We start from the raw sequence: 225,264 nt of genomic DNA, 5'->3' as shown, positions 1-225,264 counted from the left end.
TGGCAAGCGTAGTGACGAATAGGCTGGGCGACCAAGGACGATCGCCGGGAGGGCTCCGAGTTGGACGTGGACGTGTTCGTCGCCGCGCATCAGGCCGAATGGAACCGGCTGCGTGACCTCGTCGGCCGCGCCGGGAAACTCAGCGGCCCGGACGCCGACGAGCTGGTGACGCTGTACCAGCGCGTCGCGACGCATCTTTCGATCATCCGCTCGGTCGCGCCCGACCCGGTGCTCGTCGCGCACCTGTCCGGTCTGGTCGCGAAGGCCCGCTCGGCCGTCACCGGTTCGCACAGTCCCGCCTGGCGTGAGGTCGGGCTGTTCTTCACCCAGCGGTTCCCGGCGGCGCTGTACCTGAGCAGGCGTTGGTGGCTGGCGTCGGCGGCGGCGTCGATCGCGGTGATGGCGATCGCGGCGGTGTGGATCGCGGGCGATCCGCAGGTGCTCGCGTCGCTGGCCTCGCCCGAGGAGTTCAAGGACCTGACGGCGCCGGGCGGAAAGTACGAAACGTATTACTCGTCCGACCCCGCGGGGTCCTTCGCCGCGCGCGTCTGGACGAACAACGCGTGGGTGGCCGCGACCTGCCTGTTCCTCGGCGTGGTGCTGGGGCTCCCGGTGATCTACGCGCTCTGGGCGAACTCGCTGAACCTCGCGATCGGCGCGGCGCTGATGTCCTCGGCCGGACGGCTCGACGTGTTCTTCGGCCTGATCCTGCCGCACGGCCTGCTGGAGCTGACCGCGGTGTTCGTCGCGGCCGGGACGGGGCTGAAGCTCGGCTGGACGGTCATCGACCCGGGGCGCCGGTCCCGGACGGCGGCGCTCGGCGAGCAGGGGCGGTCGGTCGTGGTGATGGCGCTGGGACTGACGGTGGTCCTGTTGATCTCCGGCGTGATCGAGGGTTTCGTGACGCCGTCGGGCCTGCCGACCTGGGCCCGCATCGGCATCGGAGTGGTCGCCGAGGTCGCGTTCTTACTGTACGTGTTCGTGGTCGGGCGCCGAGCCGCGAAAGCGGGCGAAGTGGGTGACGTCGACTGGCGATACGCTGGAGATTCTCGACCTGAAGCCGGCTGAACTGGTTAGCTTCTCCCATGGCGAGAAAACGGTTACGCGTTCTGGCGATCGTCGTTCTGTCCGTGCTCGCCTCGACGCTTCTCGTCGGCGCGTCCCAGGCCCGGACCGGATCCGCGCCGTCGGGCAAACAGAACTGGGTGGTGAGTGTCGGTGGATTCCGCACCGACGCCGACCGCAACTACATCCGCCTCGGCTACCTCGTGTTCAACCCGGCCGACAACACCGTCGCGCACAACTTCTGGACCTGGAACCAGGCGGATTTCCCCGCCCCGGTCAACAGCGGCGACGTCTACTACTGCGGCGACTGGGCGCCGGGGTCCAATCCCCGCAACAACTGCCCGATCAAGACCGCGCCAGGCTTCACCGGTGAACCGAACGGCCACTTCACCGGCACCTACGCCGAGAACTCCGGCCAGGTGGCCATCACCTGGACGAAGAGCACCGTCAACGGCACCACGACGACCGTGAGCCTCGCGGAGACGTGGGCGGTTTCGGAACCCCGGCCGGGCCTCGGCCGGATGCAACTGGTGAGCGACGACTACTCCATCACCAGCGGCATCGCCTACGGCAGCAACGCCTCCCTCGCGCAGACCAGCAAGGCCCCGATGAGTTCGGTCCGCGCGACCCAGCGGTCGTACCTGCTCGAAGGGCAAGGGGTGAACCGCCGTGCGATCACCAACTGGACCAGAGGCGGCAGTGGCGCCCTCGGTGTCGGTCCTGGCTGGAACAAATGCGACGACGGCTCGTGCCTCGGGTTCGTGCAGTACGACTCCGGTTGCGACCCGTCTTCCTGCTGCCCCGCCGGCCCCGGGCACGCGGCGTGCGCACAGAAGATCATCGACACCGGCGACAGGCGGTTCTACTACCTGAGCGACGCCTTCGGCGGACGGCGCAACAGTTACGAGTTCTGGTGCGAATGCCTGTCCTACAACGGTTGCTACCTCGGCAACAGTCACGTCCGCCCGCTGCTGCAGGTGATCGACGACGCGGGGGCGTTCCAGGGCTGGGTCGGCGCCGAGGTCAGCCCCGACCGGAGCGGTTCGCGGGATCCGTCTGGCGAGTATTACTCGAGTTTCGCTCTGGTGGCCTAGTAAGGCAAAGGTGGCAGGTTGCGAAAGCCACTTTCGCAACACGGTCGCCCAACGGCCGGAAGCGCTCAGCAGGCCTAGTCCGCTCAACAGGTGCAGCTGCCCTCGAAGGTGATGCTGTTCCCGTCCTCCAGGCTCGCGCTGCCCGCGAACCGGATCTCGAATTCGCCCGGTTCGGTCAGGACGATCTTCGGGCTCGCGGCCGACCCGTCGGCGCCGGTCTTCGCGGTCGCCGTCTCGGCGCCGCCTTCGAAGACCAGCACGTTCTTCGCCCGTGCCGCGCGGACGAAGAAGTTCACCGGCACGTCGGCCGCGGGCTGCCCGCTCTCCCCGATCACGCGCACCACGAGCGGCTGGCCAGGTGTCTTCGTGGACAGTCGCTGCCCATTCCCTGACAGGATCGCGAGGGTCCGCACCCCGGCCGCCCAGGTGTTGGACAGTCCGGGCAGTGAACAGACTTCCTGATACAGCCGCGATCCGGCGACCGGCGCCTCCGCGGTGAGGCAGCGCGCGGTCGCCACGTTCGCCAGGAGCACCAGTCCGGGCAGCCCGGCGTTGCGGCGCCACTGCTGGTGACGGTCCTTGCCGTCGCACGCCACGAGTTTGACGCCGACGCCGTCGACGGGACTGATCGCCGCCAGGCACTGTCCACTCGCGACATGCTTGTACGAAAGCGCCGTCTTGTCGTACACCCATTGCGCGTTGGCGTCCTTCGCGTCGGCGAGGGCGAGCTTGCCGTCGGCCGCGGCCAGGGAGAGGTTCCCGCCTCCGTCGGCGAGGTGGACCGGTGTCCCGGCGGGTTGTGCGGAAGCGGGCACTCCGGACAGCAGCACCGAAACCACCGCGAAGAACAGCACGAACCTGCGCAAGCCTGGGCCCCAATCGTGTCGATCCGGATCTCCCTCCGAGCTAACCGCCCGGGACACCCGTCGCCAACCGGCACCACTCCATCGGGTTCAGCCCGACGCCCGCTCCTCAGGCCGGCCCCGGGTGCTCATGTCGCGAAAGCCACTTTCGGGACATCAGACGTCGCGAAAGTGGCTTTCGCGACACACCCCAGGACCGCGCCTGGGCGGCATCAGAGCCGTCCGGCCGCCTTCAGCGCGAGATAGCGGTCGGCCAGCCGCGGCGGCAGGTCCTCGGGTACGGCGTCGACGACCTCGACACCGTGCCGCGCCAGCCGCGCGGTGACCTGGCGCCGTTCGGCCAGCACCCGCTCGGCCGCGGCCGCGTCGTAGACGGCTTCCGCGTCGCCGCGGCCCGCCGCCATCTCGGCGACCCGCGGATCCGCGACCGAAGCGATCATCAGCTGGTGTCGCGAGGTCAGTTTGGACAGCACCGGGAACAGGCCTTCTTCCAGCGGTGCCGCGTCGAGCCCGGTCAGCAGGACGACCAGCGCGCGCCGCCGGGTCCGCCGCAGGACCTCCGCGATCATCCCGCGCGCGTCGGTCTCGACGAGCGACGATTCGAGCGGCGCCATCGCGTTCACCAAGGCGGGCAACAAGTCGCTCGAACCCTGGACCGCGGCGTGGACCTGCCGGTCGTAGGCGAGGAGGTCGACGCGGTCACCCGCCCGCGCGGCGAGCACGGCCAGCAGCAGGGCCGCGTCCATCGCCGCGTCCAGCCGCGGCGCGTCCCCGACCCGGCCCGCCGAAACGCGGCCGGTGTCGAGCACCAGCACCACGTGCCGGTCGCGTTCGGGGCGCCAGGTCCGCACCATGACGTCGGACGCGCGCGCCGAAGCCCGCCAGTCGATCGACCGGACGTCGTCGCCGATCACGTACTCGCGCAGGGAGTCGAATTCCGTGCCCTGGCCCCGGATCAGCACCGCGTTGCGGCCGTCGAGCTGTTGCAGCCGCGCCAGTCTCGACGGCAGATGTTTGCGGCTGTGGAACGGCGGCAGCACCCGCACGGTCCACGGCACGTCGTGCGAACCCTGCCGTGCGGCGAGCCCCAGCGGGCCTGTCGATCGGACGGTGACCCTGGCCGCCGTCCGGTCGCCGCGCCGGGTCGGCAGGAGCTGGGTGGTCACAACGCGGCGTTCGCCCGCCGGCAGGGTCAAACGGTGCCTGTCTTCCGCGCCGGCGCTGGGCGGCCAGGCGTCCCGCAGCCAAGCGCGCACCGGACGGCCGCCGGGATTGGCCACGGTCAGCGTGACCTCGCACGACTCCCCCAGCCGCACGGACGTCGCGCCGGACCGCGCGAATTCCAGCCGCCGCACACTTCCGGCGAGCAGGAGATCCAGCGCCACCATCAGGAACAGCACCGCCGCGGCCAGCCCGATCCCGGCCCAGGAGGGCAGCAGGAAACCGACCACCGGCGCCGCGAGGAGCGCCAGCAGCCCGAGCCGCCCGGTGACGGCCATCAGCGCGGAACGGGCACGGACACGAGGACGCGGTCCAGCACACCGTCGGCGGTCGCGCCTTCGAGTTCGGCCTCGGGGCGCAGATCGAGCCGGTGCCGCAAAGACGGCCGTGCCAAGGCTTTGACGTCGTCCGGGGTGGCGTAGTCGCGGCCGGCGAGCCACGCCCACGCCTTGGTCGCGGCGAGCAGCGCGGTCGCGCCACGCGGCGAAACACCGAGCCGCACGGACGGCAGCGACCGCGTCGCCCGGCAGACGTCCACGATGTAGGCGAGCACCTCGGGGCGCACGGTGACCCCGGCGACCGCGCGGCGGGCGGCGTCGAGCTGGGCGGCCCCGGCGACCGGGGTGATCCCCGCCGCGCCGAGGTTTCGCGGGTCGAAACCCTGCGCGTGCCGGGAAAGGATGCCGAATTCGTCCTCACGGGACGGCATCGGCATGGTCAGCTTCAACAGGAAACGGTCGAGTTGCGCCTCGGGCAACGGGTACGTGCCTTCGTATTCGACCGGGTTCTGCGTCGCGATGACGATGAACGGATCGGGCAGCGGCCGCGTCTTGCCATCGCTGGAGACCTGACGTTCCTCCATCGCTTCCAGCAGCGAAGACTGCGTTTTCGGCGGAGTGCGGTTGATTTCGTCGGCCAGCAACAGGTTCGTGAACACCGGGCCCTCGCGGAACGAGAACTCGCCGCTGTGCGCGTCGTAGACGATCGAGCCGGTGATGTCGCCCGGCATGAGGTCCGGCGTGAACTGCACCCGGGTCGTCTCCAGCTCCAGCGCCGCGGCCAAAGCCCGCACCAGCAACGTCTTGGCCACGCCGGGAACGCCTTCGAGCAGCACATGTCCCCGGCACAGCAACGCGATGATGAGCCCGGTGACGGCCGCGTCGTTGCCGACCACGGCCTTCCCGACCTCGGCCCGGAGGGCGATCAGCGCCGCCCGCGCCTCGGCCGCGGCGTCCACAGTGGACTGCTCGGACTGTTCGGTACTCAAGACCGCTCCACCTCTCGTTCCACGACATCGAGTCCGTCCGCCAGCCGCACCAGGGCGGCGTCATCGGCGGGCGGGTCCCCGTACAACAGCGCGCCGATTTCGGCCGGGGCCCGGCCGGTCCGCATGGCGATGGATTCCACCAGCGCCGCGGGTTCGGCGTCACGGGTGAGCCCCAGCAACGGCCGGAGCCGCGCGCGGGCAGCCTCACGCAGGGTCTCCCCGGCGTGCGCGGCGGCCTTCGCCTTGCGATACAACCTCGCCCGTCCCTCGGTGGCCTCGGCCGCGCGCACCACGACGGGGATCGGCTCGGTCACCACCTGGCCCAGCCGCCGCGAGCGCCACAACGCCAGCAGCACCACCGCGATCCCGGCCTGCAACGCCGCGTACGACCAGCCCGCCGGGATCAGTTCGGACAGCGGCTTCTTCTCAGCCTCAAGCGAAGGATCCGCCGGCGTCGGCAGGTACCAGACCAGCCGTTCGTGCTTCCCGAGCAACCGCATCGCGAGCGCCGCGTTGCCCTCGTTCGCGAGCCATTCGTTGGTCAGCGGCTCGGGGGTGCCGAGTACGGTGACCGTCCCTTCCGGACCGGGCACTTCGAGATACGAGCCGCCGTAGCATTCCTGTGCTCGCGGCTGCGTGGCCATGTACTTCAAGCCGCCCATCGTCGCGCTGCCCGCCGCGACGGGATCCGCGGCCTGGCAGTCCGGGACACGGGTCTCGGTTTCGAGCTGGCCGGTCGACCGCACACCCGGGAGGATTTCCTCGACCGTGGCAGGACTCGGCTGCACCAGCACGACATGCTTGGCACTCCGCCGGATTTCGGCGAAGGTGTTCTTGGGCAGGTACGCGGGCTGGGTGATCAAGACGGTCGCGTCCCTCGCGACGCCCTTGGCCGCGGCGGCGGTGCGCACGACCGGGATCTTGACGCCTTCCCGTTCCAGCAAGGTCGCCAGCGCACGGCTGCCACCGGGCTCGTAGGACCCCGGTTCGAGCGCGCCGGTGGTCTGCTCGCCCTGGACGAGGACGAGCAGCGTCCCGGTCAGCACGAGCATGAGGACGACCGCGAGCGGCAACCGCACCCCGCGCCAGATCCGGCGGGCGTCGGGCGAAACCGAGGTCATCCGGCCGCCAAGGCGACCGGCCTGGCACGACGGCAGCGTTCGTCCAGTTCGGACAGTGACCGGTAGCCGGCCTCGGTGGCCGGGATGCCGCCGTAGTGGACGTCGTCGAACAGCCGGGCGCCGGCGCGCAGGGCAACGGCGACGTCGGGGAGCAGCCGTCCGGCTTCGATGGCGGCCTCGTCGGCGGTCCGGCCGGACTTCTCGTCCAGCAACGCCCGTTCCTCCAAAGACCGCACCACGGCACGGAAGAGCTCACGGACGGCGTCGTCGAAGTCGCCCCGCGACGCGGCTTCCTCGGCCGCTTTGCGATGTTCGCCGGAAGCCTTGCGCTGCCCGGCGAACACGGCGCGGCCGCTCTTGGCCGACGCCGCCAGCGGGCCCGACTTCAGCCGGATCACCACGACCACCACGATCAGCACGACGACCAGCAGCACCACGGCGAAGATCCCGCCTGGCACGGCGCTGTCGACGGTTTCGAGGACGCCGAACAGCTTTTCGAGCACCCAGCTGAACGCCTGGGACAGCCAGCTCGGCTTCGCGGCCTGATAAGCCTGACCCGCGAGCTCCTCGGCGGCACGCAGCCGGGCGGTGTCCCGGTCGATGTCGACCGGGACCTCGGAGAGGAAACGCGTCACCATGCCTGCGGCGGGGGCGGCGTCGCGATCCCGGCCGCGCGGGCCAGTTCGATGTCCATTCCCTCACGGCGCATCCGCTGATCGATGTAGAGGATCACGGTCACCAGCGCGGAGAACGGGCCGACGATCGTCTGCGCGATCACCGTGCCCACCGACTGCAGGATCAGGTCACCGGTCGAGGGGATGTACACCTGCTCGGGATCGGTGAACAGGGTCATGAACGCGCCGAAGCTGAACGGCATCGTGATGATCATCGCCAGGAACGCCGAGATCACGGCGGCCAGCAGCAGGATCCCGAAGATCCGCCAGAACATCCCCGAGACCAGCTTCGCCGACCGGCGGAACGCCTCCCGCACGGTGCCGCGTTCCAGCAGCAGCGCCGGGCTGGCCAGCGCCCAGAAGGTGAAGGGGATGATCGCGGGCACGAAACAGAAGATCGCCGCGACCATGATCGCCAGCGTGTAGAGCACGGTCAGCCCGAGCAGCGGCAGCAGCCGTCCCGCCGCCTCCTTCACCGCCTCCTTGAAGACGATCGGCTTGCCCAGTGCGGCCTTGCCCATCAAGACCGTCAGGAACCCGGTGAGCAGCGTGGTCCCGATCATCGTGGCGATCAGGCTGACGAAGCTCGCCGCCAACGATCCGCCGAGCATGTCCAGCGTCTGGTTCAGCAGTTCCTGATCGGTGGCCGCCGGACCCAGATCGCGGAGCCGCTCGAGGTCCTCGGTCGTGTCGACCAGGAAGTACCCGATCAGATCGATGGCCGCGGTCAGCACGGCGGTCACGGCGGCGGCGCCGAAGACCATCCGCCAGTACCGGCGCATGGTCGTGACCGCGCCGTCGAGGATGTCGGTGAGGTTCAGCGGGCGCAGCGGGATGACCCCTGGCCTGCCGAGACCGACCTTCCAGTTCGGATACTGCTGCTGTTGCTGCGGCGCCTGGTAGGACGGCAGCGGAGGCGGCGTTGCCCCGGACGGGGACTGCCACTGCTGCTCAGGCGCCGGTGACGGCGGCACTTCCCCCCGCGGTGGTGTCGGCAGGTCCGCCTGCGGCTGTGCCGGTTCGCCCGCCTGCGGCTGTGCCGGTTTGCCCGGAGTCTCGGTACCTTCCGGCCCGGACGGTCCGCCGGTCTCCGTCATGCGACAGCCCCTCTACCCGTTCACGTTGCTTACGCCCACTCTTCCAGAGGGTCCGACACCCGGCCAGAGCTGGGGTGACGACACTGATGGGTGACCACTCGCCTCATGCTGGATACCCTCTGCAGCCGAGCTGTGGGAAGGGACACCGTTAGCTCGTTATGCTGAACATCGGGCCGGGTACCCCCGGTTCGCCCCTAGAACCACCGGGACCGACTTGATGACGCAACCGCCCCACGGCCAGTGGCCGCCACGCGGCGCCGTCCAGCCACCGCCGGTGCACGGCCAGCCCCCTGCGCAGTGGCATGGCGCGCCGCACCAGTTTCCGCCGCCGCCACCGCGTCGGCGGTCCGTGGGCGCGATCGTGGGCATCTGCCTCGGTGCGGTCGCCGTACTGGTCCTCGGCCTGGTCGCGATCATTTCACTCAATCGTGACGGCACCGATCACGTGGCGAACGCGGGCTATTCGACCCTGCCGAACCCGACTTCCCCGGCCGCGTTGCCGCCGAGCGGGTCTTCTTCGCCGTCGTCCTCGACGAACCCGTTCCCGTCGTCGCCGTCCAAGGCGCCGTCGTCGTCGAGCGGGCCGCAGAAGATCCTCAAACTCGCGGACCACCCGATCCTCCAGGACCCCAACGCGGGCCTGCAGAACCGGGTCTGCACGCTGCCGCAGTGGCAGAGCAGCCAGCAGGCCGCCGAGGCGTTCTTCACCGCGGCGGGCAAATGCCTCGACAACGCGTGGGGACCGTTCCTCGACGCCTATGACCTGCCGTTCACCCCGCCCGCGCTGCACTTCCCGACCGGGGCCAGCTTCGAAACCGAATGCGGCACGATCCAGGTGGGCATCGCGACGGCGGCGTACTACTGCGAGAACAACCTCTACGTGCCGTTCCGTGGTCTTCAGACCGACCAGTACGGCAACAACCCCGGCGTCTACCTCGCCCTTTTCGCGCACGAGTACGGGCATCACGTGCAGGAGGTCGCCGGGCTGATGGACGCCGCCTGGCAGAAGATCTACGACGCGGGCCAGAACAGCCCCGCCGGGCTGGAGATGTCACGGCGCAAGGAACTCCAGGCGCAGTGCTTCTCCGGGATGTTCCTCGGCGCGCACGTCGACCAGGGCGGCACGGTCAGCCGGGACATGTACAACAAGGCATGGAACGACCAGGAGACCCGGGGCGACAACACCTCACGCAGCCAGGACCACGGGACGAACGCGCATTACGCGTCCTGGTGGCGGGCGGGCGCGAGCAACAACCGGATCGCCGACTGCAACACCTTCTCGGCCCCGGGAAGCGCCGTTTCCTGACTTCCGCGCGTGTCTCGAGGCGGATCACGCGAGTTCCGCCTTCAATCACGCGTGTTCGCGGGATCAGGCCGTCGCGAGCCTCCGCGGCCCGCGTAACACCAGGTAGACGTACATCCCTCCGGCGAAGCAGCTGAACACCAGCAGCGCCATCCCGAGCGGCCGTCGCGCGTCGCTGGCTCCCGCTGTCGCGTCGGCCGCGTGCACCGAGACGCCGTCGCCCGAAGCCCCGTCCGGGACGACGACCTCGAGGGGCTCGCCCTTGCCGTGCCCGCAGCCGTTGAGCGAACCCTCCATCGGCTTACCGCCGAATTCGAACTTGACCTTCTCGGTCGCGCCGCCGCCCGTGCAGGGCGCGGGCTCGACGACCTCCGCCCGCACGGTCGTCCCCCGGGGCTCGTTCGTGATGCCGAACAGCCCCGGCCCGGCGAACCAGGCCAGAAAGATCACCAGCAGGCCGGCACCGGCCGCCACGGCCAGGGAGTTCCACCCCGGGGTGAGCCCTCTGGCGGGGTCCGATCGCTTGCGCACGAACGCCATGCTTCCAGAACCGGGCGGCAAAACACAGGAGGCCGGGGAGGCGACACCAAAGCTCCCCCGCTACCGCTCGATCGTCTCCGCGGAGGTCACCTTCCGGACGTACAGCAGCTTGTCGCCCGGCTCGATCGCGTCCGCCTGCGGAGCGTCCACGCGGTAGAGGACGCCGTCGCGGACGAGACCCAGCACGATGTCCGACAGATGCCGCGGCGAACCGCCCTCTTCGGACGGCTCCACCGGGCGTTCGGCGATCGCGAGACCGGACTCGGGGGTGAGGAGGTCCTCGACCATGTCGACCACCAGCGGCGTCGACGTCGCCATGCCGAGCAGTCGCCCGGCGGTCTCGCTCGACACCACGACCTGGTTCGCGCCCGACTGCTTGAGCAGGTGGACGTTCTCCGTTTCACGCACCGAAGCCACGATGTGCGCCTTCGGTGCCAGCTCGCGTGCGGTCAGCGTGACCAGTACCGCGGTGTCGTCCCGGTTCGGGGCGACGACCACGGCCTTGGCCCGCTGCACCCCGGCGACGCGCAGCACGTCGGCGCGGGTGGCCGAACCGTGCACGACCACCAGGCCGAGCGCGGTGGCCGCTTCGAGGGCTTGCTGGTCGGTGTCGACGACGACGATGTGGTCGGGTTCGACGTTCTCGTCCCCGAGCAGCGCGTTGACCGCCGACCGGCCCTTCGTGCCGAATCCGACGACGACCGTGTGGTCACGCACCTTCGTCCTCCACTTTTGGATCTTGAAAGCCTGGCGGGAGCGCTCGGTGAGCACTTCGAGAGTGGTACCGACCAGGACGATGAGGAAAAGCACCCGAAGCGGGGTGATCACCAGGACGTTCACCAGCCGCGCGGACGACGTCGCGGGCGCGATGTCACCGTACCCCGTGGTCGACAGCGACACTGTCGCGTAATAGAGGCTGTCGAGCAGGCTGAGCCCGTCGCCGTTGGCGTCGCGGTAGCCGTCCCGGTCGAAGTAGACGATCAGGACGGTCGCGAGCAGGGCGAGCATCGCGCCGATGATCCGTTTGAGGATCGACCGCAGCGGGCTGACCGTCAGTTCCGGCATGCGGATCACGCCGACGAGCTCGTGGTCCGGACGGTCGCTCAGCCGGACCGGGAAGCGCTTGAGAACCTTCATGCACAGGCTCCGGCCTGGTCCGCGTCACTCACGGTCGGGAGGATAGCCGAAGATCCTCACGTTGAGCGCGGTATGCGAAGCTCAGGGCATGTCTTCGGATTCCAAGCCGTCTCAGCGGCCCGCGTATTTCCTCGCCGGCCTGCTCGGCGCGGCCGGTGTGCTGCACTTCGCCCAGCCGAAGCCCTTCGACGCCATCATCCCGAAGCAGCTCCCGGGCTCCCCGCGGGCATGGACCTACGGCTCCGGTGTGGCCGAGCTGGGCGTCGCCGCCGCGATCGCCGCGCCGAAGACCCGGCGGCTCGGCGGGCTCGCGGCCGCGCTGCTGTTCGTCGTGGTCCTGCCGGGGAACGTGAAGATGGCCGTCGACGCCGACCGCCGAAAGGCGCCGAAGCACTGGCGGGCGGCCTTCTGGGCCCGCGTCCCGCTCCAGATCCCGCTGGTGACCTGGGCACTGAAGGTGCGCGACCGCGCCTGACCCCCTCCCCCGCAATTCGTCACCTACTTGCGGTAGTTGCACGCGCAAGGACCGCAAGTAGGTGCCGAATTGCGCGGCGGGGCGGTGGCGCGGGCACCGTGTGGATTTCGGTGCGTTAGATGACCAGAAATCCACACAGTCACAGTCACAGTCACGGCGGCGGGCCGACGCTCGATGTCCCGCATTTCGTCCTCTGAACGCGCGGCGGGCAGGCGAGGTGTGTGGATATAGGGACGTTGAGTGTCCCTATATCCACACACCCCTCACGTTCGGTCACCTCTCGGTCTTGACCGGGCCGATGATGCGCGCACCGTGTGACCAGAAATCCACACAGTCACGGCCACAACGCACCACACACCGCCTGAACCCCGCAATTCGTCACCTACTTGCGGTAGTTGCACGCGCAAGGACCGCAAGCAGGTGCCGAATTGCTAGATCGTCGGGACGCTCCGCAGTAGTTGCCGCAGGCCTTCGGCGTCCAGCAGGTCCGCCGGGCGGACGGTCTTGTCGTGTTTCACGTAGTGGAACGCCGCTCGCACCTTCTCGACCGGCACCTTCTTGAGAGCCGCCCACGCCAGCCGGTACGCCGCCAGCTGCACGGCCAGCGGCGCGAGCCGGTCTTTCTCCGGCACCGCGCCGGTCTTCCAGTCGACGACGGTCCACCTGCCGTCGGCGTCGGCGAACACGGCGTCCATCCGCCCGCGCAGCGTCACGCCCACGACATCCGCCGAAAAAGGGACCTCGACGGCGTGCGGCACCCGGTGCGACCACTCGCTCTTCTCGAACGCCGTCTGCAATGCCTCCAGCTCGGAGTCGGGCGCTTCGTCGACGTCCGCCGCGCCCGGCAGGTCGTCGATCTCCAGCAGCTGCTCGCCGCCGAACCGCTGCTCCAGCCAGCCGTGGAACGCCGTCCCCCGGCGCGCGTAAGTGTTGGGGCGCACGGGAAGCGGTCGCCGCAGCCGTTTCGCCAGCGCGGCGGGGTCGGCCGACAGCTCGACCAGCTGACTCACCGAGAGATGCGCCGGCAGGACGACCTGCTGAACGCGGTTCTGCGCCCGCGCGCGCTCCTCCAGCAGCACCTTGGTGTCGGAAATCCAGCCGTCCGGATCGTCCTCTTCCTCTTCACTGTCTTCCGCGTCTTCCATCGCGCCGACGACCAGATCGACGCCGTTGGTGACTCCTTCGCGCCGCGGCCACAGCGGATCGATCGGCCACCGCGACCGGCGGGAGTCGGCGACCAGCGGGTTCTCCCCATCGGCTTCCGGCTCGTCGGCCCAGTGCTCGATCCGGCCGACCGAGTTCCCGCGCATGACCTCGCCGATTTCGAGCAAGAACTCCGAAGGCCCCTTCGGCCGCGCGCTGCTCTCGTTCCACCAATGGCCGGAGATCAGCATCGTGTGTTCGGAGCGGGTCAGCGCGACGTAGCAGAGCCGCCGCTCCTCGTCCGCTTCCCGCGCGATGAAGCCTTCTTCGTGCAGTTCCAGCGCTTCCTGCACTTCCTTGCGGTCCGAGCCTTCGGGGATCCGCAGCTCCGGCAGGTCCTCCGAATCCCCGCGCAGCGCGGCGGGCAACGAGGTCGACGTCCGCAGCCACGACGACGAACGCCGCCGTCCAGGGAAGACCTCCTTGACCAGATGCGGGATCGCGACGATGCGCCATTCCAGCCCCTTGGCCGAATGCACGGTCAGCACCTGGACCCGATCCGGGACGACCTCCACCTCGCCGGGGGTGAGCCCGTCCTCCGCGTGCGCGGCCGTGTTCAGGTAGTCCACAAAGGACAAAAGAGTGGCCGTCGGCGACGTCTCGGCGAAATCCGTGACGACGTCGGCGAAAGCGTCCAGATGCGCGCGTCCGGCCGGCCCCGGGCGGGCCAGCGATTCGACGTCGAGCAGCATGGTGCGTTCCACGTCGGCGACCAGTTCCGGCAGCGACTGGTCGAGCCGTCGCCGCAACGCCGAAAGCTCGGCGCCGATCTTCCGGATCCGTCGGAACCCCTCGGACGAATACCGGTCCGGCGTCCCGGGATCGTCGATCGCGTCGGCGAGGCCCGCCTGTTCGACCCGTTCGGTCACCAGCACCGGTTCGTCCACATCGGACTTTCCCGAAGGCGGCACCGGCGACGACAGTTCGCCCGCACGGCGCCACAACGCCGCGAGGTCGGCCGCCGCGATCCGCCAGCGCGCCCCGGTCAGCAACCGGGCGGCGGCGCTGCCCGCGAGCGGATCGGCGAGCACCCGCAACGTGCTGACCAGGTCCGCGACCTCGGGTTCGTCGAGGAGGCCGCCAAGGCCGACGACCTCGACCGGAAGCCCGCGTGCGCGCATCTCCGCCGCGATCGGCGCCATGTCGGCGCGGCGGCGCACCAGAACCGCCGCGGTCGGCGGCTTTCCGGTCTCCTCCACGGTTTCGAACCAGCGCTTCGCCACCGCGTCGGCCACCCACTCGCGTTCGGCGCGGACGTCCGGCAGCAGCGCGGCGGCGATGTCGGCCGTCCCCACGCCCTCCAGCGCACGCAGCCGCGCGACACCGAGCCCGCGTTCCCGCAACGGTTCCGAAATCGCGTTCGCGAGTTCGAGCACCTCGGGCGGGTTGCGGAAACTGGTCAGCAGCCCGAAATCCAGCGCCGGAACGAGTCGTTCGCCGTTGTCGCGCGGGAAGTCCGTGGTGAACCGGGGCAGGTTCGCCGCGCTCGCCCCGCGCCAGCCGTAGATGGCCTGCGCCGGGTCGCCCACCGCGGTCACCGGCATCGGCGGATGCTCGACGCCGCCGAACAGCGACCGCAGCAGGATCCGCTGGGCGTGCCCGGTGTCCTGGTACTCGTCGAGCAGGACGGCGCCGTAGCGTTCCCGCTCCCCCGCGACCACCGCCGGATAGCTGCTGGCGAGCTGCGCTGCCAAGGACATCTGGTCGGCGAAGTCGAGCGCGCCCTCGGCCCGCTTCCGCGCATGATACGCCTCGACCAGCGGCAGTAGAGCGAGCCGAAAACGTTGTGCAGTCATGACTTCGGCCAGTTTCTGCGGCAGCGCCGCACGCTGGCCCTTTGCCCGCGGCGCGTTCTCGATGACCTCGCACAGCCAGGACGTGTACTGCGCCAGCCGTTCTGGCTCGACCAGATGCTCACCGAGTTCCCCGGCCAGTGCCAGCAACTGCGCCGTCACCGTGGCCGGCACGCGATCGGTGTCGAGGTCATTGTCCCAAGTGGACACCACGCGATGCGAGAACTGCCACGAAGACGTCTCCGAAAGCAGCCGGACTCCGGGCTGGACGGGCAGCCGCAGGCCGTGTTCGGACAGCAGCCGTCCGGCGTACGCGTGATAGGTGAGCACCGTCGGTTCGCCGGCCGTCACCGTCATGCGCAGGTCGGTGGTCGGGTCGATCCGGTCGAGCAGCCCCGATCCGACGAGGCGGCGCAGCCGGGTGCGGACGCGTTCGCCGAGCTGGCGGGCGGCCTTGCGGGTGAAGGTCAGGCCGAGGACGCGTTCCGGCGGCACGATGCTGTTGGCCACCAGCCACACCACGCGCGCGGCCATCGTCTCGGTCTTGCCCGCGCCCGCGCCGGCGACCACCAGCGACGGCTCGATGGGCGCGGCGATGACCTCGGCCTGCTCGTCGGTCGGGCTGTGCAGGCCGAGCGCGCGGGCGATCTCGCCCGGTTCGACCTGACGGCGCTGGAGTGCGGAGATCAAGGCCCGGTCACCTGCCTGCCCTCGGGCCGCAGCGGACAGCAACCCCTTGCCGGGCAACGATCACAGTCCGGGTTCTCGGTGACCCCGTACTCCGGGCCCGCGGCGGATCCGGCCGCCGAACGCACCAGTTCGAGCCACTGCTTGCCGCCGCCGGAGTCCAGCGGAGCCTGCTCGCGCTGGGTGGATCCGGTCTTGTTGTTGGACTTCGCGACGTAGACCAGCCGCGCGCCACCGGGTTTCGAACCGCCTTCGACCGCGCCGAGCAGCACGGCGAGCTGGTACGCGGCGAGCTGCGGATGCTGTTCCGCGTCGGCGGCGGAGATCGGGACCTTGCCGGTCTTGATGTCGATGACGACCGGACGGCCGTCCTTGTCCATCTCCACGCGGTCGACACGGCCGCGCAGGAGCACGCGGACGTCGTCATCTCCGACCGGAAGCTCGACCTCGATGTCCTGCTCGACCCCGGCTTCGATCAGCTCCTTGCGGCTGGATTCCAGCCAGGAGATGAAGTTCCGCAACATCTGCTCGACCCGCGACCGCTCGCGGCGCGAGAACCACGGCGCTCCCGCGTCGACCCGCACCCACGCTTCGTCGAGGGCGGCGCGGATCTGCTCGTCGCTGCTGCCGCCCGCGACCGCCTGCGCGAGGCCGTGCACCAGGGTTCCCGTGACGGCCGCGAGTTGCGCCGGGTCGCTGCCGCCGTGGCGTTCGATCAGCCACCGCAGCGGACATTTGACCAGAACCTCCACAGTGGACGGTGAGATGCGGATGAGGTCGCCCGGCCCGTGCACGGGTTCGCCGGTGGAGGGTTCCAGCAGGCCGTACCAGGTGCCCGGATGCGCGCCCGGCACCCCGGCGGCGGCCAGTTTGGCGAGCTGACGCGCCGCTCGCTGCCGCCTTTCCGGCTCGCTCGATTCGTCGCAGACCACCTCGCGCAGTTCACCGACGAGTTCGGCGAGCACCAGCGAACGTCCGGCAGGCTTCATCCGCGAATCGAGGCCGCCGTCGTCCGCGCCGTTCTCTTCGAGGTCGTCGATGAACCGCGAGGGCTGCTCGTCCTCCCCCGCGACCGCGCTGACCAGCAACGTCTTCCGCGCGCGGCTCGCGGCGAGGTAGAACAGCCGCCGCTCTTCGGCGAGGATCGGCGCGGTGGCGGACACCTTCTCGTCGTCGACGCCGGACATGAGGTCGACCAGCCGCTCCACGCCGAGCACGGAACCGCGCAGCCGCAGATCCGGCCAGCTGCCCTCCTGCACACCGGCGATGGACACGACCGTCCACTCGCGACCGGCGGCCGCGTGCGCCGTCAGCAGCGAGACGCCGTCGCTCTTCATGGCCGCGGGCGCGAGCGTGTCACCCGCGATGTTCTGCGAGGACAGGTAATCCGCGAACGAAGCGACACTCGCCTTCGGCAATCTGTCGACATAGCGACCGGCCGCGTCGAAGAGGGCGACGATCGCGTCGAGATCCCGGTCCGCCTGCGAGCCGAGAGAACCACCGCGGTCGACCAAGCGCAGCAGGCGCTGCTCCAGACCGCTGGCCTGCCACAGATCCCACAGCACCTGCTCGACACCGTCGCCGCGGACCACGGCCTGGTGCGCGGCGTGCAGCAGACCGCCGACCCGGCGCATCGGCAGCGACTCGGCATCGGCGAGGCCGGTGAGGACATCGTTGGTACGTAAGGCTTCCACCAGCAGCTCGTCGCTCGATCGCTGCCCGCCGCCGGCGAGTTCCAGCCTGCGCAGGCCACGACGCAGCCGCCGCAGGGCGAGCGGATCCGCGCCGCCCAGCGGCGACGACAACAGCATCTCGGCGAGGTCGACGTCGAGCAGGTCCGGATCCGCGGCGAGCCGCAGCATCGCCAGCAGAGGCCGGACCGCGGGCTGCTTCGCGAGCGGCAGCTCCTCGGTGGCCGAACCGATCGGCACCCCGGCAGCCCGCAAAGCGCGTTGCAGGACAAGGAAAGTACGGGCGGGCGACCGGACGAGCACCGCCATCTCCGACCACGGCACGCCGTCGACGAGATGCGCGCGACGCAGCTGATCGGCGATCCAGCTCGCCTCGGCGGCCGGGGTCGGCATCAGGCGGACGCGGACGGCGCCGCCCTCGGCGTCCGGCGCGTCGACGAGTTTGCGCTGCGGCGACGAGCCGGGCAGCACCGAGCCGAGTTTCGTGACGGCCGTGCGGATCACCGGGGCGAGCCGGTGCGCCGTGGTCAGCAGGACGGTGCGTTCGCCGTCCTCGTCCGCGTCGGCGAACAGCCGGGGATCCGCGCCGCGGAAGGAGAACACGGACTGATCGGGATCACCCGCGACGACGAATTCGTCGGCCGCGTGCCCGATGAGCCGGATGAGCTGGGTCTGCAACGGGTCGAGATGCTGGGCGTCGTCGACGAACAGGTGCCGGACGCGGCGCTGCTCGCGTTCACGCAGTTCGGGGTCGTCCTCCAGCGCGAGCAGCGCGGAAGTGACGAGCTCCGCCGCGTCCAGCGCGGGCGCGCTCGCGACGCCGAGCGCGTTGCCGCCCGCGCCCTGCAGCAGCGTGACCTCTTCGTACTGGCTCCAGAAGCGCCCGGCCGCGATCCACTCGTCGCGGCCGCGCCGCCTGCCGAGTTCGACCAGATCCTCCGGGCCGAGCCCGCGTTCGGCGGCACGGAGCAGAAGGTCTCGCAGTTCCTCGGCGAAACCGGGCACGTTCAACGCGGGCCGCAGCTGCTCTGGCCAGTCGAGCGCGCCCGCCTCGATGTCGCCGGCGAGCAGATCGCGGACGACGACGTCCTGCTCCGCTCCGGCCAGCAGGCGGGGAGGCGGGAGTTCATCGGCCTGCGCCTCCATCCGCAACAGCGCGTACGCGTACGAGTGCACCGTGCGCACGAGCGGCTCACGGATCGTGCGCGGCAGCGGATCCTCTTCCGGATCGGTGGTGAGCCGATGGGTGATGTCGGCGCGCAGGACCTCGGCCGCCTTGCGAGAAGTGGTCAGGATGAGCACGCTCTCCGGGTCCGCGCCCTCCGCGATACGCCGCGAAGCCGCCGAGGCCAGCAATGCCGTCTTGCCCGTGCCAGGGCCGCCGAGGACCCGGCGGAAGCCGTCCGGGGCGGCCAGGAGGCGCCGGGCGCCGGAATCCCACTGGAACGAGGGCGTGCCGGTGACCGGCGTGCGGACCAGCCGCGCGTCGGTTCCTGCCGCTGTTCGCCGCCCGTTCACGCCCACGATGGAACCACGCCCCGCCGACACAACCTCGCAGCGGCACGGCAAAGTGGTCCCATGGATGACGAACTGCACGAGCGGGTGCGCGAGGTCATCGCGAGCGTGCCCGCCGGCTCGGTCGCGACTTATGGGGATATAGCGTCGGTTTCGGGGGCCCCGTCCCCACGGCTGGTCGGGCGGATCCTCGGCGAGGACGGCCAGGACCTGCCTTGGCACCGCATTCTGCGGGCCGACGGGACGCCTGCCCCGCATCTGGTCCACGAGCAGCTGGAGAAGCTGCGCGCGGAGGGCGTCCTGGCCGACGGGCAGCGCGTCGACCTGCGAAAATACCGGTGGCAGCGTGATCCCGGCGACGACGCTGGTCCCGGCGCTCTCTTTTAGGTTAGCCTCGCCTAATGAGTTACATCGAGGCGAAGGTGACCGGGGTCCGGAGGCTGACCCCGCATATGAGCAGGGTGACCTTCTCGGGGGCGTCGCTGGTGGACCACGCTCCCGACCAGTACCTGAAGGTGTTCTTCCCGCGGCCCGGCCAGGCGGAACCCGTGCTGCCCGCTCCGCTGAGCGGCGACGAAGTGCTGTCCTGGTACCGGACCTACCTCGCGATGCCCGAAGACGTCCGGCCGTCGATGCGCACCTACACCGTGCGCGCGCTGCGGCCGTCGGTGCAGGAGGTCGACATCGACTTCGTGCTGCACGGCGACGAAGGCCCCGCCTCGGCCTGGGCGTCGCGCGCTTCGGAGGGCGACCGAGTCGCCTTCCTGGGGCCGCACGGGCTCTACGACGTGCCCCCGGACACGACCTGGCAGCTACTGATCGGCGACGAGACCGCGATCCCGGCGATCGGCGCGATCGTCGAAGCACTGCCCGCCGGGACGCGAGCGGTGGTCTACGTCGAGATCGGTGATCGCGAGGATCGGCAGGTCTTCGAAACGCAGGGGACGGTGGAGCTGCACTGGGTGGTGCGGGGCTCCGGCCCTGTCGGCGACGCGGTGCTCGAAGCCGTGCGAAGGGCCGAACTGCCGGGCGGGACGCCTTACGCGTGGATCTCGGGCGAAGCGAACATGGTGAAGCTGGCGCGGCGGCACCTCGTGCGGGAGCGCGGAATGGACAAGCGGGCGATCTGCTTCACGGGGTACTGGCGGCAGGGCGTGAGCGAAGAGGCCGCCGGGCGGGAAGCGATGCGGCAGGCGGAAGCCGGGGAGGCTCCAGCCACCGAAGAGGACTAACGCCCCTTCGGGTCGGACTCGCGGCTACCGAAGGCACGTCCTCCTGCCCCCGACCTGCGGAAAGAGAGCAGGTCGCAGTTCAGTGCGGCACCCAAAGCGTCACCCGGGTCCCCCGACCCGGCTGCGAATCGATCGTCCCCCGCCCGCCGACCTCCGCCAGCCGCGCCATGATCGACTGGCTGATCCCGAATCCCGGCGGCCGGTCCAGCATGCTGAAGCCGGTCCCCTGATCCCGCGCGATGACCGCGACGCCGCCTTCGGACTCCTCGACGCGAAGCACGACCTGGTTCGTTCCGGCGTGCTTCACGGTGTTTCGGAGCGCTTCGCGGACGGCGTCGCGGATGGCGGTCCGGCGCGCGTGCGAGAGGCGGTAGTTCTCCTCGGTCTCGGCGGCGACGAGTTGGGTGCGGAGGCCGTCGCGCGCCATTTCGGTGGCGACCTCGGCGAGGTCCGCGGCGAGGCCGCGCGCCGACGGCGCGTCGGGACCGGCCAGTTCGCGGCGCAGTTCGGCGGCCTGCGCCCGGGCCGCGGCCCGCATCTCGGCGAGCCGTTGCGCGGTGGCGGAGTCGTCGTCGGGCGCCTCCATGCCCATCGCTTCCAGCGTTTGGAGCACGGAGTCGTGCATGACCCGCTGGGTCCGCAGGCGTTCGGCGCGCTGCCCGCGGCGCATCCCGATGCCCAGCGCGAACCGGGTCCCGACGCCGAGCAGGATCAGGATCCCGGCCGTGGTCACCATCGCCACGACGAGCGCGACCATGCAGCCGACCGATCGGCTCACCGCGAGCGGATGGTCGATCGGGAGTCCGCCGATCCAGGTCAGGAACGCGCGGAACGGCAAGGCCCCGATCAGCAGCAGGCAAGCGGCGGGCAGCCCGAACGACAGCGTCCACAACGCCACCGTCCCGACCATCCACGTCCACGCGACGTCGACGGCGAACGGCTGGATGTCGGTGGGCGCGGCCACGGCCACGATCGTCGTGAGCACCACGCCCACGGCGAGATCCGCGTACATCAGCCGCCCGGACGTCTTCGCCCGGATCCCGCGGCCCTTCACGACCCACCAGACCGCGAAGACGTTGAGCAGCACCGCCAGTAGCGTCGTGCTCAGCACCGGGACGATCCCCGCCGAACCGTTCGCGACCAGGAAACCGATGTATACCTTGGGAAACGCGGCCACGCGGTAGAAGATCGGGCCGAGGGCGGAGTAGCGCATGGCGCGCATCAGCAGCGAGTCCGCGGAGTCTTCCCGATAGCGCCAGTCGGGAACGGAATCGGGGTCGGGTGCTTCGTCGGCGGGGCTCGCGCCCAACACCGAGGAGCCCTTTCGCAACATCGCGCGCACGAACGTGACCGATTGAGACTCGGACATCCGCCGCCCTCCCCGCGTCCGATGTGTCGAGCCTGGCAAAGCGGGCTAGCCGCGTCAAGACGGCCGAATGCGCAGTTCCGCGACGAGAAGTTTGACGAGCGCGCCGAGTCGCTGACGTTCGGGCTGGACGGTCGGCACCCCGGCGGCTTCCAGCGGCGCCGCGGTCACCGGTCCGACGCACGCGCACAACACCGGACCTCGCAGTGCGGCAAGGAGTTCCTCGCGACGCGAACCCGCCAGCGTGAGCAGGTTCGTGGCCGCCGGAGCGGAGGTGAAGGCCAAAGCGTGCACGCGTCCGGACAGCACACTTTCGACGAGTTCGTGCACAGGTCCGACGTCGGCGGGCGAAAGCCAGCGGTACGGCTGTGCCTGGACGACGTCCGCGCCCGCGTCCCGCAGCGAACCGGTCAGTTCGGGCAGCAGGGTTCCGTGCAACTGGACGGCGACCCGCGCCCCGCGAACCCCTGCGTCGCGCAAGCCTTCGAACAGTTCCGCGTTGCTCTCTTCGGGCGCGGAGAATTCCTCGCGCAGCCCCTCGCCGCGCACGGCGCCTGCCGCTTTCGGTCCGCGCACGAAGATCCGTGACGCCGCCAGCCGCTCCAGCAACGGTTCGCGCAGCCCCCAGCCTTCGGCCGCCGAAAGCCAGCCGCGGAACCCGGCACCGGTGGTGACCGCGGTGAACCCGACCGGTCCGGCCAGTACGGCGTCCGTGGCCGCCCGCAGTTCGGTGTCGTCGGGAAGCGGGACGATGCGGATGGTGGGTGCGTGCAGCACTGTCGCGCCATGCCGCATCAGGGCGCCGATGAAGTCTTCCGCCCGCCGTTCCGCGGTGATCCCGATCGTGATGCCTGCCAGGTCAGCCATAACGCGCGCCCATCTTCCTGATCTCCTCCGCCAGCCGCTCGCGCAGTTCCGGCGGTTCGAGCACTTCGAGGTTCCCGCCGAACCGCAGCAGTTCGCCGACGGCCGATTCTCCCGGCTCCACGGGCAGTTCCATCGTGAGCCAGCCGTTTTCATCCGGCTCGGCGTCCGCTTCCCGCAACGCCCGTACGCCGACGGCGCCGAGATAGAACGGCACCAGTATGCGGGCGAACTCGTTCAGCCGGACCACCGCCACTCGCGAGTACATCCGCTTTTCGAACTGCTCAGACCACTCCTGCCAGTACCGCGCGAGGTCGAAGTCGGACGGCCGCTCGAAGGTCTCACCGAGATCGTCGAGCTCTTCGATGCGGGACACCCGATAGGTCCGGTCGGTCCCGTCGCATCGGGCCGCGAGATACCAGTTGCCCGCCTTGAGGATCAGGCCGAGCGGGTCGAGAACGCGATCGACCTTCCGCTGCCCCCAGCGTTCGTACCGGACCTTGATCCGCCGCGCCTGCCAGACCGCGTCGGCCAGTTCGGACAGTCGCGGCAGGCTCTCGATCCCGCGATGCCAGCCGGGAACGTCCAGGTAGAACCGGTCGGAGACCTTGCTCGCCCCGGCGCGCAGTTCCGCGGGCATGGCCGCGTGCAGTTTGAGCTGCGCGGCGGCGAGGACCGTGCCCAGCCCCAGTTCGGCGGCCGCGCCCGGCAGGCCCGCCAGCGAAAGCGATTGCGCCTCCTCCTCGGTCAGCCCGGTCAGCCGCGTGCGATAGCCGTCGATGAGCTGGTACCCGCCCGTGCGCCCGCGGTCGGCGTACACCGGCACGCCGGCCGCGGACAGCGCCTCGACGTCGCGATAGACCGTCCGAACCGAGACCTCCAGCTCGGTCGCCAGCTCCTCGGCCGTCATCCGGCCGCGGTTCTGCAGCAGGAGGAGGACCGACAGGAGTCTGCTCGCGCGCATGACTCCAGTATCCCCGAAAACCTGACATGATCTGACAGGTATGGCTGACAGGGTGAACCCATGAACACGTTCGCCATGAAGAACTGGGAAGAAGCCCTCGTCAGCGGCACGGAGGGCGGGCCGCGCGTGGCACACGCGCACGCCACGTTCGCCTACAGCGGGCTGATCGAAGGCGAGGCGGTCATCGACTACCTGCTGTACTACGCGGGCGAGGGCTTCGACGGCGGCGGAACGACATCGCCCGGTCTCGAAAGGATCGAAGGCAGTGTGGACGGGCGCAACGGAAGCTTCGTGATCAAGCACGACACCGGGTTCGACGCGAAGGGCATCTCGTCGACGTTCACGGTCGTCGAAAGCTCCGGAACGGGTGAACTCGCCGGGATCGCCGGCACCGGCACCACGACCGGCGCGCTCGGTGAGCCGACGATGTCGTACACGTTCGAATACGCGCTCTAGGGAGGACCAGTGCTCGAGGTCGATCGCGAGCAGGTGCTGGCGTACCGGATCGCGGCGCACGGACTGCACCGCGAGGAGACGGATCCGGCCGCGGCGGCCGTGTTCGACCTCGGGTTGCAGGATTCCGTGCGGGACACCGCCCTGCTGGGCCTGGCCGCCCGGATCGATGGCGACATCACGCCCGAGGTCTGGGATGACGAGCGCTTCGTGCTCGCGTGGACGCATCGCGGCGCGCCGCATTTCCACCGTCGCGCGGAGCTCGACGCGATCCGGGCCGCGCTCGTGCCACTCGACGAGAAGGACGCGATGGCGCGGATCCTCTGGCAGCGCAAGCAGGTCGAGGACGCGGCCATGTCCGCGACGGACGCGCTGTTCACCGCCGCGAAGGCGATCCGCGAGGTCGTCACCGGTACGCAGACCAAGGGCACGGTGAGCGGCGCTGTCACGAAACTGATCCCCGAAGGCCTTTCGTACGCCTGCCGCGGCTGCGGTGTCGTGCACATCTACGAGCAGCTGATGCGGGTCGCGTCGATCCACGCCGGAGTCCGGCTGGAGGCGGGCGCGACCCCGGCGACGTTGGCGCCTCTGGAAAGGCGCGGTCGGTTCAAGACGTCGCCGGACGTCGAGGCCGCCGAACGCGTGGTCGAGGGCTACCTGCGGATCAACGGTCCCGCCGCCCCCGGTGACGCCGCCGTCTACGTCGGAACGACCCGCACCGGCGTCGACACGATGTGGCCGGACGGCCTGGTCGAGGTCCGGGTCGACGGCAAGAAGGCGTTCCTGCCGGAAGACCGTGTGCCGCTGCTGGAAAAGCCGCCGGAGCCGGACGTGGTACGCCTGCTGCCGCCGCTGGACCCGTTCGTCCAGGCCCGCGACCGTGCCGTGCTGGTGCCGGACAAGGCGCGACAGAAAGAAGTCTGGAAGATCCTCGGCAGTCCCGGCGCGCTGCTGGCCGACGGCGAGATCGCCGGCGTGTGGCGGGCCAAGGCGAGCGGGAAGAAACGGCTCGACTTCACCGTCACCCCGTTCGACGCACTCCGCCCGGCCGTGCGGAAAGCGGCCGAGGAGGAGGCGGCCCGCGTCGCCGCCGCCCGGGAGTTCCCCGACTTCCGCGTCACCTGGTCCTGAGCGCAAGGCCCCGCAATTCGTCACCTACTTGCGCCACTTCCCCGCGCGACCACCCGCAAGTAGGTGACGAATTGCGGGGGTCACGAGTCGATGGCCAGGCGGTAGCCCCGTTTCACCACCGTCTGGACGAGTTTCGGTGATCCCAAAGAGCTCCGCAGGCGCCCGATGGCGGTTTCGACGGCGTGTTCCTCGCCGCCGTCGGGCAACGCGGCGACCAGCTCCCGCCGGGAGAACACCCGACCCGGTGACTCCGCCAGCGCCCGCAGCATCGCCATCGGCGCGGGCGCGATGTCGCACCACTGCCCGTCGACCAACGCCGCCTGACCACGCAGTTCGATGCTCCGCCCGCCCGCACGCAACCGCGGTGAACGGGCTTCGAGCGCCTCGGACACGGTCCGCGCCAACGCCCCGATCCGCGACCGCGCGGGCTGGACCGTCGGGATCCCGAGGGCGGCCAGCGGTGCCGCGGTGATCGGTCCGACACAGGCGACCACGACGCGCTTTTCCAGTGCCCGCACCACTCCCGGCAGCTTCCCGGTCCGCTTCGCCACCGCCAGCAGCGACGCGGCCGCGGGCGCGCTGGTGAACGGCAACGCGTCCACCGAGCCGTCGAGGACGGCGTCCAGCAACCGGTCCAGCGGCCCGCGATCGGCCGGGCCGACCCAGCGGTACACCGGGACCTCGATCACCTCGGCGCCCGCCGCGCGCAGACTGTCCACAAAGTACGGAAGCGGCTCGCCGTGCAGCTGCACCGCGATCCGCTGACCGTCCACACCGGAATCCAGAAGATGCCGCAGCACCTCGGCGTTGCTCTCCGAGGTGGGCGAGTAGTCCTCCGAAAGCCCTGCCGCGCGGATCGCTCCTTTGGCCTTCGGACCGCGTGCGAGCAGCGCCGAATTCCCCAGGCTGTCCAGCAACTCCTCCCCCAGCCCCCAGCCTTCGGCCGCCTCGACCCAGCCGCGGAAGCCGATCCCGGTCGTCGCGACGACGACGTCGACGCGGTCTTCCAGCAACCGCATGGTCGCCGACCGCAGTTCGGTGTCGTCGGCGAGCGGTACGATCCGGATGGCCGGACCGTAGCGCACGGTCGCCCCCTTACGCACGAACAGCGCGCCGAGCTCGTCAGCCCGCCGCGCCGCCGTGATCCCGATGACGAATCCCGCCAGGGGAAGGACTTCTGTCACGGTGAGAATTCCACCTCCACCACTCCCCCGGAGACCCGCACCCGGTACGCCTCGACCGAGACACCCTCGGCGTCGAGGCATGCGCCGGTCCGCAGGTCGAAGCGTTCCTTGTACACCGGCGACGCCACCACGGGGACTCCGCCCGCATCGCCGACGATCCCCCGCGAGAGCACCGCGGCCCCGCTGACCGGATCCATATTGGACAGTGCGTACCAGCGATCGCCGGGCAGCCGGAAGATCGCCACCTGCACGCCACCGTCGAGCAGGGCGGCGACACCGGACCATTCGGGGACCGCGCCCGCCGCACAGACGGCGGTCCAGGTGCGCTCGATCGAGGTCGTCACTGTTTCACCTCCGGGATGCCCAGCAGCACGGGCACCTTCTGGTCGCGTTCGGTGCGGAACGAGATCGTCGGATCCGGCGTGCCCGGCGCGTTGACGAACGAGCTGAACTTCGCCAGCTTCTCCGGGTCTTCCAGCACGCCGCGCCACTCGTCGGCGTAGTCGCCGACGTGCTTGGCCATCGCCGCGTCGAGGTCCTCGCAGATGCCGAGCTTGTCGTCGACGATCACCGCGCGCAGGTGGTCGAGCCCGCCTTCCATCTCCTCGACCCACGGCGCGGTGCGCTGCAGGCGGTCGGCCGTGCGGACGTAGAACATCAGGAACCGGTCGATCGTGCGGATCAGCGTCTCGGTGTCCACTTCGGACACGAGAAGATCCGCGTGCCGCGGGGTCGCGCCGCCGTTGCCGCCGACGTAGAGATTCCAGCCCTTGTCGGTCGCGATGACGCCGAAGTCCTTGCTCCGCGCCTCGGCGCATTCCCGCGCGCAGCCCGAAACCGCGGACTTCAGCTTGTGCGGCGACCGAAGGCCGCGGTACCGCAGCTCCAGCTCGATCGCCAGCCCGACGCTGTCCTGCACGCCGTAACGGCACCACGTCGAACCGACGCACGACTTCACCGTGCGCAACGACTTCCCGTACGCGTGTCCCGACTCGAACCCGGCGTCGACGAGCCGCCGCCAGATCAGCGGCAACTGGTCGACGGTGGCACCGAACAGATCGATCCGCTGCCCGCCGGTGATCTTGGTGTACAGCCCGAAATCCATCGCCACCTGCGCGATCACCATGAGCTTCTCCGGCGTGACCTCGCCGCCGGGGATCCGCGGGACGACCGAGTACGTCCCGTTGCGCTGCAGGTTCGCGAGGAACTTGTCGTTGGTGTCCTGCAACGTCGCCTGCTCGCCGGCGAGGATGTGCCCGTTGCCCAGCGTGGCCAGGATGGACGCGATCGCCGGTTTGCAGATGGCGCAGCCGGTTCCGGTGCCGTAGCGGTCGATCATCTCGCTGAACGTGCTGATCCGCGTGGCCTGGAGGATCTGGAACAGCTCCGCGCGCGACTGCGGGAAGTGCTCACACAGCGCCTTCGACTGCTCGACGCCGCAAGCCGTCAGCAGCTTGCCCAGCAGCGGGACACACGATCCACAGGCCGTCCCGGCGCGAGTGCAGCCCTTGATCTTGGCGACCGAATCGCAACCCTCTTCGGTGATCGCGTGCGTGATCGCGCCCTTGGAGACCGCGTTGCAGGAACAGATCTGCGCGGCGTCGGGCAGCGCGTCGACACCGACCGCCGCCCCGCCGCCGGCCGGGGCGAGGATCGCGCCGGGCTCGGCGGGCAGCGGCCTGCCGACCATCGCGCGCAGCGTGTTGAACTCGCTCGCGTCGCCGACGAGCACCCCGCCGAGCAACGTCTTCGAGTCGTCCGAGATGACCAGCTTCTTGTACGTCCCGGCGACGGCGTCGTTGAACGCGACTTCCAGCGCGCCCTCGGTCGCCGCGTGCGCGTCACCGAAGCTGGCGACATCGACGCCCATGAGCTTGAGCTTCGTCGACATGTCCGGCTCGGGGAACGTGCCCTCGCCGCCGGTCAGCCGCGCCGCGACGATCTCCGCCATCGCGTACCCCGGCGCCACGATGCCGTACACCTTGCCGTCCACGGCCGCGCATTCGCCGATCGCATACACCGCCGGATCCGACGTCCGGCAGGTGTCGTCGACCAGGATGCCGCCCCGAGCGCCGACCTCCAGCCCGGACGAACGCGCCAGATCGTCCCGCGGCCGGATACCCGCGGAGAACACGACCAGGTCGACGTCGAGTTCCGTACCGTTGCCGAGCTTGGCGATGTAGCGCTCGCCGTCCGGCTCGATGGCGTCGGTCGACGTTCCCGTGTGGACGGTCACGTCGAGGTCGGTGATCAGCCGCCGGAGCAGGCCACCGCCGCCCTCGTCGACCTGCAGCGGCATCAGGCGCGGCGCCATCTCGACCACATGCGGCGAGAGACCCATGTCCCGCAACGCCTTCGCGGCTTCCAACCCCAGGAGTCCGCCGCCGATCACGACCGCCGAACGACGTCCGCGCCCGGGCCGCTGAGCGGCTTCCCGGATCGCGTCGAGGTCCTCGATCGTCCGGTAGACGAAGCAGCCCGGAAGATCGTGCCCCGGCACCGGCGGGACGAACGGCCGCGAACCGGTCGCGAGGACGAGCGCGTCGTACGGCTGCTCGTGTCCGGCTTCGGTGGTGACGACCTTGCGGTCCCGGTCCACCGAAACCACCGAGTCGCCGAGCCGCAGCTCGACCAGCGGGTCTTCCGCGTAGTCCGCTCCATCGAGTGCGAGGGAAGCGGGATCCCAAGTGTCCACATAGGACGTCAGGGCGACACGGTCGTAAGCGGGCCGCGCCTCCTCGGCGAGGACCACGATCTGCCACTCGCCGGTCTTGTCCTCCGCGCGCACCGCTTCGACGAGCCGGTGCGCGACCATGCCATGTCCCGCGACGACGAGTTTCCGCATCAGACCTCCGCTCCGGCGAGCGCCAGACCTCGGACGCTCGCCACCTCCGACTGCTGCTTGCGCAGGTACACCACCCACGTGACGGCGAAGCACAGCCCGTAGAAGACGAGGAAGGCGATGAACGCCGGCACCCCGCTCTTGGTGTCCGCGAACGACTGCCGGAACGCCAGGTTGATGAACAGCCCGCCGAGCGCGCCGATCGCCCCGGCCAGCCCGATCAAGGCTCCGGAAAGCCTGCGGGCCTTGAGCATCTCCAGCGTCTCGTCCGCACCCTCGCTGATCGCGACCTTCGCCTTGGCGCGGAAGATCGCCGGGATCATCTTGTACGTCGAGCCGTTGCCGATGCCGGTGAGCACGAACAGCACGATGAACGCGACGGTGAACAGCGCCAGCGAGTTCGACGTCGAAGCGAGGATCAGCACCACGGTCGCCGCGGCCATGCCGACGAACGTCACGAAGGTGATCTTGCCGCCGCCGATCCGGTCGGCGAGCCAGCCGCCCGTCGGCCGCGAGAACGAGCCGAGCAGCGGGCCGAGGAACGTCACCGCGGCCGCCTGCAGCGGGGTGCGGCCGAACTGGTTCTGCAGCACCAGCCCGAAGGCGAAGCTGTACCCGATGAAGGAACCGAACGTGCCGACGTAGAGGAACGACATCACCCAGGTGTGCGGATCCTTGACGACCTCGCGCATCGCCTTGGTGTCGCCCTTCATCGAGGCGAGGTTGTCCATGTAGAAGTACGCGCAGACGGCCGCGACCACGATCAGCGGGATGTAGATCGCCAGCACCACCCGGGGTGCGGTCGCGCCGACGGTGCCGATCACCAGCAGCCCGATCAGCTGGATCGCCGCCACGCCGAGGTTCCCGCCGCCCGCGTTGAGCCCGAGCGCCCAGCCCTTGTGCTTCTCGGGGTAGAACGCGTTGATGTTGGTCATCGACGACGCGAAGTTCCCGCCGCCGACCCCGCCGAGCGCGGCGATCAGCAGGAACGTGCCGAGCGAGGTGCCCGGTTGCATCGCGATCGCCGCCAGGATCGTCGGCGCCAGCAACAGCAGCGCGCTGACGATCGTCCAGTTCCGGCCGCCGAACCGCGCCACCGCGAAGGTGTACAGCGGCCGCATCAACGCACCGATCAGCGTCGGCGTCGAGACCAGCAGGAACTTGTCCGCGGCCGAGAACCCGTACTGCGGTCCCATGAACAGGACCATGACCGACCACAGTGTCCAGACGGAGAAGCCGATGTGTTCGGCGAGGACGGAGAACCAGAGGTTCCGCCGGGCGATCTTCTTCCCGGTCTCCTCCCAGAACTGCTCGTTCTCCGGATCCCAGTGCTCGATCCAGCGCTTGCCACGAGCGTGCATGAGGTCCTCCTTGGTGGATGCGTTCGGGTTCACTGGGCGGCCAGCCATTTCGCGACCCCGCCGACGGCGTCCTTGCAGCCGCCGCAGCCGGTGGTCGCCCTGGTCGCTCCGGCGAGGGCCGGGACGTCGGTGGCACCGGCGCGCCAGGCCTCGACGAGCCGTCCCTTGGTCACCGCGTTGCAGCGGCAGATGACCGCCGACGCGGGCAGATCGGCCGGGCTCGCCGCAGACGGCGCACCGGGCGGAAGGGCGCGCCCTAAAAGGACCGCCAGCCGGTCTTCGGGCACCGGAGTGCCCCGGTCGTAGAGTTGCGTGATCGTCGCGGCCGCGTCGGGCAGGCCGAGCAGGATCGCGCCGGCCACCCGGTTCTCACGGATGACGAGCTTGCCGTAACGGCAGCCCGCCGGGTCGCTGAAGGTGAGTACTTCGGCGGCTGGGTCGTCGGCGCCGGTCATGGTCTCGCCGAGCGCGGTGAGGTCGATGCCGCGCGCCTTGAGCCGCGTCACCGCCTGGGTGCCGCGATACCGCGACGCGGATTTCGTGCCGGTGACCAGATCCGCGACGACGGCGGCCTGTTCCCACGCGGGTTGCACGAGACCGCCGAACGCGCCCGGATGCTTCGCGCAGTCACCGATCGCGTGGATCCGGCCGTCACTGGTGCGCAGCAGATCGTCGACGACGATGCCGCCCTCGACGGTCAGCCCGGCGTCCACGGCCAGTTTCGTCTCGGGCCGGACACCGGTGGAGACGACGATCAGATCGGCGGGTACGTGCGTGCCGTCGTCGAGTTTGAGCCCGTCGCCGCTGACATAGCGCGCGGCACCGACCCCGAGCCGGAAGCCGACGCCGAGTTCTTCGAGCTTCCTGGTCAGCACCCGCGCGGACTCCGCGTCGAGCTGGCGCTCCATGATGTGCGGCATCGGATGCACGACGGTGACGAGGTTTCCTCGTCCGGCGAGGCCTCGCGCGGCTTCCAGGCCGAGCAGCCCGCCGCCGAGCACCGCGACCGGGGCGCCCAGTTTGGCGGCGTCGAGGATGCGGGCGCAGTCGTCGAGGGTGCGGAACGCGACGACGTCCGGACCGGGTTCGAGTCCTTCGACCGGCGGCATCCACGGGTTCGCGCCGGTGGCGAGCACGAGCGCGTCGTAGTCCACAGTGGATCCGTCGTCGAGGTGGATCCGCCTCTCCGTGCGATCGATCGACGTCGCGGTGACGCCTCGCCGCAGGTCGGCACGGGTGCGGGTCGACCATTCGTCGTCGTGCAGCCGGACGGCCTCGGGCCGCATGGTCCCGGCGACCACCGACGAGAGCAGCACCCGGTTGTAGGCGGTGTGCTCCTCCGCGCCGACGACGGTGAGCCGCACGCGTTCGCCTTCGGGGTCGCGGCGCTGGATCTCGTCCGCGAGCCGCGCGCCCGCCATTCCGTATCCGGCGATGACCACCGACCGGGGGCTCACGCGACGGCCTCGGCCGGGGCGAGCGCGACCGCGCACACCTTGAACTCGGGCATCCGGCTCGTCGGGTCGAGCGCCGGGTTGGTCAGCAGGTTCGCCCTGCCCTCGCCGGGAAAGTGGAACGGCAGGAACACCAGGTCGGGGCGCAGCGACGCCACGCAGCGGACCCGGGCGACGGTCTCGCCGCGCCGCGAGCGCACGACGGCGAGGTCGCCCTCGGTCACCCCCGCCCGCGCGGCGGTGTCGGGATGAACTTCCACGAAGGCCTCCGCTACGACGTCGTTCAGCTCCTTGACCAGCCGGGTCTGTGCCCCGGACTGGTAGTGCTGCAGGACCCGGCCCGTGGTGGCCTGCAGGGGGAATTCGGCGTCGGGCAGCTCGGCCGGGCCGACGTGGTCCACCGGGACGAACCGCGCGCGGCCGTCCGGGTGGGCGAAGGAGTCGAGGAACATCCGCGGCGTGCCGGGATGCGATTCCGCCGGGACGGGCCAGTAGAGGGCCTCGCCGTCCCGGAGCCGGTCGTAGGTGACGCCCGAGTAGTCGGCGACGCCGCCCTTGGACGCCTGGCGGAGCTCGGTGAAGACGGTCTCGGCGTCCGCCGGGAACCGTCCGTCCGGCTGGCCGAACCGGCGGGCGAGTTCGGAAAGCACGTAGAGATCGGTCTTCGCGCCGGACGGCGGGTCGATCGCCTTGCGCCGCAGCAGGATCCGGCCTTCGAGGTTGGTCATCGTGCCGTCCTCCTCGGCCCACTGGGTGACCGGCAGGACGACGTCGGCCATCGCCGCGGTCTCCGAAAGGACGAGATCCGAGACCACCAGGAAGTCCAAAGAGGACACTTTGTCCTGGATCTTCCCCGCGCCGGGCGCGGAAACTACGAGGTTGCTGCCGAACACCATCAACGCGCTCGGTCCGTCTTCGGTGCCGAGCGCCTCCAGCAGCTCGACGGCCGAACGGCCCGGCCCCGGCAGGGATTCCGGCGGCACACCCCACACTCCGGCGACGTACTCGCGGGCCGCGGGGTCGTCGATCTTGCGGTAGCCGGGCAGCTGGTCGGCCTTCTGCCCATGCTCACGTCCGCCTTGGCCGTTGCCCTGCCCGGTCAGGCAGCCGAAGCCAGAACCCTGACGCCCCGGCAGGCCGAGCGCGAGCGCGAGGTTGATCCAGGAGTTGACCATCGCGGTGCCGTTGGCGTGTTGCTCGGTGCCGCGCGCGGTGAGGATGTAGGCGTTGCGGGCAGCGGCGAGTTTGGCGGCGACGCGGCGCTGGTCGGCGGCGGAGACCCCGGTGACCTGCTCGACCCGCTCCGGCCACCAGGCCGCGACCGAGCGCCACAGTTCCTCGAAGCCGTTCGTCCGCTTGTCCACATAGGACTGGTCGAGCAGGCCGTCGGCGACGACGGCGTGCAGGATTCCCTGTGCGAGCGCGAGGTCTGTGCCCGGCGCGGGCGCGAGGTGCAGTCCGGCGAGTTCGGCGGTCGGGGTGCGGCGCGGGTCGACGACGATCAGGTCCGCGCCGCGCAGGTGCTGCGTGAACGGCGGCATCGTCTCGGCCGGGTTCCCGCCGACGAGCAGGACCGCGTCGGCGTCGGCGAGATCCGTGACCGGGAACGGCATACCGCGGTCGGCGCCGAACGCCTTGATCCCGGCGGCCGCCGCCGAAGACATGCAGAACCGGCCGTTGTAGTCGATCTGCGAGGTGCCCAGGGCGACCCGCGCGAACTTCCCCAGCAGATACGCCTTCTCGTTGGTCAGGCCGCCGCCGCCGAAGACGGCGACCGAATCGGCACCCTTGGCCGCGCGGATCTCGGTGAGCCGCCGCGCGACGAGGTCGAGCGCCTGCGGCCAGGACGCGGGCCGCAGTTCACCGTCGACCCTGATCAGCGGCGTCGTCAGACGGGAAGGCGAGGTGAGGAGCTCCCCCGACGTCCAGCCCTTCTGGCACAGGCCGCCGGCGTTGACCGGGAAGTCACGCGGCGCGACCCGGGCGCCGTCGAGGCTCATCCCGCACTGCAGGGCGCAGTACGGGCAGTGCGTGTCCACCGCGGTCGCGGTGGGGGCGGCGAGCGGCACGGGCACCTCCTCCAGGCGTCGATAGCGCTTGAAGGTAGGTAGGCCGTGTTACCTGGAAAGTCCTGAATGTTTCAGGCGTTTGACATTGACCGCCGCCGATGGACGTCACACCGTGAGGTCACCGCACCCCCCGCAATTCGTCATCTACTTGCGGTCGTCGCGCGTGCGACCACCGCAAGTAGATGACGAATTGCGACTATGAACGAAGTGTATAGACCGTGCGTATACACACTGTGTATAGTCGCCCCCATGTCCATCGGGAACACGCTGCTCGGCCTGCTCGAAGCGGGCCCCAAGCACGGTTACGACCTCAAACAGCTCTACGACAAGCAGTTCCGGCAAGACCGTCAACTGCACTACGGACAGGTCTATTCGACGCTGAACCGGCTCTTGAAGAACGGCCTGGTCGAGGAGAACGGCGTCGAAGCGGGCGGCGGTCCGGACCGGAAGCGGTACGCGATCACCGAAGCGGGCGTCACCAACGTCGAAGAATGGCTGAAGAGCCCGGAAAATCCCTCGGTCTACCTGCAGAACACGCTCTACACGAAGATCGTGCTCGCGCTCCTGTCCGGCCGGGGCGCCCAGGATCTGCTCGACGCCCAGCGGAGCTCCCACCTGCGCGCCATGCGCGAGCTCACCGCCCGCAAAACCGACGGCGACCTCGCCGACCAGCTGATCTGCGACCACGCGCTGTTCCATCTGGAAGCGGATCTGCGGTGGCTGGAACTCACCGCCGCCCGCCTCGACGACCTCGCGCGCCAGCTGACGCGCTGATCTGGGGACCACACAGTGGAAACACCGTTGTTACACGGGCTCGGCCTGCACAAGGCCTTCGGCCCGAATCAGGCGCTGACCGGGGCCGGACTGACGCTCGAAGCCGGCGAGATCGTCGCGATCATGGGCCCATCGGGATCCGGGAAATCGACGCTGCTGCACTGCCTGTCCGGCATCCTGCGGCCCGACGTGGGCCAGGTGCTGTTCCGCGGGCGCGATCTCGCGACCATGCCCGACGCCGAACGCAGCGCCTTGCGCCGCACCGAATTCGGTTTCGTCTTCCAGTTCGGGCAGCTCGTCCCGGAGCTGACCTGCCTGGAGAACGTCGCGCTGCCGCTGCGCTTGGGCGGGATGAGACGCCGTCCAGCCGAGCGGATCGCGCGGGATTGGCTCGACCGGCTGGAAGTCGGCGACTCGGACGACAGCACACCTGGCCGGATTTCGGGCGGGGAGAGCCAGCGGGTCGCCATGGCCAGGGCGCTGATCACCGAACCGTCGGTGATCTTCGCCGACGAACCGACCGGCGCGCTGGACTCGCTGAGCGGTGAGCTCGTCATGCGCCTGCTGTCCGAGACGGCGAAACAGACCGACGCCGCCGTCGTCCTGGTCACCCACGAACCGCGGGTGGCCGCCTACTCCGACCGGGAGGTCATCGTGCGAGACGGCCGGACCCGCGAACCGGTGGTCACCCGATGACCGGACGCGAAGATCTGCTGCTCGGGTTCCGGCTGGCCGTCGGGGGCGGCCGGGGCTCGATCGTCAGGCTCGTCCTGAGCGCCGTCGGCGTCGGGCTCGCGGTGGCGATCCTCCTGGTCGGCGCCTCCGCGGGCACCGTCATGGAGAACCGTGACCAGCGGGTGCACGCCGCTTCCCCGCGGCACGAACCGGTCCCGGGCGTCGCACCGCTGAACTACAGCGCGACCAAGACCGACTTCCGTGGCCAGGCGATCGCGCTCGTCCACCTCCAGCCCACCGGGCCGGCCTCGCCGATCCCGCCGGGCGTGGACCGGTTGCCCGCGCCGGGTGAGGTCTTCCTTTCGCCGAAACTGGAAGAGCTCGTCGCTTCCGACACCAGTGGACTGCTGCGGCCGCGCCTGCCCGGCAAACCCGTCGGGATCATCGACGCGGCGGCCGTGCTCAATCCGAACGACCTGGTCGCCTACGTCGGCACGGACGAACTGAGCGGTGGCATCGCGACCTACGCGTTCGGTTCCGACCCCGCCTACGAAAAGCCGTTCGAACAGGGAATCCTCTCACTGCTGCTGGTCGGCCTTTTCGTCCTGCTCACGCCCGTGTTCATCTTCGTCGGGACGGTCTCCCGGCTCGGCGGTGCGTCCCGTGACCGGAGGCTCGCCGCATTACGGCTGGCAGGCTCGTCCCTCACCCAGCTGCGCCGGATCACCGCGGCGGAATCCCTCGTGGGCGCCGTGTCCGGGCTGGTCGCCGGAACAGTGTTGTTCCTGCTCTTCCGCGGCGCGGTGGCGGACTTCCAGGTGTTCCGTTTCGGGGTGTACCCGAAGGACCTGACGCCATCGTGGCCGCTGGTGGCGCTGATCGTGCTCGTGGTCCCCGCCCTGACCGTCGCGACGGCTTGGGCGGCCCAACGGCACACGGTCGTCGAACCGCTCGGAGTGGTCCGCGAGACCACCCCGCCGCAGCGCCGGTTGTGGTGGCGGCTACTGCCGATCGTCGCCGGAATCGCTCTGATAGCCCCGGATCTGGGTGTCGCCGGCGAACTCGGCCGGATCGCGCTGATCGGGGGTGCCGTCCTGCTGATGCTCGGGATCCCGGCGTTGCTGCCGTGGCTCCTGGAACGCGTCGTCTCCAGGATCAAGGGCGGACCGCCGTCGTTCCAGCTCGCGATCCGCCGTCTGCGCAACGACAGCGGCACCCCGTCACGGGTGGTCGCGGGTCTCTGTGTGGTGCTCGCCGGGGCGATCGCGTTGCAAAGCCTGTTGACCGGCCAAGCGGTGCTGACGGCCGGTTACGAGGACAGAACCGCAGGCCGGGCCACCGTTCACGCGGACGGCCCGGTGGCCGACCGGGCGGTGGCCGCCGTCCGCGCGGTTCCCGGCGCGGCCGGTTTCCAGAGCATGCGCTCGATGCTCGTCGGCGCGAGCAGCGCGGGCTACGCGCTCACCTCCTTCGCCGTCGCCGACTGCGCCACGATCGAAGCGGCCACCACCGCGACCGGTTGCCGCGACGGTGACGTGTTCACCGACACCACGTCCATCCAAAAAGGACAGTCGATGAAACTCGTCGACAACGACAAGCGCGAACGACCCTGGACCGTTCCGGTCACGCCGCGGCCACTCGAGGTGAAACCGTCAGGGCTCGCCGAGCAGCTCGGGGTCAGCTTCCTCGCGACACCCGCCGCGGTGGCGGGCGTCGACCTGGCCGCCGCATCGGTCACGGTGAGCCTGCGCGGGACGACCGGAGATCCGGACTTCGTCGAACTGGTGCGGAACTCGGTGGCGCCGTACAGCGGACAGGTCACCGTGACGTCCTACAACGGGCAACGGGCCTCCGACGAGGCCCGGATGTTCGACGACGCGCGGAACATCCTGTTCGGCGGTGCCCTGTTGGTCCTGCTGCTGGCCGGGGTGAGCCTGCTGGTGCTCGCCCAGGAACAGGTCCGGGAACGGCGCCGGGCGCTCGGAGCGCTGTCCGCCACCGGTGTCCCGGTGCGCGTGATCGTCCGGTCCCTGTTGTGGCAGAACGGGATTCCGCTGCTGTTGGGCATCGTGGTCGCCACGGCGACCGGGATCGCCCTCGCCGCGCTGGGCAGGCGGCTGTTCTGGGACGTGCTGTACGTCGACTGGTCCGCGGTCGGGATGCTCATCGCGGCGGCGGTCGCGATGGTGCTGCTGGTGACGGCGTCGACAGTGCCGTCCGTGCGCTCGGCGGTGAAAGCGGAGAACCTGCGCACCGAGTGATCCGTCCGTGAAGGCCCCTTGTCCGGGGCCTTCACGGACCTACAACACGGCGCTGACGTCGCGGGCGGCGGCGCGGAGCCCGTCGTGCGCCGCTCGCGTCGACCGCGGGTCGAGGGCGTTGGCGGCGAGGCGGAAAAGGATCGCCCGCAAGAGAAGCTGGGGCCACTCGGGCAGATGCGCCCAGCGTTCGAGAAGATCGATGGTGGCGCCGCCCCAGGCCAGCGCGTCGACCGCGACGATCGCGGCACCCCATTCACCGGGCCGGTAGTACGGCACGAAATCGACGATGCCGGGGGCCGCGTCGCCGTCGAACAGCACGCCCGCGAGAAGCTCCCCGTGCACGACCTGGTCCGGCAGTTTGACCGGTCTTCGGGAGCCCGCCAGCACCTCGAACCAGCGGCCGCCCTTGTTCTCGTCGAGGGACAGGTCCGCCTCGCCCCAGGCGAGTTTGTCGGCCAGCGCCTCGAGATCGGTGCGCCGCCCCAGGAAATCCGGCCGCGGCAACCCGGCCGTCGCCCGATGCAGTTTGACCGCCGCGTGCACGACCTCGTCGTAGCGGTGCTCGGCCGTACCGGACACGAACCGGTTCGCCGACCAGCCGCCGACCACCCACCGGCCGTCACTGGACCGAACGGGCTTCGCGACCCGCAACCCCGGCTCGTCGACGGCTTCCAGCGCCCGCGCCGTCCACAGCGTCCGCGACTTGTCCACGACGGGCTTGAGCACGAGATCGTTGTAGCGCCAAGCGGTCGTGCCGGGCAGCGGTTCCGCGTCACCGGTACGTCCGCCGAACGCCGAACAGACGTGTTCCGGAGGGCTTTCAAGGGTGGCACGCACGGCTCGGGACGTTACCCCGTCTTCCGCGCCACGAACGAGAAGACGCGCTGGTATTGAGTAGCGATACTCAAGACAGGATCGCTTCTGACCTGCCATTCTTCGACCGTGATCCCCCGAACGGCGCAGCGCACCGCCCTCGCACTCGGCTCGCTGTGGCTGCTCGGCACCCTGGGCGCGGTCACCGTGGGCCTGTTGCTCCCGCTCGCCGCGTTCCTGCACGCTCCCTGGCTCGCGTTGCCGGTGCCGCTCGTGTCGATCGGCGTGGTCTACCTCGTCGGTTTCGCCGCGCCAGCAGCGTTTCCTGCCGTCGCGAAACCCTGGCCCCGGTTGGCGTGGGCCTTCGCGACCGGGATTGCCGGCGTTTTCGGCGCGATCTTCGTGATGGAGGTGGCGGAGGCGTTCGATCCCTGGTTCGCGGTGCCGTTCCTCGGCGTGCCGGTGCTGCTCGTCGCGGGGCTGTTCGCGTACGACCTCCGGATCCGGGCCGTCGCCGGGATCCTCCTGATCGCGCTGATCGCGGGCGGGATCGCCGTTCCCGCGGCCCTGCCCGAAGACACCGCCACCCGGCGGCTGGCCGTGACCGGTGTTCCACGCGACCGCACCCTCGCGGCCGACCTCGGTCCCCGGCGGCTCCCGACCAAAACGACCGAAGACTCCGGAGCGCTGATCGTCGAGTACGCGCCCCAACTGTGGATCTCGCCCGTCTGGACCTTCGCGACCGACGCCGTCGAGAGCTGCGAGACGTCGGTGAAGACCGGCTGGCGCCTCTCGAACGCGACGTGCGCCCAAGTCGGCGACGGCGAGTTCCTCCGGCGGAACGCGGATCGGATCGAGTTCATCCAGCGGCGCGGCGCGCTTTCGGTGCACGTCGCGGGCAACCACAACTGGAAACCCGAGGAACTGCGCGAACTGGCCGCGAAGACCCATCCGCTGACCGACGCCGAGATCATCGCCGCCGTGCCGAAGTCGCCCCATGGGAACCGGAAGGACGTCGTCGCGGGGTTCGCGACCTTCGTGCGGGCGATCTTCGTCGCGGGCAGGTCCGGTCCGTGAAGGCCCCCTTGAGGGACCCAGGATCCGTGAGGGCCTCCTTCACTACCTTCAGGGTAGGGAAGGAGGCCCTCACGGCATCGGCAAGAAGAGAGCAAGGGACCTTTGCTATCGCCTGCCTTGCCTGCGGCCAGGGGCGCGCGGGGCCGCCGGTCCCTGAAGCCCGCCGGTCCGTGAAGGCCTCCCGTGCAATGAAAGGCTCTTTCCTTGCAAATTTTGCAAGGAAAGAGCCTTTCATTGCATGAGCGGCAAGAGGGTGCGCTCGCCGGACCAAAGAGAGCAAGGGACCTTTGCTATCGCCCGCACCCCCGGCCCAGCGAGAAGCCTCAGTAAGTCGGCAGGCTCTGGTCGATCTGCCGCGCCCAGGCCAGCACGCCGCCACCGAGGTGGGTCGCGTCCTTGAACCCGGCCTGGTGCAGCGCCGCGAGCGCCTCCGCCGAACGCGCGCCCGACTTGCAGTGCAACACGATCGGCTTGTCCTGCGGCAGTTCCGACAGCGCCTCGCCCGAGAGGATCTTGTCCTTCGGGATGAGCGTCGCACCCTTGATGTTCACGATCTCGTACTCGTGCGGCTCGCGGACGTCGATGAGGGCGAAGTTGTCACCGTTGTCGAACTTGGCCTTGAGCTCCGCCGGAGTGATCGTGTGCCCCGAAGCGGCCGAAGCTGCTTCGTCGGACACAACGCCACAGAAGGCTTCGTAGTCGATGAGCTCGGTGATCTTCGGGGTCTCCGGATCCTTGCGGATCTTGACCTCGCGGTACTTCATCTCGAGCGCGTCGTAGCTGACGAGCCTGCCCAGCAGCGGCTCACCGATGCCGGTGATCAGCTTGATCGCCTCGTTCACCATGATCGAGCCGATCGACGCGCACAGCACGCCCAGCACCCCGCCCTCGGCGCACGACGGCACCATGCCGGGCGGCGGCGGCTCGGGGTAGAGGTCGCGGTAGTTGAGGCCCTTGCCGTTCGGCGCGTCCTCCCAGAACACGCTCGCCTGCCCCTCGAACCGGTAGATCGAGCCCCACACGTAGGGCTTGCCGGTGAGCACGGCGGCGTCGTTGACCAGGTAGCGCGTCGCGAAGTTGTCGGTGCCGTCGAGGATCAGGTCGTACTGCTCGAACAACTCCAGCGCGTTGGACGACTCGAGCCGGTCGGTGTGCAGGTGCACCTTGACGAACGGGTTGATCTCGGCGATCGACTCCTGCGCGGACGCCGCCTTGAGCTTGCCGATGTCGGACTGGCCGTGGATGACCTGGCGGTGCAGATTCGATTCGTCGACCTCGTCGAAGTCGACGATGCCGAGCGTGCCGACCCCGGCCGCGGCCAGGTACAGCAGCGCCGGGCTGCCGAGGCCGCCGGCACCGATGACCAGCACCTTGGCGTTCTTCAGCCGCTTCTGCCCGGTCATCCCGACGTCCGGGATGATCAGGTGACGGCTGTACCGGGCCACCTCTTCCTTGGTGAGCTCGGCGGCCGGCTCAACGAGCGGCGGCAGCGTGCCTGACATCGGGTCCTCCATCTCGCGTGGATCGCGGTCGCATCCCAGTATCTACAACACCGACAGGCGGAAACGACTTCCCCTGTTTCAGATCCTGGGAAATTCCAGCAGATGGGATGGCGGGACTAGGGTGTCTGGTTCGGCCAGGAGCCGGGTTTGCAGACCTTGCCGTCCGCGGGCACCTTGCCGCGGTCACCGCCGGGGAGATTGTTCAGCTGCGCGACGAAGTCGTTGGAGACACCGAACGTCTGCTGCATCATCACGGGCGCGATCCCGCCGTTCTCCTTGCAGCCCACGTGCTTTCCGCCAAGGGCGTGCCCGACCTCGTGGTTGATCGCGTACTGGCGATACCCGACCATGTCGCTCTCGAACGCCATCGCTCCGCGCACCCAGCGGGCGAGGTTGATCACCACGCGCTTGTCGAAACTCGACCGGTAGCACGAGGTCTCGTAGGTGATCTGGAACATGCAGACGTCCGCGCGATGCGTCGTGTTCGGTGTGGTGAGACTCACCCGGAAGCTGGGGTTCGGGTAACTCGCGTCGACCCGCTGGAGCGCTTTCTTGCCGTCCCACGTCCAGCTCTTGGCATTGGACAGGGTGCCCTCCACCATCACGGCGAAGCTGTCGTCACCGCCATAGCTGACCGGATCGATACCGTCCTCGACCTCGACGGTGTACGTGAACAGCTGTCCCGTGCCGACCTTCTCCCCCTTGCCAGGCACCACGTGATAGGTGCCCTGGCCGGACTCGGTGAAAGGGTCGCCCTTGGGCAGGTCCGCGGTCGGGATCTTGAGATCGACCGGTTTGGCCGGATTCTCCGGGAGGACGTCGCCGCCCCCGTCGACACCCGCGCCCGGCTCGCCGCCGTTGCCGGCGGAACCGTCCGCTCCATCGCCCGAAGCGACGCTCGTCCCGTCCGTGGCGATCGGTTCGGGTGGGCCGGTGGCGGTGTTGAACACGACCAGCGCGGTGATCACCACGAGGATCGGCAGCGCGTACACCCGCCAGCCGTAGGTCTTGGCGAAGTGGCCGATGCCGCCCTTGCGCTTGCGCGCCTTGGGCTTGGCGGCGCCCGGCTCGTGCGGCTTCCACGACGCGCTGAGTGGCTGGGCGCTGGTCCGGCGGCCGCCGGGGCGGTAGCGGTCCTCGTCCAGCCGCTGCGACGGCGGCGGTGTCGGCCGGTACTGGCCGGTGCGCGGCGCGTCAGAGGTCCGAGGCTGGGTACGCGGCGGACGGCGACCGGAGGCGGAGTACTGAGACCGCCGTCCTTCGCCCTGCGCGCCTTGCTTAACCCGGTCCACGGGAACCAGGGTGCCATAACCGAACTGTGATGTTGTGAGCGACCGGCGCTTCGCGCGGCGTGTCCTGCCCACCCGAATGGGCTACCAGGTGCCCGATTCGACCGATTCCCACATGCCCAAAACGGCCCGCGCTACGACATTCGGGCGTTCCATCTGCGCCACGTGGCCGGTTCGGGGGAGAACGAGCAACCGGGCGTGCGGAAGTAGCCGAGCGGTGCGCGCCGCGCGCCGGACGGAGATCACCCGGTCGTGCTGCCCCCAGACGACGAGTGTCGGCGCGGCGACGTTCGGCGCGACGGCCCACAACGACGCGGGACCGCGCGCGGACCACGTCCGGAAGATGCCGAACGTGCTGCGAGCGAGCGCGGGGGCGGCCCAGGCGAAGGCGGCGCGAGCGCTGTGCTCCTCCTCGAGCTCGTCCAGCCTGCTTTCGGCGAAGCGGCCCGGGTCGGCGAAGCACAGCTTGATGACCTGCATGGCACGTTCGCGCGGACCGAGCGCAGCCAGCTGACGGCGCACCCGCGGGCCGATCAGCGGCAGATACGCGAACGCCATCCGCGGATCGGACAGCCGCTTCATGCTGGGCCGGAGATCCGGCATCGCCGGCGAGATCAGCGTCAGCGTCTTCACCAGTTCCGGATGCCGGGCCGCGACGAGCAGCGCGACCGCTCCCCCCATCGAGTTGCCGAACAGGTGCACCGGCCCGGCGTCGAGGCTCTTGATGTGGCTCGCGACGATCTCGGCGTGCGCGTCGAGGCTGAAGTCGAAAGCGTCGGGCGGCTCCGAGTAGCCGAACCCCGGCAGATCGACCGAAGTACCTGCCGCTTGGGGCGCCAAGAGGGCGGCGAGATCGGTCCAATTCGTGGACGAGCCGCCGAGCCCGTGGACGTAGACGGCCGTCTCGGGACCGCCCGGGGTCCGGCGGATGTGCAATTTCACCCCGCCGACACCTATTGTTTCCCCGGGCCACGGCGGCGGCGCGGGGTCCAGCGACGGCAACGACCTGCGCGACAGCGGTACGTGGGTCAACGGCGGGCGGCCCCCGGCGGCACGGGAAACTGGAGAAGACACAGCACCAAGGATGCCCGACCCTTGGCGGTCCGGCTGTACCGGCGAGTAATCTCGAGATCACTTCACGCGGCGGTGACCCCGCCCGGCGGAGCCCGCTCGACTGCGCTGATGAGTTCTCGGCGGTAAGGATTGCCTCGAACAAGGCTGATGCGTTCGCGGCGGAGACGAGTGCCTCGAACTGGAGGAACGATGACAGAAATGGCGCGACTGCAGGCACGAGGCGTCCGCCTGCCCAGAACGGAACGCCGCGCCCAGCTGCTGGCCGCCGCTCAGCGGGTGTTCGCCGCGAACGGTTACCACGCCGCCGCGATGGACGAGATCGCCGAAGAGGCCGGAGTCAGCAAGCCGGTCCTCTACCAGCACTTCCCCGGCAAGCTCGACCTCTACATCGCGCTGCTGGAGAGCCACGTCGACGAACTGGTGCGGCGGGTCAAGGACGCGCTCGACTCCACGACGGACAACAAGCAGCGCGTGCCGGCGACCGTCGGAGCGTTCTTCGACTTCGTCAACAACGACGCGGGCGCGTTCCGGATGGTCTTCGAGTCCGACCTTCGCGGCGAGCCCGCCGTGCAGGAGGCGGTGGACCGGGCGACGTCGGCCAGCGTCGACGCGATCACCGAGACCATCACCGCCGACGCGGGCCTCGACGAGGACAAGGCACGGCTGCTCGCGGTCGGCCTCGTGGGCCTCTCGCAGGTCAGCGCGCGGTTCTGGCTGGCGCACCACAAGTCGATGAGCCGCGAAGAGGCCGTCGCCCTCACCGCCAACCTTGCCTGGCGAGGGATCGGCGGCGGCTTCCCGCTGCAGCACTGACCCGCAATTCGTCACCTACTTGCGTTCATCCCGCTCGCAAGTAGGTGACGAATTGCGTGGGTCACTGGTCACTGGGGCAGGAGTTTCTTCAGGCGGTCGGCGGCAAGCTGGGCGTCGGCGACGACCTTCGCGGTGTCGATGCCGACAACGCGTCCTTCGCGTTTAAGGGCGCGGCCGTCGACGAAGACCCACGAGACGTTCGCGGGCTGGGTGTTGAAGACCAGCTGGTTCACCCAGTCCACCTTCGGCGCGAAGTTGACCGCCTGGGCGTCGACCAGCTGGAGATCCGCCCGCTTGCCCGGCGTCAGTGACCCGATCTCCTTGTCCATCCCGAGCGCTTCCGCTCCGCCGAGCGTCGCCATGCGCAGGACGTCCGCCGTCGTCGGGTAGACCGCCGGATCCGTCCTGGTCGCCCGCTGGAGGCCGACGGCCGCGCGCATCACGTTGAACATGTCGCTCGTGTCGTTGGTGCCGCCGTCGAGACCGAGCCCGACCTTCATCGACCGCTTCTTCATCTCCGGCAGCCGGATCACCCCCGACGCGAGCCGCATGTTCGACAGCGGGTTGTGCGCCACGCCGACCCCCGCGGCCGCGAGTTCGTCCAGGTCGGCGTCGGTGGTCTGGATGACGTGGTTCGCCACCAGCCCGGGGTGCAGCGCGTTCGCCCGCCGGAGCGCGTCCATCTGCCCCGCGGTCAGGTCGGCCTTCGATTCGAGCAGGTGCACGTTCAGTGAAACGCCGAGTTCACGCGCGAGCTTCTCCGAAGCGTCGACGCTCGGGAAGTTCCCGGTGGACGGATGCGTGCCGATCTGCAAGCGCGCCAACGGATTCGGATCGATGACCTCGCGCTTCACGCGGCGGATCTCGTTCTGCAGCGCGGGATCGGTGGTGCCGTTGTACGAGTAGAGGAACCGCAGTTTCGACTCGCCGAGCGCGCGGAGACCGCCCTTGGCGAAGTCGATGTTGAACGCGTGCGACCAGTCGGTGACCGTGGTGATGCCGGTCGACACGACGTCCGCGGCCGCGAGTTTCGTGCCCGCGTACGCGTCCGCGTCGGTCACGGGCGCGCGGTACAACGGGATGACGCATTTGCCGAGCCAGCCGATGAGTTCCTTGTCGGCCGCGCAGCCGCGGATGAGCGACTGCCACAGGTGGTTGTGCAGGTCGACGAACCCGGGCAGCACGATCTTGCCGCGGCCGTCGACGACCTTCGCGGAACCCGCGTCGAGGTCTTTGCCGACCTCTTTGATCTTCGTTCCCTCCAGCACGACATCGGCGTCGGCGAGGGCTCCGAGCGGTCCTTCGCCGAGGCTCGGGTCCATCGTGAGCACCATCGAGGCGTCACGGATGACGACACGGCCGGCGCCGGTGAACTCCGCGTCGCTCCCGGCTTCGGTGGTTTCGCCGCCGATGCCGGTGAGCAGGGCGGCGCCGAGGACCACGGCGAGGGTGAGGGTGAAAACGGACAGGATGGATCCGCGCTGTTTCATCGTTCCAACTCCCCAGTCGAAAGCAGCGTTGCGAGATCACGCTAGCGCCTCCGGCGGGGAGCAAGGGACCTTTGCTCTCGCTTTGGACCATCCAGCGGCACCGGGCAGAGCCGCGTTTCGGCTATGAATCAAGCGACCGCGTCCCGATCCGCGAGGAGTCTCCATGCCCCACATCGCACTCGACGAGAACCTGCCCGGCATCACCGCCCTGTTCGCCTACCGGCCGGAGACGGCGGCACCGCTCGGGCAACTCGCCGAGGTCCTGCTTCGCGGCCCGAGCAGCCTCAGCGTCGGCGAGCGGGAACTGATCGCCGCGGTCGTCTCACGCGGCAACGACTGCACGTTCTGCTCACGCAGTCACGGCGCCGTCGCCGCCGAAGCGCTCGAAGGGGGCATGCCGGTCGTCGAAGCGGCTTGGAAGGACATCGATGACGCACCCGTCTCGGCGAAGGTGCGGTCGCTTCTGCACGTCGCGCTCGCTGTCCGCGAAAGCGGGAAGTCCGTGAGCGAAGAGTTGATCAAGACCGCCCGCGCGGAGGGCGCGACGGACGTCGAAATCCACGACACCGTCCTGATCGCGGCCGCTTTCTGCATGTTCAACCGCTACGTCGACGGGCTGGCCACGATCGCCATCGACGACCAGGACGCCTATCGGGAGGCAGGCGTCCGTCTCCTGGAGAACGGTTACACGCGCCTCTGAAGAGAGCAAGGGACCTTTGCTACCGCTTTGGCCCTCAGCAGCGTGCCTGTCCGTGAGGGCCTCCTTCACTACCTTCAGGGTAGGGAAGGAGGCCCTCACGGCCGCCGTGTGCAATGAAAGGCTCTTTCCTTGCCAAATTTGGCAAGGAAAGAGCCTTTCATTGCACACGTGCGGAGGGGCCGGGCACGAGAGAGAGCAAGGGTCCCTTGCTCCCGCTTTCAGACCCTCGCGGCGCGGCGGACGAGTGCCGCGATGCGGTCCGAAACCTCTTGCGTTCGTTCCTGCGGCAGCATGTGCCCGGCACCCGGGTAGCGCACGAATTCGGCTTCCGGCAGCGCGTCGGCGATGACCTTGGCGTGCGGGGGCGGGCAGAGCCTGTCCCGCTCCCCCGCCAGCACGATCACCGGTTTGCCCTGCAGCGCGGCCAGCGTGACCCGGCAGTCGTGCCGGGAGATCGCGTCCTGGAATCCGGCGACGCTCGCCGGATGCGCGCACAGCAACTGTTCGGCGACCGAGTCCACGTCGGCCCGCTGAGGCCGCTGCCCGAAGACGAGCAGCCGCGCGCCGGGCCGCACCACCGACAGCGGCAGCGGCAAGGCGTCACGGCGGTTCTTCGCGAGCAGCTTCGCGAGCCTCCGTTCGAACCTCGCCGCGCCGCTGCCCGCGATCCCCGGCAGGCCGAGGGTGATCCGGTCCATCTCACCGGACGATGTGGCGACGAACGCGACCCCTGCGACGCGCCGGTCCACCAGATCGGGACGCCTGCGGGAAAGTTCCATGATCGTCATGCCGCCCATGGAGTGCCCGGCGAGCACGAGCGGCCCGTTCGGGACGCGGTCCTCGATCAGTTCGGCGAGGTCGTCGGCGAGGGTCGCGATCGTGGCCGTCCCCGGCTTCGCCGGCGCGGAGCCGCCGTGACCGCGCAGGTCGTAGCGCAGGATCCGGACGGAGTCGCCGAGCCGCGACGCCACGCCGTCCCAGGTCCGGTGGTCCTGGGTCCAGCCGTGCACGAGTACCAGCGTGAGTTCGGAGTCGGCCGGACCGCTCATCTCGACGTGCAGCGCGGTGCCGTCGCCGGTCACGAACCGGTGTTCCCGCGACGGGTCCCACGAGACGGCGTCGCGCTGCTTGACGCTCTTCATCGCTTCCCCGGCAGCAGGAAGGACTTGCGCCAGAAGTACATGCCGGGCTTACCGACCAGACCGGATTCCTGCAGGAACGGCATGATCTTCTCGCCCGCCCACCGCACGCTCTCCTGCCAGTTCGGGTTGTTCATCGCGGCTTCCACCCCGTCACGCGGCCGGATGCCGACGGCCTTGTAGACGTGCGGGTTGATGAAGGCCCGCGTCACGAAGTACGAAATCAGCGCGATGATGAACTGCTGATAGATGATTTCCTTCTTCGACAGCTTCGCCATTCCGCGAGTGACCTCTTCGCGGGCGAAGGTGACGTGACGGGCTTCCTCGAGCACGTGGATCCGGTTGACCATGCGCACCAGCGGCTGGATGTCCGGATCGTTCATCTGCTCGCGTTGAAGCCGGTCGAGGACCTCTTCGGCGACGAGGATCGCGCCGTAGCGCGCGGGGCCGTAGCTGATCGTCGGCATCAGTTTCGCCAACCGCCGCAGCCAAGGCACCGGCCCGTAGTTCGGGCAGCCGATCCGCGAAGCCATCCGCGCGAACATCGTCGAGTGACGGCATTCGTCCGCGATCTCGGTCAGCGCGTACTGGGCGTGCGAGCTGGTGGGGTCTTCCTCGTAGACCTCCTTGAGCAGCATCTGCATCAGGAGGATCTCGAACCACAGTCCTGTCGTGGCGACACTCGCGACCTCGTGCTTGCCGAGTTCGATGCGCTGCTCTTCGGACAGCGAGTCCCACAGTTCGGTGCCGTAGAGCGAAGAGCGATGTGCCGGGATGTAGTGCTTCCCGTCCACGAGCGGAGCGTTCCAGTCGATGTCGACGTCGGGGTCGTAGAACTTGTTTGCGGAGGACTTGAGCAGCCGCTCGGCTGTCTTCTCCCGGTCAGTTTCCTTCAGCGCCCGCGTCATTGCCGACACGCCCCTATCTGTAACTCGCGGTAACAGTTACCTCTGGTAGCATGACTGGGGTGATCGAACGTGTCAAGCGCAACAGCAAGCAGTCGAGCAAGCACCCCATCGCGGGTGAGGCCGACACGGGTGACGCCCGTCGCGACCGCTGGCGCAAACACCGGATCGCGCGCCGCGCGGAGTTCGTCGAAGCGGCCCTCCGGGCGCTCGACACGCACGGACCGGACCTCGGTATGGAAGACGTCGCCGCCGAAGCGGGCGTCACGAAACCTGTGCTGTACAGGCACTTCGATGACAAGGCGGATCTGTACGTCGCGCTCGGGCAGCGCGGCACGGAGATCCTCTTCCAGCGGCTGATCCCGGCCATCAACTCCGAACTCGCCCCGATCCCCCGGATCCGGATGGCCCTCGACGCGTTCTTCAGCGTCATCGAGGAGCACCCGAACCTGTACCGCCTGCTCGCACGCGGCGGCCTCCAGGAGAAGGTGGTCGTCAAATCCGACGTCGTCGCCGAGGACAAGGAACTGATCGCCACCGCGCTCACCGCGCTGCTCGGCGACTACATGCGGATGTTCAACATGGACTCCGGCGCCGCCGAACCGTGGGCGCACGGCATCGTCGGCATGGTGCAGAGCACCGGCGAATGGTGGCTGGACCGGCGCTCGATGGGCCGCGACAGCGTCGTCGAATACCTGACACAGATCATCTGGGCCGCGATCGACGGCCTCTCCCGGCAGCAGGGCATCGTCATCGATCCCAACCTGCCGCTCGAAGAGAACAAGGTCGTCCAAATGCGGAAGACCCAGGAAAAGCAGGCGGAGGGGCAATGAGCGAGCACGACGAAGACGGCTACGCCGGCGAAGCGGTCCTCGTGATCGACGGAACCGAGATCGCCGCGACGGTCGACCTGCGGGGCTACTTCCAGCCCATCGACGGGTACTACCGCTGGTACGGCCGCGTGGCCACCAACGAGCAGGTGTCCGCGGCCGCCGGCGGCAAGAAGACCGCCGTCGAGATCCGCGCGGGCGAGTACAGCGCGAAGGGTGAACTCTCCGACCCGGACCCGTGGGACCGCTACCGCATCATGGGCACCAGCACGCCGCCCTTCCACGTGCCGACCTCGCTGGAAGAACTGAACGAACTCAACGCCTGACCGCTGAGGCGGCAGTACATGAAGGCCCCCTTCCTTGCGTCTAGCGCAAGGAAGGGGGCCTTCATGTACTTGGATCAGCCTGCGGGTGAGCAAGGGACCTTTGCTATCGCTGCCAGGTGACAGCAAAGGTCCCTTGCTCTCTTTCCGCAGGTCAGTGGCGCCGCAGTCCACCCCCGAACGCGCTCCAAGAGAACGTCAGCCCTGCCGTTGAGCAGGTACCCGAGCACGCGGCACCAGGTACTTCGGCCAGCTCGACAGCTTGTTCATCGCCCATTCCAGCGGCCCGCGCCCGACGAACCTCCGCCACAACACGGCCGCGGTCAGCGCGACCACCGAGAACTCGACGAAGTGCAGCACGCTGAAGATCGAATCGCCGTCGCTCTCGTCCCACAGCAGCGCGATCGCCACGAAATGCAGCACGTACGCGCTCAGCACCCGCCCGCCCAGATCCGAAAGCGGCCGCAGCACGCGCTCGAACTTCGGCATCAGCAGCTGGCAGCCGCCGATCACCGCCGCCGCGATCCCGATCGAGATCAGCAGGTCGAACGGCGTGTACGAGGTGCCTGTCGGCAGCAGTTCCCAGGCCCAGCTGGTGGTCGGCGGCGTGCCGTGGATCCAGGTGTGGTGGAGCCGGAGGAATTCCGGCGGCGTCATCCCCATCTGCGCGGCGGCCGGTTCCAGTGAGCGGTAGACGGCCTGCATGCCGCCGAGCGGCCCGGTCGCGAGCCAGGACACGAGGTAACCGCCGACCGCGAGCGCCGATCCGCCGAAGAACAGCCGACGGCACACGCTGCGCGACGTCAGGTCCATCCGCCCGAGCGACATCCCCGCGAACACGTACGCCATCAGCGTCAACGCGGGGAAGGTCCCGGTCAGGACGAGAACGGTCGCGGCCTTCAGCAGCCCGGTCGACGTGACATCGTCCGCGGTCAGGTCCGGCGCGAAGAACAGCAGGTCACGGGGAAGCAGTTGCGCTCTGATCAGATGCGAGAGCAGCGGGCCCGCCACGGCGACGACGACCGCCGCGATCGCCAGTGCCTTCGCACCCGCGCGCAACCACGGGATCGCGAAGAGAAAACAGGCCCCGTAGTAGGCCAGGATCACCATGTAGCCGGTTTCGAGGCTGGTCAGCCACAGCCCCAGCGCCACCAGCAGCGGTGCCCGGGTCGCCAGCTTGAGCGCGACGCGCGTCCGGTCGCGGCCCAGTTTCGGGCGGCGTCCGCCGGACATCAGCGCGATCGAGACCCCGGCCAGTACCGCGAACAACGCCGCGGAGTGGCCTTCGAACGGTTTGAACAGCACCCCGACGCCGCCTTTGGCGGGATCGGGGCCGACATGCACCGCGTACATGCCGAGGACGGCCAGGCCGCGGGCGACGTCGATGCCGGTCAGCCGCCCAGCGGCCCGCTTGCCTTGTTCGGGAACAGTACGCACGCCGTCGACCAGCGCGCGGTCCATCACAGTGACGCCGTCCACCTCATTTCTCGGCTAGCCCCCTGCCGTCCCCGCCTTAGCGTGACGATCAAATCTGAGAGCTGGCTGAGACGCGGCGGTGACGCCACTGTGACATCCGACTACAACCCGATCGGGTTAGCCACCAACAGCGAAGCCGACCTTGCGAACGTCCGACGGCGCGATCTCGACGTAGGCGATCCGGTCGGTGGGCACGATGTACTTACGGCCCTTCTCGTCGTCGAGGCGGAAGATCCCGTCGCCGGCCCTCAAGGCGTTCGCGACCAGTTCCTCGACCTCGTCGGGCGACTGGTTGCTGGACACCACGAGCTCTCGCGGCGTGTCCTTGATGCCGATCTTGACCTCCACGTGGGACCTCCGCTTGAAAGTTCGAAACTACTGGCCCGCCAAGGCTAGCCGAAGAGACGTCAGCCGAGCCCCAGCACCTGCATGCGTTTGGTGTGCCCCTGCTGCAACCGGCGGAACAACGCGGCGATTCCCGAAAGGTCGCCGGAGCCTTCGACGATCAACTCGGCGAGCCCGTCCCGCTCGGCGACGACGTACTGGGCCTGCGTCAACGCCTCGCCCAGCAGGCGACGGCCCCACAGCGCGAGTTTGTCCCGCGCCTTCGGGTCGGCCTCGATCCCGGCCGCGACTTCGCGTTCGGCGAACGCGGAATGCCCCGTGTCGGCGAGCACGGTGAGCACCAGATCCTTGGTTTCGGGGTCGAGCCAGCTGGCCATCTCGCGGTAGAGGTCCGCCGCGAGCCCGTCGCCGACGTAGGCCTTCACCAGTGACTCGAGCCAGGAGCGCGGCGCCGTGGAGGCGTGCCAGGCGTCGATGTGCCCTACGAAGGGCCTCATGGCGTCTTCGATCGCGACGCCGTGCCCCGCGAGGTGCTTGGTGAGCAGGTCGTAGTGCCCGATCTCGGCGGCCGCCATGGACGCCAGCGCGGCCCGGCCGGACAGCGTCGGCGCGGTGCGCGCGTCCTCGGCCAGGCGATCGAATGCGGACAATTCCCCGTAGGCGAGTACGCCGAGCAAATCGACTACGCCCTCGCTGATCTGCTTTGCCTCCGTCACGGCGGAAAGGGTATCGCCGAACACACCCGGCCGGACGGGAAGAGACCGATCCCACCTTCGTCGGCGCGGCGGGGTCTATCGAAAAACCGCAGATCAGGTAGACTGGCGGCCGGATACGACGGATCATCCGTCCCGGATCGGGACGCTGCTGCGGCTGAAGGACAGCCGGTGCGGCCCCGATCAGCGCAAGAATGATGTGCGTGCACGCCATCCTGCGGCATTCCCACGAAGGGCCGCTTCAGCGCCAGTAGCGCGGAGCCCGAGCGAATTTTCGTGGTCGAGTGTCGATCGGTGACCAGGGCAGTGCGCGCTGGTCACGAGAGAGGCGAGCACCCTGACCACGAACGAAAACACGCCCGAAGACAACCCCACCGGCGTTCCGGAGGCCGTCGCGCTGGAGCACAGCGAGTCAGGCCCGGCGGCGCTCGACGTGTCGCACCCGCTGCAGGCGGGCGCACCGGTGGAACCCGAAGCCCCCTCCTTCGCTTCCTTCGGCGTCAAGCCGGAGATCGTGAAGGCGCTGAGCGAGGCCGGGATCGAGCGCACCTTCGCCATCCAGGCACTGACGCTGCCGCTGGCCATGGCCGGCGACGACCTGATCGGCCAGGCCCGCACGGGCATGGGCAAGACGCTGGGCTTCGGTGTCCCGCTGCTGCACCGCGTCGAGGTCCCCGGCGACGGCACCCCGCAGGTGCTGGTCGTCGTGCCGACCCGTGAGCTGTGCGTCCAGGTCGCGAACGACCTCAAGGGCGCGGGCAAGCACCTCGGCATCCGCACACTGGCCATCTACGGTGGCCGCCCCTACGAGCCGCAGATCGCGGCGCTCCGCAGCGGCGTCGACGTCGTCATCGGCACCCCGGGCCGCCTGCTGGACCTGGCCGAGCAGAAGCACCTGGTGCTGGGCAAGGTCCGCGGTCTGGTGCTGGACGAGGCCGACGAGATGCTCGACCTGGGCTTCCTGCCCGACATCGAGCGCATCCTGCGGATGGTCCCGGACAAGCGGCAGACGATGCTGTTCTCGGCGACCATGCCGGGCCCGATCATCACGCTGGCCCGCACGTTCCTCACCCAGCCGACGCACATCCGCGCCGAGGAGAACGACGCCGGCGCGATCCACGAGCGCACCACCCAGTTCGTCTACCGGGCGCACTCGATGGACAAGCCCGAGCTGATCGCCCGCGCGCTGCAGGCCGAGGGCCGCGGCCTGACGATGATCTTCACCCGCACCAAGCGCACCGCGCAGAAGGTCGCCGACGAGCTCGTCGAGCGCGGCTTCGCGGCCGCCGCCGTGCACGGTGACCTGGGCCAGGGCGCCCGCGAGCAGGCGCTGCGCGCGTTCCGCGCCGGCAAGGTCGACGTGCTGGTCGCCACCGACGTCGCCGCCCGCGGGATCGACATCGACGACGTCACGCACGTGATCAACTACCAGACGCCGGAGGACGAGAAGAACTACGTCCACCGGATCGGCCGCACCGGCCGCGCCGGGCGCACCGGTGTCGCGATCACCCTCGTCGACTGGGACGAAACGCCGCGCTGGAAGATGATCTCGGACCTCCTCGGGCTCGACATGCCCGAGCCCGCCGAGACGTACTCGTCGTCGAAGCACCTGTTCAGCGATCTGGGCATCCCCGAGGGCACCACCGGGCGCCTCCCGCTGTCGAAGCGGACCCGCGCCGGCCTTTCGGCCGAGGTCGAAGAAGACCTGGGTGGCAAGCGCCGCGGCCGCGGCCGTGGACAGGGTCAGAGCCAGGGCCCGAAGGACGAAGAAGAAGCGCCCCGCAAGCGCAACCGCACGCCGCGCAAGCGGACCCGCGGCGGCGCGAACGCGACCGACACGACCGAGGCCGCGGACGCTTCGGCGGAAGGCACCGAGGGCGAAGCGGCTGAAGCCTCTTCGGAGGGCCGCACGCGGGCCCGTCGCCGCAGCCGCGGCGCCGCGAAGCCGAGCCCCGAGGTCAGCGGCCCGGCGGTCGAGAAGGAGGCAGGCGACAGCGCCGAGCGTCCGGCTCGCCGACGCCGCCGTCGCCGTCCCTCGGCGACTTCTGATACACCTGCGTCGGCAGACTGAGAGCTTCAGACCTCGACGTGGGGAGCTAGGGGCACGTGAGCGAACGCTGGGACGCCGCGCCGGACGACGAACCGGCGCGGCCCGTGCCCGCCGATCCCGAACCGCCGTCGAGCGGTGCCGAACCGCAGACGGCCGAAAACGCGATCGGCACGGAAGACGTGCTGGACGCCGAACCCGCCGCGGCGGTGGCCACCGAGCCACCGCTGGGCGGGAAACGCGCCCGGCGCTCGCCGTGGAACCGCACGAGGGACCGTGTGCTCGCCGCGGCGATCGTGGTGGTCGTCGCCGTCACCGGCGTCGTCATCGGCGTGAACAGCGACAACGCGGCGACCGTCGCGCAGGTCGCCAACACCATGCCGCCCGGGCTTCCGCCCGCGCCGTCGGAAGTGCCCGGCTCGCTGACCGAACTGTGGCAGGCACCGAGTTCGTCGACACCCGTCCCGATCGGCGAGGCCAACAGCGTCGTCACCGCGGACAAGGGCGAGGTACTCGGCCGGGATCCGTACACCGGCGACGTCCGGTGGCGCTATTCCCGCGATCTCGAGCTGTGCACGGTCGCGCTCGCCGGGATCAAGGTGGACGCGGTGTACCGCAAGGACACCGGCTGCAGTGAGGTCACCCAGCTCGACGCCGGCACCGGGCGCCGCACGGCGCAGCGCAACGGCGACGCCGAACTCGGGACCCGGCTGGTCGTCGACGGATCGCACGTCACCACGACCGGCACGAAACTGCTGAACACCTGGCGCGACGACCTGGTCAAGAGCATGGAATACGGCCAGGTCCCCGCCATCGTGAACCCGAACAAGCAGCCGAGGACCGGCTGCACCTACGGCACGGTGGCCGCCGCGGCAGGCAAGATCGGCGTGATCGAGCGCTGCCCCGGCGACCCGGCCGACCGCTTCACCGTCTACCGCGCGACCAACGACGAAGCCGACGACCCGAAGGTCGACTACAGCACCGTGCTCGCCGGCAAGAACGCGAAGGTCGTCGCGATGTCCGGCGATCTGGCGCTGATCGTGCTGCCCGAACAGAAACTGCTGGTCATCTACGGCGGCGACGGCCTCCAGAAGGCGGCGTACCCGCTCGACGTGCCCGACACGGACATCACGCGGGACCCGGTGGGCGGCGTCATGACGACCGCGTGGACCGCGCAGGGCGTCTACTGGTTCACCGGCTCGAAGACCATGGCGTTCTCGCGCGACGACCTCACGCCGCGCTGGACGCTGAACAACTCCGCCGGCCCCGGCGTGACCTTCGGGGAGCAGCTGGTCGTGCCCATCCAGGGCGGGCTCGCCGTGCTCGACGAGACGACCGGCGCCACCATCCGCACGGTCGGCGTCGACAGGCGTGGCTACGCCGGCCCGGTGGTGCTCTCGTCGGTCGGTCCGGTGCTGCTGGAGCAACGCGGTCCGACCCTGGTCGCGCTCAAGTGACCGGCAGGCGATAGCAAAGGTCCCTTGCTATCGCCCCCGTCGTCAGCCCGTCGTCGTGGACTTGGTGCGCAGCCGGCCGAGTTCCTTCCAGCACCAATTACCGCCCTCGGCGGCGAGCGTGCCGGCGGCGGTGCGGGATCGCCCTCCGACGCTGAGCGTGACGGCCACCGTGTACGTGGTTTCGGAGACCTTCGTGATCTCGCCGAGCGTGGCGTTCGAAACGTCGGCGACTCGATCGATGGCCTGCTCGACGTCCTGTTCCGCGTTCGCGCACTTGAGCGCCGTCAACGCGGCCTTGTCGTGGGCGTTGATACCGTCGACGATCGCCCGCGCGGTCCCTTCTGGGCCGGACGGCTTGTCGGCCTTGTCGTCACCGAGGAAGAACCCGGGAGCGACGAACCCGGTGATACCCAATGTGAGCACCACCACGGCAGCGGCGGCGATGGCCACGATCAGGCCGGTCTTGTTGTTCTTCGGGGGCGCGGGGGGCCCGCCGAAGCCCTGTCCGTACTGCTGGTTCTGTCCGTACTGCTGCTGGCCGTAGCCGGGGTACTGCTGCTGCGGGTACGCGCCGCTCTGGTCGTAACCGCCCTGCGGGTACTGCTGCTGCTGCGGGTACTGCTGCTCTGGGTACTGCTGTCCCGGCTGCTGCTGCCCTGGGTACTGCTGCTGCCCGCCAGCGCCCTGGTCGGGCTGTCCTGGCTGGGGTGGGTAGGTCATCGACGGTGCCCTTCATCCTCGCTGCGGGGCAGCGTGTTCATCTACGACGTGCCCAGTGAGCCATAGTTTCGCAGGGACAGGAGCCAGTTCGCCGGTCGATGGCACTTTCCTGCCGCGGTCAGCTCCACCAGAACAGGCTGAGGGCGGCCGTCACGCTCACCACGACGCCAAGACCCGCGAGGCCCGCGACGCGGCCAGTGCGCCCATCGACGACCCGCTGCGCCAGCAAGGCGAGCACCGCGGCCACCGGGTGGCCGATCAGCATCAGGAGACCGGGCCCCGGCGCGCCGGTGAACAGGCAGATCGTGGCGATCGCGACCACGCACACCGCCAGCACGGCCATCCCGGCCGCGAGCGATCCGGTCAGCCCGCGCCAGAACCGGCCGCCTTCGGTCGCCGCGGGCGCGTTCCGCTCCGCGGGCGGCGGTGTGGTCGCGAGCTCTTCGGTGTCCGGTGACGACACGTCCTCGCCTGTCCAATCGTCGAATCTGGAGAATCTAGGGCGCCAGCAACTCCCACGGCTGAGCCGCGGGCCCGGCCTCCTGGCCTGCCGCGCAGCTGGGCCGGAAGTCGCACCACGAGCAACGGCGGCCCGGGCGCGCCGGGAACAACACGTCCTCGTCGCCGCCGGCGTCCAGGGTATCCGTTGCCAGGCGCAGGTCCCCGGCGGTCTCGTCGGCGCGTTGGAGATGCCGCTTGAGGCTCTCCTCGGTGTGCTCGGCGGCCGCGATGGTCCCGGTGGGCACGTGGTGCAGCTCGACCTGGTAGCACGGCGTCCGCAGCGTCCGGGCCGCGGCGACCGCGTACAGCGCCAAGGCCTGCGAAGAGCGCGCCTCGTACTCGTCCGGCTCACGACGGCCGGTCTTGTAGTCGATGATCACCAGTTCCCGGCCGCGCTGGTCGATGCGGTCGGCGCGGCCTTCGATGATGAGGCTGGGTCCGCTGCCCGGCTCGAGCGTGACCGGCGCGGAAACCCACCGCTCCAGCCCGACCGGATCGACGCTGACGTCGTTGTGCTCGACGTACTCCGCGACCCAGGCCTTCGCCCTGGCTCGGTACCGGGCGGCCTGGTCGGTGTCTTCGAACCCGGCGTCCTTCCAGTGTTCGGCGACGAGCGCCATCGCCCGCTGCGGCACGCGTTTGATCACCGGCAGGTCGAACAACGCCCGCAAAGCGTTGTGCACCACCGCACCGAGTGTGCTGTGCGCCCACGCGCCGGTGCGTGTCGGGGACGGGCGGTCCAGATACGACATGCGATAACGGCGCGGGCAATCTTCGAACGTCGCGAGGCGCGCGGGCGAGACCTTCGTCAGCTTGCGCGGCGCCTCGACGCCGAAGTCGAAACCAATCTGCTCCATCGGATCACCCCGCCCGCAACGCTACGCACCCCCACCGACACTTTTCGAGGGGATCCCCAGGAAGGGAGCAAGGGACCTTTGCTATCGCTTGTGGCCTCAGCAGCGTTCCTGTCCGTGAGGGCCCAATGCCACGTCGTTTGAGTTGATCTTGAGCGGCCGCCGGTCCGCTCGATCAACCGGACAAGTCACCGGCAGCGGACCCGGGGCGCAACTGTCCACACAGGACGCCAATCCGAATCCGGGTGCCCGATTTGGGTGCTTTGCGCAGCTACGCGAGGGGGTCGTGAGTGGCAATGAGGGTTAGAACGACCTTTGCCACTCACGACCCCTTGACAGAACCGCCCGTTTCGTCATCAATCGGACATTCAGTCATCGACATGCGCCCACAGTGGACGCCCGGGGTGCGCCGGCTCCCGTCGGCCAGGGCAAGCGAGCGCTTGACCTGCGGAAACCGTCACCACTTGCGATCAAAACCCGCCCAAGATCAACTTAAGCTACGTGCCTGTCCGTGAGGGCCTCCTTCACTACCTTCAGGGTAGGGAAGGAGGCCCTCACGGCCGCCGCGTGCAATGAAAGGCTCTTTCCTTGCAAATTTGGCAAGGAAAGAGCCTTTCATTGCACACGCGGGGAGGAGCCGGGCACGCGAGAGAGCAAGGGACCTTTGCTATCACCGGCGCCCGGTCACGTGCCCGCGATGAAGCCCTTCACCGAGTTCGCCACCAGCTCGACCGCGATCGCGGCCAGCAGCAGACCGGCGATCTTCGCCAGCAGCGTGATCCCGCTTTCCTTGATCAGCCGGATGACCACGCCCGAGTACCGCATGCACAGGTACAGCACGAAGTGCACTGTCACGATCGAAAGCGCGAGAGCCACGTACGCGCCGACGTGCCCGTCGGCCTGCCGTACGAAGACGATGGTCGCGGCGATCGCGCCCGGGCCGGCGAGTAGCGGCGTCCCGAGCGGCACGAGCGCGACGTTGACGTCGTCGCCCGCCGCTTCGGCCTCGCCGCCGGTCTTGCCGGTGAGCAGTTGCAACGCGATGAGCAGCAGCAACAGTCCGCCCGCACCCTGCAGCGCCGGGATCCCGATGCCGAGGTAGGACAGGATCGCCTGTCCCGCAACGGCGAACAGCGAGATCACCAGCAACGAGACCAGCACCGCCTGCCGCGCGGCCTTGGCGCGGAACGCCACCGATTTCCGGCCGGTAAGGCTCAGGAACACCGGCACCGTGCCGGGCGGGTCCATGATGACGATCAGCGTGATCGTCGCGCTCATGAACAGGCGCGCGTCGAAGAAGTCCGTGATCGTCACCGGGTCACGACCTCGTAGCCGGTCGCCCGCGCGACGAGTTCTTCGAAGGCGAGCGGATCGGTGGTCTCGTCGCCGAGGTCGATGGTCTTGTTCGTGCCGTGATAGTCGCTCGACCCGGTGCGCACGAGCCCCAGCTCCCCTGCCAGCCCGTGCAGCCGGACGCGTGTCTCCTCGTCGTGGTTCGGGTGGTCGACCTCGACGCCGGTGAGGCCGTGCGTCGCCAGCCCGGCGAGCACGTCGACGGTGATGGTCGCGCCGCGCGTGTACGCGAAGGGATGCGCGATGACGGTGACCCCGCCCGCCGCCGCGATCATGTCGATCGCGTCCTCCACGAGCGTGTCCTGCCGCGCCACGAAGTACCCGCTGCCGTTTCCGAGGTAGCTCCCGAACGCCTCGTTCACCGACGAGACGACACCGGCCCGCACCAGGGCCTGCGCGAGGTGGGGCCGTCCGGCCGAACCGTCCTCGGGCAGCAGCGACATGACCTCGTCGGGATCGACCGGCAGGCCGTCGGCGGCCATCCGCTCGGCCATCACGCGCAGCCGCCATCGCCGCTCGGACCGCAGCCGGGTCTGCTCGGCGACGACCGCGGGCGACGCCGGATCGAAGAGGTACGCGAGCAGATGGACGCTGATATGCCGTCCACTCACCGGGTCGACGGAGATCGTGGACAGCTCGGCGCCGGGCACCAGGGTGAGCCCTGGCGGGAGTGCCTCGGCGGCCGGGGCCCAGCCGGCCGTGGTGTCGTGATCGGTGATCGCGACGACGTCGAGGCCGGCCTTCGCGGCGGCGGCGACCAGCCCGGCAGGGCTGTCGGTACCGTCGGAGGCGGTGGAGTGGGCGTGCAAGTCGATGCGCATCGCCGCTCAGTATCGACGATGCTCCAGGTCACAGCGACTCCGGGACCTGCGCTAACCGACCTTCTTCTTGCCGCGTGCCGCGCGCTGCGCCTTGATCATCGAGAAGCGCTCGGCCTGCTTCTGCTTGTCACCGAACACGAGCTCGGAAATCGTGTCGTAGAACTCTTCCGGCTTCGGCAGGTAGTCGATGCGGTTCAGCGCCTGGATCTGACCGGCGGACTCGACCACCATGGTCCCGTACCCCATCATCCGGCCCCACGCCGAACGTTCGTAGGTGAGGTCGGTGACCTTGGTGATCGGCATCATCAGCACTTTCGTGGTGAAGACACCGGTGGTCATCACGAACCGCTTGTCCGTGACCACCAGGCGTTCGACCCACCACTCCATCACCACGTACGCGAAGCGCAGGATGATGAGCAACGCGGCATACCAGAGGATGTTCTGGATGACCCACGCGGCGGGCGGCAACAGGTAGGAGACCAGGACGCAGACGGCCAGCAACGCGGCCGTCTCGAAGGTTTCCCACAACAGCACAGCCCAGTGCCGGCGGATCCTGATGACCCGCCGCTCGGTGTCGAGGAGATACTCGTCTGGATCGCGTGGGGCGAACATACCGATAGAGTATCCGCTCCCCCGCTAGCTGAAGACGTTGCTGACGAAGGTGATCACCGATTCGGCCGAGTCACGCAGGAAGCCGATGATGTTTCCCACGAGGCCCGCGGCCTGACCTGGCTGCGCGATCACGAAGAACAGCACCAACGCGATTCCTGCGAAAGTGAGGAGCTTTTTCGCGTTCACAGCGATCAATCCTGTCTCTTACGGTGACTGACTGCGGATACTGACTATTCATTTTGTACCGCACCTTCCACCCGCGCGGGAGGGAAGTCCCGCGCTTGGGTCAGCCGGCGAGGGGAAGTGTACCGTACGGCTACTCTCCGTGTACAGGACAGCCATTGTCAGGAAGCCCGCGTCTACCATTCGGGAATGAACACCGTTTCGGACAGCACCGTCCGCTGTGTCGGCGGCATCGTCCACGACGAACTCGGGCGGATTCTGCTGATCCGGCGCGCGAATGAACCCGGACGTGGACTGTGGTCGGTTCCCGGCGGACGGGTTGAACCAGGCGAAACGGACGAAGCGGCCGTGATCCGGGAGCTGCGCGAAGAGACCGGGCTCGACGTGATACCGCGCACATACGTCGGCAACGCCCGCCGCGGCCCGTACGACATCCACGATTACGCCTGCGCGGTCGACGGCGGCACTCTCCGTGCAGGGGACGACGCCGACGACGCCCGGTGGATCGACGCCGGAACCTTGATCGAACTCGACAAAGAGGGCCGGTTGGCCGAACTCCTGTTCGTCACTCTGCGCGACTGGGGAGTGCTGCCGACCGGGGACATCGTGCCGTCTTGACGACCTGCCGTGTCCGATTCGGCGAATGACGCGGGGATAAAGCGGCGCGGGAGGTGAAAATTATCCTTCCCGATGCTTTGCCGACATCTTCGAAGAGCCGAATGGGTAAACCCGGAAGTCGGGTCTGCCGCTGTCCGGGCTGGACTAAACCGGGAGCCAGGTCATCCGCTGCCCGTGCGGGGCCGTCCTGGCCAGCGCCCGCACGTCCGGGACACCGGCGTCCCAGCGGACGAGCCCGAGCACGGCCTGGTCCGCGGGTTCGGCCAGATCGGCCCGGCCGGGCACCAAGTGCTCCAGCGCGGCGGCGTAGAACTCCTCGCTGACCCACCACAGCGGCCGGTCCGCGGCGAGTTTCCGCAACGCCTCGAGGAAGTCCGCCCGCCGGTCCCCCAGGTACGCGAGCACGTGGCTGGTCAGCACGACGAGAGGCGCGTCGGCGGGCAGGGTGGCGGCCGCCGAGGCGAGATCGTCGACGGCGTCGCCGGCGATCAGGTCCGGCCGCTGCTTGCCCTGCGCCGCCGCGGCCGTGCGCAGGAGCCGGATCCGGTCCGGCTGGTCGGCCCAGACGCAGGCTTCGAGCCAGGCGAGTTCGTCTTCGTCGGCGAGGTCCACCGGGGCGCGGTCGAGGCCGGCGCGGGCGGTGATCGTCAGCTTCTTCGGCACCTTCGGCGTGACGGCGCCGGGCGCGAGGTCCAGCGCGCAGTGCAGGCCGACCGCGGTCTTCGCGGGGCCGGCGGTGAGCTGTTCGCCGCCGTCGCACTGGTAGCGGTAGGCGTACTTGTCCAGGCCCAGGAGCAGCCCCGCACTGCATCCGACTTCGAGCAGCGCGATCTTGCCGCCCGCTTCCTTCGCCGCCGTCGTGATCGCGGGGTAGAGCAGCGCGGCACGGCGGACCTCGTTGGTCTGCGTGTACCGCGAGGAGATGATCGCCCGTGCCTTGTCCGCCCGCTCCAGCAGGAACGAGCGGAACAGCGGCCACGTCTCCGAGTCCACGCCGTCGAAACCGCCGACGGACGGGTAGTACCGCGAGAGCGGGTGGATCGGGTCGGCCTGGATGAGCCGGTGCGCGGTCGCCAAAAGCAGCGTTCCGCGTGCTTCACCGCCGCGGGCGTCGGTCAGCAGACCGGCCACGTCGTCGTCCTCGGACGCCTTCGTCGCCAGGTGCTCGTACAGCGGCGAAACACCGGCCGCCTCGACCGTCGCGAACTTCCGCAGGCGGCTCTTGATCTCATCCAGCCCGATGGGCATCGACGCGCTCCCTCTTCCCGTTCGTGACACCCATTATTCGTGCGGGACGGGGCGGCCGGGCTGTTCACCGCCCCTGCTGTCGCCGTAGGACCGCTTCGGCACCATCACCTTGCGACGGAAGACACACACGATCGTGCCGTCCTGTTTGTAGCCGCGGGTCTCGACGTAGACGACACCGCGGTCGTCCTTCGACTTCGACGGCGTCTTGTCCAGCACCTCGGTCTCGCCGTAGATGGTGTCCCCGTGGAAGGTCGGCTTCACGTGCTTCAGCGATTCGACCTCGAGGTTCGCGATCGCCTTGCCGGACACGTCCGGCACCGACATCCCCAGCAGCAGCGAGTAGACGTAGTTGCCGACCACGACGTTCTTGCCGAAGTCGGTGGTCTCCTCCGCGTAGTGCGCGTCGAGGTGCAGCGGGTGGTGGTTCATGGTGATGAGGCAGAACAGGTGGTCGTCGTACTCGGTGACCGTTTTGCCCGGCCAGTGCTTGTAGACCGCGCCGACCTCGAACTCTTCGTAATAGCGACCGAACTGCACCCATTCCTCCTGCACGAGTAACGCGGCGTGAGCCTGGAACGACAGGCTTTCGTGTTGAGGAGTACCCTCGACCATTGGTGTCGGGTCGTCAACGCGACCCACACCACTGCGTAACCGTCCGCCGAGCCGAAGGAGGTGAGGAACCCGATGTCCAGTGGCGATAGTCCGCTTCCCAGTAGTCGCAGCGTTCCCCCCTTCACGTCTCGCCGGATCCCCACCTGGCAGGGCTGACGAAACCGGGAACGCTGGCCTAGCCGAGCGGCCCCCCGACCGCTTGGCCCGTCGTCTTCGCGCATCAACGCACGACGTCTGCCCAGGAGATCCCATGCCTGCCATTCCCTCGCTCGGCGGCCTTCGCGGCCGGAGCAACGGCCGCGCCAAGAGCGTCCCCGAACGCCCGCTGCCCGTCCCCCTTTCGGCGTACGTCGTCGATTGCGCGGTGTATGTGGAGGGCAAGCGCCTGCCGGGCCGTTGGACGCACGCCGAGGCGATCAAAGAGGTGCGCAAGCGGCACGCGGGATTCGTCTGGATCGGCCTGCACGAGCCCGACGCGGTCCAGATCCAGGGCATCGCGGACACCTTCGGCCTGCACGAACTGGCCGTCGAGGACGCGCTGGAAGCACACCAGCGGCCCAAGCTGGAGCGTTACGACGACACGCTGTTCATGGTGCTGAAGACGGTCCGCTACGTCGAGCACGAGTCGCCCGCGACGGCCAACGAGATCGTCGAGACCGGCGAGCTGATGGCGTTCCTCGGCCGCGACTTCGTGATCACCGTGCGGCACGGGAACCACTCGGGGCTCGCCAGGCTGCGCCGCGAACTCGACCAGGACCCCGAGCGGCTCGACCTCGGGCCGTCCGCGGTGCTGCACGCGATCGCGGACCACGTCGTCGACCACTACCTCGACGTCACCACCGCGATCGAGTCGGACATCGACGAGATGGAGACGCACGTCTTCGCGCCGCGGTCCAAGGTGAGCGCCGAGCAGATCTACTTCATGAAGCGCGAAGTGCTGGAGCTGCGCCGCGCCGTCATGCCGCTGGGAACGCCGCTGCAGCGCCTCGCCGAGGGCTACACGCGGCTGATCCCGGACGAGGTCCGCTCGTACTTCCGCGACGTCTCCGACCACTTGACGACCGTGGCGGAGCGGGTCGCGAACTTCGACGAACTGCTGACCACCCTGGTCGACGCGACACTGGCGAAGATCACGCTCCAGCAGAACACCGACATGCGCAAGATCACCGCGTGGGCGGCGATCATCGCGGTCCCGACGGCGCTCGCCGGCATCTACGGGATGAACTTCGACTACATGCCGGAACTGCATTGGCGCTTCGGCTATCCGGTGGCGATGACGGTCATCTTCGGCGTCTGCATCCTGCTCTACCGAATATTCAGGAAGAACCGCTGGCTCTGACCCTTCTTCCGCATTCGGCAGTTCTGGAGTTCCCTCATGCCAAGGATCCTGACCAACCTCAAGTTCTGGGCGCTGGCCTTCTGCGTCGTCTGGCTGGGCATCGTGATCGCGATCATCGCCAAGGACCCCGCGTTCGCGCACGGCCCGAAGTAGCGCCTCCGGCATTACGCTGGAGCGTATGAAAGCGCTGGTCGTCGCGGACGAGGTCGAAGAGCGGTTGTGGACGTCCGCCGTCCGCAACCACCCGGCCGACCTCGTTATCGGCGCCGGCGACCTGCCGTACGACTACCTGGAGTTCCTGGCGGGCGCGCTCGACGTGCCCTGCGTGTTCGTCCCGGGCAACCACGACCCGGACCTTTCCGGCTACACGCGCTACGGCGGACTGTCCATGAAGGACGGTTTCCCCGCGGTGTGGCCCGGTCCGGCGGGCGGGGTGAACGCGGACGGCCGGGTCGTCGACGTCGGCGGGCTCCGCTTCGCCGGGCTCGGCGGTTCGGTCCGCTACAACGACGGCCCGAACCAGTGGACGCAACGCCAGCAGGCCAGGCGCGCGCGGCGACTGGTGCGCCGGGCCCGGTTCCGCCGGTGGCGGGACGGCCGGGACGTCGACATCCTGCTCACCCACGCGCCGCCGCGGCACTGCGGCGACCGCGACGATCCGCCGCACCGCGGCTTCGACTGTCTCCATCGCACGATCGAGTTGCTGCGGCCGAAGTGGTTGCTGCACGGGCATATCCACCCGCACGGCGAACCCGTGCCGGACCGGGTGGTCGGCGGGACCACGGTACGCAACGTCGTCGGGCACCGGATCATGGAGTTCTCATGAAGGACACGGGATTTCCCCGCGCGGACGCGGAACACGACTTCCTTCGCGCGCGACGGCGTCAGGTGCTGTCACGGCTGGCGACCTGGCTGCGCCGCGAGCCCGACGACGTCAACATCATGCTGCCGTTCCACGAGGTGGTGGACGCGCTCGGCTACCTCGGCGAGCGGAAGATCGGGGCGCGGGTGATCCGGCTCGATTCGATCGTCGGCAGCGTCGACCGCGGCCGCGACTTCGACCGCCGCTTCCGCCCGACCTCCGGCCGCGTCCGCGAACGCTGGGAACGGCTGGCGCTCGCCACCAGGCGCGGCGAGTCGATTCCGCCGATCGAGGTGTACCGCGTCGGCGAACTGCACTTCATCATCGACGGGCACCACCGCGTTTCGGTGGCACACGCGATGCGACTGTCCACAATAGAGGCGATGGTCACCGAGGTGCGGACCAAACTGGACCCCAGCGGGATCCGGTACCGCGGCGACCTGATCGTGAAGGACTACCGGCGGCTGTTCCTGGAACGCGTCCCGCTGTCCGGGCACGCGCGGGCTTCGGTCGTGTTCACCGATCCGTGGGACTACGCGCGGCTCGGCGAGCACGTGGAAGCGTGGGGCTTCCGGCTGATGCAGGACGAAGGCGCGTACTCGGACCGCGCGACGCTCGCGCAGCGATGGTTCGACGAGGAGTTCGTGCCGGTGGCGGCGATGCTGCGGCAGGCGGACCTGATCGGCGACCGGACCGACGCCGAGGCGTACCTGTGGGTGGCTTGCGAGCGGTACCGGCTGATCCGGACGCACCGGTGGGACGACGAGGTCTTCGAAGCTGTGCGGTCACAGTCCCGCTGACGGTACCTCACCGTCGGCGCGCAAAGGACGCTTCCCTCGCATGACATGCGGCGAAAGTCCCTTTCAGCCCCCTCCGCGCGCTAGGAAAGGACCGTTCCTTGCAAATTTTGCAAGGAACGGTCCTTTCCTAGCGTTTCGGGAGCTACATGTGCACGGCGACCGGAGCACCCTCCGAAGCGCCCTCCGGCGCCTTCGCCGGGGCACCGGACCGCAGCAGCACCCCGCAGATCACCGCACCGATGACGAAGATCCACCCGCCCCAAACGAAAGCGGTCGTGTAACTGTGCACAGCCGCTTCGGCCGCGAGTTGCGGCGAAGCCACCTTCCCGACCAGGAACGACGTCGAGGCGTTGCCCGCCAGCGTGCTCAGCAGCGCGGTCCCGATCGAGCCGCCGACCTGCTGCGCGGTGTTGACCATGGCCGACGCGACACCGGCGTCGCGCGTGTCGACCCCGAAGGTCGCGACACTCATCGCGGGTGCCATGGCGAGGCCGATACCGACGCCCATGATCATCAGCGGGAACAGCACCCCGCTGGCGTACGTGCTGGTGGTGTCGATGGCCGCCAGCCAGAACAGACCCGCTCCGGCGATCAGCATTCCCAGTGACACCAACGGTTTCGCGCCGAACTTCGGCAACAGGATCGCGGTCGCCGAGGTCGCGCTGATCATCAGGGTGGCGACCATCGGCAGGAACGCGACGCCGCTCTGCACCGGCGTGAACCCGAGGTTCAGCTGGATGTAGAAGGTGAGGAACAGGAAGATCGAGAACATCCCGATGGCGAGCAGGAACATCGCGAGGTACGACCCGCCGCGGTCGCGGTCGAGCAGCACGCGCAGCGGCAGGAGCGGGTGTTCGGCACGGTGCTGGATCGCCACGAACGCGGCGAGCAGCACGACACCGGCGGCGAGGAAACCCCAGACCGTGATCGAGGACCACGAGTCGCGTTCGGCGTTCGCGAAGCCGTAGACCAGCGCGAACAGGCCGGCCGACGCGGTGATCGTGCCAGGGATGTCGAGCTTCGGGCGCGGGCCGTCGGTCTCGGAGTTCTTCAGCAGCACGGCCGAACCGGCGAACGCGATCACCGCGAAGACGATGTTGACGTACATCGACCAGCGCCAGTCGAGGTATTCGGTCAGCACGCCGCCGAGCAGCAGGCCGATCGCCGCGCCGCCACCGCCGATCGCGCCGAAGACGCCGAAGGCCTTGCCGCGTTCCTTCGGGTCGGTGAAGGTCGTGGTCAGCAGCGAGAGGGCCGCCGGGGCGAGAAGCGCGCCGAAGACACCCTGTGCGGCACGGGCGACGAGCAGCATTTCGATGCTGGTGGCAGCACCGCCGATCGCCGACACGATGGCGAAACCGGCGAGCCCGACGAGGAACGCGCGTTTGCGGCCGAAGAGGTCCGCGAGCCGCCCGCCCAGCAGGAGCAGGCTGCCGAACGCGAGCGCGTAGGCGGTGACGACCCACTGGCGGGCGTCGTTCGAGAAGCCGAGGTCCTGCTGCGCCGACGGGAGCGCGATGTTCACGACGGTGGCGTCGAGCACCACCATCAGCTGGGCGAGACCGATCATCACCAGGATCAGCCATCTCCTGGCGTGGTGCGGGTTGGTGTGCTGCGCGGCCGCGTCCCCCGGCGGCGTGGCGACAGCGGTGGATGAGTCAGACATACGGGCGGTTTCCTCACCGATAGTGACGAAGAAGCTATGTGGAGTAGGTATCTCCCCTTTCCGTGCCCAAGGTACACAAGAAGTGGAGAAGTGTCCTCTACTTCGTTTGTTAAGCTGGACGAATGGCTCGGGACCTTGCTCCCGCCGCACCGGCGCGGCCGCTGCGGCGCGACGCTGAACTCAATCGGCAGCGCATCATCGCGGCGGCACGCGATGTCTTCGGCGAACGCGGGCTCGAAGCGACGCTCGACGACGTCGCGCATCACGCCGGCGTCGGCGTCGGCACCGTCTATCGCCGTTTCCCGAGTAAGGAACACCTGGTCGAGGCCATGTTCGTCGACCAGTTCGAGACGATCCGCGAGTTCGCCGAAGAAGCGCTTCGTGCCGAAGATCCCTGGGAGGGATTCGCGGGCTTTACGTGGCGCGCGGCCGAACTGCACGCCGGTGACCGCGGGTTACGTGAAGTCATGCTGTCGAACGTCTTCGGCCAGGAGCGCGTCGCCGAGGCGAAGTCCCGCATGGTGCCGTTGATCACACAGCTCGTCGAGCGGGCTCAGGCCGCCGGTGCCCTCCGCGCCGATTTCGTGACGACGGACATACCGCTCCTGCACCAGATGATCGGGTCGGTCATCGAGTTCACGCACGGTATCCAGCCGGACCTGTGGCGCCGGTGTCTCGCCATGCTGCTGGACGGCCTGCGCGCCGAGCCCGGCCGCGCCACGCCGCTGCCGCATCCGCCGCTGGACTTCGAGACGCTGGACGAGGCGATGTGCTCCTTCCGGCTGCCCAGGCTGCGCTAGCCCACGCAATTCGTCACCTACTTGCGGCCGGCGAGCGCCACGTGATGTCCGCAGACACCGCAAGTAGGTGACGAATTGCGTCAGGGGAGCTTCGGGAACACCGCCACGGCGACCTCACGGGCCGCCGCGCAGGTGGCGTCCTCCGGCGCGCCGTCGACGCCGACCACCGAGAGCGTCGCCTGTTCGACCCGTTCCGGGGTGCCCGGGATCGGCCGGTGCGTGGTCACCTGGCAGAACGCGCCCGACGTGGTGACCTGGACCTGCCGTCCGCCCAGCGCCTCCGTGGCGCCCGGCGTGGTGTCCGCCCCGACCGACAGCGAGAAGCTGACCTTGCCGCGGATGCAGCTGTGCCCGGACAGCGCCGGCGCCGGTTTGGTCTCCGCGCCGGCGGCGGCGTCGAGTTCGTGCTGGTCGAGCGGCGCGCACGGGGCGACCCGGCCCCACGAGCGCTGGTCGAGGTTCAGCCGCCCGACCTGGCGCGCGCCGATCACCCCCGCCGCGCTGCCGACCGTCGCGTCGGCGATCCGGCAGCGGGCCGTCCGGTCGGCCGGGGACGTGTTGTCGGAGGTGACGGCGACGGACAGGCGGATCCCGTCGGCGAAGGTCAGCAGCCGTGTGCAGGCGGTGTCCTCGTTGAACGTCGACTGCTGGACGCTGACGCCTTCCGGCAGCGGACCACCGTATTCGTACGGCTGATTGTTCGGATCCTGCCCGGAAGTGATCGGGCCGGTGGTCACGGTGTAGCGATTGGCGCCTTCGACGAATTCGAGGCGGCAGGACTCGAAAGAGCTCAAAGGCGGCTTGACCGCGTTTCCGCCGCCGATCACTTTCCGCTGGTCGACGAGGCTGCAGTAATCGAGCGACGAGTATTCCCCGAGCGCCTCGGAGGCGGTCAGAGCCTCCTCACCCGCCGTGGTCGACGGCGCCACCGCCGGTTCCGGGGTGGAACAGGCCGCGGCTAGGAACAGGCCGCAGAGTACTGCGCTGAGTCTCTTCGAGGGCACCGGAGCAGTATCGTCAAAAGATCGCGGAACACCAGCCCCTACGGGCGAAGAACACAGGGTCCGCCACGTTTTCCCAGGTGAATGCCTTACCGCGATTTCACGCCCTTAGGGGTGCGTTTCGTTCCGCGGTGGGATGCGGTGCGGCCGTCACGAGACGAGAATGGGTTTCACACAACGTGACGACCGAGAGGGAAGAAACCGTGACGAACCCCGTAGCCGCCCGCCTGACCCGACCGCGCCAGGGCCGCATGATCGGCGGCGTCTGCGCCGGTCTCGCCAAACGCTTCGGCACCACGCCGGGCAAGGTCCGCCTGCTCGCCGTGCTGTCCTGCCTGCTGCCCGGCCCGCAGTTCATCGTCTACCTCGTGCTGTGGCTCGCCCTGCCGGAGAGCGAGTACTGAGCCGTCCTCAGGCGTTGGGGTCGAAGGGGATGCCCGCCGGTTTGGCCTTGCCGAGGTTGTGCTCGAAGGAGCCGTCCTTGATCGCCAGGCTCGCGCTGCCGAAATCGGCGCGGACGAGGGTGTCCCGGATGCCGGGCGGGAACCTGTCCCAGCTGACGAGGTCCGGGTACTGCCAGGCGTTGTAGTGGTTCTCCGGCGGTTCGGTCGCGCTCGCGATGCGGAAGCAGTGGGTGCTCGCGCCGTCCTTGTGATAGACGATCTTCGGGTGGGTCCCCTCCCAGGAGACCTTGGAACGGTCGTAAGTGGAGTAGTTGCCGTGCGCTGACGTCGACACGTACCGCGCTTGGCCCTCGTTGACCCACACGACGACGTGCTCGATGTCGTGCCGGTGCCCGCAGCAGTCGATGATCGGGACGGCCTGGTCCTTTTCGAAGTAGAGGTCGTACAGGTGGGCGCACCAGCCGTTGTTGCACTTCGAGCGCGCGTAGGAGTTGGTGTTGTCGAGGTCTGACCGGTCCCGGCACTGACCGTTGAGGGCCCCGGAGTTCTTGAGACCGGTGGCCACCGCGCCGGTCGGCGAGATCGCGGGCGTCGGGTAGCAGCCGTCGGTGTCGTAGTCGAACGCGGGCTGCCACTTGCTGTCGGCTTCGGTCGCGTTCGTCGGCAAGGCCTGCGGAGGTTCGGCCCAGGCGACGGCCGGGGCGAGCGTGGTGATGAGGACCGCTCCGACCAGGCCCTGCAGGAGACGGCGTGACAGCTTCTTCGGCAAGGCAGGCGCCCTTCTCTCGGTACCGGTGCGGGCTGAGGATCCACGATCGCCCGGTGAGGCGTAAACCGCCGAAGGTGGGCAGACGGAACTCGCGTGAAGGCCCCCGTTCCCTCGGCTGAGCCGAGGAAAGGGGGCCTTCACGCGAGTTCCGGAGCTAGTCGGTGTAGGTCAGGTTCTTGCCACTGGCCCCGTCGAACAGCTTGATCTTGTCCGCGTCGAACCACAGCTCGACGTTTTGGTTCTCCGCCGCCGAGGACGCCGCCGAGAGCCGGGCCACGATCTGCGACTCGGCACCGGGAACGTCCGCGGATCCGCTGTCCGCGGCGAGATCCGCGAGGTCGGACGAAGACGCGGCCTCACCTTCGACCGTGAAGTGCGCGAACTTCTCCGAACCCATCGACTCGAGGACGTCGACGTGGGCGGTGAACGTCGCACCCTGACGGGCGGCGGAGTCCACCAGCGCGGCGTCCTCGAAATGCTCCGGCCGGATGCCGACGATGACTTCACGCGGCGCGTCCGCGGCCTCCACCAGCTGCCGCACCCGGTCGGTGAGCGGGATGTCGCCCAGCGCGCTGCGGGCGGTCCCGTTCTCCAGCGTCGCGGACACGAAGTTCATCGACGGGCTGCCGATGAACCCGGCCACGAACAGGTTCGCCGGGTTGTCGTAGAGGAACTGCGGCGAACCGATCTGCTGCACGTAGCCGGCCCGCAGCACGACGACCCGGTCGCCGAGGGTCATGGCCTCGGTCTGGTCGTGCGTGACGTAGAGCGTCGTCGTGCCCAGCTGTTTCTGGATCTTCGACACCGAGGTCCGCATCTGGCCGCGGAGCTTCGCGTCCAGGTTGGACAGTGGCTCGTCCATCAGGAACGCCTTGGGGTTACGGACGATCGCCCGCCCCATCGCGACGCGCTGCCGCTGCCCGCCGGACAGGTTCGCCGGCTTGCGGTCCAGATGTCCGGTCAGATCGAGGATCTGCGCCGCCTCCTCGACCTTGGCCCGCACGGTGCGGTCGTCGACCTTGGCCAGCCGCAACGGGAACGCCATGTTCTCCCGCACGCTCATGTGCGGATACAGCGCGTAGGACTGGAACACCATCGCGATGTCACGGTCCTTCGGCGCCTTCTCGTTGACGCGCCGGCCATCGATGCGCAGTTCGCCGGAGGAGATGTCCTCCAGGCCCGCGACCATGTTCAGGGTCGTGGACTTCCCGCAGCCGGACGGCCCCACCAGGATGATGAACTCACCATCGGCGATCGTGATGTCCACTTCGGACACCGCGAGGGCGCCGTCGGGGTACTTCTTGGACACTTTTTCGAGAACGATTTCAGCCATGGGTCAGCCCTTCACCGCACCGGACGTCAGCCCCGCCACGATGCGACGCTGGAAGAACAACACGAACAGGATGATCGGGACGGTGATCACCACGGCGGCCGCGGAGATCGTCCCTGTCGGGTCTTCGAACTGCGAGGACCCGGTGAAGAACGACAGCGCCGCCGGGACCGTGCGCGAGGCCTCGGTCGAGGTCAGCGAGATCGCGAACAGGAAGTCGTTCCAGCAGAAGATGAACACCAGGATCGCGGTGGTGAACACCCCAGGTGCCGCCAGTGGCGCGATCACCTTCCGGAACGCCTGCGCCGGGGTCGCGCCGTCCATCTTCGCCGCCTTTTCCAGCTCCCACGGGATTTCCCGGAAGAACGCGGAAAGCGTGTAGATCGACAGCGGCAGCGCGAACGTGATGTACGGCAGGATCAGTCCCGGCCAGGTGTCGAACAACCCCAGCTCACGTTCGATGTTGAACAGCGGCGTCACCAGCGACACCTGCGGGAACATCGCGATCAGCAGCGACATCCCGACCAGCACCTGCTTGCCGGGGAAGTCCAGCCGCGCGATCGCGTACGCCGCCATCGTGCCGAGGACGACCGCGATCACCGTCGCGATGATCGCGATCCCGATCGAGTTCACCAGTGCCCTGATGAACTCAGTGGTCTCGAAGATGTCCGCGTAGTTCTGCCACGTCCATTCCGACGGGATGAAGTTCCCGTCGTCCAAGGTCTCCTTGGTCTTGAACGAAAGCGAGACCACCCAGAGCACCGGGAACAGCGCGAACACCAGGACCAGGATGTCGACGAGGCCCCACTTGAACTTGCGGCCGGGAGTGACCGCTCCACCGATGGCCATCAGCGCTTACCCCCATTGTCACTGCCGGGTGCGGCCGTGCCGAACACCTTGATGAAGATGAACGCGATGATCGCCACCGTGATGAAGATCAGCACCGCCATCGTCGACCCGATCCCGAGGTTCAGCCCCTTGACCAGGTTGTTGTAGGTCTGCATCGACACCGACGACGTATCCTGCGCGCCGTTGGTGAGCACGAAGATGTTGTCGAAGATGCGGAACGCGTCCAGGGTGCGGAACAGCAACGCCACCAGGATCGCCGGTTTCATCACCGGCAGCATCACCTTGGTGAACCGCTGCCACGCGGTCGCGCCGTCCATCGCCGCGGCCTTCAGCAGGTCGTCCGGCACCAGCGCCAGCCCCGCCATCAGCAGCAGCGCCATGAACGGCGTCGTCTTCCACACCTCGGCCAGCACGATGATCGCCAGCGAAGGCCAGTATTCGGTCAGCGGCGCGCTGTCCGGGAAGAACAGGTTGGCAAGGTAGCCCGTGTCCGGCGTCCAGGCGTAGTACCAGGAGAACGCCGCGACCACCGTCACGATGCCGTACGGGATCAGGGCGACCGTCCGCACGAGGCCCCGTCCGACGAGGGTCCGGTGCATGATCAGCGCCAGGCCCATGCCGAGGACGAACTCGATCACCACCGAAACGATGGTCAAACCCATCGTCGTCCCGAAGGCCGTCCACCAGTAACCGTTGGACAGCACCGAAATGTAGTTGTCGAGGCCGACGAACTCCTGCTGCGCCGGGAACCTGAGGTCGTAGCGCTGCAGCGAAAGCCAGATCGAGTAGATGATCGGATAGCCGGTGACGGCGATCATCACGAACGCCGCCGGGGCACACAGCCAGAGCCCGAGTCTGCGCTCGGCCTTCTTTCCTTCACTGAGCGCGGGTTTCTTCTTCCCCGGCTTGCTCGCGGTCGCCGAACCGGCGGCTTCCTGCACGGTCACGGGATCACTCCCTTCGACTCGAGCGCGTCGGCGAGCTGTTCTTTCAGCTTCTCCGCCGTCTTCTGCGGATCGATTTCAGAAGGCGGGGAAAGCACCTTCGACAACACTGTCGAGGCGTTCTGGTACGCCGGGGTCAGCGGGCGTACCGCCGCGTCCTTGAGCGCGTCCAGGATCGTTTCCCGCATCGGGTACTTCGTGTCCATGCTCGGGTTGTCGTCGCTGACGCCCGCGGTGGCGTCGAGCGGGACCGTGTCGGTGTAGAGCGACTCGATCGTCGGCGGGACACCGTCTTTGAGCGCGGAGAACTTCTGGTTCTTCTCGTTGCGCAGGCACAGCGCGACTTCGTAGGCCTCGGCCTTGTGCTTCGAAGTCGAGCTGACCGCCAGGTTGTAGCCACCGATCGTGGTCTTGGCGGGTTTGTCCGCTTCGAGCCGCGGATAGGTCGCCCACTTGAAATGCTTCAGCTCGTCCTTCTTCTCCTTGGCGTAGGAGGCGTAGACGAACGGCCAGTTCAGTTCGAAGGCGGCGTTCCCGCGCTGGAACGCCTGGCGGACCTCGTCCTCCTTCGAGTTGGTCAGCGACGGGTCGGTGATCCCGGCCGTGGTGACCTTCTTGAGCATCTCCAGCGCCTTGACCGCGCCCGCGTCCATCACGACCGATTTTCCGTCGTCGGAAAGGATCTTGCCGCCCGCCGATTCGACGAGCGTGTTGTAGATGACGACGAGGCCTTCGTACTGCGCGCCGGTGAACACGACGTTCGCCGGCTTGCCCTGCGCCTTGAGCGCCTGCGCCTGCTGGATCATCTCGTCCCAGGTCTTCGGCGGCGTCGGGGTCAGCCGGTCGTCGTACCAGAGCAGCTGGACGTTGGTGTTCTTGGTCGCCGCGTAGAGCTTTCCGTTCCACGTGGCGGTTTCGAGCGGTCCCGGCAGGACACCCGTGGTCGCCTCCGCCTTGGCTTCACCTGTCCATTCGTCGACCCAGCCCGCCTCGGCGAACTCGGAGACCCAGGTGACGTCCAACCCCAGTACGTCGAGAGACTCGTCCCCGGCGGCCAGGCGCCGGACCATCTGTTCCCGCTGGCCGTCGGCCGGTCGCGGGAGTTTGTTGTAGACGACCTCGTAGCGTCCGCCAGAGGCCTTGGTGCAATCGTCCACAACGGACTGGAAGTTGTCTTCCGGCGCGTAGTAGACGTTGATCTTGAGTCCGGCATCCGAACCACAGCCCGCCAGTAAACCGGCCGTCAGCGCTGTCGCGCCCAATAACGAGCCGGCGCGGCCTGGTGAGCGGCCCCTCCGGCTCGCGCTCATCCTCTTCCCCATGAGGCCTCCTCACCCGCGCACGTGGGACACGCAAGCACTAGGACGCGTTGAAGAAGCCCGCGCGCCAGCACCCCGACGTGCTAGTGCTCGGGCGGACACGCTGGAGTACGCGACCGCCCGACTGGTGTTGTGCAACCTATTCCGGGCGATCACCGCCCGCAAGCAGTATCGGTAACGATTCAGCGGACCGCACGACGAACAGGTGAACGAGTACCGCCGAATGTCACCGGATGGGCCGGCCGCCCAACGCGAGCTGGGCGAGGAGTTCGCGGCCGCGCTCGGCCGAACGCGGCTGGCAGAGCACGTCGTAGCGGCCGGCGACCAGCTGACTCGCGGAGGAGAAGTCCCGGCGGGACATGCTGTAGCTGATCGCCGCGAAGACCGTCCACGCCAGGATGCCGAGCACAAGGCCGCCGATCATGGGCTGCCAGGCGAAACCCTGGTTGTTGAACATGCCGAGCAGCAGCCCGATGATCAGGCCGAACCACGCGCCCGACACCGCGCCGGTGCCCAGCACGCGGCCCCAGCTCAGCCTGCCGACGACGCGCTCGACGAGCATCAGGTCGACGCCGACGATGGTCACGTCGGCGACCCCGAACTCCTTCTCCGCGAGGAAACCGACGGCTTGCTGGGCTTCGCCGTACGTCGCGTAGGAACCGATCGGCCAGCCGGAAGGCGGTGTCGGCAGCCTGGGCAGCCCACCCGCGGCCCGGCCGCTTCCGCCAAAGGGAGCACTCACGTAATCACCTCTCGCCCGTCCCGGTCCATCCTCTCAAGGACGGGCGAAAGGCGCGAACGTGAGCTGAAGGACGCCTTCCTCGCGTCGCACCCGGTGAAGGACGCTTTCGCTACATCTGACGCGGTGAAAGCGTCCTTCAGCTCCGTCAGGAGCGGGACTTGTACTCGCGGAGCAGGCCGCGGCTGATGATGGTCTTCTGGATTTCGCTGGTGCCTTCGCCGATGAGCAGGAACGGCGCTTCGCGCATGAGGCGCTCGATCTCGTATTCCTTGGAGTAGCCGTAGCCGCCGTGGATGCGGAACGAGTCCTGGGTGACCTCGGCGCAGTATTCGCTGGCGATGAGCTTGGCCATGCCCGCTTCGACGTCGTTGCGTTCGCCGGAGTCCTTGAGACGGGCGGCGTTGACCATCATCAGGTGCGCGGCCTCGACCTTGGTGGCCATCTCGGCGAGTTTGAACGCGATCGCCTGGTGCTCGGCGATCGCCTTGCCGAAGGTCTTGCGCTGCTGGGCGTACTCGACGGCGAGTTCGAACGCGCGGATCGCGATGCCGCAGGCGCGCGCGGCGACGTTCACGCGGCCGATCTCGACACCGTCCATCATGTACGCGAAGCCCTTTCCCGGCGCTTCGCCGAGAACCTTGTCCGCGCCGATCTTGAAGCCGTCGAACACGGCTTCGGTGGTGTCGACACCCTTGTAGCCCATTTTGTCGATCTTGCCGGGGATGGTGAGGCCGGGAGCGACCTCGCCGAAGCCCTCGGGCTTCTCGACCAGGAACGTGGTGAGGTTCTGGTGGGCCTTCTCGGCTCCCTCGTCGGTCTTGACGAGCAGCGCGATCAGGTTGGAGCTGCCGCCGTTGGTCAGCCACATCTTCGAACCGTCGATGACGTAGCCATCGTCGGTCCTGCGGGCGCGGGTCTTGATCGCGGCGACGTCGGAGCCGAGGTCCGGCTCGGACATCGAGAACGAACCGCGGACCTCACCGGTCGCCATGCGTGGCAGGAAGTGCTGCTTCTGCTCCGGCGTCCCGTGTTGCTTGATCATGTGCGCCACGATGAAGTGCGTGTTGATCACGCCCGAGACGCTCATCCAGCCGCGCGCGATCTCCTCGACCACGAGCGCGTAGGTCAGCAGCGATTCGCCGAGGCCGCCGTACTCCTCCGGGATGGTGAGCCCGAACAGGCCCATCTCCTTCATCCCCTCGACGATGTCGGCGGGATAGGTGTCGGAATGCTCGAGCTCCTGCGCGCGCGGGATGACCTCCTTGTCCACGAACTGGCGGACCGTGGCCAGGATCTCGGACTGCACGTCGGTCAAGCCGGCGGTCTGGGCGAGGCGAGCCATCGCTGCTCCTAAATTCGCGCGCACCGGGCTCCCGGCGCTGGGTTACCGGTGAGTATGACGCCTGAGCGGGGACCTCGCTATGAGCGCAGTCACGCGTACGCCATCCGTGACCATGGCACTACAGTGACAGGCCGATCACAGTCCGAGGGGGACGAACATGACTCAGCAGCCCTTTGGCGGATTCCCGCCGCAACAGCAGTACGCCTTCCCGAACCAGCCTCCGGCGCGGAGCAAGGACTCCGGCCTGGCGATGGCCGCGCTGATCTTTTCACTCTTCGGGCTGATCGGACTGGTGTCCGTGATCCCCGGGATCGTCATGGGCCACGTCGCCTTCGCGAAGGCCCGGCGCGGCGAAGCGGGCGGCAAGGGCATGGCGCTCGCGGCGTTCGTCGTCGGCTACCTGATCATCATCCTGTACGCGATCGCGATCCCGGTCGCGCTGAACATCGCCGCGAAACACGGCGCTTTCCGTTAGCGATACGGTCCTCGACCTACGAGGGGACCGGCATGACGAATCCGCACGACCCGTACGAGCAGCAGCCCTACGGTCTCCAGCCGTACCAGCCGCCGCCTCAGCAGTACTACGTCCAGCCCTACGCGTACGTGCGGCCGCCGGATCAGGGCATGGCGGTGGCGTCGCTGGTGTGCTCGCTGGTCGGGCTGGTCATGTGCTTCCCCGCGATCCTGGGGATCATCTTCGGGCACATCGCGCTCTCGAAGGCCAAACGCGGCGAAGCGGGCGGCCAGGGCATGGCGCAGGCCGGGATGATCGTCGGGTACGTCGTCACCGGGCTGTGGCTGATCCCCGTCATCCTGTGGTTCGTGGTCGCGGTACTCGCGCTCGGAGCCGCGAGCGCGTCGTGACCCGTCCCCGGATACGGTGGTGTCCCGCACGAACCAGGGGGCCAACCGGATGAGCAGTTCCGACTCTCAGGACACACCGTCGACGTCGTCCTACACCGACTCGAACACCTTCCCGGACCCGACTTCGGCATCTTCGGCGTCCGAGACCGTGTCGAGCCCGGAACCGCAGCAGTTCCAGCCGCCGGCGCCCTTCACGCCACCCGCGCCGTTCGAGCCGCCCGCTCCGTTCGAGCCGCCTTCGGCTGCTGACCCGGCCCCTGCTCCCGCTCCCGAGCCGCCTTCCGTTCCGGTTCCGGCCGAGACGTACGGGCAGGCCATCGACCCGCTGACCGCCGAGCCCGTTCCGCCGCCGTTCGCGGCTCCGGGCCCGCCCATTCCCGCGGTGTACGCACCAGCGCCGCTGCCGGTCGCGTATCCGTCGCCGCAGCCGTACAACCCGTACGCGATGGCGGCGCCCCCGCGATCGCAGGACAACGGGATGGCGATCGCCGGACTGGTGTGCTCGATCATCGGCCTCTGCTCGTGCGTGACCGTGATCGTCGGCCTGATCCTGGGCCACATCGGGCTGGCGAAGGCGAACCGCGGCGAAGCGGGCGGACGCGGCATGGCGCTCGCGGCGGTGATCATCGCTTACGTCGTCATCGCGCTGTACGTCGGTTTCGGCGGGACCTTCATCATCCTCGGCATGCGGGGCGAGCTGGATTAGCGATGGCGGCCGAGCGGACTAGAGGTCGGCCGTAGTCACCGCGTTCTCCAACGAGTGCAGGGAGACATATCTCTGCCGTTGCACGAAAGCCGAACCCCTGCCAGTGCCGAGATGAGGCAACTCCGCCCGTAACTGCCGGTGGTCGGGATGTCCTGGGCCAGTCAGCAGGAAGACCTGATAGCGGCCATCCGGCCAGGTCGCGTCCGACGTTTCGATGACTTTCGCGATCTTGCGGTCGAACCGATCGGAAGAGGCACCGAGCCGCGCTGCCTCTTCCGAGGACCACTCGACGTTGTCCCGGCGGTGAAGCACGGCGGGTACGTCGAGCTTCACCTCACGGTCCGCGTAGAACGCCACACGCTCGATCGGCCGAAATGCCCGCCCGGATTGGCACACGAAAGCGGAGCAGGTCTCGTACAGCGGCCAAGCGTGCTTCGCCGACACGACGACGGTGTCATCGACCGTGACCGGTCGTTGCGCATAGACGGTCATCAGTCCGCTGCATCGCTTCAGCCATCGCGCGGCATCGGTGTCGATGTACGCGGCCAAGTCGAAGATCTGGCGAAGCTCGAAGGGTATGTCGACGTTGATCGTCGAGTCATGGTGCGCGAGCCGGTTCCGGAACTTGCGGACGCGCTCGACCGCGACGGCGACCTGCTTCCGCTTTCCCGATGAGTTCGGGAAAGCACGATGGCCACGGCCTCCGCCACATGGTCCCCGCCGGGAGTCGGCAGCAAGAACCACGGGATGCCGCACTGGTCCTCTCGGAAGTGCTCGCGAAGACACCGATCCAGAGCGTTACGAAGGAGCACCTCGAGATGGCCGACGACCTCGAATGCGGCAGAGGATGTTCGCGCGCTCCACTCGTACAGCCGCAGGGCCGCGACCTTGTCTCCCGACGCTCCCTCGAGGTAGGGAGCCATCCGGGGTTCGGACAACAGGTTCCAGACCATGGACTCTTCGGTCTCGACGGACGGCACCCGAAGATGCTACCGTCAGTGACGAACGCCCCAGTGTCGCCTCTGATGCAAGCGCCTGGGGCTTCTTCATGTCTCAGGGGCGCTGTTCCACGTCGTCCGGTTCGCGTGGCGACGGCGCCACCTGACCGTTGTCCTGCGAAACCGGCGGCGCCTCCCGCTTCGGCGTGTTCGCATCCAGGAAGCGCAGCAGCTCCACCGGGAACGGCAGGACCAGCGTCGAATTCTTCTCCGCCGACACCTGCACGACGGTCTCCAGCAGGCGCAGCTGCAACGCCGCCGGGGTGTCGGCCATGGTCGCGGCCGCCTGCGACAGCTTGTACGACGCCTGGAGTTCCCCGTCGGCCGAGATGACCCGCGCGCGCCGTTCCCGTTCGGCCTCGGCCTGGCGTGACATCGAGCGTTTCATCGACTCCGGCAGCGCGACGTCCTTGATCTCGACCCGGTCGATGTGGATTCCCCAGTCCAGTGCCGGGCTGTCGATCATCAGCTCCAGGCCCTCGTTGAGCCGTTCACGGTTGGACAGCAGGTCGTCCAGGTCGCTCTTGCCGATGATGGACCGCAGCGAGGTCTGCGCGACCTGGCCGACGGCCGAGCGGTAGTCCTGCACGTTGACCGCGGCCAGCACCGGGTCGATCACCTTGAAGTACACGACCGCGTCCACCCGCACGGTGACGTTGTCGCGGGTGATGCCGTCCTGCGCGGGGACCGGCATCGTGACGATCTGCATGTTGACCTTCTGCAGTCTGTCCGCGAACGGCACCAGCAGCGCGAGCCCCGGCTGCCGGATGTTCGCGCGCACCCGCCCGAACCGGAACACGAGGCCGCGTTCGTACTGTTTCACCACGCGAAGGCTGGCCGCGAGCCAAGCACCGCCCGCGACGGCGACCGCACTGAGAATCTCCACCACCATGGCTGCTCCCGGGGTTGTTCTCGCTGTTCACGGTACGCCCGGCGGGTCACGGAGGAAACACGGTGGACAGACCTGCCAAGGTGGGTCCGTGACCGGTTTCAAGATCCCGCCCAGATTCCTCGACCGCGCCGCCGGACTCGGCCCCGGAGCCGCCGAATGGCTCGATTCGCTGCCGTTCCTCGCCGAGAAGTACACCGCCAAATGGCAGCTCGACTACGACGGCGAGGCCATGCACGGTTTCGTCGGCGTCGCGCAGCCCGTGCGCCGCGCGGACGGCTCCCCCGCGATCCTCAAACTCGGCTGGCCGCACGAGGAATCCGACGACGAGCCGCTCGCACTGTCCACTTGGGCCGGTCAGGGCGCGGTCCTGATGTACGACAACGTTCCCGAGGACGGCGTGCTGCTCCTGGAGCGGCTCGACGCCACCCGGTCGCTGGAAACGGAGCCGATCCGGCGGGCCGTCGAGACGGTCGGCGCGATCGCGCGACGGCTGGCCGTCCCCGCTCCCGAAACACTGCGGCGTTCCCTTCGCGAGGAAGCGGCGGAGCTGGTCACCGAACTCCCGGAGTCCTGGAGCGAACTGGGCGAACCGTTCGACCGGAAGTACCTCGACGCGGCCGTGGAAATCTGCGTGAACCTCGGACCGGAAGCCGGTGAGCTGATGGTGAACGAGGACCTGCACTTCGAGAACGTCCTCGCCGGGGAACGCGAACCGTGGCTGGTGATCGACCCGAAGCCGCTTTCGGGGGACCTCGAGTTCGGCGCGATCTCGATCCTCTGGAACCGGGCGAACGAGTCCACAATGGACGAAAAGATCGCGTGGTTCGCCGAGGCGGCCGAGGTGGACGCCGAACGCACGCGCGCGTGGACGCTCGTCCGCGCGGTGCAGAACTGGATCTGGCTCCACGAAGACCTCGCCGAGGGCGAGTCGCCCGAAACCCTCGCCGAAGACCCGGCCTACGCCGCCGTTCCCGGAATCGCCGCCTGGGCATTGCGGTGATCACACGAATCGTCTCCCGCCCCGGGAGCCGATAACCTTCGGGCATGGCAGCCGTGAACAGGGTATTCGCAGCTCAGCTGGCCGGTTTGCCGGTTTTCGGACCCGATGGCGAATCGATCGGCAAGGTGCGGGACGTGGTGGCGGGCCTGCGCCTCGATCAGCAGCCGCCGAGGATCTTGGGCATCGTGGTCGAACTGACGACCAGGCGCCGGGTGTTCGTGCCGATGTTGCGCGTGACCTCGATCGAGCCCAGCGCGGTCACGCTCGCCACCGGATCGGTGAACATGCGGCGATTCCATCAGCGGCCCAACGAGGTGCTGGTGGTCGGGCAGCTGTTCGACGCGTACGCGACGCTCGCGGGCTCGCAAACCCGCGTCACCGTCGTCGACGCGGGTATGGAGCCGACGCGGACGCGCGACTGGGTGCTCGCGAAACTCGCGATCCGCGAACGGTCGAGCAGACTCGGCCTCGGCAGGCGGCGCGCGCCGATGCAGGTGCTGCCGTGGTCGGAGGTGTCCGGGCTGGGGCTCACCGACCTGACCGGCCAGACCCAGGGCGCGGCGCAGCTGCTGATGCTGTTCGACACCATGCGCGCGGCGGACATCGCCGCCACGGTCCGTGATCTGCCGCTGAAACGGCGGCACGAGGTCGCCGACGCGATGGACGACGAGCACCTCGCCGACCTCATCGAGGAGCTTCCCGAAGATGACCAGAAGGAACTGATGTCCTACCTCGCCGAGGAACGGGCCGCCGACATCCTCGAAGCGATGAACCCCGACGACGCCGCCGACCTGCTGGCCGAACTGGCACCCGCCGACCAGAACCGGTTCCTGGAACTCATGGAACCCGAGGAGTCGGCGCCGGTGAAACGGCTGCTGGAGTACTCGTCCGACACCGCGGGCGGGCTGATGACCCCCGAACCGGTGGTGCTGACGCCGGACGCCACCGTCGCGGAAGCGCTCGCGCACATCCGCAACGCCGACCTCCCGGTGGCGCTGGCGAGCATGGTGTTCGTCAGCCGTCCGCCGACGGAGACGCCGACGGGCCGCTTCGTCGGGGTCGTCCACTTCCAGCGGCTGCTGCGCGAACCACCCGCCGAGATGGTGGCGAGCGCCGTCGACACCCAGTTGCCCGCGCTACGGCCGAACGCGACCTTGTCCGAAGTCACCCGATACTTCGCCGCCTACAACCTCACCTGTGGGCCGGTGGTGGACGCCGAGCACCACCTGCTCGGCGCGGTCACCGTCGACGACGTGCTCGACCACCTGCTGCCGGAGGACTGGCGCGAGACCGGACTGCACGACATCACCGGCGAGACCGCCGAAGAGCGCGAGGAGGCCGAACGTGCCTGAACTGACCTCCGGGCGACGGCTCGACCAGCCCCGTGGCCAAGGCCGGTTCCGGCTGAACCTGGATCCGGACACCTTCGGCAGGCTCACCGAACGGGTCGCGCGGTTCCTCGGCACCGGCAAGTACCTGTTCTGGCAGACGCTGACCGTCATCGTCTGGATCGTGCTGAACCTGGTCGCGGTCTCCCTGCGCTGGGACCCGTACCCGTTCATCCTGCTGAACCTGGCGTTCTCGACCCAGGCCGCCTACGCCGCGCCGCTCATCCTGCTGGCGCAGAACCGCCAGGACGACCGCGACCGCGTCTCGCTGGAGGAAGACCGGAACCGCGCCGAGCAGACCAAGGCGGACACCGAATACCTCGCGCGGGAGCTGGCGTCGCTGCGGATCGCGCTGGGCGAGGTCGCCACCCGGGACTTCCTGCGGGGGGAACTCGACCGGCTCCGTGAGGATCTTGATGCCAAGCCGCGCAAGGCCAAACCCGACCGCGCGGCTACCGGTACGTAACATGGTGGGGTGACCAGTACGCAGCAACTCCCCAGCGTCGACGATGTCCGCACCGCGCTGAAGGCCGTGTACGACCCTGAGATCAAGAAGCCGATCACCGACCTCGGCATGGTCAAGGGCGTGGAGGTGGGCTCGGACGGTGTGGTCACCGTCGGGATCTACCTGACGGTCGCGGGCTGCCCGTTGAAGGCGACGCTGACCAAGGACACGACCGACGCCGTCGCGAAGCTCCCCGGCGTCAGCGAAGTCAAGGTCGAGCTCGACGTCATGAACGACGAGCAACGCACGGAACTGCGAAAATCGCTGCGTGGTGACGCCACGGAACCGGTGATCCCGTTCGCGCAGCCGGGTTCGATGACGCGGGTCTACTGCGTCGCGTCCGGCAAGGGCGGCGTCGGCAAGTCCTCGGTGACGGTGAACCTCGCGGCCGCGATGGCCGAACGCGGGCTCTCCGTCGGCGTGGTCGACGCGGACATCTACGGCCACTCGGTGCCGCGGATGCTCGGCACACACGAGAAGCCGACCAAGGTCGACACCATGATCATGCCGCCGCAGGCGCACGGCGTGAAGGTCATCTCGATCGGCATGTTCACCCCGGGCAACCAGCCCGTCGTGTGGCGCGGGCCGATGCTGCACCGCGCGCTGCAGCAGTTCCTCGCCGACGTGTTCTGGGGCGACCTCGACATCCTGCTGCTGGACCTGCCGCCGGGCACCGGCGACATCGCGATCTCGGTGGCGCAGCTCATCCCGAACGCGGAGATCCTGGTCGTCACCACCCCGCAGCAGGCGGCCGCCGAAGTGGCCGAGCGCGCGGGCGCGATCGCGTTGCAGACGCGGCAGCGGGTGGCCGGCGTCATCGAGAACATGTCGTGGCTCGAAACGCCCGACGGCGGCCGGATGGAGATCTTCGGCGCCGGCGGCGGGCAGTCCGTCGCCGACTCGCTGTCGAAGTCGGTCGGCTCGACCGTGCCGCTGCTGGGACAGATCCCGATGGACCCGCGTGTGGTCACCCTCGGCGACGCGGGCACACCGATCGTGCTGGCCGAGCCGGACGCGCCGGCGTCGCTCGTGCTCAAGGAGGCGGCGAAGAAGCTGACCGTCCGGGCGCGCGGGCTGGCCGGGATGATGCTGAACGTCACCCCTGCGGGGCGCTGACCTGCTGTTTCTCCGGCGGAGGAGCAAGGGACCTTTGGTATCGCTTTCTCGGAGGCGAGGCTCACGCGACCCCCAAAGCTGCAATGAAGGGGCCTTTCATAGCAATTTTTGCTATGAAAGGCCCCTTCATTGCGCTTGAGCGAGGGTGCGCCTTCACGCGTCGCCGCTGTGACCGCTGGCGGCCCGTGGCGCCACGTGGTCCGAGAGCAAGGGACCTTTGCTATCGCTTCCGGCGGGCGCCGAAGTCGAGGCTCAGGTGGCCTCCGCGAACGCTATGAAAGGTCCTTTCCTTGCAAATTTTGCAAGGAAAGGACCTTTCATAGCGTTTGAGCGAGCGTGAGAGGTCAGGTGGCGTCGGGGTCGACCGGCGGGCGCTCACCCGGCTTCAGCGGCTCCGGCTGCGAAGCCGTCGCCGGGTGACCGTTGGGCTTCGCGGCCCCGTTGGCGGCACCATTGGTGCCGTTCACGTTGTTGAGCCCCAGCGGATCCGTGTCACCGTCGAACAGGTGCTGGGTGACGACCCGCTTCGGGTCGAAGTTGCGCAGGCCCCGCAGGTCCTCCAGCGGCTTGCGCAGCTGGTCGAACTCCGGGCCCATTTCCTCGCGCAGTTGCGTCTTGGCCCCGGTCGCGAAATCCCGGACCTTGCGGACACTCTTCGCCATCCAGGCCGCCGCTTCGGGCAGCCGTTCCGGACCGAGGATGAAAAGACCCGCGACGACGATGATGAGGATCTCGCCCCAGCCGACACTCTCGAACACCCGTGTGAACCTCCGCCTCGGCGTCTTCCCCGTTCAGGGTACCCCGGCCGAACTCGCTAGTCCGAGGCCAGTTTCACGTCAACCACAAGCGAAGACCCATCCCGGACAAGGCGGACAGGGACCACTTCGCCGACTTCGCGCGCGCGGACCGCGACGAGCAGTTCCGCGGAGTCGCGCACAAGCCGTCCGCCGACTTCGGTGATGACGTCGCCTTCCTTGATCCCGGCCGAGGCGGCGGGGCCGCCGGGGGCCACGTTTCGGACCTGCGCGCCCATGGTGCTGGAGCCCGCGACGGTGGACGAAGCGTTGATGCCGATGTCGGGGTGGACGACCTTGCCGTCCTTGATCAGTGTTTTCGCGATCTTCACCGCGTAGTCGCTCGGGATGGCGAAGCCGATGCCGATGCTGCCGCCTTCGGCGCTGGACGAGCGGATCGCGGAGTTGATCCCGACCAGCGCGCCGGTCGCGTCGACGAGCGCGCCGCCCGAGTTGCCGTGGTTGATCGCGGCGTCGGTCTGGATGGCTTCGTAGATCACCGGCGCGCTGCCGCCGTCGCCGCCGGCGGTGACCGGGCGGTTGAGCGCGCTCACGATGCCGGCGGTGACCGAGTTCTGCAACGCCAGCGGCGAACCGACGGCGATCACCGAGTCGCCGACGGCGAGGTCGGACGACTTCCCGACCTGCAACGCGGTCAGGTTGTTGACGTCGACCTTGACCACGGCCAGATCGGTTTTGGGGTCGGAGCCGACGACCTTCGCCTCGACGCGCCTGCCGTCGAAGAACACGGCGGTGACCTTGGTGGCCGAGTCGGCCGTCGCGGCGGAGATCACGTGCTCGTTCGTGAGCACGTAACCCTGGGTGTCGATGACGACGCCGGAGCCCTGCTGGCCGGCGTCGGCGCCGGGCTTGAACACCTCGAGCGACACCACCGCGGGGGCCACCCGGTGGGCGATGTCCGCGATCGAGCCTGCTGGACGTTCCTTGGCCGCGTCGGCTTCGGAGATGCTGGCCTGGCCGGTCAGTTCACTGCCGGTGTCGGCGAACCACCAGCCGATCAGCCCGCCGGCGGCACCGATGACCAGCGCGACGGCGGCGAGTATCGCGAGCGCCTTGGTCTGCACACGGCGCCCGAAGAGGACCTCCGGAAGGCTCAGCAGCGCACCTTGCGGGCGCTTCGCGTCCTTCTCCTCTTCCGAGTCCTGCTGGACGGCGGGTCCGGCGAGCACCGCACCGGAGCCGGGGTCGCGCCACGGGTCCGAGGTCGTGGTCCAGAGCGGGTCTTCCGAACCGTTCGCGGACAGCTCGGAGCCGTTGGTCCCCTGCGGCCGCTCGAGCACGACACCTTCGGCGCCCGGCGGGCGGCGGAAGGCCTCGGCGAGCGATTCCGGCGTCGGGGGTGCCAGGTTCAGACCCGGCGCGGCCTGCCCGTTCGTGCCGGGCTGGTACAGCTTGTCGAAGGCGCCGTCGACGCCGCGCGGCCTGCCGAACGTGGCCGCCTGCGCCGGATCGACGGCGGGCCTGGCCAGCGGGCGCGGCGCCAGCCGATCCCCCGCCGGGTCACCAGGCTGCTGCGGATTCGCGTTCGGCTGCTCGGTCATCATTCCCCGGGGCTGAGATCAGGTTGGCCGGACGCGAGAGTACGCCAAGCCTCACCCTGGATTCTGCCGTGACCACGGTGAAGTGCGCGTTGATTCCCCGGATCGGCCAAGAAGTGTGACACTTGAGGCAACCATGTCTCACGTCTGGCAGTCTAACGGGCATGTCGGAGAACCCGGGGGCTCCTTTCCCGCCCCAGAACGTCCCTCAACAGCAGCAATGGCCGCAACAGCAGTGGCCGCAGCACCAGGGCTGGCCGCAGCAGCCGCCCAAGAAGAAGGGCCTGTCCACCAAGGTGAAAGTGCTGCTGCTCGTCGCCGCGCTCGTCGTGGTCGGTGGCGGGGTCGGCTTGATCTTCGTGATGAAGGCGGCCGCCGGGCCGGAGAAACAGGCCACCAAACTGGAGGTCGGCGACTGTGTCCAGCTGACCGGCGCCGGAAAAGAGGCCGACGCGGCGAAGGCCGCCTGCGACAACCCGCAGACGCCGTACGTCGTGAGCGTGAAGGGCACGGTCAAGGGCGACTGCCCAAAGGGCTTCTACAGCTACTCGGTACCGACGCCGCTGCGCGGTGAAGGCGTCGGCCTGTGCCTGGGGCTCAACGCCCAGATCGGACTGTGTTTCGACGCCATCGAGACCAAGACCCCGCCGCCGCTGGTGAACTGCTCGGGAGCACGGCTGAAGATCAGCGAAGTGTTCGACAAGGCAAGCTACGTGACCAGCCCGTGCAAAGAAGGCACAGAAGAGGTGATCTCCTACACGGCGTACGGCGCGACACAGAAGTTCAAGAGCGCGACGATCTGCTTCGTCAAACCCTGACGAAGCAGATCAGCGGGCCGAGACCGGCACGGGCGCGTTGGACGTGCTCGGGCTGGGTGTGGGGCTGCGCGGCGGTTCCGGTGGGGTGCCGCCGCCCAGCTGCGCGGGCAGCAGACCGGCGTTGACCCCCTGCGGCGGGGTGAGGCCGGTGTTCGGCTGTTCTTCGCTGCCGTCACCCGAGGTCGCGACGAGGGCGAGGGCGCTCAGCACCAGCCCGGAAACGACGACCCCGGCGCCTTGCGCGTACTTCCGCCGGGCGCCGCCGAAACGTCCGCCGCCGAGGACGTTCGGCGACTGGCCCAGCGGCGCCGATGATCCCAACGGGGTGGTCCCGCCCAGCACTCCGGTGTCACGAAGGCCGGCGACCCTGTCGGGCCGCTGGATGGCGACCAGCTGGCCGTCGGCGGTCATCGCCAGGTTGTCCGGCGTGCCGGGTAGTTCGGTGTTCTGCGGGATGGAGCACAGGCTGGCCAGGAAACCCGCCGACATCGACGGGGCTCCCGCCTGCTTCACGGCGTTGACGGCCTGGCGCTGCGCGGAGACCTCGGCCGCGCACGCCTGGCAGCGGGCGAGGTGCGCCGAAGCCCTGTCCTGGGCGCCGAGGGACAGCTCGCCGTCCACGAAGGCGACGATGGCGTCCGGAAGAAGATGCGACTCGGGGAGCCCCCAACCTCGCGGTGCGGTCATACCCCCACCTTCGCAGACTCCTGCGCCGCGGCGCGACGACGCTCCAAAGAAGCGCGAAGCGCCTGGCGGCCGCGGTGGATCCGGCTGCGCACGGTGCCGAGCTTGACACCGAGGGTGGCGCCGATCTCCTCGTACGAGAGGCCTTCGACGTCGCACAGCACGACCGCGGCACGGAACTCGGGCGGCAACTCGTCGAGCGCGGCCTGCAGATCCGGGTCGAGATGGGTGTCCGAGTAGACCTGCTCCGGGCTCGGGTCGTCACCGACGATGCGGTCGGTGTCCTCGGGGAGGCCTTCCATCCGCACGCGTGAGCGGCGGCGGGCCATGTCGAGGAAGAGGTTCGTGGTGATGCGGTGCAGCCAGCCCTCGAACGTGCCGGGCTTGTAGGACGCGAGGGAGCGGAAGACCCGGATGAAGGTCTCCTGCGTCAGGTCCTCGGCGTCGTGGGCGTTACCGGTCAGGCGGTATGCCAGCCGGTACACGCGGTCAGCGTGCTCACGCACGACCTCGTCCCACGAGGGCGGCGTCCATGCGGCCTCGTCCACCGTCACCGGCGTGACCTGGTCCGCGTGCTGGTCCTGCATCGTTTCCTGCATCGGGGAAGTAGGCACCTCCATCAGCGTCTTCTCCCAACTACTCCACCCAACGCGGGCGATGAGCACGGTGTTCCCGTTGTCGAGGACCAGTCTGTCCGGCCTGCTTATGTTTCTAGTGAGACTGGACTGAGAGGAGGCTGAGAAGTCGGTACCAGGGAGTCTTCGCTCTTTTGGCGATAGGCAGCGCTAACCTCCGCGTGTGAATTCCGGGACGCATGCGGGGTCGCCTGCCGAGGCCGCCGACGCCGACCTCGTCGACGGGTACGTCCCCGACGACGAGGTTCTGGCCACCGCGCGGGCGCGGTCGGCCGATCTGGGGTGCGGTCCGCTGAGTGCGGGCGCGGGTGCGACTCTGCGTTTTCTCGCCACGACGCTGCGGGCGAAGGCCGTCGTGGAGGTCGGGACCGGGGCCGGGGTGAGCGGGTTGTGCCTGCTCCGCGGCATGGTCGACGACGGGATCCTCACCTCGATCGACATCGAGCCCGAGTACCACCGGGCGGCGAGGGCGGCGTTCCGCGAGGCCGGTTACCCGCCGGGGCGGACCCGGCTGATCCTGGGACGCGCGCTCGAGGTCCTCCCCCGGCTCACCCCCGGCGGCTACGACCTGGTGTTCGTCGATTCGGCGCCGATCGAGTACCCGAGTTGCTACGAGCAGGCCGTCGCGCTGCTCCGGCCCGGCGGGATACTGGCGTTCCACAACGTCTCGGGGACGAGGGTGACGGATCCCTCACGACGCGATCCGGACACCCTGGCGCTGCGCGAGGTCGCACGGGCCTTCCGGGAGGACGAGCGGCTGGTTCCGGCGCTGCTGCCGGTGGGCGGCGGGCTGCTGGTCGCCGCGATCGCGTAGCAAGGGACCTTTGCTATCGCCGGGGGCTGAAGGACGCCTTGCCCGCGTCCGACGCGGCGAAGGGCGCTTTCACCACATGTGATGCGGGGAAAGTCGCCTTCAGCACGGCGACCGCGGCGATGGCCAGCCAGGCGGCGGTGAGCACGATCAGCCAGGTCCAGCCCGCATGGCCGTAGACGGTCGCGCCGACGGCGCCGCCGACGCTGCTGCCCAGGTAGTACGAAAGCGTGTAGAGCCCGCCGACCTGGCCTCGGGCGTTCTCGGGCGCCTCCGCGGCGGCCCAGCCGTTGGCGACGGCGTGCGCGGCGAAGAACGCGCCGGTCAGCACCACGAAACCGGCGACGACCATCGGCAGCGAGTCGGACAGCGTCAGCGCGGCGCCCGCGATCGTGAGCAGCAGGGCGCCGGCGAGCGCCCCGCGACGGCCGAACCGGCCGACGAGTTTGCCCGCGGTCGCCGACGAGACCGAGCCCATCGCGTAGGCGAGGAAGACGAGCGACGCGATCGCGGGCGAGAGGTTCAGCGGCTCGCCGGTCAGGCGGAACCCGGCGGCGTTGTACAGCGCGACGAACGAGCCCATCGCCAGCAGCGCGACCGCGTACTGGACCAGCAGCACCGGCTTCCGGACCGCGGCTCCGAGCCCGGCCAGCACCGCCCGTCCCTGTTCGCACAGCCGCTCTGACCTGCGACGATCCGGCGAAGTGATAGCAAAGGTCCCTTGCTCCCCCGGCGGCAGGGCCAGCACCGTGACCACCGTGCAGACCAGGCCGATGCCCGCGACGACGAGCAGCGCGCCGTGGTAGCCGAACGGCCCGGCGGTGAACCCGGCCGCGAGTCTGCCGATCATGCCGCCGACGGTGTTCCCGGCGATCATCGCGCCGACCGCGGCCGCGAGCCCGGCCTTGCCGAGCCGTTCCGCGAGATAGGCGGCGGCCACTCCGGGGAACCCCGCGATCGCGACTCCCTGCAGCGCCCGGAGCACGAGCAGCGCCGGGTAACTGGGCGCGAGCGGCAGCAGGAAACCGAACACGACGGACGCGACCACCGAAGCGATGATCACCGGCCGCCGTCCCACGACCTCGGAGAGCGCCGCGATCGGCAGTACGGCGAGCGCGAGCGCGCCGGTCGCGACGCTCACCGCGAGCGAAGCGCCACCGGGATCGAGGTGGTACTGCTCGGCCAACTGCGGCAGCACCGGCTGTGGCGCGTAGAGCAGCGCGAACGACGAGATCCCGGCCGCGGCGACGGCGATCGTCACGCGGCGGGTGGTTCCGGTGGCAGGCACGATTCCGAAGCTAAGCCTGGCTAAACGATACGTCTAATACGATCATCTGCGACAATCGATACCGTGCTGAATGAAAGGATGACCGCCCAGCTAGCCCCCCAGCTCGCGTTGCTCACCGCACTGCGCCGCACGACGAACGTCACACGCGCGGCCGAACTGCTCGGTGTCCCGCAGCCCACGGTAAGCCGCCGGATCTCGGCGCTCGGCGAGGCCCTCGGCGCGCCACTGACGGTCCCCGACGGCCGAGGCATCCGGCTCACCCGTGCCGCCGAGTTGCTGGCCGACGCCGCCGAACGAGCACTCGCCGCTGTCGACGCCGGAGTCCGTCAGGCCCGCGAAGAGGTCGACCCCGAATCCGGGCACGTCGTCCTCGGCTTCCTGCACCTGCTCGGCAGGTCGCTGGTTCCCACGCTGCTCCGCGGCTACCGCGCGGACCATCCGGGGGTCCGGTTCACGCTGGTCCAGGGCTCACGTCAGGACATGGTCGACAGGCTGACCAGCGGCGAACTCGACCTCGCGCTGCTCGCGCCCGCCCCCGTGGACGACCCGCTGCTCGACACCGCCGTGCTCGCCGAACAGGAGATCTTCCTCTCCGTTCCGACGTCGCACCGCCTCGCCGACCGGCCCAGCGCCGCCATCGAGGACCTCAAGGACGAGGAATTCGTCCTCCTCGAAACCGGCTACGGCCTCCGCACCATCACCGACGACCTGTGCGCCGCGGCCGGCTTCGCGCCGAAGATCGCTTTCGAGGGACAGGAGTCGGACACCGTCCGCGGGCTGGTCGCGGCCGGGCTCGGGGTGGCGCTGCTCCCCCGGTTCGGACCCGGCAGCCCGGCGGGCGTCTCCGAAGTCCCGCTGGTGCCGCCGGTCGGGCGGACCATCGGGCTGGCTTGGCGTCGCGACGTGGTGCTGCCGCCCGCCGTGCTTCGGTTCCGTGAACGGGTCCGCGCGCAGCGTTGGTGACGATCGTCAGGGTCGGTCGCTGCCGTTCGTCCAGTCCGGCGGGGAAGCATTTTCGCTAACTTCGGGTGAATGTACGACGACATCGTGGAGTTGGCGGGTGAGAGCCCGAGCTGGCTTCAGGCAGCAGGAATCCTGTTCACCGAAGCAGGACTGCTCGCCTTCGCAGCGCTCTTCGCCTGGATGTTGTGGCGGGCGCGCAACTCGCCCGTCCGGATGGCCGTGGCGCTGCTGGCGCCCGCGGCGACCGCGATCGCGTACCTGATCAGCGAAGCGGCGAAGAGCGTGATCCGCGAGGACCGGCCCTGCCGGGGCCTCGTCACCCTCGTCGAATGCCCGCCGACCGGCGACTGGTCCTTCCCGAGCAACCACTCCACGATCGCCGCGGCGGCCGCCGTCGGACTGGCGCTCGCCTGGCGACGGCTCGCGCCGTGGGTGCTCCCGGGCGCCCTGCTGATGGGCTTCTCGCGGGTCTTCGTCGGCGCGCATTACCCGCACGATGTGCTCGCCGGGCTCCTCCTCGGTTCCGTCACGGCGTGGCTCGTGTTCCGGTACCTGAAGGTCCCGGCGACCAGGCTCGCTCGCCGGCTCACCGCGCACGCCGGAGACGCGCCGACCCAGCCCATGCCCACGGTGCGCCCGCGGGGCGATAGCAAAGGTCCCTTGCTACCGCCCCGCAGGTAACCGCAGGTCAGGCGTAGGAGGCGACCAGTTCGACCAGTGTCCGCGCCGCGAAACCGGTGGCCCCGGGGACGACGTCGGCGTAGGTCTTGTCGGCCCGCGCGGGGCCGGCGATGTCGAGATGCGCCCACGGCACGTCGCCGACGAACTCCCGCAGGAACAGCGCCGCCACGATGCCGCCGGGACCGCCGGGCGCCTGCCGGACGTCACCGAGCGAACCCTGCACGGACTCGGCGAGGTCCTCCAGCAGCGGCATCCGCCACCACGCCTCGCCGACCCGCTCGCCCGCCTTCGTGACCCGCTCCGCGAGCGCGTCTTCGGTGGCGAAGACGCCGCCGGTGCGGACGCCGAGCGAAACCTTCATGGCGCCGGTCAGCGTCGCCGCGTCGATCACCGCGTCCGGCTTGTGCTTCTTGATGCCGTAGACGAGCGCGTCGGCCAGGACCATGCGGCCCTCGGCGTCGGTGTTGCCCACCTCGGTGGTCTTGCCGCCGTAGTGCCGGACGATGTCGCCGGGGCGGTACGACGAACCGGACACGTGGTTTTCGGCGGCGGGCACCAGCCCGGTCACCTTGACCGGCAGGCGCAGCGCGGCGATCGCGCGGACCGCGGCGATGATCGCCGCACCGCCGGCCATGTCGGTGCGCATGAGGTGCATGCCGTCGGCCGGTTTGATGGAAAGACCGCCGGTGTCGAAGGTGATGCCCTTGCCGACCAGCAGCAGATGCGTCGTCGCCCCGCGCGGCCGGTACTCGAGCTCGATCAGCCGCGGCGGCGCGGCCGAGCCGCCACCGACGGCGAGAACGCCGCCGAAGCCCTGCTCCGCCAGCCACTTCTCGTCCCTGGCCGTCACGGTCAGGTTCGGGATGCCGCCGGAAACGCGTGCCGCCGTGTCGGCGAGCCAAGCGGGGGTCTTGATGTTCGAGGGCGTGTTCGCCAGGTCGCGCGCGAACGCGGCGGCCGCGGCGAGTTCGCGGACCCGGTCCAACGCGTGCCCGGCGTCTTCGTGCCGTGTGATCAAGCGCACGGTCCGCAGGCTCGGCTTCGACTCGTCGGCCGTCACGGTGAACCGGTAACCGCCGAGCAGCAGGCCGAACGCGAGTTCCTCGATGTGCTCGGCGCCCGCGTCCTCGGGCAGTTCGACGGCGAAGGCGCGGAAGGCCTTCTGGCCCGCCTTGACGTCGTCATCCAGCGCCGACGTGACGGCACGGACCAGCGCGGCACCGGCTTTGCGGTACTGCCGCGGCTCACCGTCGCCGACACCCGCCAACCAGCGGACGCCGCCGGTCGGCACGGTCTGCACGTCACCGGCCTTGCCGGTAGGCCGCACGCCGCCGATCTCCGCGAGTCCGGCGTCACCGTCCTCTTCGGACGGTGCGGCGATCAGCGTGGCCAGCGGCGTACCGCGCCGTAGGTCATCCGAGACCTCGAGTTCGAGCAGCTTCCCCGGAACGGGGGGTAGCGGGTTACGCACAGTGAGCGACCTCCGGGCGCAGATGAACCGCGACCCCGGCCTCCGAAGGGAGACCGGGGTGCGGGTGGTTGAACGTTGGTGCGGTCCGGCTCAGCCGGTGACCTCCTGCAGGGCCGCGCCGAGATCCTTCGCTTCTTCCGCGGAGAGTTCGACGACGAGGCGCCCACCACCTTCGAGTGGTACGCGCATCACGAGGCCCCGCCCCTCCTTAGTCACTTCGAGGGGACCATCTCCGGTCCGGGGCTTCATGGCCGCCATAGCGTGCTCCCTCCGTCTCAACCGGCGCGCCCGGGTCGCGCTCGTCAAAGCCAGCCGGGTCTACTGTCCATTGTCCCTCATCAGCGGCCGAGCGCGAACGCGGACCGATCTTTTGCCGCCGTATCGGTGCTGGTATGCGCCTCGCGAGGCTGAAAGACTCCTCTCAGACCGCAGTTTCGCCGACTAGGAGATCCCGTGACCACATCCGACGTTCTGCTGACCGCCGACGCCGATGGCGTGCGCACCTTCACGCTGAACCGGCCGCAGGCGTACAACTCGCTGACCGTCGAACTCAAGGAACTGCTGCTGGCGGGCCTGACCGAGGCCGCTGCCGACGACAGTGTCCGCGCGGTCGTGCTGACCGGTTCGGGCAAGGCGTTCTGCGCCGGGCAGGACCTGAAGGAGCACGTCGGCCTGCTGCAGGCGGGTGACCCGGCGCCACTACACACGGTCAAGGAGCACTACAACCCGATCGTCAAGACCATCGTCGGGATGCCGAAGCCGGTCATCGCCGCGGTGAACGGCCCCGCCGCCGGTGCGGGCGCGGCCTTCGCCTACGCGAGCGACCTCCGGATCGCCGCGACGTCGGCGAACTTCCTGATGGCGTTCGCGAACGTCGGCCTCGGCCCGGACTCGGGCGCGTCGTGGACGCTGCAGCGGCTGATCGGTCTCGGCCGCGCGGCCGAGCTGATGCTGCTGGCGCGCACGGTCGACTCCGCCGAGGCGCTGACGCTGGGCCTGGTCGGCGAAGTCGTCCCGGACGAGGAACTGGCTGCCCGCGCGCAGAAGGTCGCCGCGAAGCTCGCGGCCGGTCCGACGGTCGCGTACGCGAAGATCAAGAACGTCCTGTCCGTCGCCGCGGAGTCGTCCCTCGAAACCGCGCTGGCGGCCGAGGACGAGGCTCAGACCGCGCTCGGCGCGACGGCCGACCACACCGAGGCCGTCGAGGCGTTCGTCGGCAAGCGCAAGCCGGACTTCCAGGGCAAGTAACCCCTCGCGGCGTGCTATGAAAGGTCCTTTCCTTGCAAATTTTGCAAGGAAAGGACCTTTCATAGCGCACCCGGGACCGGTACCGGACCGCCGCGACTAGCGTCCGGGAGTGATCCCGATCCCGCCCCACCTCAAGGCGACAGCCGCCGAGCGCGACCTCGGTGACTGCGTCCGCCGCTACCGCCGCAGGCCGGGCGCCATCGGGACCTTCTTCGCCTTCGCGCCACTAGCGGGCGCTCTCGCGCTCGGGATCCGCGAAGGCGACACGACCGGAGCGCTGGCCATAGTGCTGTTCGTGTGGACGCCGCTCTTCCTCTGGTGGTGCGTCTCCACACGGAGGCGCCTCGACGGAGGTCTCTACGTCTTCGACGGCGGTTTCGCGGAGGTCTACGGACGCAAGGTCCGGCAGGCGATCGCGTGGGCCGAAGTCCGCTCAGTGCGTTACCAGGGCACCGAGTTTCGGTTCAGCTACGTCGTCCCTTTCGCGTACGTCGCGAGATGCACCATCGAGCTGCGTGACGGTGGCGTGATCGAGTTCGACGGCACCTACCGAACGCTCGAACGGCTGGCCGAGGACCTGCACGCCCGCGCGATCTAAGCGGCCCGGAAGCAGTCCTTCACGTGGTCGTCGACCATCCCCGTCGCCTGCATCAGCGCGTAACAGGTCGTCGGCCCCAGGAACACGAAGCCGCGCTTCTTGAGTTCCTTCGCCATCGCCTTCGACTCGTCGGTGATCGCCGGGACGTCCTTCATCCGCCGCGGCCGGACATGCGTGCCGGGCGCGAACGACCACAGGAGGTCGTCCAGCGAACCGTCGAGTTCCTCGATCGCCCTGGCGTTGTTGATCGCCGCCAGGATCTTGGCCCGGTTCCGCACGATCGAAGCGTCTTCCATGAGACGGGCGACGTCGTCGTCGGTGAAGGCTGCGACCTTCTTCGGCTTGAACTTCTTGAACGCCTTCCGGAACGACTCCCGCTTCCGCAGGATCGTGATCCAGGAAAGCCCGGACTGGAACGACTCCAGGCACAGGCGCTCGTAGAGCTCCTCGTCGCCGTGGAGCGGGACGCCCCATTCGGTGTCGTGGTATTCGACGTAATCCGGGGCCGAATTGCCCCACGAGCACCGCTTGATCCCGTCCGCGCCCAGCAGACCCGCCTCAGCCAACCCGGTACCCCTCCGCGTATTTCACGAATTTCTGCAGGCACAGCCGCAGTCCCAGTTCGAAACCCGGTTTCGCGACCGGCCAGCCGAGCCGTCCGACGACGCCGAACGGCGGCCGCAGATGCTCCGCCCAGACGAACGTCGACGAATGCGGCCCCTTCTCGATCACCTGGAAGACCCCGGTGCCCTGCACGATCTTGCCGAGGTGCCGCACGACGCAGCGCAGCGGCGGCTCCCAGCTGGTGATCTCCATGGTGTCGGTGAACCCGATGCCGGCGACGCCGGTGAAGGCCGACAACTTCGAACCCACACTGCGCCCGTTGCCCTCGACGACCTTGACCTCGGTGCCGAGCATCCATTCGCCCTGGCGTTCCCAGTCGGTCAGCGCGAGCCAAGCCGTCCCGGCCGGTACCGCGACGTCGACGGAGACGACGACATCCGTCACCTCGCGCCCTCGCGCTCGGCCTGCAGTTCGGCCACTTTGGCCCGGAGTTCCTCGATCTCGACGCCGAGCCGCCGCATCACCCAGTCCACTTCGGACATCTTGTAGCCGCGCAGCACCATCTGGTAGCGGACGGCGTGGATGTCCTCGGCGGTGATGTCCTCGGCGGGCAGCCTGGTCGGCGAGCTGCCGGGCGGCAGCGGGGCCAGCTCCTCACCCCGGCCGAACACCACGGCGGCCAGCAGAAACACCACGGCGGCCACCAGCAGCATGACTACGAGATAGATCAGGGCGGTCGTCACGCCACGATCGTGGCACACGAACGCCAGGATCGTCGCGCCAGCAACGCGAGTCGCACGCTGACCACCACCCAGAGGATCATCAGCAGCCCGCACGGCACGGACAGGAACAGCCTCGACGCGTCGATGAACCCGGTGGCGATCACCAGCAGCGCCACCGAAAGCAGGTTCAGCCCGACTGCCTCGCCGATCAGCACGCCGGCGGTCTTGACCAGCCGGGTGCCGTCCATCCGCCGGGAGAGCCAGCGCATGGAGACGAGGGCGATCACCCCCAGCACCGGCACGATGAAGACCGAACCGTGGGTGAACTGGGCGATGTACTTGTACCAACCCGGCGTCGGCGCGAGCTGCGACCAGTCGCCGAAGGTCCATTTCCGGGCGAGCTCCCAGGCGAGCTGCATCAGCGGCACGCCGAGGATCAGTTTCCAGAGGGTGCGCGTGCCGCTGTGCATGCCCAGTTCGGCCTGGTAGTCCCGCGCGATGAGGTGCACCGGGCCGAAGTCGGCGACGGCGCGCCGCTGCGCCTCGTGCTCGCCCCAGCCGCCGTCGCGGTACGCGTCCGCCGCGTCGTTGAGCCCGTCCCGTGCCTCGCGCAGCAGATCCCGCTTCGCCGACACGGGGCCGTCCAGCCGCGCGCGCAACTCCCCGAGATAGGCCTCGATCACCGTCATGCCGTGGTTCTCCAACTCCGCGCGGCGACCGCCAGCCGCATGCTGAACAGGATCCAGGTTCCGGACAGGACCGCGCACGGCACGCTGACGAGCATGCGGGCGGGCTCCATCAGTCCGGTCGCGCCGCCGTACGTCGCGACCGCGACCAGGTTCAACGCCACGGCCGCGGCCAGCGTCCACGAGACCGCGCGTGCGACCGGCGGACCTTCCCTCCGCCGCGAGAGCAGCCGTGCCGCGAGCAGCCCGGCGACCGCGACGGCCGGGGACAGCGCCGCCAGCGTGTCGGCCACGCCGATCGCGCGGTGGTACCAGGAAGGCGTGGCACCGAGCCGCGACCAGTCGGCGAAGGCCCGCGCCAGATCCCAGCCGAGGATCAGGAGCGGGACACCGGCGATCAGCTCCCACAGCACGCGGATGTCGCGCCGCAGCCCCAGTTCCGTTTGGTAGTCACGCGCGATCAGGCCGGCCGGACCGAAGTCGGCGACGGCACGGCGTTCGGCTTCCGCCTCGTCGACACCACCCGCGCGGTAGGCGTCGGCCGCGTCGACCAGGCCGTCCCTCGCCTCGGTGAGCAGGTCGGCCTTCGCCGCCGACGGCCCGCGCAGGCGGGCGTCGAGATCGCCGATGTAGGCCTCGATCGCGTTCATGCGGCGAGCGCGTGCCGAGACCGGCAGGCGGGCGCGAGCAACCAGAGACTGAACGCCGCCCAGCCCGCCGCCAGCACGTTGCACGCCAGGCTCACGTTCATCCTGGACGGATCGAGGGCCGCGGTGCCCACGGTGAGCAGCAGCAGAGCCAGCAGGTTCGTGCTCGCCGCGGCCCCCACCGTCCACCGCGTCACCTTCCCCAGCCTGACGCTGTCGAGCCTGCGCCCCAGCCGCCGGGCACCGAACAGCGCGACCACTCCGATCAAAGGCGGAACGATGACCAGGACACCGAAGAGTTCGATGACGGACATGTACCACTCCGGGTTCGACTTCCCGCTCCGGCTCCAGTCGCCGTAGGTCCAGATCCGCGCCAGCTCCCAGCTCACATGGATCAGCGGGATACCGACGATGACCTTCCACAGCGTGCCGATGTCGCCGCGCAACGCCAGCTCGGCCTGATAGTCGCGCGCGATCACGGCGACCGGGCCGAAGTCGGCGACGGCACGACGTTCGGCTTCCGCTTCGCCGATGCCACCCTCGCGATACGCCTCGGCCGCGTCGACCAGACCGTCCCTCGCCTCGGTGAGCAGATCGGTCTTCGCCCTCGCCGACCCGGTCAACCGCCTGTCCAGGTCGCCGATGTAGCCGTCGATCGCGCTCATGCCGTGCTCCCCCCGAGGACACCACCGATCACGGTGGTGAACTCCTGCCACTCCGCTCGTTCCGCCGCCAAGGCCTTCTGCCCGGAGCGGGTGAGCTTGTACGTACGACGTTTGCGGCCGGATACGACGTCCCATTCGCTGGCGAGGTACCCGGCGCGCTCCAACCGGCGAAGCGCCGGGTAGACGGTGCCCGTCGGCAGGTCGAGCGCACCGTCACTACGGAGCTGGAGCGCCTCGATGATGGCGTACCCGTGCAGCTTCCGGCCGTCGAGGACGGCGAGGAGCAACGCGTCGAGGTGCCCGCGCAGGCTGTCGGCCTTCATAGATAGACAGTCTACACATCGCCGCATATCAGGGTAGCGGGGACTTTCCCGGACCGGCCTCAGGGAATGTCCCCGAGATCACCCCGATTTCATAGATTTAGTGGCTACATGTAGCCAGCCTACGTATACAGTCCTTCGACATGGACGCACTCCCGATCGCGAGACTCCAGTTCGCGACGACGACCTCGTTCCACTTCCTGTTCGTGCTGCTCACACTGGGGCTCGTGACACTCGTCGCGGTGATGCAGACACGCTCCGCGTTCGGCGGCAAGCCGGAACTCACGCGGATGACTCGCTTCTGGGGCAAGCTTTACGTGATCAATTACGCGCTGGGAATCGTCACCGGAATCGTGATGGAATTCCAGTTCGGACTCACCTGGACCGGCCTGTCCGCGGTCGCGGGCGACGTCTTCGGCGCCCCACTGGCCATCGAGACGCTGGTGGCGTTCTTCGCCGAATCGACCTTCCTCGGGCTGTGGATCTTCGGCTGGGGGCGGCTGAACAAATGGGTCCACCTGACGCTGATCTGGCTGGTCACGCTGACCGCGTACGCCTCGGCGCTGTTCATCATGGTGGCCAACTCGTTCCTGCAGAACCCGGTCGGCACGCACAACGAAAACGGCGTGCTGAAACTCGACGACTTCGGCGCGCTGTTCACCAACCCGGCACTCGTGTCCTCGCTGCCGCACGTGCTGAGCGCGGCGCTCATGACCGGCGGCTTCTTCGTGGTCGGCGTCAGCGCGTACCACTTCATCAAGCGCACCACGGAGATCGAGTTCTTCCGGCGCTCGATGCGGATCGGCGTGCTCACCTCGCTCATCGGCAGCACGCTGGTGATCGGCTTCGGCTTCGCCCAGTTCGGCCCGCTCGGGGAGTACCACCCCGACAAGCTGAATGGAGTGGATCCCCTCGTCGGCGCCTCGCTGGGCTTCATGATCCAGATCGGGTTCATCGCCTTCCTCGCCTCGATCCTCGGCACGCTGCTGCTGTTCCGGAACTGGATCACCAAGGTGCGGCCGCTGCTGTACGTGATGGTGCTGGCCATCCCACTGCCGTTCGTCGCGGCGATCCTCGGCTGGCTGGTGCGGGAGATCGGCCGTCAGCCGTGGCTGATCCGCGGGCAGCTGACCACCGCCGACGCCGTCGCGTCGATCCCGGCGGGCCAGATCCTGTTCTCCTTCATCGCTTTCACGCTGTTGTTCCTGGTGCTGGCGATCGCCGACTGGGTGCTGATGTCGCGGGTCGCGAAACGCGGCCCGGAACCCGTCGAAGAGGCGGCCATGCCTCGCACCGAACTTCCCGTCCTGAGCGGAGTCTGACCGATGGTGATCCTCTGGTGGTGTGTGCTCGGTTTCCTGACCGCGGGCTATTTCGCGCTGGCGGGCTACGACTACGGCGTCGGGATGCTGCTCGGCAGGATCGGCCGTGACGAGGCCGGGCGACGGCGCGTGCTCGGCGCTTTCGGCCCGTTCTTCCTGGCCAACGAAGTCTGGCTGGTGGCCGCGGTCGGCGTCCTGTTCGGTGCTTTCCCGCATCTGGAAGGAAAAGTGTTCTCCGGGGCGTATCTCCCGGTCGTCACCCTGCTGCTCGGCCTTGTCACGTTCACCGCGGCGGTGCAGTTGCGCAGCAGGCGGCCGGACGCCGGCCGCGGTGCCTGGACGCTGGCGATCACCGTCGGCGCGTGGGTGACGGCGGTGTCGTGGGGTGTGTTCCTCGGCAACCTCGTCCTCGGGCTCCCGCTCGACGCGGCCGGGAAACCGACCGGCGGTGTCCTGGCCTCGTTCGATCCGTACGCGCTGCTGTGGGGTGCCGGGTTCGTCGCGCTGTTCGCCTTGCAGGGGGCGGCTTTCCTCGCCGTGCGGGCACCCGCGGAGTTCACCGCCCGCGCGAACCGGATCGCCAAGGCGCTGCTCGCGCCGTCGCTCGCGTTCCTGGTCGTGGCGGTCGGCTGGGGCGCCTTCGAGACCACCGCGTCGTGGACCGTGCTGCCCGCGATCGTGCTGGCCTTCGGCGCCTTGGGTGTCGCGTATGCGGCTTTGCGCGCTGGGCGGCACAAGACGGCGCTGGTCGCCACGATGACCCTGTCCGCGTCGCCGGTGCTGGCCGTCGGAACCCTGCGCCTGCCGGACGCCCTGGTGTCCTCTGTGGACGGCGGATTCTCGCTGACCCTGACGGAAGCGGCCAGCAGCACCGAGATGCTCGGCCTGCTCACCGTCGTCCTGCCTCCCGCGCTGCTGGCGATCGCCGCCGTGCAGTGGGTGACCTGGCGCCGGAACGACGACCGCGTCGACCAGCGTTCACTGCTGCACTTCTAGGAGCCCCAGATGCCTCCCCTTCCCGGATTGCGACGCCATTTCGGCGTACTGGCCGTCCTCGGCACGCTGACCGCCGCGGCGATCCTCGTCCAGGCGGACGGCCTCGCGACGCTGCTCACCGGCGGCGGTGTGACCTGGACGCTCGTGGCCGCCATCGCGGTGCGGGCGCTGCTCGCGGGCGTACAGGGCTCCTTCGGCGGCCGGTTCGCGGCGACGGTCAAGGCCGGGCTGCGCAAACGGCTTCTCGGTGCGGAGGCGGAGAACCCCGGCGAGGTCGCGACACTGGTGACCAAGGGAATCGATGCGAGCGACGCCTACCTGACCGGCTATCTGCCGACGGTGGTGCTGTCGGCGATCGTGCCGGTCGCGGTGCTCGTCCGGCTGTTCGCCGCGGACCTTTCGTCGGCGCTGATCATCCTCGCGACACTGCCGCTGATCCCGGTGTTCGCGATCCTGGTCGGACAGCACACAAAGGCGAAGACCGCCAAGCAGTGGTCGCTGCTCTCCAAGCTGGGCGGGCATTTCCTCGACGTCGTGCGCGGACTCGGCACACTCAAGGTGTTCGGCCGCGCCGAGGCGCAGGCGAAGACGGTGCGGGCCATGGCCGACGCGCATACCGACGCGACGATGCGCACGTTGCGCGTCGCGTTCCTGTCCGCGCTGGTACTGGAACTGGTGGCGACGCTTTCGGTGGCGCTGGTCGCGGTGCCGATCGGCTTCCGGCTGCTGGAAGGCGGCATGGTCGTGCACACCGCGGTGCTGGTGCTGCTGCTCGCCCCGGAGGCGTACCTGCCGCTGCGCGCGGCCGGGGCGAAGTTCCACGCCAGCGCGGAAGGGCTCGCCACGCTGCGGGAAGCGCTGTCCGTCCCCACGGAGGACGTCGCCGGCGGTTCGCGGGTGGCCGGCCGCGGTGCGCCGCGGATCGTGCTGGACAAGGTGAGCGTCGCGTACGGGGGCGAGACCGTTCTGTCCGAAGTGGACATCACGATCGAGCCGGGTGAGCACGTCGCGCTCGTCGGGCCCAGTGGTTCCGGGAAGAGCACGCTGCTGGCGGTTTTGCTGGGTTTCGTCACGCCGACTTCCGGCAGGGTCCTCGTCGACGGCGTCGACCTGCGCGATCTCGACCCGGCGCGGTGGCGGGCCGGGACGGCGTGGGTGCCGCAGCGGCCGACGTTGTTCACCGGGACCGTCGAGGAGAACATCGCCATGGGCCAGGTGCCGGACGTCCAGGCGGCGGCTCGCGCGGCGGCGTTCGACGAGGTCGTACGCGGCCTGCCCGACGGCTATCGGACGCGGATCGGCGAGCTCGGCGCGCCGCTTTCGGCCGGGCAGCGGCAACGGCTCGGCCTCGCCAGGGCGCTGGCCCGCACGGAGGCAAGGCTCGCGCTGCTCGACGAACCGACCGCCAGGCTCGACGCGGAAACCGAGGCGGCCGCGCTCGGCGCGACCCGCGAACTGCTCACCGGCCGGACCGCGGTGCTCGTGGCCCACCGGCCCGCGATGGCCGCGCTGGCCACCCGCGTCCTCGAAGTCCACGAAGGCGCCGTAAGAGAACGGGAACTGGTGTGAACGTCTGGGGTGTGTCCACAAAGGACGTCCTGCGGCTGGTCCGTGCCGGGCTGATCGGGGCCGGGGCGGAACTCGCCGGACTGGCGTTGATGGCGACCGCCGCGTGGTTGCTGCTGAAGGCGGCCGAACAGCCGCCGCTGGCGTCGCTCACGGTGGCGATCGTCGCCGTCCGGACGCTGGCGTTGCTGCGCGGCGGATTGCGGTACGCGGAACGGCTGGCCGGGCACGAGGTCGTCCTGCGTTATCTCGGCGCCCTGCGGACCCGCGTGTACACGTCGTTGCTGCCGCACCGGGTCTCCCGGCATTCCGGTGGTGATCTCGTCACGCGGCTCGTGTCCGATGTGGACGCCGTGCAGGACGCGATCCTGCGCTGCCTGCTTCCCGCCGGCGTCGCCGCGTTCGTGGGCTCGGTGTCGACCGCGATCGCGCTGATCGTCAGCCCGGTGGCCGGGCTCGTCCTGGCGCTCGGACTCGCCGTGGCGGGGATCGGATTGCCGTGGCTGTGCGTGCGGATCACCCGCGCGGCGGCGGAGAAGAGCGCCCCGGCGCGCGCCGACCTCGCCGAACGGTCGGTCGAGCTGATCACCGGGCGACGTGAGCTGATCGCCTACGGCGTGCATGAGTCCACTGTGGACGCCGCGCACACCGCTGTCGACTCCCTCGCTTCGAGGGACCGGGCGACGGCCAACCGCACGAGCCTGCTGACCGCGGGCGGAATCCTCGTCCAGCTGCTGACCTGCGTCACGATCGCACTGACCGCCGGGGTTTCACGGCCGCAGACGGCGGCTCTGGCCTTGGGCGCGCTGGCCGTGTTCGAGCTGGTCCTCCCGCTGACCGCGGCCGCCCAGCGCTGGGTCGAGGTCCGCGCGTCGGCCGGGCGGGTGCGCGCACTGCTGACCGAACCGCCGCCAGCACGCGGGAGCGCGGTGCCTGAGCCGGGGCACCTGCGGCTCGAAGGGGTCGGCGTTCGTTTCGAGGGCAGGGCCCCGGCGCTGGACGGCGTCGACCTCGACCTGCCGCCGGGCAAACGCGTCGGCATCGTCGGGCCGAGCGGGGCCGGGAAGACGACGTTGCTGAACGTGCTGCTGGGTTCCGTGGCGCCGACGTCCGGCCGTGCCATTTTGAACGGACGGGCGCTCGACGAGTACGACCCGGCGCTGCTGCCCACGGTGGTCTCCGGCGCGCTCGCGGACGCGCACGTCTTCCACACGACGGTCCGGGAAAACCTGCTGCTCGCGAAGCCCGGCGCTCCTGACTCGGAGCTGCGCTCGGCGTGCGCGACGGCGGGTTTCGATCTGCCGCTGGACCGCGAAGTCGGCTCAGACGGCGACGCGCTGTCAGGTGGGCAGCGTCAGCGGCTCGTGCTCGCGCGGGCGGTGCTGGCCGCGCCGCCGGTGCTCGTGCTGGACGAGCCTGTCGAGGGGCTGGACCCGGAGCACGGCGATGCCGTCCTGGCGAACGTGCTCGCGGCCGCACGCGGGACCGTCGTCCTCGTGACGCATCGTGAGTCGCAGGTGGCCGGGTTCGACGAGGTGCTACGACTCGGTTAAACCGCGTACGTCCCGCATCGGCGGTCGATCACTCACCGACACCTCGGCCACCTCCGGCAGCCATTCGTCACCTAGTTGCGCGAACTGGGTGAGCTGGGCCGGATCGTCGGACTTGATGCCGCAGCGCGCGAGCGCCGTCCCGAGGATCTGGCGCGCCATCACACCCAGCTGAAGCAGCGAACGGTTGCGGTGCTTGCGTACGCCGAGGTTGACCTGCGCGAGCCCTTCAAGGCCGTAGCGCGCTTCGGCGTCGAGGATGAGCCCGATCTCGACGCCGTACCCGGCCGCGAAGGGCACTGACTCGAGGAACTCCCGCGTCGCGGCGTACTCGCCACCCAAGGGCTGGATGAGTCCCGAGAGCGACGGGCGCAGCGCTGAGAGGACCGGCCGCGCCAGCAGTTCGGTGACCCGGCCGCCGCCGCTGCTCTCCAGCCGCAGCGGCCGCCGGTAGAACCCCTTGACCAGGTGGACGCCGTCCTCGCAGAGCAGCGGCCCGAGCAACGTGGGCACGAAAGCCGGATCCGGGTCGACGAGGTCGGAGTCGAGGAACACGACGACGTCACCGGTCGTCGCGGCCAGCGACCGCCACAGCACCTCACCCTTGCCCGGCACCGCCGGCAGCTCGGGGAGCACGTCCTCGCGGTGCACCACCCGCGCGCCGGCGCGCTCGGCGAGCTCGGCGGTGGCGTCGGTGGACCCGGAGTCCATCACCACCAGCTCGTCGACGACAGTGCCCAGCAAGGGCCGGACCGTACCGACGACTTCGGCGACGGTGTCCTCTTCGTCGAGCGCCGGTAGCACGACCGAAACCGTCCGGTCACCCTTCGCAGCGACGATGTCGTCGAGCGTCCAATCGGGGTTCTGCCACGTGCGCCGCTCGAACCAACTCATGAGTAGTGATCGTGCCATGCTGGAGTCCGACACCCTGTCGATGGAGGAACCTTGCTACCGCTACTCGTCCGATTCGTGCTGGGCCCGCTGGTCAGGGCGCTGTACCGCCCCGAGATCCGCGGCGTGGAGAACATTCCCGCCACCGGGCCGGTGCTGCTGGCACCCAACCACCGGGCGGCACTGGACACCGGCGTGATCACTTTCACGGCGATGCGGCAGGTCAAGTTCCTCGGCAAGGCGGAGTACTTCACCGGCCGCGGGCTCAGGGGCAAACTGATGGCCGGTTTCCTGGGCGGCCTCGGCTACGTCCCGGTCGAACGCGGCAACGCACAGGCCGGTCTCGCCGCGCTCGAAGCGGCACGGAAGGTGCTCGACGCGGGCGGCGCTTTCGCGATCTACCCCGAGGGCACCCGCTCGCTGGACGGACGGCTGCACCGTGGCCACACCGGCGTCGCCGCACTGGCGCTGGCGACCGGCGCGAAGGTCGTGCCCGTCGCCCTTTCCGGCACCGAAGACCTGCAACCCGCCGGGAAGCGCATCCCGCGGCGGGCGAAGATCACCGTCACCTATGGCTCGCCCCTGGACTTCTCGCGGTACGAAGGGCAGGACTCGTCGCCGGCGATCCGGCGCTCGGTGACCGACGAGATCATGTACGCGATCCTGGAGCTTTCGGGGCAGGAGTACGTCGACTCATACCACAAACGGCCTGATCAGAGCGCTGCCTGACGGTTGGGGCGGGGTGGGGCGATAGCAAAGGTCCCTTGCTCCCCGCTGCCCGCGCTCCCTGCCTCGCCGCTGCAAGGAAAGGCTCTTTCCTTGCAAATTTTGCAAGGAAAGAGCCTTTCATTGCACGCGCTAGTGGGACTACAGGGACCTTTGGTGCATTTCGGGCGCGACTAACGGGGTGACGTGCCGTGAGGGCCTCCTTCCCTACCCTCAAGGTAGGGAAGGAGGCCTTCACGGACTCTGGGTCCCTCAAGGGGCCCTTCACGGACGGGGCCGGGCACCTCACGAACCCCACATGCACCAGTAACCCCACAAGCAGCAAGCGTGAAGGCCCTTCGTGCCAGCCCAAGTACATGAAGGACCCCTTCACGGCGCTAGGCGCAAGGAAGGGGGCCTTCATGTACCGAAGCAGCGCCAGCAAGGCCACTCACGACCCACCAGACCCAAGGCCCTACTTAGCCCACTTGGGTCGCGGAGGAGGCACGTAGTCCGCGAAGGCGTCCAGAAGCACCGAAGCGTCCGAGTCGATCGAGAGCATGTCCCGGTACCCCGCCGACAGGAAGCCCTCCGACACCATGTGGTCGGCGAACTTCAGCAGCGGCGCGTAGTACCCGCCGACGTCGACCAGCCCGATCGGCTTCTCGTGCAGCCCGAGTTGCGCCCACGTCCACACCTCGAACAGCTCCTCCAGCGTCCCGGCCCCGCCGGGCAGCGCGAGGAAGCCGTCGGACAGCGCGGCCATCTTCGCCTTCCGCTGGTGCATGTCGGCGACGACGTGCAGTTCGGTCAGGCCGGCGTGCGCGATTTCGACGCTGCCCAGTGCCTCCGGGATCACGCCGATCACCTCGCCGCCCGCGGCCAGTGCCGCGTCCGCGACGACGCCCATGGTCCCGACCGACGCACCGCCGTAGACCAGCCCGATCCCCCGCGAGGCCAGCAACGTGCCCAGCGCACGCGCCTCGTCGGCATAGCGCGGGTCGAAGCCCATCGAAGAGCCGCAGAAGACGCAAACCCGGCGCGGCGCCGCCATCAGTGGGTGTCCTCCCATGCCTGGTACGACTCCTGGACGACGCGCACGGCGTCGTCGATGTCGTCGGTGACGTGCAGCAGGTCGAGGTCCTTCTCGCCGATTTTGCCCTCGGCGACCAGTGTCCTGGAGATCCAGTCGTACAGGCCGCCCCAGTATTCGCTGCCGAACAGCACGACCGGGAACTTCGTGACCTTCTTCGTCTGCACCAGGGTGAGCGCCTCGAACAGCTCGTCGAGCGTGCCGAAGCCGCCGGGCAGGCAGATGAACGCCTGCGAGTACTTGATGAACATGGTCTTGCGGGCGAAGAAGTACCGGAAGTTGACGCCGAGGTCGACCCACGGGTTCAGGCCCTGCTCGAACGGCAGCTCGATGCCGAGGCCGACGGAGAACCCGCCCGCCTCGTTGGCGCCGCGGTTGACCGCTTCCATCGCGCCGGGGCCGCCGCCGGTCATCACCGCGAAGCCCGCGTTCGCGAGTGCGGCGCCGATCTTGCGGCCGACTTCGTACTCCGGGTGGTCCCGTTTGGTCCGCGCCGAACCGAACACCGTCACCGCGCGCGGAACCTCGGCCAGCGCACCGAAGCCTTCGACGAACTCCGCCTGGATCCGCAGCACGCGCCACGGGTCGGTGTGCACCCAGTCGCTCGGCCCCCGTGAGTCCAGCAGGCGCTGGTCGGTGGTGCTGCCCTGGTCACGGCGATCCCGCCGCAGCACGACCGGGCCCTTGTGGCGCTCGATCGGACGTTCCGGGTACTGGCCGTCGGGGAACTCGCTTGTCTCACTCACCCCGCCAAGCCTACGACGTCGTCACCGTCCGGAGCGGCGGCATCGCCGCGAACAGGAGTTGTCGGCTACGCGAACGCGGGGCCCGCCCGAAAGCGGGCCCCGCGATCACGCCTCAGGAACGTCCGGTCAGCGCGAACGCGAGCATGGCCGTCGAGGTGAAGTCGATGGCGGGCTCGTTGCTCGGCCACGACGCGAGGTCGTCGGCGTAGCGGGCCTCGGGGGTGTCGAAGGCTTCGAAGGGCTTCCTGCAGTCCTTCGAACCGGGCGGGAGCTCCATGTGCTCGAAGTTCTCCGCTCCGTTGGGGCCGTTCACGACAGCGCCGTAGAGCAGTTTCTCCTCGCCGGCGAGGTTCGCCGCCTGGTGGTGCGGGCACCGCGGGTACGTGGTGCCGACGCCGACGACCAGCGAGATGCCCCACGCGTTCGCGCCGAGGGTGAAGTTCCGCTGCTGCGAACCGAACGCCGCGTACCGGCGGTCACCGGTCAGGTCCGCGTACAGCCGCTCGGTCGCGGCGAACCCGAAGCTCTTGCTGGCCGCGTCGAATTCCTTCACCGAGACGGCGGTCCGGAAAGGACTTTGAGCCGCGCTCGCGACGCCCTCGTCGAGCTGACGGCGGAGGTCGCCGATCAGTTCCTTCGGACCGAGCGCGGCACCCGGGACGCCGTGCCGCAGGAGCTTCGCCAGTTCGGCGTGCGCCAGCGCGCTGGTGTCGTACAGGTTGAGCGTGCTCTTCTCTTCGAGGTCGATGTACGCCTTCGCCCAGTGCGCCGCCTGCCGCGTCCAGTCGGCCGAACGCGGGTCACGCAGGGCCTTGGCCGCCAGGGCCAGCTGCGTCGCGCCGAGTTCCATGTCGTCCCGCCAGGACGACTCCGGGTAGTACGCGTGCGGGAACGCGGTGACCAGTTCGCCGACGTTCTCGGTCTTGGCCTGCGCGAAGACCGACGAGGCCTCGGCGAGGTATTCCCTTGCCAGCGCAGGGTTCCGCCTCGCCTCGACCTGGGCACCGAGTGCGAAGGCGGCGGCGACACGGCCGGCGAGGTTCGGGCTGAGCCCGGATCCGCCGGGGTTCGCCGGGAAGACCGGCCGGTGCTTGACGAAGTACTTGGGGTCACCGGGTTTCACGTCGAGCGGGTCGTCGTCGTGCGGGTTCCGCCAGACGTCGTGGTCGCCGAGGAAGCCGAACTTGTCGCTCCCCGTCCCGATCCCGACCTGGGCGTAGAGCGTCTTGCTCTTTTCGTCCCACATCTTGTCGAGCCAGTCGAGGCCGAGCTTGACCTCCTTGGCCAGCGCCGGGTCGTGACCCTCGCGGAGCACGTAACCCAGCTCCGCCAGCGAGTACGCCGTGTTCGAGGTGAACTTGACGAAGTCGCCCGCGTCGACCCAGCCGCCCTCGACGTCGATCGGCCCGCCTGCCGGCTTCAGCGGTTCGGTGATCTCGTCGCCGAATTCGCCGCCGAACGCGGGCCATTCGTAAACCGTGGCCTGCTTGTCGGCGAGATGCGAGGGTTTGCGGTCGAGACGGCCGGGGATGATGTCGTCGCCGTCGCGCTGCGCCTGGAAGAACTCGTTGGTGGCACGGACCAGCGGGGTGAAGAGCCGGTTCTTGGTGTCCACCCGGAACGTCGGCGAGGTCGCCTTGGTCTCGCCGCTGACCTCGATCCGGTACTTGCCCGGCAGCCAGACCCTCGACAGGTCGAGCTGGTACACCGCCGGGTACTTCGCGTTCCACGCGCCGAGCGAGGCACCGGTCCGTCCACGATGGACGGTCCGGCCGCGTTCGTCGATCACCGCGAACGAACCCGGCGCGCTGGACAGGAGATAGGCGTGCTTGGTCTCGGTGATGCCGTAGCCGACCTGGTCGACCCGGACCTCACCTTGTACCGCCGCCGCGGCCGAAACCGCCGGAACCGTCAAACCCCCGAGGACCAGTGCCGAAACCGCGGCCACCGCCCGGGACCAGGAACTCACCATCATCGGCGCCCCGCTCCAGAATTAGTTAAGAAACTTTCCTTTTTATGACGCAGGACGCTAGCGTCCGGAACACCACCAGTCAATATGTCCGTTTCGCCGGGAGGAACTCACCGGATCCGAACGCTGTTGGCGGGTATCCGTCCAGCTCAGCCGGATCCCCGCCGGGAAATCGTCTACCGTGGATCGATGCCGTCCAGGGCAGAACCACTCGGCGCGCGGATCCGGCGGTTGCGCCGGGCACGCGGGCTGACTCAGCGTGAGCTCGCCGAACCCCGCTACAACCGCGGCTTCCTCGCCAAGGTCGAGTCGGGCGGGCGCCTGCCCTCGGACGACGTACTGACCCATCTCGCGCGACGCCTCGGCCTCACCGCGGACGAACTCCGCTTCGGCAGGCCGCCGGGCGCCGCCGAGGAACTCACCGACGCGCTCGAAACCGCATATCGCGAGTTGCAGAAAGGCGGACTCGAAGCCGCCGAACGCGAATTCACCCGTGTGGAACGGCGAGCGGCGGAGTACCGGCTGCCGGACGTTCAGTGCCACGCCCGGTTCTATCTCGGCGAAGTGCAGTGGCAGCGCTATGACATTCCCTTGGCGGACAAGGGTTTCGCCCACGCCATGGAACTCGCCGGCACCGCGTCGCCCCGGCTGCGCGCGATGATCGTCAACCGGGTCGCCGCCTGCCGCGCGCTGTCGGGGGATCTTGGCGCGTCGGTCGCGCTCGCCGAAACCGCGCTCGCCGCACTCCGCGCCGAGGAACCCGTCGATCCCGACGCCGAACTGGCACTGGTGACCGCGCTGATCCATCCGCTCATCGAAATGGGCGCGCTCCGCCGCGCCCGGCGGGCCGCCGAAGAAGGGCATCGCGCGCTCGCTTCCGCCCGGCGCAAGGACATCTCCGCGCGCTACCACCGGCAGGCGGCCCAACTGTGGCAGGAGATCGGCCTGGTCGACCGCGCGGAAAAGGATCTTTCGCGGGCGCTGCGGCTGTTCACTTCCCTCGGCTACGACCGTGACGCCGCCCGGAGCCGATGGGCACGCGGCTTCCTGTGGCGACGGCTGGGCAAACTCGACGAAGCACACGCCGAATTGCAACTTGCACGCGATCTCTTGGCCAAGGCAGGTTCACGGGAAGGCGTACTCGGCGCGACCATCGAACTCGCCGACGTCCGCCGCCGCCAAGGGGAACTCGACGAGGCCACCGAACTCGCCGAGGGAATCCGGCCGCTTCTGGATCGATCCCCCGACATCGAAGCCAGGGCGGAGGTTCTCCGGCTACTGGGACTCATCGCACGCGCCCGCGGCGATCTGCCGGAGGCGACCGCGTTGCTCGAAGAAGCCGCCACCGCACAGGAAAAGTCGGAACTGCGTGGCGCGCTCGTCGCCACCTCACTGCATTTGGGCGACACATTGCGCGCTCGCGGATTAATCGAAGAGGCGGCGGAGGCCTATCGGCGTGGCGTGCGCGCGGCCGCTATGTCCGATTCCGGGCCGACCGGCTGAAAACCATACGAAAGTCGCCATATATCGCATATGGCGGGAAAACTCTTACTACACAGGCATTTCATTCCCTGCATGTCGATCTTCACGCGCTCCGCTAGGCCATCCGGCCCATTGACGCCCTCGTGACCGGCCTCCTTTACTCGGACGTGTCCATCGGGATAACTCCAGTTATCCGAATGGGCACGCTCCCCGTCCCCCGCCGTGTACCGCTCCGGTCCCATTCCCCGCCGCGCCAAGGGCCTGACGGGTACCCGGTCCTGCCCATGGAAGGTTTCCCATGACCGTTCAGCGAGGGCTCAGAACAGGGTTGGCGGCTGTCGCCGGCCTTGCCCTGAGCATGACGTTCCCGGTGACCCCGGCGAACGCGACCACCGCCACCCTTCAACCCGCGAGCCCCGACGCCGTGGCCGCGAGCGCGGCCGACCAGGCCGCCGCGGCCGGTGTGGACCACTTGCGGAAGGGGGCACAGGAAGGCTTCCGTCGCGTCGGGCTGACCCCGGGTGGCGGCGGACTCTTCTACGCCGCTTACGAACGAACCTACCGTGGCCTGCCGGTGGTCGGCGGGGACGCGGTGGTGGTCGCCGACGGCGCCGGACGCGTCCGCGGCACCAGCGCCGCCGAGACGGCCGCGATCTCGGTCGACACCAAGGCCAAGATCACCGCGGCGAAGGCGACCGAGGTCGCGCGCGGACAGCTGTCCAAAGTAGACAGTGTCGTCGCGCCGAAGCTCGTCGTGCTGGCGGGGAACTCGCCCAAGCTCGCCTACGAGGTCGTCGTCGCCGGGACCAAGGCGACGACCCCGAGCAACCTGCACGTGTTCGTGGATGGCGCCACCGGCGCGGTTCTCGAGACCCGTGACGACGTCAAGATGTCCAACTTCCCGGCCGCGGCGAAGACCACGTCGAACGACGTCAGCACGCTGGGCGCCGGGAACAGCTACTACGCCGGCAACGTCACCATCGACACGACGAACTCCGGCGGCACGTACACGATGCGTGACCCGCAACGCACCAACATCAGCTGTGCCCGCCAGAACGGCTCGCCCTTCAGCGGACCGGACGACAACTGGGGCAACGGCTCCGGCACCGACCTGGAAACCGCCTGTGTCGACGCCCTCTTCGGCGTCCAGACCGAGTGGAAGATGCTGGGCGAATGGCTCGGCCGCAACGGCATCAACGGCAACGGCGGCGGCTTCCCCGCCTACGTCGGCCTCAACCAGGCCAACGCCTACTGGAACGGCTCCTCGACCACCTACGGCCGCTCGTCGGACAGCCAGCGCCAGGCCACCCCGATGGACGTCGTCGCGCACGAGTACGGCCACGCCATCTTCCAGACCACGCCGGGTGGCGCGGGCAGCGGCAACGAGAACGGCGGCCTCAACGAGTCCACCGGTGACATCTTCGGTGCCATCACCGAGCACTACGCCAACAACGCCAAGGACGTCCCGGACTACGACGTCGGCGAGGGCGTGAACCTGGTCGGCCGCGGGCCGATCCGCTACATGAACCAGCCGAGCAGGATCTCCGGCAACCCCGACTGCTACTCCTCGTCCATCCCGAACACCGAGGTGCACGCCGCCGCCGGCCCGCAGAACCACTGGTTCTACCTGCTCGCCGAGGGCACCGCGCCGGTGGGCAAGCCCGCCAGCCCGACCTGCAACAACACCTCGATCACCGGGATCGGCATCCAGAAGGCCGGCAAGATCTTCTACAACGGCCTGCTGAAGAAGACCTCCAGCTGGAACCACAAGGCTGCCCGCAAGGCCACCCTGGAAGCGGCGCTCGCGCTGTACCCGGGTTCCTGCACCGAGTTCAACACCACCAAGGCGGCGTGGAACGCGATCAGCGTCACCGCGGCGACCGGCGAGCCCGCCTCGTGCACCCCGCAGGGCGACGACTTCTCGGTCGGCGTCACCCCGGCGGCGGGTTCCGTCAAGCCGGGCGAGTCGGCGACGGTCGCGGTGAACACCGCGACCACCAACGGTGCGGCACAGTCGGTTTCGCTGAGCGCGAGCGGCCTCCCCACGGGCGCGACCGCGACGTTCGACCCGGCCTCGGTGCAATCCGGCGCCTCCTCGACGCTCACCATCGCGACGTCGGCGAGCACCCCTGACGGCACCAGCACCATCACGGTGACCGGTACCGGGACCAGCGGCGCGCGCACCGCGCAGTACAAGCTGACCGTCGGCACCGGCGGTGACGTGCGGACCTACAGCAACGACACCGACTACGCGCTGAACGACTACGCCACGGTGAACAGCCCGATCACCTCGACCGCGACCGGCAACGCGGTGTCGCCGGTGAAGGTGACGGTCACCGGGACGCACACCTGCTCCGAGGACCTTCGCATCAGCCTGAAGGCCCCCGACGGCAGCACGTATTCGGTCAAGGCCACCGGTTCCCTGCCCTGCACCGATCTGGGCACCCGGAACTACTCGGTCAACGTGACCAACGAAGTCGCGGCGGGCACTTGGACCCTCGTGGTCTACGACGCCTACGCGCAGGACACCGGCACGCTCAGCAGCTGGTCGATCACCGTCTAGCTCCCCGTTCTGTGAAGGCCTCCTTGCCTACCTTGAGAGTAGGGAAGGAGGCCTTCACGGCCCGCCCGAGAAAGGAATACCCCGGCATGAAGTGGGGAAAGCGATTAGGAGCGGCCGTCGTCGGCATGGCCGCCGTACTGGGTGTCGTCACGGCGCCCGCGCAGGCGGTCACGGCCGCCGCCGCACCGGACATCTCGCTCGCCAACGTCAAGGCGCATCTGAGCGCGTTGCAGACGATCGCCAACCAGAACGGCGGCAACCGCGCCTCCGGGCGACCGGGCTATCCGGCGTCGGTGTCCTATGTGGCACAGAAGCTGCGCGACGCCGGCTACAACGTCACCTTGCAGTCCTGCACGAGCTGCGCGGGTTCGAACCAGAACATCATCGCGGAATGGCCGCAGGGTGACGCCAATCAGGTCATCATGCTCGGCGCGCACCTCGACAGCGTGAGCGCGGGCCCGGGTATCAACGACAACGGCTCGGGTTCGGCTTCGATCCTCGAAGTCGCGCTGACCTTGGCCCGCGAAAACCCCACCATGGCCAAGCGGGTCCGCTTCGGCTGGTGGGCCGACGAGGAGTCCGGCCTGCGCGGCTCGAAGTTCTACGTCAACAGCCTGCCGCAGACCGAGCGCACGAAGATCAAGACCTACCTGAACTTCGACATGATCGGCTCCGACAACTGGGGCTACTTCGTCTATGACGACATCGCTTCGGTCAAGGCCGTGTTCGACGAGTACTTCAGGACGATCGGCATCCAGACCGAGGGTGACACCGAGGGCGACGGCCGCTCGGACCACGCGTCGTTCAAGAGCGCGGGTATCCCGGTCGGCGGTCTCGCGACCGGTGCCGGATACACGAAGAGCGCCGCGCAGCAACAGAAGTGGGGCGGCACCGCCGGAAGGGCGTTCGACAGCTGCTACCACCGAGCCTGCGACACGCTGTCCAACATCCCGGACACCCCGCTGGAGAAGAACGGCGACGCGATCGGCTACGCGGTCTGGAAGCTCGCCGTCGGCACGTCGACGGGCCCCGACTTCTCGATCGGTCTTTCGCCTGCCTCCGGCACCGTCCAAGCAGGACAGTCGGCGACCGTCACGGTCAACACCACGACGACTTCCGGTGCGGCGCAAGCGGTTTCGCTGAGCGCCAGCGGTCTTCCCGCCGGGGCGACCGCGACGTTCAACCCCGCTTCGGTGCAGTCGGGCGGTTCCTCGACACTCACCATCGCGACGTCGGCGAGCACTCCCAACGGCACCAGCACGATCACGGTGACCGGTGACGGGACCTCGGTGGACCGCACGGCACAGTACACGCTCACCGTCGGCGACGTCAGCGTGCGCACGTTCACCAACGGCACCGACTTCGCGCTGAACGACTACGCGACGGTCAACAGCCCGATCACGTCCAGCGCGACGGGTACGGCGACCTCGCCGGTCAAGGTGTCGATCACCGGAACGCACACCTGCTCCGAGGACCTCCGGATCAGCCTGAAGGCCCCCGACGGCAGCACGTATTCGGTCAAGGCCACCGGTTCCCTGCCCTGCACCGATCTCGGTACCAGGACGTACTCGGTGCCGGTGACCAACGAAGCCGCTTCCGGCACTTGGACGCTCGTGCTTTACGACGCCTACGCGCAGGACACCGGCACGCTCGACAGCTGGACCATCACCGTCTGACCATCCGAATGGCGAAGGCCATCTCACGAGGACACCCGGCCTCGTGGGATGGCCTTCGTGCGTGAGAGGGATTCACGGACAACTTTTCGATATCTGGTCTAGACCACCCGATCGTCGGTAGCGCCACTCGTGCGCGGCGACCTATGTTGAGCCGAACGGCCGCTTCCTGTTCGTTCAAACCGCTTTCGAGATGGGAGCTGGGTATGTTCGGTCGCGTCTCACGGCTGCTCGCAATCACCGGCGCGGCGGTACTCGCCGTCACCACGCTCGTCGTCCTGACCCCGGCGCAGGCCTCGGTGGACGCCGAGGTCTGCGCGGTCAAATCGAAGCCGGCGGGCAAGGTCCTGCAAGGCTATTGGGAGAACTGGGACGGCGCTTCGAACGGCGTCCACCCGCCGCTCGGCTGGATCCCGATCACCGACGCCCGCATCAAGGCCAACGGATACAACGTGCTCAACGCCGCCTTTCCGGTCATCCTGTCCGACGGAACGGCCAAATGGGAGGACGGGATGGACGCGACTGTGAAGGTCGCGACCCCGGCCGAAATGTGCGCCGCCAAGGACGCGGGCGCGACGATCCTGATGTCGATCGGCGGCGCCACCGCGGGAATCGACCTGAACTCGGCAACCGTGGCGGACAAATTCATCGCGACCATCGTGCCGATCCTGAAGAAGTACAACTTCGACGGAATCGACATCGACATCGAGACCGGCCTCGTCGGCAGCGGGAACATCACCACGCTTTCCGCGTCGCAGAAGAACCTCATCCGCATCATCGACGGCGTGCTCGCCGCGATGCCGCCGAACTTCGGGCTCACCATGGCGCCCGAGACCGCGTACGTCACCGGCGGCAGCGTTGTCTACGGCTCGATCTGGGGCGCGTACCTGCCGATCATCAAGAAGTACGCGGACAACGGCAGGCTGTGGTGGCTGAACATGCAGTACTACAACGGGAGCATGTACGGCTGCTCCGGCGATTCGTACCAGGCCGGCACGGTTCAGGGCTTCGTCGCGCAGACCAACTGCCTCGACAAGGGCCTGGTGATCCAGGGCCAGACGATCCGCGTTCCCTATGACAAGCAGGCTCCGGGCCTGCCCGCGCAGGCGGGCGCCGGTGGCGGCTACATGTCGCCGAGCCTGGTCTCCCAGGCGTACCGCAGCATTCCGGGGCTCAAGGGCCTGATGACCTGGTCGCTCAACTGGGACGGTTCACGGAACTGGACCTTCGGGCAGAACGTGAAGTCGTTGCAGGGCCGCTGACCCCTCATGTCGTCCGTCTGATCACGTGAGTTACGCCTTCAATCACGCGAGTTCGCCGTCCGATCACGCGAGTTACGAGTTCGGTCACGCGGGCTCGCCGTGCGGAACCGGCGAACTCGCGTGATCAGAGGCGGAACTCGCGTGATTGAGGACGTAACTCACGATTCGCCGCTCGGGATCGGGTCGTCGTGCAGCCGTGCAGGCCGAGCGTCTGCTGCTGCATCACATCAAGGAGTACGAGCAGACGCCTGGGGAGGTTGTGGGACCGCGCGCGCAACCTTTCGGCGCGCCCGCCCGTATCGTTCCCGGGCATGGACGACGAGGTCGGCGGACGGTTGCGGCGGCTGCGCGCCGAACGTGGCCTCACCCAGCGTGAACTCGCCGAGCCGCACTACACCGCCGCCTACGTTTCGTCCGTCGAGACGGGCGCGCGGACGCCGTCCGGTGACGCGTTGCGCCATTTCGCCGCGCGGCTCGGGGTGGACACCGGCGAACTGCTCGGCGTGACCTCGCCGCGTGACGACGTCCGGCTCGATCTGGACATCGCGTCGGCCGCGTCGGACTTCCTCGCGGGGAAGGGCTCGGCTCCGAAGATGCGGCGGCTGGCTCGGCGGGCCGAGAAGATCGGCCGTGCTCGCCAGGCCGGGCTCGCCTGGCTGTGGCTCGCGCGGTTCACCGAAGGCGACGCCCAGCCGCGATTGGTCGCCGCCGCCGAAGCCGCTCTCGGTGACGACATCCCGCCCTATCGCGAACTGGCCGCCGCGCTGCGGGCGAACGTCCTGATCGGCCGGGGCGAGCCGCATCACGCGATGCACCTGCTCCGGACCGCGCTCGACGCGAGCCTCGACGGCTATCCGCATCCGCTGCTCCTCCTGACCCTGCGGGCGTACCTCGCCGAAGGACACCTCCGCCTCGGCGAGACCACTCAGGCCGCGCAGCACGCGAGCGAGGCGCTGCGGCTGGCTCGCGGCGGCGAGGAGATCCTGGCCGAGCTCACCGGCCACCAGCGCCGGTTGACCGAGGCCTACCTCGCTGAAGGACGGGTGGCCGACGCCGTCGCCGCCGTGTCGGTGCTGCACGATCTGCTCCACGAGCGCGCCCTGCGGCCGGTGCTGGCCCGGTGTCTGTTCGCGCGGGCTCTGGTCCGTCGTGCCGACGACCTCGAAGGCGCGCTCGCGGACCTTCGCGCGTCGAGGGCGGCCGCGCCCGATCACGCCGTCACCCTGGAACTCGCCGACGTCTGCCGCGAACTCGGTCGTCTCGACGACGCCGCCGCGCTACTCTCCGAAGCGACCGAAGCCATCCCCGCGGACTCGCCGCTCTCCGCGTCACTCACGTTCCAGCAAGGCTCGCTGGCCCTGGCCCGCGGAGACCTCGAAGCAGCCGAAGCGGGCTTCGCGCGCGCCATCGACGTGGCCGCGCTCCGCGACGCACGCGGCGTCTTGGCCGCTTCGGTCGACAAAGCGGGAGAGCTGCTTCTCGACCAAGGACGCACCGAAGAGGCCGCAGACCTGCTGCGGCGTGGACTACTACTGCTAGGCGCCGAAGAGGACATCGCGAAGTGACCGAAGTGGACTTGGAAGATCTCAACACCCGCTTGGTAAGCCGATTCGGCGCTGACGCCGAAGGGTGGCTCGCCGGTGTCCCGGCCCTCGTCGAGCGGCTGGCGCCCCGATGGGGCTTCGTGCCCGGCGAGATCTTCGACAGCGGCGCCTCGTCCGTCGTGCTGCGCTGCCGCTGGACCGACGGGACACCGGCGGTGCTCAAACTCAGCCCGGATGGCCCGCTGCTGACCAAACAGCTCGAAATGCTGCGGGTGTTCGCGCCGACGGGCCGGGTGCCCGCCGTGCTGGCCGCCGACGCGGACGCCGGCGCGATGGTGCTGGAAGAGATCCGGCCGGGCACCCCGGCCGAGGACCTGCCGCTGCCGACCCTGCCGGGACTTTGGGGAAACTTGCTGACCGCGCTGCATTCCGTCGCCCCGCCCGCGGACTGGCCGTGGAGCCTGCGCGGCCGGTTCGAGGAGTCCTTCGCCCGGATCGGCAAGCGGATCACCGAACCGGCCATCGCCGCCAGGATCGGCCCGGACACTTGGCAGCGGGCGATCGAGCGCTGCGAGACGTTGCTGGACACCCAGTCCGACGTCGTGTTGCTCCACGGCGATCTGCATCTGGGCAACGCCCTGGACGGCGGCTCGCGCGGCCTGATCGCGATCGATCCGAAGGCGTGCGTGGGTGATCCGTGCTTCGACGCCGTCGACTACGTGGTGAGCGGCGCCGGGCACGAAGGCGTCGAGACCCGTTGCCGTTCGGTGGCGGCCGCCTGCGGGCTCGACGGGGACCGGTTGTACGCCTGGAGCCGGGTGGTCGCCCCGATGTTCGCCATCTCGCACCTGACCTACGGCGGCCAGGAGCAGGCACTCGACGAGTTGCTCGCCCTGATCAACTGAGGAACGCGCGCAACACCGCGGTCACCTGCCGGATCTCGCCCGCGCGGACGTTCTCCTGCCGGGTGTGCGCCAGCGTCGGGTCGCCCGGTCCGAAGTTGACCGCCGGAATCCCGAGAGCCGCGAAGCGCGCGACGTCGGTCCAGCCCAGCTTCGCGACCGCCTTGCCCCCGGCCGCGGCGACCAGTTCGGCCGCCGCCGGGGCGCTCAGACCGGGCAGGGCACCTGGCGACAAGTCGACAATCTTGACGTCGTAGCCCTCGAAGACGTCGCGAAGGTGCGCCTCGGCCTCCTCGGACGAGCGGTCGGGCGCGAACCGGTGGTTGATCGTGAGCACGGCCTCGTCCGGTACGACGTTGCCCGCGACACCGCCGCCGATCTTCGTGGCCTGCAAGCCTTCGCGATAGGTCAAACCGTCGATGTCGACCACCCGCGGCGTGTACTCGGCCAGCCTGCGCATCGGTTCGGCGAGGCCGTGGATCGCGTTGACGCCCATCCAGCCGCGCGCGGTGTGCGCCCGGACGCCCTCGACGCGGATCTCGATCCGCATCGTGCCCTGGCAACCGCCCTCGATCCCGCCGTTCGACGGTTCGCCGAGGATCGCGAGGTCGGCCTGCAACCACTCGGGCAGTTCGCGCTCGATGCGGCCGAGGCCGTTCTTCGCCGCATCGATCTCTTCGCAGTCGTAGAACACGAAGGTGATGTCGTGCCTCGGCTCGCGGAGGGCGGCGGCGAGGTGGAGGAAGACGGCGTCGCCGCTCTTCATGTCGACGGTGCCCAGCCCGTGCAGGATCTCGTCGTCACCGGCCCCCTCACGACGCACGGGCATGTTGTCGTTGACCGGAACGGTGTCGAGATGCCCGGCCAGCAACACCCGCGAAGGGCGGCCGAGGTTCGTGCGCGCGAGGACCGCGTCACCGTTGCGGATCACCTCGAGATGCGGTGCCTGCGCCTGGAGCGCGGCCTGCACGGTGTCCGCGATGACCTTCTCCTCTTCCGAGACACTGAAGATGTCCACCAGCGCGGCGGTGAGGTCGACGGGATCGGCGTGCAGATCGAGCGAAGGCATGCCCGCACCGTACCGCCGGGGGCCCGGGGCTACCGTGAAGGAGTGCGCATGCGAACGATCTTGGTCGCCCTCCTCCTGGTACTCAGCGGCTGCGGATCGGGCGAAGTCCCGGTGAAGGTCCGGCCGACCCAGAGCACCGGGCCGGACGTGCTGCCGATCAAACTCAAGGCGCTGACCACCGACCAGTGCTATCTGGCGCCGGGGACCGAGTCGCCGAAGGGCTGCCAGAAGTACGTCACCGAACTCTCCAGCGCCGCGGGCACCGTCCGCAAGCGCAGGCCGGACCTGTCGTCGCACGCCGACGTCCTCGATCGCCCGATCGCCGCGTTCCGCACCGCGAACTGCCAGGACCAAGCGGCTCCCGGCGGGCCGTGCGGCCAGGCGCTCGCCGACATGGCGACGGCGCTGACCAGTGTGAAGAGCCTCGTCGGCGGTTGACACGGGTCACTGGGTTACCGTTCAGGACGTGAGCGAGCAGACCCCTGATCCCGAAACGACCGGCGCCACCGGCGTCGGACTGGCCACCGTCACGACCGACGGCACGGTGCTGGACACCTGGTTCCCGCTGCCGAAGCTGATCGACGGCACCGACAGCAAGGCCGGCACGGTGCGGCTGACCGCCGAAGAGGCCTCCGAGGCCCTCGGCGAGGCCGCCGCCGCCCAGCTCGGCCCGGACACCGACCGCGGTGTCGAGGTCGTCGCGGTCCGCACGACCATCGCCCGCCTCGTCGACGCCCCCGGCGACACGCACGACGTCTACCTGCGCCTTCACCTGCTGTCGCACCGCCTGATCCGGCCGCACGGCGCGAGCCTCGACGGCATGTTCGGCCTGCTGGCGAACGTCGTGTGGACCAACTACGGGCCGTGCCCCGTCGAGGGCTTCGAGGCGACCCGGCTGCGGTTGCGGGCGCGCGGCAACGTCACCGTCTACAGCGTGGACAAGTTCCCGCGGATGGTGGACTACGTCATGCCGACCGGCGTCCGCCTCGCCGACGCCGACCGCGCCCGCCTCGGCGCGCACCTGGCCAACGGCACCACCGTCATGCACGAGGGCTTCATCAACTTCAACGCCGGCACGCTCGGCGCCTCCATGGTCGAAGGCCGGATCTCGGCCGGCGTCGTGGTCGGCGACGGCTCCGACGTCGGCGGCGGCGCGTCGATCATGGGCACGCTGTCCGGCGGTGGCAAGGAGACCATCTCGATCGGCGAGCGCTGCCTAATCGGCGCGAACGGCGGCATCGGCATCTCGCTCGGCGACGACTCGGTCGTCGAAGCGGGCCTCTACGTCACGGCCGGCACGAAGGTCACCTTCGAGGGCAAGGTCGTGAAGGCGCTGGAGCTGTCCGGCATCTCGGGCGCGGTGTTCCGGCGGAACTCCGGGACCGGCGCCGTCGAGGTCGTCGCGCGCACCGGCGTCGGCATCGAGCTGAACGCGGCCCTGCACGCCAACTGACCTGCGGAAAGAGAGCAAGGGACCTTTGCTGTCGTCCGGGTTTCGCTGGGTGACGCTCGGTCACGTGTGCAATGAAAGGCTCTTTCCTTGCGAAATTTGCAAGGAAAGAGCCTTTCATTGCATCGGCAGGGGCAGGGGCCGGGGCAGGGGCAAAAGAGAGCAAGGGACCGTTGCTCTCTCACGGCCTGGACCACCTTGCCGGTTCACCTAGAATTCATCTTGTGACAGCCGAGGCCCCGCCGCGCAAGAACGCCCCTTCGACCACACCGGCCGCGCTCGGGCTCGGTGACCGCCCCGCGCAAGCCGGGCCGGACGATCCGGCGGCCACCCACGTCCGGGTCAAACTCGACGTCGAGGTCCGCGCGCTCCTCGCGCACGAACCGGGCACCAAATCCGGCGCCGACCCCGAAGACCTGCACCAGATGCGGGTCGCGCTGCGTCGCATGCGGAGCGTCCTCAAGCTCTCGGGCCGCCTCGTCGGCCCGGACGCCGAGCCGGTGCGCGCGGAACTCGGCTGGCTCGGCCAGTCCCTCGGCGATGTTCGCGACTACGACGTCCTGATCGGTCATCTCCGCGAGGTCGTCGCCGAATTCGAGGTGCGCGACCAGCCCGCCGCGCGCCGTCTGGTCTCGAAGTTCGTCACCGAACGCGGCGGCGCGAAGCAGCGGCTCACCCGTGCGCTCGCCAGCCCGCGGTATGCCTCGATGTTGCAGGACATCGGCCGTCTCGCCCGGCAGCCCGACGCTGAAGAACCCGCTTTCGGCGTCGAGTCCACCTCCGCGGATCTCGTCGCCGGTCTCGCGAAGCCGCATCGAAAGCTCGCGAAGGCCGTGAAGGCGCTTCCCGCCGATCCCCCGGACGATGACCTTCACGCGCTTCGCATCTACGGCAAGAAACTCCGCTACGCCGCCGAGATGGCCAAGCCCGCCGCGAAGAAGAAGCAAGCGGAGCGGATCCAGCGGCTGATCAAGGCCACGAAGAACTTCCAGACCGTCCTCGGGGACCATCAGGACGCCTGCGTCGCCGCCGATCGCATGCGAGGAGCCTTGGACACGACCGACACCGAACTCGCCTTCATCGCGGGCCGGGTCGCGGAGAAGGAGCTGCTGCGCCGCGCCGAGGTCCGTGCCGTGTGGCGCGACGTCTGGGCGGAGGTCGACGAGGCCGCTCAGGCAGTGATCTCGCGGACGTAGCCGTCCGGGCGGATCAGCACCTGCCGCCCGTTTTCGGCTTCATACGCCGCGAAGGCATGCCCGCCGACGTCCTCGAAGTCCACATCGGACAGTGCACTGCCCGCGGGCAGGATCCGCCGCGCGCCTTCGGGAGCCGGGCCGTCCCCGAACACCAGCACGGTCGCCTGCGGTCCGCGCAGCAGCTCGAACAGCCGGACGGACTTGCCGTTCGCGTCCTTCAGCGGTGCGTCCGGCGCGCGGTCGCCGGGCCGGATCCGGCCGGTCGACGCGGGTGCGAGCGGGCCGCCCCGATACCCGATGTCGAGCTGACGCGTGTTCTCGCCGCGCTCGTGCGCGTCTTCCGAGCCGTTCTTGTACTTCTCGAGGATTTCGGTGCTGATCTTCAGCACTCTCGCGGCGACCCCGCGCCGCTCGGGCTCGTAGCTGTCGAGCAGCTCCGGTGAACCGTCGGCGAGCTTCCAGCCCAGGTTGTACGCGTCCTGGACGCCGGTGTTGAGGCCCTGGCCACCGGTCGGCGGATGGACGTGCGCCGCGTCGCCGGCGAGGAACACGCGGCCGTCCCGGAACCGCGCGGCGAGCCGGATGTTGGGCCGCCACACCGTCGACCAGGCGAGATCGTGCAATCGGACGCCGCCCCCGGACAGCTCGTCGAGCCGGGACTGCAACGTCTCCAGTGACGCCTCGACCTCCTCCTCGCCCAGCGGCGCGCCGAACTGGAAGTGCGGCACCCCGGGCAGCGGCGTGAGCACGATCCCCGACATCGGATCCTCGGGCTTCGCGAACCAATGCCCATACGCGCGATCGAGCCCCTCCGCCTGGACGTCACCCAGCAGCATGCGGATCGACTCGTCGGTGGTGCCCTCGAACGCGATCCCGAGCGCCTTGCGCACGAAGCTCTTCCCGCCGTCCGCGCCGACGAGATGGCCGACCCGCACCCGCTCGCCGGGCAGCTCGGCCGTCACACCGTCGGCGTCCTGCTCGAAACCGAGCAGGGGCGTGCCGAGCTCGACCTGGACGCCGAATTCGGCGAGCCGGTCCCGCAGGATCCCTTCGGTCCGCGACTGGCCGAGGAAGTGACCGTTCGGGTACGGCACGTCCGGGGTCGGGTCGCCGGGTTCGGCCATCATCCGCTCGCCGACGACCTCACCGCCAAGGTGGATCCGCATCGGCACCGGCGGCTGCCCGGCGGCCAGCACCGCGTCCAGTACGCCGAGGTCCTCGAAGACCTCCAGCGTGCGCGGTTGCAGGCCGTCTCCGCGCGAGCCCTCGAAGAACGTCTCGGCCTTCTCCACGATCCGCACGCCGACGCCGCGGCGCGCGAGGTCGATGGCCAGCGTGAGCCCGGTCGGCCCGGCTCCCGCGATCAGTACCTCGGTCATCTTCGCCTCCAGTGAATTATAATTCAGTGAATCTTGATTCAGTGTGTGCGTTGCTAGCCTTCCGTGTCAAGGAGGTGCCGATGACGGCGACGAGCCGCAAGGAGAAGGCGGCGGAGACCGAGGCCGCGCTCAAGGACGCGGCGAAGCGCGTCTTCGCGGCGAAGGGGTACCTGAACACCAAGATCACCGACATCACCGCGGAAGCCGGGCGCGCGGCGGGCTCGTTCTACAACCACTTCGCGAGCAAGGAGGAGCTGCTCGAAGCGCTCCTCGCGGACCTCGCGGCGGCGAGCGACGTCAACGCGTCCTCGCCGGAGCACAAAGCCGACTTCACCGACTCGGACGCCGTGCGCTGGCACGTCCGCGAGTACTGGAACTTCCATCGCGACAACGCCGCGACGATGCTCGCCCTGCGCCAGGCGGCGATGGTCAGCGACGACTTCGCACGCACCTTCGCGCGCTTCGGCGCCGATCAGGCGGAGGACATCCTCGGCCACCTCGGGTACATCACCGCTGCGGGAATGGAACTACCGGCGTCGGAACGGCTCTCGCTCGCGATGATGGGCGAACTCGTCAACGGGTTCGCACACACGTGGCTGCTGGACCCGTCGTCGGTCTCCGAGGAGGAAGCCGTCGAGGCGCTGACGCGGTTCATCTACCGGGGTTTCACCGGTCGCGACGTGCTATGAACGGTCCTTTCCTTGCAAATTTTGCAAGGAAAGGACCGTTCATAGCACGCGGCGAGACGCACGAACCGCGCCGAAATCAGGAAGTGAGCCGCTCCACAGCCGCGTCGATCCGCTCGTCCGTCGCCGTCAAAGCGATCCGGACGTGCCGCCCACCGGTCGGCCCGTAGAACGTGCCCGGCGCGGCGAGAATGCCGCGATCGGCGAGCCAGTCGACCGTGTCGAGCGCGGATTCCCCGCGCGTGGACCAGAGATACAGCCCCGCCTCGGAGTGCGAGATCTCGAAACCGCTGTCCAGCAGCGCCTTCCGCAGCACCAGCCGGCGGCGTGCGTAGCGTTCCCGTTGCACGGCAAGCGCTTCGTCGTCCTTCAGCGCGGCGACCATGGCTTCCTGCACCGGCCGCGGCATGATCAGTCCGGAGTGCTTGCGGATCTCGAGCAGTCCGGCGACGAGCTTCGGGTCACCGGTGACGAATCCGGCGCGGTAGCTGGCGAGGTTCGCGGACTTCGACAGCGAGTGGACGGCCAGCAGGCCGTCGAGGGAGCCGCCGTGCACGGACGGGTGCAGGATCGACACGGGCTCGCTTTCCCAGCCCAGCGCCAGATAACACTCGTCGGAGACCACGACGACATCGCGTTCCCGCGCCCATTCGACGACCTTGCGCAGGTGATCGACACCGAGCACGCGCCCCGTCGGATTGGACGGCGAGTTGATCCACAGCATCGAGGGCCGCTGCGGGCCGAGCGCGAAAGTGCTGTCCGCACGCAGGAGAGTCGCACCCGCCAGCAGCACGCCGACTTCGTAGGTCGGGTATGCCACCTCGGGGATGACGACGAGGTCACCGGGGCCGAAGCCCAGTTGCCGCGGCAGCGACGCGACCAGTTCCTTCGAACCGATCGTCGGCAGCACGGCCGCCTCGGGAACGCCTTCGATGCCGTGCCGCCGCGAAAGCGCGTCGATCGCGGCGGCCCTGAGCTCGGGAATCCCGTGCGTGGTCGGGTACCCCGGGATCTCCGACACGGACGCGAGCGCCGCGCGGATGCTCTCGGGGACCGGGTCCACCGGCGTGCCGATCGACAGGTCGACGATGCCGCCGGGATGCGCCTGGGCCTTCGCCTTGGCTTCGGCGAGGGAGTCCCAGGGGAAATCGGGAAGAGCGACCCGGCTCATTCGCCCTGCGGGGGAAGAGCCTTGATGAAGGCGGGATCGTGGCTGGTCTTGCCGACCTTGGAGGCGCCACCGGGCGAGCCGAGTTCGTTGAAGAAGTCGACGTTGGCCTTGGTGTAGTCGTTCCACTCGTCGGGGACGTCGTCCTCGTAGTAGATCGCCTCGACGGGGCAGACCGGCTCGCAGGCACCGCAGTCGACGCATTCGTCCGGGTGGATGTACAGCATGCGATCACCCTCGTAGATGCAATCCACGGGGCACTCGTCGATACACGCCTTGTCGAGCACGTCGACGCAGGGCTCGGCGATCACGTAGGTCACTGCGCACTCCTGCTTTATCTCTGCTTCACCAGTCTGCAACGGACATTACGCGCCCGCGGGCGCGACCGGCCCGCTTAGGCCACCCTTATTCCGTACCCCGGGTATGGGCTTTCAGCGGTCTTTCCGGCGCGGCGGCGGAGTGGCCCTGCTGTCCCCGGTGATGACGAACTTCGGCGCGGCGGGCTTCGCCGCTTCCGCTTCCTTCTCGACGGCCTTTTCCGCGCCCAATGCCCGGTTGAAGCCGTCGGAGATCTCGCGGACCAGGTCTTCGTTGTGCCTGTCGTCCTTGCGCGCGATGCTCATCGGGGTCCCTCCACTGCCTTCCTTGGCACAATCTAACCGTGAACAGTGCGGAAATGCTCGAGCTCACCTGTAGCCGGGCTTGGACTCCCCTGCTGGAGAGCCGGATCGGGGACTGGAGGCTGCGCTGGGCGGACGGGTTCACCGCCAGGGCCAACAGCGCCCTGGCCATCGGCGATCCGGGAAAACCGCTGCCAGACGCCCTGCGGACGGTCTGTGACTTCGCCCACGATCATGCCATCCCGCCGGTCGTTCAGGTGATCCAGGACACGTCGCTCGAAGACGCCATCGCCACCTACGGTTGGGTCCACTATGTGGAACACCGGCCCGCGCACGAGGTTCGCGTGCTGACCGGGCCACTCTCGCGCGGGACCTCGGCGGGAGCGGTGATTCTCGACGAACCGACGTCCGGATGGTGGGAAATGACCGCGAGAGGCGCGGATCCGGCGGAGGCACCACGGCATGTCCTCGGCACCGGCAAGGTCGGCTTCGGGGTGGTGGAGATCGACGGCGTCACGGCCGGGGCGGTCCGCGGGGCCGTCGTCGACGAGTGGCTGCACATCGCCCGCTTGGAGGTACGGCCCGAGTTCCGGCGACAGGGGCTGGCACGCGGGCTGATGAACGCGGCGGGCGGCTGGGCGGCTGCTCAGGGCGCCACCGGCGTCGTGCTGCAGGTCGCGGTGGCGAATTCCGGCGCGCTGAAACTGTACGAAAGCCTGGGCTGTACGGAGCACCACAGGTACCGCTACTGGGCCCCGGCTCCGGGGGCGTGCGAGGATCGCCCGTCGTGAAGGTCGTCATTTTGGTCGGCGGAGTGGGCGGGGCCCGCTTCCTGCTGGGGGTCAAACAAGCACTCGGTCTGCCCGCGATCGGTTCCGGGCCGGAATCACCGCATGAGGTGACCGCGCTGGTGAACACCGGGGACGACGTGTGGATGCACGGTCTGCGCATCTGCCCGGACCTGGACACCTGCATGTACACCCTCGGCGGGGGGATCGACGAAGAGCGCGGCTGGGGCCATTCCGGGGAGACCTGGACGGTCAAGGAGGAGCTCGCCGCCTATGGCGCCGAGCCGACCTGGTTCGGCCTGGGCGACAAGGACATCGCGACGCATTTGATCCGTTCGCGGATGCTGCGCGCGGGCTATCCGCTCTCGCAGGTCACCGAGGCGCTGTGCGACCGCTGGCAGCCGGGCGTGCGCCTGCTGCCGATGTCGGACGACCGCGTCGAAACGCATGTCGTGATCGACGATCCTGAAGAGCCGGATCAGCGTAAGGCGATCCACTTCCAGGAGTGGTGGGTGCGGTACCGCGCCGAGCCGAAGGCGCATTCGATCATCGCCGTCGGCGCCGAGGAGGCCAAGCCGGCGCCGGGTGTGCTCGACGCGATCGCGGGCGCCGACATCGTGCTGTTCGCGCCGTCCAATCCGGTGGTCTCGGTCGGCACGACGCTCGGTGTGCCGGGAATCCGCGACGCGCTGCGGAAGACGCGCGCCAAGGTCGTCGGTGTCTCGCCGATCATCGGCGGGAAGGCGTTGCGCGGTATGGCCGACGCGTGCCTGAGCGCGATCGGTGTGGAGACCTCGGCCGAGGCCGTCGGGCGGCATTACGGTTCCCGCAAGGAATCCCCGGACGGGGTGCTCGACGGCTGGCTGGTCTCCGAGGGCGAAACCGTCGAGGTGCCGGGAGTCGCCGTCCGCGACGTGCCCCTGCTGATGTCCGATGTGGACGCCACGGCGGCCATGGTGCGTGCGGCTTTCGATCTGGCAGGAGTTTCCGTTGACTGACCACGCTTCCGCGAAGATCGAGATCCTGCCGGTCGAAGGGCTGCCGGAGTTCCGTCCCGGCGACGACCTGACCGGGGCGATCGTCGAGGCGGCTCCCTGGCTGCGGTCGGGCGACGTCCTGGTCGTGACGAGCAAGATCGTCTCCAAGGCCGAGGGCATGCTGATCCGCGTACCTGCCGACCCGGAGGAGCGCGACGCCGCCCGGCGCAAGCTGGTCGAGGATGAGTCCGTCCGCGTGATCGCGCGGATCAACCGGACGGTGATCACCGAGAACAAGCTCGGCATCGTGCAGGCCGCCTCTGGGGTGGACGCGTCGAACGTGGCCTCCGGTGAGGTCGCGCTACTGCCGTCCGATCCGGACGCTTCCGCGCTCGCGCTGCGGAACGGGCTTCGTGAACGGCTGGGCGTCGAGGTCGCCGTCGTGGTCACCGACACCATGGGGCGGGCGTGGCGGGTCGGGCAGATCGACGCCGCGATCGGCGCGTCCGGCCTGCGCGTGCTGCATTCGTACGCGGGCGAGATCGACGGCCAGGGCAACGAACTCGCGGTCACCGAGGTGGCGATCGCCGACGAACTCGCCGCCGCGGCGGACCTGGTCAAGGGCAAACTCGGCGGGACACCGGTCGCCGTCGTCCGCGGCCTGCGGCTGACCGACGACGGGTCCACCGCCCGCAAGCTGCTGCGGCCGGTCGAGGAGGACCTCTTCCGCCTCGGCACCAACGAATCCATCGCGCAGGGCCGCCGGGAGGCCGTGCTCGCGCGGCGTTCGATCCGGTCGTTCACCGACGAACCGGTCGATCCCGAGGTGCTGCGCCGCGCGGTCGGGACGGCGCTGACGGCGCCCGCGCCGCATCACACGAAACCGGTCCGGTTCGTCTGGCTGCGCGAGGAAGGCTTGCGCCGCAAGCTTCTCGACGCGATGAAGGCGTCTTGGCAGGCTGATCTCGAAGGTGACGACTTCACCGCCGAGCAGGTCGTGAAGCGCCTCAGCCGCGGTGACATCCTCTACAACGCGCCCGAGGTCGTGATCCCGTTCCTCGTCGCCGAAGGCGCGCACACCTACCGCGACGACCGGCGAAACGCTTGTGAGCACACGATGTTCACCGTCGCCGGTGGCGCGGCCGTGCAGGGCCTGCTGGTCGCGCTCGCCGCCGAAGACCTCGGCTCGTGCTGGATCGGTTCGACCATCTTCGCAGCGGACGTCGTGCGCGACGTGCTCGGCTTGGACGAGCGCTGGGAACCGCTCGGCGCGGTCGCGATCGGGCATCCCGCCGCCCTCCCGCCCGCGCGCGGTCCCGTCGAACCCGGTGAAGGACTTCTCGAACTGTGACCCTGCACGACGACGTTGTGTCCACTTTGTCCGGTTGGCGACCGGCGGGCGCCGCCCAGGAATCCTTACGCCAGGCCTATCTCGGCTTTCTCGCCGCCCGCGAGGACGTCTGCCGCCGCGAATGCGCGGCCGGGCACATCACCGCGTCGGCCGTCCTTCTCGACGCCGACGCGGAAAACGTGCTGCTCACCCTGCATCCGCGAGTCGGGCGCTGGTTGCAGCTCGGCGGGCATTGCGAACCCGGCGACGCGACGCTCGCCGACGCCGCTCTTCGTGAGGCACGCGAGGAATCCGGCATCGACGACCTGGTGATCGAGCCGGCCCCGGTGCATCTCGACGTCCATCCGATCACCTGCTCGCTCGGTGTGCCGACGCGGCATTTCGACGTGCGTTTCGTGGTGCGCGCGCCCCGGGGAGCCCAACCGGTCCAAAGCGACGAATCGGACGATCTTCGTTGGTGGCCGGTGGATTCCCTGCCGAAAGGGTCGGAAGATCTCGCCGAACTGATGGAAGCCGCCGTGCCCGTGGCGGCCGGCCGTTAGGGTGTCGGCTGACGTCCTAAAGGGGGAATGATGCTGACGGCGCTGACGCCATATCTCGACCGGGTCCGGGTCCACAGCAGCGGAGACGGTGACGGCTTCGGCTGGTTTCTGCTGATCCTGGCGATCATCGTCATCATCATCGTGATCGTGGTGATCATCGTGAAGGTCAACCAGGCGAAGAAGCCGCCGATGACATTCCCGCAGAACCCGAACTTCGGCGGCGGCGGCCCGGCTCCGGGCTTCCCGCCGCCCCCGCCCGGCGGCCCCGCCCCGCAGGGCAACTGGCAGCAGCAGCCCGGTTTCCCGCCGCCTCAGCCCGGTTACGGTCAGGCGCCCGGCTTCCCGCCGCCGGCCCCCGCTGGTTTCGCGCCGCCGCCCGCAGGCTTCCCGCCGCCGCCCGGCGCCCCCGCGGGGTTCGCACCCCATCCCGGCGCCCCGGCGCACAATCCGTTCGGCGCGGCCGGCATGGCTCAGCCCGGTTTCCCGCCGCCTCCCCCGCAGGCCGGGCCGCCGATCGACGGCAGCGCGGACCGCACCCAGGTCGTGTCCCCGCAGCAGCAGGCGGACCCCGGCGCCGACCGCACGCAGGTCGTGTCGCCCGCAGGCGGCGGCGACCGCACGCAGGTCGTCTCCCCGATCGCCGCCGGGGACGCCACACAGGTCGTCCCCGGCGGCGATCGGACCCAGGTCATCCCGCCCCGTCAGTAGGCCGCTTGCTTTTGTATCAGTGATTGTGCCATCATGGCGATACGATAACTGATACAAGGGGGCGCTGTGGTGGTTCTGAACGAATCCCAACAGCTTCAGCTGACCAGGATGAAGCTGCGGAGCAGGATCAAGGGGCAGACGGTCGGGGTGGCCTTGGCCCTGCTCGGGGCCACGTGGGGTGTTTGGTTTTTCCTGAGTCAGGAGTTCTTCCTCGAGGCTTCGGGCGGCAGCCCCACGCTCATGTCGCGCCGAAAGGCGGAGTGGCCGGCACTGTCCGAATCGGGCTCTCTCATCGCGGTCGTGGTGACCTTCGTCGTCCTGGCCGGTTTCGTCTGGTGGGCCACCCTCCGGATACGCAAGGCGGAACAGCGGCTGGCGCGGTCGGTGCCACGCCGGATCGCGCACGGAAAGCGGCTCGGCGTGCTCGAGGTGGCAGGCGCCGGGACGGTCATGCTGTGGCTGGCCAGCTGTGTCGGCGGCATCGGTCTCGGCCTGACCATCGGTTTCCTCGCCGAGTCCACCGAAAAGCAGCTGATCGGTTTCACCTACGCGGCGGGGATCGCCGTCCTCGGCGCCTTGTCCATCGCACTGGCCCGGCAGGTGGTCAAGCAGCCCAGCCTGGCCGACGACGAGATCTCCCTGCGCACGGACGACATGCTCCGCATCAAGGACACGCAACTGACCCTGCTGCCCACCGGGGTCTACCTTGCCCTCCCCTTGACCTCCGCGCTACCGGAGTTCGCCACGTGGCTGTGGGCCTACTTCCTGGGGAGCGCCGCGATCGGCCTTCTCGCTACGCTCGTGGTCCGGCTACGAAGGGCACCGCTGAACTCCTCGCCACCGGGAAACGCGGTGTTCTGATCCAGTCGGCGAGCCGAGAACCAGGAGCACGAAAGTGATCATCAGCGTCGACACCAACTCACCGATCCCCCCGTACGAGCAGGTGCGTTCAGCGTTCGCCGCCCAGATCAAGGACCGGACGCTGCCGGTCGGCACGAAGCTTCCGACGGTGCGCAAGCTCGCCGAAGATCTCGGTATCGCCCCCAACACCGTCGCCAAGGCCTACCGTGAACTCGAAGAGGCGGGCCTGATCGAAACCCGTGGCCGGGCAGGCACCTTCGTCGGCGACTCGGGGGATCAAAACCGGAAGCTGGCCCAGAAGGCAGCCGCCGAGTACGCCGCGATCACCCGCAAGCTGGGCTTGAGTCAGGGGGAGGCGATCGCCATCGTCGACGCCGCACTGGCCGCGAACGTCACGGCCTACCGCACGAACCCGCGGCTGCAGGAGCGCCCCGCCCACTGAGCCCGGGCACCGCCGCAGCAGCCGCCACCGGGCTGGTGACGAGGGCCTCCGGCTAATCTCTCGGCATGGTCTTCCTCTTGGTACTGGTGGTCGGCTTCCTGGTCCTGGCCGGGATCGGGGTCGGCGTGTACTTCCTCGTGAAATCGAACACCAAGCAGCCGCCCGTCCTCCCCTACCACCAGTACCCGCAGCAGCCGCCGCAGTACCCGAGCCAGCAGCAGCCCTACCCGCCGCAGGGCTGGGGTAACTGACCCCGTATTCAGCGGACCAAATGCGGCGCCCGGCAGGCGCGATCACATGGCGCGGTAGTCGCGGAGCTCGATCTTCGGTCCGAACCTCGGGCGGCGGAATCCGGCCGTCGACAGGTAGCGCACGGCACGCTGGCGCTGCGGCGAATACGGCGCCAGTACCTCGGACATCCCGACGTCGTCGAGTTTCGTGCCGACGAGCGCGTGCCCGACCATCGACGGGATGTTGTAGTCGCCGAAGCTCACCGCGTCCGGGTCTCCCCAGGCGCGTTGCGCGATCTCCGCCGCGGTCCACACGCCGATGCCGGGCACCTTCCGCAGCCAGGCCCGGCCCTCGACACCCTTCAGCTCGACGGCCTTCTCCAGCCGGGTCGCGACACGCGCCGCGGCGATCAGCGTCGTCCGCCGTTTCAGGTCCACCCCGGCGCGATGCCATTTCCAGTCCACAATGGATCGAATGGCGACAGGTGTCGGCGGCACACGCAGCCGTGACGGCACCGGCCCTGGCGCCTGCTCGCCGAACCAGCGGCACAATTCGCCCCACGACCGCAGGGCCTCCGTACTGGTCACCTTCTGCTCCAGCACGGCGAGCACCAGCGCGTCCCACACCCGGCCGGTCGAGCCGAGCCGCAGTCCCGGGTTCCGGCGCCGCGCCGACGCGATGACGTCGTGATGCGCGATGAACTCGGAGTCGTCGTCATGCGCGCCCAGCATCGCCGGGACGCCGTCGAGAAGCCTGTCCGCGCCGGGCCCCCAAGCCTCGGCCTCGATCTCACCGTCGGCGCGCCGCAGCAGCGCGAGCGTGCCCGCGCCGTCCTCGGTGTTGGCCGCCAGCCAGGTGACCCCGGCCTCGGTGCGGACGACGTTGGGCGAACGTGACCCACGGCTCAGCGGACCCAGGACCGTGTCCAGGTCCAGTTCGAAGCCGGGACGGAACAGCACACGATGAAACTACCCGGCACTCGGCTAGGGTTAGCGGGCCACCTGAAACCGTAAGCCTATGGAGGACACCGACGATGACCGAGCGACCGGCGAAGGCCTCGATCGTCAGCGGGTACTTCAACCCGCTCCACCAGGGCCATCTCGACCTGTTCGAGGACGCGCAGGCACGGTCCGGCTACCTGATCGTCATCGTCAACAACGATCACCAGCAGGTCCTCAAGAAGGGCAGGGTGATCCAGACCGAGGACATCCGGGCCCGGATCGTCCGCGCGCTGCGCATCGTCGACGACGTGTACATCGCCGTCGAGCAGGGGCCGGGCATCAACGAGTCGTTCGACCTGATCCGCGCGGCGTACCCCGACACGGAGCTCGAGTTCTGCAACGGCGGCGACAGGCGCAGCGTCGACGAGCTGCCCGCCGACGAGATCGAGGCCGGGGCCCGCAACAACATCGCGTTGCTCTACGGCATCGGCGGCACGGACAAGGCGGACTCCAGCACCCGGATCCTTTCGGACATGGAAGCCTGAGTTCCCTACGGTCGGCCAGGTGCCTGCCAACTTTTGTCGGACGACGTTCGCGGGTCTGCTGACGGCGGCCGCTCCTAGGGCCTACCCTAGACATCACACAGTCGGCCCTGAACCCAGAGGGCCCCAGGTCAGTCGGGAGGCCTAGGGGAATGGACCCCCGTGCTCGGGCGGACGCCTTGCTCGCACGCGCAAGCGCGCGTGGAGCCTTCGTCGTGACACCGGACAACGCGACGTCTCCGATGGACTCCGCGAACACCCAGCAGATCCCCCGATCGGTGGTCGCCGAGATCGACCGATCATCGGACCCGGACACGACCACTCAGCTACCCGCTTCGCTGATCGCGGAGAACGACCACCCGCTCGCGGGACCCGAGCCGACGACGCGGCTGGACCTGCCGCCGGCGCGGGGAGAAGGTTCGACTCAGCCGCAGCCCTATCCTCGCCGTCCCGGCACGCAGCCGACCAGGCCGCTGCCGCAGGCGACCACCCCGCTCACCCGGCGGCCGCCGGCCGCGCCGGTGCAGAGCCCGCTGATCGAGCAGCCGGAGCCGGAGACCGTCGAGAACGAGGTCGGCGGCCTGGTGCCGACGGTGAAGCAGAACCCTTCGGGACGGTCGAACCTCTCGCGCCGCCTGGACGGCATCTAGCCCTACACGCGCTATGAAAGGTCCTTTCCTTGCAAATTTTGCAAGGAAAGGACCTTTCATAGCATTACGGGCACCCGCCTCAGGAAGCCCGGATCACCCGATCGATCTCCTTGATCGCCGCGCCCCCGCCGTACGTGGCGTTGGACAGCATGGCGACGTCCAGCCCCTCGGCCGGATAGTGCCGCATGAGCGAGCAGACGCCGATGTTCCCGCCGTCCTTGTAGCAGTGCCGCACCGAGCCGTCCGGCTCCAGCACGAATTCGAGGCCGAAGCCGTACCAGACGCCTTTGCTGTGAAGCACCTGCGGCGTGAGGAACTCCTTCGTGCGCTCCGGTGACAGGAGTCGTTCCTCGCGGATCGCGCGCAGAAACCGGACGAGGTCGCCGACGGTGCAGTACGCACCCCCATCGGGTGATCCGATCGGCGGGTAGCTGAAGATGTTCTGCTTCCAGCCGGTGATCTGCTCGCCGTCGAGGATCGGGTCCCAGCCTTCGGCGACCCTCGGCTGCGGATCACGTCGGTCGAAGAAGCCCGAATCGGTCATTCCCGCGCGGTCGAGCACGGTCTCCCGGACGTGGTCGCGGTACGGCCTTCCGGTGCACTCCTCGATCACCAGCCCGGCGAGGACGTACCCCGAATTGCAGTACCGGCAGCCCTCGCCCGGCGCGAAATTCGGTGCCCTGTAGGCGAAATTGGGCAAATGGTCGCGTGTGTCCACCACCGAGTACACCGGTTTGTCGACCCACAGCGCCTCGTAGCTCTCGCCCGCTTCCTCGTCGGCGTCGTCGGCGATCCCGGACGTGTGCGTGAGCAGGTGCCGCGTCGTCGCACCGGGTGCGATCGCCGTGCCGCCGAGGTCGATGATCTCGCCGATCGGGCGATCGAGGTCCAGCCGTCCCTCGTCGGCGAGGCGCACTGCGGCGATCGCGGTGACGACCTTGGTGATCGACGCGGTGTCATAGCGGATGTCCGGCGCGTTCGGCACCGACCAGCGGCGGCTGGCCAGGCCGTATCCGCGTTCGAACAGCGTCTCGTCGCCGCGCCGGATCAGCACGACCCCGGAGAAGCGGTCCTCCCCGGCGCGTTCCGTCAGCCAGGTGTCCAGTTCAGCGAAGTCCATGCACCGACGGTAACGACGGCGGGGAGCGGAGTCGCGCGAGTTCCGGTGGCCGGAACGGCTACTTCCGGCGCGTTTCGAGCTTGAGCCGCAGCGCGAGACCGGCCTTCACCGCGAGCATGACCGGCTTCCACAGGAGACCGCGGTGACGGTCCGCGAGGTAGCGGTACGCGCTTTCGTGGTGCACACGCAGCATCTTCTCCGAAGCCTGCGAAGTCGAATGCCCGCCGATGTGCATGACGCTCGACGAGGGGGCGTACACGTTCAGCCAGCCAGCGCGGGTCAGCCGGTCACCGAGGTCGACGTCCTCGAAGTACATGAAGTAACGCGTGTCGAATCCGTCGACCGAGTCGAAGGCCTCGCGGCGCAACAGCTGGCAGGACCCGGAAAGCCAGCCCGCCGTGCGCTCGACCGGGGTACCGGTCTCCTGCCGGTACTGCCGCGTCCACGGGTTGCCCGGCCAGATCTTGCCGAACGCCGCGTGCCCGATCCCGCGGCCGAACGACGGCAGCAGCCGGGCCGACGGGTAGACCGTGCCGTCGAGGTCGTGGATGAGCGGCCCGAACGCGCCTCCGCGCGGCCAGCGCTCGGCCACCTCCAGCAGCGCGTCGAGCGAACCGGGTTCCCATTCGAGGTCCGGGTTCACCACGACGACCCAGCCGTAGCTGTCGTCGAGCTCCGCGACACCGCGGTTGGCGGCCGTGCCGTAGCCGACGTTTTCGCCGATGCTGAGCAGCTTGACGTTCTCCCGGCGGGCGGCCTTCTCCGGGGCGCCATCCGTGGAGGCGTTGTCGGCGACGACGACCTGGACGTCCCGATCCGTCGCCTTCTCGAGCGTGTCGAGGAACTTCTCGAGGGTTTCACCGGGAAAGTACGTCACGGTCACGACGGCGATCCCGTCGCCGTAGCTGGGGTGCTCAGTCACGGGGCCATTGTCCACCCGTCACCGAACGCGACCGCGCCGCACCCACCCCGAGGCGATAGCAAAGGTCCCTTGCTCCCCCGCCGCTCCGAAGCTCCGAATCCGGCGGGCATGCCCCCAATGCCACATTGGGGGCATCCGCAAGACTCAGCTGGCCCGCCGCTCCGCATGCCGGTGCCAAGCCTTCGCGTAGGCCTCCCGGTGCCGCTCCGCGGTCGTCGCCCACGAGAACTCCTTCGCCCGCCGAAGCGCGGCTTCGGCCAGCTCGGCCCGCCTCGCGGGAGCGTCGAGCAGCTCCGAGATGGCCGCGGCGACGTCTCCGGCGCCGACGCCGCAGTAGGCGACCGCGTCCCCGCCGACCTCCGGCAGCGAAAGCCGCCGGGTCGTGAGCACGGCCGCGCCGCACGCCATCGCCTCCAGCACCGGCAGCCCGAATCCCTCGCCGAGGCTCGGGTACGCGACCAGATCGGAGCCGCCGAGGAAGCCGGCGAGCGTGTCGAACGGCAGGTATCCGGCCCGGATCACGCGCAGCCGATGCGGCACGGCGTCGAGGGCGCGTTCGACCTGCGAGTCCCAGCCCGGTTGTCCGGCGAGCACCAGCGCCGGCGGGTTCGGCCTGCCGATCACGGCGTGCGCGAAGCCGCGGATCAGCGCGGGCACGTTCTTGCGCGGTTCCAGCGCGCCGAGGAAGGCGACGTACGGCGTCTTCCCCAGTCCGACGGCCTGCCGCGCGGCCTCGATCTCAGCGGGTGAGGGCGGATGGAACCGGTCCGGTTCGACTCCGTGGTGGATGATCTCCAGTTCCGAGGTGCGCACTGTCCGCACCTGGCCGACGCGCTCGAGTTCGGCCGCCGTCGCGATGCTCGGCACGACGCACAGCGTCGCGCGGCGAAGCGCCGTCGCGGTCCAGGCACGGAAGAAGCGCGCCTTCACCGAAGAGTGCAGGACGGCGTCGGTGAAGAAGGTCGCGTCGTGCAGCGTCACCACCGAAGCGGCCGGGCTGGCCAGCGGCATCGTGTAATGCGGGGAGTGGACGACGTCGGCGGCGAGCCGCCGGACCAGCCGGGGCAGGGTCGCCTGCTCCCAGGTCAGCCGGGCCGTCCTGGTCGAAGTCGACGGCGAGGTCGGCACGATCCGCGCGCCGGGCGCCAGCCGGTCGTACAGCACCGCGTCCCGCGGCTGGCAGACGACGGTGATCCGCGCGCCGTCCTCGTCCAGCGCCGCGACCAGCGAATCCACGTAACGTCCGACGCCACCCCGGTCCGCGGGAACGGCGGTCGCGTCGATCAGCACGCGAGGGTCATCGGTCACCCTAGGAGGGTACGGCTGCTCACCGGCTCCGCGGTGGGGAACCGGGAAACTGATCGCGCTGGTGGAGGCCCCAAACGGCCGAAGCGGCGCGTTGCCAGGTGAACTCACTCGAACGGCTGAGACCACTGTCACGCAGCGCTGCCGCACGCTCCGGATGGGCGAGTACGTCGCGAAGGGCATCCGCAAGCGCTTGCGCCTCACCGACGGGGACGGTGACGCCCGCTCCCCCGGCCACCTCGACCAGGGCGGGGACGTCCGAATGCACCACCGGCACCCCGGCCGCCATCGCCTCGATCAGCGGCAGCCCGAAACCCTCCGCCCGGCTCGGCATCGCCAGCACCGACGCGCCCCGCAACGCGAACGCCAGTTCCGCGTCGCTCACCTTCCCCAGCAGCCGGACGTCGGCGCCGTGCTCGCGCGCCAGCTCAGCCGGATCGACCCCGCCCCAGCCCGGCTGGCCGGCCAGCACCAGCGGCACCCCGATCCGGCCTGCGGCGTCGATCAGCACGTCGATGCCCTTGCGCGGCTCGATCGTCCCGATCGCGAGCACGTATCGCCCGGGCAGCACGACCTCGGTGAACGCGGCGGGCGGCCGCACACCGTGCGGGATCACGTGCAGCGGGGCCGCAACCGGAACCAGCCCGGTGAGCTCGTCCGCAATCGCTTGCGTGGGCACGGTCAGCGCGGTCGCCCGCGCCGCGGCCCGCGCGATCATCGCCTTGTGCCACGCGACGCCGCGCGGGGTCAAGGTCTCGGGATGCGTCCACGGCACGGTGTCGTGCACCGCGACCGACAGCGTCCGCCCCTTCGGCACGCGGGCGGGCGCGAGCGGCGTCGGCGCGTGCACCGCGTCGCCGCCCGGCCACCACGGCAGGCCCAGCTGCCAGGCGGCGATCAGCGCCCGGGGCGGGATCGGCAGCACACGCGGTCCTTCGACACCCTCGACGACCGCAGCCTCGACGTCGGCATGTCGTGCGACCACGCTCGACACCGTCCAGCCCGGCGGCGCGGTCTCGGCGAGCGCCCGCAGCACTTCGCCGGTGTAGCGGCCTGTCCCGCCGGGGACCGGCGCCAGCAGCTGCTCGGCGAGCACGACCAGTTCGGGCATGGTCTCTATTCTCTCTGGCATGCCCAGCACCACCGTCGTCGTGGTCACCTGGCGCGGCGCGGCGCACATCATCGCCTGCCTCGACGCCCTCGCCGCGCAGTCCCGCCCGCATCGCACCCTGGTCGTCGACAACGCCTCCGACGACGGCACGGCCGCCCTGCTCGCCGCCCATCCGTCGAAGCCCGAGGTGCTCCGGCTGCGGCGCAACACCGGTTACGCGGGCGCCATGGCCGCCGCACTGGACAAAGTGGACACCCCGCTGATGGCGTGGCTGAACGACGACGCCGCGCCGGCCCCGGACTGGCTCTCGACCTGCGAAGACACCCTCGCCAAGGCTCCGCTCGCCGCCGCCGTGAGCGCCCGGCTGACGTTGGCCGACGGGACCGTCCAGTCCACCGGCGTCCGCCTGACCGCCGATGGCCACGGCGTCGACCTGCCGGAACCCGCCGAAGAGGTCTTCGGTTTCTGCGGCGGCGCGGCCGTGCTGAACGTCGAGGCGCTCCGCTCCGTCGGCGGCGTCCCGGCGTCCTACTTCTGCTACTACGAGGACACCGACACCGCGTGGCGGCTCCGGCTGGCGGGCTGGGACGTCGTCGGCGCCGAAGCCGAGGTCACCCATCGGCATGGCGCGAGCACCCGACCGGGTTCGGTCCAGTTCCACCTGTGGAATGAACGCAACCGCCTGCTGACCCTCCTGCGGTGTGCTCCGCGTGAGGTCGCGCTCCGCCAGCTGCTGAAGTTCGCCGCCCTGACCGCGATACTCCCCCTTCGAGGGAAACCGGAAGCACCGAACTTCCGTCCGAGCCTGCGGTGCCGGGTGCTGGGTGCCGTCGCCGCCCGCCTGCCGCGCACACTGCTCGAGCGGCGGGCAATCGGGCGGCGCGCGACACTCGGCCGAGGCGCGGTCTGGGACGCGTGGGCTGGCAATTAAGCTTGCCCCAATCGAGAGCAGGGAGTACGGCTTTGGCGCAGGGGGAAACGCAACCGGTCGTCTCGGTCATCGTGGTGAACTACCGGGGAGCCGCCGACACCGTCACCTGCCTGCGCGCACTCGCCGAACACGATTACCCGAACCTCGAAGTCATCTGCGTCGACAACGCCTCCGGCGGCTCCGACGTCGCCGAGATCAAGGCCGCCGCCCCGGGCGTCAAGCTCGTCGAGTCCCCGGTGAACTCCGGTTTCGCGGGCGGCTGCAACCTGGGCGCGAAGCACGCGACAGGCACCGTGCTCGCCTTCCTCAACAACGACGCCCGCCCGGCTCCCGGCTGGGTGGGCGCGGCCGTCGCCGAACTGCGCGCCCAGCCGACGGTCGCCGCGGTGGCCAGCAAGGTCCTCGACTGGGACGGCACCGGCACCGACTTCGTCGACGCGGGCCTGACCTGGTTCGGCATGGGCTACAAACGCCACGCGGGCAGCCCGCTGGCCGACGTCCCCGCCGCCGAACACGAGATCGCCAAGGACGTCCTGTTCGCGACCGGTTCGGCGATGTTCGTCCGCGCCGGGGTGTTCGCCGAACTCGGCGGGTTCGACGAGCGGTTCTTCATGTTCTACGAGGACGTCGATCTCGGCTGGCGGCTGAACCTGCGCGGCTGGCGCGTGCGCTACGTGCCGGATTCGCTGACCTACCACAAGCACCACGCCACGATGTCCACAGTGGACGCTCCGGACTCCGGCCGCGAGACGTTCCTGCTGGAACGCAACGCCTTGGCCGCGTTGTACAAGAACCTCTCCGACGAGACACTCTCGCGCGCGCTGCCCGCGGCGCTGGCGCTGGCCGTCCGCCGCGCGACCGCTCGCGGAGACCTCGACGCCACCCAGCTCGATCTCGCCAAGGGCGTCGGCCCGGCCGAAACCGGTCCGGTCGAAGTGCCGAGGACGACGTTGGCCGGCGTGCTGGCGATCGACCAGTTCGTCGAACTGCTGCCGTCGCTGGCCGAGTCGCGCGCCGTCGAACAGGCCGCCCGCGTCCGCACCGACGCCGATCTGCTTCCCTTGCTGCGCAAGGCTTTGGAGCCCGCGTATCCGCTGCCGCGCTACCTCGCCGCGCACGACATCCTGGTCGAGACGTTCGGCATCGACGCGCTCTTCGGGCAGCGCCGCAAGATCGCGGTGATCACCGGCGACGCGATCACGGAACGGATGGCGGGCCCGGCGATCCGCGCGTGGAACATCTCCGCGACCCTGGCCACCGAACACGACGTCCACCTGGTGACGGTCAATCCGCTCGCCGATCCGCCGCCCGCGCCCTTCCGGGTCAGCGCGGCGACCAGGCGCGACCTGGAGGCCCCGATCGCCTGGGCGGACATCATCGTCCTGCAGGGTCACGTGCTGGAACTCGCGCCCTCGCTCAAGAAGCAGTACGCGCACAAGATCGTGGTCGCGGATCTGTACGACCCGATGCACCTGGAACTGCTCGAACAGGGCAAGGGCGTTCCCGACGACAAACGCGCGCTCGACCTCATCGGGGTCACCAAGGTCCTCGACGCGCAGCTGGAACGCGGAGACTTCTTCCTGTGCGCCTCGGAGCGTCAGCGCCACTTCTGGCTGGGGCATCTCGCGGCGATGGGCAGGCTCTCGCCGCGGCTGTACGACGCGGACCCGACCACCCAGTCGCTGCTCTCCATCGTCCCGTTCGGCCTGTCCCCCAGCGCGCCGGTCCGCACCGGCCCCGGCCTCCGGTCCACTTTGGACGGAATCGGCGAGACCGATCACGTCGTACTGTGGGCGGGCGGGGTCTACAGCTGGTTCGACCCGCTCACGCTGGTCCGGGCGATGGAGCAGCTGCGGCAGCGCCGCGGCGACGTCCGCCTGGTGTTCCTCGGGATGAAGCATCCCAACCCCGAGGTCACCGAGATGGACATCGGCGCGCGCACGATGCTGCTCTCCGACACGCTCGGGCTCACCGGCAAGCACGTGTTCTTCAACCAGCAGTGGGTGCCGTACGAGGAGCGCCAGAACTGGCTCCTCGACGCGAACTGCGGCGTCACCACGCATTACGAGCACGTCGAGACGACGTTCGCCTTCCGCACCCGGGTGCTGGACTACCTGTGGGCCGGGCTGCCGATCGTCACCACCGACGGTGACTCGTTCGCGGACCTGGTCCGCAAGGAACGGCTCGGCGTCGTCGTCCCCGCCGAGGACGTGGACGCGCTGGCCGACGCGCTGGAAAAGGCGCTGTACGACGAAGAATTCGCCGCGGGCTGTGTCGAGCGGATGGCCGCGGTCGCCCAGCGTTACGCCTGGCCGGAAGCCTTGAAGCCGTTGGTGGAGTTCTGCCGGAACCCGCGGCCCGCCGCGGACCGGCTGCCCGGCTCGGAAGACCTCGTGGTCACCGCTCCGGTGCGGGGCAAGGAAATGCTGCGCCGCGACGTCGACCTGATCCGCGAGTACCTCGCCGACGGCGGCCCGAAGGAACTCGTGCGGCGCGTCGGCGGCCGCGTGGTCAAGGTCGCTAAGCAAAGGCTCGGCCGTGGCTGACCGCCCCTTGCGCGTCCTGCTCGACGGGACCCCGCTTCTCGGTGCCAGGACGGGTATCGGCCGGTACACGGTCGCGCTGTCCGAAGAGCTCGCGTCGATGTCCGAAGTGGACACTCGCGCGGTCGCCTTCACGTTGCGCGGCTGGCGACGGCTGCGGCACGTGCTCCCGCACGGCGTCCGGGCCCGCGGCATGCCGGTGGCGGCGCGGTTGCTGCGGAAGGCGTGGCTGCGTTCGCAACTGCCGCCGGTGGAACTGTTCGCCGGGCCGACGGATGTCGTGCACGGCACCAACTTCGTACTGCCCGGCCGGTTCCGCGCGGCGGGTGTGGTGACCATCCACGATCTGGCCTTTTTGGACGCTCCCGAGGAACTCGCGCCGAGCGATCACGAACTGCCGCGCCTGGTCCGGCGCGGCGCCCGGCTCGCCGACGCGATCTGCACGCCCACCAACGCCGTCGCCGACCAGGTCGCCGAACGGCTCGACGTGGATCGCGGCAAGATCATCGTCACCCCGCTCGGCGTGAACCCGGCCTGGTTCACCGCGCGCCCGCCGGACAAGGAGCGCCGCAAGGAACTCGGCCTTCCGGACAAGTACCTGCTCTTCGCCGGCGCGCCCGGGCCCCGCAAGGGCCTGCACTGGCTCCAGCAGGCGCACGAGGCGGCGCCCGATCTGCCGGAACTGGTGTTCGTCGGCCCCGGCTCGTTCGCGGTGGGCTCACGTTCGCGACACGTGGGCTACCTGTCCGACGTGAACCTCCGCCGGGTCGTCGCCGGGGCCAGTGCCCTGGTGCTGCCGTCGCGCGACGAGGGCTTCGGGCTCCCGGTGCTGGAAGCGATGGCGTCGGACGTCCCCGTGGTGTGCACGGACATCCCGGCGCTGCGCGAGGTCGCGGGGAACTGCGCGAGCCTGGTCCCCTACGAGGACGTCGACGGGCTCGTGGAGGCGCTGCGGATCGCCGTCAGCGACCCGCACGCCGTCGCCACTTCGGCCGCGCGCCGCGCCCACGTCGCGAACTTCACCTGGCGCGCCTGCGCCGAACTCACCGTCGCCGCGTACCGCCAGGCCAGCACGAAACACTGACCTCCGCAATTAGTCACCTACTTGCCCTCTAGGCCCTCCGGCGCACGAATTCGGTCAGGGCAAGTAGGTGACTAATTGCGGAGGTCTCAGGAAGCGAAGTAGGCCCGAAGCGCGTCAGACCAGTCCCGAAGCGGCGTGAGACCGGCCTCGCGCCACGAAGCGTTCGACAGCACCCCAAACGCCGGACGCGCCGCGGGACGCGGAAACTCCGCCGTCGTGCAGGGCTTCACCCGCGCCGGGTCCGCGCCGAGTTCCGCGAAGATCGCGCGCGCGAATCCACACCACGTCGTCGACCCGCCGCCCGTGCAGTGCAGCACCCGTTGCGAAGGCCCGTCGCCGGCGGCGACGCGACCGGCCAGCTCCAGCAGTCCGGCGGCGAGATCGCGAGACCAGGTCGGCGAACCGGTCTGATCGTCCACTACGGACAGTTCGTCGCGTTCCTTTTCCAGGCGCGCCATGGTCTTCACGAAGTTCGCCCCGGTCTTGCCGTACACCCAGGACGTCCGCACGATCCAGGACCGGGCGCCCGACCCGAGAACCGCGTCCTCGCCCGCCGCCTTCGTCCGGCCGTAGGCGTTGAGCGGCCCCAGCAGGTCACCGGTCTCGTACGGCGAAGTCGCGTCACCGGCGAACACGTAGTCCGTGGACACGTGGATGAGCGGCACTCCGCGCGACGAGCACACCGCGGCGAGCACCCGGGGGCCGTCGGCGTTCACCGCGAACGCCCGCGCCTCGTCGGTCTCCGCCGCGTCCACCGCGGTGTAGGCGGCCGCGTTGATCACCACCGGCGACTTCCCCGCCGCCCGCGCCCGGCCCGCCAGTTCGGTCACCGCGGCGACGACCTGCCCGGTGTCGCACACGTTCAACTCCGACGACGACGGCGTCGAGGCGTCGATGGAGTCCGCCGCCAGCGCCGCGATGTCCTGCCCCAGCTGACCGGATCCGCCCGGTACGAGAATGCTCAGCACGTCGTCACTCTCCCGCACGGTTCTTCAGCGGCTCCCACCACGCTCGGTTTCCGCTGTACCACGCGACCGTGTCGGCCAGACCGTCCTCAAAGGACTTCCGCGGCGCGTAACCGAGCTCCCGCGAGATCTTGGTGATGTCGACGGAGTACCGGCGATCGTGTCCCTTGCGGTCCTCGACCGGCTCGACGCTGTCCCAGCCGGCGCCGACCGCGGTCAGCAGCCGCTCGGTCAGCTCGCGGTTCGTCAGTTCCGTGCCACCGCCGATGTTGTAGACCTCGCCCGGCCTGCCGCCGTCGGCGACGAGCTGGATGCCGCGGCAGTGATCGTCCACGTGCAGCCAGTCACGCACGTTGAGCCCGTCGCCGTAGAGCGGGACCTTCTTGCCGTCGAGCAGGTTGGTCACGAAGAGCGGGATGACCTTCTCCGGGAATTGGTACGGACCGTAGTTGTTCGAGCACCTCGTGACACAGACAGGTAATCCGTGCGTACGGAAGAAGGAACGTGCCAGCAGATCGGAGGACGCCTTCGACGCCGAGTACGGCGAATTCGGCTCCAGCGCGTGGTCTTCGTCCCAGGATCCTTCGTCGATCGAGCCGTACACCTCGTCGGTGGACACGTGGACGAACTTCCCGACCTCGGCCTCGAGCGCGGCCTGCAACAGGGTCTGCGTGCCGAGCACGTTGGTCAGCACGAAGTCGGCAGCGCCGGCGATCGAACGGTCCACATGGGACTCGGCGGCGAAGTGGACGACCAGGTCGATCCCCCGCATCAGCTCGCTGACCAGGGCGGCGTCGCAGATGTCACCCTTTTCGAACCGGTAGCGCGGGTTCTCGCGCACCGGCTCCAGGTTCGCTTCGTTGCCCGCGTAGGTCAGCTTGTCGAGCACGATCAGCTCGGCGTCGGCCAGGCTCGGGTACGCCCCTGTCAGCACCTGCCGGACGTAATGCGAACCGATGAACCCGGCACCCCCGGTGACCAGCACTCGCATGCCGCGATCCTCCTTTGACGACTTCCTGACCGGCCGAGTGTGTCACGACCGGGGCAACCTTTCACCAGCCTACGGACGTCTAACACGAGGATCAGTAGAGTTGTCGGCGAGGCACGCGGGTGCCCTGGGGAGATTCGTGGAGGACCGCACGTGACCGAGTGGCCCGGGCCACCCATTCCGGCGCGCCGTGGCGGCGGTGTCGTGGTGTTCGCCCGCCGTGGGGTGAAGGTCGTGTTCAGCCTGGTCTCGATCACGATCCTGGCGCTGACCTGGTGGGGCTGGCAGTTCATCGGCGACCCGTCGAAAGGCTTCGCGACCACGAACATCTTCGAGGACAACGGCCACCCGCCCGCGAAACCGCTGGACGGCGCGATCGACATCCTGCTCGTCGGCCAGGACAGCCGCACCGACGCGCAGGGAAACCCGCTGCCGCGCGAGGTCCTCGACATGCTGCACGCCGGTGTTTCCGACGGCGAGCGCCAGACCGACACGATGATCCTGGTGCACATCCCCCAGAACGGTAAGAAGGCGGTCGCGATCTCCTTCCCCCGCGACTCGTGGGTCGAGATCACCGGCGGTTTCGGCAAGCACAAACTCAACAGCGCGTACGTGTACGCCTACAACGACACGTCGAAGACGCTGCAGCAGCAGGGCAACTCCGATCTCAAGGACGTCGACGCCAAGGCCAAGGACGCCGGCCGCAAGAACCTGATCGCGACGCTGGAGAAGTTCATCGGCAAGCCGAAGATGATCGACCGGTACGCCGAGGTGAACCTGTCGAGCTTCTACGAGATCACCAAGGCCATCGGCGGCGTCGAGGTCTGCCTCAACAACGCGGTCAAGGAGAAGAAGTCCGGTGTGGACCTGCCCGCCGGGAAGTCGACCGTCGAAGGCGTCCAGGCGCTCGCGTTCGTCCGCCAGCGCTACGACCTGCAGAACGGCGACCTCGACCGGATCGCGCGGCAGCAGGCCTTCCTGTCGGGGCTGGCGAACAAGGTGCTCTCGTCCGACGTCCTGATCAACCCGGCGAAGATCGCGGACCTGATCGAAGCGGTGAAGAAGTCGGTCGTGCTGTCGGCAGGCTGGGATCTGCCGGAGTTCGCCGCCCAGATGCGCGGGCTGACCAGCGGCAACGTCGAGTTCCACACGATCCCGACGCAGGGCGACGCGACCATCGGCGGTGCCGCCGTGCTCCGGGTGGACCCGGCGCAGGTGCAGGCCGAAATCAGCCGCCTCACCGCCGACGGCGAGACGGCACCGACCTCGACTCAGCCCACCCTGCCGGGCGCGGAAGCGGTGACCGTCGAACTCTTCGACGGTTCCGGCTCCCCCACGGTGGCCACCGAGACCCGGAACCTCTTGCAGGGCAAGGGTTTCAAACTCGCGCCCGACACCAAGCTCAGCACCCGCAACTCGACGGTCATCCGGCACGCGCCGGGCGACGAAGCCGCGCTGGCCCTGATCAAGCAGGTCTTCGGCACCGCGGTGGCGGCCGAAGCGGACCGCGACGTCGCGCCCGGCAAGGTGCGGGTGCTGCTCGGCAAGGACTTCAAGGGCGCGACCGCGACCACCGCCCCGTCGAAGACGTCGACTCCCTCGAAGCCGGCTCAGCCGCCCGCCAGCGCTCCGCCGGCGCCCACCACGACGCCGATCGTCGCGGGCAATGTGCCCTGCGTCAATTAATGTCCGGGTACTGAGCGTGGCCGACCTCACGGTGGCTTAGCCTTCTCCTACGATCGGACAAGCGGCAGTGCCAGGGGAGGTGAACAGGGATGGGCGACGAGGACGAGGGCGTCAACGAACGTTCTGAGCAGTTGGACGACGAAGAGCCGAAGTCCGAAGAGGACACCAAATCGGACACCGAGAGTGACGAGAAGCCCCGGTTCATCCCGACGCCGTACCCCCGGAATCCGCCGCTCCCCCAGCCGTCCGGCCCGGCTGAAGACGAACCGGTTTCGGGTGTGCTCGCCGTACCCGAGCGCCCGCTGCGCCGCGCCGGCCGGATCACCCGCCGGATCGCGCTCGGCCTCGTGTCGCTGCTCGCCCTCGGCACGACGGGTTACGCGTACGTCACCAAGGACCAGTTGCAGAACAACGTCCCCACGACGAACGCACTGAGCAAGGCAGACGATCCCGCCGCACCGCCCGCCGACGACGGGGCGAACGACATCCTCCTCGTCGGCAGCGACGCGCGGACCGACGCGCAGGGCAATCCGCTGCCGCTCAGGGTGCTCAAGGAACTGCGCACCGAGGAGAAGCCGGGCGTCAACACCGACACCATCATCATCCTGCGCATCCCGAAGAACGGCGGGAAGCCGTCCGGGGTCTCGATCCCGCGCGACACCTGGACCGACATCCCCGGCCGTGGCCTCGGCAAGATCAACTCGGCGTATGGCACCGCGAAGGCCGACTACGCGAACGCGCACCGCGGCGAAGGCGATCAGGCGAAACTCGAACGCGATTCCGATCAGGAAGGCCGCAAGGCACTGGTCCAGACCGTTCAGGACCTGACGAAGATCCGCATCGACCACTACGCCGAGGTCAACCTGCTCGGGTTCTACCTGCTGACCGAGGCGCTGGGCGGCGTCAAGGTCTGCCTGAACCACTCCACCGAGGACAAGGACTCCGGCGCGGACTTCCGGCGCGGCGAACAGACCGTTTCGGGCGGCGAGGCGCTTTCGTTCGTGCGGCAGCGGAAGAACCTGCCGCGCGGCGATCTCGACCGCATCGTGCGGCAGCAGACGTTCCTGTCCTCGGCGCTGAACCAGGTGCTCTCGGCAGGCACGTTGACCAGCCCGTCGACGATGGCGGGCCTGATGGACGTCGTGCGCCGGTCGATCGTCCTGGACGAAGGGCTGGACCTGCTGGAGTTCGCGCAGCAGGCGAAGGGGATCGCGTCCGGCGACCTGACGTTCACGACCATCCCGGTGGTGAACATCAACGGCCGCAGCGCGGAAGGCCAGAGTATCGTCGAGATCGACCCCGCCGCCGTGCGGACCTTCGTGACCGGCCTGGTGGGCCGGGGCGGTGGTGGCGGGGCCCCCGGTGCGGCTCCGCTGCTCGCCGCGTCGAGTGTTCCCTGCGTGAACTAGCGTTGGGGGCGTGAGCCTCACCGAACTGCTGCTGCGGCCCCTGCTCGGGTCGCCCGCGAAACCGCTGATCACGCACTACGACGACAAGCAGGGCAGCCGGGTCGAACTGTCCGTGGCGACCACGGTGAACTGGGCCGCCAAAACGGCGAACTGGCTGGTCGACGAGTTCGACGTCGAACCGGGAGACGAGGTCGCCGTCGTGCTGCCGTCGCACTGGCAGACCGCCGGTGTCCTGCTGGGCGCCTGGTGGTGCGGCGCCAGGGTGGTGACGGAGACCGCTGGCGCGCGGGTGGCGTTCGTCGCGCCGGGCGGCGCTTCCGACGCGGCCGCGACGGCCGTCGTCTCGCTGCACCCGATGGGCCTCGGGCTGCCCGCCGGTTCCGTACCCGACGGGGCGTTGGACTACCTGACCGAAGCCAGGCTTTCGGGTGACCAGTTCAGCCCGCTGTTCCCCGTTCCCGGCGACACTCCCGCGCTGGGTTCGTCCACTGTGGACGAGGTGCTCGCCGAAGCTCGTTCCCGCGCTTCGGCGGCGGGCTTGTCCGCGGCGGACCGCGTTCTGTCCACTGTGGAGTGGACCGGCGAGGAAGGGATTCTGTCGGGATTCCTGACGCCGCTCGCGGCCGGCGCGCATCTGGTCCAGGTCACCGACGCGGATCCGGCCAAACTCGCTTCCCGGCGCGAAGCCGAGCGGACTACCGCGGATCTCCCCTCCTGACGCGCTATGAAAGGACCTTTCCTTGCAAATTTTGCAAGGAAAGGTCCTTTCATAGCATCCGGAGTTAGGCGTCCTGGAGCTGCTTCGCCTCACGCTTACGTCCGAAGAGCACGTGGTCGAGCGACAGCTTGCCGGCGTTGAAGCCGAGCGCGAGCCCGGCGACCGCCAGGACGAGCACGAGTTCGTAACCGCCCTGGCCGGTGAGGCCGTTGTCGAGGTGCACCGAGAGCAGGGCGCCGACGGAGACCACGACGAAGCCGAGGCCGACCAGCGGCGTCAGGAAACCGACGATGAACAAGATCGCGCCCACGATCTCCACCGCGATCGCGAAGATCGCCGCGAGCGTCGGCAGCGGGATTCCGGTCTGCTCGAAGAACTTCGCGGTGCCGTCGATCCCGTTTTCCCACTTCTGCAGGCCGTGTGCGAGGAAGACCACACCGACACCGATCCGGCCGAGCAGGAGGGCGACATCCTTGAAACGAGCGAACATCGGGTATCAGCTTTCTGGTCGGTGAATATTCAACTTACCCGGATCACGGTAGGGCACCGGGCGCCTCCGATGGCACCTCCGGAGCGTGATCGACAGGTACCCGACAGGAAGCGGACCCGGTCGGCGGCATGTCCTCTGTGGAAGGTCGCGGATGTTATCTCCCCCGTACGGCAGAATCCCCACCGTGACGGACGAACGGCTGACCGGCCGGTGGTCGGACGAGATCCTGCATCCGGGCAGCGTCGAAACCGTCGACCTGGTGTTCCGCCACGACGGCTCCGGATGGCTCTACTGGGCGAGCTGGAGCACCGAGTTCGCGGTGTCGCGCTTCACTTGGTCGACGCCGGGCGACCTGGTCTTGAAGGTCCATCGCACCCTCGGGGGCACGTGGTCGATCGACAACGATGTCACGCGGCACGACGTCGAGTCCGACGAGAAGGAAGAGTCGGTGTTCGAGACCGGCTACGAGATCGTGCCCGGTGAGGACCCGTGCGGCACCCCTGCGACCCTGCTCTCGCTGGACCGCCCGTTGACCGAGCACCTGGCGGGCTCGCGGTTCGCGTGGGTCGAGAAACCGGAATCGCTCAGCGATCCGTCCGCCGATGCTCCGCGGCAAGACCCGTCCAGCCCCCGCTGACGGCCAACACCTCGAGCACCCGCTCGGCCTGCTCGGCGAAGCCGGCCAGATCGGCGTGCAGCAACGCTATCCGCTCGGCGTCGAGCGGGACCTCGTCGTCGGCCCACAGTTCGATCACCGTGCTCACGGTCCACACGAGGAACTGGATGATCCGGATGAACTCCTCCGACGGTTCGTCGACGGCCTCGCGGTACCCCGTCTCGATGTCGTCGCAGGCCGCGACCAGCTCACGCAGCGGCTTGACGACGTCGGCCGCCGTCCCGTCCCACGCGGCCGACGGCCACGTGCGATCCCCGAGTTCGAGCCACAACCGCCAGCCGGCGATCAGCTCGGCCTCGTCGTGCGGTGTCCACGACACCGGAGCGAACCAGAACATCCTTCGAGAGTGACACCGTGCGGCCATGATCGCCGTACTTCCGTGAAGCATCTCACCGAGGGGCGATCTCACCTGCGCATTTCGTCACCTGAATGCGAGCCTGGAAGTACATGAAGACCCCCTTCCTTGCGTCAGGCGCAAGGAAGGGGGCCTTCATGTACTTGAGAACTCAGCCCTTGAGCAGGGCGCGCGCCATGACCATGCGCTGGATCTGGTTGGTGCCTTCGTAGATCTGCGTAATTTTCGCGTCGCGCATCATGCGCTCGACCGGGAAGTCGCGGGTGTAGCCCGCGCCGCCGAAGAGCTGCACGGCGTCCGTCGTCACCGACATCGCGATGTCCGACGCGTACGCCTTCGCGGCCGCGGCCATGTAGCCGCCGCGCTTGTCGCCGCGTTCGGTCGCCGCGGCGGAGGCGTAGACGAGGTTCCGGGCGGCTTCGATCTTGATGCCCATGTCGGCCAGCATGAACTGGACGCCCTGGAACTCCGAGATCGACTTGCCGAACTGCTTGCGCTCCTTGACGTACGCGATCGACGCGTCGAGTGCGCCCTGCGCGATGCCCAGCGCCTGCGCGCCGATGGTCGGGCGGGTGTGGTCGAGGGTGCGCAGCGCGGTCTTCAGGCCGGTGCCGGGCTCGCCGATGATGCGGTCGGCCGGGATGGTGCAGTTCTCGAAGTGGATCTCGCGGGTCGGCGAGCCCTTGATGCCGAGCTTCCGCTCCTTCGAGCCGACGGTGAAGCCGGGGTCGTCCTTGTGGACGACGAACGCGGAGATGCCGTTGGCCTTCTTCTCGGCGTCGGGGTCGGTCACCGCCATCACGGTGTACCAGGACGATTCACCCGCGTTGGTGATCCAGCACTTGGTGCCGTTGAGCACCCAGTGGTCGCCGTCGAGCTTCGCGCGGGTGCGCATCGACGCGGTGTCCGAGCCGGCTTCGCGCTCCGAAAGCGCGTACGACGCCGACGCCTCGCCGGAGGCGATCGAGGGCAGCACCAGCTTCTTGAGGTCTTCCGACGCCGAAAGGATGATCGGCACCGTGCCCAGCTTGTTCACCGCCGGGATCAGCGACGCCGACGCGTCGACACGCGCGACCTCTTCGATCACGATGCAGGCCGCGATGGCGTCCGCACCCTGGCCGTCGTAGGCCTCGTCGATGTGGACGGCGTTGAAACCCGACTTGACCAGGGCGTTGTAAGCCTCGATCGGGTAGCGCTCGTCCTCGTCGACCTCGGCCGCGTACGGCTCGATTTCCTTCTCCGCCAAGGCACGGACCGCGGCCCGCAGCTCTTCGTGCTCCTCGGCAAGCTGGTAAAGACCCGGGCCGTCAGACACCTTCGTCACCTCTTCTAACGCGTATGAGAGTTCGACCGATGTTAGCGCTCGTTCACATTGTGCGACATCGCGTGCGCTTGTGTCTTTGACCGCAAAGTCCGTACGTTCGAGTGATGCAGCTCACCCCGTTCCCCCGGTCGCTCGAATATCCCGAGGTCCCGGTCGGCTCGGTGCTAGCCGGCGCCGCTGCTCGATGGGGCTCCCGAACCGCCTTCGCCCACGGAGACCAGAGCCTCACCTTCGCCGAGACGTACAGCGCGGCCTGCCGGTTCGCGAACGCCCTGCGTGCGGAGGGCATCGGCCGCGGTGACGTGGTGGCCCTTCACCTGCCGAACTGCCTGGCGTACCCGATCGCGTACTACGGCACACTGCTCGCGGGCGCGACCTTCAGCCCGGCGAACCCCCTGCTACCACCCGAGGACCTCGCCTTCCAGCTGGCCGACGCCGGAGCGGTCGCCGCCGTCACCGTCGGCCCGGTCGCGCGCGTGCTCGCCGCGGTCCGTGACCGGACGGCGGTCCGGCTGAGCATCGTCGTTCACCCGCCCGAGGAAGTGAGCGAGAACGAAGTCGAGTTCACGCGGTTCTACGCCGGTCACTCCGACGAGCGGCCGGACGTCGAGATCGACATCCACCGCGACCTCGCCCATCTGGCGTACACCGGCGGCACCACCGGACGCTCGAAGGGCGTCTGCCTGCCACACCGGAACGTCGTGGTCAACAGCCTGCAGAGTTCCTGCTGGCGGCTGGGCGCGATCCCCGCCGTCGACGGCTCGGGAGAAGTGATCGTCGACCAGCTCGGCGGTCCGGACGAATGGCCGTCCCGGATCGGCACCGGGATCGCCCTCAACCTGACGCCGTGGTTCCACGCCATGGGCACCATCGCCGCGCTGAACGTCCCGCTGCTCGACGGCGGCACCGTCGTCCTGCACGACCGCTTCGACCCGGCCGCGTACGTGGCCGACGCCGAGCTGCTGCGGGTCACCACCATCGGCGGGGCGCCCGCGCTGTTCGCCGCTTTGCTCGCCTGCCCCGATTTTCACACGGCCGACCTGTCTTCGGTACTGACCATCGGTTCCGGGGCGGCGCCGATGAACCACGAGATGATCCGCGCACTGCAGAATCGCTTCCCCGGGGTGATCATCACCGAGGGCTACGGCCTCACCGAGGTCACCATGGGCGCCGTCATCGCGCCGTCGTATCGCTCCGCCACCCGCAAGGTCGGCTCGGTCGGCCTTCCGCTACCCGACACCGAGATCAAGATCGTCTCGGCCGAAGGCGGCGAGGATCCGTTGCCCGCGGGCGAAAGCGGCGAGGTGTGCCTGCGCGGCCCGCAGGTGATGACCGGCTATCGCAACCGCACCGAGGAGACCGCGGCCGCGCTCGTCGACGGCTGGCTGCACACCGGCGACATCGGCATCCTCGACGAGGACGGTTATCTGTCCATTGTGGATCGCAAGAAGGACATGCTGCTGTACAAGGGATACAACGTCTTCCCGCGCGAACTCGAAGAGCTGCTGATCACCCTTCCCGGCGTCTCCGCGGCGGCCGTCGTCGGCAAACCGGACACCGAGGTCGGCGAACTTCCGGTCGCGTTCGTGGTGCGCAGCGACGAAAACGTCACCGCCGAGCAGCTCATGGAAGCCGTCGGCGCTCGCGTCCTGCCCTACAAGCGGCTGCGCGCGATCCACTTCGTCGACCAGATCCCGGTTTCGGCCGCCGGGAAGGTGCTCAAACGAGAGCTACGAAAGCAACTCGCCGAGTGAACCACCGCAATCAGTCACCTACTTGCGGTGGTTCGACGCCGAACCACCGCAATCAGGTGCCGGGTTGCCCGAGCTTCGAGCGCAGTGCGGCGTCCTTGTCGAGCACCAACTGCTCCAGATCCGCCTGGAAGCGGGCCATCTTCGCCTGCAAGCCCTCGTCGGACGCGGCGAGGATGCGCACCGCGAGCAGCCCCGCGTTGCGTGCGCCGCCGACGGAGACCGTCGCGACCGGGACACCGGCGGGCATCTGCACGATCGAGAGCAGCGAGTCCATGCCGTCGAGGTACTTCAGCGGCACCGGCACGCCGATCACCGGCAGCACCGTCGCCGACGCGACCATGCCCGGCAGGTGCGCGGCCCCGCCGGCGCCCGCGATGATCACGCGCACACCGCGCGAAGCGGCCGAAGTCGCGTAGTCGAGCATTCGCTGCGGGGTGCGGTGCGCCGAGTAGACGCCGACCTCGTACTCGACGCCGAACTCGGCCAGCGCCTGCCCGGCCGCTTCCATCGTCGGCCAGTCCGAGTCGCTGCCCATGATCAGGCCAACCTGCGGCGCCATATCCGATTACTCCCTAGTGAATTTCGTAGCCGTCGAGCCAGACGGCGTGGGAAAGCCAGTGCGCGGCGAGCAGCGCGCGGTCGCGCAGCTCCTCCATGCGTTCGCCGACGAGGTTGACGTGGCCGAGTTTGCGGCCGGGACGCTCGCCCTTGCCGTACAAGTGGACACGGATGTCCGGGTACCGCGCGAACAGGTGGTGCAGCCGTTCGTCCGGCCCCATCTCGGGCGCCTCGGGGGCGCCGAGGACGTTCGCCATCACGCAGGCCGGGGCGATCAGGTCGGTCACGCCGAGCGGGTAGTCGAGCACGGCACGCAGGTGCTGCTCGAACTGCGACGTCTTCGAGCCGTCCTGGGTCCAGTGCCCGGAGTTGTGCGGGCGCATGGCGAGTTCGTTGACCAGCAGGCCTTCGTCGGTCTCGAACAGCTCGACGGCGAGCAGGCCGGTCACGTTCAGCGTCGCGGCGATCCGCAGCGCCAGGTCCTGCGCCTCCTGCGTGCGCTGGACGCTCAGCCCCGGCGCCGGCGCGAGCACCTCGGTGTTGATCCCGCCGGACTGCACGGTTTCCACCACCGGCCACGCCGCGCCCTGCCCGAACGGCGACCGGGCCACGAGCGCGGACAGTTCGCGCCGCATGACGACCTTTTCCTCGACCAGCAGCGGGGTTCCGGCGTCGAGCAGTTCGGGCACGGTCTCGCGGGCGTGCTGTGCGGTGTCGAGCATCCAGACGCCGCGGCCGTCGTAACCGCCCTGCGCCGCCTTGAGCACCACCGGCCAGGAGTGCTTGTCGCCGAAAGTGATCACGTCGTCCACAGAGGACACTTCGGCGAACGCGGGGCCGGGGATCTCGAGTCCGGCCATCATCTCGCGCATGACGAGCTTGTTCTGCGCCATCGACAACGCGGCCGGATCGGGCCGGATGGTGACGCCTTCCATCGCGAGCGTCAGCAGATGCTCGCCGGGGACGTGCTCGTGGTCGAAGGTCAGCACGTCGACCCCGGCGGCGAACGAGCGCAGCGCTTCGAGGTCGGTGTGGTGCCCGTGCACGACCTCACCCGCGACGAGGCCGGCGGATTCGTTCTCCCCGGCGGCCAGCACACGCAGGGACTGGCCGAGGGAGATCGCCGCCTGGTGGGTCATCCTGGCCAGCTGTCCGCCGCCAACCATGCCCACGATCGGAAGACCGGTTCGTTTGTCCATAACGAGGAGCAGATTACTTGGCCGCCACGGCCACGACCTGGGCGGACCCGCGTCGCAGTTCCCGTGCGGCCAGGCCTGTGATGGCGATCGCAGCCGCGAGGACGTAGACGTTGCCGAGCAGGGACCAGCCCATCCCCCAGCCGAACTCGGTGTCCCCGCCGTTGGGCACGAACATGATCACCCCGCTCGCGAACAGCACCGCGACGCCCGCGGCCGGAACCCACGATCGGCGGAGGACGAGCAGGACGAGCAGCGGCACCGTCCACACCCAGTGGTGTGACCAGGACACCGGCGAGAGCAACAGCCCGTAGAACGCGGTCACCAGCAGCGCACCGACGGGATCGCCGCGGCGATGCAGGCGCACGACCAGCCAGACGGCGGGTACGGCGAGGACGGCGGCGATCGCGATGGCCACGGTCAGCGACCACGGCGCGAGTTCCGAGGCGCGGTTCACCAGTCCGTTGAGTGATTGGTTGAAGATCCAGTGCACGGAGCCGACCCGGCTGGGGTCGGTCGCCGACTCCGTCCAGAACCGGACGGCGTCCCCGGGGATCACCGCGAACATCACGGCTTCGAGCGCGACGAACGTGCCGAGTGCCCGCAGCGCGTCCTTCCAGCGGCCGGTGAACAGCAGATGCGGCACGAAGATCAGCGGCGTCAGCTTGATCGCGGCCGAGATCCCGATCAGCACCCCGGCCCAGCGCGAACCGCGGGCCGAAAGCACCAGGACGTCGAGGACGATCAACGCCATCAGGATGAGGTTGATCTGCCCGAGGAAGATCGTCTTCCAGACCGGCTCCAGCGCCAGCGCGCCCGCCGTGGCCAGCGGCAGTACCCACCACCGGGTGATGGGGGCGCCGCAGGCGCGGGCGACCACGGAGATCACGACGCTCAGGCAGACCAGGGAGAGCGCGCCCACGACGCCCCAGGTCAGCCCGGCGGGGACGATCGCGAGCGGCAGGAACAGCGGCGCGGCGGCCGGGGTGTAGGTGAACGGCAGCAGCACCCACGGCGGCAGCGTCGTCAGCGCCTCGCGGGTGTAGAGCGGTTCCCCCTTCAGCAGGGTGAGGGCACCGGCGCGGTAGACGGCGCTGTCCGCGCCGAGGTGCCATTCCCCCAGCCAGGCGACGACGCCCAGCGTGAGCATCGCCAGTGCGAGCACACCCGCCAGCGTGGCCCCGACGACCCGGGGGTCAGCCGCCGGCCGTGACTTCAGCATGCTTGTCGTCGTCGCTCCGCTTCCGCCGCAGATACCACCAGCGCCCGGCGAGCGCGAGCGCCAGCACGAGCGGCATGAAGATGTACGCGCTGCCGAGGATGTTCTGCCACACCTTCCAGTGCAGCTCGACATTCCGGCCGTTCGGCAGGATCAGCAGGACACAGCTGATGAAGACGAAGAACACCGCGAAGGTGCCTAGCCAGCGTTTCCACGCGGTGGCGGGCGTGGTCTTCGGCAGCCGCGAGACCAGCAGGACGACCAGCGGCGCCACCCACACCCAGTGATGCGTCCAGGAGATCGGCGAGATCAGCAGGATCCAGAACGCCGTCACGAGCATCGCCGCGAGCGCCTGGCCCTTGCGGTGGAAGCGCAGCACCAGCCAGATCGCGGGGATCGCGAGCAGCGCGCCGATCCCCATCGCCGCTTTCGACGCCCAGGGCGCGAGCTCGGTGAAGCGGTTCATCAGCGCGTTCAGCGACTGGTTGCCCGCCCAGTGCACCGGGCCGATGCGGCCGGTGTCGGGCAGCGTGTAGGTCCAGTACCGGGCCGCGTCGTGCGGGATGATCAGGAACATCAGGCCCTGCATCACGACGAAGGTGATGAGCCCGCGGATGGCGTCCATCCGGCGGCCGGTGATGAAGAGATGCCCCAGGAACACGATCGGGGTGAGCTTGACCGCGGCCGCGACGCCGACGAGCACGCCGCCCCAGCGGCTGCCCCTCGCCCCGATGACGAGGATGTCGAGCATGACCAGCGCCATCAGGATGATGTTGATCTGGCCGAGGAAGACCGTGCGCCACACCGGCTCGAGGCCGAGGAAGACCAGGAAGAACGCGATCGTCGAGCGGGCGGGCGAAGCCCACCAGCGGGGGCCGTCGGTCGAGGGCTTCGGCAGCGCGCCGATGGCGATCCGGACGCACAGCGCCAGCGCGAGCAGCGAGACCGCGGTCAGGAGCCCCCAGGCGACCTGCGTCGGGACCAGCGCGAGCGGGATGAAAAGCAGCGCGGCGGTCGGTGGGTAGGTGAACGGCAACAACGCCCACCACGGTTCCACCGGAAGTGTGTTCGCGTCGTACAGCGGGTCGCCGTTCAACAGCGTCTCGGCGCCGGCGCGGTAGACCGCGCTGTCCACGCCGAGCACCCATTCGTGCTGCCAGCCCCAGATACCGAAACCGATGGCGACCAGCGGGATCACCGACAGGATCAGGATCGATCTCGGCCGGACGGACAAGCGGGCGAGCGACTTCCGCAGCGAGAGACGATGCTGCGGGCGGCTCGCCGAAACGTCGCCGTTGGCGTCGGCGGGAACAGTCCGGGTCACGCAAACAGGAAATCATGAACCGGGTCGTGCCTGGTCGACAGGGTCGGCCGTGACCTGGAGAACGTCTTACGCTACCCCGCGTCAGGAGCGCGCGAGACTGCCGAGGAGATCGCACGCCAGATCGTAGGTCGCCGGGAGCCGGACGGCCGAGATCTGCGGGCGGCCGGTGTCCCGTAGCTGGGCGTCCACCGAAAGCCGCTCGTTCAGCGCCCTTCGCAGCGCGACGCCGGACGAAGCGAGCCGCACGTCCTTCGGGACGAGCACGCCCGCGACGGACGGCCCGATCGAGGCGACGCTCTCCCCGCCGTCGAACACCTGCTTCAAGGCGTCCGCGACCAGGATCATCCCGGTCAGCCGGGGCCAGCCCGCGACCGAGCTGAAGTCCATCGACACCACGAGAAGCGTGTGCGCCTCCGCGACCGGCCGTTCGTCACGACGGGCCTGGCGGTACAGCTCGCTCAACCGGGTCCTCAGGTACGCGGCGGTGGGCAGTCCGGTGAGCGGTTCGGTGACCTCGGTGTTCACGAGCTGGTCGGTCGCGACGTCCGCCCATGCCAGCGCCGTGACCCGGAGTAACCGGGAGGGTGTGGAGTCGACATCCGGTTCGAGGAAGCCGTCGACCGCGTCCGGATCGGCGAGCACGGCGTGCAACGCCGCGAGGTCCGCGAGCGTTTCGGCCAGCCCGGCACCCGCGGCGGCCCGTGCCCGGCCCAGCCCCGCGAGGGCGGTCTCCGCCACCTCGGCGGGAGCGACCCGGCCGTTCTTGATCACCGCCGCGCAGACGGCGTCGACCTCGGGGAGGCCCCAGTCACTGGGGAAACGCCAGCCCGCGGCCAGGCTGGCCGTGCGCCAGCGGGCCCGCAGTGCGCGGAGCGTGCGATCTCGTTCGAACCGGTTCCAGGCGGTTTGCCCGTCGGATCCCCCGGACGGCGCACCGGTGGCCGGTACGTCCACTGCCCACCGCCCCTTTCCGTTCCGATCTTTTCGATCTTGCGATCGCTTCACGGTGGGGACGCCGGTCCACGCCGCGCGTGACGGCGTTTTCCAAGGATCTTTCCGAACTCTTCGGTAACCCGGTGCGGGTGAAGGTGTTGCGCTCTCCGGGTCATCGACGGGGCCGCGAGGTGACGTGCGTCGCCCAGTCCGTCACACTGAGCGGGTTCGGGCGTTTAAGACAGTAGACCCGCCGAACCAGCAGATGAAGGAGCCCCGTGTCCACCGTTCCCGCCGATCTCTCCGGTAGGAGTGACGCCGAGCTGATCGCCGAGGTGCGTGACGGGAAGATCGCGTCCTACGGAACCCTGTACGAGCGCCACGCCGGCGCGGCGCACAACCTCGCCCGCCAGCTCGCCCGCTCCAGTTCCGAGGCCGACGACCTCGTTTCGGAAGCCTTCGCGAAGGTGCTGGACACGCTGCGCGTCGGCAAAGGCCCGGACGCCGCGTTCCGCGCATACCTGCTGACCGCGCTCCGGCACACCGCCTACGACAAGACGCGCAAGGACAAGCGCGTCGACCTGAACGAGGACATGTCCGACGTCGGCGGCGCCGTCGGCGAAGCGCTGACGGTCCCCTTCTCCGACACCGCCGTCGCCGGGCTCGAGCGCACGCTCGCCGCGAAGGCGTTCGCCCGGCTGCCCGAGCGGTGGCAGGCGGTGCTGTGGCACACCGAGATCGAGGGGCAGACGCCCGCCGAGGTCGCGCCGCTGCTGGGGCTGACCGCGAACGGTGTCTCCGCGCTCGCCTACCGCGCGCGTGAAGGTCTGCGGCAGGCGTATCTGCAGGTCCACCTGGCCGAGAACTCCGCCGAACGGTGCCGCGCGAGCGCGGACAAGCTCGGCGCGTGGACCCGCGACGGGTTGTCCAAACGCGAACGTGCCCAGGTGGAGAGCCACCTGGACGAATGCGAGAACTGCCGCGCGCTGGCCGCGGAACTGGCCGACGTCAACACCGGTCTGCGCGGGATCATCGCGCCGATCGTGCTCGGTGGCGCGGCTCTCGGTTACCTGGCGACGACCGGCGCGGGCAAGGCGGGCGCGGTCACCGCGGCCGCGACGGCCGCCGCCGCGGGTTCGAGTTCGGGCGGGGCCGCCGGCGCGGCCGCGGCCGGACCGCGCCAGTTCGCCGGAGTGGCCGGATCGAGCGTGGCCATCGTCGCCGCGGTCGCGGTGGCGCTCGCCGCCGGTGGCGGTACGCAGGAGATCCCGGCCGCCGCGGCCGTCCCGCCGCCCGCCGTCGTCGCACCCGCCCCCACCCCCGGGGCCCCGCCCGTGGTGCCCCCGGCCGTCCCGCCTGCCGTCCCGCCTGCACAGCAGCCCGTGCCGCCCGCGCAGCAGGTGCCGCCTCCGGCGCCTTCGGCCACACCCCCGGCACCCGCCGAGCCGCCCGCGCCCTCGCCGGTGATTCCGGCGCCTCCGGTGATGACGGCGTCGACGCCGGCCGGCGGTGTCCAGCTCCAGCCCGGTGAAGAAGCCAACCTGCCGATCACCGTGCGCAACGACGGTGGATCGAAGTCCGAGCCCGTGGCGGTCTCGCTGAACCTGCCGAAGGGTGTGCGGGCCGTTCCCGCCGCCGGCGGCGGCGCGATGGGCGTCACCGGCTTCCGGCAGCAGGCGCCGGCTCCGATCGCGGTCAGCTGCCCCGGTGGCACCGGCACGGTGACCTGCCGGACCGGTACCGGCCTCGAACCCGGACAGTCCGCGGTGCTGACGTTCCGGCTGCTCGCCGACGAAACGGCCGTGGACGGCAGCGTGGTCACCGGTTCGGTGACGGCGGGCGCGCAGATCAAGGTGTCGGTCGCGGTGAAGGTCAAGGTGCCCGCCCCGCCGGACGGCGTCGACCTGAGTGCCGAGGGCGACGGGCTGTCGGCGTTCCCGTGGAACCACCATCCGCTGATGAAGATCCGGGTGAAGAACACCGGCAAGACGACGAAGCCGGTCACGATCACCATCGACCACCGCGTGCTCAACTCCTGGAGCGCGTACGGCATCCGCTGCACCCCGACCGGCGAAGGCGCGTCGTGCACTTCGCGCGGCTCGCTGGCCCCGGGCCGTGAGGTGGGGCTGCTGGTCCGGTTGAAGGGCCGCCCGGCGGAGAACGTTCCAGTGATGGTGAACGCCACCCTCGGCGTCGCCAAGGCGAAGCCGGTCGCGGTCTACTTCGGCTGCTGGCACCACTGGTGTGACGACAACGCGCTGCTTCCGCCGACCACGGTGCCTTCACTGCCTTCGGTCACTTCGAAGCCCTCGGGCACGCCTGAGACGACGAAGCCGGGGCGGCCAGGCTGGCCTTCTCCGTCGAAGAAGCCTTCGCCGTCAGCGACGCCTTCGGAGCCTGCGAAGCAACAGCCCGCCCCCGCGGAGCCGACCACGACCACGAGCGCGCCACCGCGGCCGGACAAGACGAAGCCGTCCACTCGACCCAACGGAGTGGTCGACCGTATTTTCCAGTAGCGTCGCGCGCATGCGGGGGAAGCATCGCGAACTGCTGCGATTCGTCTTGGTCGGGGGCGCGAGTTTCGTCATCACGATGACGATCACGTACGGCCTGAAGTTCACCGTGCTGACCGACAAACCGGTGACCGCGCTGATCATCGGCGTGCTGGTGGCGACCGTTTTTTCGTACGTCGCGAACCGTGAATGGTCCTTTCGCACCCGCGGCGGGCGTGAGCGAACCCACGAAGCGGCGCTTTTCTTCCTGATCAGCGCGATCGCGCTCGGCCTCAACGCGCTTCCGCAACTGGTTTCGCGGTACGTGTTCGACCTGGAGCAGCCGCACGTCGGGCTGCTGACCCAGGAGATCGCCGACTTCGTCAGCGGCGTGCTCATCGGGACCCTGCTCGGCACGGCGTTCCGCTGGTGGTCGTTCAAGAAGTGGGTCTTCCCGGAGGCCGGCGCGCGACCGCGGCTGCTGCGCGGCGGCGGACCGGAGATTTCCGACATTCCCGACGACTCCGCTGCCTGACCGTCACGCGATAGCAAAGGTCCCTTGCTCCCTTTCCGCAGGTCAGGGCGCATGAACGACAAAGGCGGACCAGTCGTTCCCCGAACCGCCCAAAGCGTCATATAACGCACTGTCCATCCCCTCCCAGCCCATTCGACGGGCGAAGCGAATTAGACTGATCCGGTGACCGTGGTCGAATCCGTCCTTTCGAGGACGCCCGAGCCGTTCCGATCCGTGCTGATCAAGCACCGTGAGCTGTTGAAGTTCGCGATCGTGGGCGGCACGACGTTCCTCGTCGACAACGGCGTCTGGTACCTGCTGAAACTCACCGTGCTGGAGTCGAAGCCGACCACGGCGAAAGCGATCGCGATCATCGTCGCGACGATCGTGTCGTACATCCTGAACCGCGAGTGGTCCTTCCGGACCCGCGGCGGCCGCGAGCGGCATCACGAGGCGGCGCTCTTCTTCGTGATCAGCGGGATCGCCGTGGTGGTCAACCTGATCCCGCTCTACACGTCGCGCTACATCTTCGACCTCGAAGTGCCGCATGTGACGCGGTTCGTCCAGGAGTTCGCCGACTTCACGAGCGGGTCGATCATCGGCATGCTCCTGGCGATGTTCTTCCGCTTCTGGGGTTTCAAGAAGTGGGTCTTCCCGGATGAGCTGGGCAAACGCCGCCGGGACAGCGACGAGCCGGACGACGACGTCGTCCCTCTCCGCTAAGTACTTGTCAAACGACATGTGATTGTTTAGGGTCATCCATGTCAACGTTCCTTCACTGATGACGCCGGCCGGGTTCGTACGGTCGAGCGGGACGAATTCGAGGTGATCGCCAAGCGCGAAGAGGACCGCATCCGGTTCGGATGACGGTTGAGCCTTTTCCCGTCTTGGCGGGGATCCGGGGCTGCTTTCGAGCAGTGCTCCGCGTCCCTCGCGTTCCCTCGTTTCTTCCAGTGAACGGATCTTTTCTTGAGCACCGCTCTCGGCGCGCCTCCGCGCGCCCGAAACACCCTTGCCCTCGTCGGGCTCTTCGCCGCCGTGTTCCTGGCGATGCTCGACGCCCAGGTCGTCGCGACCGCGCTGCCACGCATGGTCGGCGAACTCGGCGGCGCGACCTCGTTCGCCTGGGTCACCACCGTCTACCTGCTGGCGGGCAGCGTCAGCGCGCCCGTCTACGGAAAGCTCGGTGACCTCTTCGGCCGTAAGCGCGTCGTGCTCGTCGCGATCGCGTTGTTCGTCCTCGGTTCGCTCGCCTGCGCGCTCGCGCCGACGATGCCGCTGCTGATCGCCGCCCGTGTCCTGCAGGGCATCGGCTCCGGCGGCCTGTTCGTCGCGGTCGCCGCGATCATCGGCGAACTGTTCCCGGGTCGCGAAGGCGCCCGCTACTTCGCCTGGTTCTCGATCTGTTTCGCCGGCTCCTCGCTGGCGGGCCCGGTCGTCGGCGGCGTCCTGACCGACCTCGCCGGCTGGCGGTCGATCTTCGGGATCAACGTGCCGATCGGGCTGGTCGCGTTCGTCATCGTCGCGCGATTCCTGCGGCTCGAACGACGCCGCAAGACCGCGCCGTTCGACTTCGCGGGCATCGTCGTGCTGTCCGGCGCGATCGTCGGCCTGACCCTGGCGACGCCGCTTTCGGCGTCGATCGGCGCCGTACTGCTCGTCGCCTTCCTGGTCATCGAACGCCGGGCGGCCGAACCGGTCATCCCGCTTCGGCTCTTCCGCGCCAGGATGTTCAGCCTGAGCGTCCTGGCCAGTGCCGCGGCCGGGTTCGTCTTCCTCGGTTCGGTCAATTATCTGGCGCTCTTCCTGCAGGCCGCGGGCGGCGCCGGACCTTCGGAAGCCGGGCTCCTGCTGCTGCCCATGACCCTCGCGGTCGCCGCGTCGTCGATGGTCGCGGGCCGGATCATCGCCAAGACCGGCGCCTATCGCTGGGCGCCGATCCTCAGCATGGCCCTCGGCCTCGCCGCCGCCCTCGCCATGTCCACAATGGACGAAACGACACCACTGCCGCTCGTCGTCGCCTATCTCGTCGTGTTCGGCGCGGCGGCCGGGCTCAACATGCAGGTGCTTTCCATGGCGGCCCAGCAGGACGTCGCCCGGACCGATCTCGGTGCCGTTTCGGCGACCGTCGGTTTCCTGCGTTCACTCGGCACCACGGCCGGGCTGACCGTTTTCGGCGTGGTGTTCACGAACGCGTTCACCGACGACAGTCCCGCCGGATACGCGTCCGCGCTCGGCGGCGTGTTCTGGGTGATGGTCCCCGCGCTGGCGGCCGGCCTCGCCGCTTCCCTCTTCCTGCCGCGCGTTTCCTTGCGGCGCAACCACTAAAGGAGTCTTTCGATGATTCTCGTACTCGGTTCCACCGGCAAAATCGGCCGCGAACTCGTTCCCGCCCTGCTGGACAAGGGCGCCCGCGTGCGTGCCCTGACACGCGACCCCGCCCGCGCCCGGATCGACCCGCGTGCCGAGGTCGCCGCCGGCGATCTCGACGCCTTCGACCCGGCACTGCTCGACGGCGTCGACCGCGTGTTCGTCCTGACCTCCGGGCACGGCTCCGACCCGCTCACTCAGGAACGAACCGTGCTCAAGGCCGCCACCGGTGTCGCGCACATCGTCAAACTCTCCACCACCGGAGTCCACTTCGGACAGACCGACCCGATCTCCCTCGTGCACGCCGAGGCCGAACAGGCCGTGCGCGAGGCCGGGCCGGACTGGACGATCCTGCGCCCCGGCACCTTCATGGACAACCGGTTCGCATGGCTGCACGCCGTCCGCGGCGACGGGGTCATCCGCGTTCCCGAGGGCGATCCGTCGTCCGCGCTGGTGCACGCCCGCGACATCGCCGAAGTCGCCGCGACCGTGCTGACCAGCGACGGGCACGCGGGCAGGACGTACCCGATCACCGGCGGCGAAGCACTCACGACGCGGCGGCAGGTCGAAATCCTCGGCGACGCGCTCGGGCGGCGGCTGACTTACGTCGAAGAGCCCGAAGCCGATTCTCGAGCCCGGATGCTCGGGTACGGCTGGCCCGCTTCCGCGGTCGATGGGATGTTCGAGCTCAAACGGCAGTCCGCCGGGAACGAGGAGATCGTGTTCGACACCGTGCGCGAACTGCTCGGCCGGGCGCCGCTGACGTTCGCCGACTGGGCCCGCGAGCACGCCGCCGCCTTCGCCTGACCTGCGGAAAGTGAGCAAGGGACCTTTGCTCTCGCCTGGCTCTGGCGTCCGTGAAGGCCTCCTTGAGGGACCCAGAGTCCGTGAGGGCCTCCTTCCCTACCTTCAGAGTAGGGAAGGAGGCCTTCACGGCCCACGTGTGCAATGAAAGAGCCTTTCCTTGCGAAATTTGCAAGGAAAGGCTCTTTCATTGCATCGGCGGCGGGCGGGAGGGGCAGGCGCGGGAGCAAGGGACCCTTGCTACCACCCGCCCGCAACTCCCTTCGCGTACTTGTGACCCACCACTGCGCCGAAAGGGTTAATGGGTTGGGCGGACCCCGGCGATACGCGACACTCATCAGGCGTTTAATTTCTCGCGGTCCGCTGTCCGGACCGCGCGTTGTCCACGTCCGGCCCTCTCGCTAACGTGCCGCGTCGGGGAGACAGGGGGAACCAGATGAATGAACGCCTTCGCGTGCTCGTGGTCGACGACCATCCGTTGTTCCGGTTCGGGGTCTGCACGTTGCTCGCCAACGAGCCGCAGGTCGACGTGGTCGGTGAGGCCGCGAGCGGCGCGCACGCGATCAGCGCGGCGAGCGCCCTCGCGCCCGACGTCGTGGTCATGGATCTGCATCTGCCCGACATCAGCGGCGCCGAAGCGACCCGGCACATCGTCGCCGAGCGGCCCGGTGTCGGGGTGCTGATGTTGACGATGGCGGACGAAAGCGAATCGGTTTTCTCCGCGATGCGTGCCGGAGCCCGCGGATATCTGCTCAAAGACGCCGAACCCGACGAAATCATTCGTGCCGTTCACGCCGTCGCGAGGCGCGAAGCGATCTTCGGGCCCGACATCGCGACGCGGGTTCTCGGCTTCTTCAACCACACTCAGCCGAGTACGGACACCGTGTTCCCGGAACTGACCGTCCGCGAACGAGAGGTCCTCTCGCTCATCGCGGGCGGGCACAGCAACACCGCCATCGCCAGCACTCTGTGTCTCAGCCCGAAGACCGTACGGAACCACATTTCCAACGTCTTCAGCAAACTCCACGTCGCCGACCGCGCCGAAGCCATCGTGCGCGCCCGCGAAGCCGGGCTGGGTCGTTGAAAAGCGGAATTTGAAAACCCCGATAAGGGCGGCTTTTCGGGCAATGTCGGGACCGGAGTCCCATGCGCCCGGGACACCTCACCCGGCAGGGTGAGCAGGGTGAGGGGTGGGACCCTCGCACCGTTCGAGGGGAATGGGAATCACATGTTCGAACCGAACCGGACGCCCGTGGTCGTCCGCGCCACCGATCCGATTTTGCACAACGGCGTCTGCATGACGCTCCGCTCCCGTGACGATGTCTGGCTGGTGGACGGGGAGACCGCCGACCCGACGATGGTGGCCCTCCTGGTCACCGACCGCCTCGACGAGGCGATGACGCAACTGCTGTCCGCACTGCATCACCAGGGGTTCACCCGCATCGTGCTCGTCGCGGGTGAAGTCGACGACAACGAGATCCTCAGCGCCATCGAGCACGGCGTCTGCGCGGTCGCCCGCCGTTCCGAGGCGGGCGCCGACGTCCTGGTCCGGCTGATCAAGGCGGCCGCGGCCGGGGAAGGCGCGTTGCCGCCCGACCTGCTCGGCAGACTGCTGCACCGGGTCTCGCGGCTGCAACGCCAGGTCCTGCAGCCGCGCGGCCTGCAGTTCGGTGGCATGAGCAGCCGGGAGACCGAGGTGCTCAAACTGGTCGCGTCGGGATTCTCGACGCAGGAGATCGCCGACCAGCTCTGCTACTCGCAGCGCACGGTGAAGAGCATCCTGCACGACGTGACCAACCGGTTCCAGCTCCGGAACCGCTCGCACGCGGTGGCATACGCACTGCGTGAGGGACTGATCTGACCCCGTGATCACCCAGGTCGACGAGGCGTTGTGCCTGCTCATCGCGCCTCATCTGCCGGAGGGGACGGTGGTCCGGCTGGATCCGCCGAAACCTGCCTGGCAGACCGAGACGCGGGTGTCGAGCGTCGATCTGTTCCTCTTCGCCCTGCACGGCGCCGGCCCGGGAACCGGCGCCGTGCGGGCGAAGCGGTGCGAACTGTCCTATTTGGTCACGGCGCGGGCGGACAAGGTCCGGGACGAGCACACCCTGCTCGACCGGTCGCTGCGGGTGCTGCTCGGGACGGAGTTCCTCATGGTCGGCGAGCAGCCGTTGCGGATGGCCCTCGGGGAGACCGATCCGACCGGGCTGTGGGTCAGCCTCGGTCTGCCCGCCAGGGCGGCCTTCGTCGTCACGGTCACGGCGGAGTACCGAGACTGAGCAGCGACGACCGCCGCAAGACCACCCCGCCGATGGACGCCAGCTGCCCGCCGAAGAGTTCGGCCCATTCGGCGGCCGTTGCGGGCGGGCCGCAGTCACCCGCCCTGCTGGCCCACCCCGCACGGACTTCGAGGCGGTAGCCGATCATCCCGGTCAACGTCAGCCCGTTCCGGCTGGCGCCGACCCCGCACATGCCCCGGTAGAGCCGGCTGTCCGGCGGCTGGAACACCGCGCTCTCCTGGATGAACCGGTGCCCCGCCGCTCCGGTGACGGTCGCGACCGGGGTGTCGATCCCGCTGACGAACAGCCCCTTCGACAGCAGGTCCAGCGCTTCGGCCTCCATCCGTTCCACCACGCCGGGCAGTTTGCGGCACGCGTACAGAGCGCCGTCGAAGGACAACCGCACGGAGATCGCCACCTTGCCGATCTCCAGGGTCGCCGCGGCCACCGGACTCACCGGTGGGCGGTACCGGAACGCCGTCGCACGCACCCCCCGACGGTAGGTCGGCGCGCTTCCGCGGCATTGCCCGATCGGGAGATCCTTGGGGAGGTCTTAGCGCGGGACCCGCTCGGCGGGCCAGCGCACTTCGGCCACATCCCCCGGCCGGGGCACCTTCAAGAAGAGACTGAACACCGCCGGCTGCTTGCTCGACAGCTCCAGCCGCCCGCCGTCGGCTTCGATGAGCGCGCGGGCGAGCGCGAGCCCGACGCCGGTCGAGCCGCCGCCGGAGAAGCCTCGTTCGAAGATGTGCGGCGCCAGCTCGTCGGGTACGCCCGAGCCGGTGTCGGCGACCTCGATAACGACGGTGCCCTCGGTGTCGCCACGCCGGGCGGCGAGCGTGACCGTTCCCGCGCCGTGGCGGAGCGCGTTGTCGAGCAGCACGCCGACGACCTCTCGGAGGCGGCCCGGCGTCGCCCTCGCCCTCAGCCCCTCGGTGACCCGGATCCGCAGATGCCTGCCTTCGGCGCGAAGCAGCTGTCGCCATTCTTCGGAGACCTCGGGAAGCACTTCCTGCAGGCTCACCGGCTCCGCGCCGACCTCCCGCGCCGCTCGCGCGGCGGCCAGCAGCTCGTCGAGGGCCTCGGCAAGCCGGTCCGCCTGTTCCTGCGCGGCCTTCGCCTCGTCGACGACGTCCTGATCGGGGTAGACGGTGAGTGGTTCGAGCCGCAGTTGCAACGCGGTCAACCGGCTCCGCAGCTGGTGGGAGACATCGCCGACGAGCTGGCGTTCCCGCTGGACGAGCTGCGCGAGCGCCGAACCGGACGCGTCGAGCGCTTCGGCGACCATGTCGAGCTCGCCGACGCCGTAGCGCTTGGGATCCGGCCGGAAGTCGCCGCCGCCGAGTTTGACCGCGCGATCCGCGACGTGTCTCAGCGGTTTCGCGAGCCTTCGCGCGGTCACCGTCGCGACCACCGTTCCGGTGCCCACCGACAGCACGACAAGCAGCAGTACGAGCAGCGTCACCTGCGTCTGGCGGGTGCGCATCGGCCCGGCGGGCACGGCCAGCTCGACCTCGCCGTGCAACGCGATCGGCGCCCGCTCGGACACCACGTCCGAGCCGGGGTCGGAGCCGTACCGCTTCTCGATCTGCCCCTGTGCGCGGACGGTCAGCAAACCGCCCTGCGGGACGGCGACCCGGACGAGGTCGAGGTTGATCGGCTGGCCGACGGCGATCTCGTTGTCGAGCGTCGCCGCGATCCCGCGGGCCGACGAAGCGAGGTTTTCGCGGTTGAGGTTCTCGACCAGTTGCCAGGCGGTGATCCCCAGCGGGATGCCCAGCACCGCCGCGGTGACCGCGACCGCGAGCAGGATCGCCAGCAGGATGCGACGGCGCATGCTATTCCGCGTTGAAGCGGAAGCCGACGCCGCGGACCGTGGCGATCCGCCGTTCGCCGTCGCCGTTCCCGCCGGGTTTGCCCGCTCGGCCGGCGGCTTCGTCGGCCGCGATCGCGAGCTTCCGCCTGAGCCACGACATGTGCATGTCGAGGGTCTTCGAGGTCTTCGATTCGAGGTCGTTCCACACCTCGGCGAGGATCTCGTCGCGGCTGACCACCTGGCCCGCGCGGCTCATCAGCACCCGGAGCAGCTCGAACTCCTTGTTCGCCAGCTGCACCTCGTGCAGGTCCACGGTGACCATCCGGGCACCGAGATCCATCCGCACTCCCCCGGCTTCGAGCACGTCGGGGGCCCGGCGGCGGAGCAGCGCCCGGATACGGGCCAGCAGTTCGGCGAGCCGGAACGGCTTGGCGACGTAGTCGTCCGCGCCGGCGTCGAGCCCGACCACGAAATCGACCTCGTCGGTGCGCGCGGTGAGCATCAGCACCGGCACCTCGGTGCCGCTGGCGCGCAGGCGGCGGCACACCTCGAGCCCGTCCATACCGGGTAGGCCGAGATCGAGGACCAGCAGATCCACCCGATCGCTCTCGGTCGCGTCGAGAGCGGCGGGACCGTCGCCGACGACACGCACGTCATACCCCTCCCGCTGGAGTGCGCGGGAAAGCGGATCGGCGATGGCCGGGTCGTCCTCGGCGAGTAGCACCATGCTCACCTGGCCAACTCTACGACTGCCGGGCGTGAAAGCATCGTGACCGTGCCTGGCTACGAGAATGATCTGGAACTCGCCACCCGGCTGGCCGACGCCGCCGACGCCATCACCACCGCCCGGTTCCGCGCGCTCGACCTGGCCGTGGAGCGCAAACCCGACCGGACGCCGGTGACCGACGCCGACACCGCGGTCGAAGACGCCATCCGCGCGATCCTCGCCACCGACCGGCCGGAAGACGCGGTGCTCGGCGAGGAACGCGGCGGCACCGCGGCGACCGGCCGCGCCTGGGTGCTCGACCCGATCGACGGGACCAAGAACTTCCTGCGTGGCGTCCCGGTCTGGGCGACGCTGATCGCGCTGGTCGAAGACGGCACCCCCGTGGTGGGGATGATCAGCGCGCCGCTGCTCGGCCGCCGCTGGTGGGCCGCCACCGGCGACGGTGCCTGGATGAGCGATTCCGCCGGTGAGCGCCGCATCTCGGTGTCGAAAGTCGCGTCGCTCGAAGACGCGTATCTGTCCACAACGGACCTGAACTCTTGGGTGGAGTACCACTCACGCGAGAAGTACCTCGACCTCGTCGACGCGTGCTGGGAAAGCCGCGCTTTCGGCGATTTCTGGCATCACTGCCTGGTCGCCGAGGGCGCTCTCGACGTCACCGCGGAATGCATCGTGAACCCGTGGGACGTCGCGGCCGCCCAGGTGCTGGTCACCGAAGCCGGTGGCCGGTTCAGCGACCTCGACGGCGAAGCGCGCTACGACAACGGCTCGGCGCTGTCGACGAACGGCCTGGTCCACGACGAGGTCCTGGCGATCCTGAAGCGCTGAACGCGCGTGGGCCGGGCAGGTCGCGAAAGCCACTTTCGCAACTCCTCAGCCAAGGCGTGTCACTGCGCGCCGGGCAGCAGGCCGACGGCGCCGCGTGCGACCTGAGACCAGGCGAGGCGGCCGAAGAGGTAGTGGCAGGCGACCTGTTCGCTGGTGAAACGCGCCCAGTCGTACCGGTTGCCCTGCTCGCGCCAGAAGACCTCCCAGGCGGGCTCGGCGTCTTCTTCCTCGGTGCGCATGAGGCACCAGGCGTTGTCCGTCTCCGCGCCGACCGAGACCACCTCGGCAGGCACACCCAACGCGGCCAGCCACCGCAGGATCGTCCCCGTGTTCACCGAACCTCCCCCGTGACGTCCGCCAGGTAGCCCAGCGTGACGAGTTCATCGGCGCCCAGCACCGTGCGAAAGCGCACCCCGCCGCCCGGCTGGCCGAACCATTCGGCGGTCACCGATCGCCAGACCGGCAACGGCCGGACGACGCGGTAACGCCGGTACGTGGTGACCAGGTCTGGCGGCAGCGAGCGCATCGGGAACAGGGTCCCGTCCTCGGCGAACACCCGGCCGTGCTGATCCCCGAAGCGGTCGAGATGCGTGCCTGCTTCGAGCATCGTCGGCGTCGCAGGATCGATGCCGCCCTCGGGAAAGAGTTCGGCGGGCGGCCACAGATAACCGTTTTCTCCGGCGAAGCGCGCCGTCCAGTCCTCTTGGGACGTTCCGCCCCACGGGTCGTGTCCCCTGGTCAACGCCGGCGGGGGCGCGACGGCCGGAGTCGTCGGCGATCGCCGGAAGCCGCTGCTGACGTGTGACAACGCGTCCAGATCGTCCAGCACGTCCGCTTCGGGGTGATCCTGCGGGCCGGAACCGCCTTCGGGGAGCGACAACTGGCGCGCGGGTTTCCCCATCGCGACCGGCAGATGCCCGATGGGGAACATGTGCACGAGGAACAGCGCGATCACGCTCTCCCGTTCGGTCCGCAAGGCCCCCATGGGCGGCGGGGCAACGGGCGGAGGCGGGAACGGCACCCGCAACGGCGCCATCGCGGGCGGCCACGGCGAAGGCGCGTACGGAGCGCGCGCCCCGTGCGGTGGTGTCGGGGCGTCGTCGTAGTGGACGGGCAGCCGGATCGGGCCCGTTCCGGCCTCGCTCGGATCGGTCACCGCACCTCCCCCAAGGAATCGAACCCCACCGGTGACGGGGGAGGCAGCGGACAGGACGCGTTACGACCTTAGCGCCGACCGGCGTTCTCGTCGGCGGATACCCGAAAGCGCATCAAGGCCCGCGCGGGCGGGCGACGTTCGACGAGGGCGAATCCCGCCTTCGTGAACGTGCTCACCGTGCCGTGGTACAGATCCGCTCCCGGCCGCTTTTCCCGTACTTCGACCGGGTAGCCCTCGACGACCTGAGCGCCGCGCCCGGCCGCGAAGTCGACCGCGGCCTTCAGCAAAGCGACGGAAACCCCTTGGCGACGGCTCTTCCTGCCGATGTAGAAGCACGTCACCGACCAGACCCCGGTCTGGTCGCCCGCCGACGCCGCGACCGGCGACTTCGCCAGCCGGGGGTTGGCCGGCCGGGGCGAGACGGCGACCCAGCCGACCGGCTCGTCGTCGGCCAAGGCCAGCAGCCCCAACGGTTTCCCGGCGGCGACCTCGCCGCGCACGTATGCCTTGCGGCCGTCCTTGCCCGCCTGTTTGAACTCGGGACCGGTCAGCCGGAAGAAGGCGCACCAGCAGCCGCCCTGCACGCCGCCGGGCCCGAACAACCGCTCGAAAAGCGGCCAGGTCTCGTCCGTGAGTTCGGCGAACCTCATCCGGCCAGCGCGTTGACCACCCGGGACGGGCTCGGCCTGCCCAGCTTCCCGGCCATCCACTTGCTCGTCGCCACCAGCGCGTCGAGGTCGACACCGGTTTCGACGCCGAGACCGTCGAGCATCCACACGAGGTCTTCGGTGGCGAGGTTCCCGGTGGCCGATTCGGCGTACGGGCAGCCACCGAGCCCACCGGCCGAAGAGTCCACAGTGGACACACCGCAGCGCAGGGCGGCCAGCGTGTTCGCGAGTGCCTGGCCGTAGGTGTCGTGGAAATGGACGGCCAGGGTGCCGACGTCGGCGAACTGCCCGATCAGCGCCTCGACCTGGCCCGCGGTGGCGACGCCGATGGTGTCCCCGAGCGAGAGCTGCGAGCAGCCCAGGTCCAGGAGCCGCTTACCCACTCCGGCGACCTGCGAGGCCGGGACGGCGCCCTCCCACGGGTCGCCGAAGCACATCGACACGTAGCCGCGGACGTCGAGACCTTCGGCCCGCGCCCGGGTGACGACCGGCTCGAACATCGCGAACTGGTCGTCCACCGTCGAGTTGAGGTTCTTCTTGGCGAAGGTCTCGGTGGCGCTGGCGAAGATCGCGATATGCGAGACGCCGGCTTCCAATGCCCGGTCCAGCCCGCGCTCGTTCGGGACGAGCACCGGATACCGGACGCCCTCGCGCTTTTCGAGCCCGGCCAGGAGCTGCTCGGCGTCGGCCAGCTGCGGCACCCATTTCGGGCTCACGAAACTGGTCGCCTCGAGCGTGGTCAGCCCGGCACCGGCGAGTTTGTCCAGGAATTCGAGTTTGACCTCGACCGGGACGATCGCCTTCTCGTTCTGGAGGCCGTCACGCGGGCCGACTTCCCAGATCGTCACCCGTTCCGGCAACGCGGCGGCCGACGGGACGCGGTCGGGCAGCCCCAGCTCTCGCGTGCCCATCAACGCCGCCGGTTTCCGCGTGGCGGGGGCCCTTGCGGCGGCAGGGGTTCGGTCTGCTGCGGCGCGCCGGCGGCAGGCGGCGCGAAGTCGTCGTACGGGTTGTCGTTGACTTCGCGGTAGATCACCGTGTGCACGCGCTCGACCTTGGGGATGTCGTCGAACTTCAGCGGTTCGTCCGAAGCGGACTCGATCACCAGCGTGCCGCAGCCGAACACGCGGTCCAGCAGGCCGTGCTCGAACTGGACGCTGTTGATCCGCGACAACGGGATGTCGATCCCGGTCCGCTTGAGCACGCCTTCACGGGCGATCAGCCGATCCGTGGTCACGATGAAATGCGTCGTGCGCCAGCGGACGAACGGAGCGAGGAAGAGCCATACGACGAGACCGAGCCCGACCGCGGCGATCGCGATCTCCGAGATCAGGTCCCACGGGGCCGTCGCGTCCCTCGCGATCACGGCCAGCCAGATGCCCACGCCGAGCGTGACGATCAGCGCGAGGAACGGGAAGATCAGCATCTTGAAATGCGGGTGACTGTGCACCACGACGTGCTCGTTTTCGCTGAGCAAATCGTCCGGATAGGCCACGACGGACGCTCCCAAAAGTATGTTCGGCGCTGGTGAGCTCACCGTACCGGCGAACGGTCCCGGCGGAAGAGGAGACGCCGGAAATCGAGACGCACGGATCAGGCCCCGGCGGGCCGGACGTGCACGACGTCGCCGGCGAACACCGTGTACCGCTCACCACCGGGAACGTCGACCTGGAGCTGGCCGGCGGGATCGATGTCGGCGGCACGGCCGGTCAGCGCCGAGCCGTCGGGCAGCTGGACCTCGACATCCTGGCCGAGCGTGGCGCAGTGCCGCCGGTAGTCCCCGAGCAGACCGGCCTCGGCCAGCGACCCGCCGGCGAGCCGCCAGCGGCGTTCGAGCTCGTCGAAACCGGTGAGCAGCCGCGTGGCGATCTCGGCGCGATCGGTCTCCGTCGCCCCCTGCTCGGCCAGCGAGGTCGCAGGCAGGCCACCGGGCCCGGCCGGGACGTTCTCACCGAGCGGCAGCACGTTCAGGCCGATGCCGAGGACCACGGTGGTCTCGTCACCGGCGGCGGCCTCCGCCAGGATCCCCGCGCATTTCGCGCGCCCGGGACCGGCCAAGACGTCGTTCGGCCACTTGAGGACGGCGTCGACACCCACACTCGCGGCGACCTCCCGGACCGCGAGACCCGCGACCACGGAAAGTGAACCCAAATTGCTGAACGGAACCCCGTCCGGCCGCAGCAGCACACTGACGTAGAGGCCGGATCCCTTCGGCGAGGACCACTGCCTGGCGCGGCGGCCGACGCCGGCCGTCTGCTCCTCGGCGATCAGCACAGTGCGGTCCGCGGCCCCCTTCGCGGCGGCTTCCCGCAGGTCGGCGTTGGTGGACCCGGTGCTCGCCACGACCTGGATCGCGGCGTACCGGCCGGACAGCGCGGCACTCAGACGCCCGGCGTCGAGCGCTCCCGTCTCACTCATTCGTCCAGAATATGAGAGTCCCCCTAACGTGCAAGGCGTTCGCTCGTTACGCAGAGGTGGTCTCCAATAACCTTGACGGCGTGACCGAGCCCGATTCCGCCCCGAGCGCGCCCGAAAACAGCAAGAAGAAGTCGTGGGCGCACGGCGTGGCGATGCGGGGCCTGGTCGCTCTCCCGCTGGTCGCGGGACTCGCGACGGCGGGCTGGCTGCTCGCCGGCGGCAACGATCCGGCACCGGCCGGCGGGAACCAGCCGGTCCCGGTCCCGGCCGCCAAACAGGATCCGGCCACCGTCGGCGGCGGTGCGGGTCCCTCGGTCCTCGAAGTCAGCGCGCCGGTCAAGGCCCAGGAGACACCGAAGGGCGTCCGGCCGCTCGAAGAGTGGGCGGCAAAACTGGCCGGGCCGCTCGACATCCCGGCGAAATCGCTCATCGGCTACGCGAACGGTGAACTGGCGCTGCGCGGCGAGCAGCCGAACTGCCACCTGTCCTGGGTCACCCTGGCCGGGGTCGGCGCGGCGAGCTCGAACCACGGACGCGGCGGCGACAACCCCCTCGGCCTGTCGGCACAGCAGTGGAAGAAGCACGGCGCGTCGATCCCCGGGATCGCGAAACCCGCGCTCACCGACCCCGACTCCGCCTCGGTCGCCGCCGGCCGCGCACTGTGCGCTTCCGGCGCCGACCTCGGTGGCGGCAACGGCTGGTGGAAGGCGATCGCCGGCTACCAGGGCGGCAAGGGCAACGAGGCCGAACTGTTCCGCCAGCGCGTCCTGGGCAACGCGCAGCTGTACGCGACCCTGTCCCTCGACCCGGCGCGATCCGGCAGCCCCGCCGTGAAGGCGACGCGGTTCGCGCTCGGCCAGCTGGGCCTCCCGTACGTGTGGGGCGGCAACGGACCGGACGCCGGCGCGGCGGGCTTCGACTGCTCCGGACTCACCAAGGCGTCCTACGACGAAGCCGGAGTCGCGCTCCCGCGGACCGCGGACAGCCAGTTCCGGGCGCTGCCGCAGGTGCCAGGCGAACCGAAACTCGGCGATCTCGTGTTCTACGGGAACCCGGCGACGCGGATCCATCACGTCGGGCTGTACCTCGGGAACGGCCTGATGATCAACGCGCCCACCCAGGGCCAGGCGATCCAGATCCACACGTACCACTCGAAGGGCGACGACTACACCGGCGCCGGACGGCCCGCGGCCTGAACCGGCCAAACCACCCTCTGGCCCCGGCACCGGCGGTTACCGTGGCGCCCATGCGTTCGATCGAGTTCCGCAGGATCTCCGACGTGCCAAGGCGATCGGCCAAGGGGAGAACGACAGCCGCGCTCGAGCTGCTGATCGATGGCGTCTCCTTCCTGGAACTGGTGCGCCGGGCCGAACTTCCCGACGCGCTCGCGGAACAGCAGGAGCGCGCCGAGGAGTTCGCGCCGGAACCCGCACCCTTGCTCGCCGGGGATTACAGTCCCGTGACCGGTTGTTCCGCCGAGCATCTCCTCGGGGAAGCACCGGATGACCTTCCGCACGGCGTCGAAGACGACGAACACCTGCTGCTGGGGTGCTCGTGCGGCATCGTCGAATGCTGGGCGTTGGTGGTGAAGATCGCGACCGACGCCGAGACGGTGACTTGGTCGGGTCTTCGCAATACGTACCGGGAATGGAATTACGACGCCATCGGTGTGCTGACGTTCTCGCGGCAGCAGTACGAAGGGGCGCTGCACGCCGCCTTCGATGCTGTGGGGTCGTGACTGTTGTGGGGAGGTGTGTGGAAATAGAGACGTTGAGTGTCCCTATTTCCACACACCCGTCACGTTCGGTTATCGCTTGATGGTGCGCCCCGGATTTTGAGCCGGTGAACGGCGGGCATCGGCATGTCCCGGGAGAACGGCCAGTCGATTCCCGGCTCGAGCCCGGCCAGCAGGCGGGACACGAAAGTCCCGTGACTGCCCACCAGTACGACACCGCCGGTGTGCTGCTCCGCGAGCCGCTCGACGGCGGCGATCGCCCGCGCCGTCAGTTGTCGAAGGCTCTCGCCACCCGGACGCGCGAAATCCGGGTCGGCCCAGCTGCGCTCGTAGTGCGCGGCGTAATCCGGTGTCGGTTCCAGGCCCGAGTCCCACTCACGTAACTCCCAGCGGGTGATGACTTCGAGTCCGGCCCTTCTGGCCGCGGGTGCGACCGTGTCGACCGCTCGCCGGTACGGACTCGACACGACCGCCGTCGGGTTCATCGCGACGAGCTCGTGCGCGAGCTGTTCCGACGCCGCCACGCCCGCCTCGGTCAAGGGCCGTTCCGGGTCGTCGGGCTTCCCTGGTGCGGGCGGAACGGACTCGGCGTGCCGGACGACCACGATGTCGCAGCTCATGGGCGCTCGGCCAGCCACTCGAGCGCGGCCTCCCCGTGGCGAAGAACCGAAATGTGCCCCTCCTCGGGAAAAGTGTGCGACTCGGCCGCGGCGCACTGCCGGGCCAGCCACTCGCCGTGCGCGGGCGGCGCGATCCGGTCCGCGGCGCCGTGCAGGAGCAGCACCGGGGCTTTGACGTCGGGCGGCTCGAAGCCCCACTTCGCGACGTACGCGAGATCGTCATCGATCAGTCCGCCGGGGCCGCCCTCGACCGCGGGACCGACGACATCGAGGAACCATTTCCAGTCACCGGCAAGGGCCGCGTGATCCGAGGGGGTGAACATCTCGGCGTCGTATTCGGCCGACGCCTCGTAGTCCTCCTTGGCCTTCCGTCCCGCCAAGGCGGCCGTCAGAGCGCCCACTCCTGCTGGACCCATGCCGGCGAAGTAGTCCAGCCCGTCGGCGTCGTACGGGGCCATGCTCGCGACGGCGACCATCGCCGAGACCCGTTCCGGCAGCAGAGCGGCGCAGGCGAACGCGTGCGGTCCACCACCGGAATGCCCGAAGACCGCGAACCGCTCGATCCCCAGTGCGTCGGCGACCTTCTCGACGTCCGACGCCGCTGACGCGACGTCTCGGCCGGGCCGCGGCGACGAGCCGCCGTAACCGGGCCGGTCGTAGGAGACCCACCTCAGCCCGAGCCGCGCGGCGGCCGGGAACAGCGGGGCAGGCGGGGCGCCGATGTTCGGGGTGCCGTGGTGCCAGAAGACCACCGGACCGGCGCCACCCGTGTCGTACGTGTGCAGGGTGGTCCCGTCCCCCAGGTCCACGTCGGACTCGTTCACCATGGGCCGAGCGTAGGGCACCCTGGAGCCATGTCCCGCTATCACGAGATCAAGCACCGGGTGGCCACGACCTTCCAGCGCCACGTCGGCAACCCGATCCTCGTCCGCCTGCCGAACCAGCCGGTCCTGGAGACCACCGGCCGCAAGTCCGGGGTGCCCCGGCAGACGCCGATCGGGGGCCGCCGGGTGGGCCGCGAGTTCTGGATCGTCTCCGAGTTCGGCGAGAAATCACAGTACGTCCGCAACATCCAGGCCGACCCGCGCGTCCGCGTCCGGCTCAAGGGCCGGTGGCACCCCGGCACGGCGCACCTGCTCCCCGGCGACGACCCTCGCGTCCGTCTGAAGGCCCTGCCGAGGCTCAACAGCGCCGCCGTGCGGGCGATCGGCACGGACCTCCTCACCATCCGGGTCGATCTCGACGACTGAACGTTTGCCTTGACGCCAAGGGCAAGGTTTACGCTCGGACCATGCGGATCGGCGAGCTCGCCGCGCGCACCGGAACCACCACGCGCGCGCTGCGTTTCTATGAGTCACAAGGGCTTCTCGACGCACGGCGCGCGTCGAACGGCTACCGGGAGTACGACGAGGACGACTACCGCCTGGTGCACGAGATCCTGACCCTGCAAGCGGTCGGGCTCAGTCTCGAGGACACCAGGCCGTTCGTCGAGTGCTTGCGCGCCGGGCACGAGACCGGCGACTCGTGCGCCGATTCGATCGAGGTCTACCAACGCAAACTCGCCGAGGTGGACGCCTGTCTTGCCAGGCTCAACGACGTGCGGGACAGCCTGCTGACGAAACTGGCGGGCGCGTTGAAAACGCCGCCGGGACCGTGCGTCGTCGTGCCGCGAACCGAGGAGGCCTGAATGTCCCTTTCCGTCGTCACCGACGAAACCTTCCAAGAACTCGTCCTCGACCAGGACAAGCCCGTCCTGGTGGACTTCTGGGCGCAATGGTGCCCGCCCTGCCACATGATCGCGCCGGTGCTCGCGGAGATCGCCGAGGAGCGCGCCGGCGCGCTGCTCATCCGCAAGCTCAACTCCGACGAGAACCCGCTCACGGCGAGGAACTATCAGGTCATGTCCTTGCCGACGCTGATCCTCTTCCGCGATGGGAGTCCGGTGTGGACGACCGTCGGCGCCCGGCCGAAGGCGAAGTTGCTTGCCGATCTGGACGCCGTTCTGGAGCTTCACGAGACCGGCGCACGTTAATTGTGTTGCGCGCGGGACCGTCCGTTCGCATCCTTCACCACATGACATCGACCCGCACCTTCCTGTCCCCGTCCTCCGTCCTCCGACGGACGCGGGTGCAGCAGCAGGCCGGGTCCTGGCGGAGGCCGACACCAGTCCTGCCGTGAGCGCCGCGCTCGTCGCGGGCCTGCTCGCCGGGTATGGCATCGCCATCCCGGTGGGCGCGGTCGCGACCTATCTGGTGGTACTGACCGCACGGGCAGGGCTCAAGATCGGCGCGTACGCCGCCTTGGGAGTCGCCACGGCCGACGGGCTGTACGCCCTGATCGCGGTCTTCGGCGGCGGCAGCCTGATCCCGATCATCGAGCCGATCGCCGAACCGTTGCGCTGGGTTTCGGTGGCGGTGCTGCTCGGGCTGGCCGTCCACATCGGACTCACCGGGATCCGGAACTTCCGCGCCTCCGCCAAAGCCGAGGTGACCCAGCCGGTCGCGATCGGCCCGGCGAAGGCATACGTGAGCCTGCTCGGGATCACGCTGCTGAACCCGACGACGGTCGTCTACTTCGCGGCGCTCGTACTCGGCAGCGAGGACATGGCCGCGGCGAGCGGGGCGGAGCACGTGGTCTTCGTGCTCGCCGCGTTCACCGCTTCGGCCAGCTGGCAACTGTTCCTCGCGGGCGGCGGCGCCGTACTCGGCAAGGCGTTGACCGGACGCCGTGGACGGCTGGTGACCGCGCTGGCGTCCAGTGCGCTCATCACCGTGCTCGGCCTCCGCCTCCTCTGGTGATGGCCGGCAATCCAGGACCGTAGTTGTCCGCATCGGTTGCGAGGCTGTGCCCATGACCGAAACCACGGAACGCCTCGCCTCCCTCCACTCCTACCTCGCCTACCACGATGCACCGAAGGCGCTTCGCTGGCTCGAACGCGCCTTCGGCTTCGAGACCACCATGGAGTTCGCCGATGACAAAGGGTTGATCCAGCACGCGGAACTGCGGCTCGGCGGCGTCGGGATCATCGTGTTCAGCGCGGAAGAGGACTACGACCGCCCGGCCCGCAAGGGCGAAACGGTCGGCCACGGCCTCTACGTGAGCCTTCCGACGCAAGAGGCCGTGGACGCCGTTTTCGCTACCGCCGTCGAAGCCGGCGCGAATCCGGTCTGGAAGCCGGAGAACACCGAATGGGGCAACTACCGCTGCCGCGTCGACGATCTCGAAGGCTACGAATGGACTTTCGGCACGCACATCCCCGGAGAACCGCAGACCGACTGGAGCTAAAGCAACCGCGCGAACCACTCGCGAGACCGGCGGAGCAGATCCAGCTGGTGATCACGTCCGCGGAGCGAATGCCCTTCGCCGGGATACACGACGAGGTCGTGTTCGACGCCGAAGTGGCGTAGCGCGCGGTGGAAGAATTCCGCCTGGGACAAGGGGACATTCGTGTCTTCCGCACCGTGCACGATCAGCACGGGGGTCTCGATCTTCGACGCGAAGGAGATCGGGCTGAGCTGATCGTGCCGGTGCGGGCCCGTCCCTTCCCAGCCGATACTCCCGCTGTGCGCGGATTCCACCAGCGGACCGAGTTCACCGGTCGCGGCGAGCATTCCCCAGTCACAGATCCCGGCGACCATCAGCGCCGCCTTGAACCGGCTGGTCTGCCCGACGGCCCAGGCCGTCATGTATCCGCCGTGACTCCCGCCCACGATCCCGAGCCGCTCCGGATCGGCCACTCCTTCGGCGACGAGGAGATCGATCCCGGTCTCGATATCGCTCCATTCCTCCAGTCCTACCCGTCCCGCGACGGAAGCGGCGAATTCATGCCCATGGCCTTGTCCCCCACGGGGATTCGGCAGGAAGACGGCGTGCCCTGCCAGGGCCAGCCACTGCGCGGACGGGAACCAGCCGAGCATGAAGCGATCCGCGAACCGGTCGTACGGTCCGCCGTGAACCCACGTGACCAGCGAGAAAGGCCCGTCGGCGCGAGTCTTTCCCGGCGGCAGGACGAGCAGGCCGTCCAACGCGAGGCCGTCGGACGCCTGGTAGGACAACCGTTCCTGGGAGCCCCACGAGATCCCGGCGAACTCCGGCGCCGTGTCGCTGACTCGCGTCAACGCACCGCCCACCGGTCCACAATGGACATCTTTCGGCCGGTGCGCGGCACTCAGGACGGTGACCACGATCTCGCCGTTCGAGGCCAGCGCGTCGGCTTGCCCGCGCCAAAATGACACCTCGCCGCCGCCGAGCCGATGGAGGGCCGTGTCGAGCCCGTCGGCGACGAGCACCAGAGGAGCACCGGAATCGACCTGCGCGAGTGTGAGCGGGCAGGTCGATTCCTCGGTCAGGTTCCGATGTTCCCCGGTTTCCACGGAAACATCGAAGACCGCCCGGCCACCCACCAGTTCCGGTGTCCCGAGGTACGCGATGTGCCAGCCGCCCTCGTCACGCCACCAAACAGGGCTGGAGGCTTCGAAAGCGACCTGGCCGAGATCACGCCGCTCACCGGTTTCCAGGTCCAGCAAGGAAAGCCGGGGTTCGAGCCCGCCGGGGTCGACTTCCGGCGTCGGCCAGGTGACGACGGCGAGCGCCTTGTCGTCCTGGCGGCAGGCGACGTCGACGACGTGGTCTTCGATCAGTGTCGTGATCTCGCCGGTTCGAGGATCGAAGCTCCGCAGCCGCGCCGGGCGAAGACTCTCACTCCAGACCCAGACGGCCGGAGCGGGCGTCTCGTCTTCGGCGATGAACACGATCCGGTCTGGCAGCGGAAGGAATCCGGTGATCTCACTCCCCCAGGCGAACAGCTCCTCGTCGCCCGAACAGACACGGCCGTCCCGGAGGAAATAGAGGGCATCCGCGGACCACCGGGGCGAGGACCCTTCGGCCAGCTTCCGCGGCTTTTCGCTGCCGTCCACAGCGGCGAGCCAGATCTCGGGGACGCCTTTCGTGATGGTCGATACCTGGTAGGCCACCCATTTCCCGTCGGGGGAAAGCGCGGGTTCCGACGGGAAATGGCTGTCGACGATCAGCTCAGCGGTCAGCATGTCCCCATCCTGCCGGAAATCATCGCGACAGTGTTTTGCCCAGTTTGTCGAGCCAGTCGCCCGTTCCCTGTTCCCGCCAGCTCGGTTCTTCGTGTCCGTCAAGGAAGGCGCCCTGCTCGATCAGCGTCAGCCGGGTTCCGTCCGCCTCGGCTTCGAGCAGCACCGTCGTGACCGACACGGTCGCCAGAACGTCGTTCGCGGAGAGTGTGCCCGCGTAGACGATCCGCTCGTTCTCGGCGATGTCCTCGTAGCGCGCTTCGAAGACCATCCGCTTCCCGTCATCGGAAGGACCGGTGGTGACCTCCTGGCCGCCGACACGGAAGTCCAAGGAATGCCCGCCGCCCGGCACGGTGAACCAGTCCGCTTTCGCGGCGGGATCGGACCAGGCGGCGAAAACGCGCTCCGGCGACACCGGATAGACGCGTTCGAGGGTGAAAGTGGCGTGTTTGACGGTCATGACCGTTTCCCTTCATCGGAGTTCAGAAAGCCACCAAGGCGATCGAGCCGGTGTTCCCAGCCGGTGCGCTGCCCGCCGAGCCAGTCCTCGGCCATCCGCAGGCCGTCCGGCTCGAGGTGGCAGGTGCGGACGCGACCCGCCTTTTCCGACCGGACCAGTCCGCAGGCTTCGAGCACCTGGAGGTGCTGCATCACGGCGGGCAACGACATCGACAACGGCTGCGCGAGTTCCCCCACCGAGGCAGGCCCCCGGGTGAGGCGCTCGATCATTTCGCGGCGCGTCCCGTCTGACAGCGCCTTGAACACCTGATCCATCTGTTGGTTAGGCACATGCTTAACTATCCACCCACGCCGAGCGATAGTCAAGTACCTGCTTAACTTTCTACTTCTCCGCGGTCATGCCTTCGACGAGCAGCCACTGGGAGGCGAGGTACGAAGTCAGCACGAAGGTTTCGAGATTGGCCCGCACCCGCTCACTGGTGACGAAGTTGCGGCGGATCAGGATCGCCAGGTCCGACGCGGAGAACAACAGCGCGCCGGCGGCGATCCAGGTCCGGCGGTCACCCGACGGGACCACCATCCCGCCCGACACACGAGCCTTCGGCGCCAAGGCCGGGTCGGCCGCGAGGGTCGACGTCGTGCTCAGCAGGCCTCCGTAGACCGAAAGCACCGAAGACACCGGAGACGGCTTCGGGAGCGTCATCGCGACGGCGGCCGCAGCCCACGCCCCGAGCCGGGGCGTCGCGGTCGCGGCACGCGGACGTGCGCCGCGGCGCCACAGGAACGCGGAATACAGCACCTGCATCACGCCGAACGACGTCGCGCCCTTGATCAGCTCACGGTCCTCGTGCGACCGGCCCATGAAGTGGTCGCCCGCGCCTGCCGCGACCAAGGCGGCGACGAGCAGCCCCTTCTCCCCTGATGTAAGCGTTTGTGCCCGGGCGACGCGAGCCGCGAGCACGGGGACCGCGGCCGGTTTCGTCACCAGTTGCAACCGCCGGTTACCCGTCCTGGCGGAGTACACCGTGCCGATCGCGGCGGCGCCGAACAGGACTCGCTCGGCGAACTTGAGGGCTTTCACTGGCAACCTCCAGAACTTATTTCCGGGTAAATTACCAGTTGGTCAGCTGTTTCTAGACGGCTTCACGGAAGGTGTTCCGGTACGCGCTCGGCGAGACACCCAACGCGGCCTGGAGATGCTGCCGCAGCGACGCGGCCGTGCCGAACCCGGCCTCGGCAGCGACCTTGTCCACCGGGAGATCGGTCTCTTCGAGCAGCTGGCGGGCCCGTTCGATCCGTTGCTGGGTCAGCCACTGCAGCGCCGAAATCCCGACTTCGTCGCGGAACCGCCGCGTGAACGTCCTCGTGCTCATCGCCTCTTTCGCCGCCAGCTCGCGCAGCGTCAACGGCCGGTCGAGGTTCTCCAGCGCCCACGCCCGCGCCGCCGCCGTCGACGAGGACTGCGGCTCCGGCACCGGACGCCGGATGAACTGCGCCTGCCCGCCCTCGCGATGCGGCGAGACGACCGTGCCGCGCGCGACCTCGTTCGCGACCGCGGCCCCGTGATCGCATCGGATCATGTGCAGGCAGAGGTCGATCCCGGACGCGACACCCGCCGCGGTCAGGACGTTCCCTTCGTCGGTGTAGAGCACGTTGGGGTCGAGGTCGACCTTCGGGAACTTCGCCTGGAAGTCCAGCGCCGAACGCCAGTGCGTGGTCGCCTTCCGGCCGTCGAGCAGTCCGGCGGCGGCGAGCACGAAGGCACCCGTGCAGATCGACGCGATCCTCGCCTCCGGCCGGATCAGCTCCAGCGCCCGCGCGAGCGGCTCGGTGAGGTCGTGCCCCGAGGGTTCGTATTCGGTGGACGAGGCCGGGATGACGACGGTGTCGGCCTCGTCCAGCACTTCCGGGCCGAGCGGGACCGAGATGGTGACGTCGGCGTCGGTCCGGATCTGGCCTGGTTCCGGCGTGCAGGTGACGACCTCGTAGAGCGGCTCGCCATCGGCCGATTTGGCCGTGCCGAAGAGCCGGATGACGATGCCCAACTCCATCACCAGCATTCCGTGCCGGACCAGCACGGCGACCCGATGACGGCCGGGATGCTCGAAAAAGCCCATGGCCTGATTCTTGCACATGTTGGCCATCGGGCCACTCGCGTCGGCCGCCGGACCACGCGACGGTGGACACATGAACGTGTTGTGGATCTTCGCCCATCCGGAACCCCGTTCCCTCGGCGGCTCGCTGCGCGACGAAGGCGTGCGCACCCTTCGCGCGCAGGGCGCCGACGTCCGGGAATCCGACCTGTACGCGATGAAGTGGAAGGCCGTCGTCGACGCCGACGACTTCGGCCGGGCCGCTTCCTCGGATCGGCTCGTCGTCGGCTCGACGTCGAAGAACGCCTTCGAAACCGGCGAACTCACCGAGGACATCCGCGCCGAGCACGAGAAACTGGCGTGGGCCGACGCCGTCGTCATCCAGTTCCCGCTGTGGTGGTACGGGATGCCCGCGATCCTCAAGGGCTGGTTCGACCGCGTTTTCGTCAAGGGTTTCGCTTACGGCGTGCAACGCCCCGACGGCCGGACGTCGCGCTATGGCGAAGGGGTGCTGGCCGGCAAACGCGCCATGGTCCTGCTGACCGCGGGCGCGCCGGAAGCCACCATCGGACCGCGCGGCGTGAACGGCGAGATCAACGACGTGTTGTTCCCGCTGCAGCACGGAACCCTTTGGTACGCCGGGATGTCCGTCCTCCCTCCGCTCACGGTCTGCGGCGCCGACCGGGTTTCGCCCGAGCAGTACGACGTCGCCGCCGAAGCACTGCGGGGCAGGCTGCGCACCCTGTCCACCAGCGACCCGATCCCGTTCCGCTCCCAGAACGGCGGCGACTACGACGAGCACCTCGTCCTGCGCGACGACCTCGCTCCCGGCCGGGGCGGCATCGGCGTCCACACGTCCTGAAGCTCAGGCGCGCACGAGATCCGCCCCGGCGAAGAAGGTCTCGGCCGCTTTGAGCGCGCCCTCGTCCAGCAGGACGTCGCCAGGGCGGCTCCCGTTGCCGGTCAACTGCCCACCCCAGTGCATTCCGAGATATACGGCGGTCTTGCGCAGGGTCCCGATCAAGGGTTCCGCCTGTTCCGGCTGCTCGGCGAGCGCGCTCACCCCCCACAAGGTCTTACCGCGCATCTGCTCCTTGAAGCGGAGTTCCGGCTGGTCCAGCCAGCCCGCCCAATGGTCGAAGTACAGCTTCACCGACGCCGACACGCTGTACCAATAGACCGGCGACGCGATCACCAGATCCGTGGCGGCCATGGTCGCGTCGAACAGCGCTCGCTCGTTCCCGGCGGGCGCGACGAAGTCCTCGCCATCGTGTTTCCGGTCGACGAACGGCGCCAACGGCAGCTCGGCCGTCCGGATCCATCGCTGCTTCACAGCGCGAGGAAGCTCCTTCGCCGCCCGCCTCGCCAGGATCTCCGTATTGCCGCCCGCGCGGGCGCTCCCGAGCAGGAACAGGAAGCTTCGATCCTCGGTCATCGCGATCCCCTCCGAAGTGATTTCAAAGTACATGTATGTGCAAGCAGATGCTGTCACTGCATGTAAACTCGTGTCAAGCAAATCCAGGGAGGTCGCCATGACCGCCGACGAACAGGCATGGGGCCGTGTCCTCACGCTGCACGGGCGCATCGAGCAAGAACTCGCGAAGGCACTGCAAAGACGGCACGGACTCGGACTCTCCGAGTTCCGCGCGCTCGGCAAGCTGGCCGCCACCGAGAAGGGCGTCCTGCGCATGCAGGAACTCGCCGAGGCGATCGGGCTCAACCAGAGTTCGGTGAGCCGGATGGTCGTCCGCCTCGAAGACGCCGGCCTGACGGAACGAGACCCCTGCGTGAACGATCGCCGCGGGGTGTATTCGTGCATCACCAAGGAAGGCAGGAAACGGCTCGCCGAAACCGAACCGACCTATCACGAGGTCTTGGCGACGGCCCTCGACAAGGCCCAAGCCGACCCCGAACTGAAGGACGCGGTAGCCGCCCTGCGCGGCGTTTGACCCAGTCTTCCCTCGCGGTTATTGAGGGGTAGGTCAAAGGTGTCGTGGTCGTGGTTGGGGCCGGCGGTGAGGTGAAGGGGCCCTTCGCCGCGTCCGATGCAGTAAAGGACGCCTTCGCTCCTGCTCTGTGGAGCGAGCCCGTTCGCCCCGGGGTGGCGGGCGGAGCGAAGCCGTGACTCGCGTGCTTGGACACGTAACTCACGTGCTTGGAGACGTAACTCGGGTGTCCGGCGTCCGATCACGCGAGTTACGTCTCCAAGCACGCGAGATCCGTGTCTGATCACGCGAGTACGGTGCCACGTCACCCCAGGGGCCGTCCCGGACGGACAAGACGACGTCGTGCCCGAGGCGCTGCGAAGCTGGCCCGAGAAGCTGAAGGACTTCTTCACGGAGGCTGATCTCCACCCTGGGGATGACCTCCGCCGGACGGACGCGCACGCGCCACCCGTCCGGCTAAGTTCGCCGTATGAAACAGCCGTCGGCGCTTCCGCAGCGGGTGGCGTACCTGATCGACGCGCTTCTCGCGGTGGTGCTCGTCGTGGCCGTCGGCGGGAACCTCGCCGCGCGGACCTGGACATTCCTCATCGCCATCCCGATGTGGCTCGCCTGGGCGACGGTCGCCGCCAGCGGGATCGCGATCGCGCTGCGCCGCCACCGGCCACTGGTCGCCTACGGCCTCGGCCTCGGCAGCCTGATCCCGGCCCTGCTCGCCGGCAACGGGCTGGGCCCGGCCGCGCTCCTGGCCACCGCGTGCGCCCTGTACACCGTGGCGCTGGAACATCCGCGGGCCCGCTCGCTGATCGCGATGGGGCTCGGCCTGGTCGTCGTCATGATCTTCGAGTTCCTGCGGCTCGGGCCGAACACGATCGCGTCGACGGCCTTCGCGGGCGGCGGGGTGGTGGGTTCGTGGGCGCTGGGCTGGATGACGCGGCAACGGCGCGCGAATCTGGCCCAGCTCGCCGAAACCCAGGCCGATCAGGCGGTTTCCGACGAACGGCTGCGCATCGCGCGCGAAATGCACGACGTCGTCGCGCACAGTATGAGCCTGATCGCGGTCAAGGCGGCCGTCGGCAACCACGTCGCGCAGGAACAGCCCGAAGAAGCCCGCGAAGCGTTGCGGGTCATCGAGCTCACCAGCCGCGAAACGCTCGTCGAACTCCGGCGGATGCTCGGCGTCCTCCGCTCGGGTGACGGGACGCCAGAAGCGGCCCTGGGCCCCGCGCCGAAACTCGCCGATCTGCGGACCCTCACCGAACGCGCCGGACAGGCCGGGGTGCGCGTCGAGCTGACCGGCGAGGCGGTGGACGACCTCCCCGAAGGCGTCGCGCTTTCGGTGTACCGCATCACCCAGGAGGCGGTGACCAACGTCGTGAAGCACGCGGGGCCGTCAGCCTGCCGGGTCACGATCACCGAAAGCCCCGGCGAGGTCAGCGTCGAGATCGTCGACGACGGGCGCGGTGAAGGCTCGCCGTCGACCGGCGGCGGGCACGGCTTGATCGGCATGCGCGAACGCGTCGCCGTCTACGGTGGTGACTTCGCAGCGGGCCCGCTGCCCGCCGGGGGATTCCGGGTGTTCGCGCGGCTGCCGTACGCCGCCAAGGAAGTGGGGACACGATGATCCGCGTACTGATCGCCGACGACCAGGCGTTGCTGCGCGGCAGTTTCCGCGTGCTCGTCGACAGCGCGCCGGACCTCGAAGTCGTCGCGGAGGCGAGCAACGGCGTGGAGGCGGCGGAACTGGCCGAAAAGGAACGCCCCGACGTCGTGCTGATGGACGTCCGCATGCCGGAGCTGGACGGGATCGAAGCGACCCGGCGGATCTGCGCGTCGGCCGCCACCGAAGGCGTCCACGTGCTGATGCTGACGACCTTCGACCTCGACGCCTACGTCTATTCGGCCCTGCGCGCGGGTGCCAGCGGATTCCTGCTGAAGGACACCCCGCCCGCCGAACTGCTGACCGCGATCCGGGTCGTCGCGGCGGGCGAAGGACTGCTCGCCCCTTCGATCACGCGAAGGCTCATCGCCGAATTCGCCCGGCTGCCCGAACCGGGCCAGCGCGTCGCGGCGTCGCTGGACAACATCACCACGCGCGAACGCGAGGTCCTTGGCCTGATCGCGCGCGGCCTGTCGAACGACGAGATCGCCGGGTCCCTGCACCTCGGGCTGGCGACGGTGAAGACGCATATCGGCCACCTCCTGCACAAACTCGCGGCACGGGACCGGGCGCAGCTCGTGATCGCGGCCTACGAGTCCGGTCTGGTGCGCGCGTCGATCTAACGACGGACGTTGCCTACGCCACACGCGAAGTGACCGTCGAGTAGCTAGGCTGCGGTTTCATGAGCAGTGCGACGGAGCCGCTCGGGACGCCGCCCGAGGACGAACCGGACATCCACACGACGGCCGGCAAGCTGGCCGACCTGTACCGCCGGTATGACGAGGCGGTGCACGCGGGTTCCGCGAGGGCGGTGGAGAAACAGCACGCCAAGGGCAAGAAGACCGCCCGCGAGCGGATCGACCTGCTGCTGGACGAAGGCTCGTTCGTCGAACTCGACGAACTGGCGAAGCACCGCTCGGTGAACTTCGGCCAGGAGAAGAACCGGCCGTACGGCGACGGCGTCGTCACCGGCTACGGCACCGTCGACGGCCGCCCGGTGTGCGTGTTCAGCCAGGACGTCACCGTCTTCGGCGGTTCACTCGGCGAGGTGTACGGCGAGAAGATCGTCAAGGTGATGGACCTGGCGATCAAAACCGGCCGTCCGATCATCGGCATCAACGAGGGCGGCGGCGCGCGGATCCAGGAAGGCGTCGTCTCGCTCGGGCTGTACGGCGAGATCTTCAACCGCAACGTCAAGGCGTCCGGCGTCATCCCGCAGATCTCGCTGATCATGGGCGCCAACGCGGGCGGGCACGTCTACTCCCCCGCGCTGACCGACTTCGTGGTGATGGTCGACAAGACCTCCCACATGTTCATCACCGGCCCCGACGTCGTGAAGACCGTGACCGGCGAAGAGGTCTCCTTCGAGGAGCTCGGCGGCGGGCGCACGCACAACACCCGTTCGGGTAACGCGCACTACCTCGGTTCCGACGACGAGGACGCCATCGCCTATGTCAAGGAACTGCTCTCGTTCCTCCCGGCGAACAACCTGTCCGAGGCGCCGCTGTTCGAGACGGACGCGCCGGCGGGTGGCTTCTTTGACGACGTAACCGAGTCCGATCGCGAACTCGACACGCTCATCCCGGATTCGCCGAACCAGCCGTACGACATGCACGAGGTCATCAACCGCGTCGTCGACGACGGTGACTTCCTCGAGGTGCACGAACTGTTCGCACCCAACATCCTGGTCGGCTTCGGCCGGGTGAACGGGCGCAGCGTCGGCATCGTGGCGAACCAGCCGACCCAGTTCGCCGGCTGCCTCGACATCGACGCGTCCGAGAAGGCCGCGCGGTTCGTGCGCACCTGCGACGCGTTCAACATCCCGGTGCTGACCTTCGTCGACGTCCCCGGCTTCCTGCCCGGCACCGACCAGGAGTGGAACGGCATCATCCGCCGCGGCGCGAAGCTGATCTACGCCTACGCCGAAGCGACCGTCCCGCTCGTCACTGTCATCACCCGCAAGGCGTACGGCGGCGCGTACGACGTCATGGGGTCGAAGCACCTCGGCGCGGACATCAACCTGGCGTGGCCGACGGCGCAGGTCGCGGTCATGGGCGCGCAGGGCGCGGCGAACATCGTGCACCGCAAGACACTCGCCGCGGCCGCCGCCGACGGCAAGGACGTCGACGCGCTGCGCGCCGAGCTGATCCAGGAGTACGAGGACACGCTCCTGAACCCGTACGCGGCGGCCGAGCGCGGTTACGTCGACTCGGTGATCGTGCCCGCGCACACCCGCGGCCACATCGCGAAGGCGCTGTCGCTGCTCCAAGGCAAGCGGGAAAGCCTGCCGCCCAAGAAGCACGGGAACATCCCGCTGTGAGCACGCCCGAAACCCCGCTGCTGAAGGTCGTCCGCGGCAATCCGGACGACGCCGAACTCGCCGCGCTGACCGCCGTCGTCGCGGCGGCGGTCGGCGCGCGGGCGCCGGAACCGGCGCCGAAACGGGATTCGTGGTGGGCGGACAAGGCTTCGCTCGTGCGGGCCCCGCTCGCCCCCGGCGAAGGCGCTTGGCGGGCCTCGGCGCTTCCTCGCTGACACGGCCCGTCTGACGGCGCGGATCCGGTTTCCGCGGACTATTCTGACAGTCCTGCCGACCGGATCCGCCCTCAGAAAGCCGTGCGTGACGAACCAGGATCAGCTTTCCACCGAGTTGCGCCGTCTGCGCAAAGCCGCCGGGTTGTCCGGTACCGAAGCGGCCAGGCTCACCGGTCTCAGTCAGTCGAAGGTGTCACGCGTCGAAACCGGCGCGTTCATGCCGACGGAGGACCAGGTCGTCGCGTTGTGCCGGGCGTACCGCGCACCCGCGAAGGTCCGGCGGGCGCTGGTCGCGATCACGCGGGACCTCCGCGAAGAGGCGTCGCCCGCCCGTGTCGTCCTCCAGCGCGGTGCCTGGCGGATGCAGCAGCGCATCGGCAAGATCGAGACGGCGTCCGCGCGTATCCGCAGTTTCCAGCCGACCATCGTGTTCGGCCTGCTCCAGACCCGCGACTACATCACCGCGCTGTTCGACGATTCCCTGCCGTCGGACGAACGCGACCAGACCGTCGAGGCCCGGCTGGAACGCCAGCGGATCCTCGACTCGAACCGTGAGTTCCACTTCGTGCTCACCGAAGGCGCCCTGCGCTGGAACATGGGCGGCGCGGCGACCATGCTGGCCCAGCTCGGTCACCTCATCGAGGTGTCCCGCCGCGGCCGGGTGCGGCTCGGCGTCATCCCGTGGACCACGCCGGTGTCGGTCGCCGTGCTCCACGGTTTCGACATCTACGACTCGCGCGCGGTGCTCCTCGGGACGCAGACGGCCACGGCGCTCGTCACGGACGAACGCGAAGTCGCCGACTACGAGAAGAACTTCGCCGAAGTCGAGCGCTACGCCACTTATGGCGACGTCGCCTGCTCGCATCTGACGCGGATCGCGGCCGACTACCGACAGCTCGCGGTCGAACCACTTCGGTGACCTAAGACCCTTTGCGCTATGCACTCCGAGAGTGCATCGTGAGTAAAGCAGCTGTCGGTGAAGGCCCACTTTCGTGCGCCGAACGCGATCACCGAAGCCGTTCACCGACCAGCGGGCACAGATCACCCGATCTCGCCAACCTTGCTGCCGCGCAACCCGTCTACTTGCCGAAACAGTCACTGGGGAAAGGGCCTCCGATGACCACCTGGCACGAGAACATGACCGGCTGGCACAAGTCGACCTACACGCACTGGGAAGAGAACGCCTGCGTCGAGGTCGGCGCCGCGCCCGGCCTGGTCGGCATCCGGGACACCAAACAGTGGGCGATGCCGGACGAGACCCGGCCCATCCTGGTGCTGCCGTCCGAGTCCTTCGCCGCGCTCCTCGACCACCTTGGCCGATGAACGACGTCGCCGAGCCGTACATGGTCCACCATCCACGGGAGATGGCGGGCCAGCTGATCAACGGCAACTGGATCGTCGCGCGCTGGGAGCACCTCGGTGAGGACGAGGACCTGGACCGCTGGACGGCCGTCCTCCGCGAGTACTGCGCGGAGCTCGACGTCGATCCGTACGTCATCAACATCCCGCGGAAAAGCCTGACCATCGTCTTCAACGGCGCGCTCCCCGCGCCGACGTTCGAACAGCTGGAGAACTCGATCGCGGCCATCGAGTACCACCGCTTCCTCGAACGCGAAATCGGCCCGAGACCCCTGAACTGACCCGCGAGTTCCGCCTCCGATCACGCGAGTCACGCCTCCAGACACGCGAGTCACGCCTTCAAGCACGCGAACCCCGTACTTGAGCCCGGCCGCACCCTGCCATATAGTCCACTCGGAATAATCAGTACGGAATCCTCCGAGGGGACTATCATGGCCGCGAAGCTCACCCCGCTCGCGATGGCGGTGCTCGAACTCCTTCACGAGCGGCCCATGCATCCGTACGAGATGGCGCAGCTGATGAAGGAGCGCTACGTCAGCACGCGCGTCAAAGTGAAGGCCGGCTCGCTCTACCACACGGTGGACCGCCTGATGGAGAACGGTTTCGTCGAGATCGTCGAGACACAGCGGGACGGGAAACGCCCCGAGCGCACCCTGTACGCGATGACGGAGGCCGGTCGCGACGAGTTCGTCGACCGGGCGCAGGACATGCTGGCCACGCCCGCCGAGGAGTACCCCGAGTACCTCAGCGCGCTCGCCGTCATCGACGAACTCGGCCCGGAAATGACGCTCACCCAGCTCAAACACCGCGTGCTGCGGCTACAGGCCGCCATCGCTTCCGACCAGGTCGTGCTCGAAAACCTGGTCAAGGAGCACAAGCTCCCCGAGGTCTACTGGCTCGACTGGTCCTATGCCACCGCGCGGCGCGCCTTCGAGCTCGAGTGGACCCAGAAACTGATCGGAGACCTCGAATCCGGTCGCATCGGGTTCCAGGAGCACTGCACGCCGCACCTCAACCTGGTCACCGAGGACGACACCGATGAACGCAAGACAAGCTAACCCGTGGGCGGCGCTTTCCGCGCTGTGCCTGGGTTTCTTCATGATCCTGCTGGACACCACGATCGTTTCGACCGCGATTCCCTCGATGCTGCGCGAACTCGGCGCCGGGCTGAACGCGATCGTCTGGGTGATCAGCGTCTACCTGCTCACCTACGCGGTGCCGATGCTGTTCGCCAGCCGCCTCGGCGACCGCTTCGGCCCGAAACGCGTCTACCTGACCGGGCTCGTGGTGTTCACGCTGGCCTCGCTGTGGTGCGGCCTGTCCGGTTCGGTGGAGATGCTGATCGCGGCCCGCGCGGTGCAGGGACTCGGGGCCGCTTTGATGACACCGCAGACGCTGGCGTTCATCAGCCACTTGTTCCCGCCGTCGAAACGCGGCCCCGCGATGGGACTCTGGAGCGGTGTCGCCGGGATCGCGGCCATCGCCGGACCGCTGCTCGGCGGCGTGCTCGTCGACCACCTCGGCTGGGAATGGATCTTCTTCGTCAACCTGCCGGTCGGCGTGGTCGCGTTCGCGCTGGCGCTGCTCAAGGTGCCGGACTGGCAGCCGAAACACTCGCATTCCTTCGACGTTCCCGGGATCCTGCTATCCGGCGCCGGCTTGTTCTGCGTCGTCTACGGAGTCCAAAATGGACAGCACTACGAGTGGGGCCGCGTGTTCGGGCCGATCACCGTGTTCGAGATCATCGGCGGCGGCGTCGCGCTGCTGGTCGCTTTCGTGCTGTGGCAACGGTTCAACCGCAAGGAACCCCTGCTGCCGCTGGGTGTCTTCGCGAACCGCAACTTCTCGGCCGGGGCACTGACCGCGGTCACCGTCGGCTTCGCGATGACCGGTATGTTCCTGCCGCTGGTGATCTACATCCAGGCCGTGCTCGGCGAATCACCGACGATGTCCGGGTTGCTGTTCGCGCCGATGTCGTTGCTGGCTGGCATGATCGGCCCGTTCGTCGGCCGCGCTTCGGACAAGGTCAACGGCAAGTTCCTGCTGATCATCGGACTGGTGGCGCTGGCCGTGGGGCTGGGCCTGGTGGCGCTGATCGCGCGGGCGGGAGCGAACGCGTGGGCACTCACCCCGGCGCTGCTGGTGGCCGGCCTCGGAATCGGGTTCATCTTCGCGCCGATGGGCAACCTGGCGATGAGTTCGGTCGAACCGCGGCTCGTCGGGACCGCGTCGGGCATCTTCAACACCGCCCGCCAGGTCGGCGGCGTACTCGGCAGCGCCGCCGTCGGCGTGCTGCTGCAGGCGCGGATCAGCGCTTCGATCGCCGACGAGGCGTCGTCGGCCGCGAGCGCGTTGCCGGAGCAGTACCGGGCGCCGTTCGCGGAAGGCGTCGCGAAGGCCGCGGAATCGACCGGGGAGTTCGGTTCTTCCGGCCCGACGGCGTTCCCCGGCTTGCCTTCCGGAGTCGCCGAGCAGGCGCAACGGCTCGCGCTCGATGCCATCCACAATGGACTCACCGACGCGGCGCGGGTGGCGCTGCTGCTCCCGGCCGCGGTGCTGGTGCTGGGCGTGCTCGCGGCGCTCACCATGCGCCGCCCGGCTCCGCGGGCGCCTCGCTCTCCCGCCCTGGAACCCGCCGCCAGCGCCGCGTGACCCTTGCCGCAATTAGTCACCTACTTGCGGTGTTCGAGCCCCTGCCGGTGCTATGAAAGGTCCTTTCCTTGCAAAATTTGCAAGGAAAGGACCTTTCCTCTCATCCGCGCCGACGGCGGAAGCTACCGGCGGTACCGCAGGCCGTAGCCGTACGGGTACAGCGCCTTCTTGCCGTCACCGACGTTCACCGGTTCCTGCGCCGCACTGGTCGGCCAGCTGAACGTCAGCTTCCCGGTCGGGTTGTAGTCGCCGTAAAGGACATCGGCGACACCGGCGCCTTCGCTGCCCGGAAGCCAAGCGGCGAGAAGCCCGTCGAACTGCGGCAGCTGCGCGGCGATGTCCAGCGGGCGCCCGGACACGGTCACCACGACGACCGGGACCCCGGAGGCCTTCAGCTTGGCGATCGTGGCGAGGTCTTCCGCGTCGAGTCCGAAGCCGTTCGGACGGTCTCCCTGTCCTTCGGCGTACGGCGTTTCGCCCACCACGGCGACGGCGACCTGGTAGCTGCCGTCGATTCCGTTACCCGCACGGTCATAGGTCACCGTGGTTCCCTTCCCCGCCCCCGACTTGATGCCGTCGAGGATGGTCGTGCCCGGGATCACCGGGCCGCTCTGCCCTTGCCAGGTGAGCGTCCAGCCGCCAGCCTGGTTGCCGATGTCGTTCGCGTTCTTGCCCGCGACGAAGATCTTGTTGTTCTTCTTCGCCAGTGGCAGCACACCGTCGTTCTTCAGCAGTACCTGGGATTCGCGGACGGCCTGCCGGGCCAGGTCGCGATGTTCCTTGCTGCCGAACGTCTTCTGGAGCGAACGGTCGGTGTACGGGCGCTCGAACAGGCCGAGCTTGAACTTCTCCGCCAGGATGCGGCGGTTCGCGTCGTCGATCCGGTCGCGCGAGACACGGCCCGCCTCGACTTCGGCCTTGAGATAGGCGATGAACTGCGGCGCGTCCCACGGGACCATGAACATGTCGATGCCGGCGTTGACCGAGAGCCGCACCTCTTCGGGAGTGAAGCCTTCCTTGCCGTCGATCTGGTTGATCGCGTTGTAGTCCGAGATCACCAGGCCGGAGAACCGCAGTTCCCTCTTGAGGACGTCGGTGATGAGGTACTTCTCGGCGTGCATGCGCACACCTTGGAAGCTGGAGAACGAGATCATCACCGAGCCGACGCCGCGGTCGATCGCCTCGCGGAACGGCGGCAGGTGGATCTGGCGCAGTTCGCGTTCGCTGATCACGGTGTCGCCCTGGTCGACGCCGTTCGCCGTGCCGCCGTCGCCGACGTAGTGCTTCGCCGTCGCGAGCACCGATCCCGGTTTCTCGCCGAGCCTGCGCCCCTGAAGGCCGGTGATGGCCGACGCGTTGGCGATGGCGTCGCGCGGGGATTCACCGAAGGATTCGTAGGTCCGGCCCCAGCGATCGTCACGGGCGACGCACAGGCACGGCGAAAAGTCCCACTGCGGACCGGTTCCGGCGACTTCCAGCGCCGTCGCACGGCCGATCTTCTCGACCAGGCGCGGATTGTTGGCGGCACCGAGACCGATGTTGTGCGGGAAGATCGTCGCGCCGTAGACGTTGTTGTGGCCGTGCACGGCGTCGACGCCGTAGAGCGTGGGGATGCCGAGCGGCGTCGAAATCGCCGCCTTCTGGTACGAGTCGACCATGTCGGCCCACCCGTTCGGCGTGTTGCTGGCGGGCACCGAGCCACCGCCGGAGAGCAAGGACCCCAGTTTGAGCGCGGCGGCCTGATCGGGCGTGACCGCGCCGCGTTCGGCCTGGGTCATCTGGCCGATCTTGTCGTCGAGGCTCATCCGCTTGAGCAGGTCGTTCACCCGCGCGGAGGTCGAAGCGTGGGGATTCTTGTAGACCGGCCCAGGGGCGGCCGAAGCGATCGGCGCGAGGGCTGTACCGGCCAGGATCAAGCCTGCGAGCACTGTGGTTTGCGTCGTGCGAAGCGATCTTCTGACGCGGAGGCTGGACGGCATTGGTTCCTCCGTAGCTCGAACAATCCATATGTTGCGCGCCACAACAAACTAGCTCCACGTTCGGGTGTTCCAGGTCACAATCAGGCAACGGAGAGCGGTCGAGTACCTTCCTTCAAGTGCGTTTCGTCCTCGCTTCCCAGTCCCCCGCCCGCCTCGGCGTCCTGCGTTCCGCCGGCTTCGACCCGAGCGTCGTCGTCTCCGGCGTCGACGAGGACGCCGTCGCCGCGTCCCTGACCGATCCGGCGCCGGAGGAGCTGGTCCGCGCGCTCGCCGCTGCGAAGGCCGAAGCGGTTTTCGAGGCGCTCGGCGGCCACACCGACATGGTCATCGTGGGCTGCGATTCGATGCTGTCGATCAACGGCGAGATGGTCGGGAAGCCGATCACGCCGGAGGCCGCACGCGAGCGCTGGGCGTCGATGGCGGGCAAAACCGGTGAACTTCTCACCGGCCACGCGATCATCCGTGTCGAGGACGGCGCGAGGACGAAGGAAGCCTCCGGGACCGAAGGCACCACTGTTCGCTTCGGCACGCCGTCACAAGAAGAGATCGAGGCCTACATCGCGTCCGGCGAACCGCTTCAGGTGGCGGGCGGCTTCACCTTGGACGGGCTCGGCGGCTGGTTCATCGAGGGCATCGACGGCGATTTCTCGAGCGTCATCGGCATCAGCCTGCCGCTGACGCGGCGCTTGCTGACCGAGGTCGGTGTCAGCGTCATCGACCTGTGGACCCATCCCGCATCCTGAGACGACTCCCACACGATCGGGTGATCCGGAAGAGTCCTGCCTCGCCGAACGTTCCTCACGTTCGGGAAATCAGGAAACTTTCACGCACCGGAGTCGCCCCGTGTCTTTCATTCGGACCTACACAAGGCCAAAGGTCTTCGCGGCGGCGGTCCTCGGCTCGCTCGTCGTGGGCGCCCTGCTCGGCGTGCTCGCCAGGACGACCGAGGCGAGCTGGCTGACCGACCTGCTCGACCAGATCGGCACGATCTTCACGACGCTGCTGCAGATCGCGGTGATCCCGCTGGTCTTCACGGCGATCGTGGTCGGCATCAACAGCCTGCGCAACCTCGGCGGCGGCAAGAAGGCCGCGCGCCTGGGCGGCAAGACCGTGCTGTGGTTCGCGATCACCTCGTTCATCGCGTCGCTGATCGGCATCGCCGTCGCGAAGCTGTTCAACCCGGGCAGCGGCGGCCTCGGCGAAGGCGTCGCCGCGACCGCGAAGAACGCCGACAAGGCCACCAAGAGCGTCGACAACTGGGGCTCCTGGAGCGCCTTCGTCGAAGGCTTCCTGCCGAAGAACTTCTTCACCGCCTTCACCGAGGGCGAGACCCTTCAGGTGCTGTTCCTCGCGGTGCTGATCGGCGCCGCGGCCTACAGCCTCGGCGACAAGGCCAAGCCGTTCGTCGACTTCACCACCAGCGTTTTCGAGATCATCCAGCGCTACCTCGGCTGGGTCGTCCGGCTCGCCCCGATCGGCATCATCGGCCTGATCGGCGCCGCGGTCTCGAACTACGGTGACGCCCTGTTCCGGCCGCTGTTGTCCACCACTCTCGCGGTGTACGTCGGCTGCTTGCTGGTGCTGTTCGTGGTCTACCCGATCCTGCTGCAGTTCGTGGCGAAGGTCAGCCCGCTGACGTTCTTCTCGAAGGCCGGCACGGCGATCCAGTTCGCGTTCGCTTCGCAGTCTTCGGGCGCGACGCTGCCCCTGACCCGGCAGTCCGCCGTGAACCTGGGCGTCCAGCCCGCGTACGCCGCCTTCGCGACTCCGCTGGGCAGCGCCACGAAGATGGACGGCTGCGCCGCGGTGTTCCCCGCGATCGGCGCCATCTTCATCGCGAACCTGTCCGGCGTTTCGCTGAACATCTGGCAGTACGCCGGCATCGTCGTGGTCGCCGTGCTCGGCGCGCTGGCCACCGCGGGCACCACCGGCTGGCTGACCGCGCTGACCCTGACCACCGCGTTCATCGGGCTCGACGCGCAGCAGGTGGCGCTCGGGATCGCGTTGATCTACTCGGTGAACCCGATCATGGACATGATGCGGACCGCGACCAACGTCGCGGGCCAGATCGTCGTGCCGGTGGTCGTCGCGCGCAGCGAAGGCCTGCTGGACGACGACGTGCTCAACTCGCCGACGGATCCTTCGCCCACTTCCGACGGCGAAGCGGCTACTACCTCCGCGAAGGAGCCTGCTGCCGCGGGTGCTTGAGGTTCTTTAAGTACATGAAGGCCCCTTTGAGGGACCAGGAGTCCGTGAGGGCCTCCTTCACTACCTTGAGGGTAGGGAAGGAGGCCCTCACGGACTTCCGAGCTCCGCAGGCCAGATACTTAGGCGAGCTCAACAACGCTAGCAAGGGACCCTTGCTCCCTTTCAGGGGCAAGCCCGCAGGTCAGCCTTGGTGAGCCGGACGTCCGGCCACCCCCGCAGTTCCGAAGGCGCGGTGTACCGCCGCGTGCAGCCCACCGAGCCGCGGGCGACGTCGTAGACCTCGGCGAGCACCGGCGCCGCCTGGCAGCGGGCCGAGCCGGACTGTGCGCCGGGGCACTCGTGCCGCACGACGATGACGTCCGCGATCCCGTCGGCGGTCACGTCGTTCAGGGCGACCGTCCCGGCGTCGGAGAAGTACGGCTTCCCGGTGTCCCGCCAGATCCCGCCGCGCGCGACGAACAGTTCGCCTACCGAGCCGCCGCTCACTTCGCCGCGCACCAGACAGACCGGCGTCGCGCCGTCGACGCAGCGCAAAGAATCGCCCTTGAGGGTGACCCCCCGGTCGTTGACGATCAGCGGGTACACCGTGTCCGCCCCGATCCGGACCACGCCCTGCTTCCCCGCGTCGTCGGCCAGCAGCACGACGGGAAGCCCGCCGACGGTCATCGCGCCGATCTCCCGGCAGGCCGAGTCGCCGCAGTCGACCCCGGGCGCGGTCGGGGCACCGTCGGAAACAGGAGGCACGCCGGGGTCTCCGGCGGGCATCGGTGCGGCCGGGCGGAGCAGGATCACGGCCACGATCACGCCCGCCGTCACCACCACCGCCAGCAGCGCGGTGAACAGCACGGATCGCGGCGCCCGCGCTTCCTGAGTCCGCATATCCGAGAGCGTAAGTGATCTAGCGCAGAGTGCACGGCTATGTTGTTCCCGTGACGAACCCCGGACTGCCCAACGCCCTGTTCCTTCCCACGGCGAAAAAGCCGAAGGACTTCACGAGCGCCGAGATCGAACTTCGCCCGACCAAGGACGGCCGGACGGCGTTGATCGCCTTCAGCACCGTGCAGCGCCTTGTCGAGTGCTGCGGCCCGCATCAGCCGTGGGCGCTGGTCAAGTCCGAGCACCTCGGGCGGGTCCACCAGGCCCAGCCGTACGACCTGATCGTGCTCGACTCCGACCTTCCGGAAGAACTGCGGCACCGCGAAGCGCTGGTGTAAAGCCTGATAGAAGAACTGAGCCGACCCGCCGCGCTGGTATAAACAGAGGTCACTGGGTGGCCTTGCTCTCACTAATCGGGGCGGGAATTTCCGTAAACTGCTGCGGAGCCGCATCGGGGCGGCCCGACGTGCGAACGCAGGAGGTACGGCGTGACCGAGCAGGCCGGCACAGGTGGTCCGGTGACCAAGATCCTGATCGCGAACCGCGGGGAAATCGCGGTACGGGTGATCAGGGCGGCGAAGGACGCCGGCCTGACCAGCGTGGCCGTCTACGCCGATCCGGATCGTGACGCACCCCATGTCCGCCTCGCCGACGAGGCCTTCGCCCTCGGCGGCACCACCGCCGCCGAGAGCTACCTCGTCTTCGACAAGCTGCTCGACGCCGCCAAGCGGTCGGGCGCGGACTCCGTCCACCCCGGCTACGGGTTCCTCTCCGAGAACGCGGACTTCGCGCAGGCGGTGATCGACGCGGGGCTGACTTGGATCGGTCCGAGCCCGCAGGCCATCCGCGACCTCGGCGACAAGGTCACCGCGCGCCACATCGCGCTGCGCGCCGGAGCCCCGCTCGTGCCCGGTACGAAGGACCCCGTCGCGAACGCCGACGAGATCATCGCCTTCGCCGACGAGCACGGCCTGCCCGTCGCGATCAAGGCGGCGTTCGGCGGCGGCGGCCGCGGGCTGAAGGTCGCCCGCACCCGCGAGGAGATCCCGGAGCTCTTCGAATCCGCGACGCGTGAGGCGATCTCCGCCTTCGGCCGCGGCGAATGCTTCGTCGAGCGCTACCTGGACAAGCCGCGCCACGTCGAAGCCCAGGTCCTCGCCGACCAGCATGGCAACGCGATCGTCGTCGGCACCAGGGACTGCTCGTTGCAGCGCCGCCACCAGAAGCTGGTCGAAGAGGCGCCCGCGCCGTACCTGACCGACGACCAGCGCAAGCGCATCCACGAGTCCGCGAAGGCGATCTGCAAGGAAGCCGGTTACTACGGCGCCGGGACCGTCGAGTACCTCGTCGCGGTCGACGGCACGATCTCGTTCCTCGAAGTCAATACGCGGCTCCAGGTCGAACATCCGGTGTCCGAGGAGACCACGGGTCTCGACCTCGTGCGCGAGATGTTCCGCATCGCACGCGGCGAGAAGCTGCGCATCACCGAGGACCCGGAACCGCGCGGCCACTCGATCGAATTCCGCATCAACGGCGAGGACGCCGGCCGAGGGTTCCTGCCCGCGCCCGGCACCGTGACGAAGTTCGTCGCGCCCAGCGGCCCGGGGGTCCGGGTCGACTCAGGTGTCGAATCCGGCAGCGTCATCGGCGGCCAGTTCGACTCGATGCTCGCGAAGCTGATCGTCACCGGCTCCGACCGGCAGAACGCGCTCGAGCGCAGCCGCCGCGCGCTGGCCGAGATGGTCGCCGACGGGATGGCGACGGTCCTGCCGTTCCACCGGGTGATCGTGAACGACCCGGCCTTCGTCGGCGACGAAGACGGTTTCAGCGTGCACACCCGCTGGATCGAGACCGAATTCGACAACCGGATCGAACCCTTCGTGGCGCCGGAAGCCGCCGAGTCCGAGGAAGAGCAGCCCCGCCAGAACGTCGTCGTCGAGGTCGGCGGACGCCGCCTCGAAGTGTCGCTTCCCGGCGGTTTCTCGCTCGACGCCGGTGGCGGCGGGACGGCCGTGAAGGCCAAGCCGCGCAAGCGCGCGGGCGGTACCAAGGCCGCGGTGAGCGGCGACGCGGTCACCGCGCCGATGCAGGGCACCATCGTCAAGGTCGCCGTCGAAGAGGGCCAGCAGGTCGAAGCGGGCGAGCTGGTCGTCGTGCTCGAAGCGATGAAGATGGAGAACCCGGTCACCGCACACAAAGCGGGCACCGTGACCGGTCTTTCGGTCGAGGTCGGCGCGGCGGTCACCCAGGGAACCCAGCTGTTCGAGCTGAAAGACTGACGTTTGTCGTGGTCGACGGGGCCTCACTCGGCCTACCATCGAAAAGGTGAGCGAGGTTCCGTCTCCGCGGCTGCGGATCAGTGATCAGGATCGTGAGTCCGCGCTGACCGCGCTCGGCGAGCACATGAGCGTGGGCCGGATCGACATCGACGAGTACGGCGAGCGGTCCGCTCAGGTCACCGCCGCCAAGACCCGCGGCGAACTGTCCGGGATCTTCGCGGACCTGCCCGAACCACATCCGTTTTTCGACGCGCCCAAGGCGGCCGTGAGCGAACCGGGGAAACCGGCGTGGGCGGACATCCCGCCGATGCAACGGATCATGGGCGCGCTTCTGCCGATCCTCTTCATCGCCTCCATCGCGCTCATCATCACCACCGGTGTCACCTGGTGGTTCATCCTCGTCCCGATCGGGATCAGCGCCGTCGGCGAAGGCATCTGGGGCAAGGGCTGGGACAACGCGCACAAGAAGCTCGGGAAACAACGTCGGCGGGAACTGGACGGCTGATCCGCCCGTAGACTCGGGTCGTGAGTGCCGAGAGACCGGACATGCGGCTGAGCGACGCCGAACGCCAAGACGCGCTCGAAGCGCTGGAAGAACATGTCCGCACCGGCAGACTGGACCTCGACGAGTTCGGTACGCGGTCGGCGAAGATCAGTGCCGCGCGGATGGTGAGTGATCTCGAACCGTTGTTCACGGACCTGCCCTCGCCCCGGCCCGGCGCGCTGCTCCCCCTGCCGCCGATGCCCGGTGTTGCGCAGGCGTCCGCGAAGAACGACGCTCCGCCGTCGAAATGGCTGACCGCGAGCGCCGTGCCGATCGCGGCGGCGGTCGCGATCGCGCTGTTCTTCTTCACCCGGGGGACGTTCCTGGTCTTCCTGCTGCCGCTGGCGGTCGCGCTGATCATGAGCCGCCGTCGCTGAAGGGCCGGTTACCCTCGAAGGGTGGAACCGGTGGAGATCAACGCGGGCGAGTACTACCTGCGGCAGCTGCGGGCGGACAAGGCACTCGACGACCGTCCGGCGCTGGTCGCGGCCTTCGCCGACCCGACGCATCGCAAGTACGTCCTGAACTACCGTTTGCGGGATCTGGACGAGGCGACCGAGTACGTCGCGTTGCGCACGGCCCAGTGGGCCGGTGACGAACGCTGCTCCTGGGCGGTGGCCGAGCCGACGACCGGCGAGTTGCTGGGCGAGGTCGGCCTGCGGGATCTCGATTTCGACGCCGGGTACGCGGAGGCGTCGGTCTGGGTGCGCGCGGCGTCGCGGGGCAAGGGCGTCGCGAGCATCGCGCTCAACGCGGCCCTGCGCTTCGGTTTCGGCGGGCTCGGCCTGCGCGAGGTCAGTTACCGCTACGAGGAGACGAACGAGGTGTCCGCCTCGGTCGCCCGCAAATGCGGGTTCACCCTGGTCGGGCCCGAACTGGAACCGGCCCCGACCGGGGAACGCCTCATCCGCTGGCGCCGCACCACCTGACCCTCCCTCGCCCGCAATTCGTCACCTACTTGCGAAGTCACCCGCAATTCGTCACCTACTTGCCTGGGCGCTCACCGGCGCCGGACCTCGATCGGGGGCAAGTAGGTGACGAATTGCGAGGGGGTCAGAAGGGGTAGGTGGGCGGCGGGTTGCGGACGGTGACCCACCGTGTCTCGGTGAAGGCCTCGATGTTCGCCGACGCGCCGCCGAAACGGCTTCCGGTGCCCGAAGCGGCGACGCCACCGAAGGGGCTGTTCGCCTCATCGCTGACGGTCTGGTCGTTGATGTGCACGATCCCGGTCGGGACGCGGTCGGCCAGCTCCAGTCCTTTGAGGACGTCGCGGGTGATGATCCCCAGCGAGAGCCCGTATTCGCTCGCCGTGGCGAGGCGAATGGCCTCCTCGGCGTCGGAGAACCGCACGACCGGCGCGACCGGGCCGAAGATCTCTTCGGCGACCGCGGGCGCCGTCGGCGGCACGTCGGCGAGCACCGTCGCGGAGTAGAACAGCCCGTCGTATTCGGCGCCGGCGGCGACCCGCGCCCCCGCCGCGACACTGGACGTGACGAGCTCGTGGATCTTGTCCCGCTGTCCGGCGTCGATGATCGGCCCGAGCGCGACCTCGTCCAGCGCCGGGTCGCCCACCCGCAACGCGGCCGCCTTCGCCGCCAGCCGCTCGACGAAGTCGTCGTAGAGCCGCTCGTGCACGAGGTGCCGCCCGGTGGTCATGCAGATCTGACCCTGGTGGAAGAAGGAGCCGAACGCGGCGACACCGGCGGCTTCGTCGACGTCCGCGTCGTCGAGCACGATGAGCGCCGAGTTCCCGCCCAGTTCCAGATGTGCCCGCTTCAGGTGCTTTCCGGCGAGTTCGCCGACCTTGCGCCCGGCACCGGTCGACCCGGTGAACGAGATGACCCGCACCGCCGGATGCGTCACCAGCGTCTCGCCGACGTCCGCGCCGCCCGGCAGCATCTGCAGCACACCCGGCGGCAGACCGGCTTCCTCGAAGATCCGCGCGAGGACCACGCCACCGGTGACGGCGGTGCGCGGATCCGGCTTGAGGATCACCGCGTTCCCCAGCGCGAGCGCCGGCGCGACCGAGCGGATACCCAGGATGATCGGCATGTTGAACGGCGAGATCACCGCGACGACCCCGGCCGGGACGCGGCGCGCCATCGAAAGCCGCGGTTCCTCACTCGGCAGGAGTTCACCGTACGGACGCCCGGGCAGGGCCGCCGCCTCGTAGCACTCCTGCTCGGCGACGTGCAGCGAAAAGCCCGCGACTCCCGGCACGGCGCCGACCTCGCGGATGTTCCACCAGCGGATCTCGTCGGCGTACTCGGACCACAGCCGCGCGGCTTTGCGCAGGACGGCGGCACGCTGGACGTGCGGTGTCGCCGCCCAGGCCCGCTGCGCCTCGGCCGCGGTCTCGGCCGCTTTCGCGGCGTCCTCGGCCGAGGCGATCCCCACGCTTCCCAGCACCGCACCGGTCGCGGGCTCCATGACGTCACGGACGCCACCGGACCCTGGCACCCAGGAACCCCCGGCGAAGATCCGGTCCGTCCACGTCGACGAGTCGAGAAACACCACAAGGCCGCCTTCCGTATCGGGACGGCCGACGCTATGCCAGATTCACCCGATCAGGCAACGATCTCTGCGCGCGTGGCACACGACTCGGCAGCAGGGATCAACTCACCGGTTCGATGATCCCGGACCGCGCTTCCGGCGCGGCCGAACGCAACGCGTCGGCGGCCTCGTCGCTCGGCTGCGACTGCGACTCCCGTTCCGCGTCGACCCGCGCCTTGTACACCTCGACCTCGCGCTTCTCCTCGTCCTTCGACCAGCCGAGTACCTCGCCCACCAACGTGGCGACCTGCGCCGCGCAGTCGACACCGCGGTGGGCGTACTCGATCGAAATCCGCGTCCGGCGCGCGAGCACGTCTTCCAGGTGAAGCGCGCCCTCGTGGCTGGCCGCGTAGACGACCTCGACGCCGAGGTAGTCCGGAGCGTGCTCCAGCGGCTTCAACAGCTCCGGCCGTCCTTCGCCGAGCGCGAGGACTTCGTGCACCATCGAGCCGTACCGGTCGAGCAGATGCCGGACGCGGTACGGGTGCAGCCCGTGCTCGCTGGCCAGATGGTCGGCCTGGTTCACCAGCGCGTGGTACCCGTCGGCGCCCAGCAGCGGCACCTTGTCCGTGATGGACGACTGCGGCCTGCCGGGAAGGTCGACGGCCGCGGCGTCGACGGCGTCGGCCGCCATCACCCGGTACGTCGTGTACTTGCCGCCCGCGATCGCGACCAGTCCCGGGGCGACCCTGGCGACCGCGTGCTCACGCGAAAGCTTCGACGTCTCTTCGCTTTCCCCTGCCAGCAAAGGCCGGAGTCCCGCGTAGACGCCTTCGATGTCGTCGTGCGTCAGCGGGGTCGCGAGCACGGTGTTGACGTGTTCGAGGAGGTAGTCGATGTCGTGCTTCGTCGCGGCGGGATGCGCGAGGTCGAGGTTCCAGTCGGTGTCGGTGGTCCCGACGATCCAGTGGTTGCGCCACGGGATCACGAACAGCACGGACTTCTCGGTGCGCAGGATCATGCCCGATTCCGAGACGATCCGGTCGCGCGGGACGACGATGTGCACACCCTTGCTCGCCCGCACGCGGAACCGGCCGCGGCCGCCGGAAAGGCGCTGCAGTTCGTCGGTCCAGACGCCGGTGCAGTTGACCACCGCGGAGGCGTGGATCTCGGTCTCGCGGCCGTCCTCGACGTCGCGCACGCGGACACCGGAAATACGGTCGGCCTCGCGGAGGAAACCGACCACCTGGGTGGAGGTGCGCACCACGGCGCCGTAGTGCGCGGCGGTGCGGGCGACGGTCATCGTGTGCCGCGCGTCGTCGGATTGCGCGTCGTAGTAACGGATCCCGCCGATCAACGCGGACCGCTTCAGTGCCGGGACCATCCGTAGCGCGCCCGCGCGGCTCAGGTGTTTCTGGCCGGGGACCGACCGCGCGCCGCCCATCGTGTCGTACATCAGCAGGCCGGCCGCGGTGTACGGCCGCTCCCAGATCCGGTGGGTCAGCGGGTACAGGAAGCTGACCGGCTTCACCAGATGCGGGGCGATCGTCGTCAGCATCAGTTCGCGTTCGCGCAGGGCTTCCCGCACCAGACCGAATTCCAGCTGTTCGAGGTAGCGGAGCCCGCCGTGGAAGAGCTTGCTGGACCGGCTCGACGTTCCCGAAGCGAGGTCGCGCGCTTCGACGAGGGCGACCCGCAGGCCGCGTGTGGCGGCGTCGAGCGCCGTGCCGGCCCCGACCACTCCGCCGCCGATGACGACGAGGTCGAACTTGTCCTCACCCAGCCGCTGCCAAGACTCTTCCCGCTTGAGCGGTCCCAGCCTGGCGGGGCTGTTTTCGGCTTCGCGCTGAGAGCTTGCCACGTGACATTCCTCCTTGTGCCGCTGTGGCTCCAGCATCGCACGATCGGCCGCGACCGGTCCGTTATGCGGGTGACACGTGTGGCGTAACCCTCGTCGATCTTGGAAGGATTGGTTCCCACGACGCCTGGAAGGAACAAATACGCGACGGTAACGTGCCACGGACGTGGGTCGGCAAGGGCGCCGTAGCACACCGTGTTCGACCCTGCGCGGAATGTCCAAAGTGGAGGTCAAGCGGTGAGTGTGGGAGCCATCTTCGTCTGGGAGCTGCTGGGAACGGCGGTCCTGATCCTGTTGGGTAACGGCGTGGTCGCCAACCACGTGTTGCGCAAGAACAACGGCCACAACGGTGGCGTCGTGATGATCACCTTCGGGTGGGCGTTCGCGGTCTTCGCCGGTGCCAGCATCGCCGCGCCCAGCGGCGCGCACCTCAACCCCGCGGTGACACTGGGCCTCGCCATCGCGGACAAGACGAAGTGGGCGGACGTCCCGATCTACTTCGCCGGGCAGATGGTCGGCGCGATCCTCGGCGCCGTGCTCTGCTGGGCCGCCTACAAACTCCAGTTCGACGACCATCCGCAACGCGACGAGACGCTCGGCATCTTCTCGACCGCGCCGCAGATCCCGAACAAGGCATGGAACCTCGTCACCGAGATCATCGGCACCTTCGTGCTGGTCGCGTGGATCCTGCTCAGCCCGGTTTACGCCAACGCCACGGCCGAAGGCGGCACGCCGAACTTCGGCAACTCCGCGCTCGGCTACGCGGGTGTAGCGTTCGTCGTGCTGGTCATCGGCCAGTCCCTCGGTGGCCCGACCGGTTACGCCATCAACCCGGCCCGAGACCTCGGCCCCCGCATCGCGTACGCGTTCCTGCTGCCGATCAAGAACAAGGCCAACCCGAACTGGGGCTACTCCTGGATCCCGGTCGCCGGCCCGCTGGCCGGCGGTGCCCTGGCCGCCCTCCTCTTCCTCGCCGTCCACAACCTGACCTGAGACTGGAGCTTCGATGACTTCGTACGTAGCCGCGATCGACCAGGGCACCACGTCGACCCGCTGCATGATCTTCGACCACTCCGGGCGGGTGGTCGCCGTCGACCAGCGGGAACACGAGCAGATCTTCCCGAAGGCGGGCTGGGTCGAGCACAACGCCGAAGAGATCTGGGAGAACACACGAGCTGTCGCCGCGGGCGCGCTGGCCAAGGGCGACCTGGTCGCGGGCGACATCGTCGCGGTCGGCATCACCAACCAGCGCGAAACCACGCTGGTCTGGGACCGCACCACCGGCAAACCGGTGTACAACGCGATCGTCTGGCAGGACACCCGCACGGACAAGATCGTCAGCGACCTGGGGGCGCTGGGCGGCGGCCAGGAGCGTTACCGCGAGAAGGTGGGCCTGCCACTGGCGACCTACTTCTCCGGGCCGAAGATCAAGTGGATCCTCGACAACGTCGAGGGCGCCCGCGCGAAGGCCGAGGCCGGTGACCTCATCTTCGGCAACATGGACACCTGGGTGCTGTGGAACATGACCGGCGGGGTCGACGGCGGCGTGCACGTCACCGACCCGACCAACGCGTCGCGGACCATGCTGATGGACCTCGACACGCTGGCCTGGGACGCCGGGATCGCCGAAGAGATGACGGTCCCGCTGTCGATGCTGCCGGAGATCCGGTCTTCCTCGGAGACCTACGGCAAGGTCCGCGAGAAGGGCGCGCTGGCCGGGGTCCCGATCTCGGGCATCCTCGGCGACCAGCAGGCGGCGACCTTCGGGCAGGCCTGCCTTTCGCCGGGTGAAGCGAAGAACACCTACGGCACCGGCAACTTCATGCTGCTCAACACGGGCACCGAGAAGGTCATGTCGGACAACGGGTTGCTCACCACGGTCTGCTACAAGATCGGCTCGAACGACACGGTGTACGCGCTCGAAGGATCGATCGCGGTCACCGGTTCGCTCGTGCAGTGGCTGCGCGACAACCTCGGCCTGATCGGCTCCGCGGCCGAAGTCGAGCAGCACGCCCGCACAGTCGAGGACAACGGTGGCGCGTACTTCGTGCCGGCGTTCTCGGGCCTCTTCGCGCCGTACTGGCGCTCCGACGCCCGCGGCGCGATCGTCGGCCTCACCCGGTTCGTCAACAAGGGCCACATTGCGCGGGCGGTCCTGGAGGCGACCGCGTTCCAGTCGCGCGAGGTCATCGACGCGATGAACGCCGACTCCGGTGTCCCGCTGAAGTCGCTGAAGGTCGACGGCGGCATGGTCGTCAACGAACTGCTCATGCAGTTCCAGGCCGACATCCTCGGCGTGCCGGTGATCCGCCCGGTGGTCAACGAGACCACCGCGCTCGGCGCGGCGTACGCGGCCGGTCTCGCGGTGGGCTTCTGGGAGAGCGAAGACGACATCCGCAACAACTGGGCGCAGGACAAGCAGTGGGACCCGTCGATGGACGAGGCCCGCCGCGAATCCGAGTACCGCAACTGGAAGAAGGCCGTCACGAAGACCTTCGACTGGGTCGACGACGAGGGCTGATCCTCGCTACTGGTGAGTGGTGAGGACGGTACTAGCCGTCCTCACCACTCACGAGCCGCCACCGGTCTGCGGCGCCCCCACCGGAATCCTCGAAACCTGCCGCCGCCCGGCCGCGGGCACCGCTTTCGGCGGCGTCGCCTTCGTCGGCTTGGCCGATGGAGCCGGGGGCAGTGTCGGGGCCGGGGTCTTGACCGGCGCGACTTCGAGGTTGATCGTCACCGTCGTCGTCTTGCAGGTCGCCTTGACCGCGTAGAAGCCCGGCTTCGCTTTATCGCTGATATGCGCGACGGTGCCGAGGATCACCGGATCCTCCGAGGTCACCTCGAAGGTCCCGATCCGGTCCAGCACCATCGACTTCACCTCGCCGAAGTCGTCCTTCGCGCAGCCGACCGAGACCAGGACGTCCTCTCCCGCCGTCGACTTCGACGGTGAGATGGCGACGAACGGGTACGGCATGGGTGGCGGGGTGAAGGTCGTGGTCGGCGGGACGTCGTCCTGCGCGAACGCGACGGCAGGGGCGGCCAAGGCCACGCCGCACGCCACCACCAAGGCGGACCTGATCATGAAACTCACCTCGCGATCAACCGGGCGAAAACGATGATGTTGTCGAGATAGTTGTTCGACGCCTTGTCGAAGACCCCGCCGCAGGTGATGAGCCGTAGCTCCGGCTCGGTGGTGTCGCCGTAGACCGCGTCGGTGGGAAACTTGTCCTTCGCCACCCGCTCGACCTTCGTGACCGCGAACTCGGCCGTCTTGCCGTCCTTACGGGTGATCGAGACCTTGTCGCCGGGCGCCAGCTCCTTCAGCCGGAAGAAGATGCCCTTCTGCTTGTTCCCGTCCACGTGCCCGAGGATCACCGAAGGCCCGACCTCCCCCGGGGTCGGCCCGTGCACGTACCAGCCCGCCTGCATCGGCCGGGTGATCGGCGGGACTTCGACGGTGTTGTCCGCGTTGAGCCCCAGCGGGACCAGGCTGGACTTCGCCTCGATCTTCGGCACGTCGATCGAGAGCGGATCGGCCTTGGGCAGCCCCTCGGCGACGGCCTCGCTCGCAGGCTCGGGCCCGGTCTCCGGCGCGGCGCTCGGCGGCGTCGAGGTCCCGGCCTGCGCCGTGACCTGCGGCGGAGCGGCCTGCCCGGTCTCCCCCGGTCCGGACAGGACGATCGCCAGCGTCGCCAGGACGGCCAGCAGGACGGCAGCGAGCACCAACGGCGCCCGTCGTCCTCGCCACCACGTCGACTTCATGTCCACCCCTCACGGAACCGGCGCGGGAGCGACGGAACCGGTCCCGGCCCCCAGACCAGGACCGGCTCGTCGTTCACCCCCACGACTGCCAGACGCCGGGCGCGGCCGGACGGTTGCCCGCCAAGGTCACGAAATCATCGCGATGAGGAGCGTCAGGACGCCATGCTGCCGTCGCCGGCCTGAGCGGCACCGGCGGGCACCGTGCCCACCTGCCGGGAAGGAACGGAAAACGTTGCCGTATAAGACTTTCCGTTGCAGTTGACGGTCAGCGGGTAGCTGCCGGGGGCGGTGCCCTCCTTGAGGGTGACCTCGGCACTGATGTTCGCCGGGACCCCGATGAGCGGGCCGTAGTCGTACTTTCCGATGCTCAGCACCGGCGAAGCGAACGTCGTCGACTTCGGCGCCTTCAGGCCGTCGCCGGGGCATTGGGCCAGCGCCACGTTGGAGTCGCCGTGCACGTACTTGTTGACGAGTCCGAGTTCGTAGGCGGTGTCGTCGTTGAGCTGCACCGTGACACCGGGATCCGCCTCGGGTTGCTGAGCGAAACCGGCCGACGAACCCGCCAGCACCGCCGCGCCGATCGCCACCATCCCGGCGAGAACCCTGCGAACCACGAAAAACCCCTAGCTGTCAACGAAACACCGACACGCGCTAGACGCGGACATCCCCGCGCGGGTTGCTTCGACGGCGGAGATCAGTCCAAGTCGTCGTGGCGCATGAGCTGGCGGCCCGCCTCGGTGATCGACCCCGAGAGCGACGGGTACACCGAAAATGTCAGTGCCAGATGTTCCACTGTGAGCTGGTTCTGGACGGCGAGCGCGATGGGAAGGATGAGCTCGCTCGCGTTCGGCGCCACGACCACCCCACCGACGACCACGCCGGTGGCGGGGCGGCAGAACAGTTTCACGAAACCGCGTCGCAGGCCTTCCATCTTCGCGCGGGCGTTCGTCGCGAGCGGGAGCATGATGGTGCGGGCGGGCACCTCACCCGAGTCGATCGCCTGCTGGCTGATGCCGACGGTCGCGATCTCGGGGTGGGTGAACACGTTCGCGGCGACGGTCTTGAGCTTGATCGGCGCGACACCCTCGCCGAGCGCGTGCCACATCGCGATGCGGCCCTGCATGCTGGCCACGGAGGCGAGCATGAGCACTCCGGTGCAGTCGCCGGCGGCGTAGATGCCGGGCGCGCTGGTGCGGGAGACGCGGTCGACGCCGATGAAGCCGCCGGGGCCGGGCTCGATGCCGACCTTCTCCAGGCCGATGTCGGTGGTGTTGGGCACCGAACCGACGGTCATCAGCGCGTGGCTGGCTTCGATCACGCGACCGTCGGCGAGGTGGATCTCGACGCCCTTTTCGGTGCGCACGACCTTGTCGGCGCGGGCCTGCTTGACGACCGTGGTGCCGCGCTGCGAGAAGACCTCTTCGAGCACGGCGGCGGCGTCGGCGTCCTCGTGCGGGAGCACGCGGTCGCGGCTGGACACGACGGTGACCTTGACACCCATCTCGGTGTAGGCCGAGGCGAATTCGGCGCCGGTGACACCCGAACCGATGACGGCCAGGTGCTCGGGCAGCTCGCGCAGGTCGTAGAGCTGACGCCAGTCGAGGATGCGCTCGCCGTCCGGCACCGCGCCGGGCAGCACACGCGGGGTGGCGCCGGTCGAGATGAGGACGACGTCGGCGTCGAGCACCTGCGTCGAGCCGTCGGGGGCGGTGACGGCGACCTTGTGCGTCGCGAGCCCGGCCTCGTCGTCGTCGAAGCGGGCCTGCCCGATGACGACGCGGACGCCCTCGCGCTGGACGCGGGCGCGGATGTCGGCGGACTGCGCGAGCGCGAGGCCCTTCACCCGGCCGTGAACGGTCGGCAGGTCGACGCTGGTGTCGGCCATGTCGGTGTTGATGCCGAGCTCGCGGAGGTCGTGCATGTTCGCGAGGGCGCCGGAGGAGGCGATGAACGTCTTCGACGGGACACAGTCGTAGAGCACGCACGCGCCGCCGAGACCGTCACGTTCGACGATGGTGACGTCGGCTCCGTGCTGGGCCGCGACCAGTGCCGCTTCGTAACCGGCGGGGCCTCCGCCCATGATCACGATCTTGGTCACTGGTCTCCTCCTCGCTGCGGTGTCTGTGACTGCGTTTACCGTACGCGGGCGACCGCTGGGCGGATTGAGTGGCCGGACACGGCATGTGCGTCCAGCCGGGTGACCGCCGGGTCGCTAGGCTGTGGCGGTGCCGTTGTATGCCGCGTATGGATCCAATATGGAGCCCGCCCAGATGCTGGAGCGCGCTCCCCACTCGCCCATGGCCGGCACTGGCTGGCTGGAGGGCTGGAGACTGACCTTCGGCGGCGAGGACATCGGCTGGGAAGGCGCGCTGGCGACCATCGTCGAAGACCCGGGCTCCCGGGTCTTCGTGGTGCTGTACGACGTCACGCCGCTGGACGAGACCGGCCTCGACCGCTGGGAAGGCGGCGAGCTCGGCATCCACAACAAGATCCGGCTGCGCGTACAGACCATGGAAGGGTCCGTCCTGGCCTGGTTGTACGTCCTGGACGGCTACGAGGGCGGCCTCCCTTCGGCGCGCTACCTCGGCGTGCTGGCCGACGCCGCCGAAGCCGCGGGCGCCCCCGCCGATTACGTCGAAGCACTCCGCACCCGCCCCTGCCAAGGCATCAGCGGCTGACCCCGCGAGTTACGCCCCCAATCACGCGAGTTCCGCCTTCAAGCACGTGAGTCGCGTCTCCAATCACGCGAGTCGCGCCGTACGACGCTCGAACGCTCCCCGTATCTCCCCCAGCAACCGTCGCGGATCCCGCAGATCGGCCGCTGTCGCGCGGATCGTGATCCACCCGCGCGCCGCCATCCGGGCGTCCCGCTCCGCGTCATAGTCCTGCCTGCCCTCATGTGCGGCATAGCCGTCGTACTCCAGGGCGATACGCAGCTCAGGCCACGCCAGGTCGAGCACGTACAGCTTCCGCCCGTCGATGGTGACGACCTCGTACTGGGCGACCGGGACCGGGAGTCCGGCCTCCACGACGATCAAGCGAAGAATGCTCTCCGGCGGCGATTCGGCCTCGCCCGTGGCGAGCGCGAGCAGCATCTGTGCCCTGTGGATACCTCGCCGGTCGCGGCGGTCGAGGATGCGGTCCCGGACGTTGGTATGCAGGACTCCCCGGTGGCCCGGCGCGAGGTTGTGCAGCGCCTCTTCGAGCGCGGCGAACGCTGTTCGTTTGTCGCCGTCGCAGAGGTGGTCGGCCAGCGCGCGGTCCAACGAGAACACCGGAAGTCCGTCCAGTTCGAGCACGTCGGCCGGGTGGAATTCGGCCCTGTGCACCACCAGCCCAGACCTCGATTGGACCCGTCTCGAGTAGGGAACGGTCAGATGGACGACCGTACTGTCGGCAGCCGAAATCCCATGCAGGGCAAGAGAAGTCGCACCGGAAAGCACTGCCGGTGGGCCGACCGCGAGCAGTGCCGCCTGTGCCAGGCACGGCAACTTGAGCAGATCCGCCGCGTGGACGATCACGCCTCGCCATGGCTGAGCCAGCACACCACGCGCCAACCCTTCGACGACGACTCGCCGCCCCAAGATCTTGTCGGCCTCACTACGCGAGACCACCCCATGTCGTCCTCCCCCGTTGATCACATCTTCGAGAATCCGCGACCTGAACAGTCTTGGGAAGGGCACGTTTCCCGGACTGTGGATAACTCGCCCAGGCTGTGGACAACTCTGGGTACGGGTGTCCGGGCCCGATAGGACCGAACACCCGTGCCCAGAGACGGAACTCGCGTGATTGAAGCCGTAACTCGCGTGATTGGAGACGGAACTCGCGTGATTGGAGGCGTAACTCAGGCCAGGGTGGCCAGGGCGGTGTGGACCAGGGTGCGGACACCGCACAGGAGTGAACGCTCGTCGAGGACGAAGGTCGGGCGGTGGATGTCGGCCATCGGGCCTTCACCGGACCAAACGCCGAGGCGCGCGAAGGCGCCCTGGACGTGCTCCAGGTACCAGCCGAAGTCCTCGCCACCGGACGATTGCTCGGTCCCGGCCACGGCGGCTTCGCCCAGCGCGGCTTCGACACCGGCACGCATAAGAAGGTGCGACTCCGGGTCGGAGACGACCGGCGGGACGCCGCGGCGGTAGTCGAGGGAGAACCCGACGCCGGTCGGCGCGAGCAGCGATTCCACCGAAGACGCGACGAGCGGCTCCAGCATCGTCCAGACCTCGTGGTCCGCCGTCCGGAGCGTGCCGCGCAGCACCCCGTCCTGCGGGACCGCGTTGGCGGCCTGTCCGGCGTGCACCGCGCCCCAGACCAGCACGGTCCCGGATCGCGGGTCGACGCGCCGCGAAAGGACCGCGGGCAGCGACGTGATCACGGTGCCCAGCGCGTGCACCAGGTCCGCGGTCAGATGCGGCCGCGAGGTGTGCCCGCCCGGCGAGGTCAGCCGCAGCTCGATGAGGTCGGCCGCGGAGGTCAGCGCGCCTTCGCGCAGACCGACCTTGCCGACCTCGAGCCGCGGGTCGCAGTGCAGCCCGTAGATCCGCTCGACGCCTTCCATCGCGCCGGCGGCGATCATGTCCAGCGCGCCGCCGGGCATGACCTCCTCGGCGGGCTGGAAGATCAGCCGCACTCGACCGGGCAGCTCCGGCGCTCCCGCCAGTGCCCGCGCCGCGCCCAGCAGGATCGCGGTGTGCGCGTCGTGCCCGCACATATGCGCGGCGCCTTCGGTCTTGGAGGCGTACGGGAGGCCGGTGGCCTCGGTCAGCGGCAAGGCGTCCATGTCGGCGCGCAGTGCGACGCAGCGGTCTCCGCTGCCGATGTCGCAGACCACGCCGGTGCCCGTGGGGAGCACCCATGGCTTGAGCCCGACCGCGCGGAGCAGGGACATGACCATTTCGGTCGTGGCGAACTCGTGGCGGGAGAGTTCCGGGTGCGCGTGGATGTGCCGACGCCACGCGAGGACGTCGGTGGCGTTCGCGCGGAGCCAGTCGTCAAGCCAGAAAGGGCCGCGTCCGGCACCCAGATCATGCACAGGTGCCATGCTGACGCCGGCCTCGGAGATCAGCGCGGTGGGCGCCTCTATAGGGGCAACGACGCGACCCTCGGGGTCGCCTGGAATGTCCGGACGTGAATCGAGCACCGTCACGCCGCACCTCCTCCCGCAACACAGTTGCCTTCGTCTACCACCGTACGAGTGGTCGCTGAAGGCACGCTGGGTGCCGTTCGATCTGTGATACGCATTTGCGATAGATCGTGCACCATGCAGATGACAAGCCGCTCGTCGAGTGATCGAGCCGGAGACGGCCGGTAGTGGATCTGCGTTGAACGGCTACGGGAATTCGGCCCGGGCTAAGCGGAGAGTCCTTCTACTTACCGGTCGCGGTTCAGGACTTCTTCTTCTTGGAACGGGCGCGGCGGCCGAGGATCACCAGGCCGAGCAAGATGGCCGCGGCGACGCCCGCGATGATCTTGTTCTTGGTCTCCTGGCTGTTGGCCTTGTCGGTCTCGGCGGGGTCGAGCACCGGCCCGGGGGGTGCCTGGCGCGGCACCAGGTGCACCGCCGCCGCCTGCGCGATCACCGGCGCGGGCGCCTGGATCTCCACGGCCTGCGCGACAGGCGCGCAGACGACCAGCCCGGCGGCGACGAGTCCGGCAAGCTGCCCGAGACGAGACCTTTTCGGCATGACTCCCTTTCGACGGCGTGGCGCGAACCCGATTCTGCACTCTGCCGGGTTCCCGCGTCAGCCGCCACGCGGAGGACCGGAGAACGCCTCCAGAATCCGTTGCGCGGCCAGTGTCGGGGTCAGTTCACCGTCCCGGACCGCCCGTTCGACGTCCGGGACGACCGCTCGCACATCCGGATGCGCGGCGAGCCTGCCGAGCAGCTGTTCGCGGACCATCGACCAGGTCCAGTCCACCTGTTGCCGCCGTCGCCGGGCGTCGAGTTCCCCCGACGCGGTCAAAACGTCACGGTGACGGCCGATTTCGGCCCACACCTCGTCCAGTCCGACGTCGGTGAGCGCGCTGCAGGTCAGCACCGGCGGGGTCCACTCGGCGTCCCGTCCGTAGATCATCCGCAACGCGCCGGCGAGTTCGCGGGCCGCGCGTTTCGCGTCGCGTTCGTGGTCGCCATCGGCCTTGTTGACCGCGATGACGTCGGCCAGTTCGAGGACGCCCTTCTTGATGCCCTGCAACTGGTCGCCGGTGCGGGCGAGGGTCAGGAACAGGAAGTGGTCGACCATGTTCGCCACGGTCACCTCGGACTGCCCGACGCCGACGGTCTCGACCAGCACGATGTCGTATCCGGCCGCTTCCATCAGCACGATCGTTTCGCGGGTCGCCCGGGCGACACCGCCGAGCGTGCCCGAGGTCGGCGAAGGGCGGATGAACGCCTTCGGGTCCACCGCGAGCCGCGCCATCCGGGTCTTGTCGCCCAGGATCGAGCCGCCGGTCCGCGTCGACGACGGGTCGACGGCCAGCACGGCGACCTTGTGCCCGGCCTCCGTGAGATCCGTGCCGAGCTGGTCGATGAAAGTCGACTTGCCGACACCGGGGACACCGGTGATACCGACGCGCCGCGCGCCGCCCGCGTGCGGAAGCAGCTCGACCAGCAGTTCCTGTGCCCGCGCCCGGTGGTCCTCGCGGTTGGACTCGACGAGCGTGATCGCCCGCGACAGCAGGCCGCGGTCACCCGCGAGGACGCCCTTGGCCAGCCCCCCGACGTCGATCTTGCGCGGCAAGGTCAAGACTCCTGGGCGGTCAGCTGTCCGATGAGGTCGATCGCCGCTTCCGCGATCACCGTGCCGGGGCCGAAGATCGCCGCCGCACCGGCCGCACGCAACTCTTCGTAGTCCTGCGGCGGGATGACGCCGCCGACCACGACGATGATGTCCTCGCGGCCCTGTTCGGCGAGTTCGGCGCGCAGCGCGGGGACCAGCGAAAGGTGCCCGGCCGCCAGCGACGAAACGCCGATGACGTGCACGTCCGCCTCGATCGCCTGCCGCGCGACCTCGCCGGGGGTGGAGAACAGCGGGCCGACGTCGACGTCGAAACCGATGTCGGCGAAGCCGGTCGCGATCACCTTCTGGCCGCGGTCGTGACCGTCCTGGCCCATCTTCGCGACCAGGATCCGGGGACGACGGCCTTCTTCCTCGGCGAACTTCTCGACCAGCTCGCGCGCCTGCTCGACGTTCTCGGCCTTGCCGACCTCCTCGCGGTACACACCGGAGATGGTACGAATCTGGCCGGAGTGGCGCCCCCAGATCCGCTCCAGCGAGTCGGAGATCTCGCCGACCGTGGCCTTCGCCCTGGCGGCGTCGATGGCGAGCGCGAGCAGGTTGCCGTCGGCTTGGGCGCCGGCGGTGAGCCGCCGAAGCGCGTCCTGCGTGGCGTCCTCGTCCCGCTCTTCGCGCAGCCGCCGCAGTTTCTCCAGCTGCTGCGCGCGCACACCTGCGTTGTCGACCTTGAGCACGTCGATCTGTTCGTCGTCGGTGACCTGGTACTTGTTCACGCCGATCACCGGCTGACGGCCGGAGTCGATGCGCGCCTGGGTTCGCGCGGCGGCCTCCTCGATGCGCAGCTTGGGGATGCCGGCGTCGATCGCCTTCGCCATCCCGCCCGCCTGCTCGACCTCGGTGATGTGGGCCCAGGCCTTGCGCGCGAGGTCGTAGGTCAGCTTCTCGACGAACGCGCTGCCGCCCCACGGGTCGATGACGCGCGTGGTGCCGGATTCCTGTTGCAGCAGCAGCTGCGTGTTCCGCGCGATGCGGGCGGAGAAGTCGGTCGGCAGCGCGAGCGCCTCGTCGAGGGCGTTGGTGTGCAACGACTGCGTGTGCCCCTGGGTCGCGGCCATCGCCTCGACACAGGTGCGGACGACGTTGTTGTAGACGTCCTGCGCGGTCAGGGACCAGCCGGAGGTCTGCGAGTGGGTCCGCAGGCTCAAAGACTTGGAACTCTTGGGTTCGAAGCCCTTCACGAGCTTTGCCCACAGGAGTCGCGCCGCGCGGAGCTTCGCGACCTCCATGAAGAAGTTCATCCCGATCGCCCAGAAGAAGGACAGACGCGGCGCGAACTTGTCGACGTCCAGCCCGGCCTCGACGCCGGATCGGAGGTACTCGACGCCGTCCGCGAGCGTGTACGCCAGCTCCAGATCGGCGGTCGCCCCGGCCTCCTGCATGTGGTAGCCGGAGATGGAGATCGAGTTGTACTTCGGCATGTTCCGCGAGGTGAACGAGAAGATGTCCGAAATGATCCGCATCGACGGCTGCGGCGGGTAGATGTAGGTGTTGCGGACCATGAACTCCTTGAGGATGTCGTTCTGGATGGTCCCGGCCAGTTTGTCCGGCGTGACACCCTGTTCCTCGGCCGCGACCACGTACAGCGCGAGCACCGGCAGGACGGCGCCGTTCATGGTCATCGAGACGCTCATCTTGTCGAGCGGGATGCCGTCGAAGAGCTGGCGCATGTCGTAGATCGAGTCGATCGCGACACCCGCCATGCCGACGTCACCGGCGACGCGCGGGTGATCGGAGTCGTAACCGCGGTGCGTCGCGAGGTCGAAGGCGACCGAGAGGCCCTTCTGCCCGGCAGCGAGGTTCCGGCGGTAGAAGGCGTTCGACTCCTCGGCGGTGGAGAAACCCGCGTACTGGCGGATGGTCCACGGCTGGTTGACGTACATCGTCGGGTACGGGCCGCGCAGATACGGCGCGATGCCCGGATAGGTGCCGAGGAAGTCCACTCCGGACAGATCCTCGGCGGTGTAGACCGGTTTGACGCCGATGCCTTCCGGCGTCTCCCAGGCGAGCGCGTCTGGGCCCTTGCCGGTGGCGGCGTGCAACGCTTCGGTCCATTGAGGACGGTCGGCCGGATCGGGGGCGCCGAGGTCGATGCCTGCGAAGTTCGGGATGGCCATCACTGCACTCCGAGCTCGTTCAACGTGCCGGTCAGGATTTCCAGGGCGTCGCAGCCCGTGAAGAGGTAGCCCGAGACGTCCGGGTGGTCGCCGGGTTTCCCGGCGAGAAGCACCGACGTGGCGCCCGCTTCCTTCAAGGCCTTCGCGACGCTGTCGGCTTCCTCCGCGTAGGAAGTGTTGCTTCCACAGAGACAAGCGATCTTCGTTCCGCTGGCCCGGAATTCCGCTATGACGCCGTCGATGTCCTTGGGGGCACCGGGGTTCACCGCCTCGATCCCGCCCGCTTGGAACAGGTTCGCCGCGAAACTCGCCCGCGCCGTGTGCGCCGCGACCGGGCCGAGCGTGGCGAGGAAGACGCGGGGACGGCTCGGATGCGCGTCCGCCCGGTCCCGCAGGGCCTCGAACGCCTCGGCGTACCGGTGCCGGGGCAGACCACCGTCCGGCAGGTCTTCGACGGCGTCGCGGACGACGGTTTTCTCGGTCAGGTTGGGGAATTCGCTGACGCCGGTGATCGGATCGCGCCGGGTCGCGATCCGCTTCGACCGCTTCTCCCAGGTCTCGGCCAGCCGCGCGGCGAGCGCACCGGAGGCCAGTTCCGCCTCGATACCACCTGCCGCCTCGATGGCGGTGAACTCGCGCCACGCGGCCTTGGCCAGGTCTTCGGTGAGGTTCTCGACGTACCAGGAGCCGCCGGCCGGATCGATGACACCGGCCAGTTTGGACTCCTCCAGCAGGACAGCGTGCGTGTTGCGCGCGATCCGCGCGGAGAACGCGTCCGGCTGGCCGATCGCGGCGTCGAACGGGAGCACGGTGATCGCGTCCGCGCCGCCGACCCCGGCGCCGAAACAGGCGAGCGTGGTGCGCAGCATGTTCACCCACGGATCGCGCTGGGTCAGCATCGCGGGCGAGGTGACGGCGTGCTGTCGCATGCCCGCTCCCTTGCCACCGGACACTTCGGTGACGCGGGCCCACAGGCGCCGCGCGGCGCGGAACTTGGCGATCGTGAGGAACTGGTCGGCGGTGGCGGCGAGCCGGAACTCGAGCTGCCCGGCGGCGGTGCCGACGTCCAGCCCCGCTTCGGTCAGCGCCCGCAAGTACGCGACGCCGGCGGCGATGGTCGCGCCGAGTTCCTGCGCGTCGGAGCCGCCCGCCTCGTGGAACGGCAGGCCGTCGGCGACGATCGTCCGCACCTTCGGGTGACTGACGGCGACCCGCGCCGCCAATTCCGCGGCGGGAGCGAGCGGCTGCGGCGAACCGGTACGCGCGGTCGACCCGATCGGGTCGGCGCCGAGGGTCGCGGTGACCGCGCTCGCCGGGATCTCACGTTCGGTGAAGAGAGCGAACAACTCGTTCGCGGCGGCTTCGTACTCTTCGCCCGCGTCGAGGGTGACGGGCGCGAGGTCGACGTACACCTCGTTCAGCGCGTCGCCCAGATCGGCGACGGGAACGCCGGTCGCGCCGGCACGCAGCCAGATCGAGCTGACGCCGCCTTCGAGATCGGCGAGGATCGCGGCGTTCGTGGCCTTCGCGTCCCGGCGCGCGTACCGGGCACGGATGTCCCAGCCGGTCGTCACCGAGCCCTCGGGCCGCGCACTTCTCACGAACGGCGGAAGGCCGGGGAAACCCGTTCCTTCGACGGTGTCCTCGGCCGTGTAGAGCGGCTGGATCTCGAGGCCGTCATACGTCCTGGTGACCAGCTTGCTTTCGGGCAGACCGTCGAAGGACTCGTCGATCGCGCCGCTCTTGCGCAGCACGCCGGCGACGAGTTCCCGCCACTGGTCCCGGCTCGCTTCCGGGAACTCCGCGGCGAGCTTCAGCTCCTCGGGCGCGTCGGGCTCGCCAGGGGTCGGCACTGACTCCGTCTCGGCCACATCCGTCATAACCAACGATGCTAACGGCCCTCAACTGGACCTACCTGTGACGCTAGTCGCGCCTGAGGGGCCGGCCGGGGCGGCGGGTGGGGCTGGTGGTGGGGTGGGTCGTGAGTGGCTCCGTACCGGTGTTCCAGTGGCTTCGTTCACTCCGACAGGGCACGGCGCATAGGTCCGTCACGCGGGCATACGCCACAATTGGGCCGTGCCGTCCGACACCACCGAGCCCAGCGAGAGTCCCGGCGACGAGAAGCGTGTAGTCGCCGGGCGATATCGGTTGCGCTCGGTCATCGGATCAGGGTCGATGGGCACGGTCTGGTCGGCCTACGACGAATTCCTCCACCGTCCGGTCGCGGTCAAAGAGGTCCGCCTCCCGCCCGGCGTCCCGGCCTCGCAGGCCGACGAACTGCGCGAACGGACCCTGCGTGAAGCCCGCGCGATCGCCGTCCTGAGTCACCCGAACGTGATCATCCTGCACGACGTCGCGCGGGAGAACGACGAACCGTTCGTGGTCATGGAGCTGCTCCCGTCGCGCAGCCTCGCGCACATCCTGCGCGACCACGGGGCGCTGACGGTCGAGCAGGCGGCGGCGATCGGCATCGCGGTGGCGTCGGCGCTCGAAGCCGCGCACGCCGCCGGGATCACCCACCGTGACGTCAAACCGGGGAACGTCCTGGTCGCGGGGGACGGCCGCATCAAGCTCACCGACTTCGGCATCGCGCGCAACGTCTCCGAAGCCACCATGACCCGCACGGGGATGATGCTGGGCTCCCCCGCCTACATCGCGCCGGAGGTCGCCTCCGGCGGCGCCGTCGTTCCCGCCGCCGACCTGTGGGGGCTCGGCGCGACGCTGTTCGCCGCCATCGAGGGCTCGCCGCCCTACGACGCCGACGGCGACCCGCTCGAAACGGTCGGGAAGGTCGTCAACGGGAAGGTGCCGAAGCCCGGCCCCGGTCCGCTGGCCGACGTGATCGGCGCGCTCATGAAGAAGGAGCCGTCGAAGCGGATCACGCTGCGCGAGGTGCGGCGCCGCCTGTACCCGTTGCAGGCCAAGACACTCATCGACCTCTTCCCCGCGGAGCTGTTCCACACGCCCGACGGCAAGAAGACCACCGCGCATCTGGACGCGACCGACACCCAGGTGATCAAGCCGGTCAAGCCGGAAAAGCCGGGCGAGGGCACGAGTTCGGAACTCGCCGCCGACCCCGGTCCGCTGCCGTTCCTGAACCAGCCCGCCGCGGCACCGGCACCTCCGGCCGAACTAGCGCCGATGCCGACCGTCACCCCGCCGCCGCCTCGCACGCCGGGCCGGTCCCCGGCCGCCACCGTGGTGCTGGCGCTCGCGTCGATCGTGCTCTTCCTGCTGGCCGCGGGCGGTGGGTTCGTGCTGGCCAGGACCGCGGGCGGCCAGGACCTGCGGCCGCCGGAGAAGATGCAGCAGGGCGACACCATCGTCACTCAGCCGCCGCCGAAACTGATCACGCAGCAGGGTGACGCCAGCACGGTGAACGGCCTCAAGGGCGGCCGGTTCAGCATCGGTGTCCCGGAGGGCTGGCAGAAGTTCGTCGCCCCGCACGTCACCAAGGGTGTGCCGAGCACCGTGGTGCAGTACGTGTCGCCCGACGGCCGCCAGGTCATCCGGATCGAGCGGCTGAGCGGTTTCCTGGCCGACAGCCCGCCGCCCGCCTACTTCAGCTGGCTGAAGAGCCAGCATCCGGAGATCGCCCCCATCGGCGGGCCGGCCACCGTTCCCGGCCGGGGTGAGGGCAGCCAGCGATACACCTACCGGACGACCGAGCGCGCCCCCGGCAACAGGGACTCCGTCACCCGCACGACGTACATGGACCTGTTCAGCGGCGGCACGGACCTCTGGATCCTCTCGGTGACCTCGACGATCGAGCAGGAGAACTCCGCGAAGACCGGGATCTTCGAGCCCGTGGCGCTGTCCCTCATCGTCGACGGCTGAACCCCACAATCGTCCCTTGTGGACAACCGTGGATAAGAGATTGCGTGTGCGCTCCCCAGCTGGCTAGGGTTCGGCCGGCTGCGACAGGGCAGGCCCATCGTCGATGAGGAGGTGTGCAGCACATGCGCACAAGTGTGGAGCCGTCGAACCCGATTTCGACGTTCGCCCCCTCACGACGGAGCCGTATCGT

Annotated in this window: 226 protein-coding genes; 108 read left to right on the top strand and 118 right to left on the bottom strand. The window is 69.0% G+C overall.

Translation table 11 applies throughout. The features are described 5' to 3' along the window. The first annotated feature begins 60 nt into the window (after positions 1 to 60). The gene (locus ACLJO0_RS11270) at positions 61 to 1,068 is read left to right on the top strand and encodes a stage II sporulation protein M (protein WP_410578057.1); all 1,008 of its coding nucleotides are present in this window, start codon (positions 61 to 63) and stop codon (positions 1,066 to 1,068) included. Between the two features lie 17 nt (positions 1,069 to 1,085). After that, positions 1,086 to 2,159: a hypothetical protein gene (locus ACLJO0_RS11265; RefSeq protein WP_410578055.1), complete on the top strand. Its 1,074-nt coding sequence runs from the start codon at positions 1,086 to 1,088 to the stop codon at positions 2,157 to 2,159. A gap of 83 nt (positions 2,160 to 2,242) precedes the next feature. On the opposite strand, the gene ACLJO0_RS11260 is transcribed toward ACLJO0_RS11265, so the two are convergent. The 6 genes from ACLJO0_RS11260 to ACLJO0_RS11235 form a co-directional block, all read right to left on the bottom strand. Continuing rightward, positions 2,243 to 3,025, bottom strand: a complete 783-nt coding sequence (locus tag ACLJO0_RS11260; RefSeq protein WP_410578053.1) for an RICIN domain-containing protein — start codon at positions 3,023 to 3,025, stop codon at positions 2,243 to 2,245. A 209-nt stretch (positions 3,026 to 3,234) separates the two neighbouring features. Next, the gene (locus ACLJO0_RS11255) at positions 3,235 to 4,521 is read right to left on the bottom strand and encodes a DUF58 domain-containing protein (RefSeq protein WP_410578051.1); all 1,287 of its coding nucleotides are present in this window, start codon (positions 4,519 to 4,521) and stop codon (positions 3,235 to 3,237) included. Then, a complete protein-coding gene (locus tag ACLJO0_RS11250) occupies positions 4,521 to 5,480 on the bottom strand; it encodes an AAA family ATPase (RefSeq protein ID WP_410578238.1) in 960 nt (319 codons plus the stop codon). The genes ACLJO0_RS11255 and ACLJO0_RS11250 overlap by 1 nt, the downstream gene beginning before the upstream one ends. Positions 5,481 to 5,506: 26 nt before the next feature. Beyond that, on the bottom strand, positions 5,507 to 6,631 hold the full coding sequence (locus ACLJO0_RS11245; RefSeq protein WP_410578049.1) for a DUF4350 domain-containing protein: 1,125 nt from the start codon (positions 6,629 to 6,631) through the stop codon (positions 5,507 to 5,509). After that, on the bottom strand, positions 6,628 to 7,269 hold the full coding sequence (locus ACLJO0_RS11240; protein WP_410578047.1) for a DUF4129 domain-containing protein: 642 nt from the start codon (positions 7,267 to 7,269) through the stop codon (positions 6,628 to 6,630). The genes ACLJO0_RS11245 and ACLJO0_RS11240 overlap by 4 nt, the downstream gene beginning before the upstream one ends. Then, positions 7,263 to 8,402, bottom strand: a complete 1,140-nt coding sequence (locus tag ACLJO0_RS11235) for a hypothetical protein (RefSeq protein ID WP_410578046.1) — start codon at positions 8,400 to 8,402, stop codon at positions 7,263 to 7,265. The genes ACLJO0_RS11240 and ACLJO0_RS11235 overlap by 7 nt, the downstream gene beginning before the upstream one ends. 217 nt (positions 8,403 to 8,619) lie before the next feature. Here ACLJO0_RS11235 and ACLJO0_RS11230 point away from each other — a divergent pair, with 217 nt between their 5' ends. Beyond that, positions 8,620 to 9,708 carry a neutral zinc metallopeptidase gene (locus ACLJO0_RS11230; protein ID WP_410578044.1) on the top strand — a complete coding sequence of 363 codons (1,089 nt, stop codon included), beginning with the start codon at positions 8,620 to 8,622 and terminating at the stop codon, positions 9,706 to 9,708. Positions 9,709 to 9,771: 63 nt separating this feature from the next. Here ACLJO0_RS11230 and ACLJO0_RS11225 read toward each other — a convergent pair whose 3' ends face one another. Both ACLJO0_RS11225 and ACLJO0_RS11220 read right to left on the bottom strand, forming a co-directional pair. Next, a complete protein-coding gene (locus ACLJO0_RS11225) occupies positions 9,772 to 10,179 on the bottom strand; it encodes a hypothetical protein (protein ID WP_410578236.1) in 408 nt (135 codons plus the stop codon). A 126-nt stretch (positions 10,180 to 10,305) separates the two neighbouring features. Continuing rightward, positions 10,306 to 11,382 carry a potassium channel family protein gene (locus ACLJO0_RS11220; RefSeq protein ID WP_125796650.1) on the bottom strand — a complete coding sequence of 359 codons (1,077 nt, stop codon included), beginning with the start codon at positions 11,380 to 11,382 and terminating at the stop codon, positions 10,306 to 10,308. A gap of 88 nt (positions 11,383 to 11,470) precedes the next feature. Here ACLJO0_RS11220 and ACLJO0_RS11215 point away from each other — a divergent pair, with 88 nt between their 5' ends. Next, on the top strand, positions 11,471 to 11,857 hold the full coding sequence (locus tag ACLJO0_RS11215) for a MauE/DoxX family redox-associated membrane protein (RefSeq protein WP_125781025.1): 387 nt from the start codon (positions 11,471 to 11,473) through the stop codon (positions 11,855 to 11,857). A gap of 431 nt (positions 11,858 to 12,288) precedes the next feature. On the opposite strand, the gene ACLJO0_RS11210 is transcribed toward ACLJO0_RS11215, so the two are convergent. After that, on the bottom strand, positions 12,289 to 15,543 hold the full coding sequence (locus tag ACLJO0_RS11210) for an ATP-dependent helicase (protein ID WP_410578041.1): 3,255 nt from the start codon (positions 15,541 to 15,543) through the stop codon (positions 12,289 to 12,291). Then, complete coding sequence (locus ACLJO0_RS11205; RefSeq protein ID WP_410578039.1) at positions 15,540 to 18,755, bottom strand: ATP-dependent helicase; 3,216 nt, start codon at positions 18,753 to 18,755, stop codon at positions 15,540 to 15,542. Before ACLJO0_RS11205 ends, ACLJO0_RS11210 begins: the two co-directional genes overlap by 4 nt. A gap of 54 nt (positions 18,756 to 18,809) precedes the next feature. Between ACLJO0_RS11205 and ACLJO0_RS11200 the strand changes: the two genes are divergently transcribed. Then, positions 18,810 to 19,133, top strand: a complete 324-nt coding sequence (locus ACLJO0_RS11200) for an MGMT family protein (protein ID WP_125796648.1) — start codon at positions 18,810 to 18,812, stop codon at positions 19,131 to 19,133. A 14-nt stretch (positions 19,134 to 19,147) separates the two neighbouring features. After that, positions 19,148 to 19,978: a siderophore-interacting protein gene (locus ACLJO0_RS11195; RefSeq protein WP_410578037.1), complete on the top strand. Its 831-nt coding sequence runs from the start codon at positions 19,148 to 19,150 to the stop codon at positions 19,976 to 19,978. Between the two features lie 79 nt (positions 19,979 to 20,057). Here the strand turns inward: ACLJO0_RS11195 and ACLJO0_RS11190 are convergent, their stop codons facing one another. The 3 genes from ACLJO0_RS11190 to ACLJO0_RS11180 are packed head-to-tail and all read right to left on the bottom strand — an operon-like array spanning position 20,058 to position 23,172. Beyond that, positions 20,058 to 21,347, bottom strand: a complete 1,290-nt coding sequence (locus tag ACLJO0_RS11190) for a sensor histidine kinase (RefSeq protein ID WP_410578035.1) — start codon at positions 21,345 to 21,347, stop codon at positions 20,058 to 20,060. 54 nt (positions 21,348 to 21,401) lie between these two features. Further along, on the bottom strand, positions 21,402 to 22,211 hold the full coding sequence (locus tag ACLJO0_RS11185) for a uroporphyrinogen-III synthase (RefSeq protein WP_125798395.1): 810 nt from the start codon (positions 22,209 to 22,211) through the stop codon (positions 21,402 to 21,404). Continuing rightward, the gene (locus ACLJO0_RS11180; RefSeq protein WP_410578034.1) at positions 22,204 to 23,172 is read right to left on the bottom strand and encodes a helix-turn-helix transcriptional regulator; all 969 of its coding nucleotides are present in this window, start codon (positions 23,170 to 23,172) and stop codon (positions 22,204 to 22,206) included. Before ACLJO0_RS11180 ends, ACLJO0_RS11185 begins: the two co-directional genes overlap by 8 nt. Before the next feature lie 60 nt (positions 23,173 to 23,232). Between ACLJO0_RS11180 and ACLJO0_RS11175 the strand changes: the two genes are divergently transcribed. Continuing rightward, positions 23,233 to 23,628 carry a DUF3224 domain-containing protein gene (locus ACLJO0_RS11175; RefSeq protein ID WP_410578033.1) on the top strand — a complete coding sequence of 132 codons (396 nt, stop codon included), beginning with the start codon at positions 23,233 to 23,235 and terminating at the stop codon, positions 23,626 to 23,628. 9 nt (positions 23,629 to 23,637) lie between these two features. Next, positions 23,638 to 24,756: a DNA glycosylase AlkZ-like family protein gene (locus ACLJO0_RS11170; RefSeq protein WP_410578032.1), complete on the top strand. Its 1,119-nt coding sequence runs from the start codon at positions 23,638 to 23,640 to the stop codon at positions 24,754 to 24,756. Between the two features lie 80 nt (positions 24,757 to 24,836). Here ACLJO0_RS11170 and ACLJO0_RS11165 read toward each other — a convergent pair whose 3' ends face one another. The 6 genes from ACLJO0_RS11165 to ACLJO0_RS11140 are packed head-to-tail and all read right to left on the bottom strand — an operon-like array spanning position 24,837 to position 33,666. Continuing rightward, complete coding sequence (locus ACLJO0_RS11165; protein ID WP_410578031.1) at positions 24,837 to 25,940, bottom strand: uroporphyrinogen-III synthase; 1,104 nt, start codon at positions 25,938 to 25,940, stop codon at positions 24,837 to 24,839. Further along, a complete protein-coding gene (nirD, locus tag ACLJO0_RS11160) occupies positions 25,937 to 26,284 on the bottom strand; it encodes a nitrite reductase small subunit NirD (RefSeq protein ID WP_410578029.1) in 348 nt (115 codons plus the stop codon). The genes ACLJO0_RS11165 and nirD overlap by 4 nt, the downstream gene beginning before the upstream one ends. Continuing rightward, positions 26,281 to 28,785, bottom strand: coding sequence for a nitrite reductase large subunit NirB (nirB, locus tag ACLJO0_RS11155; RefSeq protein WP_410578027.1), 2,505 nt, complete (start codon positions 28,783 to 28,785; stop codon positions 26,281 to 26,283). Before nirB ends, nirD begins: the two co-directional genes overlap by 4 nt. Next, a complete protein-coding gene (locus tag ACLJO0_RS11150; RefSeq protein WP_410578025.1) occupies positions 28,785 to 30,143 on the bottom strand; it encodes a nitrate/nitrite transporter in 1,359 nt (452 codons plus the stop codon). The genes nirB and ACLJO0_RS11150 overlap by 1 nt, the downstream gene beginning before the upstream one ends. A gap of 29 nt (positions 30,144 to 30,172) precedes the next feature. Continuing rightward, positions 30,173 to 31,600, bottom strand: coding sequence for an FAD-dependent oxidoreductase (locus tag ACLJO0_RS11145; protein ID WP_410578024.1), 1,428 nt, complete (start codon positions 31,598 to 31,600; stop codon positions 30,173 to 30,175). Continuing rightward, positions 31,597 to 33,666: a molybdopterin oxidoreductase family protein gene (locus ACLJO0_RS11140; protein ID WP_410578022.1), complete on the bottom strand. Its 2,070-nt coding sequence runs from the start codon at positions 33,664 to 33,666 to the stop codon at positions 31,597 to 31,599. The genes ACLJO0_RS11145 and ACLJO0_RS11140 overlap by 4 nt, the downstream gene beginning before the upstream one ends. Before the next feature lie 249 nt (positions 33,667 to 33,915). Between ACLJO0_RS11140 and ACLJO0_RS11135 the strand changes: the two genes are divergently transcribed. From ACLJO0_RS11135 to ACLJO0_RS11125, 3 genes are read left to right on the top strand one after another with little or no spacing between them, the layout of a single operon-like run. Then, complete coding sequence (locus ACLJO0_RS11135) at positions 33,916 to 34,440, top strand: PadR family transcriptional regulator (RefSeq protein WP_410578020.1); 525 nt, start codon at positions 33,916 to 33,918, stop codon at positions 34,438 to 34,440. A 15-nt stretch (positions 34,441 to 34,455) separates the two neighbouring features. Further along, positions 34,456 to 35,136, top strand: coding sequence for an ABC transporter ATP-binding protein (locus tag ACLJO0_RS11130; protein WP_410578018.1), 681 nt, complete (start codon positions 34,456 to 34,458; stop codon positions 35,134 to 35,136). Further along, complete coding sequence (locus ACLJO0_RS11125; RefSeq protein ID WP_410578016.1) at positions 35,133 to 37,376, top strand: FtsX-like permease family protein; 2,244 nt, start codon at positions 35,133 to 35,135, stop codon at positions 37,374 to 37,376. The genes ACLJO0_RS11130 and ACLJO0_RS11125 overlap by 4 nt, the downstream gene beginning before the upstream one ends. Positions 37,377 to 37,415: 39 nt before the next feature. Here ACLJO0_RS11125 and ACLJO0_RS11120 read toward each other — a convergent pair whose 3' ends face one another. Beyond that, on the bottom strand, positions 37,416 to 38,213 hold the full coding sequence (locus ACLJO0_RS11120) for a TIGR02569 family protein (RefSeq protein WP_410578014.1): 798 nt from the start codon (positions 38,211 to 38,213) through the stop codon (positions 37,416 to 37,418). Positions 38,214 to 38,318: 105 nt separating this feature from the next. Between ACLJO0_RS11120 and ACLJO0_RS11115 the strand changes: the two genes are divergently transcribed. Then, positions 38,319 to 39,266: a hypothetical protein gene (locus ACLJO0_RS11115; RefSeq protein ID WP_410578013.1), complete on the top strand. Its 948-nt coding sequence runs from the start codon at positions 38,319 to 38,321 to the stop codon at positions 39,264 to 39,266. A 323-nt stretch (positions 39,267 to 39,589) separates the two neighbouring features. Here the strand turns inward: ACLJO0_RS11115 and moeZ are convergent, their stop codons facing one another. From moeZ to ACLJO0_RS11100, 3 genes are all read right to left on the bottom strand, one after another. After that, positions 39,590 to 40,768 carry an adenylyltransferase/sulfurtransferase MoeZ gene (moeZ, locus tag ACLJO0_RS11110; RefSeq protein WP_125796631.1) on the bottom strand — a complete coding sequence of 393 codons (1,179 nt, stop codon included), beginning with the start codon at positions 40,766 to 40,768 and terminating at the stop codon, positions 39,590 to 39,592. Positions 40,769 to 40,884: 116 nt separating this feature from the next. After that, positions 40,885 to 42,060, bottom strand: a complete 1,176-nt coding sequence (locus ACLJO0_RS11105) for a DUF3152 domain-containing protein (RefSeq protein ID WP_410578011.1) — start codon at positions 42,058 to 42,060, stop codon at positions 40,885 to 40,887. Positions 42,061 to 42,141: 81 nt separating this feature from the next. After that, entirely contained in the window at positions 42,142 to 42,999 is an 858-nt protein-coding gene (locus tag ACLJO0_RS11100; RefSeq protein ID WP_410578009.1) for an alpha/beta fold hydrolase, read from the bottom strand. A gap of 321 nt (positions 43,000 to 43,320) precedes the next feature. Between ACLJO0_RS11100 and ACLJO0_RS11095 the strand changes: the two genes are divergently transcribed. Beyond that, positions 43,321 to 43,944 (top strand): TetR/AcrR family transcriptional regulator, encoded by a 624-nt coding sequence (locus tag ACLJO0_RS11095; RefSeq protein ID WP_039922912.1) that lies wholly within the window; start codon positions 43,321 to 43,323, stop codon positions 43,942 to 43,944. 68 nt (positions 43,945 to 44,012) lie between these two features. Here the strand turns inward: ACLJO0_RS11095 and ACLJO0_RS11090 are convergent, their stop codons facing one another. Beyond that, the gene (locus tag ACLJO0_RS11090) at positions 44,013 to 45,434 is read right to left on the bottom strand and encodes an amidohydrolase family protein (protein WP_410578007.1); all 1,422 of its coding nucleotides are present in this window, start codon (positions 45,432 to 45,434) and stop codon (positions 44,013 to 44,015) included. 163 nt (positions 45,435 to 45,597) lie between these two features. Between ACLJO0_RS11090 and ACLJO0_RS11085 the strand changes: the two genes are divergently transcribed. Continuing rightward, entirely contained in the window at positions 45,598 to 46,134 is a 537-nt protein-coding gene (locus tag ACLJO0_RS11085; RefSeq protein ID WP_410578006.1) for a carboxymuconolactone decarboxylase family protein, read from the top strand. Positions 46,135 to 46,352: 218 nt separating this feature from the next. Here ACLJO0_RS11085 and ACLJO0_RS11080 read toward each other — a convergent pair whose 3' ends face one another. Together ACLJO0_RS11080 and ACLJO0_RS11075 are read right to left on the bottom strand one after the other, a co-directional pair. After that, positions 46,353 to 47,276, bottom strand: coding sequence for an alpha/beta fold hydrolase (locus ACLJO0_RS11080; protein ID WP_410578005.1), 924 nt, complete (start codon positions 47,274 to 47,276; stop codon positions 46,353 to 46,355). Further along, positions 47,273 to 48,181: an AurF N-oxygenase family protein gene (locus tag ACLJO0_RS11075; RefSeq protein WP_199749167.1), complete on the bottom strand. Its 909-nt coding sequence runs from the start codon at positions 48,179 to 48,181 to the stop codon at positions 47,273 to 47,275. Before ACLJO0_RS11075 ends, ACLJO0_RS11080 begins: the two co-directional genes overlap by 4 nt. Positions 48,182 to 48,231: 50 nt before the next feature. On the opposite strand from ACLJO0_RS11075, the gene ACLJO0_RS11070 reads away from it, so the two are divergent. Both ACLJO0_RS11070 and ACLJO0_RS11065 read left to right on the top strand, forming a co-directional pair. Beyond that, positions 48,232 to 49,011, top strand: a complete 780-nt coding sequence (locus ACLJO0_RS11070) for a TetR/AcrR family transcriptional regulator (protein WP_410578003.1) — start codon at positions 48,232 to 48,234, stop codon at positions 49,009 to 49,011. Then, complete coding sequence (locus ACLJO0_RS11065; protein WP_005167612.1) at positions 49,008 to 49,334, top strand: DUF4873 domain-containing protein; 327 nt, start codon at positions 49,008 to 49,010, stop codon at positions 49,332 to 49,334. The genes ACLJO0_RS11070 and ACLJO0_RS11065 overlap by 4 nt, the downstream gene beginning before the upstream one ends. A gap of 195 nt (positions 49,335 to 49,529) precedes the next feature. Here ACLJO0_RS11065 and ACLJO0_RS11060 read toward each other — a convergent pair whose 3' ends face one another. The 3 genes from ACLJO0_RS11060 to ACLJO0_RS11050 all read right to left on the bottom strand — a co-directional run bounded on the left by ACLJO0_RS11060 (position 49,530) and on the right by ACLJO0_RS11050 (position 51,868). Continuing rightward, the gene (locus ACLJO0_RS11060) at positions 49,530 to 50,810 is read right to left on the bottom strand and encodes a heparan-alpha-glucosaminide N-acetyltransferase domain-containing protein (RefSeq protein WP_410578001.1); all 1,281 of its coding nucleotides are present in this window, start codon (positions 50,808 to 50,810) and stop codon (positions 49,530 to 49,532) included. A gap of 114 nt (positions 50,811 to 50,924) precedes the next feature. Next, positions 50,925 to 51,155 (bottom strand): DUF3107 domain-containing protein, encoded by a 231-nt coding sequence (locus ACLJO0_RS11055; RefSeq protein WP_076163324.1) that lies wholly within the window; start codon positions 51,153 to 51,155, stop codon positions 50,925 to 50,927. 59 nt (positions 51,156 to 51,214) lie between these two features. Then, on the bottom strand, positions 51,215 to 51,868 hold the full coding sequence (locus tag ACLJO0_RS11050) for a ferritin-like fold-containing protein (RefSeq protein ID WP_125796623.1): 654 nt from the start codon (positions 51,866 to 51,868) through the stop codon (positions 51,215 to 51,217). Positions 51,869 to 52,328: 460 nt separating this feature from the next. Between ACLJO0_RS11050 and ACLJO0_RS11045 the strand changes: the two genes are divergently transcribed. After that, on the top strand, positions 52,329 to 53,936 hold the full coding sequence (locus ACLJO0_RS11045; RefSeq protein WP_410578234.1) for a DEAD/DEAH box helicase: 1,608 nt from the start codon (positions 52,329 to 52,331) through the stop codon (positions 53,934 to 53,936). Between the two features lie 35 nt (positions 53,937 to 53,971). Further along, positions 53,972 to 55,369 carry a hypothetical protein gene (locus ACLJO0_RS11040; RefSeq protein WP_410577999.1) on the top strand — a complete coding sequence of 466 codons (1,398 nt, stop codon included), beginning with the start codon at positions 53,972 to 53,974 and terminating at the stop codon, positions 55,367 to 55,369. Positions 55,370 to 55,411: 42 nt separating this feature from the next. Here the strand turns inward: ACLJO0_RS11040 and ACLJO0_RS11035 are convergent, their stop codons facing one another. The 7 genes from ACLJO0_RS11035 to ACLJO0_RS11005 form a co-directional block, all read right to left on the bottom strand. After that, positions 55,412 to 56,089 (bottom strand): hypothetical protein, encoded by a 678-nt coding sequence (locus ACLJO0_RS11035; RefSeq protein ID WP_410577997.1) that lies wholly within the window; start codon positions 56,087 to 56,089, stop codon positions 55,412 to 55,414. 118 nt (positions 56,090 to 56,207) lie between these two features. Beyond that, the gene (locus ACLJO0_RS11030) at positions 56,208 to 56,552 is read right to left on the bottom strand and encodes a hypothetical protein (protein ID WP_410577995.1); all 345 of its coding nucleotides are present in this window, start codon (positions 56,550 to 56,552) and stop codon (positions 56,208 to 56,210) included. A 34-nt stretch (positions 56,553 to 56,586) separates the two neighbouring features. Next, positions 56,587 to 57,447, bottom strand: a complete 861-nt coding sequence (locus ACLJO0_RS11025; RefSeq protein ID WP_125780963.1) for a RecB family exonuclease — start codon at positions 57,445 to 57,447, stop codon at positions 56,587 to 56,589. A 681-nt stretch (positions 57,448 to 58,128) separates the two neighbouring features. Continuing rightward, the gene (locus tag ACLJO0_RS11020) at positions 58,129 to 58,758 is read right to left on the bottom strand and encodes a MarC family protein (RefSeq protein WP_410577993.1); all 630 of its coding nucleotides are present in this window, start codon (positions 58,756 to 58,758) and stop codon (positions 58,129 to 58,131) included. Continuing rightward, positions 58,755 to 59,618, bottom strand: a complete 864-nt coding sequence (locus ACLJO0_RS11015) for a PHP domain-containing protein (RefSeq protein WP_410577991.1) — start codon at positions 59,616 to 59,618, stop codon at positions 58,755 to 58,757. Before ACLJO0_RS11015 ends, ACLJO0_RS11020 begins: the two co-directional genes overlap by 4 nt. A gap of 51 nt (positions 59,619 to 59,669) precedes the next feature. Then, the gene (locus tag ACLJO0_RS11010) at positions 59,670 to 60,230 is read right to left on the bottom strand and encodes a PH domain-containing protein (RefSeq protein WP_034313292.1); all 561 of its coding nucleotides are present in this window, start codon (positions 60,228 to 60,230) and stop codon (positions 59,670 to 59,672) included. A gap of 24 nt (positions 60,231 to 60,254) precedes the next feature. Further along, on the bottom strand, positions 60,255 to 60,416 hold the full coding sequence (locus tag ACLJO0_RS11005) for a hypothetical protein (protein ID WP_005167589.1): 162 nt from the start codon (positions 60,414 to 60,416) through the stop codon (positions 60,255 to 60,257). Positions 60,417 to 60,602: 186 nt separating this feature from the next. Between ACLJO0_RS11005 and ACLJO0_RS11000 the strand changes: the two genes are divergently transcribed. Then, positions 60,603 to 61,031: an NUDIX hydrolase gene (locus tag ACLJO0_RS11000; protein ID WP_410577988.1), complete on the top strand. Its 429-nt coding sequence runs from the start codon at positions 60,603 to 60,605 to the stop codon at positions 61,029 to 61,031. 144 nt (positions 61,032 to 61,175) lie between these two features. Here ACLJO0_RS11000 and ACLJO0_RS10995 read toward each other — a convergent pair whose 3' ends face one another. After that, the gene (locus ACLJO0_RS10995) at positions 61,176 to 62,279 is read right to left on the bottom strand and encodes a DUF2332 domain-containing protein (RefSeq protein ID WP_410577986.1); all 1,104 of its coding nucleotides are present in this window, start codon (positions 62,277 to 62,279) and stop codon (positions 61,176 to 61,178) included. Between the two features lie 33 nt (positions 62,280 to 62,312). Further along, positions 62,313 to 62,891 carry a MaoC family dehydratase gene (locus ACLJO0_RS10990; RefSeq protein WP_370305480.1) on the bottom strand — a complete coding sequence of 193 codons (579 nt, stop codon included), beginning with the start codon at positions 62,889 to 62,891 and terminating at the stop codon, positions 62,313 to 62,315. 250 nt (positions 62,892 to 63,141) lie between these two features. Here ACLJO0_RS10990 and corA point away from each other — a divergent pair, with 250 nt between their 5' ends. From corA to ACLJO0_RS10975, 3 genes are all read left to right on the top strand, one after another. Beyond that, entirely contained in the window at positions 63,142 to 64,230 is a 1,089-nt protein-coding gene (gene corA / locus ACLJO0_RS10985; protein ID WP_034313298.1) for a magnesium/cobalt transporter CorA, read from the top strand. Between the two features lie 178 nt (positions 64,231 to 64,408). Beyond that, positions 64,409 to 65,056 (top strand): metallophosphoesterase family protein, encoded by a 648-nt coding sequence (locus ACLJO0_RS10980; RefSeq protein ID WP_410577984.1) that lies wholly within the window; start codon positions 64,409 to 64,411, stop codon positions 65,054 to 65,056. Then, positions 65,053 to 65,892, top strand: a complete 840-nt coding sequence (locus ACLJO0_RS10975; RefSeq protein WP_410577983.1) for a chromosome partitioning protein ParB — start codon at positions 65,053 to 65,055, stop codon at positions 65,890 to 65,892. The genes ACLJO0_RS10980 and ACLJO0_RS10975 overlap by 4 nt, the downstream gene beginning before the upstream one ends. 142 nt (positions 65,893 to 66,034) lie before the next feature. On the opposite strand, the gene ACLJO0_RS10970 is transcribed toward ACLJO0_RS10975, so the two are convergent. Next, on the bottom strand, positions 66,035 to 67,558 hold the full coding sequence (locus tag ACLJO0_RS10970) for an MFS transporter (protein ID WP_410577981.1): 1,524 nt from the start codon (positions 67,556 to 67,558) through the stop codon (positions 66,035 to 66,037). A 122-nt stretch (positions 67,559 to 67,680) separates the two neighbouring features. Between ACLJO0_RS10970 and ACLJO0_RS10965 the strand changes: the two genes are divergently transcribed. Continuing rightward, positions 67,681 to 68,358, top strand: a complete 678-nt coding sequence (locus tag ACLJO0_RS10965) for a TetR/AcrR family transcriptional regulator (protein ID WP_410577979.1) — start codon at positions 67,681 to 67,683, stop codon at positions 68,356 to 68,358. A gap of 80 nt (positions 68,359 to 68,438) precedes the next feature. On the opposite strand, the gene ACLJO0_RS10960 is transcribed toward ACLJO0_RS10965, so the two are convergent. Further along, positions 68,439 to 69,362: a hypothetical protein gene (locus ACLJO0_RS10960; RefSeq protein ID WP_410577978.1), complete on the bottom strand. Its 924-nt coding sequence runs from the start codon at positions 69,360 to 69,362 to the stop codon at positions 68,439 to 68,441. Between the two features lie 200 nt (positions 69,363 to 69,562). Between ACLJO0_RS10960 and ACLJO0_RS10955 the strand changes: the two genes are divergently transcribed. After that, positions 69,563 to 69,763: a PspC domain-containing protein gene (locus tag ACLJO0_RS10955; protein ID WP_034313416.1), complete on the top strand. Its 201-nt coding sequence runs from the start codon at positions 69,563 to 69,565 to the stop codon at positions 69,761 to 69,763. 7 nt (positions 69,764 to 69,770) lie between these two features. On the opposite strand, the gene ACLJO0_RS10950 is transcribed toward ACLJO0_RS10955, so the two are convergent. The 7 genes from ACLJO0_RS10950 to ACLJO0_RS10920 form a co-directional block, all read right to left on the bottom strand. Then, positions 69,771 to 70,532, bottom strand: a complete 762-nt coding sequence (locus ACLJO0_RS10950) for an NPP1 family protein (RefSeq protein WP_410577976.1) — start codon at positions 70,530 to 70,532, stop codon at positions 69,771 to 69,773. A gap of 154 nt (positions 70,533 to 70,686) precedes the next feature. Beyond that, a complete protein-coding gene (locus ACLJO0_RS10945) occupies positions 70,687 to 71,865 on the bottom strand; it encodes an ABC transporter ATP-binding protein (protein WP_410577975.1) in 1,179 nt (392 codons plus the stop codon). A gap of 3 nt (positions 71,866 to 71,868) precedes the next feature. Next, complete coding sequence (locus tag ACLJO0_RS10940; protein ID WP_034313318.1) at positions 71,869 to 72,711, bottom strand: carbohydrate ABC transporter permease; 843 nt, start codon at positions 72,709 to 72,711, stop codon at positions 71,869 to 71,871. Next, positions 72,711 to 73,658: a carbohydrate ABC transporter permease gene (locus ACLJO0_RS10935; protein WP_125796602.1), complete on the bottom strand. Its 948-nt coding sequence runs from the start codon at positions 73,656 to 73,658 to the stop codon at positions 72,711 to 72,713. The genes ACLJO0_RS10940 and ACLJO0_RS10935 overlap by 1 nt, the downstream gene beginning before the upstream one ends. Beyond that, positions 73,655 to 74,977, bottom strand: a complete 1,323-nt coding sequence (locus tag ACLJO0_RS10930; protein WP_410577972.1) for an ABC transporter substrate-binding protein — start codon at positions 74,975 to 74,977, stop codon at positions 73,655 to 73,657. Before ACLJO0_RS10930 ends, ACLJO0_RS10935 begins: the two co-directional genes overlap by 4 nt. A 223-nt stretch (positions 74,978 to 75,200) precedes the next feature. Then, positions 75,201 to 75,716, bottom strand: coding sequence for a general stress protein (locus ACLJO0_RS10925; protein ID WP_410577971.1), 516 nt, complete (start codon positions 75,714 to 75,716; stop codon positions 75,201 to 75,203). Between the two features lie 145 nt (positions 75,717 to 75,861). Further along, positions 75,862 to 77,058 (bottom strand): acyl-CoA dehydrogenase family protein, encoded by a 1,197-nt coding sequence (locus ACLJO0_RS10920; protein WP_125796599.1) that lies wholly within the window; start codon positions 77,056 to 77,058, stop codon positions 75,862 to 75,864. 157 nt (positions 77,059 to 77,215) lie between these two features. Between ACLJO0_RS10920 and ACLJO0_RS10915 the strand changes: the two genes are divergently transcribed. Genes ACLJO0_RS10915 through ACLJO0_RS10905 form a run of 3 tightly spaced genes read left to right on the top strand, consistent with a single transcriptional unit; the run spans position 77,216 to position 78,628 of the window. After that, positions 77,216 to 77,533, top strand: a complete 318-nt coding sequence (locus tag ACLJO0_RS10915) for a DUF4190 domain-containing protein (RefSeq protein WP_125796598.1) — start codon at positions 77,216 to 77,218, stop codon at positions 77,531 to 77,533. Positions 77,534 to 77,565: 32 nt separating this feature from the next. Then, positions 77,566 to 77,922, top strand: coding sequence for a DUF4190 domain-containing protein (locus ACLJO0_RS10910; protein WP_410577968.1), 357 nt, complete (start codon positions 77,566 to 77,568; stop codon positions 77,920 to 77,922). Positions 77,923 to 77,971: 49 nt separating this feature from the next. Next, positions 77,972 to 78,628, top strand: coding sequence for a DUF4190 domain-containing protein (locus ACLJO0_RS10905; protein ID WP_410577967.1), 657 nt, complete (start codon positions 77,972 to 77,974; stop codon positions 78,626 to 78,628). A gap of 18 nt (positions 78,629 to 78,646) precedes the next feature. Here ACLJO0_RS10905 and ACLJO0_RS10900 read toward each other — a convergent pair whose 3' ends face one another. Both ACLJO0_RS10900 and ACLJO0_RS10895 read right to left on the bottom strand, forming a co-directional pair. Next, positions 78,647 to 79,120 (bottom strand): hypothetical protein, encoded by a 474-nt coding sequence (locus ACLJO0_RS10900; RefSeq protein ID WP_410577966.1) that lies wholly within the window; start codon positions 79,118 to 79,120, stop codon positions 78,647 to 78,649. Between the two features lie 561 nt (positions 79,121 to 79,681). Continuing rightward, positions 79,682 to 80,518, bottom strand: coding sequence for a slipin family protein (locus ACLJO0_RS10895; RefSeq protein WP_410577964.1), 837 nt, complete (start codon positions 80,516 to 80,518; stop codon positions 79,682 to 79,684). A gap of 88 nt (positions 80,519 to 80,606) precedes the next feature. On the opposite strand from ACLJO0_RS10895, the gene ACLJO0_RS10890 reads away from it, so the two are divergent. The 4 genes from ACLJO0_RS10890 to ACLJO0_RS10875 are packed head-to-tail and all read left to right on the top strand — an operon-like array spanning position 80,607 to position 84,527. Then, complete coding sequence (locus ACLJO0_RS10890) at positions 80,607 to 81,518, top strand: aminoglycoside phosphotransferase family protein (RefSeq protein ID WP_410577962.1); 912 nt, start codon at positions 80,607 to 80,609, stop codon at positions 81,516 to 81,518. Between the two features lie 44 nt (positions 81,519 to 81,562). Beyond that, a complete protein-coding gene (locus ACLJO0_RS10885; RefSeq protein WP_410577961.1) occupies positions 81,563 to 82,870 on the top strand; it encodes a magnesium transporter MgtE N-terminal domain-containing protein in 1,308 nt (435 codons plus the stop codon). Continuing rightward, on the top strand, positions 82,863 to 83,372 hold the full coding sequence (locus ACLJO0_RS10880) for a DUF1003 domain-containing protein (RefSeq protein ID WP_125780901.1): 510 nt from the start codon (positions 82,863 to 82,865) through the stop codon (positions 83,370 to 83,372). Before ACLJO0_RS10885 ends, ACLJO0_RS10880 begins: the two co-directional genes overlap by 8 nt. 9 nt (positions 83,373 to 83,381) lie before the next feature. After that, positions 83,382 to 84,527: an Mrp/NBP35 family ATP-binding protein gene (locus tag ACLJO0_RS10875; protein WP_125796592.1), complete on the top strand. Its 1,146-nt coding sequence runs from the start codon at positions 83,382 to 83,384 to the stop codon at positions 84,525 to 84,527. A 344-nt stretch (positions 84,528 to 84,871) separates the two neighbouring features. Here the strand turns inward: ACLJO0_RS10875 and tatB are convergent, their stop codons facing one another. Together tatB and ACLJO0_RS10865 are read right to left on the bottom strand one after the other, a co-directional pair. Continuing rightward, positions 84,872 to 85,285 (bottom strand): Sec-independent protein translocase protein TatB, encoded by a 414-nt coding sequence (gene tatB / locus ACLJO0_RS10870; protein WP_125796591.1) that lies wholly within the window; start codon positions 85,283 to 85,285, stop codon positions 84,872 to 84,874. Positions 85,286 to 85,341: 56 nt separating this feature from the next. Next, positions 85,342 to 86,883, bottom strand: coding sequence for a S1C family serine protease (locus ACLJO0_RS10865; RefSeq protein ID WP_410577957.1), 1,542 nt, complete (start codon positions 86,881 to 86,883; stop codon positions 85,342 to 85,344). 161 nt (positions 86,884 to 87,044) lie between these two features. Between ACLJO0_RS10865 and ACLJO0_RS10860 the strand changes: the two genes are divergently transcribed. Further along, on the top strand, positions 87,045 to 87,698 hold the full coding sequence (locus tag ACLJO0_RS10860) for a hypothetical protein (protein ID WP_410577956.1): 654 nt from the start codon (positions 87,045 to 87,047) through the stop codon (positions 87,696 to 87,698). Positions 87,699 to 87,707: 9 nt separating this feature from the next. Here ACLJO0_RS10860 and ACLJO0_RS10855 read toward each other — a convergent pair whose 3' ends face one another. Together ACLJO0_RS10855 and sigE are read right to left on the bottom strand one after the other, a co-directional pair. Further along, a complete protein-coding gene (locus tag ACLJO0_RS10855; protein ID WP_410577955.1) occupies positions 87,708 to 88,385 on the bottom strand; it encodes an anti-sigma factor family protein in 678 nt (225 codons plus the stop codon). Continuing rightward, on the bottom strand, positions 88,382 to 88,981 hold the full coding sequence (gene sigE, locus ACLJO0_RS10850; RefSeq protein ID WP_016331450.1) for an RNA polymerase sigma factor SigE: 600 nt from the start codon (positions 88,979 to 88,981) through the stop codon (positions 88,382 to 88,384). The genes ACLJO0_RS10855 and sigE overlap by 4 nt, the downstream gene beginning before the upstream one ends. 199 nt (positions 88,982 to 89,180) lie before the next feature. Between sigE and ACLJO0_RS10845 the strand changes: the two genes are divergently transcribed. Further along, on the top strand, positions 89,181 to 89,831 hold the full coding sequence (locus ACLJO0_RS10845; RefSeq protein WP_125796589.1) for an O-methyltransferase: 651 nt from the start codon (positions 89,181 to 89,183) through the stop codon (positions 89,829 to 89,831). A 13-nt stretch (positions 89,832 to 89,844) separates the two neighbouring features. Here ACLJO0_RS10845 and ACLJO0_RS10840 read toward each other — a convergent pair whose 3' ends face one another. Then, entirely contained in the window at positions 89,845 to 91,089 is a 1,245-nt protein-coding gene (locus ACLJO0_RS10840) for an MFS transporter (protein WP_410578232.1), read from the bottom strand. Between the two features lie 105 nt (positions 91,090 to 91,194). Between ACLJO0_RS10840 and ACLJO0_RS10835 the strand changes: the two genes are divergently transcribed. Further along, positions 91,195 to 92,079 (top strand): LysR family transcriptional regulator, encoded by an 885-nt coding sequence (locus ACLJO0_RS10835; protein ID WP_410577954.1) that lies wholly within the window; start codon positions 91,195 to 91,197, stop codon positions 92,077 to 92,079. Positions 92,080 to 92,148: 69 nt separating this feature from the next. Further along, a complete protein-coding gene (locus ACLJO0_RS10830) occupies positions 92,149 to 92,760 on the top strand; it encodes a phosphatase PAP2 family protein (protein ID WP_410577952.1) in 612 nt (203 codons plus the stop codon). A gap of 7 nt (positions 92,761 to 92,767) precedes the next feature. On the opposite strand, the gene ACLJO0_RS10825 is transcribed toward ACLJO0_RS10830, so the two are convergent. Together ACLJO0_RS10825 and ACLJO0_RS10820 are read right to left on the bottom strand one after the other, a co-directional pair. Then, complete coding sequence (locus ACLJO0_RS10825) at positions 92,768 to 94,231, bottom strand: leucyl aminopeptidase family protein (protein ID WP_410577950.1); 1,464 nt, start codon at positions 94,229 to 94,231, stop codon at positions 92,768 to 92,770. A gap of 90 nt (positions 94,232 to 94,321) precedes the next feature. Next, the gene (locus ACLJO0_RS10820) at positions 94,322 to 94,489 is read right to left on the bottom strand and encodes a DUF3117 domain-containing protein (protein ID WP_005155393.1); all 168 of its coding nucleotides are present in this window, start codon (positions 94,487 to 94,489) and stop codon (positions 94,322 to 94,324) included. Between the two features lie 195 nt (positions 94,490 to 94,684). Here ACLJO0_RS10820 and ACLJO0_RS10815 point away from each other — a divergent pair, with 195 nt between their 5' ends. Further along, a complete protein-coding gene (locus ACLJO0_RS10815; RefSeq protein ID WP_125780881.1) occupies positions 94,685 to 95,479 on the top strand; it encodes an enoyl-CoA hydratase-related protein in 795 nt (264 codons plus the stop codon). A 109-nt stretch (positions 95,480 to 95,588) separates the two neighbouring features. Further along, complete coding sequence (locus ACLJO0_RS10810; RefSeq protein ID WP_410577947.1) at positions 95,589 to 96,077, top strand: hypothetical protein; 489 nt, start codon at positions 95,589 to 95,591, stop codon at positions 96,075 to 96,077. Here ACLJO0_RS10810 and ACLJO0_RS10805 read toward each other — a convergent pair. The 7 genes from ACLJO0_RS10805 to ACLJO0_RS10775 are packed head-to-tail and all read right to left on the bottom strand — an operon-like array spanning position 96,074 to position 99,684. Then, the gene (locus ACLJO0_RS10805; RefSeq protein WP_410577945.1) at positions 96,074 to 96,643 is read right to left on the bottom strand and encodes a DNA-3-methyladenine glycosylase I; all 570 of its coding nucleotides are present in this window, start codon (positions 96,641 to 96,643) and stop codon (positions 96,074 to 96,076) included. The genes ACLJO0_RS10810 and ACLJO0_RS10805 overlap by 4 nt on opposite strands. Further along, positions 96,636 to 97,085: an SRPBCC family protein gene (locus ACLJO0_RS10800; RefSeq protein ID WP_125796582.1), complete on the bottom strand. Its 450-nt coding sequence runs from the start codon at positions 97,083 to 97,085 to the stop codon at positions 96,636 to 96,638. The genes ACLJO0_RS10805 and ACLJO0_RS10800 overlap by 8 nt, the downstream gene beginning before the upstream one ends. After that, positions 97,082 to 97,384, bottom strand: a complete 303-nt coding sequence (locus ACLJO0_RS10795) for a DivIVA domain-containing protein (protein WP_410577942.1) — start codon at positions 97,382 to 97,384, stop codon at positions 97,082 to 97,084. The genes ACLJO0_RS10800 and ACLJO0_RS10795 overlap by 4 nt, the downstream gene beginning before the upstream one ends. Beyond that, the gene (locus ACLJO0_RS10790; RefSeq protein WP_410577941.1) at positions 97,381 to 98,052 is read right to left on the bottom strand and encodes a permease prefix domain 1-containing protein; all 672 of its coding nucleotides are present in this window, start codon (positions 98,050 to 98,052) and stop codon (positions 97,381 to 97,383) included. Before ACLJO0_RS10790 ends, ACLJO0_RS10795 begins: the two co-directional genes overlap by 4 nt. After that, positions 98,049 to 98,699, bottom strand: coding sequence for a permease prefix domain 1-containing protein (locus ACLJO0_RS10785; protein ID WP_410577940.1), 651 nt, complete (start codon positions 98,697 to 98,699; stop codon positions 98,049 to 98,051). Before ACLJO0_RS10785 ends, ACLJO0_RS10790 begins: the two co-directional genes overlap by 4 nt. Further along, positions 98,696 to 99,361, bottom strand: a complete 666-nt coding sequence (locus ACLJO0_RS10780) for a permease prefix domain 1-containing protein (RefSeq protein ID WP_410577938.1) — start codon at positions 99,359 to 99,361, stop codon at positions 98,696 to 98,698. The genes ACLJO0_RS10785 and ACLJO0_RS10780 overlap by 4 nt, the downstream gene beginning before the upstream one ends. After that, on the bottom strand, positions 99,358 to 99,684 hold the full coding sequence (locus tag ACLJO0_RS10775; RefSeq protein WP_016331437.1) for a helix-turn-helix transcriptional regulator: 327 nt from the start codon (positions 99,682 to 99,684) through the stop codon (positions 99,358 to 99,360). Before ACLJO0_RS10775 ends, ACLJO0_RS10780 begins: the two co-directional genes overlap by 4 nt. Before the next feature lie 140 nt (positions 99,685 to 99,824). Here ACLJO0_RS10775 and ACLJO0_RS10770 point away from each other — a divergent pair, with 140 nt between their 5' ends. The 4 genes from ACLJO0_RS10770 to cydC are packed head-to-tail and all read left to right on the top strand — an operon-like array spanning position 99,825 to position 105,118. Continuing rightward, a complete protein-coding gene (locus tag ACLJO0_RS10770) occupies positions 99,825 to 101,003 on the top strand; it encodes a cytochrome ubiquinol oxidase subunit I (protein WP_410577936.1) in 1,179 nt (392 codons plus the stop codon). A 3-nt stretch (positions 101,004 to 101,006) separates the two neighbouring features. Next, positions 101,007 to 101,999 (top strand): cytochrome d ubiquinol oxidase subunit II, encoded by a 993-nt coding sequence (locus ACLJO0_RS10765; protein ID WP_410577934.1) that lies wholly within the window; start codon positions 101,007 to 101,009, stop codon positions 101,997 to 101,999. Positions 102,000 to 102,008: 9 nt separating this feature from the next. Beyond that, entirely contained in the window at positions 102,009 to 103,568 is a 1,560-nt protein-coding gene (gene cydD, locus ACLJO0_RS10760) for a thiol reductant ABC exporter subunit CydD (protein WP_410577932.1), read from the top strand. After that, positions 103,565 to 105,118 carry a thiol reductant ABC exporter subunit CydC gene (gene cydC, locus ACLJO0_RS10755; RefSeq protein ID WP_410577930.1) on the top strand — a complete coding sequence of 518 codons (1,554 nt, stop codon included), beginning with the start codon at positions 103,565 to 103,567 and terminating at the stop codon, positions 105,116 to 105,118. Before cydD ends, cydC begins: the two co-directional genes overlap by 4 nt. Here cydC and ACLJO0_RS10750 read toward each other — a convergent pair. Further along, positions 105,104 to 106,009, bottom strand: coding sequence for a glucosyl-3-phosphoglycerate synthase (locus tag ACLJO0_RS10750; protein WP_410577929.1), 906 nt, complete (start codon positions 106,007 to 106,009; stop codon positions 105,104 to 105,106). The two genes, cydC and ACLJO0_RS10750, sit on opposite strands and share 15 nt — an antisense overlap. Positions 106,010 to 106,060: 51 nt before the next feature. Between ACLJO0_RS10750 and ACLJO0_RS10745 the strand changes: the two genes are divergently transcribed. Next, positions 106,061 to 106,735 (top strand): lysophospholipid acyltransferase family protein, encoded by a 675-nt coding sequence (locus tag ACLJO0_RS10745; RefSeq protein ID WP_410577927.1) that lies wholly within the window; start codon positions 106,061 to 106,063, stop codon positions 106,733 to 106,735. A 451-nt stretch (positions 106,736 to 107,186) separates the two neighbouring features. On the opposite strand, the gene ACLJO0_RS10740 is transcribed toward ACLJO0_RS10745, so the two are convergent. The 3 genes from ACLJO0_RS10740 to ACLJO0_RS10730 form a co-directional block, all read right to left on the bottom strand. Further along, entirely contained in the window at positions 107,187 to 107,765 is a 579-nt protein-coding gene (locus ACLJO0_RS10740) for a TIGR00730 family Rossman fold protein (RefSeq protein WP_396560560.1), read from the bottom strand. Further along, positions 107,765 to 108,550 (bottom strand): TIGR00730 family Rossman fold protein, encoded by a 786-nt coding sequence (locus ACLJO0_RS10735; protein ID WP_410577925.1) that lies wholly within the window; start codon positions 108,548 to 108,550, stop codon positions 107,765 to 107,767. The genes ACLJO0_RS10740 and ACLJO0_RS10735 overlap by 1 nt, the downstream gene beginning before the upstream one ends. Before the next feature lie 112 nt (positions 108,551 to 108,662). After that, a complete protein-coding gene (locus ACLJO0_RS10730) occupies positions 108,663 to 110,525 on the bottom strand; it encodes a glycoside hydrolase family 9 protein (protein WP_410577923.1) in 1,863 nt (620 codons plus the stop codon). A 183-nt stretch (positions 110,526 to 110,708) separates the two neighbouring features. Here ACLJO0_RS10730 and ACLJO0_RS10725 point away from each other — a divergent pair, with 183 nt between their 5' ends. The 6 genes from ACLJO0_RS10725 (at position 110,709) to ACLJO0_RS10700 (ending at position 119,948) form a co-directional block, all read left to right on the top strand. Further along, positions 110,709 to 112,022, top strand: coding sequence for a tetratricopeptide repeat protein (locus tag ACLJO0_RS10725; RefSeq protein WP_410577921.1), 1,314 nt, complete (start codon positions 110,709 to 110,711; stop codon positions 112,020 to 112,022). A gap of 277 nt (positions 112,023 to 112,299) precedes the next feature. Beyond that, positions 112,300 to 114,564: a M4 family metallopeptidase gene (locus tag ACLJO0_RS10720; RefSeq protein WP_410577919.1), complete on the top strand. Its 2,265-nt coding sequence runs from the start codon at positions 112,300 to 112,302 to the stop codon at positions 114,562 to 114,564. Positions 114,565 to 114,650: 86 nt separating this feature from the next. Further along, positions 114,651 to 116,240, top strand: coding sequence for a M28 family peptidase (locus tag ACLJO0_RS10715; protein ID WP_410577917.1), 1,590 nt, complete (start codon positions 114,651 to 114,653; stop codon positions 116,238 to 116,240). Positions 116,241 to 116,443: 203 nt separating this feature from the next. After that, entirely contained in the window at positions 116,444 to 117,499 is a 1,056-nt protein-coding gene (locus ACLJO0_RS10710; protein ID WP_125780845.1) for a chitinase, read from the top strand. Between the two features lie 311 nt (positions 117,500 to 117,810). Beyond that, complete coding sequence (locus ACLJO0_RS10705) at positions 117,811 to 119,064, top strand: helix-turn-helix domain-containing protein (protein WP_410577914.1); 1,254 nt, start codon at positions 117,811 to 117,813, stop codon at positions 119,062 to 119,064. After that, complete coding sequence (locus ACLJO0_RS10700; RefSeq protein WP_410577913.1) at positions 119,061 to 119,948, top strand: aminoglycoside phosphotransferase family protein; 888 nt, start codon at positions 119,061 to 119,063, stop codon at positions 119,946 to 119,948. Before ACLJO0_RS10705 ends, ACLJO0_RS10700 begins: the two co-directional genes overlap by 4 nt. Here the strand turns inward: ACLJO0_RS10700 and dapE are convergent. Next, entirely contained in the window at positions 119,941 to 121,014 is a 1,074-nt protein-coding gene (gene dapE, locus ACLJO0_RS10695; RefSeq protein ID WP_410577911.1) for a succinyl-diaminopimelate desuccinylase, read from the bottom strand. The genes ACLJO0_RS10700 and dapE overlap by 8 nt on opposite strands. 48 nt (positions 121,015 to 121,062) lie before the next feature. Here dapE and ACLJO0_RS10690 point away from each other — a divergent pair, with 48 nt between their 5' ends. The 3 genes from ACLJO0_RS10690 (at position 121,063) to ACLJO0_RS10680 (ending at position 123,660) form a co-directional block, all read left to right on the top strand. After that, positions 121,063 to 121,452, top strand: coding sequence for a hypothetical protein (locus tag ACLJO0_RS10690; RefSeq protein ID WP_233611809.1), 390 nt, complete (start codon positions 121,063 to 121,065; stop codon positions 121,450 to 121,452). A gap of 28 nt (positions 121,453 to 121,480) precedes the next feature. Continuing rightward, positions 121,481 to 122,467 carry a 2,3,4,5-tetrahydropyridine-2,6-dicarboxylate N-succinyltransferase gene (gene dapD, locus ACLJO0_RS10685; RefSeq protein ID WP_410577909.1) on the top strand — a complete coding sequence of 329 codons (987 nt, stop codon included), beginning with the start codon at positions 121,481 to 121,483 and terminating at the stop codon, positions 122,465 to 122,467. A gap of 221 nt (positions 122,468 to 122,688) precedes the next feature. Continuing rightward, on the top strand, positions 122,689 to 123,660 hold the full coding sequence (locus ACLJO0_RS10680; RefSeq protein WP_410577908.1) for a CHAD domain-containing protein: 972 nt from the start codon (positions 122,689 to 122,691) through the stop codon (positions 123,658 to 123,660). Here the strand turns inward: ACLJO0_RS10680 and ACLJO0_RS10675 are convergent. Then, the gene (locus ACLJO0_RS10675) at positions 123,636 to 125,039 is read right to left on the bottom strand and encodes an FAD-dependent monooxygenase (RefSeq protein WP_410577906.1); all 1,404 of its coding nucleotides are present in this window, start codon (positions 125,037 to 125,039) and stop codon (positions 123,636 to 123,638) included. The genes ACLJO0_RS10680 and ACLJO0_RS10675 overlap by 25 nt on opposite strands. Positions 125,040 to 125,119: 80 nt before the next feature. Between ACLJO0_RS10675 and ACLJO0_RS10670 the strand changes: the two genes are divergently transcribed. Then, a complete protein-coding gene (locus tag ACLJO0_RS10670) occupies positions 125,120 to 125,728 on the top strand; it encodes a TetR/AcrR family transcriptional regulator (protein ID WP_410577905.1) in 609 nt (202 codons plus the stop codon). Between the two features lie 76 nt (positions 125,729 to 125,804). On the opposite strand, the gene dapC is transcribed toward ACLJO0_RS10670, so the two are convergent. The 3 genes from dapC to ACLJO0_RS10655 all read right to left on the bottom strand — a co-directional run bounded on the left by dapC (position 125,805) and on the right by ACLJO0_RS10655 (position 127,516). Further along, complete coding sequence (gene dapC, locus ACLJO0_RS10665; RefSeq protein WP_410577903.1) at positions 125,805 to 126,896, bottom strand: succinyldiaminopimelate transaminase; 1,092 nt, start codon at positions 126,894 to 126,896, stop codon at positions 125,805 to 125,807. Next, on the bottom strand, positions 126,893 to 127,213 hold the full coding sequence (fdxA, locus tag ACLJO0_RS10660; protein WP_125780827.1) for a ferredoxin: 321 nt from the start codon (positions 127,211 to 127,213) through the stop codon (positions 126,893 to 126,895). Before fdxA ends, dapC begins: the two co-directional genes overlap by 4 nt. Positions 127,214 to 127,324: 111 nt before the next feature. After that, positions 127,325 to 127,516 (bottom strand): hypothetical protein, encoded by a 192-nt coding sequence (locus ACLJO0_RS10655; protein ID WP_410577900.1) that lies wholly within the window; start codon positions 127,514 to 127,516, stop codon positions 127,325 to 127,327. Positions 127,517 to 127,569: 53 nt separating this feature from the next. On the opposite strand from ACLJO0_RS10655, the gene ACLJO0_RS10650 reads away from it, so the two are divergent. The 8 genes from ACLJO0_RS10650 to ACLJO0_RS10615 all read left to right on the top strand — a co-directional run bounded on the left by ACLJO0_RS10650 (position 127,570) and on the right by ACLJO0_RS10615 (position 133,433). After that, entirely contained in the window at positions 127,570 to 128,304 is a 735-nt protein-coding gene (locus ACLJO0_RS10650; protein ID WP_410578230.1) for a GNAT family N-acetyltransferase, read from the top strand. After that, complete coding sequence (gene cofD, locus ACLJO0_RS10645; protein WP_410577899.1) at positions 128,301 to 129,299, top strand: 2-phospho-L-lactate transferase; 999 nt, start codon at positions 128,301 to 128,303, stop codon at positions 129,297 to 129,299. The genes ACLJO0_RS10650 and cofD overlap by 4 nt, the downstream gene beginning before the upstream one ends. Then, complete coding sequence (locus tag ACLJO0_RS10640) at positions 129,292 to 130,629, top strand: coenzyme F420-0:L-glutamate ligase (RefSeq protein ID WP_410577897.1); 1,338 nt, start codon at positions 129,292 to 129,294, stop codon at positions 130,627 to 130,629. Before cofD ends, ACLJO0_RS10640 begins: the two co-directional genes overlap by 8 nt. Further along, complete coding sequence (locus tag ACLJO0_RS10635; protein WP_410577895.1) at positions 130,626 to 131,171, top strand: NUDIX hydrolase; 546 nt, start codon at positions 130,626 to 130,628, stop codon at positions 131,169 to 131,171. Before ACLJO0_RS10640 ends, ACLJO0_RS10635 begins: the two co-directional genes overlap by 4 nt. Before the next feature lie 30 nt (positions 131,172 to 131,201). After that, positions 131,202 to 131,879, top strand: a complete 678-nt coding sequence (locus ACLJO0_RS10630; protein WP_410577894.1) for a hypothetical protein — start codon at positions 131,202 to 131,204, stop codon at positions 131,877 to 131,879. 66 nt (positions 131,880 to 131,945) lie between these two features. Then, positions 131,946 to 132,740: a hypothetical protein gene (locus tag ACLJO0_RS10625; protein ID WP_410577892.1), complete on the top strand. Its 795-nt coding sequence runs from the start codon at positions 131,946 to 131,948 to the stop codon at positions 132,738 to 132,740. 34 nt (positions 132,741 to 132,774) lie between these two features. Continuing rightward, complete coding sequence (locus tag ACLJO0_RS10620) at positions 132,775 to 133,182, top strand: GntR family transcriptional regulator (protein ID WP_396560402.1); 408 nt, start codon at positions 132,775 to 132,777, stop codon at positions 133,180 to 133,182. 65 nt (positions 133,183 to 133,247) lie between these two features. Next, positions 133,248 to 133,433 (top strand): hypothetical protein, encoded by a 186-nt coding sequence (locus ACLJO0_RS10615; RefSeq protein WP_410577889.1) that lies wholly within the window; start codon positions 133,248 to 133,250, stop codon positions 133,431 to 133,433. Between the two features lie 42 nt (positions 133,434 to 133,475). Here the strand turns inward: ACLJO0_RS10615 and ACLJO0_RS10610 are convergent, their stop codons facing one another. Further along, positions 133,476 to 134,372 (bottom strand): DNA-3-methyladenine glycosylase family protein, encoded by an 897-nt coding sequence (locus tag ACLJO0_RS10610; RefSeq protein ID WP_410577887.1) that lies wholly within the window; start codon positions 134,370 to 134,372, stop codon positions 133,476 to 133,478. A 74-nt stretch (positions 134,373 to 134,446) separates the two neighbouring features. Between ACLJO0_RS10610 and ACLJO0_RS10605 the strand changes: the two genes are divergently transcribed. Together ACLJO0_RS10605 and ACLJO0_RS10600 are read left to right on the top strand one after the other, a co-directional pair. Then, positions 134,447 to 134,899 (top strand): adenylyltransferase/cytidyltransferase family protein, encoded by a 453-nt coding sequence (locus tag ACLJO0_RS10605; protein WP_125780810.1) that lies wholly within the window; start codon positions 134,447 to 134,449, stop codon positions 134,897 to 134,899. 212 nt (positions 134,900 to 135,111) lie between these two features. Beyond that, entirely contained in the window at positions 135,112 to 135,546 is a 435-nt protein-coding gene (locus ACLJO0_RS10600; protein ID WP_396560394.1) for a hypothetical protein, read from the top strand. Between the two features lie 79 nt (positions 135,547 to 135,625). Here ACLJO0_RS10600 and ACLJO0_RS10595 read toward each other — a convergent pair whose 3' ends face one another. The 4 genes from ACLJO0_RS10595 to ACLJO0_RS10580 all read right to left on the bottom strand — a co-directional run bounded on the left by ACLJO0_RS10595 (position 135,626) and on the right by ACLJO0_RS10580 (position 140,004). Next, complete coding sequence (locus tag ACLJO0_RS10595; protein WP_410577885.1) at positions 135,626 to 136,666, bottom strand: serine hydrolase domain-containing protein; 1,041 nt, start codon at positions 136,664 to 136,666, stop codon at positions 135,626 to 135,628. A 58-nt stretch (positions 136,667 to 136,724) separates the two neighbouring features. Next, entirely contained in the window at positions 136,725 to 137,588 is an 864-nt protein-coding gene (locus ACLJO0_RS10590) for a glycosyltransferase family 2 protein (RefSeq protein ID WP_199749161.1), read from the bottom strand. 144 nt (positions 137,589 to 137,732) lie between these two features. Beyond that, positions 137,733 to 138,878, bottom strand: a complete 1,146-nt coding sequence (locus tag ACLJO0_RS10585) for a glycosyltransferase family 4 protein (protein WP_410578228.1) — start codon at positions 138,876 to 138,878, stop codon at positions 137,733 to 137,735. 37 nt (positions 138,879 to 138,915) lie between these two features. After that, complete coding sequence (locus ACLJO0_RS10580) at positions 138,916 to 140,004, bottom strand: glycosyltransferase family 4 protein (RefSeq protein ID WP_410578227.1); 1,089 nt, start codon at positions 140,002 to 140,004, stop codon at positions 138,916 to 138,918. A gap of 19 nt (positions 140,005 to 140,023) precedes the next feature. Between ACLJO0_RS10580 and ACLJO0_RS10575 the strand changes: the two genes are divergently transcribed. From ACLJO0_RS10575 to ACLJO0_RS10565, 3 genes are read left to right on the top strand one after another with little or no spacing between them, the layout of a single operon-like run. Further along, positions 140,024 to 140,935 carry a glycosyltransferase family 2 protein gene (locus tag ACLJO0_RS10575; protein ID WP_410577884.1) on the top strand — a complete coding sequence of 304 codons (912 nt, stop codon included), beginning with the start codon at positions 140,024 to 140,026 and terminating at the stop codon, positions 140,933 to 140,935. 32 nt (positions 140,936 to 140,967) lie between these two features. Next, on the top strand, positions 140,968 to 143,481 hold the full coding sequence (locus tag ACLJO0_RS10570) for a glycosyltransferase (protein WP_410577882.1): 2,514 nt from the start codon (positions 140,968 to 140,970) through the stop codon (positions 143,479 to 143,481). Further along, positions 143,474 to 144,562: a glycosyltransferase family 4 protein gene (locus tag ACLJO0_RS10565; RefSeq protein ID WP_410577880.1), complete on the top strand. Its 1,089-nt coding sequence runs from the start codon at positions 143,474 to 143,476 to the stop codon at positions 144,560 to 144,562. The genes ACLJO0_RS10570 and ACLJO0_RS10565 overlap by 8 nt, the downstream gene beginning before the upstream one ends. Before the next feature lie 86 nt (positions 144,563 to 144,648). Here ACLJO0_RS10565 and rfbD read toward each other — a convergent pair whose 3' ends face one another. Together rfbD and rfbB are read right to left on the bottom strand one after the other, a co-directional pair. Beyond that, entirely contained in the window at positions 144,649 to 145,548 is a 900-nt protein-coding gene (rfbD, locus tag ACLJO0_RS10560) for a dTDP-4-dehydrorhamnose reductase (RefSeq protein WP_410577878.1), read from the bottom strand. Further along, positions 145,535 to 146,518, bottom strand: coding sequence for a dTDP-glucose 4,6-dehydratase (gene rfbB / locus ACLJO0_RS10555; RefSeq protein WP_410577876.1), 984 nt, complete (start codon positions 146,516 to 146,518; stop codon positions 145,535 to 145,537). Before rfbB ends, rfbD begins: the two co-directional genes overlap by 14 nt. A gap of 150 nt (positions 146,519 to 146,668) precedes the next feature. On the opposite strand from rfbB, the gene ACLJO0_RS10550 reads away from it, so the two are divergent. The 3 genes from ACLJO0_RS10550 to ACLJO0_RS10540 all read left to right on the top strand — a co-directional run bounded on the left by ACLJO0_RS10550 (position 146,669) and on the right by ACLJO0_RS10540 (position 150,328). Further along, positions 146,669 to 148,201: an LCP family protein gene (locus tag ACLJO0_RS10550; RefSeq protein WP_410577874.1), complete on the top strand. Its 1,533-nt coding sequence runs from the start codon at positions 146,669 to 146,671 to the stop codon at positions 148,199 to 148,201. A gap of 89 nt (positions 148,202 to 148,290) precedes the next feature. Then, positions 148,291 to 149,610, top strand: coding sequence for an LCP family protein (locus tag ACLJO0_RS10545; RefSeq protein ID WP_410577872.1), 1,320 nt, complete (start codon positions 148,291 to 148,293; stop codon positions 149,608 to 149,610). A 10-nt stretch (positions 149,611 to 149,620) separates the two neighbouring features. Then, positions 149,621 to 150,328 carry a TIGR03089 family protein gene (locus ACLJO0_RS10540; protein ID WP_410577870.1) on the top strand — a complete coding sequence of 236 codons (708 nt, stop codon included), beginning with the start codon at positions 149,621 to 149,623 and terminating at the stop codon, positions 150,326 to 150,328. Between the two features lie 64 nt (positions 150,329 to 150,392). On the opposite strand, the gene ACLJO0_RS10535 is transcribed toward ACLJO0_RS10540, so the two are convergent. After that, on the bottom strand, positions 150,393 to 150,818 hold the full coding sequence (locus ACLJO0_RS10535) for a DoxX family protein (protein ID WP_125789921.1): 426 nt from the start codon (positions 150,816 to 150,818) through the stop codon (positions 150,393 to 150,395). 184 nt (positions 150,819 to 151,002) lie between these two features. Between ACLJO0_RS10535 and ACLJO0_RS10530 the strand changes: the two genes are divergently transcribed. Next, positions 151,003 to 151,455: a hypothetical protein gene (locus ACLJO0_RS10530; protein ID WP_410577868.1), complete on the top strand. Its 453-nt coding sequence runs from the start codon at positions 151,003 to 151,005 to the stop codon at positions 151,453 to 151,455. On the opposite strand, the gene ACLJO0_RS10525 is transcribed toward ACLJO0_RS10530, so the two are convergent. Beyond that, on the bottom strand, positions 151,403 to 151,831 hold the full coding sequence (locus ACLJO0_RS10525; protein ID WP_125789919.1) for a hypothetical protein: 429 nt from the start codon (positions 151,829 to 151,831) through the stop codon (positions 151,403 to 151,405). The genes ACLJO0_RS10530 and ACLJO0_RS10525 overlap by 53 nt on opposite strands. A gap of 169 nt (positions 151,832 to 152,000) precedes the next feature. After that, on the bottom strand, positions 152,001 to 153,173 hold the full coding sequence (locus ACLJO0_RS10520; RefSeq protein ID WP_199746262.1) for an acyl-CoA dehydrogenase family protein: 1,173 nt from the start codon (positions 153,171 to 153,173) through the stop codon (positions 152,001 to 152,003). A gap of 104 nt (positions 153,174 to 153,277) precedes the next feature. On the opposite strand from ACLJO0_RS10520, the gene ACLJO0_RS10515 reads away from it, so the two are divergent. Beyond that, entirely contained in the window at positions 153,278 to 154,927 is a 1,650-nt protein-coding gene (locus ACLJO0_RS10515) for a class I adenylate-forming enzyme family protein (RefSeq protein ID WP_410577866.1), read from the top strand. A gap of 52 nt (positions 154,928 to 154,979) precedes the next feature. Here the strand turns inward: ACLJO0_RS10515 and purE are convergent, their stop codons facing one another. The 5 genes from purE to ACLJO0_RS10490 form a co-directional block, all read right to left on the bottom strand. Continuing rightward, entirely contained in the window at positions 154,980 to 155,486 is a 507-nt protein-coding gene (gene purE, locus ACLJO0_RS10510; RefSeq protein WP_410577864.1) for a 5-(carboxyamino)imidazole ribonucleotide mutase, read from the bottom strand. Positions 155,487 to 155,499: 13 nt separating this feature from the next. Beyond that, entirely contained in the window at positions 155,500 to 156,684 is a 1,185-nt protein-coding gene (locus ACLJO0_RS10505; RefSeq protein ID WP_396560334.1) for a 5-(carboxyamino)imidazole ribonucleotide synthase, read from the bottom strand. 13 nt (positions 156,685 to 156,697) lie between these two features. Further along, positions 156,698 to 157,903, bottom strand: a complete 1,206-nt coding sequence (locus tag ACLJO0_RS10500) for a glycosyltransferase 87 family protein (RefSeq protein WP_410577861.1) — start codon at positions 157,901 to 157,903, stop codon at positions 156,698 to 156,700. Then, the gene (locus ACLJO0_RS10495; protein ID WP_410577860.1) at positions 157,878 to 159,224 is read right to left on the bottom strand and encodes a glycosyltransferase 87 family protein; all 1,347 of its coding nucleotides are present in this window, start codon (positions 159,222 to 159,224) and stop codon (positions 157,878 to 157,880) included. Before ACLJO0_RS10495 ends, ACLJO0_RS10500 begins: the two co-directional genes overlap by 26 nt. Before the next feature lie 81 nt (positions 159,225 to 159,305). Then, complete coding sequence (locus ACLJO0_RS10490; protein WP_125796535.1) at positions 159,306 to 160,178, bottom strand: GGDEF domain-containing protein; 873 nt, start codon at positions 160,176 to 160,178, stop codon at positions 159,306 to 159,308. Between the two features lie 257 nt (positions 160,179 to 160,435). On the opposite strand from ACLJO0_RS10490, the gene ACLJO0_RS10485 reads away from it, so the two are divergent. The 8 genes from ACLJO0_RS10485 (at position 160,436) to ACLJO0_RS10450 (ending at position 168,616) form a co-directional block, all read left to right on the top strand. Continuing rightward, positions 160,436 to 162,673 carry a sigma-70 family RNA polymerase sigma factor gene (locus ACLJO0_RS10485; RefSeq protein ID WP_410577857.1) on the top strand — a complete coding sequence of 746 codons (2,238 nt, stop codon included), beginning with the start codon at positions 160,436 to 160,438 and terminating at the stop codon, positions 162,671 to 162,673. A gap of 10 nt (positions 162,674 to 162,683) precedes the next feature. After that, entirely contained in the window at positions 162,684 to 163,184 is a 501-nt protein-coding gene (locus tag ACLJO0_RS10480) for a GtrA family protein (protein ID WP_410577855.1), read from the top strand. Positions 163,185 to 163,346: 162 nt separating this feature from the next. Continuing rightward, positions 163,347 to 163,886: a GtrA family protein gene (locus tag ACLJO0_RS10475; RefSeq protein WP_125789040.1), complete on the top strand. Its 540-nt coding sequence runs from the start codon at positions 163,347 to 163,349 to the stop codon at positions 163,884 to 163,886. 246 nt (positions 163,887 to 164,132) lie between these two features. Then, a complete protein-coding gene (locus ACLJO0_RS10470; protein ID WP_410577853.1) occupies positions 164,133 to 165,491 on the top strand; it encodes an MDR family MFS transporter in 1,359 nt (452 codons plus the stop codon). A gap of 12 nt (positions 165,492 to 165,503) precedes the next feature. Further along, positions 165,504 to 166,340, top strand: coding sequence for an NAD(P)H-binding protein (locus tag ACLJO0_RS10465; protein WP_410577851.1), 837 nt, complete (start codon positions 165,504 to 165,506; stop codon positions 166,338 to 166,340). A gap of 433 nt (positions 166,341 to 166,773) precedes the next feature. Continuing rightward, positions 166,774 to 167,421 (top strand): response regulator, encoded by a 648-nt coding sequence (locus tag ACLJO0_RS10460; protein WP_410577849.1) that lies wholly within the window; start codon positions 166,774 to 166,776, stop codon positions 167,419 to 167,421. Between the two features lie 144 nt (positions 167,422 to 167,565). After that, positions 167,566 to 168,198, top strand: coding sequence for a helix-turn-helix transcriptional regulator (locus tag ACLJO0_RS10455; protein WP_125789036.1), 633 nt, complete (start codon positions 167,566 to 167,568; stop codon positions 168,196 to 168,198). A 4-nt stretch (positions 168,199 to 168,202) separates the two neighbouring features. After that, complete coding sequence (locus ACLJO0_RS10450; RefSeq protein WP_410577847.1) at positions 168,203 to 168,616, top strand: hypothetical protein; 414 nt, start codon at positions 168,203 to 168,205, stop codon at positions 168,614 to 168,616. On the opposite strand, the gene ACLJO0_RS10445 is transcribed toward ACLJO0_RS10450, so the two are convergent. From ACLJO0_RS10445 to ACLJO0_RS10435, 3 genes are all read right to left on the bottom strand, one after another. Beyond that, positions 168,594 to 169,106: a hypothetical protein gene (locus ACLJO0_RS10445; RefSeq protein ID WP_410577845.1), complete on the bottom strand. Its 513-nt coding sequence runs from the start codon at positions 169,104 to 169,106 to the stop codon at positions 168,594 to 168,596. The genes ACLJO0_RS10450 and ACLJO0_RS10445 overlap by 23 nt on opposite strands. Before the next feature lie 63 nt (positions 169,107 to 169,169). After that, positions 169,170 to 170,453: an ATP-binding protein gene (locus ACLJO0_RS10440; protein ID WP_410577843.1), complete on the bottom strand. Its 1,284-nt coding sequence runs from the start codon at positions 170,451 to 170,453 to the stop codon at positions 169,170 to 169,172. A gap of 1 nt (position 170,454) precedes the next feature. Continuing rightward, positions 170,455 to 171,159: a response regulator transcription factor gene (locus ACLJO0_RS10435; protein ID WP_034304815.1), complete on the bottom strand. Its 705-nt coding sequence runs from the start codon at positions 171,157 to 171,159 to the stop codon at positions 170,455 to 170,457. 42 nt (positions 171,160 to 171,201) lie between these two features. Between ACLJO0_RS10435 and hisN the strand changes: the two genes are divergently transcribed. Next, the gene (gene hisN, locus ACLJO0_RS10430; RefSeq protein ID WP_410577841.1) at positions 171,202 to 171,987 is read left to right on the top strand and encodes a histidinol-phosphatase; all 786 of its coding nucleotides are present in this window, start codon (positions 171,202 to 171,204) and stop codon (positions 171,985 to 171,987) included. A 59-nt stretch (positions 171,988 to 172,046) separates the two neighbouring features. Here the strand turns inward: hisN and ACLJO0_RS10425 are convergent, their stop codons facing one another. The 6 genes from ACLJO0_RS10425 to ACLJO0_RS10400 all read right to left on the bottom strand — a co-directional run bounded on the left by ACLJO0_RS10425 (position 172,047) and on the right by ACLJO0_RS10400 (position 176,229). Continuing rightward, positions 172,047 to 172,322: a hypothetical protein gene (locus tag ACLJO0_RS10425; RefSeq protein ID WP_125789032.1), complete on the bottom strand. Its 276-nt coding sequence runs from the start codon at positions 172,320 to 172,322 to the stop codon at positions 172,047 to 172,049. Continuing rightward, on the bottom strand, positions 172,319 to 173,143 hold the full coding sequence (locus tag ACLJO0_RS10420; RefSeq protein ID WP_410577839.1) for a TNT domain-containing protein: 825 nt from the start codon (positions 173,141 to 173,143) through the stop codon (positions 172,319 to 172,321). Before ACLJO0_RS10420 ends, ACLJO0_RS10425 begins: the two co-directional genes overlap by 4 nt. A gap of 68 nt (positions 173,144 to 173,211) precedes the next feature. Then, on the bottom strand, positions 173,212 to 173,793 hold the full coding sequence (locus ACLJO0_RS10415; protein WP_410577837.1) for a GNAT family N-acetyltransferase: 582 nt from the start codon (positions 173,791 to 173,793) through the stop codon (positions 173,212 to 173,214). Continuing rightward, a complete protein-coding gene (locus ACLJO0_RS10410; protein WP_125796526.1) occupies positions 173,790 to 174,722 on the bottom strand; it encodes a hydroxymethylglutaryl-CoA lyase in 933 nt (310 codons plus the stop codon). Before ACLJO0_RS10410 ends, ACLJO0_RS10415 begins: the two co-directional genes overlap by 4 nt. Then, positions 174,722 to 175,306 (bottom strand): PH domain-containing protein, encoded by a 585-nt coding sequence (locus ACLJO0_RS10405; protein ID WP_410577835.1) that lies wholly within the window; start codon positions 175,304 to 175,306, stop codon positions 174,722 to 174,724. Before ACLJO0_RS10405 ends, ACLJO0_RS10410 begins: the two co-directional genes overlap by 1 nt. Before the next feature lie 98 nt (positions 175,307 to 175,404). Continuing rightward, positions 175,405 to 176,229, bottom strand: a complete 825-nt coding sequence (locus tag ACLJO0_RS10400) for a biotin--[acetyl-CoA-carboxylase] ligase (RefSeq protein WP_410577833.1) — start codon at positions 176,227 to 176,229, stop codon at positions 175,405 to 175,407. Positions 176,230 to 176,309: 80 nt separating this feature from the next. Between ACLJO0_RS10400 and ACLJO0_RS10395 the strand changes: the two genes are divergently transcribed. Then, positions 176,310 to 177,425 carry a C40 family peptidase gene (locus ACLJO0_RS10395; protein WP_410577831.1) on the top strand — a complete coding sequence of 372 codons (1,116 nt, stop codon included), beginning with the start codon at positions 176,310 to 176,312 and terminating at the stop codon, positions 177,423 to 177,425. A gap of 50 nt (positions 177,426 to 177,475) precedes the next feature. Next, a complete protein-coding gene (locus ACLJO0_RS10390) occupies positions 177,476 to 177,967 on the top strand; it encodes a hypothetical protein (protein ID WP_410577829.1) in 492 nt (163 codons plus the stop codon). A 59-nt stretch (positions 177,968 to 178,026) separates the two neighbouring features. On the opposite strand, the gene ACLJO0_RS10385 is transcribed toward ACLJO0_RS10390, so the two are convergent. Together ACLJO0_RS10385 and ACLJO0_RS10380 are read right to left on the bottom strand one after the other, a co-directional pair. Further along, a complete protein-coding gene (locus tag ACLJO0_RS10385; protein ID WP_410577827.1) occupies positions 178,027 to 178,584 on the bottom strand; it encodes a histidine phosphatase family protein in 558 nt (185 codons plus the stop codon). Then, positions 178,581 to 179,411 (bottom strand): alpha/beta fold hydrolase, encoded by an 831-nt coding sequence (locus tag ACLJO0_RS10380; protein ID WP_410577825.1) that lies wholly within the window; start codon positions 179,409 to 179,411, stop codon positions 178,581 to 178,583. Before ACLJO0_RS10380 ends, ACLJO0_RS10385 begins: the two co-directional genes overlap by 4 nt. A 27-nt stretch (positions 179,412 to 179,438) precedes the next feature. Here ACLJO0_RS10380 and ACLJO0_RS10375 point away from each other — a divergent pair, with 27 nt between their 5' ends. The 5 genes from ACLJO0_RS10375 to ACLJO0_RS10355 all read left to right on the top strand — a co-directional run bounded on the left by ACLJO0_RS10375 (position 179,439) and on the right by ACLJO0_RS10355 (position 181,869). Next, positions 179,439 to 179,834, top strand: coding sequence for a nitroreductase/quinone reductase family protein (locus tag ACLJO0_RS10375; RefSeq protein ID WP_410577823.1), 396 nt, complete (start codon positions 179,439 to 179,441; stop codon positions 179,832 to 179,834). Positions 179,835 to 179,875: 41 nt separating this feature from the next. Beyond that, positions 179,876 to 180,271 carry a MerR family transcriptional regulator gene (locus tag ACLJO0_RS10370; protein ID WP_125789024.1) on the top strand — a complete coding sequence of 132 codons (396 nt, stop codon included), beginning with the start codon at positions 179,876 to 179,878 and terminating at the stop codon, positions 180,269 to 180,271. Next, positions 180,272 to 180,616: a thioredoxin gene (trxA, locus tag ACLJO0_RS10365; protein WP_410577820.1), complete on the top strand. Its 345-nt coding sequence runs from the start codon at positions 180,272 to 180,274 to the stop codon at positions 180,614 to 180,616. It begins immediately after the preceding gene. 142 nt (positions 180,617 to 180,758) lie between these two features. Beyond that, positions 180,759 to 181,382 (top strand): LysE/ArgO family amino acid transporter, encoded by a 624-nt coding sequence (locus ACLJO0_RS10360; RefSeq protein WP_410577818.1) that lies wholly within the window; start codon positions 180,759 to 180,761, stop codon positions 181,380 to 181,382. Positions 181,383 to 181,434: 52 nt separating this feature from the next. Further along, positions 181,435 to 181,869, top strand: a complete 435-nt coding sequence (locus tag ACLJO0_RS10355; RefSeq protein WP_410577816.1) for a VOC family protein — start codon at positions 181,435 to 181,437, stop codon at positions 181,867 to 181,869. Here ACLJO0_RS10355 and ACLJO0_RS10350 read toward each other — a convergent pair. The 5 genes from ACLJO0_RS10350 to ACLJO0_RS10330 form a co-directional block, all read right to left on the bottom strand. Then, positions 181,866 to 183,629, bottom strand: a complete 1,764-nt coding sequence (locus tag ACLJO0_RS10350; protein ID WP_410577814.1) for a S9 family peptidase — start codon at positions 183,627 to 183,629, stop codon at positions 181,866 to 181,868. The genes ACLJO0_RS10355 and ACLJO0_RS10350 overlap by 4 nt on opposite strands. Positions 183,630 to 183,648: 19 nt before the next feature. Then, complete coding sequence (locus ACLJO0_RS10345; protein WP_410577812.1) at positions 183,649 to 184,086, bottom strand: SRPBCC family protein; 438 nt, start codon at positions 184,084 to 184,086, stop codon at positions 183,649 to 183,651. Next, positions 184,083 to 184,400 (bottom strand): ArsR/SmtB family transcription factor, encoded by a 318-nt coding sequence (locus ACLJO0_RS10340; RefSeq protein ID WP_125789100.1) that lies wholly within the window; start codon positions 184,398 to 184,400, stop codon positions 184,083 to 184,085. Before ACLJO0_RS10340 ends, ACLJO0_RS10345 begins: the two co-directional genes overlap by 4 nt. 67 nt (positions 184,401 to 184,467) lie before the next feature. Then, entirely contained in the window at positions 184,468 to 185,166 is a 699-nt protein-coding gene (locus ACLJO0_RS10335) for a lysoplasmalogenase family protein (protein WP_410578225.1), read from the bottom strand. Positions 185,167 to 185,218: 52 nt separating this feature from the next. Then, on the bottom strand, positions 185,219 to 186,229 hold the full coding sequence (locus ACLJO0_RS10330) for a GlxA family transcriptional regulator (RefSeq protein ID WP_410577810.1): 1,011 nt from the start codon (positions 186,227 to 186,229) through the stop codon (positions 185,219 to 185,221). Between the two features lie 43 nt (positions 186,230 to 186,272). Here ACLJO0_RS10330 and ACLJO0_RS10325 point away from each other — a divergent pair, with 43 nt between their 5' ends. Next, positions 186,273 to 187,040 carry an NAD(P)H-dependent oxidoreductase gene (locus ACLJO0_RS10325; RefSeq protein ID WP_410577808.1) on the top strand — a complete coding sequence of 256 codons (768 nt, stop codon included), beginning with the start codon at positions 186,273 to 186,275 and terminating at the stop codon, positions 187,038 to 187,040. Positions 187,041 to 187,043: 3 nt separating this feature from the next. On the opposite strand, the gene ACLJO0_RS10320 is transcribed toward ACLJO0_RS10325, so the two are convergent. Then, a complete protein-coding gene (locus tag ACLJO0_RS10320) occupies positions 187,044 to 187,613 on the bottom strand; it encodes a flavodoxin family protein (protein ID WP_410577806.1) in 570 nt (189 codons plus the stop codon). Between the two features lie 97 nt (positions 187,614 to 187,710). On the opposite strand from ACLJO0_RS10320, the gene ACLJO0_RS10315 reads away from it, so the two are divergent. The 10 genes from ACLJO0_RS10315 to ACLJO0_RS10270 all read left to right on the top strand — a co-directional run bounded on the left by ACLJO0_RS10315 (position 187,711) and on the right by ACLJO0_RS10270 (position 196,327). Further along, positions 187,711 to 188,127: a MarR family winged helix-turn-helix transcriptional regulator gene (locus ACLJO0_RS10315; protein ID WP_410577804.1), complete on the top strand. Its 417-nt coding sequence runs from the start codon at positions 187,711 to 187,713 to the stop codon at positions 188,125 to 188,127. Positions 188,128 to 188,593: 466 nt separating this feature from the next. Beyond that, entirely contained in the window at positions 188,594 to 189,745 is a 1,152-nt protein-coding gene (locus ACLJO0_RS10310; RefSeq protein ID WP_410577802.1) for a sensor histidine kinase, read from the top strand. Next, complete coding sequence (locus ACLJO0_RS10305; protein ID WP_410577801.1) at positions 189,742 to 190,404, top strand: response regulator; 663 nt, start codon at positions 189,742 to 189,744, stop codon at positions 190,402 to 190,404. The genes ACLJO0_RS10310 and ACLJO0_RS10305 overlap by 4 nt, the downstream gene beginning before the upstream one ends. Positions 190,405 to 190,463: 59 nt before the next feature. After that, positions 190,464 to 192,101 carry an acyl-CoA carboxylase subunit beta gene (locus ACLJO0_RS10300; protein WP_410577799.1) on the top strand — a complete coding sequence of 546 codons (1,638 nt, stop codon included), beginning with the start codon at positions 190,464 to 190,466 and terminating at the stop codon, positions 192,099 to 192,101. Then, positions 192,098 to 192,316: an acyl-CoA carboxylase subunit epsilon gene (locus tag ACLJO0_RS10295; RefSeq protein ID WP_410577797.1), complete on the top strand. Its 219-nt coding sequence runs from the start codon at positions 192,098 to 192,100 to the stop codon at positions 192,314 to 192,316. Before ACLJO0_RS10300 ends, ACLJO0_RS10295 begins: the two co-directional genes overlap by 4 nt. An 85-nt stretch (positions 192,317 to 192,401) precedes the next feature. Then, positions 192,402 to 193,235: a helix-turn-helix domain-containing protein gene (locus tag ACLJO0_RS10290; RefSeq protein WP_410577795.1), complete on the top strand. Its 834-nt coding sequence runs from the start codon at positions 192,402 to 192,404 to the stop codon at positions 193,233 to 193,235. A gap of 197 nt (positions 193,236 to 193,432) precedes the next feature. Further along, complete coding sequence (locus ACLJO0_RS10285) at positions 193,433 to 193,639, top strand: DUF397 domain-containing protein (RefSeq protein WP_125796505.1); 207 nt, start codon at positions 193,433 to 193,435, stop codon at positions 193,637 to 193,639. Continuing rightward, positions 193,636 to 193,956 (top strand): hypothetical protein, encoded by a 321-nt coding sequence (locus ACLJO0_RS10280; RefSeq protein ID WP_125789008.1) that lies wholly within the window; start codon positions 193,636 to 193,638, stop codon positions 193,954 to 193,956. The genes ACLJO0_RS10285 and ACLJO0_RS10280 overlap by 4 nt, the downstream gene beginning before the upstream one ends. 150 nt (positions 193,957 to 194,106) lie before the next feature. Then, the gene (locus ACLJO0_RS10275) at positions 194,107 to 194,733 is read left to right on the top strand and encodes a PadR family transcriptional regulator (protein ID WP_410577792.1); all 627 of its coding nucleotides are present in this window, start codon (positions 194,107 to 194,109) and stop codon (positions 194,731 to 194,733) included. Next, positions 194,714 to 196,327: a DHA2 family efflux MFS transporter permease subunit gene (locus ACLJO0_RS10270; protein WP_410577790.1), complete on the top strand. Its 1,614-nt coding sequence runs from the start codon at positions 194,714 to 194,716 to the stop codon at positions 196,325 to 196,327. Before ACLJO0_RS10275 ends, ACLJO0_RS10270 begins: the two co-directional genes overlap by 20 nt. Positions 196,328 to 196,449: 122 nt before the next feature. On the opposite strand, the gene ACLJO0_RS10265 is transcribed toward ACLJO0_RS10270, so the two are convergent. Further along, positions 196,450 to 198,255 carry a glycoside hydrolase family 3 protein gene (locus ACLJO0_RS10265; RefSeq protein WP_410577788.1) on the bottom strand — a complete coding sequence of 602 codons (1,806 nt, stop codon included), beginning with the start codon at positions 198,253 to 198,255 and terminating at the stop codon, positions 196,450 to 196,452. A gap of 167 nt (positions 198,256 to 198,422) precedes the next feature. On the opposite strand from ACLJO0_RS10265, the gene ACLJO0_RS10260 reads away from it, so the two are divergent. Together ACLJO0_RS10260 and ACLJO0_RS10255 are read left to right on the top strand one after the other, a co-directional pair. After that, a complete protein-coding gene (locus ACLJO0_RS10260) occupies positions 198,423 to 199,049 on the top strand; it encodes a Maf family protein (protein WP_410577786.1) in 627 nt (208 codons plus the stop codon). 100 nt (positions 199,050 to 199,149) lie between these two features. Next, the gene (locus ACLJO0_RS10255) at positions 199,150 to 200,514 is read left to right on the top strand and encodes a dicarboxylate/amino acid:cation symporter (protein ID WP_125796499.1); all 1,365 of its coding nucleotides are present in this window, start codon (positions 199,150 to 199,152) and stop codon (positions 200,512 to 200,514) included. A 162-nt stretch (positions 200,515 to 200,676) separates the two neighbouring features. Here the strand turns inward: ACLJO0_RS10255 and ACLJO0_RS10250 are convergent, their stop codons facing one another. Continuing rightward, on the bottom strand, positions 200,677 to 201,360 hold the full coding sequence (locus ACLJO0_RS10250; RefSeq protein ID WP_410578223.1) for a hypothetical protein: 684 nt from the start codon (positions 201,358 to 201,360) through the stop codon (positions 200,677 to 200,679). A gap of 83 nt (positions 201,361 to 201,443) precedes the next feature. On the opposite strand from ACLJO0_RS10250, the gene ACLJO0_RS10245 reads away from it, so the two are divergent. The 5 genes from ACLJO0_RS10245 to ACLJO0_RS10225 all read left to right on the top strand — a co-directional run bounded on the left by ACLJO0_RS10245 (position 201,444) and on the right by ACLJO0_RS10225 (position 205,142). Further along, positions 201,444 to 201,728 carry an SAV_915 family protein gene (locus tag ACLJO0_RS10245; RefSeq protein WP_125796498.1) on the top strand — a complete coding sequence of 95 codons (285 nt, stop codon included), beginning with the start codon at positions 201,444 to 201,446 and terminating at the stop codon, positions 201,726 to 201,728. A gap of 150 nt (positions 201,729 to 201,878) precedes the next feature. Next, positions 201,879 to 203,669, top strand: a complete 1,791-nt coding sequence (locus ACLJO0_RS10240) for an acetyl/propionyl/methylcrotonyl-CoA carboxylase subunit alpha (RefSeq protein WP_410577783.1) — start codon at positions 201,879 to 201,881, stop codon at positions 203,667 to 203,669. A gap of 46 nt (positions 203,670 to 203,715) precedes the next feature. Then, complete coding sequence (locus tag ACLJO0_RS10235; protein ID WP_410577781.1) at positions 203,716 to 204,174, top strand: DUF1707 domain-containing protein; 459 nt, start codon at positions 203,716 to 203,718, stop codon at positions 204,172 to 204,174. Positions 204,175 to 204,215: 41 nt separating this feature from the next. Next, positions 204,216 to 204,590, top strand: a complete 375-nt coding sequence (locus ACLJO0_RS10230; RefSeq protein ID WP_125796741.1) for a DUF1707 domain-containing protein — start codon at positions 204,216 to 204,218, stop codon at positions 204,588 to 204,590. Between the two features lie 21 nt (positions 204,591 to 204,611). Then, a complete protein-coding gene (locus ACLJO0_RS10225; RefSeq protein ID WP_410577780.1) occupies positions 204,612 to 205,142 on the top strand; it encodes a GNAT family N-acetyltransferase in 531 nt (176 codons plus the stop codon). A gap of 124 nt (positions 205,143 to 205,266) precedes the next feature. On the opposite strand, the gene ACLJO0_RS10220 is transcribed toward ACLJO0_RS10225, so the two are convergent. Together ACLJO0_RS10220 and ACLJO0_RS10215 are read right to left on the bottom strand one after the other, a co-directional pair. Beyond that, on the bottom strand, positions 205,267 to 206,730 hold the full coding sequence (locus tag ACLJO0_RS10220) for an aldehyde dehydrogenase family protein (RefSeq protein ID WP_410577778.1): 1,464 nt from the start codon (positions 206,728 to 206,730) through the stop codon (positions 205,267 to 205,269). A gap of 97 nt (positions 206,731 to 206,827) precedes the next feature. Continuing rightward, positions 206,828 to 208,567, bottom strand: coding sequence for a glycerol-3-phosphate dehydrogenase/oxidase (locus ACLJO0_RS10215; protein WP_052120197.1), 1,740 nt, complete (start codon positions 208,565 to 208,567; stop codon positions 206,828 to 206,830). Between the two features lie 234 nt (positions 208,568 to 208,801). Between ACLJO0_RS10215 and ACLJO0_RS10210 the strand changes: the two genes are divergently transcribed. Further along, the gene (locus ACLJO0_RS10210; RefSeq protein WP_410577776.1) at positions 208,802 to 209,557 is read left to right on the top strand and encodes an MIP/aquaporin family protein; all 756 of its coding nucleotides are present in this window, start codon (positions 208,802 to 208,804) and stop codon (positions 209,555 to 209,557) included. Positions 209,558 to 209,570: 13 nt separating this feature from the next. Next, positions 209,571 to 211,085 carry a glycerol kinase GlpK gene (gene glpK / locus ACLJO0_RS10205; protein ID WP_125796492.1) on the top strand — a complete coding sequence of 505 codons (1,515 nt, stop codon included), beginning with the start codon at positions 209,571 to 209,573 and terminating at the stop codon, positions 211,083 to 211,085. A gap of 48 nt (positions 211,086 to 211,133) precedes the next feature. Here glpK and ACLJO0_RS10200 read toward each other — a convergent pair whose 3' ends face one another. The 4 genes from ACLJO0_RS10200 to ACLJO0_RS10185 all read right to left on the bottom strand — a co-directional run bounded on the left by ACLJO0_RS10200 (position 211,134) and on the right by ACLJO0_RS10185 (position 214,427). Then, entirely contained in the window at positions 211,134 to 211,649 is a 516-nt protein-coding gene (locus ACLJO0_RS10200; protein WP_410577774.1) for a hypothetical protein, read from the bottom strand. A gap of 5 nt (positions 211,650 to 211,654) precedes the next feature. Beyond that, entirely contained in the window at positions 211,655 to 212,329 is a 675-nt protein-coding gene (locus ACLJO0_RS10195; RefSeq protein ID WP_410577772.1) for a class F sortase, read from the bottom strand. A 152-nt stretch (positions 212,330 to 212,481) separates the two neighbouring features. Next, positions 212,482 to 212,943, bottom strand: coding sequence for a hypothetical protein (locus ACLJO0_RS10190; RefSeq protein ID WP_410577770.1), 462 nt, complete (start codon positions 212,941 to 212,943; stop codon positions 212,482 to 212,484). Positions 212,944 to 213,023: 80 nt separating this feature from the next. Then, complete coding sequence (locus tag ACLJO0_RS10185; protein WP_410577768.1) at positions 213,024 to 214,427, bottom strand: NAD(P)H-quinone dehydrogenase; 1,404 nt, start codon at positions 214,425 to 214,427, stop codon at positions 213,024 to 213,026. Between the two features lie 127 nt (positions 214,428 to 214,554). On the opposite strand from ACLJO0_RS10185, the gene ACLJO0_RS10180 reads away from it, so the two are divergent. Further along, a complete protein-coding gene (locus ACLJO0_RS10180; RefSeq protein WP_410577766.1) occupies positions 214,555 to 215,007 on the top strand; it encodes a gamma-glutamylcyclotransferase in 453 nt (150 codons plus the stop codon). A gap of 63 nt (positions 215,008 to 215,070) precedes the next feature. On the opposite strand, the gene ACLJO0_RS10175 is transcribed toward ACLJO0_RS10180, so the two are convergent. The 6 genes from ACLJO0_RS10175 to ACLJO0_RS10150 all read right to left on the bottom strand — a co-directional run bounded on the left by ACLJO0_RS10175 (position 215,071) and on the right by ACLJO0_RS10150 (position 223,117). Then, positions 215,071 to 215,913: a DUF559 domain-containing protein gene (locus ACLJO0_RS10175; RefSeq protein ID WP_410578221.1), complete on the bottom strand. Its 843-nt coding sequence runs from the start codon at positions 215,911 to 215,913 to the stop codon at positions 215,071 to 215,073. A 260-nt stretch (positions 215,914 to 216,173) separates the two neighbouring features. Beyond that, entirely contained in the window at positions 216,174 to 217,472 is a 1,299-nt protein-coding gene (locus ACLJO0_RS10170; protein WP_125788992.1) for an amidohydrolase, read from the bottom strand. A gap of 238 nt (positions 217,473 to 217,710) precedes the next feature. Continuing rightward, entirely contained in the window at positions 217,711 to 218,010 is a 300-nt protein-coding gene (locus tag ACLJO0_RS10165) for a hypothetical protein (protein ID WP_410577764.1), read from the bottom strand. 57 nt (positions 218,011 to 218,067) lie between these two features. Then, the gene (gene meaB, locus ACLJO0_RS10160; RefSeq protein WP_410577762.1) at positions 218,068 to 219,066 is read right to left on the bottom strand and encodes a methylmalonyl Co-A mutase-associated GTPase MeaB; all 999 of its coding nucleotides are present in this window, start codon (positions 219,064 to 219,066) and stop codon (positions 218,068 to 218,070) included. 2 nt (positions 219,067 to 219,068) lie between these two features. Further along, on the bottom strand, positions 219,069 to 221,237 hold the full coding sequence (scpA, locus tag ACLJO0_RS10155; RefSeq protein ID WP_410577760.1) for a methylmalonyl-CoA mutase: 2,169 nt from the start codon (positions 221,235 to 221,237) through the stop codon (positions 219,069 to 219,071). Further along, the gene (locus ACLJO0_RS10150) at positions 221,237 to 223,117 is read right to left on the bottom strand and encodes a methylmalonyl-CoA mutase family protein (protein ID WP_410577758.1); all 1,881 of its coding nucleotides are present in this window, start codon (positions 223,115 to 223,117) and stop codon (positions 221,237 to 221,239) included. Before ACLJO0_RS10150 ends, scpA begins: the two co-directional genes overlap by 1 nt. 196 nt (positions 223,118 to 223,313) lie before the next feature. On the opposite strand from ACLJO0_RS10150, the gene ACLJO0_RS10145 reads away from it, so the two are divergent. After that, entirely contained in the window at positions 223,314 to 225,074 is a 1,761-nt protein-coding gene (locus tag ACLJO0_RS10145) for a serine/threonine-protein kinase (RefSeq protein WP_410577756.1), read from the top strand. Positions 225,075 to 225,264: the final 190 nt, after the last annotated feature.

Source organism: Amycolatopsis sp. lyj-108 (assembly GCF_046549005.1).
GTDB lineage: Bacteria > Actinomycetota > Actinomycetes > Mycobacteriales > Pseudonocardiaceae > Amycolatopsis.
Note: the sequence above shows the minus strand (reverse complement) of the source record. Positions and strands in the feature narration are given on the sequence as shown.

Bases quoted from the DNA above. Each gene is read 5' to 3' on its own strand.
- ACLJO0_RS10340 (WP_125789100.1), bottom strand. From the start codon at position 184,400: ATGGATCAGGTGTTCAAGGCGCTGTCAGACGGGACGCGCCGCGAAATG.
- ACLJO0_RS10390 (WP_410577829.1), top strand. From the start codon at position 177,476: ATGCGTTCGATCGAGTTCCGCAGGATCTCCGACGTGCCAAGGCGATCG.
- ACLJO0_RS11070 (WP_410578003.1), top strand. From the start codon at position 48,232: ATGACTGGGGTGATCGAACGTGTCAAGCGCAACAGCAAGCAGTCGAGC.
- ACLJO0_RS10930 (WP_410577972.1), bottom strand. From the start codon at position 74,977: ATGGGGAAGAGGATGAGCGCGAGCCGGAGGGGCCGCTCACCAGGCCGC.
- ACLJO0_RS10920 (WP_125796599.1), bottom strand. From the start codon at position 77,058: ATGGCTCGCCTCGCCCAGACCGCCGGCTTGACCGACGTGCAGTCCGAG.
- ACLJO0_RS10385 (WP_410577827.1), bottom strand. From the start codon at position 178,584: ATGAGCTGCGACATCGTGGTCGTCCGGCACGCCGAGTCCGTTCCGCCC.
- ACLJO0_RS11065 (WP_005167612.1), top strand. From the start codon at position 49,008: ATGAGCGAGCACGACGAAGACGGCTACGCCGGCGAAGCGGTCCTCGTG.
- ACLJO0_RS11190 (WP_410578035.1), bottom strand. From the start codon at position 21,347: ATGTCCGAGTCTCAATCGGTCACGTTCGTGCGCGCGATGTTGCGAAAG.
- ACLJO0_RS10535 (WP_125789921.1), bottom strand. From the start codon at position 150,818: ATGTTCGCTCGTTTCAAGGATGTCGCCCTCCTGCTCGGCCGGATCGGT.
- ACLJO0_RS10675 (WP_410577906.1), bottom strand. From the start codon at position 125,039: ATGACCGAGGTACTGATCGCGGGAGCCGGGCCGACCGGGCTCACGCTG.
- ACLJO0_RS10770 (WP_410577936.1), top strand. From the start codon at position 99,825: ATGGACGCACTCCCGATCGCGAGACTCCAGTTCGCGACGACGACCTCG.
- ACLJO0_RS11255 (WP_410578051.1), bottom strand. From the start codon at position 4,521: ATGGCCGTCACCGGGCGGCTCGGGCTGCTGGCGCTCCTCGCGGCGCCG.
- ACLJO0_RS11075 (WP_199749167.1), bottom strand. From the start codon at position 48,181: ATGACGCGGGCGCTGAAGGAAACTGACCGGGAGAAGACAGCCGAGCGG.
- ACLJO0_RS11195 (WP_410578037.1), top strand. From the start codon at position 19,148: ATGAGTTACATCGAGGCGAAGGTGACCGGGGTCCGGAGGCTGACCCCG.
- ACLJO0_RS10410 (WP_125796526.1), bottom strand. From the start codon at position 174,722: ATGGGCACGCGAGAGCTGGGGCTGCCCGACCGCGTCCCGTCGGCCGCC.
- ACLJO0_RS11185 (WP_125798395.1), bottom strand. From the start codon at position 22,211: ATGGCTGACCTGGCAGGCATCACGATCGGGATCACCGCGGAACGGCGG.
- ACLJO0_RS10300 (WP_410577799.1), top strand. From the start codon at position 190,464: ATGAGCAGTGCGACGGAGCCGCTCGGGACGCCGCCCGAGGACGAACCG.
- ACLJO0_RS10435 (WP_034304815.1), bottom strand. From the start codon at position 171,159: ATGGTGCTACTCGCCGAGGACGACCCGGCCATCGCCGATCCGCTTTCC.
- dapE (WP_410577911.1), bottom strand. From the start codon at position 121,014: ATGCCTTCGCTCGATCTGCACGCCGATCCCGTCGACCTCACCGCCGCG.
- ACLJO0_RS10580 (WP_410578227.1), bottom strand. From the start codon at position 140,004: ATGCCCGAACTGGTCGTGCTCGCCGAGCAGCTGCTGGCGCCGGTCCCC.
- ACLJO0_RS10975 (WP_410577983.1), top strand. From the start codon at position 65,053: ATGAAGGACACGGGATTTCCCCGCGCGGACGCGGAACACGACTTCCTT.
- ACLJO0_RS11175 (WP_410578033.1), top strand. From the start codon at position 23,233: ATGAACACGTTCGCCATGAAGAACTGGGAAGAAGCCCTCGTCAGCGGC.
- ACLJO0_RS10355 (WP_410577816.1), top strand. From the start codon at position 181,435: ATGACCGAAACCACGGAACGCCTCGCCTCCCTCCACTCCTACCTCGCC.
- nirB (WP_410578027.1), bottom strand. From the start codon at position 28,785: ATGCGGAAACTCGTCGTCGCGGGACATGGCATGGTCGCGCACCGGCTC.
- ACLJO0_RS10775 (WP_016331437.1), bottom strand. From the start codon at position 99,684: ATGAAGGCCGACAGCCTGCGCGGGCACCTCGACGCGTTGCTCCTCGCC.
- cydD (WP_410577932.1), top strand. From the start codon at position 102,009: ATGCCTCCCCTTCCCGGATTGCGACGCCATTTCGGCGTACTGGCCGTC.
- ACLJO0_RS10195 (WP_410577772.1), bottom strand. From the start codon at position 212,329: ATGAAGTCGACGTGGTGGCGAGGACGACGGGCGCCGTTGGTGCTCGCT.
- ACLJO0_RS11265 (WP_410578055.1), top strand. From the start codon at position 1,086: ATGGCGAGAAAACGGTTACGCGTTCTGGCGATCGTCGTTCTGTCCGTG.
- ACLJO0_RS10440 (WP_410577843.1), bottom strand. From the start codon at position 170,453: ATGCGCCGTCGCATCCTGCTGGCGATCCTGCTCGCGGTCGCGGTCACC.
- ACLJO0_RS10460 (WP_410577849.1), top strand. From the start codon at position 166,774: ATGAATGAACGCCTTCGCGTGCTCGTGGTCGACGACCATCCGTTGTTC.
- ACLJO0_RS10655 (WP_410577900.1), bottom strand. From the start codon at position 127,516: ATGAGCATCGCGCGCAAGGACGACAGGCACAACGAAGACCTGGTCCGC.
- ACLJO0_RS10835 (WP_410577954.1), top strand. From the start codon at position 91,195: ATGACCGCCCAGCTAGCCCCCCAGCTCGCGTTGCTCACCGCACTGCGC.
- ACLJO0_RS10765 (WP_410577934.1), top strand. From the start codon at position 101,007: ATGGTGATCCTCTGGTGGTGTGTGCTCGGTTTCCTGACCGCGGGCTAT.
- ACLJO0_RS10725 (WP_410577921.1), top strand. From the start codon at position 110,709: ATGCCGTCCAGGGCAGAACCACTCGGCGCGCGGATCCGGCGGTTGCGC.
- ACLJO0_RS10275 (WP_410577792.1), top strand. From the start codon at position 194,107: ATGGCCGCGAAGCTCACCCCGCTCGCGATGGCGGTGCTCGAACTCCTT.
- ACLJO0_RS10305 (WP_410577801.1), top strand. From the start codon at position 189,742: ATGATCCGCGTACTGATCGCCGACGACCAGGCGTTGCTGCGCGGCAGT.
- ACLJO0_RS10855 (WP_410577955.1), bottom strand. From the start codon at position 88,385: ATGACCGCACCGCGAGGTTGGGGGCTCCCCGAGTCGCATCTTCTTCCG.
- ACLJO0_RS11180 (WP_410578034.1), bottom strand. From the start codon at position 23,172: ATGCGCGCGAGCAGACTCCTGTCGGTCCTCCTCCTGCTGCAGAACCGC.
- ACLJO0_RS10525 (WP_125789919.1), bottom strand. From the start codon at position 151,831: ATGTTCTGGTTCGCTCCGGTGTCGTGGACACCGCACGACGAGGCCGAG.
- scpA (WP_410577760.1), bottom strand. From the start codon at position 221,237: ATGGCCATCCCGAACTTCGCAGGCATCGACCTCGGCGCCCCCGATCCG.
- ACLJO0_RS10750 (WP_410577929.1), bottom strand. From the start codon at position 106,009: ATGAGTTGGTTCGAGCGGCGCACGTGGCAGAACCCCGATTGGACGCTC.
- ACLJO0_RS10720 (WP_410577919.1), top strand. From the start codon at position 112,300: ATGACCGTTCAGCGAGGGCTCAGAACAGGGTTGGCGGCTGTCGCCGGC.
- ACLJO0_RS10200 (WP_410577774.1), bottom strand. From the start codon at position 211,649: ATGATCAGGTCCGCCTTGGTGGTGGCGTGCGGCGTGGCCTTGGCCGCC.
- ACLJO0_RS10705 (WP_410577914.1), top strand. From the start codon at position 117,811: ATGGACGACGAGGTCGGCGGACGGTTGCGGCGGCTGCGCGCCGAACGT.
- ACLJO0_RS10545 (WP_410577872.1), top strand. From the start codon at position 148,291: ATGGGCGACGAGGACGAGGGCGTCAACGAACGTTCTGAGCAGTTGGAC.
- trxA (WP_410577820.1), top strand. From the start codon at position 180,272: ATGTCCCTTTCCGTCGTCACCGACGAAACCTTCCAAGAACTCGTCCTC.
- ACLJO0_RS11245 (WP_410578049.1), bottom strand. From the start codon at position 6,631: ATGACCTCGGTTTCGCCCGACGCCCGCCGGATCTGGCGCGGGGTGCGG.
- ACLJO0_RS11235 (WP_410578046.1), bottom strand. From the start codon at position 8,402: ATGACGGAGACCGGCGGACCGTCCGGGCCGGAAGGTACCGAGACTCCG.
- dapC (WP_410577903.1), bottom strand. From the start codon at position 126,896: ATGAGCCGGGTCGCTCTTCCCGATTTCCCCTGGGACTCCCTCGCCGAA.
- ACLJO0_RS10380 (WP_410577825.1), bottom strand. From the start codon at position 179,411: ATGGTGAACGAGTCCGACGTGGACCTGGGGGACGGGACCACCCTGCAC.
- glpK (WP_125796492.1), top strand. From the start codon at position 209,571: ATGACTTCGTACGTAGCCGCGATCGACCAGGGCACCACGTCGACCCGC.
- ACLJO0_RS10515 (WP_410577866.1), top strand. From the start codon at position 153,278: ATGCAGCTCACCCCGTTCCCCCGGTCGCTCGAATATCCCGAGGTCCCG.
- ACLJO0_RS11035 (WP_410577997.1), bottom strand. From the start codon at position 56,089: ATGACCTACCCACCCCAGCCAGGACAGCCCGACCAGGGCGCTGGCGGG.
- ACLJO0_RS10165 (WP_410577764.1), bottom strand. From the start codon at position 218,010: ATGCCGAAAAGGTCTCGTCTCGGGCAGCTTGCCGGACTCGTCGCCGCC.
- ACLJO0_RS10970 (WP_410577981.1), bottom strand. From the start codon at position 67,558: ATGTCTGACTCATCCACCGCTGTCGCCACGCCGCCGGGGGACGCGGCC.
- sigE (WP_016331450.1), bottom strand. From the start codon at position 88,981: ATGCAGGAAACGATGCAGGACCAGCACGCGGACCAGGTCACGCCGGTG.
- ACLJO0_RS10895 (WP_410577964.1), bottom strand. From the start codon at position 80,518: ATGGTGGTGGAGATTCTCAGTGCGGTCGCCGTCGCGGGCGGTGCTTGG.
- ACLJO0_RS10885 (WP_410577961.1), top strand. From the start codon at position 81,563: ATGGCAGCCGTGAACAGGGTATTCGCAGCTCAGCTGGCCGGTTTGCCG.
- ACLJO0_RS10375 (WP_410577823.1), top strand. From the start codon at position 179,439: ATGTCCCGCTATCACGAGATCAAGCACCGGGTGGCCACGACCTTCCAG.
- ACLJO0_RS10865 (WP_410577957.1), bottom strand. From the start codon at position 86,883: ATGACCGAGCAGCCGAACGCGAATCCGCAGCAGCCTGGTGACCCGGCG.
- ACLJO0_RS10980 (WP_410577984.1), top strand. From the start codon at position 64,409: ATGAAAGCGCTGGTCGTCGCGGACGAGGTCGAAGAGCGGTTGTGGACG.
- ACLJO0_RS10285 (WP_125796505.1), top strand. From the start codon at position 193,433: ATGACCACCTGGCACGAGAACATGACCGGCTGGCACAAGTCGACCTAC.
- ACLJO0_RS10270 (WP_410577790.1), top strand. From the start codon at position 194,714: ATGAACGCAAGACAAGCTAACCCGTGGGCGGCGCTTTCCGCGCTGTGC.
- ACLJO0_RS11090 (WP_410578007.1), bottom strand. From the start codon at position 45,434: ATGAAACAGCGCGGATCCATCCTGTCCGTTTTCACCCTCACCCTCGCC.
- ACLJO0_RS10715 (WP_410577917.1), top strand. From the start codon at position 114,651: ATGAAGTGGGGAAAGCGATTAGGAGCGGCCGTCGTCGGCATGGCCGCC.
- ACLJO0_RS10400 (WP_410577833.1), bottom strand. From the start codon at position 176,229: ATGAGTGAGACGGGAGCGCTCGACGCCGGGCGTCTGAGTGCCGCGCTG.
- ACLJO0_RS10315 (WP_410577804.1), top strand. From the start codon at position 187,711: ATGACCGCCGACGAACAGGCATGGGGCCGTGTCCTCACGCTGCACGGG.
- ACLJO0_RS10830 (WP_410577952.1), top strand. From the start codon at position 92,149: ATGTACGACGACATCGTGGAGTTGGCGGGTGAGAGCCCGAGCTGGCTT.
- ACLJO0_RS10455 (WP_125789036.1), top strand. From the start codon at position 167,566: ATGTTCGAACCGAACCGGACGCCCGTGGTCGTCCGCGCCACCGATCCG.
- ACLJO0_RS11125 (WP_410578016.1), top strand. From the start codon at position 35,133: ATGACCGGACGCGAAGATCTGCTGCTCGGGTTCCGGCTGGCCGTCGGG.
- purE (WP_410577864.1), bottom strand. From the start codon at position 155,486: ATGGCGCCGCAGGTTGGCCTGATCATGGGCAGCGACTCGGACTGGCCG.
- ACLJO0_RS10650 (WP_410578230.1), top strand. From the start codon at position 127,570: ATGCTCGAGCTCACCTGTAGCCGGGCTTGGACTCCCCTGCTGGAGAGC.
- ACLJO0_RS11220 (WP_125796650.1), bottom strand. From the start codon at position 11,382: ATGAAGGTTCTCAAGCGCTTCCCGGTCCGGCTGAGCGACCGTCCGGAC.
- ACLJO0_RS10415 (WP_410577837.1), bottom strand. From the start codon at position 173,793: ATGAGGTTCGCCGAACTCACGGACGAGACCTGGCCGCTTTTCGAGCGG.
- ACLJO0_RS10740 (WP_396560560.1), bottom strand. From the start codon at position 107,765: ATGGCGGCGCCGCGCCGGGTTTGCGTCTTCTGCGGCTCTTCGATGGGC.
- ACLJO0_RS10990 (WP_370305480.1), bottom strand. From the start codon at position 62,891: ATGGTCGAGGGTACTCCTCAACACGAAAGCCTGTCGTTCCAGGCTCAC.
- ACLJO0_RS10595 (WP_410577885.1), bottom strand. From the start codon at position 136,666: ATGGACTTCGCTGAACTGGACACCTGGCTGACGGAACGCGCCGGGGAG.
- ACLJO0_RS10325 (WP_410577808.1), top strand. From the start codon at position 186,273: ATGAACGTGTTGTGGATCTTCGCCCATCCGGAACCCCGTTCCCTCGGC.
- ACLJO0_RS10320 (WP_410577806.1), bottom strand. From the start codon at position 187,613: ATGACCGAGGATCGAAGCTTCCTGTTCCTGCTCGGGAGCGCCCGCGCG.
- ACLJO0_RS11010 (WP_034313292.1), bottom strand. From the start codon at position 60,230: ATGTTCGCCCCACGCGATCCAGACGAGTATCTCCTCGACACCGAGCGG.
- ACLJO0_RS10940 (WP_034313318.1), bottom strand. From the start codon at position 72,711: ATGGCCATCGGTGGAGCGGTCACTCCCGGCCGCAAGTTCAAGTGGGGC.
- ACLJO0_RS10900 (WP_410577966.1), bottom strand. From the start codon at position 79,120: ATGACCGTCTATGCGCAACGACCGGTCACGGTCGATGACACCGTCGTC.
- rfbB (WP_410577876.1), bottom strand. From the start codon at position 146,518: ATGCGAGTGCTGGTCACCGGGGGTGCCGGGTTCATCGGTTCGCATTAC.
- ACLJO0_RS10630 (WP_410577894.1), top strand. From the start codon at position 131,202: ATGCTGACGGCGCTGACGCCATATCTCGACCGGGTCCGGGTCCACAGC.
- ACLJO0_RS10150 (WP_410577758.1), bottom strand. From the start codon at position 223,117: ATGACGGATGTGGCCGAGACGGAGTCAGTGCCGACCCCTGGCGAGCCC.
- ACLJO0_RS11240 (WP_410578047.1), bottom strand. From the start codon at position 7,269: ATGGTGACGCGTTTCCTCTCCGAGGTCCCGGTCGACATCGACCGGGAC.
- ACLJO0_RS10790 (WP_410577941.1), bottom strand. From the start codon at position 98,052: ATGACGGTGATCGAGGCCTATCTCGGGGAGTTGCGCGCGCGGCTGGAC.
- ACLJO0_RS11095 (WP_039922912.1), top strand. From the start codon at position 43,321: ATGACAGAAATGGCGCGACTGCAGGCACGAGGCGTCCGCCTGCCCAGA.
- ACLJO0_RS11025 (WP_125780963.1), bottom strand. From the start codon at position 57,447: ATGGAGCAGATTGGTTTCGACTTCGGCGTCGAGGCGCCGCGCAAGCTG.
- ACLJO0_RS10615 (WP_410577889.1), top strand. From the start codon at position 133,248: ATGGTCTTCCTCTTGGTACTGGTGGTCGGCTTCCTGGTCCTGGCCGGG.
- ACLJO0_RS11200 (WP_125796648.1), top strand. From the start codon at position 18,810: ATGGATGACGAACTGCACGAGCGGGTGCGCGAGGTCATCGCGAGCGTG.
- ACLJO0_RS10730 (WP_410577923.1), bottom strand. From the start codon at position 110,525: ATGATGGTGAGTTCCTGGTCCCGGGCGGTGGCCGCGGTTTCGGCACTG.
- ACLJO0_RS10785 (WP_410577940.1), bottom strand. From the start codon at position 98,699: ATGAACGCGATCGAGGCCTACATCGGCGATCTCGACGCCCGCCTGCGC.
- ACLJO0_RS10500 (WP_410577861.1), bottom strand. From the start codon at position 157,903: ATGCTGAAGTCACGGCCGGCGGCTGACCCCCGGGTCGTCGGGGCCACG.
- ACLJO0_RS10310 (WP_410577802.1), top strand. From the start codon at position 188,594: ATGAAACAGCCGTCGGCGCTTCCGCAGCGGGTGGCGTACCTGATCGAC.
- ACLJO0_RS10465 (WP_410577851.1), top strand. From the start codon at position 165,504: ATGATTCTCGTACTCGGTTCCACCGGCAAAATCGGCCGCGAACTCGTT.
- ACLJO0_RS10820 (WP_005155393.1), bottom strand. From the start codon at position 94,489: ATGGCGGCCATGAAGCCCCGGACCGGAGATGGTCCCCTCGAAGTGACT.
- ACLJO0_RS10780 (WP_410577938.1), bottom strand. From the start codon at position 99,361: ATGAGCGCGATCGACGGCTACATCGGCGACCTGGACAGGCGGTTGACC.
- ACLJO0_RS10905 (WP_410577967.1), top strand. From the start codon at position 77,972: ATGAGCAGTTCCGACTCTCAGGACACACCGTCGACGTCGTCCTACACC.
- ACLJO0_RS10575 (WP_410577884.1), top strand. From the start codon at position 140,024: ATGCCCAGCACCACCGTCGTCGTGGTCACCTGGCGCGGCGCGGCGCAC.
- ACLJO0_RS11000 (WP_410577988.1), top strand. From the start codon at position 60,603: ATGAACACCGTTTCGGACAGCACCGTCCGCTGTGTCGGCGGCATCGTC.
- moeZ (WP_125796631.1), bottom strand. From the start codon at position 40,768: ATGTCAGGCACGCTGCCGCCGCTCGTTGAGCCGGCCGCCGAGCTCACC.
- ACLJO0_RS10330 (WP_410577810.1), bottom strand. From the start codon at position 186,229: ATGGCCAACATGTGCAAGAATCAGGCCATGGGCTTTTTCGAGCATCCC.
- ACLJO0_RS11085 (WP_410578006.1), top strand. From the start codon at position 45,598: ATGCCCCACATCGCACTCGACGAGAACCTGCCCGGCATCACCGCCCTG.
- ACLJO0_RS10710 (WP_125780845.1), top strand. From the start codon at position 116,444: ATGTTCGGTCGCGTCTCACGGCTGCTCGCAATCACCGGCGCGGCGGTA.
- ACLJO0_RS10505 (WP_396560334.1), bottom strand. From the start codon at position 156,684: ATGGACAAACGAACCGGTCTTCCGATCGTGGGCATGGTTGGCGGCGGA.
- ACLJO0_RS10995 (WP_410577986.1), bottom strand. From the start codon at position 62,279: ATGCCCATCGGGCTGGATGAGATCAAGAGCCGCCTGCGGAAGTTCGCG.
- ACLJO0_RS10230 (WP_125796741.1), top strand. From the start codon at position 204,216: ATGCGGCTGAGCGACGCCGAACGCCAAGACGCGCTCGAAGCGCTGGAA.
- ACLJO0_RS11015 (WP_410577991.1), bottom strand. From the start codon at position 59,618: ATGCGCATCGACTTGCACGCCCACTCCACCGCCTCCGACGGTACCGAC.
- ACLJO0_RS10480 (WP_410577855.1), top strand. From the start codon at position 162,684: ATGCGGGGGAAGCATCGCGAACTGCTGCGATTCGTCTTGGTCGGGGGC.
- ACLJO0_RS11230 (WP_410578044.1), top strand. From the start codon at position 8,620: ATGACGCAACCGCCCCACGGCCAGTGGCCGCCACGCGGCGCCGTCCAG.
- ACLJO0_RS10910 (WP_410577968.1), top strand. From the start codon at position 77,566: ATGACGAATCCGCACGACCCGTACGAGCAGCAGCCCTACGGTCTCCAG.
- ACLJO0_RS11135 (WP_410578020.1), top strand. From the start codon at position 33,916: ATGTCCATCGGGAACACGCTGCTCGGCCTGCTCGAAGCGGGCCCCAAG.
- ACLJO0_RS10370 (WP_125789024.1), top strand. From the start codon at position 179,876: ATGCGGATCGGCGAGCTCGCCGCGCGCACCGGAACCACCACGCGCGCG.
- ACLJO0_RS10605 (WP_125780810.1), top strand. From the start codon at position 134,447: ATGACCGAGCGACCGGCGAAGGCCTCGATCGTCAGCGGGTACTTCAAC.
- ACLJO0_RS10690 (WP_233611809.1), top strand. From the start codon at position 121,063: ATGCGAACGATCTTGGTCGCCCTCCTCCTGGTACTCAGCGGCTGCGGA.
- ACLJO0_RS10915 (WP_125796598.1), top strand. From the start codon at position 77,216: ATGACTCAGCAGCCCTTTGGCGGATTCCCGCCGCAACAGCAGTACGCC.
- ACLJO0_RS11080 (WP_410578005.1), bottom strand. From the start codon at position 47,276: ATGAAGAGCGTCAAGCAGCGCGACGCCGTCTCGTGGGACCCGTCGCGG.
- corA (WP_034313298.1), top strand. From the start codon at position 63,142: ATGCCTGCCATTCCCTCGCTCGGCGGCCTTCGCGGCCGGAGCAACGGC.
- ACLJO0_RS10280 (WP_125789008.1), top strand. From the start codon at position 193,636: ATGAACGACGTCGCCGAGCCGTACATGGTCCACCATCCACGGGAGATG.
- ACLJO0_RS11215 (WP_125781025.1), top strand. From the start codon at position 11,471: ATGTCTTCGGATTCCAAGCCGTCTCAGCGGCCCGCGTATTTCCTCGCC.
- ACLJO0_RS10345 (WP_410577812.1), bottom strand. From the start codon at position 184,086: ATGACCGTCAAACACGCCACTTTCACCCTCGAACGCGTCTATCCGGTG.
- ACLJO0_RS10860 (WP_410577956.1), top strand. From the start codon at position 87,045: ATGTCGGAGAACCCGGGGGCTCCTTTCCCGCCCCAGAACGTCCCTCAA.
- ACLJO0_RS10670 (WP_410577905.1), top strand. From the start codon at position 125,120: ATGACGGCGACGAGCCGCAAGGAGAAGGCGGCGGAGACCGAGGCCGCG.
- ACLJO0_RS11150 (WP_410578025.1), bottom strand. From the start codon at position 30,143: ATGCACGCTCGTGGCAAGCGCTGGATCGAGCACTGGGATCCGGAGAAC.
- ACLJO0_RS10350 (WP_410577814.1), bottom strand. From the start codon at position 183,629: ATGCTGACCGCTGAGCTGATCGTCGACAGCCATTTCCCGTCGGAACCC.
- ACLJO0_RS10945 (WP_410577975.1), bottom strand. From the start codon at position 71,865: ATGGCTGAAATCGTTCTCGAAAAAGTGTCCAAGAAGTACCCCGACGGC.
- ACLJO0_RS10965 (WP_410577979.1), top strand. From the start codon at position 67,681: ATGGCTCGGGACCTTGCTCCCGCCGCACCGGCGCGGCCGCTGCGGCGC.